A 230,686-nucleotide genomic window follows, 5' to 3' on the forward strand; every position below is an offset into this window, starting at 1 on the left:
ATTACAAGAAGATGTTTATAAAACACTTCGTGATTTTATGAAGAAATAATTGTCATTTCGAACAAAGCGAAAGAATCTCATCAAAAGATAACTACGTGATTAATTCGTAACGATAAAATAATTAAATACTAACAAACATTAGTTAATATAATGTCGAAAGTAGAATTAAAAATGCCTAAAATGGGCGAGAGTATAACAGAAGGAACCATTATTAATTGGTTAATTAATGAAGGCGATACTTTTGAAGAAGGTGATATTATTTTAGAAGTTGCTACAGATAAGGTGGATAATGAAGTGCCTGCAACTGCTAATGGAACATTAATAAAAACGATGTTTCAAGCTAAAGATGTAGTTGCAGTAGGAGAAGTAATAGCTATTTTAGAAGTTTCTGAAGAAGCATCTTCAAAAGAGGAGAAAGCTGTCATTCAGAATGATAGCAATGAATCTAATCCTCAGAAAAGAGAAGTGAAAAAAGCAAAACAGCCATCATTACCAAATTCAACATCATTTTCAGTAAACAATACAAATACGTTCTTTTCACCATTAATTATTTCGATAGCAAAAGAGCATCATATCAGTTATGAAGAGCTTGCTCGTATACCAGCAACAGGTAACGAAGGGCGTTTGCGTAAGAGTGATGTATTTCAATATATAGAAGACGGGCGACCATTTAAGTTCGCACAACCCATTGCACAACCAGATCCCACAGCATATCGTATTCCACAATTGGATTTAGATAAAGGCACCGGTAAAATTGTAGAGATGGATCGTATGCGTCAGATGATTGCAGATCGTATGGTGTATTCAAAGCACACATCACCTCATGTTACAGCCTATGTAGAAGCCGATTTAACTAATATGGTTAATTGGAGAAACGCGAATAAAACCCCGTTTCAAGAAAAGCATGGAGAAAAGCTAACATTTACACCTTTATTTGTTGAAGCAGTAGCAAAAGCGATAAAAGACTTTCCGAATATTAATGCATCAGTAGATGGTAGTAATATTATTATAAAAGAAGATATTAATATTGGTATGGCTGCAGCATTACCAAGCGGAAACTTAATCGTTCCTGTAGTAAAAAATGCAGACTCTAAAAACCTAAAACAATTAGCTTCAGATGTTAACTCACTGTCATCAAAAGCAAGAGATAATAAGCTTAGTGGCGATGATATTAAAGGAAGCACTTTTACAATTTCTAATGTTGGAACGTTTGGAAGTTTAATGGGAACACCTATTATTAATCAGCCAGAAGTTGCCATTTTGGCCTTAGGAATTATTAAAAAACGTGCAGAGGTTATTGAAAAACCTGAAGGTGATACTATAGAGATTCGTAGTATGATGTATTTATCCTTATCATTTGATCACCGTATTGTTGATGGCTACTTAGGAGGAAGTTTTTTAAGAAGAGTTGCTGATTATTTAGAGCAATTTGATGTAAATAGAAATTATTAAAACTCCTGCGAAGACAAGATCTGTAGAATGAGATTGCTACGTTTCTAGATAATTATCGAGATGTCTCGCAATGACAAACAAATTATATTATGAGTTACAATATCAACATAACAAAAATAGAAACTTCTAAAGTTTCAGAATTAGATTTTAATAATATCCCTTTAGGAAAAACATTTACAGATCATATGTTTATCTGTGATTATGAAGATGGACAATGGGTAAATCCTCGTGTGGAACCATTAGAATTGATTCCTACGCATCCTGCAGCAATGGCTTTACATTACGGACAAGCTATTTTTGAAGGAATGAAAGCTACAATAGATACTAATGGAGTTCCAATGTTATTTCGCCCAGAGAAAAATGCAACTCGATTAAATTTAAGTGCAGCTCGTATGGGAATGCCTGATTTTCCTGAAGATTTATTTGTAGAAGGTTTAAAACAATTAGTCGCAATAGAAAAAGATTGGATCCCTCCAGCTGAAGGGAGCGCCCTATATTTAAGACCGTTTATGTATGCAGACGAACCATTTATTGGGATGAGAGCAGCTACTCATTATAAATTTATCATTATAGCATCTCCATCAAATCCGTTGTATAGTAATCGGATTAAATTATACGCAGAAACTAAATATATTAGAGCTGCAGAAGGAGGAACAGGTGAAGCTAAAGCAGCAGGTAATTATGCTGCTGCGATCCGTCCAACAGAGCTAGCAAAAGCTAAAGGTTATGATCAAGTGTTATGGTTAGATGCACATAACTTTAATTATATCCAAGAAGTTGGTACCATGAATATTTTCTTCAAAATTAATGGAGAAATTGTTACACCAAATTTAGATGGATCTATTTTACATGGTATTACACGTTTAAGTGTGATTGAGTTATTGAGAAGTAAAGATTTTAAGGTAACCGAACGACCAATTACTATTGAAGAGATTATTGAAGCCTCTAATAATGGAACATTAGAAGAAGCATTTGGAGCAGGTACTGCTGTGGGTATAGCGATGATTCAAGAGATTGGATATAAAGATTCTGTTATTCATGTCTCAGATGAAAGCCCAACAGCTCAAATGGTATTAGATACATTAGATGGTGTGCGTTCAGGGAAACTAGAAGATACATTAAATTGGATGGTTAAAATTAATAGTTAGAGAATTATCACCGTAAATAAAAACCTCTAAAAGAAAAGTTTGTCATTCCGCACTAGATGTGGAATCTATATAAATTGGAAGTAAATTAATAAGGCCCCCGTCTTTTCGGGCATTAATATGAATAAAAGTATTTTAGAAAAAGGATTTTCAAATCTTTGTACAGCAAAGGCATTAACCGAATTGTATGAAGCAAATTTTAAACAAGTTTCAAAATATGTACATGCGACGTCTCGTGGTCACGAAGCCATTCAAACAGCTTTAGGGTTACAGCTATTACCACAAGATTATGCATTTCCGTACTATCGTGACGACGCAATGCTATTGGCTTTTGGTATGCAACCTTATGATTTAATGTTGCAATTATTAGCAAAAAAGGAAGATCCCTTTTCTGCTGGGCGTACTTATTATTCACATCCAAGTTTAAAAGATATTGATAAACCTAAAATACCACACCAATCTTCAGCAACAGGAATGCAAGCCATACCTGCAACTGGAGTTGCGATGGGAATGCAATATCTTGAACAACAAGATTTAAAAAATGTAATTCTTGATGAAAGTCAAGTGCTTAAAGAAAACCCAATTACAGTATGTAGTTTAGGTGATGCTTCAGTCACAGAAGGAGAAATAGCAGAAGCATTTCAAATGGCAGCATTAAAGCAAATGCCAATACTATATTTAGTACAAGATAATGGTTGGGATATCTCCGCAAACGCAGCAGAAACAAGAGCTCAAAATGCATATGAATACGCGCAAGGGTTTCATGGCTTAGAAGCTATTTCTATCGATGGCGCAAATTTCACAGAAAGTTATCAAGCGCTAGAAAAAGTAATAGCTACTATTCGTAAAGAACGCCGTCCGTTTTTAGTACACGCTAAAACACCATTATTAAATCACCATACATCAGGGGTACGTATGGAATGGTATCGTGATGATTTAGAAGAAGCTCGTTCTCGTGATCCATACCCAGTATTAAAACAACAATTATTAGATGCTGGTTTTACAAAACAAGAAGTTGAAACCATAGAAGCTTCTGCAAAAGCAAGAGTACAATCCGATTTTGAAAAAGCATTACAAGCAGAAGATCCAACACCAGAAGATTTATTTACTCATGATTTTGCTCCAACACCAATTACTGAAGAAGTAGGTGAGCGTTTCCCAAAACGTGATGAGAAAGTGGTGATGGTAGATTGTGCCTTATTCGCTGTAGAAGAGTTAATGAAGAAACATAAAGAATGTTTGCTATATGGGCAAGATGTAGGAGGACGTTTAGGGGGTGTATTTCGTGAAGCTGCTACTTTAGCACAAAAATTTGGAGACAACCGTGTGTTTAATACGCCAATTCAAGAAGCATTTATTGTAGGGTCTACAGTGGGGATGTCTGCAGTTGGATTAAAACCAATAGTTGAGGTTCAGTTTGCAGATTATATTTGGCCAGGATTGAATCAATTATTTACTGAGGTAAGTCGTAGTTGTTATTTAACAAATGGAAAATGGCCAGTGTCAATGATTCTTCGTGTGCCTATTGGAGCTTATGGTAGTGGTGGCCCATATCATTCATCATCTGTAGAAAGTGTGATTACTAATATTCGAGGAATTAAAATAGCATACCCAAGTAATGGTGCTGATTTAAAAGGTTTGATGAAAGCTGCATACTACGATCCAAACCCTGTAGTTATTCTGGAGCATAAAGGGTTGTATTGGTCTAAAGTTCCTGGTACTAAAGGTGCAACATCAATTGAGCCAGCTGAAGATTATATTTTACCATTTGGAAAGGCTAATGTACTACAGGAGATCTGGAAGCAAGAAGATAAAGAAACATTAACTATTGTAAGTTATGGTATGGGAGTACATTGGGCGATGAATGCAACTAAAGGTATGCGTGAACAAGTTGAGGTCATTGATTTAAGAACATTATATCCTTTAGATGAAGATTCAATAATGAAATCAGTTAAGAAAACAGGAAAATGTTTAGTGGTTACAGAAGAACCTACTAATAATAGTTTTGCAAGAGCTTTATCAGGTAGAATTCAAGAAGAATGTTTTAAATATCTAGATGCACCGGTAATGACTATTGGTAGTGAAAATATGCCAGCAATCCCTTTAAATTCTACATTAGAGCAGACGATGATTCCATCTACTGAAAAGGTAAGAGTTAAGATTGAAGAGTTACTGAATTATTAATAATTCGGAATGAATTATCACAATAATAGCATAGAGTTAAAGGAAAATGGATATTCTATTTTGAGTAATTTATATACTTCAGATGAAGTTGAACAGATTTTGACTTGTATAGAAAAGATTGAAATTGAAAATGACTCATCTACAAAAACAAAAGATTTATTTGCAATCCGTCAGCTTGTAAAAAATGTTCCTGAATTAGGCGACTTACTTTTCAATAAGAAGTTAATTCAATTAATGTCTGATCTGTATGATTCTCATTATTTTCTAACCAAGTCTATTTATTTTGATAAACCTAGCACTTCAAATTGGTTTGTTGGGTATCATCAAGATTTAAGTATTTCAGTTGATAAGAAACTTGAATTAGAAGGTTATCATAATTGGACTTTTAAGAAAGGTTTATATGGGGTTCAACCACCAATCCAAATTTTAGAGGATACAATTATTGTTAGAATTCATTTAGATGATACAAATGAAAATAATGGCGCTCTAAGAGTTATTCCTAAATCACATCTTAATGGAGCTATTCGTTCCAAATCTGAACATTGGAATTTAGAAAATGAAAAAATTTGCAAGGTAAAAAAAGGTGGTATTATGCTAATGAAACCATTAACTCTACACGCATCTAATAGAACGACTAATGGTAAGAAAAGAAGAGTAATTCATTTAGAATTTAATAAACACAATCTTGCACAACCATTAAATTGGTTAGAAAAGCGTGAAGTTAATATTGCTTGATACTGTTTTAATCGCTAATTAGAATCATCATTTTTTATCTATTGGTTTTTGTATATTTAAAACCGTATAACCAATTACCTGATGATAAAATTCTTTAGAAAAATTAGACAAAAACTACTCTCTGAAAATAAATTCAGTAAGTATCTGATTTATGCAATCGGAGAAATTGTTCTTGTAGTTATTGGAATTTTGATTGCACTACAGGTTAATAACTGGAATGAATCGAGGGTTCAAAGACAAAAAGAAATTGTCATTTTATCAGAGCTAAAAAAAGAATTAGAAGATGACCTTGAAACAGAATTTATTCCTGCGATTGATTATTTAAAAGAAACGAATCAAACAACACTTAAACTGTGGAGGTATTATAATGAATATCATAATAATAACAGCAAAATAATTCCAAAAGATTCACTTAGGTATTACCTTAGCTCGACCACAAGTAAATGGTATTTTGTTTTAAATTTAGGAGCCTACGAGAGTCTAAAGTCAAGTGGGATTGATATCATCTCAAATGATTCACTTCGTTCCAAAATATCTACAATGTATAGCACGCATTATCCTGAAAATGAGCCTAAATCAAACGTGGTTAATAATTACATCGACAAAGAGATTAAACCAATTTTGCTAGATAACTTTCCATTATCATCAACAAATGAACATAATTTTTTAACTAACAGTCCAAAGTTTATAAATAGAGTTGCTGGAGTCATTAACGTAAGAAGAACCCTAATAGAAACGTTAAATAGGATGAAGCCTGAAATCGAGATACTCATACAAGAAATAAGTAAAGAAATAGATAGAATTAAGGAATAAAGTTAAGTTTTAATAAATAACAAAAACCAATACACTATGCTTACCAAAAAGCGCTATTCAGTTAAAGATATTGTATTATGGTCACGCTGGGAGATATTCGTCTATCTTCTTTACGCTGCTATAATTACAGTACTTTACAAAATCATCGGATTTACATTTTTAAACGTACCATGGACACCAGTAGCTTTAATAGGTACTGCGGTAGCGTTTATGGTTGGGTTTCAAAATAACTCAGCTTACGGACGTATTTGGGAAGCACGTAAAATATGGGGTGCTATTGTAAATACATCGCGTACTTGGGGAATGAAAGTTCAGGCGATGGTAAGCAATGAATATGCAAACGAACCCATTTCTGAAGAAGAACTACAACAACATAAAAGGACATTAATTTATCGACATATTGCTTGGATGACTGCATTACGTTATGCGATGCGTCAGCGAAAATCATGGGAAGCTTTTGATGAATCCCAAACCAATAGAGAGTGGTCTAATATGATTCATATTCCAGAAAAAGTATCTACTTTAGAAGACAATCTTTTGATGTATTTATCCAGAGAAGAAGAAGATTATGTATTGAGTAAAGGGAACAAGCAAACAGCAGTATTATATTTACAATCTAAACATATTAAAGAATTAAAGGAGAAAGGTATTATTTGGGAGTTTTCTTTTTTAGAACTTCAAAATGTTTTAGAAGAATTATTTACGCATCAAGGCAAATCAGAACGTATTAAAAACTTTCCTTACCCAAGGCAATACGCGAGCTTAGCATATTATTTAACTCGAATTTTTGTAATTTTATTACCTTTTGGAATTATCCCTGAGTTTGCAGAAATAGGAGAATCTATGATGGATAATTTTTTCAAAATAGGAGGAAATTTTATTTGGTTGAGCATACCATTTTGTGCCATTGTATCGTGGGCATTCCATATTATGGAACGTATGGCAAGAGTGGGTGAAAATCCATTTGAGGGAACTGCTAATGATGTTCCTATTTCTACAATAGCTAGAGGTATTGAAATTGATTTACGACAAATGCTAGATGAAGATTTAGAAGATATCCCTGAGCAATTCCCTGAAGAAAAAAGCGTACAAATGTAAATAGACATGATTAGGATTGTTGTTTCATGATTACTTGAAGGTTAAAACTACCTTAACATTTATTTAGTAATCAAAGATTTCCATTATATTTATAAGCTTTAAAAAATTCACAATAAATGAAACAACTAACGATCAATTTTTGTGCTGTATTAATTTTGATTTTTACAGTATCAAGTTGCAAACAATCTCAAAAAAGTACTACTGAAGAAAAACCTAAAAATGAAGTACTCGTTATGGGTATGATTCATAGCGGTCACCTTACTGATAGTGTATATACTACTGCTTATGTAGAAAAATTAATTAGAGAAATAAAGCCAGATTATATTTTAACTGAAATTCCGCCAGATCGTTTTGAAGCAGCGATAGAAGGGTTTAAAAGAGATGATAGTATTTCTGAACCACGTGTGATGCGTTTTCCAGAATATACAGATGTTGTGTTTCCATTAACGAAAGAAATGGACTTTGAAATTATACCAACGGCAGGATGGACACGACCTATGGCTTTAGAGCGTCAACAAAAGTTAAGAGCTATTAGTCAAGATACATCTAGAGCAGCAGATTGGGCAGCATATAGAGAAGGAAATCGACTTTCAGATTCACTATATCGAGCGACAAGGAAAGTAAATGACCCTTATTTTATTCATACTGATGAATATGATAGGATTCAAGATATAGGATTACAACCTTATAATAAATTATTTAATGTAGAACTTGGTCTTGGTGGCTGGGAAAATATCAATATTGCACATTATTGGAATATTGAAAAAGCATTAGAAAAACATCGTTATGAGGGTAAACGTATATTAATTACTTATGGTGCTGGTCACAAAGGTTGGTTTTTAAGACAATTGCGTAAACGTGATGATATTAAACTACTAGATATGAAACCGTTTTTAGACGCTATCCAATAAATTTTTAATTCGAGAACGAAGTGTTTACACACGTTCTCAATTTTATAATTAACGTATAATTTAATTACTAAAATTTAAACGTGTGAAAGCAGCAGTTTTTGAAAAATTTCAAGGGCCTATAAGCATACAAAATGTAGAAGATCCATCACCGCACTTAGATGGTGTAGTGATAAAAGTAAGTGCAACTGGATTATGCCGTAGTGATTGGCATGGATGGATGGGTCATGATAGTGATATCGATTTACCTCATATACCTGGTCATGAATTGGCAGGTATAATTGAAGCCGTTGGTAAGAATGTGAGGAATTTTAAGATTGGAGATCGTGTTACAGTGCCTTTTGTTTGTGGATGTGGCACCTGTGGGCAATGTATTTCTGGAAATCATCAAGTTTGTGATACGCAATCGCAACCTGGATTTACACACTGGGGTTCTTTTGCAGAATATGTAGCGTTGGATTATGCAGATACCAATTTAGTGAAACTTCCAGAAGAAATCACGGATGTGACAGCTGCAACATTAGGCTGCCGTTTTATTACCTCGTATCGAGCTATTGTTGCACAAGGAAAAGTATCTGGAGGTCAATATGTGGCTATTCATGGTTGTGGAGGTGTAGGATTATCAGCCATTATGATTGCTAATGCCTTAGGAGCACAAGTGATTGCGATTGATATTAATAAAGAAACATTAGATTTTGCTAGATCATTAGGAGCAGTAGCGACAATAAATGCTTCTAATCACGTCAATGTAATAGAAGAAATTAAATCTTTAACCAATGGTGGAGCACATGTGTCTATGGATGCTTTAGGGAGTGCAGTTACATGCTTCAATTCGATTTCAGGTTTACGAAAACGAGGTAAACATATTCAAGTAGGTTTAATGACGGGTGATTACCAAGATGCAAAAGTACCAATGGCTAGAATATTAGCAGATGAGTTAGAAGTGATTGGAAGTCATGGAATGCAGGCATTTAAATATCCTGAAATGTTAGAAATGATTAAAAACGGAAAACTACATCCAGAAAAATTAATAGACCGTACAATTAGCCTTCAAGAATCAACCACCGAATTACCTAACATGAACACTTTTGAAAATAAAGGAGTATTGGTTATCGATTCATTTTAAATTTTAAATAAATGAAAAATAATATAATTGTCATTTTTATTCTATCATTATTAGTAAGCTGTAAAAGTGAGCAAAAGGAGATTTTCGATATGGTGCTTACAAATGGTAATGTAATTAATATCGAAACAGGAGTTATTGAACAACAAGATATATTTATAAATGATGGACGCATTGTAAATATTACTGCAATAGGTAAGAATATTAATTTTACTTCTGAAGTAACAGTTGATGCTTCAGATAAATATGTGCTTCCTGGTTTTTGGGATAATCATGTGCATTTTAGAGGAGGTGATACTTTGATTCAAGCTAATAAAGAGTTTTTAAAATTATTTATGATGAATGGTATTACTACTGTTCGTGATGCTGGAGGTGATATGACACCATCTGTTATTAAATGGAATTCTCAAATTGATAAAGGCGAACTAATGGGGCCTACTATTTTTACATCTGGACCTAAATTAGATGGTCCTAGTGCAACTTGGGCTGGATCATTAGTTGTTGAAAATGTAGAAGATATTTCTAAAGCGTTAGATTCTCTTCAAAAACTGAAAACCGATTTTGTTAAAATTTATGATAGTAGAATCTCTAGAGAAGCTTTTTTAGAAACTGTTTCTCAAGCTACAGAAAGAGGTTTAATTACTTCAGGACATATGCCATTTACAGTTGAATTAAAAGAAAATATAGAAGCAGGAATAGGTGCTATTGAACATTTATATTATGTATTGAAAGGATGTTCTTCTCAAGAAAAAGAAATTACACAAGCAATTATTAATCGCGAATATGGATTTTGGCAATCCATGGCAAAATTGATTGCTACTTATGATGAAACTATTGCACAAAGCACATTTCAAAACTTAAAGAATAACAATGTATATGTAGTGCCAACACTTCATATAGGGAATGTATTAAGTTATTTAGATGAAGATGATCATAGTAATGATGCTTACTTGAAAATTATGCATAAAGGCATTATAAAAACCTATCAAGGTCGTATTAATGGTGCTTTAAATGGATCTGAAAAAGCAAGGCAAGATCGAAAAGCTTTAAACACGTTTTTTAAAGAACTATCAAAATCATTAAATAATGCAGGAGTAAATTTATTAGCAGGATCAGATAGCGGAGCATTTAATTCATACACCTATCCAGGAATTTCATTACATAAAGAATTAGAAGCAATGGTAGCTTCAGGAATTTCTACATTAAATGCGTTACAAACGTCAGGATACAATGGTTCAAAATTCCTTAAAAAAGATAAAGATTATGGAGTAATAGCTGTTGGTAAAGTTGCTGATTTGATATTGCTAAATGCGAATCCATTAGAAGATATAAAACAAACTAGAAATATTTATAGAGTTATTAAAAATAATCAAGAGTACAATCCAAAAACTATAGCAGAAGAAATTAATTGCCCGGATTGTGTTTCTCAATAAAAATAAATTAGATCAAAATGAAAAAAATTATCATTATTGCCTGTGCCTTTATAGCATTTTCTTGTGCCAAGCCTCAAGAAAAAGTTAGCCCTTCAGCCATTTTAATTTCTAATGCTAATGTTATTGATGTTCGTACTGGTAACATTATAGAAAAACGTCAAATAGTTATAGATTCGGGGAAAATTCAACAAATATCTGAAACCGTTATAAATCCTGAAGGATATGGTACTACTATAGATGGGGCTGGAAAATTTTTAATGCCTGGACTTGCAGAAATGCATGCACATATTCCGCAACCTTCAACTAGAAACCCAGAGATTGTAGACGAAACACTATTCTTGTATTTATCTAACGGTATTACAACAATTAGGGGAATGTTAGGAGGTCCATCTCATTTAGAGTTAAGAGAAAAAGCTAAAAATAATGAGATTTTAAGTCCGAGAATTTACACATCTAGCCCATCTTTAAATGGTAATTCGATTAGAACAAAAGAAGAAGCTATACAAAAAGTAACTGCTTATAAAAATGCTGGATATGATTTTTTAAAAATGCACCCGGGAATTCAATTAGAAGTATTTGATGCAGCTATAAAAACAGCAAAAGAATTAGGATTGCCTTATGCAGGTCACGTTCCTGTAGATGTAGGCGTTCGTCACGCAATGGAGAGTGGGTATGCTTCTATTGATCATGTGGATGGTTTTCTAGAAGGTTTAGTACCACAATCTGCTAATGTAAACCCTAATGATAATGGGTTTTTTGGATATGGATTTACACCACTTGCAGATGTCTCTAATATTGATGAATTGGTTACTATGGCCAAAGAAAATAAAGTTTGGATTGTTTCAACACAGAGTTTATATGAGCGTTGGTTTGCTCCAGTAACTGGAGATGAGCTATTAAAAGATCCAGAGATGAAGTATATGGCAGCATCTACTTTAGCTAATTGGAAACGTAGAAAAGCAGAGTATACAGAAACAGATGATTTTAGTGTTTCCCAATGGGAAAAGTTTAATGAAATCAGAAGAGAACTAATGCGAAAACTACAAGCAGGAGGGCATGGTATGTTATTAGGTTCTGATGCCCCACAGTTGTTTAATGTACCAGGATTTTCAATTCATCACGAAATTGATGGAATGTTAAGAGCTGGATTAACACCTGCACAAATTATTGAATCAGGAACTATTAACCCTGCTATTTATTTTGGAGAAGAAAAAACCTTTGGAGAGGTAAAAGAAGGATTAGATGCAGATTTAATTTTGTTAAATGCAAATCCATTAGAAAATATGAAAGCATTAAAAGAAATATCAGGTGTGATGGTAAGAGGGAGATGGCTATCAAAAGATGAGATTGATGCAAAACTAGCAGAAATTGCTGAACGTAATATTAATAAATAATGATTAAACAGATGAAAATATTAATTACAAGTTTATTAGTCTTTTTTGTTTCAATTGTAAGCTCTCAAACGTTATTAAAACCTGATCGTGTATTTGATGGAACTGAAATGCATGACGATTGGGTTGTTTTAGTAGAAGGAAATTCAATTACACAAGTTGGGCCAGCATCTCAGATAAAAGCACCAAGAGGAACCAAAGAAATTCTTTTGAAAGGAAAAACGTTAATGCCAGGGCTTATTGAAGGCCACTCACATGTATTATTACACCCTTATAATGAAACGACTTGGAATGATCAAGTATTAAAAGAATCGCCTGTTGAACGTTCTATTAGAGGAGTCAATCATGTTAGAAATTCTTTGATGTCTGGCGTAACTACAATGAGAGACCTTGGAGCAGAAGGTGCTGGTTATAGCGATGTGTATATTAAAAAAACCATTAATGAAGGAATCATTATTGGACCACGATTATTAGTAGCTGGTCCAGCTGTGGTAGCAACTGGCGCTTATGGACCAAAAGGGTTTCATGATGGTGTTCATGTACCACTTGGCGCCGAAGAAGCTAGTGGTAATGATGTGATAAAAACTGTGCGGCGCCAATTAGGAAATGGAGCAGATTTTATAAAGATATATGCTGATTATAGATGGAAGCCAGGAGCACCATCACAACCTACATTTTCTTTAGAAGAAATAAAGCTTATGGTAGAAACTGCAGAAAGTGCGGGAAGTTATGCTGTAGCTCATGCCAGTACACCAGAAGGAATGCGTCGTGCTATTTTGGGGGGTGTAGAAACCATTGAACATGGAGATGGTGCAACTGCTGAGATTTTTAAATTAATGAAAGAGAATGGTGTTGGACTTTGTGCAACTCTTGCTGCTGGAGATGCTATTTTACAGTACAACGGATGGAATAAAGGAAGAGACCATGAACCAAATCGTATTAAGCAAAAAAAGAAATCCTTCAAGTTAGCTATGGAATCAGGTGTAGATATAGTTTTTGGAGGTGATGTTGGAGTATTTTCACATGGAGAGAATTATAGAGAATTAGAGTTAATGGTAGCATATGGAATGGAATCGATTAAAGCACTGCAATCGGCTACTTCTGTAAATGCGAGAATATTTCACTTAAATAATTTAGGGCAGCTTAAAAAAGGATTTTTAGCAGACATTATTGCTGTAGAAGGTAATCCAGTTAAAAATATTGAAGCAATGCGTAATGTTACGTTTGTAATGAAAGATGGAGAACTCTATAAGAATGAATAGATAATTTTATTATAATAGGTATTTTTATATTTTTATAAATGATGTAAAAATACCTTCTATTGGATCGCAAAAACACATTTTGGAATACTCCTATTTCTATTTTAGATACTAAAAAAGAAAAATGGAGTGTTATTTTATTTTTAAGTGTGTTTATTCCTTTATTTTTAATTGTTTTCCAACCTTTTGGGGTTAATAATTATGATCCAACTCACCGTATTAATCCTGATCTTTTAATTGGTGCTATAGGATTTGGTTTTGTTAATGGGTTTACGATCGGTATCTATGAATTTATTATTACTCCTTATTTATTTAAAAAGAAAACTGTAGCAGAACATTTTGTTAGATTATTCTTATTATTGATAATATTATCTTCAACGATTTATTTGTTTTACAATATTATTGGGAGCTTTCATGATTGGAAGTGGTCAAGTTATTTTGGATTTATTCGAGACATTTCATTGATGAGTATCATTCCAACAGGATTGATTATTCTATATGTAAATTATAAGAAAACTAAGAATGCTTATGAAATCCTTTTAGAGCAACCAAAGTTTAATGTGCGAGAAAAAACATTAATTAAACTAGAATCTGATAATGGTAAGGACTCTATTTCTATAGCTTTAAATGCATTACTTTATATTGAAGCTCAAGATAACTATGTTTCAGTGTATTATTTGATGAACAACCAGGTGAAAAAGCAATTACTACGTATTACCATGAAAGTATTAGAATCGAATTTAAAAGATATGGCAATTGTGAGATGTCATCGATCATATTTAGTTAACATAAATAAGATTACGAAAGCAAAAGGAGATGGGCATCAAATGAAATTATATGTAAGTAATATTGTAAATCCTATTCCTGTTTCACGTTCTTATATTTCGTCTTTAAAAGAAATTATGGCTACTTACCACAAATAATTAATTTTCGCCACAAGCTATGTAACAGCTACTACTTGAGCTTGTCATAATGATGTAATTTAATATTAATAAAAAACTTATTCATTATGAAAACACCAATCGCAGTACGCTCAAGAAACAATATATTTGGGATTTTATCCTTAATTATTGGATTTACATTTTTAACTACTTGGTTACCTTTACTACGAGCTTTATTTGATGGAGAATCTTATAGCTGGGGAATGGGTTATTTCGGACTTTCTTTTTCAGGAAAAGGCTTAACCTCAGATTATTTAATACTAATAGTTTTTTTAATTCTATATATAGCTTTGTTTGCTTCTTTTAATTGGATTAAAAACCGAGTTATATTTTATTTGTTATTGTTTTGGTGGTGGCTTCACAGTTTTGGAAATTTATTATATGATATTATTAAAAATGGAGATAGTATGTTTCACGGAGATACCTTAAATATTCATGTTTCAATATCTGCAATAGTAATACCATTATCTATAATTGCGTTAGGGCTAATTATTTTCATTATTAAAAAAGACAAGCAATTACAAGAAGTTCATATCGCTTGGAGTCGTTCAAATAATATTAAAGTTCTTATAATTTTAGGACCGTTAGTATTGCAAGGTGTATTTTTTGCTATTGGAGAACCACACGGAATTACAGATCAGATAGGTGTATTTATAGCAATAATACAATGTTTTGTAATTTGGTTGATATTTAAGCCTTCAAGAATTGAATAACTTTTTAGTAATACCTTTCCAGCGAAGTCTCCTTACAAATCGTCCTTGTTCTGGAGTAATTAAAAACTCAATATTTTTATTAATAGAAGCTTTTAAATAACCAAATATATAATCTTTAAAAAGTAAAAAACTCCTCTTTTTAAAAGCTAGTTTTAAAGCTGATAAAAAAGCTAATGGTAATCCAAAACGAAGCTTATAAAGAGCTTCACCTTGTAAATACTTGGCACCTCTAACATAACCTGAGCCGGTTGGTTTTAGGTGCTTTACTTTTAGAGTTTCATCTGTTTTAAGTTGCCAGCCGTAGTATTGTGCTAAAAGTTCATCTACAGTATCCCAACCCATAGATAATTTTAGTTTTCCAATTTCTAAAAAACATTCTTTTCGATAAGCTTTTAACGCACCTCTAATATGGTCTTTATTTGTTAGACCTTCAATCACCCAATCATTATTTTTCTCAATATAACAGAATCCTGCTGCCATTCCTAACTTATTGTCAGCTGTAAAATGAGAAGCTAGAGTTTCTAAATAATTATCAGGAAAAACCAAATCAGCATCAAATTTGCAAATAATATCATAATTATCATCTAAAATATCGTAACCTTTATAAAAAGCATTAATGATTTTTGCACCAGGAATATGTTGATCAGAAGAGTTTGAATTAATTAAAGTTATCCAATTGTAATCATTTGAGAGTTTTTCAACAATAATTTGAGTGTCATCTGTAGAGTTATCATTAACGACTACTACTTGTTTAGGAAGTAAAGTTTGTTTAGCTAAAGACTCTAAGGTAAGCTGTATAAAATCTTCTTCATTATGAGCGGGTATGACGATATAAATATCCATTTTTAAAGCCATTATTTAATTCGCTCTGCATAAACTATATAATATCGAGGTGTGAACCATCTTAAAATAGGGCGAATTCCAATTTTTTTAGTAGGATTAGTCCATTTTTTTCTATCGATAATTTTCCATCCAGATTTTTCTAATAACCAATCAAACTGCCAATCTTCAAATTCATGATAATGCCTATCCCACATATCCGTTTTACTTCTATACGCTGGAGAAAACCATAATTTAAGAGGGATACTAGCTACTAATTTATTGGCTTTTATAGATTTTAAAACTGTAAAAGGAGAAAGTAAATGCTCAAATATTTCAAATGCAGTAACTACATCTGCATCTGATTGTTCAATAATAGAAGTGTCAATATCCAAATCTTCACCTTTAGTGTTCTCAACTTCATAACCACGTTCTAACATTATTTCTGTAAATGGGTTATTTATCCCTAAATCTAAAATTTTAGAATTCTCAGAAATATGAGCTTTTAAAAATTGAAAAGTATATTTATATCTCTTATGAGGAAATTGATTCTCGTACACGAAAAATATTTTTTCGTTTCGCAATAGATGCGAAATCCAAATTATTAATATTTGTAAATTATGGCATTGATATGCATTCCTGCACCAACACTTGCAAATATAATAACATCTCCTTTGTTAAGGTTTTGATTTTCTATTTTATTATTTCTTATTAAATCAAATAGAGTAGGGACAGTGGCTACAGAACTATTGCCTAATTTGTGAATACTCATAGGCATTATTCCTTCTGGAGCATCAATTTTATATAACCTATAAAAACGTTTTATAATAGCTTCATCCATTTTTTCATTGGCTTGATGAATGAGTATTTTTTTAACGTCTTTAATATCCACATCACTTCTATCTAAACAATCTTTCATGGCTTGAGGTACATTGTTTAATGCAAATTCATAAATTTTTCGACCATGCATTTTTATGTAACGCGTATCTCGACATAAATCTTGATTGTTAGAGTTTCCAAAAAATAAATAATATGCTTCATCATAAGTAAATGAAGCGGACTCATGACATAATATTCCACCTTCTTCAAAAGTTTCTTCAATAACAGCAGCACCTGCACCATCAGAATAGATCATTGAGTCCCTGTCATGTTTATCAACAACTCTTGATAGTGTTTCCGAACCTACTACTAAACACTTCTTAGCGATTCCTGCTTTAATAAATGCTTGAGCTTGAATAACACCTTCTATCCAACCAGGGCAACCAAACAATATGTCGTAAGCCACACATTTTGGATTCTTAATTCTAAGACTATGTTTTACTCTTGATGCTAAACAAGGCAATATATCACTTTGAATAGTATCAGATTTTACATCACCAAAATTATGTGCTACAATAATATAATCTAGTTCTTCAGGATTTATTTTAGAATCAACAATAGCCTTTTCTGCTGCAAAAAAAGCTAAATCTGAAGAAGTTAAATGTGGCTTAGCATAACGTCTCTCAGCAATACCAGTAATGTCTTTAAATTTTTGAACAATAACATCATTAGTAGAGCCTATAGAAGACCCATCTGTATTTAAGAAGTTATGATGGCGAAAATCTTCATTTTTTTCGATTAAATCAGGAATGTAAGACCCTGTTCCAGTTATTCGAATAGACATAAATTTAGTTTTAGTTAGTTAATGCTAATCTATATAATATAACTGTAGTACTACTTTTTTTATTGAGTTAAATGATAATTTTTACGAATATGTTAAATATAAGGTGAGAATGTTATGAAATAAACATAAAAAAGCACTTGCTGTGAACAAATGCTTTTTTGTATTTACTTTTATATTAATTAAGATTTTAAACTTCCATAAAATCTTCTATAGGTGCACAAGTACAGATTAAATTTCTATCCCCATAGGCATCATCTACACGTCTTACACTTGGCCAGAATTTATTATCTTGTATGTAATCTAACGGAAAAGCAGCTGTTTCTCTAGAATATTCAAAAGGCCATTCGCTAGAAGTTACCATTGCCATTGTATGCGGTGCATTTTTAAGTACATTACTTGTATCTTCTTTAGAAACAGATTCAATTTCTTTTCTAATTGATATCATTGCATCACAAAAACGATCTAATTCGGCTTTGCCTTCACTTTCTGTAGGCTCTATCATAATTGTACCAGCTACAGGGAAAGATACAGTAGGTGCATGAAACCCGTAGTCCATTAAACGTTTTGCAATATCAGTTACTTCGATACCATTAGCTTTAAAAGGCCTACAATCTACAATCATTTCATGGGCAGCACGTCCTTTTTCACCAGAATAAAGTACTTCAAAATGACCAGATAAACGTTCTTTAATATAATTTGCATTTAAAATGGCAACTCTAGTAGATTCTGTTAATCCTTTAGCACCAAGCATACAGATATATCCATAAGATATTAAACATGCTAATGCAGAGCCATATGGTGCAGCCGAAATGGCTGAAATGGCCTGATCACCTCCTACATTAATTACAGGATTACCTGGTAAAAATGGTACAAGTTGTTCTGCTACACAAATAGGACCTACACCTGGCCCACCACCACCATGAGGTATAGCAAATGTTTTATGTAAGTTTAAATGGCAAACATCTGCTCCAATATTACCTGGGTTAGTTAATCCTACTTGGGCATTCATATTGGCGCCGTCCATATACACTTGCCCACCATTATCATGTATAATTTGTGTGATATCTTTAATAGCAGATTCAAACACACCATGAGTTGATGGGTATGTTACCATTAAGGCAGCCAAATTATCTTTATGTATAATAGCTTTTTCTCTAAGATCATCAACATCAATATTACCTTCATCTGTAGATTTTGTAACTACAACTTTCATTCCAGCCATAACCGCACTTGCAGGATTTGTACCGTGTGCAGATGATGGAATTAAACAGATATTACGATGTCCTTCATTACGAGATTCGTGATATGCTTTTATAACCATTAATCCAGCAAACTCACCTTGAGCTCCAGAGTTTGGTTGAAGCGAAGTATCTGCAAACCCAGTGATTTCAGTAAGTTGATCTGCTAATTTTTGCATTACAAACTGATAACCTTCAACTTGATTTAAAGGAGCAAAAGGATGTATATTACCCCAATTTGACCAACTTAAAGGCAACATTTCTGCTGCTGCATTTAGTTTCATAGTACAAGATCCTAAAGAAATCATAGAGTGATTTAAAGCAAGATCTTTTCGTTCTAAAGATTTAATATAACGCATTAAATCTGTTTCAGAATGATAGGTGTTAAAAACTTCATTTTCTAAAAATGAAGATGACCTTTTTACATTATTATTAATATTATCACTATCAATAATCTCTGAAATAGTTATTGCATTTTTTGAAATTGCTTCTGCAAAAATTGAATTGATAAGATTTATATCTTGAAGTGAAGTTGTTTCATTTATTGAAATAGAAACAGTCTCATCATCTGGATAGTAAAAATTAACTTCTTTAGTTTCTGCTATAGTTTTTACTTTTGAAGCATTTGTTTTAATTTGAATAGTATCAAAATAAGAATCATTAGATTGATATAAACCAAGTCGCTCTAAACTATCAACTAAAGTGGAAGTTGTATTGTGTACTTTATTAGCAATATAATTTAAACCTTTAGGGCCGTGATATACGGCATACATACCAGCCATCACAGCAAGTAGTACTTGAGCTGTACATATATTAGAAGTTGCTTTATCTCTTTTTATGTGTTGTTCACGCGTTTGTAACGCCATTCTTAAAGCCCTATCTCCATTTGTATCTTTGGTTACACCTATAATACGTCCAGGAATACTTCGTTTATAATCTTCTTTTGTAGCAAAATAAGCTGCATGTGGACCTCCATAGCCCATAGGGATACCAAAACGTTGTGTTGTTCCTACTACTACGTCTGCTCCAAATTTTCCAGGAGCTTCCAGTTTAACTAAACTTAAAATATCTGCAGCAACAGCTACTTTTATTTGCGCTTCTTTTGCTTTTAATATAAAACTAGAAATGTCATTAATTCGTCCTGATTTTCCAGGATATTGAAGTAGTGCGCCATAGAATTCTGTAGAGAAATCAAATGACTCAGCATTACCCAGAACCAATTCGATTCCTAAAGGAATAGCTCTGGTTTTAAGTAATGATAATGTTTGAGGTAAAACTTCATCAGAAACAAAGAATTTTATAACATTATCCTTTTTTTGTTGACGTTCTCTTACTGCAAATAGTAATGCCATTGCTTCAGCAGCAGCTGTACTCTCATCTAAAAGCGATGCGTTTGCTAATTCCATACCAGTAAGATCTGTGATCATTGTTTGGAAATTTAAAAGAGCTTCTAAACGACCTTGAGCAATCTCTGCCTGATAAGGTGTATATGCAGTATACCACCCTGGGTTTTCAAGAATGTTTCTTTGAATAACAGCTGGTAAATTTGAAGGATGATATCCTAATCCTATATAAGATTTAAAAACTTTATTTTTTGATGCTAAATGATGAATATGAGTTAAATACTCTTGCTCACTCATTGCAACATCTAAGCCTAAAGGATTAGAGAGTCTGATTTTATCAGGAATAGTTTGATTAATAAGTTCATCTAAAGTATCCACACCAATTGTTTTTAGCATGTCTTTATGATCCACTTCTCGAGGACCAATATGTCGTAGTGCAAAAGAATCTGTATTCATCCTTGTTTTTATTGTATTTTGATGAGCAAAATTACGTAAATATTAGCGTTTTTAATCTACCCATAATGAAAGTTTTTAACCAAACAAAAGGATTATTAACAGATTAACTATTTTTGTTATATGCAATTTTTAAAACGTGTATTCGAATTTTATATAAACAGTAGTATACATGTTGCTTTGGCTGTTTGTAGCTTGGTATGTGTCACAATATTTGAATTTGATTTAAAATTAAATTACAACCTACTTTTATTCGTGTTTTTTGCCACAATAACAGGATATAATTTTGTAAAATATTTTGGATTAGCAAAATTTCACCATCGGGAGCTTGCAAATTGGCTAAAACAAATTCAAATTTTCTCTCTCTTATGTTTTCTCTCTCTCTGCTATTTTTCTTTAAAATTAGAGTTTATAACATTAATTTATTTAGGCGGATTAGGAGTAATCACATTTTTGTACGCTATTCCTTTTTTGCCGAAATCTATTTTTTTAGATAATGGTAAAAACCTAAGAGCTATTAGTGGCCTTAAAATTTATGTGATTGCTTTGGTTTGGTCAGGAACAACAGTAATTATCCCTTTAGTTAATGAAAATTATATAATTAATACAGATGTGATATTAACTGCAATACAACGTTACATATATGTATTAGTAGTAATGCTTCCGTTTGAAATTAGAGATTTACAATTTGATAATTTAAAATTATCTACTATTCCTCAACGTATAGGAATAAAGCTTACCAAAATAATTGGAATAGTATTATTGCTATTATTTTATAGCATTGAAATTTTTAAAAATGAAATTGCTGAAAAACAATTATTACTACTTTTTATTATAGTAGTAATTGTTGCATTGTTTTTAATATTTAGTAAAATAAACCAAAAAAAATATTATAGTTCTTTTGGAGTAGAAAGTATACCTGTAATTTGGTTACTGATTTTGATTTTGCTTCGCTAATTCTTCTGCCAAACGTTCTTTTAGCCCTTTTTTACTTGAAGCAGGCATGGTCTCTACTTTAGGGTTTTTTGTAAGTTTTGTTAGGGCATTATTCTTTTTTGTATAAGCTCTACAAGCTTTACAGTGCAATAAATGTAAAGATAATATGATTTTTTCCCACAAACTAGCTTCTCGATATTGATTCTTATCACAGATGTGATTTGCGTTACTACACTCTAATCGTATTTTTTTACTCATTTTAAAACCAAATTTTTTCCATACAAGCAGCCATAGCTGTTCTTGCTCTGTGTATAATTACCCAAAGGTTAGACGCAGTAATATCTAAATCATTACAAATAGTTTCAGTATCATACCCATCAAGAGTTTTCATTTTAAATACTAAAGCTTGTTTTTCTGGAAGTTTACCTATACAGTTATGAATAGCTAAACCTAATTCTCTATTTTCAAGATTATCTTCTGCTGTTTTATCATAAGGATCAGCAACACGTTGCTCTAACCAATCTCCTTCGTTATCGGTATCTGCACTAAAATTAACTCTAACTTCAGCTTGACCTTTTTTAGAATTTATTTTTCGATAATGATCTATTATTTTTCGTTTTAAAATAGAAACTAACCAGGTACGCTCACTTGCTTCACCTTTAAAATTTTTCATAGATTTTAATCCAGCAAAAAAAGTCTCTTGCACTAAATCTTGAGCAGTATCAGAATCTTTTACTCTAGTAATTGTATAATTAAACAAATAATCAGAGTAAGAGTCTATCCACTTATTTGGATCAATGGTGTGTTTTGACATTATAGAATATTTCTAATGTAATGAGCAAAAATAATATAAAAACTCGAAATTTATGCTTTCTTAATGTTTTTAATACAGTATTAACTATAATCCATGATGAAGCTTAGCTTTTAAGATTGCTTTTAGTGCTATTTCTATATTAGAATATTCAAATTAAAGTTTTAAATAATCTAAAATCTTAAATATTCATGCTCTAATTATTCATTTTTAAACTCAAGAATTCCCTTTTGATATGATTTTTTTAGTAAAGACATAGTTAATATGTTGCTTTGTTCAGGAATTCATTCTGTAGGAAAGATTTCTATGAAAAAGAGAAGGGTTTGACTATAAAAGTTGAACCCTTTTTGATTATAATAACTTTCATAAAAGAGGTCGTATTTTAATTTATTTTAAATAATCTTCCATAAATATAGCAACGCCATCTTCTTTATTACTTAGTGTAGTTGCATTAGATACAGCAAGTACTTCTTCTTTAGCGTTTTCTACTGCAACTCCAAAACCAACAGATTCTAACATTTCAATATCATTATAATTATCCCCAAAAGCTAAAATGTGTTTTAAATCTAAATCATTGTATTTTGATTGTAGAAGAAATTCAATAGCAGTTTTTTTAGAAATATCTTTATGTGAAATTTCTAAATAAGTTGGTTTAGAACGATATCCTATTACCTCATTAGAGAAATGCTCTTTTAAAAAAATACTTAAACTGTCAATTTCTTTTTCATCACCCATACACATAATTTTATGTGAACCTTTGTTTTCTGTACCCCATTTTAATATGGTGTTCTCAATTGGGTTAACAGTAGGGGTTACCTTGGTGTTATTTTGTTCTCTTTTTGCCCAATAATCCATTTCTGGCACAAACCACTCGTCATTATGATATAAACTTGTGTGTATTTGAGTGCCTTTACAAAAATCTGTAATGCTTCTAGTTGTATTAATATTAATTTCTGTAGTATGCAGTACACTTCCGTTGTCTATTACTAGGCCACCGTTATAAGCAATCATTGGCAATTGAGTAATATCTAATTCTTGTTGTAAATGCAACATTGCTTTGGGCATTCGCGAAGAAATTAATATAAAGGGTGTTTTTGCATTATTTTTTATTGCAGTGATAGTTCTTTGAGATAGTTGACGATCTTTATTTAATAATGTTCCATCTATGTCCGAACAGATTAATTTTATATCCATAATTAATTTATCTTATTTAAGTAATCCAGCTCTTTTAAGCAAAGCTTCAGGTTTTGGTTCTTGACCTCTAAAACGTTTGTAAAGTGTCATAGGGTTTTCTGTGCCTCCTTTAGAAAGTATATTATCTTTAAATTTTGCAGCTATTGTTTTATTAAAAATACCTTCTGCTTTAAAATAATCAAAAGCATCAGCATCTAATACTTCTGCCCATTTATAACTATAGTATCCAGAAGAGTAACCTCCTTGAAAAATATGTGAAAAAGCAGTGCTCATACAATTCTCTTTAACATCAGGATATAGTGATGTATTTTTAAAAGCGTTTGTTTCGTAATCTTTTACATTAGTGATTTTTGATGGATCTTGACCATGCCAACTCATATCTAATAAACCAAAACTTATTTGACGTAGTGTTTGCATTCCTTCGTGAAATGATGCAGATTCTTTAATTTTAGTAATTAGATCCATTGGGATGACTTCTCCAGTTTCGTAATGTTTAGCAAATAAGGAAAGAGCTTCTTCCTCATAACACCAATTTTCGAACACCTGACTAGGGAGTTCAACAAAATCCCAATACACACTAGTGCCTGATAAACTAGGGTAGGTAGTGTTAGCGAGCATACCATGTAAAGCATGACCAAACTCATGAAAAAGAGTTGTAACTTCATTAAATGTTAATAAAGAAGGTTTACTTTTGGTAGGTTTTGTAAAATTACAAACGATAGAAATATGAGGTCTTTCATTAATATTATTTTTAATGTATTGCGATTTGAATGATGTCATCCAAGCTCCATTTCTTTTTCCTTCTCTTGGAAAAAAGTCTGCGTAAAATATAGAAACAAATTCTCCTTTTTCATCTCTAACTTCATAAGTTAATACATCTTCATGATATTTGTCTATAGTGTTTATAATGTTAAATTCTAAACCAAATAGTTTTTTAGCAACTAAAAATGCACCGTCAATAACATTTTCTAATTTAAAATACGGTTTTAATATTTCGTCATCAAGATTGAATAATTTTTGCTTCAACTTTTCAGAATAATAAGATGCATCCCATTTTTGAAGTTGATCTATATTATCTAAATCTTTAGCAAAACTTTCTAAATTTTTAAATTCACGTTCAGCGGCAGGTTTAGCTTTCTCAAGCAAATCATTTAAAAATCGATCTACTTTTTCTGGAGTTTCTGCCATTCGTTCTTCAAGAACAAAATGCGCATGGGTTTTGTAACCTAATAAATTGGCGCGTTGGTGACGAAGGTTCGCAATTTTTAAAACATTATTTTGATTGTCTAAATTATCATTCTTGAATCCTTTACTCCCAAATGCTAAAGATATTTTTTTTCGTAACTCTCGATTATCTGCATATGTTACAAATGGTATATAGCTAGGATAATCTAGAGTAAATAACCAACCCTTTTTGTTTTTTGATTCGGCTAATTGTTTAGCAGCTTCTTTTGCACCGTCTGGTAAACCTGAAAGATCTTTTTCGTTTGTAATGAGCATTTCAAACACATTAGTCTCTGTAAGTATATTTTCTCCAAACTTTAGCTTTAACTGGCTTAATTCTTTATCAATTTCGCGAAGTTTCAATTTGTTGTCTTCAGATAAATTAGCGCCATTACGCGAAAAACTTTTATAACGTTTTACTAGTAATGTGTGTTGCTCTGGAGTTAGATCTGAATTTTCTTTAGAATTATAAATTTCTTTTATACGTTTAAATAAGCTATCGTTTAAAGTAATGTCATTTCCAAATTCTGATAACAAAGGAGAAACTTCTTGAGCTATTTTTTGAATTTCATCATTAGTTTCGGCAGAGTTTAAATTAAAAAACACACTTGAAATGCGATCCAATTGTGCTCCAGAAAAATCTAAAGATTCAATAGTATTTTCAAATGTAGCAACTTCTGTATTTTGTATAATAGCATCAATTTCGACTTTAGCATTTTTAATAGCATCTTTAAAAGCAGGTAAAAAATCTGAAGTCTTAATTTTAGAAAAAGGAGCTGTATTATATGGCGTTGAAAAATATTGATTTAATATATTCATGAGTATTTGATATTTAGTACTTTAAAGAAATAGGCTAGTTCTTGTGCATTTTATTTAATTTAATTATTTTTGTGAAATAATTAACAGTTGTTGTTTGTAATGAAATAATAATTGGGCCGACTAATCGGCTTTAAGAGATCTCATAAACTCTTAAATAATTGATTAATAGCAGTAAAACCCTTAATTAAGAATTAAGGGTTTTATACTTTTATAACTTTATGTTTTTAGCACCTTCTATAACTTTTGCTTTTAAACTTTCTTTATAATCAATTACCTCATTGAGAATATTTTTATCTGAAGCCCCTATAATTTGTGCGGCTAATATTCCCGCATTTTTAGAACCATTTAAAGCTACAGTAGCTACAGGTACGCCTCCTGGCATTTGTAATATGGATAATACAGAATCCCAACCATCAATAGAATTACTAGATTTTACAGGTACACCAATAACAGGTAAAGGTGATAAAGATGCAATCATCCCAGGGAGATGTGCAGCACCACCAGCTCCTGCTATAATAACTTTTAAGCCTCTTTTATGAGCGTTAGTTCCATAATCAAATAATTTTTCGGGAGTTCGATGAGCAGATACAATATCAACTTCAATATCAATATCAAAACCTTTTAAAATATCTATAGCATCTTGCATAACAGGAAGATCACTAGTGCTTCCCATAATTATTCCTACTTTATTCATAAAATTCCAAATTTAAAATTTCAAAACCCAATATAATCATTTGGAGTCTGTACGTTTATTTTTGTTACGTATTGCTAATAACTTTAATCGTATTTTTTACATTTTCAGCAATTTTGCGTGCCTCATTTATATTTTCGTTTACTATAGTTACATGTCCCATTTTTCGGAATGGACGAGTTTGCTTTTTTCCATAAACATGAGGTGTTACACCATCCATATTCATAATTTGTTCAATGTTTTTATAATTAACGTCACCAGTATATCCTTCTGCACCAACTAGATTAACCATAATCCCAGCAATTTTATTCTCGGTTTTACCTAAAGGTAAGTTTAAAATTGCACGAATGTGTTGCTCAAACTGAGATGTATAACTACTTTCAATTGTGTGATGACCAGAATTATGAGGTCTTGGAGCAACTTCGTTTACAATAATGTCGTTATTTTGAGTTTGAAACATTTCAACAGCTAAAAGGCCAACATGATCAAATGATTTAGATACTTGTAAAGCTGTATTTCTAGCTTTTTTTGCAATAGCCTCATCAATTCTTGCAGGACAAATTACATATTCTACTTGATTAGCTTCCGGATGAAACTCCATTTCTACAACAGGATATGCTTTAACTTCTCCATTTACATTACGAGATACTATTACTGCGAGTTCATTTTTAAAAGGTATTAATTCTTCTGCAATACATTCAACATTTGGAAGTTCTTTTAAATCCGAATCAGATCTTACAATTTTTACCCCCATACCATCATAACCAAATTGTGCAGCTTTCCAAACAAAAGGAAAATCTAAACTTCCTCTTTGTATGGAAGTCATAATCTCTTCTGTGTAAGCAAAACGAGAAAAAGGAGCTGTTGGTATTTTGTGATCTACATAAAATAATTTCTGTTTAGCTTTATTTTGAATAGTGCGTAATGTCTTTGAAGATGGATGTACAGTAATACCTTCTTGTTCTAATTTTTCTAAAGCTTCTATATTAACATTCTCAATTTCAATAGTAAGTATGTTTACTTTCTTTCCAAAATTGTAAACAGTATCATAATCCATTAAATCACCTTGTGTAAATTCATTTGAAGCAATTTTACAAGGAGCTTCATTGCTAGGATCCAAAACGCAAGTATAAATATCAAGTTTTCGAGTTTCGTTAAGTAACATTTTCCCGAGTTGTCCACCACCGAGAATTCCTAATTTAAAATTGGAAGAGAAATATTTCATTTTTAAATTGCTATCATTTTACTGATTAAGATGCAAAAATACATTTAAAAATTAAATCAATTTCTAAAATCGTAAATCAAAAAATGGAAATCCCTCATCAATTGATTATCTTTGCACCTTTCTAAAAACTATTAAGTGATCAAGCTTCACGATACATATTTTAAACCTTTTATTTCTGCAAAAGAAATAGATACAGCAATCTCCAGATTAGCGACAGAAGTTGCTGAAGATTTAGGAGATACAATACCTGTTTTTGTTGGTATTTTAAATGGATCGTTTATGGTTGTTAGTGATTTCGTAAAGAAATACCCAAAACCTTGCGAAGTAACATTTATAAAACTAGCATCATACGAAGGTGTAAAATCCAGTGAAGATATTCAGCGTTTAATAGGTTTAACACAAGATTTAACTAATCGAACAGTAGTTATTTTAGAAGATGTTATTGATTCTGGAAATACATTACACGAGATACATCGTATCTTTAAAAATGAATCTGTAAAACAATTAAAAATTGCAACACTTTTTTATAAGCCAAATGCATATAAAAAAGATTTCAAAATACATTATATAGGTATTAAAATTCCAAATACATTTATAGTTGGTTATGGACTAGATTATAACGGGTTAGGGAGAGATTTACCAGAAGTTTATCAAATAAAGACAACACAGCATATGACAAATTTAGTTTTATTTGGACCTCCAGGTGCAGGTAAAGGTACGCAAGCCGAATTTTTAAAAGAAAAATACAATTTAATACATATTTCTACAGGAGATGTGTTTCGATATAATATAAAAAATGAAACTGCTTTAGGAACTCTTGCTAAATCTTATATGGATAAGGGTGATTTAGTTCCTGATGAGGTTACAATAAAAATGCTTAATGCTGAAGTAGATAAAAACACAGATGCTAACGGGTTTATTTTTGACGGATTTCCTCGTACAAGTGCTCAAGCTGAAGCTTTAGGGATTTTAATGGAATCAAAAGATTCTGGAATAAATGCTATGATTGCTTTAGAAGTTGATGATGAGGTATTAGTAGAACGTTTGTTAGAAAGAGGAAAAACAAGCGGACGATCTGATGATGCAGATGAATCTATTATTAGAAATAGAATTGCAGAATATTATTCTAAAACAGCAATATTAAAAGACTATTATTCTGAACAAGATAAATATTACGGTGTGGATGGTGTAGGTAGTATTGAAGATATTACGATACGATTGAGTAGTGTGATAGATAACTTGTAGTTTTTAGGTTTTAATATAATAAAATTCCCGAAGTTTCGGGAAATGAATATGACTGAAGGGAATTTTGTAGATTATGTAAAAGTGTATGTGTCTTCCGGAAAAGGAGGCAAAGGTTCAGTACATTTGCATCGCGAAAAATATATTACTAAAGGAGGACCTGATGGTGGTGATGGAGGTCGCGGAGGGCATATTATAATTAAAGGGAACCAGAATCATTGGACCTTATATCATCTTAAATTTAAAAAACATTTTAAAGCAGGTCATGGAGAGCACGGAAGTAAAAGCCGTAGTTCTGGAGCCGATGGAGAAGATGTATATATAGATGTTCCTTTAGGAACAGTTATAAGAGATACCGATACCAATGAAATTATACACGAGATTACTGAAGATGGTCAAGAATTTGTTGTTTGTAAAGGTGGAAAAGGTGGATTAGGGAATTGGCATTTTAAAAGTTCGACAAACCAAACACCTCGTTATGCACAACCTGGGCTTCCGTTAGAAGAACGTTATATTACTCTTGAACTTAAAATACTTGCTGATGTTGGATTGGTAGGATTTCCAAATGCAGGAAAATCTACCTTGTTATCTGTTATTACTTCAGCAAAACCAAAAATCGCAGATTATGAATTTACAACATTAAAACCTAACTTGGGTATTGTAGAGTATCGCGATTTTCAATCTTTTGTAATGGCAGACATTCCTGGAATTATTGAAGGAGCTGCCGAAGGAAAAGGGCTTGGACATTATTTTCTTCGTCATATTGAACGTAATTCAACATTACTGTTTATGATCCCTGCAGATGCAGATAATATTAAAAAGCAATATGATATATTATTGGATGAATTACGCCGTTACAATCCAGAATTATTAGATAAAGATAAGTGTATTGCGATAACAAAAAGCGATATGTTAGATGACGAGTTAAAATCGGAATTAAAGACAGAACTCGACAATGAATTAACTACAGAATATCTCTTCATTTCATCTGTAGCACAACAGGGTATTACAGAACTTAAAGACAAGCTTTGGAAAATGTTGAATGATTAACCAAAGTTTTTACATTAACACTTTATCTTAAATAAATTGTCTTTTTTTGATTAATTTTATAGAAAATCTACATCTATGAAACTGATTAAAATTATAATTCTCGTCTTACTTTTTACATCTTGTGCTCCCATATTAGTAAATTACGATTACGATAATAAAACAGATTTCACTTTATATAAAACATATAATTACTATTCAGATTTAAATACGGGTTTAAGCGAACTGGATGAAAATCGATTATTGGATGCTATAGATATTACAATGAAATTAAAAGGATTAGAATTATCGGATAATCCAGATTTTTTAATTGATATTAAAACTGGGGAGTTTCAAGGAAATTCACAAAGTACTGTAGGTGTTGGTTTAGGCGGCACAGGACGCAATGTTGGAGGAGGAATTTCTGTGGGTATCCCAATAGGGCAATCTTTAGTAAATCGTCAAATAATTATTGACTTTATAGATGATAATAAAAATGGATTATTTTGGCAAGTAGTTAGCGAAAGCAGTTATAATCCCAAAGCCAAACCCGAGCAAAGAGAATTGAAATTTAAGGCAATTATAGATAAAGCCTTATCCAAATATCCTCCTAAACAAGAATAAAATATAATAAAAAAAGAGGTCTAAAAACCTCTTTTTTTATTACTAATGACTTGATGCTTTTTTAATTTAAAAGATCTTTGTACTTATCTTTATAATTATAAATCATAGCTAAATTTAAAATTAATAGCCCTAAAGCTGGTCCAATATTAGCAGTATCTAAAGTTGCATGAAACAATACTGCATTTATAGATACACTCATTAATATAAGTGTCATTAAAGCAGCATATTTATTTAATAATAATGCCAACCCTGCTGCAATCTCTACAACAGCAACTAAAGTTAATGTTTTTGAAATTGTTAAAGCTCCAAAATAACTTCCAGCATCTTCGGATAAACCTTCAAATGGTGGTAAGAAGTTGAAAAATTTATTAGCACCAAATACTAAAACAAAAAGCCCAAGAATAATTCTTAAAGCCATGAAAATCTTTGAATTCATAATAAATATATTTATTAGTTAGATTTTAAAGATAAACAATAAAAATAAATACTCTTTTCTTCTCTAAAACATTTAATTAATCGAAAAATATAAATCGTTTAGCAAAATCATTTGGAAAGTTAGGAGTAAAATGTGAAAAATTGTTGAGTCTGAATACCAAAATGAAAATTGAGAGTGAAATCCTCAAAAAAGAATGAATATTTTTTAACTAGTTATAAATTAAATAAATAACTGTATTTGTGATTTCATGTTGCTGCCAAAATATTAAACGCTTATTATTATTATTATTATTATGTGTTTATGTTTTCCGTCTACCATAATCTAACAACCATTCATCATAATTATATTTTTAATCATATTTTCTGTAGTACTTTTAGATTATAAATCAAAAAACAACAGCATGATATATATTATAAAAAATCTTATAGGGTTGATAATTTGTATTTTAAGTTAAGAGTTATGAAAAAATACTACCGACAGTTGCAAGTATATTAATCGAATTTAATTTTTATTTATTATTTAAAAGAGAATTTTTATTTGTGATTCTGTATTGCTGAAATTTACCTTTATAAATTGTAAAGAGAAATACTGTAATATTTAAAATCAAAATACTTAACCGTTAAGTCAATTTATATGAATTAACTAGGTTTATAAAAAAAAATACTTCGAATTAAACAACTAAAACAGATATTAAAAAATGAAAAAACTAAATCTTTTATTATTTACTATTTTGATTAGTTTGTGTGTTAATGCACAAACTGTTACAGAGATTTCTAGAAGTTGGACTTCCTTTGTTCAATCTATAGATATTCAATCAGATACATTGAGAAAATTTAAAGTCATTGCATCTGTAAAGGTTGAAACGAGTGACGATAAGGCTAGAGCAGGAGTTTGGGCAAGAGTAGATAATAAACCAAATCAAGGTAGAGGTTTTTTTGATAATATGGGGAATAGACCTATAAGGACTAATAAATGGCAATCATATACAATTGAAGGAATTATAGATTCTAAATCAGAAAAAATTAATTTTGGAGGGATTCTCTATAATAATGGCAAATTCTTCTTTGATAAATTTGAAATTTATATTGAGAATGACAATGGGGAATATGAATTCGTAAATATAGATAATTCTAGTTTTGAAGATGTAGTAGTTGATAATACTATTCCTAAATGGGATGAAGGAGTTACTAAGGAGAGAATTGTTAAAGTAAAAGAGTTTAGTTTTATATCAAATAAGGATAGTGTTGATGGCAGTTATTCATTATTAATAGAAGGTAATGGTATTAAACCTACAAGTCAAGAAATAGGTGATGTTAGAGAAATATTCCCTTATTTAGGAATTATAATATCTTTATTGTTTATTTTAATATTTATAATTTCATCTATCACTAATATATTATCAACGGCAGACGCTACATGGTCTAAATTTAGACGTATTGGATTTAGGTTTTCATTCATTTATTTTTCATTTATTATCCTTTTTCAAAACAATGGAGCCTATCCATTTTTTGGGTTTATAATTCAAAAACCATCAGAATGGCTACAAAAATTTGGAATTTGGTTTGGAGACCATATTTTAAAAATACCATATATTATTAGTACTGGTCCTAATGGTAGTGGAGATACAACATATGATTATATAGTAGTATCGATAGGGTTTTTAGTAGCCGTTTTAGGTGCTATAATTTGGTCTGTTTTAGATAGGAAGCGAACACATTATACTAAAATGTATTATTGGTTAACTACAGGCATACGTTATTATGTAGGACTAATGTTAATTAGTTATGGAATGGTAAAAGTTATTCAACTGCAGTTCCCTTCACCAACATTTTATAGGTTGTTAGAACCTTATGGAGAATCTTCTCCTATGGGATTAGCTTGGACATTTTTAGGATTTTCAGAAGGCTATAATATGTTTATGGGTATTGCTGAGGTTTTAGCAGGATTGTTGTTATTTAGAAGAACTATGACTTTTGGAGCTGTGATCACTTTAATGACGACTATGAATGTTATGGCGGTAAATTACTTTTTTGATGTGCCTGTTAAAATATTATCTACACATCTAGTAATTATGACATTATTTTTATTGTCTAGAGATATTAAAAAAGTAATGCTGTTTCTAGTAACAGATAAGCCTGTTGAAAAGCTTACTCTCATAAAACGCCCTCAACTAAAAAAAGGAGTGAATATTGGATTGAATGTATTTAAAGGAGCAATATTAATCTATGCTTTAGGGTTTGGCTTTTTCGAGCAATTAGGAAATAAAAAAATTTATGGAACAGATGCCCCTAAACCAGAGTTGTATGGCGTATATGAAGTAACAAATTATGTTATTAATGGCGATACGATAGTAGATTATAAAGATAATCGACTATGGAAAAATATTGTATTTGAAAGAGTAGGTTCTGTGCAAATAAATAAAATGAATAAGCAAAGAAGTTTTTACAGAACCGAAATGGATTCTACGACTCAAAAAGTCAAATTTTTTGCATCTCGTAGAAATCCTGAAGATTATTTTGATTTTAATTATACAAAAACAGAGAATACTTTAAACTTTAATTATATCTATAAAAACGATACAATTTCTGGGCAAACCAAACGATTAGATAAAGATGACTTTTTATTAACTAACAGAGGGTTTAATTGGATAAGTGAAAGACCATTTAATCGTTAAAACTAAAAAAAAATATTTGTTCAAAATTATGATAATTAAATGAAGCTGTCTTTTAATAAATACTACATCATATTTGGACTTATAAGCTGGATATTGTTATTTGCCTTAACATTAGGTGGGCCAAAAATATATTTTAGAACGACCCCACTGGAGTTGAATCAAGAAATTTATTTTTGGGTAGAAAGTATTCTATGCGGCATCATAGCTTTTGTATGTAGCTATTCAGTGTCCTTATATATAGATTATAAAATTAATTTAAAAGTATCGGTAAAACCTTATATATGGAAAATTTTAATAGCGTTTGTGTTTTGTCAAGTTATTTATTCATTAGTAATTTGGCCAATTTTAGACCTTGCTGCATTAACAATAAGAGGTAATAATACTACTGTTTCATTTTCGGGAAAAATATACAATGTGTTTTATTTTACAACTTTATTTTTTATTTGGTTGTTTGTTTTTTTAACGATTAAAATTTATTATCAATTAAAAACAGTTCAATTAAGACAATTACAATTAGAAACAAATTTAAAAGAATTGCAACTTAACACATTAAAAGGGCAGTTAAATCCTCACTTTATGTTTAATAGCTTAAATAATATTCGTGGTTTAATGTTAGAAGATATTACTAAATCTCGAGATATGCTTACTCGCTTATCTGAAACCTTGCGATATTCCCTTACTAAAAATGATGTAGACTCTATAGCATTTGAAGATGAATTAGAAATGGTTGAGAATTATGTTGAGATTTCTAAAATACAACTGGAAGATCGCTTACGATTTAAAACACATATTGATGAAAATTCTTTGAATAAGCAAATACCTCCAATGATTGTACAGATGTTAGTTGAGAATGCTATTAAGCATGGTATAGCGACTCTTAAAGAAGGAGGGGAGGTTATTTTAACAGCATATATCGAAAATGAAAAGCTATTAATAAGCGTTACCAATTCGGGGAAGTTAAAACAAGCTAAAGATACTACACAATTAGGAGTAGAAAATATTAAACAACGATTAGAGTTGTTATATGGAGAAAATGCTACCTTTAATTTGTTTGAAAATAATAATCAAGTAGTAGCATCTATTAAAATACCATTAAGCTCATGACATTGAATGCAGTTATCGTAGAAGATTCTCGTTTAGCTCGTAATGAGTTGAAAGAATTAATAAAGAAATATAAAGAAATTTCTCTTTTAGGCGAAGCTGAAAATGTAGATAAAGGTTTTGAACTTATCAAAAAAATGAAGCCAGATTTACTTTTTTTAGATATTAATATGCCTGAAAAAGATGGTTTTGAATTACTAGAAATGTTAGATGAAGTGCCTACAGTAATTTTTACTACTGCTTTTGATGAATATGCTATAAAATCTTTTGAATACAATGCGTTTGATTATCTGCTAAAACCAATAAGTGAAAAACGATTTTCTGACTCTATGACTAAAATTTTAGAACGTTTTTCAGTTGAACCTAATAAAACTGTTAAGGAAAACACTATAAGTCTGGATAAACAAATTTTTATAAAAGAAGGAGAAAAATGCTGGTTGGTTAAAATTAAAGATATTTCACATTTCGAAATTGTTGGCAATTACACACGCGTTTTTTTTGAAGGTCATAAACCTCTTATTTATAAATCATTAGCGCAAATAGAAGATAAATTGCCAAATGATATATTTTTTAGAGCGAACAGACAACAGGTTATCAATATTAACCATGTGAATAAAGTGTTGTCATGGTTTAATGGAAAGCTTAAGGTAGAGATGAATACTGGAGAAGAAATTGAAATTTCTAGAAGACAATCTTATTTATTTAAAGAACAATTAAGTTTTTAAATCAGTTTATTAGAATCGTATGTATTTATTTCATTAATCATTGTTTTTCAAAATAATGAAGTTTATCCGTTTTTTAGAGTATAAGTACAAAAACCAAGAGAATTACTTCAGAAATTTGCACCTTGGTTTGAAAAAAACATTTTAAATATATCTTGCGAAATTGCTACAGAACCTAATGGCAGTGAGGTATGCTTATGACTATTTAGTAATATTGATGGCTTTTATGGTAGAAGTATTAGGAGCTTTAATTTGGCCTATCCTATTTATAGAAAAAGAACGCATTATACAAAAATATATCATTGACTTACTATAGGAATATATTATTATGTAAGTTTAAGGCTAACTAGTTACGGTATGGTTAAAGTGATTCAATATATCTGGTAGGATTAGGTAAAAAAGGATTTTTTGCTAACAAATCGGTGCTTTTATTGGATAAGTGAACGCCCATATAATCGTTAAATAATATAACTTAAAAGCACTAAACAATTTGTAAATTCGTTTTATTGAATAAAGTTAATCTTATTATAAAATAAATAAAAAACGATATCGAGAAAATATTTTGGCTTTATTTTTGGAACTCTAAAATTGATATGAAAAAGATACTACTTTTACTTCTTGTACTACCTGTTTTTAGTTTTGGTCAGTCAACATTATCTAATGTTGAAAAACTATTAGAACAAAAAGAATATGAAAAAGCCGAACATATAATGATAGATTATGTAAAAAATAATCCAAACGATATTAGAGGTATTGAATTGTTAGGCGATACATATGGTTATCAAAAAAAATGGAAAGCTTCTAGTACATATTTTAAAATGTTGATTGATAGAGATAATTCTAAGGCTAATTATCATTTTAAATATGGTGGCGCTTTAGGGATGCATGCTAGAGAAATTAGTAAATTTTCTGCTTTAGGTATTATTGGTGATGTAAAAGAAGCATTTTTAAAAGCTGCAGAGTTAGACCCTAAGCATATAGAAACTCGTTGGGCTTTAGTAGAATTGTATATGCAATTGCCAGGTATTATAGGAGGAAGCAAAAATAAAGCTCTTAAATATGCTAATCAAATAGAGAAACTGTCGAAAGTAGATGGATATTTAGCTAAAGGTTATATTTATGAAAATGATGATGAACCAAAATTAGCAGAAGAGCATTATAAGATGGCGATACGAATAGGAGGCTCTATTACCTGTTTTAATAAACTAACAGAGCTTTACGAAAAAACGAACGAACCTAATAAGGCTATTGCTAATATAGAAGAAGCTCAAAAACAAGAGAAGCTTAAGGCATACCGTAATACGCTACACTATCAAATAGGTAAAGTCGCAGCTCGATATAACCTTCAGCTTGACAAAGGTGAGACTTGTTTAAAAACATATATTGAAAATTATAGTGCTAAAGATGCTGCACCTATTGAGTGGGCATACTTACGATTAGCTCAAATATATAAGCTAAAAAAAAATAAACAAGAAGCCTTAAATTGGGCAGATAAAGCAATTTCCATTCGATCAGATTTTCAAGAAGCTAAAGAGTTTAAAGAAAGTATATAAGTTTTATGTACAACTCTTTGGTATAATTTATATAATAATTTTTTATTATAAATACGTCGTAACTATAGTTAAGTTATGTGATAATTATATGGAGTTAAAATTAGAATACATATTTTATAACTTCTCTTGTCAATTAATTTGGAATTTGATATTTGGAATTTGATATTTGTTTTTATGAATGTACATTTTATAGCTATAGGTGGAGCAGCAATGCATAATTTAGCATTAGCACTATATCAAAAAGGATATCAAATTACGGGTAGTGACGATACTATTTTTGAACCTTCAAAATCACGATTAGAAACCAAAGGACTATTGCCAGAAAACTTTGGATGGTTTCCAGAAAAAATAACAGATGATTTAGACGCTGTAGTTATAGGAATGCATGCTAAAGCAGATAATCCAGAATTGTTAAGAGCGCAAGAATTAAACTTAAAGATATATTCATATCCAGAGTTTTTATATGAGCAATCTAAATATAAAACTAGAGTTGTTATTGGTGGAAGTCATGGTAAGACTACTATAACTTCTATGATATTGCACGTAATGCATTATCATAATCGTGATGTTGATTATATGGTAGGCGCGCAGTTAGAAGGTTTTGATGTAATGGTAAAACTTACTAAAGAGAATGACTTTATAGTTTTAGAAGGAGATGAGTATTTAAGTTCGCCAATAGATAGGCGTCCAAAATTTCATTTATACAAACCTAATATTGCATTATTAAGTGGTATCGCTTGGGATCATATTAATGTATTTCCAACTTATGATAATTATTTAGAACAATTTAAAATCTTTGTTAATTCAATTATTAATGGCGGCAGTATTTCTTATAATGAAGAAGATATAAGTGTGAAAGAAATTGTTGAACAATCAGAAAATTCTATTCGTAAGTTTCCCTATCAAACACCTGATTATACTATAGAAAATGGAGAAACTTTATTAGAAACTCCAGAAGGGTCGATGCCAATAGAAATATTTGGAGCACATAATCTCAATAATTTATCAGGTGCTAAGTGGATTTGTCAACATATGGGAGTAGATGAAGATGACTTTTACGAAGCGATAGCCACGTTTAAGGGGGCTAGTAAACGCTTAGAAAAAATAGCAGAAAGTAAAACAAGTGTTGCATATAAAGATTTTGCACATTCACCAAGTAAAGTAGAAGCCACTACAAAAGCTGTAAAAGCGCAGTACAGAAATAAAACTTTAATTGCCTGTTTGGAGTTGCATACTTATAGTAGTCTTAACGCTGAGTTTTTAAAGGAATATAAAGGTGCATTAGATGCAGCAGATGAGGCAGTAGTATTTTACTCGCCACATGCAGTTGAAATTAAAAAATTAAATGTGGTAACTCATGAGCAAATTGCTAACGCTTTTGAACGTGATGATTTAATTATTTATACTAATCCAAGCGATTTTAAAAACTATTTATTCTCTCAAAATTTTGATAATAAAACCTTATTGCTAATGAGTTCTGGTAATTATGGTGGCTTGGATTTTGATGAAGTGAAACAATTGATTAAATAATTTCAATTTCTACCTCCCTTCAAAATCACTCAAAAGTCCATTGTGAATCCAATTTGCCAAAGCTTCTCTGTTTTGATAATTTAGAATGCGTTTTTGATCTTTTTTGTTTTTAATATTCCCCAATTCAATGTAAACCATAGCAGGTAAAGTGTTTTTAATTAGATATAAACCACTTCTTGAACTTACTGATCCTGAATATATGCGATTAGGTTGATGCTTAGCATATTTTTGTTTAAACGAATTATGGATATTATCAGCCAAACGTTTCCCATTTTTACTATTAATATGATGATAGAAAAAAACATCTATATTTTTTCCTTTACTTCGACTATCCACATGGGTTACAATAAGCCTTTGGTATGCTCCTCTATGCTTTACATATAAATTGTTTACTGCCTGTGTACGTTGCCTTAATCGTAATCTTTGATTTCTGGGTATTTTATTATTAGGATAACTAACTTCATCATAATCAACTTCTAAAATACGTTTATCTCTAATCCCATCATTAAGATCTTTTATAATAATATATACTTTAGCACCATTTGAAAGTAATTTTCTTGCCAAGCGTAAAGTTACATCGTAAGCATATTCATCTTCAGAAATAAGTTTGCCATTATAAGTTTCTATAGCACCTGGGTCTGGACCTCCATGTCCAGAAATTAAATAATAAATAGCACCTTCGAGTTTTTTGTCTTCAACTATAATGTCACTATAATGATTTCCAAAAAGAGTGTTCTTAATTTTTAATTTAGGTGAGGTATTCTCAATCTTTGGAGTAATGCTATCTATTACAGTAGTATCTTTTTCTGTTATTGGAAGAATATAGGTTTGACCTATAAATAAACCATTATTAGGCCGTAAGTTTTTTTGATTTAAAGCAATAAACTCTTTAATGTACTTTATATTGATATTATTTTTTTTGAATAAAGAATAAATCCCGTCACCACGTTTAGCAACAACAGTTTTTTGAGGAGTTTGTCCAACAACTAAAAAGAAGCTGAGAAATGAAAGAAATATGAGAAAATATTTAAACATACTAATTTCAAAGCTAGTAAAAATAGATGAGATAAATAAATGAAAACCTTGTAGTTAAGGTGCTATTATTTAAAAATTAACAGAAGTGTAGTTGTATGAGTTGCAATAAAGAAGAGTTATATTAAATAAAGATCTTTTGGTGTGCTAAATAGGTTGCTATATCTTTTAAAAAGTAACTATATTAAATACATTATCTAAAAAAGTTTTAACACTTTCTTGGTTAGTACGAATCAGCTCTTTTCTAGCATTTTCTTTATCACTTGGCTTTTTATCCTGAGAAAGTTTAAATTTTCCTTCCCAGTCAGTAATTGTAATTTCGAACATTTTAATATAATCAAGATTACGTTCCATTCTGGGATTGTCTGCTTCTAAAACATATTTATGATCTGGGGCTTCAAGGAACTCAGTCATTTTAATTAACGAATCTTTTAAAGCAACTTTGCTCTCAATAGCTGTTACTTTACCTTTTAAATGTACTTTAATATAATTCCATGTAGGTAATTGATTAGTATTATAAACACTAGGAGAAATATAACAATCGGGTCCAGAAAATAATATAGTTATATCATTATTGTTTTTAAGTAATCCAGCTTGAGGGTTAAAAATATCTATATGCCCAATAAGCTTATGTTCCTCTTCATATACTAATGGTAAATGTGTAATTAAAGGAGTATTATTATCAATCGAGATAATAGTTGCTAAAGGATAAGTTTTAATAACTTCAATCATATGATTGAGATCGTTATCTTGATGATGTTTAGGTGGGTAATTCATTAGACTCCAAATTGTTTTAAGTGGTGATCTAAATGCTTATATTGCATTTTGCCTCGCTGCTCAGTAGTGAAATCTCCAAAAATAGGATGGGTTGGCCAATTTGCACTATCTTTCTTATCAGCAAATTCATTTATCAGGTTTACTAAATTATCTTTCTCATTAGCAAAAACTTGAGGGTCTGTAACAATAAACTCTTTAGGGGTCTGTAAATTTTGTTTCCAAGGTTTATCATTATACATATGAGGCTTAACAATACTCTTAAATATTAATCGCTTTAAAAACCCAACCTTAGTTGTCATTTGTGTTTTACTTGTAGCGATTTCAAGTGGTAATTGGCAATGCTTAAGCATTTGACCTACATTCATTTTTCCCCAATTAGCTTGCGAGCTTTCATTTAAACTGTTTATTCTATTTAAAATTTCTTGATGTGTTTCAGCATTAAATAAAGATTCCATAAATATTGTTTTTTATTGCTTTCGAAATTTACAATAATTGTAATTTATATTACTCAAAAAAAGATAATAATGTATACTGAAAGTGGATGTTAAGTGGTATGAACTTTCTTTTTTGTAAGTAGAAACTTATATAAAATCTTTTTTATTTCGAAAATTTATTATATTTTCGACTAAGTGTTATAAAAAGCAGACAAAATACATAATTGACTGTGCCTCAAATAATTTAAACATGAAAGTTCAACAAATATCATTAACTGAAGATAATTGGAGTAATGAATTGACATCTATTAATATAGAAGCTAATTTATTCATACTATTTGTATCCCCAGATTTTAATTTAAAACAAGAGGTATTAACGACTCTTAATAAAAAATATACTCAAGCAATCATAGTTGGTTGCTCTACTGCAGGTGAAATATCAGATATTACAGTAAAAGACAAAACTATATCGTTAACAGCCATTCAATTAGAAAAGACAACTTTAAAAAAGGTTTCGTTTGAAATAAATGATAAAAATTGTAGCCAGGCTGCAGGTGAAGATATTGCTAGTCAATTGAGTAGTGAAAATTTAAAACATGTTATCGTTTTAAGTGATGGCTTAAACGTAAATGGAGCTGAATTAGTTTCAGGTTTAAAATCTGGACTACCTGATGTAAGTATCACGGGTGGATTAGCTGCAGATGGTTCTAACTTTAATAAAACTTTTATTATTAGTAATAATGAAATGGTTGATAAAACAATAGTTGGCCTTGGGTTTTATGGAGATAATTTAAAAGTAGGCTATAGCTCAAAAGGTGGATGGGATAGTTTTGGAATAGAACGTTTAGTTACAAAATCTGATAAAAATGTACTATATGAACTAGATGGCTTTCCTGCATTGGAGACCTATAAATCTTTTTTAGGAGATAAAGCTAATGATTTACCAAGTTCGGGATTGTTGTTTCCTTTAAGTATGAGAAATAGTGAAAACTCTACACCAGTAGTTAGGACGATTTTAGGAATAAATGAAGAAGAACAAAGTTTAACATTTGCAGGAAATATACCAGAAGGCTCTTATGTACGCTTGATGAAAGCAAATATAGATCGATTAATTAATGGAGCTGAAGATTCAGCAATATCTGCAAATAAAGATTTAAATGAAGCTTCAGAGCTAGCTATACTTATTAGTTGTGTTGGTAGACGATTAGTACTAAAGCAAATGGTTGAGGAAGAAGTAGAAGTCGTAAGAGAAGTAATAGGAAAAAAACCATGTATTACAGGATTTTATTCTTATGGAGAAATAGCACCATTTGGCGAATTTTCACCTTGCGAATTACACAATCAAACCATGACTATAACAACACTATCAGAATGTTAAGTAATGATGCCCATAGATTGTTGAAGCGTCAACTTAAAAAATCTAATTTAGATATTTTAGGAGATTCAAAGTATGCTGAATTTTTAAACATGATTAATGAAGCTTACAAAAGTTTTGATAACGATGTAACGCACATAGAACATATTCTTGAAGAAAGCTCAAGAGAATTATTTGTTGCAAATCAAAAATTAATAAAAGAAAGAGATAAAACAAGAACAAAACTTGAGAACCTTGTTGATAATATAGGAGGTGTTATTTTTGAAACAGATCTTGATGGAAATTTTACATTTTTAAATCCTGCGTGGGAGAAGTACTCAGGGTTTTCTGTTAAACAATCCTTAGGAAAAAGTTATAAAGACTTTTTAGGAGGAGAAAATATAGGAGGTAATAAGAGATTTAACGAATTATTTGCTAGACAAAAAACACATATTAAATTCATTTTTAAACATAAAAAAGATGACCATTTAATGTGGTTTGAAGTAAAATCTAAGCTTATTAAAGATATTAATGGTTTGCCTACTGGTTTTATTGGTACTATAACAGATATTACAAATTTAAAGGAAACAGAAATTGAGTTGCAAAAAGCTAGTAAATCTAAAGATGAATTTTTATCTACGATGTCTCATGAGATTAGAACACCGTTAAATGCAGTTACTGGGCTAACCAACATCTTGTTAATGGAAGATTATTTGCCTGAGCAAATGGAAAACCTTAAAGCATTAAAATATTCTGGAGAACATTTGTTAGGGCTAATAAATGATTTACTTGATTTTGATAAAATTAAATCAGGTAAAATAAAAATTAATGAAAAAGATTTTAGTTTAAACTATTTCTTAGAAAATATAAAATCTCATTTTTTATTAAGAGCAGAAAAAAAGGGAGTCGTTTTTAATGTTGTAAAAGAAAATGATTTACCAGATAATATTATAGGAGATAAACTAAAATTAACTCAAATAATAAAAAACCTGTTAAGTAACTCATTAAAATTTACCGAAAAAGGAAGTATTTTATTGATTATTAAGAATTTAGGAATAAATAAAAATAAAATCAATTTATTATTTAAAGTTATTGATACAGGTATAGGTATATCGAAAAGTAGGCAAGCCTCTATATTTGAAAGTTTTATGCAAGCCAATTCAGAAACATCAATTAAATATGGTGGTACTGGCCTTGGTTTGTCTATTAGTAAAAAACTATTAATGCTACAGGATAGTGATTTAAAAGTTAAAAGTAAATTGGGAGAAGGCGCAACTTTTTCTTTTAAAATAACATATAAGGTAAGTAACAGACTTGATCTTTATCAACCAGATATGATAAAACTACAGCCAAATTATAAACCATTGAATATTAATGTTCTAGTGGCTGAGGATAATAAAATGAATATACTTATTTTAAAAAGGTTTTTCTTGAAATGGAAAGTAAACTACCAAATCGCTCAAAATGGAAAAGAAGTATTACAATTTTTTGAAAATCCTGATTTTGATTTCAACCTTGTTTTAATGGATTTGCAAATGCCAATTTTAAATGGTTATGAAGCTACTAAAATGATAAGGAATCTTCCAGACCAATCCAAATCTAGCATTCCTATTATAGCATTAACGGCATTTGCGCAAACAGATATAAAAGAAAAAACAGAACGTTATAAAATGAATGGGTTTATGGGTAAGCCATTTAATCCGGAAAAACTATATGCTTTATTGAAAACATATAGTAAAGAATTAACTAATAAAAAGGCTATTTAAAGTTTTAAATGTCCATCAATATTGTTGTTTGATAAATGTGCAATAATTATATTTATCAAATGACAAAAAACTTACCTTCCTTTTCTATTAAAAATTGGTCTCAAGATGATCAACCACGAGAAAAACTACTTTATAAAGGAAAAACAGCATTAAGTGATGCAGAGCTAGTAGCAATTTTAATTAGCTCAGGAAATCGAAATGAAAGTGCGGTAGCTTTATGTAAACGCATTTTAGCTAGTGTTGACAATAATTTAAGTGAATTAGGAAAGCTATCTATAAAACAATTAATGGAATTTAAGGGCATTGGTGAAGCAAAAGCGATTGCAATTGCTGCGGCTATGGAATTGGGGAGAAGACGTAGAGGAGGTGAAGCTCTTAAGAAAAAGAAGATCGCTTCAAGTGCATCTGTTTTTGAATTAATGCAACCAATAATTGGAGAATTACCACATGAAGAATTTTGGATTATCTATTTAAACAATTCTAATAAAGTGATTCAGAAAAATCAATTAAGTAAAGGAGGAATAACAGGAACTTTGGTGGACGTGCGTTTGGCATTGAAGAATGCCTTAGAGTTAAATGCCACAGGAATTATTTTGATTCATAATCATCCTTCGGGAACACTAAAACCCAGTAAAGCCGATAAGCAATTAACTGTGAAAATGAGAACTGCCGCAGAAAGTTTAGATATAAAAATACTAGATCACATTATCATCACTGAAAAAGCGTATTTTAGTTTTGCAGATGAAAGGTTACTTTAAATATATATTTAACTAATGCTCTTAGTTTATACTCATAAAATTACCCCTAGATTAAAGTACATTTTTAAACAGATTTGCACTCGAATATTGAGTATTCCTGTGTCTTTTACTTCAACAGTTGAAGATTTTATAGCGCATAATAGTTTGAAAATGTCATATTCTACTCAAGCTTTAGGGAATGAATTTTTTATAAGAAGTAACCCCATTTTGTTTGAACAAGGTTTGTCAGATGTAACATTTAATGTACATCATTGGGAGGGTACAAAGTGTTTTTTTTATAATGGAGATAAGAGCATTATTCCTTTCGATATTTTTGCAGCTTCGTTTTACTTATTAAGTCGTTATGAAGAATATTTACCGCATGTAAAAGATGATTATGGGCGTTTTAGTGCTAAAGATAGCCTTGCTCACAAAAATGAATTTTTACACCAACCAGTAGTAGATATCTGGGCATATAAATTTCAATCTGCATTACAAGAACGATTTCCAGATTATAAATTCAAAAAACGAAATTACTCCATAGATCCAATTATAGATGTGCCTATGGCATATTATTTTAAACAAAAAGGAATAATGCGAACCTTAGGAGGGGTGCTAGGAGATATAGTAAGATTTAAACCTAAGCAATTATACTATCGTTTTTCAGTGTTGCTTAAATTTAAGAAAGATCCATACGATACATTTAAATGGCTTATTAATAAGCAAAAGCAAATAAAACGAAAGTTTTCTGTTTTCTTTTTAATAGGAGATTACTCAACTTATGACAAGAATATTAATATTAATAAGAAAGAATTTGTTTCACTTATAAAATCAATTAATGATTATTGTCGTGTAGGTTTAAAAGTGTCTTACTTTGGTTTGGAAGACGTTGAGGTACTTAAAAAAGAAAAGTATAATATGGAATCTATTATTAATACTTCTTTGGAAGTGTCAAGGCATTCATTTTCAAAATTAAATTTGCCTAATGCATATCGTAACCTTATTGATTTAGAGATAAAAGAAGATTATACAATGGGTTATGTTAATGAAATTGGTTTTAGAGCAGGAACCTGTACTCCTTTTTTGTTTTATGATATGGATTACGAAATTCAAACTCCTTTGCTAATAAATCCATATCATTTAATGGATTATAGTTTACTTAAAAACATCTCATTTTTAGATAAGAAAGAAACCCTTCAAAGAATAATGAATGAGGTTAAACGTGTAAATGGAACTTTTACACCAATATTTCATAATTATAGTTTAAATGATTATCAGCGTTGGGAAAGTTTTAAAGAGCTATTTACTTTTATTTTAGATTCAATAGATGAAAATTAAAAATATAGAACACATTTTTTTTGATTTAGATCATACGCTTTGGGATTTTGATAAAAACTCTGGACTTACTTTCGAAAAGATTTTTAAATTAAATGATTTGGATATTGATATAAAAGAATTTCTCAAAGTTTATGAGCCTATTAATTTTCAATATTGGAAATTATTCCGAGAAGATAAAATCGATAAAGTAAAACTTCGTTTCAATAGACTTTACGATACATTTAATCATTTAAATATTAACATTAAATCTAGTATGATTTATAAATTATCTAAAGATTATATAAGTCATCTAACTAGTTTTAATCATTTGTTTGATGGAGCGATTGATGTTTTAGAATATTTAAAGCCTAATTATAAGCTCCATATTATAACTAATGGGTTTAAAGAAGTACAACAATCAAAATTAAATAAATCTAATATTGATCATTATTTTGATGTTGTTATAAATTCTGAAATGGTAGGAGTGAAAAAACCAAATCCTAAGATTTTTAAGCATGCATTATTAATGACTAATGCAAGTTTAGATAATAGTATTATGATTGGAGATAATTATGAAGCAGATGTTTTGGGAGCTATAAATTTTGGAATGGATGCAATCTGTTATAATTATCATAATGAAAGTTTATCAAAAAATATTAAAGAGGTAAACCATTTAATAGAAATACGAAAGTATCTTTAAGTGTGTAATAAATGTTATAAATTACCGTTTTTGAATAACCCTAAAGTTTGAAATGAGAAAATCTATTTGTTATTATATAATAGTATTTATAACCTTTTGTATTTTTAATACATCTTGTATTGAGGATATTGATTTTGATCAAGTAGATGACTTATCTCTAACTCCAGTTTTAGTTTCGAGTTTAGCTTTTTTTGATACACCTGCAGATGTATTTATTTTAGATCCTGGACAATCTAATGTTACCAGAGATACACTAACAAATATTGGGATATTTAACGATCCTTTTGTTGTAGACGAATTAATACGAGCAGAGTTTTTGTTCGAAATTACAAATTCTATAAATAGAGAGTTTCAAACGCAAGTAGATTTTTTAAATGATGATTTAGAATTACAACATACATTTATAATAGACGTTGCAGCATCACCTAATAATGAAGAACTAATTACAGAACACATTGAAGTTTTTGAAAATGATACTTTAGATGCATTAAAAGCATCAACACAAGTATTTTTTACACTAACATTAATTCCTAATCCAAATTTGCCTGATGTTGATGAAAATACACTCGGAAGATTGAGATTGAGATCTATAGGAACTTTCTTTTTTAATATAGAAACATCTGAATGAGGAAATTAAGTTTGCTATTAATCTTTGTTTCTTGTTTTGCATTTTCACAGAATAAACAAGTATTATATGGTTTTTCAGAACTCCCTCAATCATTATTATTAAATCCAGGCGGGAAAATCAATTATAAATGGCATTTAGGAATTCCATTGTTATCACAAATTCATGTCAATGCAGGTTCCTCAGGATTAGCATTAAATGATGTTTTTGCAGATGATGGAAGAGATTTTAATCAGAAACTTCGTAATGCTGTATTTAATTTATCGAATAAAGATTTTTTTACTTTAAATCAACAATTAGAGATTTTTTCTGTTGGCTTTTCAGTTGGTAGAAATTATGATAAAAAGGGTTATTTGTCTTTTGGGTTATATCAAGAAACAGATATAATAGTTTATTTTCCAAGAGATTATGCGATTCTAGTTTTAGAAGGAAATCAAAATAATATTAATAGAGTTTTTGATTTAGGAGATTTAAGTTTGAGAGGAGAGCTTATTTCGGTATATCATGTTGGTTACAATAAAAAGGTAAGTAAAAAACTAACCTATGGAATAAGAGGTAAAATTTATTCGAGTTTAGCAACGGTTAGCTCTATTAATAATAGAGGATCTTTTGTTACTCGACCTGGAGAAAATAATTTTTTTGATCATATATTTAATTTAGATTTAGAATTGCAAACTTCTGGAATAGCTTCTTTATCTGAAGATGGTACTGAAGGTTTGGGGCAGAAACTTTTATTAGGAAACCTAGGTTTGGGGCTTGATGCTGGATTTACATATCAATTATCAGAACAATTAGCAGTTGATGCTAGTATACAAGATATAGGCTTTATAAGACATTCTAAAGATATAGAAAATTTTGAAGTAAAAGGAGACCTAGTTTTTGAAGGTATTAACCCTTTATTTCCAGGGGCAGAAGATAATGAATCTGTAGAAGATAATATTAGGCGTGTTTCTGAAGATTTTGATAATTTATTTGAAGTAGATACTACAACTACAAAATTTACAACAATAAGACCAATAAAATTTAATGCAGCTGTAAAATATGATTTTGGAGAAAAAATAGAAGAAGAGTGTAATTGTATGAAAAAAGATAAAACATATTTAAATGCTATTGGGTTACAGCTATATGGTATTAAAAGACCACAACAACCACAATTTGCATTAACTGCGTTTTATTATAGAAAACTTTTTAATACCTTGAACGCAAAAGTAACATATACAATTGATTCATTTTCATCACGTAATGTTGGTTTAGGGATTTCCACTCATTTAGGAAACTTTAATTTTTATGTAATTGCAGATAATTTATTAGAATATCAAAACTTGGCTAACGCACAAAATGTATCTTTGCAATTAGGGTTTAATTTAATATTTAATAAAAAATGAAAGCTAAATATATACTATTATTAATCGTTTTTTTTACGATTAGTAACTCATATTCGCAATCAAGTTTAAACGATTATAAATATGTGATCGTTCCACAAGGATATAGGTTTTTTAAAGAGAATAACAAATATCAATTAAATGATCTTACAAAATTTTTATTTAATAAATATAATTTCACATCATTTATTGAGAATGAGACTTTTCCTAAAGATTTAGCTTTAGACAGATGCTTAGCATTAAGAGCCGATGTTTTAAAAGAATCTAGTGTCTTAAAAACGAAGTTAAAAGTAGAGTTAAGAAACTGTAATGGAATAGTGGTATTTACTACAGAGATAGGTAAAACAGGTGAGAAAGATTTTAAAAAAGGCTATAACTTAGCATTAAGAGATGCTTTTAAATCTTTTGAGAATGTCAATTATAAATATGTTCCTAATAATGAACGTATAACAGATAAGTTTACGACTGTAAAAGCAAATGCAGAAGCAGAAGAAATAAAACGTTTAGAAGAAGAAGTGAAAGCTTTAAAAGAAGAGAAAAAACGTCAAGCCGTAACTTTTGAAAATCAAAAAGTAAAAGAATCTAAAGTATCCGAAGTAATTAAAAAAGAAGAATCAATACCTGCAGTTTCTTCAAAACCAGAAGAAGTGATTGATAATACAGTCCTGTACGCTCAAAAAATAACTAATGGGTTTCAACTTGTAGATAGTACACCTAAAGTGGTAATGATTTTATTAGAAACTCCTAGAAAAGATACATTTATAGTGAAAGATGTTAATGCAACAGTTTATAAAGAAGATGGATTTTGGTATATTTCCAAAAATGAAAACAATACAGTAACTACTAAAAAAATAAATATTAAGTTTTAATAGTTATATTTTTCTTTCCAACGTTGTTTTAAGAATTCACGAAGTCCATTTTCTCTAGGATTATTCCCAGGGTTATAAAAAGTAGTGTTTGAGATTTCATCTGGTAAGAATTCGTGCTCAGCAAAATTATTTTCATGATTGTGAGCATACTTATAATTATCGCCATAACCTAATTCTTTCATAAGCTTGGTTGGTGCGTTTCTAATAGATAAAGGCACACTCAGGTCGCCTGTATTTCTAACAGTTTGTTGAGCGTTTTTAATTGCTTCATAAGATGCATTACTTTTTGCAGAGCAAGCTAAATAAGTTGCACACTGACTCAAAATAATTCGGGATTCTGGATAGCCTATAGTTGATACTGCTTGAAATGTGCTATTTGCAATAACTAAAGCAGTGGGATTTGCATTACCTATATCTTCACTTGCTAAAATTAATAAGCGTCTAGCTATAAATTTTACATCCTCACCACCTTCGACCATTCTAGCTAACCAATACACAGCAGCATTTGGGTCGCTCCCTCTTATTGATTTTATAAATGCTGAAATAATATCGTAATGCTGTTCTCCAGTCTTGTCATACCTAACCGTGTTATTCTGTACTTTTTCTAAAACAGCACTATTGGTAACTTTTATATTATCAGTATCATAAGAGTTTACGATTAATTCAAAAATGTTGAGTAATTTACGAGCATCACCTCCAGAAAACCTAAGTAAAGCATCCGTTTCTTTAAGTATGATTTTCTTTTTGGAAAGTTTCTCATCGTTTTTGATAGCACGTTTTAAAAGCGCTTCTAAATCTGATTTATCAAAAGAGTTTAAAATATAAACTTGACATCTAGATAAAAGTGCTGGAATCACTTCAAAGCTTGGGTTTTCTGTAGTAGCCCCTATAAGTGTTACCCATCCTTTTTCTACTGCTTGTAATAATGAATCTTGTTGTGATTTACTAAACCGATGAATTTCATCAATAAATAAAATTGGGTTTTTAGTCGTGAATAGCCCTCCACTTTGTTTTGCTTTATCAATAACATCTCTCACATCTTTAACACCAGAACTGATCGCGCTTAATGTATAAAAAGGACGATTAGAAGTATTTGCAATAATATTTGCCAAAGTAGTTTTTCCAGTGCCAGGAGGCCCCCATAAAATCATAGACGGTATAAGACCTTGTTTAATGTGCTGGGTTAAAGTGCCTTTAGGGCCAACCAAATGTGATTGACTTATGTAATCCTCTAATATTTTTGGACGTAGGCGTTCTGCTAAGGGTTCGTTCATATTGTAAAATTAAATATTTATTTCTGTGCTCATGAAAATCCTTCAAAATAATTTAGCGCTGACAATTTATCATAAGATTTAAAAATGGTTAGCAAATTGCTATATTTATTGTAATGGAACAAGATGAATTTAAATATTATACGGGAATAATAGGATATCCAATACTGTTTATATTAATAATCTGGTTTGTCTTTTGGTTTGAAGTGAAATTTGGATATCGTTTTAATGAATTTGGAGTATACCCTAGAACATTAAAAGGATTGAGAGGAATTGTGTTTAGTCCATTTATTCACGGGGATATAAAACACTTATATCATAATACAATTCCTTTGTTTGTGCTTTCTATGGCATTATTTTATTTTTATAGAACAATCTCTTGGAAAGTTATTTTTTATGGAATCTTTTTGTCTGGCTTTCTAACTTGGATTATCGCTCGACCTGCAAACCATATAGGAGCAAGTGGATTAATTTATGTATTGATGAGTTTTATTTTGTTTAAAGGGATTTTTGCAAAGCACTTTAGATTAATAGCATTATCATTTTTAATTATTTTCCTTTATGGAAGTATGATTTGGTATGTGTTTCCAATAAAAGAAGAAATTTCTTGGGAAGGGCACTTATCTGGACTTATAGTTGGATTCTTGTTTGCCTTGATGTTTAAAAAATCAATTGTAAAACCAAAGCGATATGTTTGGGAAGAAGATGATTATAATGAAGATGAAGATCCTTTTTTAAAACACTTTGATGAAAATGGAAATTTTATAGAGCATATAGAAACCCCTGAAACAGAAGAACAACCAAAAGTTAATTATATTTATAAAGAAGGTGATAAAGACTAAACACTGATGATTAAAGCTTGCCAATGATTAGTGATGTCGTGATAGTAGTGTACTCTTATAAAATCTACATCCGCTGTCGTACAACTTCATATAAAAATGCACCACAAGCTACGGAAACATTTAGAGATCCAATTTCTCCATACATTGGTAGTTTTGCTTTGTCATCTACTAACTTTAAAACAGAGGGATTTATCCCTTTGCCTTCAGACCCCATAATAATAGCACAAGGTTCTTTAAAAGAAACATCATAAATTGTATTATTGGTTTTTTCAGTAGCAGCTATCACTTTTATGCCTGAAGCTTGTAAGTGAAACATTGCATCTTTAATATGGTCTACTTTACATATAGGAATTTTAAATACAGCACCTGCACTAGTTTTTATAGTATCTCCATTTACTGGTGCGCCTCCTTTTTTTTGTATAATTATGCCATTAACCCCGGTGCATTCTGCTGTTCGTATAATAGCTCCAAAATTACGAACATCACTCAGCTGATCTAAAAGTAAGAATAAAGGTGTTTTCCCAGATTCAATAATATTTAAAACCAAGTTTTCTAAATCATAAAATTCAATAGGAGAGATTTGAGCTACTGCACCTTGATGATTTTTATTTGTTAAACGATTCAATTTTTCAATAGGTACGTAAGATGAGTTTATTGAGTTTTTTCTTAATAATTGCTCTAATTCATTAAATAATTCTCCTCTTAATCCTTTTTGTAAAAAAACTTTATCTATAGTTTTATCAGAATTTATAGCTTCTATAATAGCTCTAATTCCAAATATTCTGGTCTCTTTTTCCATAAGAGGTCAAAGGTATGAAAATATGTAGTATTCTAGATTGATTAAAATCGTGCATTTAAACTTAATTGGATTTTAGAATCTGAGAGTTGAAACCTTTGATTTTCCGTTTTTCCATTAGCATAATTAAAACGAAGTAAGCCAGCTTTTGTAATTAAACCAAATCCAAAACCAAATCCGAATAATTTTTCTTTAACATTAGTTATATCATTTTCAAAATAAGCAAGATCAATAATTGAATGTACATATATGTTAGGGCTTAATTGATATCTATATTCCGAATTAATTATACCATATAATGAAGCAAGAATACTATTTTCTTCGAACCCACGAATAGAATTAATGCCACCAAAACGTAAAAGTTCATTAGTGAGATAATTATCAGAAATAATAGTAGAGCCATTAGCTCTTAAATAAAAACTATTTTTAGTATTGAGATTAAAGATTTTAAAACTGTTTAATCTGAATATACTTTGACTTTCCGAAGTATCTTCAAACTCACGGTTGCCAAAACCACCTTTAATGTCAAATAAAAAATTAATAGGAAAGAGCGTATTATTAAATTGTGGTTTTATGTACTCATATCTAATATTATAATTTACAGTATTAAAATCCTGTAAATTTTGATCAGTATTAATATCTAATAAGTTAGTGGAGTTTATAGCATCTATACCTGCGTATATTTTTTGATTTGGTGAAATTTGATAAAATATGTTTGCAGATTGGCTTGTTGTACTAAATATAGTATCTCTTTTAAAAATGTTTAAAGAAAGCTCTAAGCCTATTGGAGAATTAAATAAATAAGGAAGATTTGCTTTTGCCTCAAAAGTTACCTGATCATTTTCATCACTTTTATATTTTAAAGCAATAGATTCACCATAATTAAGATTGTTAGTGAGATTTAAATCTAAGTAACCATTAAATTTAATTCGATTGGTAGTTTCATCTGTTACAAAACCTAAAAAACCATCAAAGGTATTACTCTTGGCTTTTTCTAAATATAAATAAACAGAAGTGGAATCTTTAGTAAATAAAACTTCAGGTGATTTGGCTTGGCTCGAAAAACGTAGTGCATCCAAACTTTTAGATTTCTCTTTAATTTCATTTAAATTAAAAACAGAACCTTCTTTGATTTTAAGAAAATATTTAATAAAAGGTTTTGGAAATTTTTCATAACCTTTAATTACAATATTATTAATTGTTCTCTGTTGATTAGATGAAACATTTAAAGTAGCTTTAAGAGTATTCGTATCTTTAGTTTCTATATTACTTAAATAAAGAGTAGCAAACGGGAGCCCTTTTTCAGTAATCTTCGAACTTAAATAGCTTAGAATCTCTTCACTGTTTTTTATAGAAATTACAAAATAATCAGGGGTTACTTCTTCTGAAATAGAATTTAGAATAGTTTTAGAAAATAAATCACTATTATAATATATATATATAGTATTATATTTTTTGTTGAGATTTAATTTTGCTATAAAAGTAGAATCATCCTTTTTAGTAATGGAATTTAAATGTGCTGCGATATATCCATGTTTTTGAATTGAAGTAAGTAAGGTGTCAATTTCAATTTTTAGAGACTTATAATCGATAAATGTTTTTTTATAACCTAAAAAGTCTATAAACTTTGTTTCGGAGCTATCTTTTCCTTTAATTTTTAAATTTAAGTTTTGTGCATTTATTGTAGTAGAATGAAAAGTAACTACGATAATATAAACAATAAAGATTCTAATAACTCTCAACTCGGTTTATTTGCTTGTAAAACTAACAGAAAAAAGAAACATATAATACAGCTAGTAAATTAAATTTTTGATTATTAATAAAATAAATCTTCTTACGTTTGAATTTTTCAATTTAATTTCTACCTTTGCAGCCCTCTAAAAGAGGGTTTAATTAAATATATTATAAAAATAATATGCCTACAATTTCACAATTAGTACGAAAAGGAAGAGCCAAAATAACCAAGAAGAGTAAATCGGCTGCTTTAAATTCGTGTCCTCAAAGACGAGGAGTGTGTACACGTGTTTATACTACAACACCAAAAAAACCAAACTCAGCAATGCGTAAAGTTGCAAGGGTAAGGTTAACAAATGGTAATGAGGTAAATGCATACATTCCAGGAGAAGGACACAATTTACAAGAGCACTCGATAGTATTGGTTAGAGGTGGAAGGGTAAAAGATTTACCAGGAGTTAGATATCACATTGTTCGTGGCGCTTTAGACACCGCTGGTGTAGAAGGAAGAACACAACGTAGATCTAAGTATGGTGCAAAACGCCCAAAGAAGTAATTTAAAACTTTTAAAAAGAAGACATGAGAAAAAGAGCAGCCAAAAAAAGACCGCTTTTACCAGATCCAAGATTTAATGATCAATTAGTAACTCGTTTTGTTAATATGATGATGTGGGATGGTAAAAAGTCAATCGCTTTTAAAATTTTCTACGATGCAATTGATATCGTAGAAGAAAAGAAAACTGACGAAGAAAAAACCGCTTTAGAAATTTGGAAAGATGCATTATCTAATGTTATGCCTCACGTAGAAGTACGTAGTCGTAGAGTTGGAGGAGCAACATTTCAGATTCCTATGCAAATTCGTCCAGATCGTAAAATTTCAACTGCAATGAAATGGCTTATTAGCTTTTCACGTAAAAGAAATGAGAAATCTATGGCTCAAAAATTAGCCGCAGAAGTATTAGCTGCAGCTAAAGAAGAAGGAGCAGCCGTTAAGAAAAGAGTAGATACTCATAAAATGGCCGAAGCAAATAAAGCATTCTCTCACTTTAGATTTTAATACGAAATGGCAAGAGATTTAAAATTTACTAGAAATATAGGTATTGCTGCACATATTGATGCAGGAAAAACTACTACTACAGAACGTGTTCTTTATTATACAGGTGTATCTCATAAAATTGGAGAAGTACATGATGGTGCTGCTACAATGGACTGGATGGAGCAAGAGCAAGAAAGAGGTATTACCATTACTTCTGCGGCTACAACTTGTGAATGGAAGTTCCCAATTGAAAATGGAGAGCCTACACCAGAAACTAAAGGATATCATTTTAATATAATTGACACTCCTGGTCACGTGGATTTTACGGTTGAGGTAAACCGTTCGTTACGTGTGCTTGATGGTTTAGTATTCTTATTTAGTGCAGTTGATGGTGTTGAGCCACAATCTGAAACTAACTGGAGACTAGCAGATAACTATAAAGTGCCTAGAATTGGTTTCGTTAACAAAATGGACCGTCAAGGATCTAACTTTTTAGGTGTTTGTCAACAAGTAAAAGACATGTTAAAGTCTAATGCAGTACCAATTGTTTTAAACATTGGTGATGAGGCAGACTTTAAAGGAATTATCGATTTAGTGAAAAATCGTGCTATTGTATGGCATGATGAAACTCAAGGGGCAACTTTTGATGTGATCGATATTCCTGAAGATATGAAAGAAGAAGCTCGTAAATACCGTGCACTTTTAATTGAAGAAGTTGCTACATACGACGAGAATCTTTTAGAGAAATTTATGGAAGATGAAGATTCTATTACGGAAGAAGAAGTGCATGCTGCACTTAGAGCTGCTGTAATGGATATGGCTATCATTCCTATGATTTGTGGTTCTGCTTTTAAAAATAAAGGAGTTCAGTTTTTATTAGATGCTGTATGTCGCTATTTACCATCTCCTTTAGATAGAGATAATATTGTGGGTACAGATCCTAATACAGGAGAAGAAGCTGTTCGTAGACCTGATGCAAAAGATCCTTTCTCTGCATTAGCATTTAAAATTGCTACCGATCCTTTCGTAGGTCGTTTAGCTTTCTTTAGAGCATACTCAGGTCGTTTAGATGCAGGTTCTTATATCTTGAACAACCGTTCAGGTAAAAAAGAACGTATCTCTCGTATTTATCAAATGCACTCAAATAAGCAAAACGCTATCGATTATATCGAAGCAGGAGATATTGGGGCAGCAGTTGGATTTAAGGATATTAAGACTGGTGATACTATGTCTGATGAAAAGAATCCTATTGTTTTAGAATCTATGGACTTCCCAGATCCAGTAATTGGTATTGCGGTTGAACCTAAAACTAAAGCAGATGTTGATAAGTTAGGTATGTCTTTAGCGAAATTAGCTGAAGAAGATCCAACATTTACAGCAAGAACAGATGAAGCTTCAGGACAGACTATTATTTCTGGAATGGGTGAGCTTCACTTAGATATTATTGTTGACCGTCTTAAGCGCGAGTTTAAAGTTGAAGTAAATCAAGGTCAACCACAAGTTGAGTATAAAGAAGCAATTACACAACGTGCAGAACACAGAGAAGTTTATAAGAAACAATCTGGTGGACGTGGTAAATTCGCAGATATTGTATTTACACTTGAACCTGCTGAAGAAGGAAAAGTAGGATTAGAATTTATTTCTGAAATTAAAGGTGGTAATGTTCCTAAGGAATTTATCCCTTCAATTGAAAAAGGATTTAAAATGGCTATGCAGAATGGACCATTAGCTGGATATGAAGTTGATGCTATGAAAGTAACATTAACAGATGGATCTTACCACGATGTGGATTCGGATCAATTATCTTTCGAGTTGGCTGCAAAACTTGGATTTAAAAACTCTGCAAAAGCTGCAAAAGCAGTAATTATGGAGCCTATTATGAAACTTGAGGTAATTACTCCTGAAGAAAATATGGGTGATATTGTAGGAGATTTAAATAGAAGAAGAGGACAAGTAAGTGATATGGGAGATAGAGCTGGTGCAAAAACTGTAAAAGCTACTGTACCGCTTTCAGAAATGTTTGGATATGTTACTACATTAAGAACATTGTCATCAGGTCGTGCAACGTCAACAATGGAATTTTCACATTATGCTGAAACACCTTCAAATATATCTGAAGAAGTAATTAAGGCAGCTAAAGGTGTTGAAGCTTAAAATCTAAGAAAATGAGTCAAAAAATTAGAATAAAATTAAAATCTTACGATCATAACTTAGTAGATAAGTCTGCTGATAAGATTGTAAAAACAGTAAAAAGTACAGGAGCTGTTGTAACTGGACCAATTCCATTACCAACACATAAGAAAATTTTCACTGTTTTACGTTCACCACACGTAAATAAGAAGTCTAGAGAACAATTTCAATTAAGCTCTTATAAGAGATTATTAGATATTTACTCTTCATCTTCAAAAACGATAGATGCTTTAATGAAACTTGAATTACCAAGTGGTGTTGAAGTAGAAATTAAAGTGTAATTACACTTTAATTTAAGGTTTCTGCAAAAGTAAAAACCTTAAAAAAGTAAACATGTCTTTAACGAAGGTTAAAGAAAAACGGTAAAAATACAATTCAGAGCTGAAATGTATTTCGGCTCTGAATTTTTTAAATAAGTAAATAATAATAAATTAATAATTATGTCTGGGTTAATAGGAAAAAAAATCGGTATGACCAGCATCTTTGATGAGAACGGGAAAAATATTCCTTGCACAGTAATCGAAGCTGGACCATGTATCGTTACCCAAGTCAGAACTGAAGAAGTTGATGGTTACGAAGCTATTCAACTTGGTTTCGATGACGCGACAGAAAAAAGTGCTACTAAAGCTGATCTAGGTCATGCTAAAAAAGCAGGAACTTCTGTAAAACGCAAAATCGCCGAATTTCAAGGTTTTGATGAGGAGTACAAATTAGGTGATGCAATCACTGTAGAGCACTTTGTAGAAGGTGAATTTGTTGATGTTTCTGGAACATCAAAAGGTAAAGGATTCCAAGGAGTTGTAAAACGTCATGGTTTTGGTGGTGTAGGACAAGCTACTCACGGTCAACATAACCGTTTAAGAGCACCAGGATCTATTGGAGCTGCTTCTTACCCTGCAAGAGTTTTCAAAGGAATGAGAATGGCAGGACGTATGGGTGGAGAAACAATTAAAGTTCAAAATTTAAGAGTTTTAAAAGTAGTAGCAGATAAGAATCTACTTGTAGTGAAAGGATGTGTTCCAGGTCACAAAAACGCTTATGTAACAATTCAGAAGTAATGAAGGTAGCAGTTTTAGATATAAACGGAAAAGACACAGGTAGAAAGGCAGACCTTTCTAAAGATGTGTTTGCTATAGAGCCTAATAATCATGCAGTATACTTAGATGTAAAGCAATATCTTGCTAATCAACGTCAAGGAACGCATAAGGCTAAAGAAAGAGCTGAGATCTCTGGAAGTACACGTAAGATTAAAAAACAAAAAGGTACTGGTACTGCAAGAGCAGGGAGTATTAAGTCAGGTGTATTTAAAGGAGGTGGACGTATGTTTGGCCCTAGACCAAGAAATTATGGGTTCAAGCTTAATAAAAATGTAAAACGTTTAGCACGTAGATCTGCATTAACAATTAAAGCAAACGAAAAAGCAATTACTGTTTTAGAAGACTTTAATTTTGATGCACCAAAGACTAAAAATTTTACTGCAGTTTTAAAGGCATTAGACCTAGAAAACAAAAAAACTTTGTTTGTGTTGGGAGCTTCAAATAATAATGTATATTTGTCGTCACGCAATTTAAAAAGCTCTGAAGTGGTAACATCTTCAGAATTAAGCACTTATAAGGTTTTAAATGCAAATCAAATAGTGCTTTTAGAAAGCTCTTTAGAAGGAATTGAATCGAATTTAAGTAAATAGAAAACATGAGTATCTTAATTAAACCGATAATCACAGAAAAAGCAACTAATGCTAGCGAAGTAAATAATTGCTACAGCTTTCAAGTGAATACAAAGGCGAACAAGGTAGAAATCAAAAAAGCAGTTGAATCTGTTTATGGTGTTTCTGTTGAAAAAGTTCGTACTATAAATGTCCGTCCAGATAGAAGAACTCGTTTTACAAAAACGGGTGTTCAACATGGTAAAACAAATGCAATTAAAAAAGCAATTGTACAACTGGCGGAAGGTGAGACGATTGATTTATACGCTAATATGTAATTTAGACAAAAATGTCAGTAAGAAAGTTAAAACCGATCACACCAGGACAGCGATTTAGAGTAGTAAATGGATTTGACGCCATTACTACTGATAAGCCGGAGAAAAGTTTATTAGCTCCGAAAAAACGTTCAGGTGGTAGAAACAGTCAAGGTAAAATGACTATGCGCTACAAAGGTGGTGGTCATAAAAGAAGGTATCGTGTTATCGATTTCAAACGTAACAAAACAGGTATTCCTGCAGAAGTTGCTTCTATCGAATACGATCCAAACAGAACTGCGTTTATCGCATTATTAAACTACCAAGATGGCGAAAAAAGATACGTTATTGCTCAAAATGGTTTACAAGTTGGGCAAACTATAGTATCTGGTGAAAAAGTTGCTCCAGAAATTGGAAATGCAATGCCTTTGAGTCAAATTCCTTTAGGAACAATTATTTCTTGTATTGAATTACGTCCAGGTCAAGGAGCTGTTATGGCTCGTAGTGCTGGAGCTTTTGCTCAGTTAATGGCAAGAGATGGTAAATTCGCTACAGTAAAATTACCGTCAGGAGAAACGAGATTAATTCTTTCAGGTTGTTTAGCGACTATAGGAGTTGTGTCTAACTCAGATCATCAATTACTTGTATCTGGTAAAGCAGGTAGAAGCAGATGGTTAGGAAGACGTCCTAGAACAAGACCAGTAGTAATGAATCCAGTTGATCATCCAATGGGTGGTGGTGAAGGTAAATCTGCCGGAGGACACCCACGTTCTAGAAACGGTATTCCAGCTAAAGGATATAGAACCCGTTCTAAAACAAAAGCGAGTAATAAATATATTGTAGAACGTAGAAAGAAATAATAAATCATGGCAAGATCATTAAAAAAAGGACCATACGTTCATTATAAGCTTGAAAGAAAAGTAGCTGCGAATGTAGAAGCTAACAAAAAAACAGTAATTAAAACTTGGTCAAGAGCAAGTTTAATTACTCCAGATTTTGTTGGACAAACTATTGCAGTTCATAATGGCCGTCAATTTGTACCAGTTTATGTAACAGAAAATATGGTAGGTCATAAATTAGGAGAATTTTCACCAACAAGATCATTTAGAGGTCATGCAGGTGCTAAAAATAAAGGTAAAAAATAAGAGCTATGGGAAGTCGTAAAAAACAAATGGCAGAGGCTATTAAAGCAGAGAAAAAGCAAATCGCTTTTGCAAAGCTTAATAACTGTCCTACGTCACCAAGAAAAATGCGTTTAGTAGCCGATTTAGTAAGAGGCGAACAAGTAGAAAAAGCACTTAATATTTTAAGGTTCAGTCAAAAAGAGGCATCACGTCGTTTAGAAAAGTTATTGCTATCTGCAGTTGCAAACTGGCAAGCTAAAAACGAAGAAGCTAGTGTTGAAGATGCTGAATTATTTGTAAAAGAGATTAAAGTAGATAGCGGAACAATGCTAAAAAGATTACGTCCAGCACCGCAAGGTCGTGCGCACAGAATTAGAAAACGTTCTAATCACGTAACTTTAGTATTAGGAGCTAATAATAACACACAAAGCAATTAAATAAATGGGACAAAAGACAAATCCAATAGGAAATCGCCTTGGTATAATCAGAGGATGGGAATCTAACTGGTACGGAGGAAATGATTATGGAGATAAGCTTGCTGAAGATGATAAAATCAGAAAGTATATCCACGCTCGTTTATCTAAAGCTAGTGTATCGAGAGTAATCATCGAAAGAACTCTTAAACTTGTAACCGTTACTATCACTACTGCTAGACCTGGTATTATTATCGGTAAAGGCGGTCAAGAGGTAGACAAGTTAAAAGAAGAGCTTAAAAAGATTACAGGTAAAGAAGTTCAGTTAAACATCTTTGAAATTAAGAGACCTGAACTAGATGCGTATTTAGTAGGATCAAGCATTGCACGTCAAATAGAAAATCGTATTTCTTATAAACGAGCAATAAAAATGGCAATTGCTGCTGCTATGCGTATGAATGCTGAAGGAATTAAAATTCAGATTAGTGGTCGTTTAAATGGTGCAGAAATGGCACGTAGTGAGCACTATAAAGATGGACGTATTCCTTTATCTACATTTAGAGCCGATATTGATTATGCTTTAGTTGAATCTCATACTACTTATGGTAGATTGGGTGTAAAAGTATGGATCATGAAAGGTGAAGTATATGGTAAAAGAGAACTTTCTCCGCTTGTTGGATTATCTAAGAAGCAAGGAAAAGGTGGACGAGGAGGAAATAGTAATAACAAATCTCGTCGTAGAAAGTAATTTTTTAAATTAAAGAAAAATGTTACAACCAAAAAGAACAAAATTCCGTAAGCAACAAAAGGGGCGTATGAAAGGGAACTCTGGAAGAGGTCATTTACTTTCAAGCGGAATGTTTGGTATAAAATCTCTAGATTCTAAGTTTATCACGTCACGTCAAATTGAAGCTGCTCGTATTGCTGCTACACGTTACATGAAAAGAGAAGGGCAATTATGGATTAAAATATTTCCAGATAAGCCTATCACAAAAAAGCCTCTTGAAGTACGTATGGGTAAAGGTAAAGGTGCTGTTGAGTATTGGGCTGCTGTGGTTAAACCAGGTAGAGTATTATTTGAAGTAGGAGGAGTGCCATTAGACGTTGCTAAAGAAGCATTACGTCTTGCAGCACAAAAACTTCCAGTAAAAACTAAGTTTATAATAGCTAGAGATTTCGAAGCTTAATTTATTGATATTATGAAACAATCAGAAATTAAAGAATTATCTACAGCTGAGTTACAAGAAAAACTTGGTGAAACTAAAAAGAGTTATTCAGACCTGAAAATGGCACATGCAATATCTCCTTTAGAAAATCCAATTCAGTTAAGAGGTATCAGAAGAACCGTAGCTAGAATTGCAACAGAGTTAACCAAAAGAGAAGCACAACAATAATTGTATTCTGCTGAAAGATGGAAAAAAGAAACTTAAGAAAAGAACGTATAGGAGTTGTTACTAGTAATAAAATGCAGAAATCAATTGTGGTTGCTGAAGTTAAAAAAGTAAAACACCCTATGTATGGTAAGTTCGTGTTAAAAACAAAAAAATATGTTGCACACGACGAAACAAACGACTGTAACATTGGAGATACAGTAAAGATCATGGAAACAAGACCTTTAAGTAAATCTAAATGTTGGAGATTAGTAGAAATAATTGAAAGAGCTAAATAATTATGGTACAACAAGAATCAAGATTAAAAGTAGCTGATAACACAGGAGCAAAAGAGGTTTTAACTATTCGTGTTCTAGGTGGTACAAAAAGAAGATATGCTTCTGTAGGTGACAAAATAGTTGTTACCGTTAAAGATGCAACTCCTAATGGAAACATTAAAAAAGGAGCGGTATCTACAGCAGTAGTAGTTCGTACTGTAAAAGAAGTAAGACGTCCAGATGGATCATACATCAGATTTGATGATAATGCTTGTGTACTTTTAAATCCTACGGGAGAAATGAGAGGAACACGTGTATTTGGCCCTGTGGCAAGAGAACTTCGTGATAAACAATTTATGAAAATTGTATCATTAGCACCAGAAGTGCTTTAATACAAAATATTAAGATGGGAAAGCTTAAAATAAAATCAGGAGATACAGTAAAAGTAATAGCTGGAGACCATAGAGGTGCAGAAGGTAAAGTACTTAAAGTATTAACAGATAAGAATAAAGCGATAGTTGAAGGTGTAAATATGGTTAAAAAACATAATAAACCTGATGCTCAAAATCCTCAAGGAGGAATCGTAGAAAAAGAAGCATCTATTCAGATCTCTAACTTGTCATTATTAACTTCTAACGGAGAAGTGACTAGAGTTGGATATAGAGTAGAAGGCGACAAGAAAGTAAGATTTGCTAAAAAATCTAATGAAGTAATATAATAGTTATGACTTATATTCCAAGATTAAAACAAGAGTACAAGAACAAAGTAGTTTCTGCTCTTACAGAAGAGTTCGGATATAAAAATGTAATGCAAGTACCAAAACTTACTAAGATAGTTTTATCTAGAGGTGTTGGAGGAGCAGTTGCAGATAAAAAGTTAATCGACTATGCATTAGACGAAATGACAAAAATATCTGGACAAAAAGCAATAGCTACTATATCTAAAAAAGATGTCGCTTCATTTAAATTACGTAAAGGAATGCCAATAGGTGTAAAAGTTACGTTAAGAGGTGAGCAAATGTATGAGTTTTTAGACCGTTTAGTAACATCATCTTTACCACGTGTAAGAGATTTTAATGGTATTAAAGCTAATGGATTTGACGGTAGAGGAAATTATAATTTAGGAATTACAGAGCAAATTATATTTCCAGAAATTAATATCGATAAAGTAAATAAAATTGCTGGTATGGATATTACGTTTGTAACTACTGCAGATACAGATAAAGAAGCAAAATCATTATTAACAGAACTAGGATTACCTTTTAAAAAGAATTAAGACATGGCTAAAGAATCAATGAAAGCCCGTGAGGTAAAAAGAGCAAAAACAGTAGCAAAATATGCAGAAAAACGTAAAGCTTTAAAAGCAGCTGGCGATTATGATGCCTTACAAAAGCTACCTAAAAATGCATCGCCTATTCGTATGCACAATAGATGCAAATTAACAGGAAGACCTAAAGGTTACATGCGTAATTTTGGTATTTCTCGTGTAATGTTTCGTGAAATGGCTAACAAAGGGTTAATACCAGGAGTTAGAAAAGCGAGTTGGTAAAAATTATAAATTGGTTTCAGGTTTGATAATTTAAATGTCAAAAACCGATACCGCAAATTAATAACTATGTATACAGATCCAATAGCGGATTATTTAACAAGAATTAGAAATGCTGTGAGAGCTAACCACAGAGTGGTTGAAATTCCAGCTTCTAATCTTAAAAAAGAGATCACTAAAATATTATTCGATCAAGGATATATTTTAAGTTACAAATTCGATGACTCTTCAGTACAAGGAACAATTAAAATTGCTCTTAAATATACTAAAGAGACTAAAGAATCAGTAATCAAGAAGATTCAAAGAATCAGTAAACCAGGTTTACGTAAATACGCAAGTTCTAAAGAACTTCCGCGTATTCTTAATGGTCTTGGTATTGCCATTGTTTCAACTTCTCACGGAGTGATGACAGGTAAGCAAGCTCAAAGAGAAAATGTAGGTGGTGAAATTTTATGTTACGTTTACTAATCTAAAAGGGAGAAAGAGATGTCAAGAATAGGAAATAACCCAGTTGCAATTCCAGAAGGAGTTACAGTAGAAGTAAAAGATAACGTAATTACAGTAAAAGGAAAATTAGGAGAGTTATCTCAAAATTTTGATACTGTAGAAGTAAAGGTTGAAGAAGGTAATGTGTTAGTAACACGTGCTGAAGATACTAAAAACTACAAAGCTAAGCATGGTTTATACAGATCACTTATCAATAATATGATTGAAGGTGTATCTAAAGGATGGACTAAAGAATTAGAATTAGTAGGAGTAGGGTATAGAGCTAGTAATCAAGGTCAAAAATTGGATTTAGCTTTAGGATTTTCTCATAATATTGTTTTAAACGTAGCTCCAGAAGTTAAAGTTGAAACAATCTCAGAGAAAGGTAAAAACCCAATAGTAAAACTAACGTCTTTTGATAAACAATTAGTAGGTCAAGTAGCTGCTAAAATTCGTGGTTTCAGAAAACCTGAGCCATACAAAGGAAAAGGAGTTAAGTTTGTAGGAGAAGAGATAAGAAGAAAAGCAGGTAAATCAGCTTAATAATTAAGGTTATGGCGTTATCAAAGAACGATAGAAGACAAAGAATAAAAAACAGAATACGTAAAATCGTAGCTGGGACAGAGTCTCAACCAAGATTATCTGTTTTCAGAAGTAATAAAGAAATTTATGCTCAAATAGTTGATGATGTAACTGGTAAAACAATCAGTGCAGCATCTTCAAGAGATAAAGATATCAGTTCTACTAAAGGAACAAAATCTGAAGTAGCTGCATTAGTAGGAAAATCTGTTGCTGAAAAAGCTTTAAAAGCAGGTGTAGAAAAGATCGCTTTCGATAGAGGGGGGTATTTATATCACGGTAGAGTAAAATCATTAGCAGACGGAGCTAGAGAAGCAGGACTTAAATTCTAAAGAAATTATGTATCAAAAATACAAAAGCGCAGAGTTAGTAAAACCAAGTGGATTAGATCTTAAAGATCGTTTAGTTGGTGTACAAAGAGTTACAAAAGTAACAAAGGGTGGTAGAGCATTTGGTTTCTCGGCAATCGTAGTGGTTGGAGATGAAGCTGGTGTTGTAGGACACGGTTTAGGAAAATCTAAAGACGTTGCTAGTGCAATTGCAAAAGCTGTTGAAGATGCTAAGAAAAACTTGGTTCGTATTCCACTTATGAAAGGTACTTTACCTCACGAGCAAAAAGGAAAATACGGTGGAGCAAGAGTAAATATTATTCCAGCAGCACCTGGTACAGGAGTTATTGCAGGTGGTGCGGTAAGAACAGTACTTGAAGCAGTAGGTGTACATGATGTATTGTCTAAATCTCAAGGTTCATCTAACCCTCATAATGTAGTAAAAGCAACTTTTGATGCTTTATTACAATTAAGAGATGCAAGAACAATAGCTAAAAATAGAGGAATTTCTCTAGAAAAAGTTTTTAACGGATAATTAAGGATACGATGGCTAAGATAAAAGTAACAAAACAAAAAAGTGCGATCAATCGTACGCAAAGACAGAAAAGAACTTTAGAAGCTCTTGGTCTTAAAAAGATTGGTCAAACTGTAGAACATGATGCTACACCAAATATCCTTGGTATGGTTAATAAAGTAAAACATTTAGTTTCTGTAGAAGAAGCTTAAAAAAATACTGAAAAAATGGATTTAAGTAATTTAAAACCTGCAGAAGGTTCAGTTAATAATAATAGTAAAAGAGTAGGTAGAGGTCAAGGTTCTGGAAAAGGTGGTACTGCAACACGTGGTCACAAAGGAGCAAAATCTAGATCTGGATATTCAAGAAAAATAGGATTTGAAGGAGGACAAATGCCACTTCAAAGACGTGTACCTAAATTTGGTTTTACTAACATTAACCGTAAAGAATATCAAGGTGTTAATCTTGATACTTTACAACAAATGGTTGATGATAAAAAAATAAAAGATACGATAGATTTAGATACATTAATCGCATTCCGTTTAGCTGGTAAAAACGAACTAGTTAAAATTTTAGGAAGAGGAGAATTAAAATCTAAATTAAAAGTATCTGCTCATAAATTTACTGCTTCAGCAAAAGCTGCTATAGAAGCTGCAGGAGGAGAAGTAGTAACTTTATAAGACCCAATATTATACAATGAAATTAATAGAAACTTTAAAAAGTGTTTGGAGAATAACGGAGCTGAAAGACCGCATCATACTAACGATAGGTTTACTTTTAGTATTTCGTTTTGGAGCACAGGTTGTGCTTCCTGGGATTAATCCTGATCAATTAGGAGGTTTATCCGATATTGCTGGAGGCGGAGGTCTTTTAGGTATATTAGATGCATTTACAGGAGGAGCTTTTGCTAATGCCTCAGTTTTTGCATTAGGTATTATGCCTTATATATCTGCTTCAATTGTAGTACAGTTAATGGGAATTGCAATTCCTTATTTACAGAAATTACAAAAAGAAGGAGCCTCAGGACAAAAAAAGATTACTCAAATTACGCGTTGGTTAACCATAGGAATATGTTTAATTCAAGCTCCTGGTTACCTAATAAGCTTACCAGCTTTAACTGGTGCAGGTGGCCTTGGTAATCTTCTAGTACCAGGATTCTCTACAACAACATTTATGTTTTCTTCTGTAATTATACTTGTAACTGGTTGTGTTTTCGCAATGTGGTTAGGAGAAAAAATTACAGATAAAGGTATAGGTAATGGTATCTCATTGTTAATTATGGTAGGTATTATTGCTACATTACCGGTTTCATTCGCACAAGAATTTGATTCGGCTGTAACTCAATCTAATGGTGGATTAATTAAAATATTAATAGAGTTAGTAATTTGGTTAGTTATCATTTTAGCTTCAGTAATGTTAGTAATGGGAGTTCGTAAAATTGCAGTGCAGTATGCTAGACGTACAGCATCTGGGGGATACGAAAAAAATGTATTTGGATCAAGACAATACATTCCTCTTAAACTAAATGCTTCAGGAGTAATGCCAATTATCTTTGCTCAAGCAATTATGTTTGTGCCAGGTTTAATTGGAGGGTTAGATTTTATGAAAGATTCTGCCGTAGGTCAATGGTTAGTAACAAATTATGCTGGAAATAGTATTTTCGGATTGTGGTATAATATTACATTTGCATTATTAATTATAATATTTACATACTTCTATACTGCAATTACGGTACCAACTAATAAAATGGCAGACGATTTAAAACGTAGTGGTGGTTTTATCCCAGGTATTCGTCCAGGATCAGAAACATCAGAATATTTAGATAAAATAATGTCGCAAATAACATTGCCAGGCTCTATATTTTTAGCATTAATAGCTGTGTTCCCTGCTATTATTGTGAAAATAATGAATATACAAAGTGGATGGGCACTGTTTTTTGGAGGTACGTCATTATTAATTATGGTTGGAGTTGCAATCGATACTATGCAACAAGTAAATTCATATTTGTTGAATAAACACTATGATGGCTTGATGAAAACAGGTAAAAATAGAAAGCAATAAGCTTATATATAATACTATGGCAAAGCAAGCAGCAATAGAACAAGACGGAACAATAATAGAAGCATTATCTAATGCAATGTTTCGTGTTGAATTAGAAAACGGTCATATTGTGACTGCACATATCTCAGGTAAAATGCGTATGCATTATATTAAACTGTTACCAGGAGATAAAGTAAAATTAGAAATGAGTCCTTACGATTTATCTAAGGCTCGCATAACTTATAGATACTAATACAGATGAAAGTAAGAGCATCAGTTAAAAAAAGAAGCGCAGATTGTAAAATTGTGCGACGAAAAGGTAGACTTTACGTAATCAACAAAAAGAATCCTAGATTCAAACAAAGACAAGGTTAATTATGGCTAGAATAGCAGGTGTAGACATACCAAAACAAAAAAGAGGAGTAATCTCTTTAACGTATATCTTCGGAATAGGAAGAAGTAGAGCTCAAGAAATATTAGCAACAGCTAATGTAGACGAAAGTAAAAAAGTTCAAGATTGGACAGACGATGAGATTAGTGGAATTCGTGCCGCAGTTGGTACTTACACTATCGAAGGTGAGTTGCGTTCTGAAACTCAATTAAACATTAAACGTTTAATGGATATTGGGTGTTATAGAGGTATCCGCCACAGAGCTGGACTTCCTTTAAGAGGACAACGTACTAAAAACAATTCTAGAACTAGAAAAGGTAGAAGAAAAACAGTTGCTAATAAGAAAAAAGTAACTAAATAATAATTAGGAAAATGGCAAAGTCAAGTACTAAAAAACGTAAAGTTATTGTTGAATCTATAGGAGAAGCACATATTACAGCTTCTTTTAACAACATTATCGTATCTCTTACTAATAAAAAAGGCGATGTAATTTCATGGTCTTCTGCTGGTAAAATGGGATTTAGAGGATCTAAGAAAAACACACCTTATGCTGCTCAATTAGCTGCAGAAGATGCAGTAGAAGTTGCTAAGGAAGCTGGGTTGAAAAAAGTAAAAGTATACGTAAAAGGTCCAGGTAATGGTAGAGAATCTGCAATAAGATCAATCCATAATGGTGGTATAGAAGTTACAGAAATTATTGATGTAACTCCAATGCCTCATAACGGATGTAGACCTCCAAAACGTAGAAGGGTTTAATCTGAATTTATTTTTCAGAACCTTCATAAATAAAAAATAATTAAATAAGTATCACCGAGAGATTAACGATTATCGAAGGATAAGCTTAAGACCTTAATTCATAGTCGCTCTCATAATAAATTTTAAAATGGCAAGATATACTGGTCCTAAAACTAAAATCGCACGTAAGTTTGGTGAAGCTATTTTTGGAGAAGATAAATCTTTTGAAAAAAGAAATTATCCTCCAGGGCAACACGGAAATAATAGAAGACGTGGAAAAAAATCTGAATACGCAATTCAGTTACAAGAAAAGCAAAAAGCAAAATACACTTATGGTGTATTAGAGCGTCAATTCAGAAATATGTTTAAAAAAGCAACTGCTGCGCCTGGAATTACAGGTGAAGTGTTGTTACAATTATGTGAATCTAGATTAGATAATGTTGTTTACAGAATGGGAGTTTCTCGTTCTAGAAGAGGAGCAAGACAATTAGTATCTCACAGACATATTACCGTAAATGGTGAAATTGTAAATATCCCGTCTTACTCATTAAAAGCAGGAGATGTTGTTGCAGTTAGAGAAAAATCTAAATCATTAGATGCTATCGAAACTGCATTAGCAAGCTCTAGTAATGTTTACGAATGGATTACTTGGAATAATGATACTAAGCAAGGAACATTTGTTTCTGTTCCTGCAAGAGTTCAAATTCCAGAAAACATTAATGAGCAATTCATAGTCGAATTATATTCTAAATAATAAACTAATCATATTGATATTTAGCCAAAGGATTTATTTGCCTTCTTCAAGCTTATAAATCGCGCAACTAAATAACAATTAAAACGAAGAAAAATATGGCAATTTTAAATTTTCAGAAGCCCGATAAAGTAATCATGATCGATTCTACCGATTTTGAAGGTAAATTCGAATTTAGACCTTTAGAACCTGGTTATGGATTAACAGTGGGAAATGCTTTAAGAAGAGTCTTACTATCTTCTTTAGAAGGATTTGCGATTACATCGGTTAGAATTGAAGGTGTAGAGCATGAATTTTCTACGATTGCAGGTGTCGTTGAAGACGTTACAGAAATTATACTTAACTTAAAACAAGTACGTTTTAAGCGCCAAATAGATGAAATTGATAACGAATCTGTTTCAATTTCTATTTCTGGTCAGGATCAAATTACTGCTGGAGATTTTCAAAAATTTATTTCAGGATTCCAAGTACTAAATTCAGATTTAGTAATCTGTAACTTAGACCCTAAAGTAAATATTAATATGGAAATTACTATTGAAAAAGGAAGAGGTTATGTTCCTGCTGAAGAGAATAAAAAAGCAACAGCACCTATAGGAACAATCTTTACAGATTCAATTTATACACCTATTAAAAACGTTAAGTATAGTGTTGAGAATTATCGTGTAGAACAAAAAACGGATTACGAAAAATTAATTTTCGAAATCATTACAGATGGTTCTGTTAATCCTCAAGACGCATTAACTGAAGCTGCAAAAATATTAATTCACCACTTCATGTTATTCTCTGATGAGCGTATCACATTAGAAGCAGATGAAATTGCACAAACTGAAACTTATGATGAAGAATCACTTCATATGAGACAGTTATTAAAAACTAAGCTTATAGATATGGACCTTTCTGTACGTGCGCTTAATTGCTTAAAAGCTGCAGAAGTAGATACATTAGGAGACTTAGTATCATTTAATAAAAACGACTTAATGAAGTTCCGTAACTTCGGTAAAAAATCTTTAACAGAACTAGAAGAACTAGTAAATGTAAAAGGATTAAACTTCGGTATGGATTTAAGTAAATATAAACTAGATAAAGATTAATACATCATATTTTGCTCCTCAATAATGAGTTGTAGCAAGATGATGATTAAAACAAAATGTCATGAGACACGGAAAAAAAGTAAACCACTTAGGTAGAAAAACCGCTCACAGAAAAGCAATGTTAGCTAATATGGCTTGTTCTTTAATAGAACACAAGCGTATTAACACTACCGTTGCTAAAGCAAAAGCGTTAAAACAATTTGTAGAGCCTTTAGTAACAAAATCTAAAGAAGATACTACACATAACAGACGTATTGTATTTAGTCGTTTAAGACAAAAAGAAGCTGTAGCAGAATTGTTTAGAGATGTAGCTGCTAAAGTAGGTGATCGTCCAGGAGGTTATACAAGAATTATTAAACTTGGAAATCGTTTAGGAGATAATGCTGATATGGCAATGATAGAATTAGTTGATTATAACGAAATCTATAATGCAGGTCAGAAAAAGAAAGCAACTACTCGTAGAAGTAGAAGAGGTGGTAGTAAAGCCGCTGCTGCTCCAGTTGCAGAAACTAAAGCTTCAAACGAAGAAGAATAAATGTTAATAAGCATTCATAAAATACAAGGGTAAACTTTTTTAGTTTACCCTTTTTTTATAGATTTTTGCAAAACTTTAAAAATTTAATTGATGAAATATCAAACACGTAAAAAAGCAATTATCCTCTTAGCAGACGGGACTATTTTTTATGGAAAAGCTATTGGTAGAGAAGGAAGTGCTTTTGGAGAAGTATGTTTTAATACCGGAATGACAGGTTATCAAGAAATCTTTACAGATCCTTCTTATTTCGGACAATTAATGGTAACAACAAATGCACACATAGGAAATTATGGTGTTAATGATCAGGAAGTTGAATCAGATTCGATTAAGATTGCTGGGTTAATTTGTAAAAACTTTAGTTATAATTACTCTAGAGTTGATGCAAATGGATCATTAGAAGACTTTTTTGAAACGAATAATCTTTTCGGGATCTCTGATGTAGATACACGAGCGTTAGTAAGTTATATAAGAGATAATGGAGCAATGAATGCTGTTATTTCTACAGAGGTAGATAATATAGAGAACTTAAAAAAGCAATTAGCAGAAGTTCCTAATATGGATGGTTTGGAGTTAGCTTCAAAAGTATCTACAAAAGAACCTTATTATTTTGGAGATGAAAATGCGTCGCTAAAAATTGCAGCTTTAGATATTGGAATTAAAAAGAATATTCTTCGCAATCTCGCTAAGCGAGATGCTTATATAAAGGTATTCCCATATAATGCTACATTTGAGGAATTGAATGCATGGAATCCAGATGGATACTTTTTATCTAACGGACCTGGAGACCCAGAACCTTTGGTAGAAGCTCAAGCATTAGCAAAAGAAGTTATCAAAAGGAATTTACCATTATTTGGTATTTGTCTTGGCCATCAGGTTATAGCTTTAGCAAATGGTGTGTCTACATATAAAATGCACAATGGGCACAGAGGGATTAATCATCCAGTAAAAAACTTAATCACTGGTAAAGGAGAAATAACATCTCAAAACCACGGTTTTGCAGTAAATAGAGAAGAGGCAGAAAATCATTCAGATTTAGAAATTACGCACGTACATTTAAATGATCATACGGTTGCGGGGTTAGCAATGAAAAGTAAAAACTGCTTCTCAGTACAATACCATCCTGAAGCGAGCCCAGGACCACATGATTCATCATACTTATTTGATGAATTTATAAATAATATAAAAGCAAATTAATTACATTATGAGTATAATAATTAATGTTCACGCAAGACAAATTTTTGATTCTAGAGGAAACCCCACTGTAGAAGTTGATGTTGAAACTGAGAATGGAGTTTTAGGAAGAGCAGCAGTACCATCAGGAGCATCTACAGGTGAGCATGAAGCTGTAGAGCTTAGAGATGGAGGCGATGCTTATATGGGGAAAGGTGTACTTAAAGCTATTGAAAATGTAAACAGAATTATAGCTGAAGAATTGTTAGGAGTTTCTGTTTTTGAACAAAACTATATAGATCAACTCATGTGTGAAATAGATGGAACTCCAAACAAATCTAAGTTAGGAGCTAATGCTATTTTAGGGGTATCGTTAGCAGTTGCTAAAGCAGCCGCAAACGAGCTTGGTATGCCATTGTATCGATATATAGGAGGAGTAAGTGCGAACACACTTCCAGTACCTATGATGAATATTATAAACGGAGGTTCTCATAGTGATGCTCCGATTGCATTTCAAGAATTTATGGTAATGCCAGTAAAAGCAAATAATTTTACACATGCATTACAAGTAGGAAGTGAAATTTTTCACAACCTTAAAAAAGTATTACACGACAGAAATCTTAGTACAGCAGTAGGAGACGAAGGCGGTTTTGCACCTACTTTAAAAGGTACTGAAGATGCATTAGATACTATTGCAAAAGCAGTATCCAATGCTGGATATAAACTAGGAGATGATGTAATGATTGCTTTAGATTGTGCAGCAGCAGAGTTTTATGTAGATGGAAAATATGATTACACAAAATTTGAAGGTGATAAAGGCATTGTAAGAACAAGTAAAGAACAAGCAGATTATTTAGCAGAACTCACTTTAAAATATCCAATAATCTCTATTGAAGATGGTATGGATGAAAATGACTGGGAAGGATGGAAATATTTAACTGATAAAATTGGAGATAAAGTACAGCTAGTAGGAGACGATTTGTTTGTTACCAATGTAGAACGTTTATCTCGAGGTATTAACGAAGGCATTGCAAATTCTATCTTAATTAAAGTTAACCAAATAGGTACTTTATCTGAAACTATTGCGGCAGTAAATATGGCTCATAATGCTGGATTTACATCGGTAATGTCACATCGTTCGGGTGAGACAGAAGATAATACAATTGCCGATCTGGCAGTAGCATTAAATACAGGTCAGATTAAAACAGGATCTGCATCGCGTAGTGATCGTATGGCAAAGTATAATCAGCTGCTAAGAATAGAAGAAGAATTAGGTAATGTGGCTTACTACCCAAAAGAGAAAGCATTTAAAATTAATTAAATTTTAAACTAGCATTATATAAGCGCCAATTATTAATTTTTTAATAATTGGCGTTTTTTATTTAGAGGTTATTAAAATGTAAATAAACCAAATCCCTTGTGGAGTTGCTTTATAAATCATTAGATATTTCGTAATTTCGTAAAATCTCTTTCGACAAAGAATTCATACAAAAATACATTAAGATTATGTCAGATAAAGCTACGTTAGAAGTTAACGGTCAAAAATACGAGTTTCCATTATTTACAGGAACAGAAAATGAAGTTGCTATAGATGTAAAAACATTAAGAGGAGCAACCAATGGAGTTACAACCATTGATCCAGGTTATAAAAACACAGGATCTTGTTTAAGTGATATTACATTTCTAGATGGAGAGAAAGGAATCTTAAGATATAGAGGATATTCAATTGAAGAACTCGCAGAAAAAGCAAGTTTTTTAGAAGTAGTTTATTTATTAATATTCGGAGAGCTTCCAACTAAAGAGCAGTTAGATAAATTTCATTCAGATATTAAATCAAAATCTGTAGTAGATGACGATGTAAAGAAAATATTGGATGCATTTCCAAAGTCGGCACATCCAATGGGTGTATTGTCTTCATTAACAAGTGCTTTAACGGCATTTAATCCTACTTCAGTAAATGTTGATTCTGAAGAGGAAATGTACAATGCAATTATAAAAATACTAGGGAAATTCCCAGTATTGGTAGCTTGGACATTACGGAAAAAAGAAGGGTTACCACTAGATTATGGAGATAATAGCTTAGACTATGTAGAGAATGTTTTAAAAATGATGTTCTGCAAGCCAAACGAAAGTTATGTTCAAAATCAAATCGTGGTAGATGCATTAAATAAATTACTAATTCTTCATGCAGATCACGAACAAAACTGTTCTACATCTACTGTTAGAATTGTAGGCTCATCACATGCTGGATTGTTCGCATCGCTATCAGCAGGTATTTCAGCACTTTGGGGACCACTTCATGGTGGTGCTAATCAAGCAGTTTTAGAAATGCTGGAAGCTATAAAAGAAGATGGAGGAGATACTAAAAAGTATATGGGTAAAGCCAAAGATAAAGAAGATCCTTTTCGTTTAATGGGCTTTGGACATCGCGTATATAAAAACTTTGATCCACGTGCAAAAATCATAAAAGTAGCTGCAGACGAAGTATTAGAAGATTTAGGTGTAGAAGATCCAATTTTAGAGATTGCTAAAGGCTTAGAGCAAGAAGCACTTAGAGACCCGTATTTTGTAGATCGTAAACTATATCCTAATGTAGATTTTTATTCAGGTATTATTTACAGAGCGATGGGTATTCCTGTAGAAATGTTTACTGTAATGTTTGCTTTAGGGCGCTTACCAGGTTGGATTGCACAATGGAGAGAAATGCGTTTACGTAAAGAACCTATTGGTCGACCAAGACAAATATATACAGGAGAAAACTTAAGAACTTTTGTTCCTGTAGAGAAAAGATAATTTTTAAATTATATAAATTAATGCCATTTGGAAAATGCTTATTTTTAGCAAAATTCTAAATGGCTTTTTTGTTTTATAAGAAATGAAAGAAATAAAAATAATAAAAAACAGATCGGATATAGGGGCAGGAACCAGAGGATCAGATATGGGAATTGATGCTATCGAAATTGCTGCAATTAACATCAATAATAATTATTTTTCACGTTTTAATTTTGAAGATGTCGAAACCGAAAACGAATCTATTTATAATAAAGTAAACAACTCATTTGCAAAGCGAATTGAGCATGTGTTTAATCAATGTTTACGAGTATCTAATGTAGTAGAACGTAATTTAAACGAAGGTGTTTTTCCGTTAGTAATCTCAGGAGACCATTCTTCAGCGTTAGGCACTTTAAGTGGTATAAAAGCAGCAAATCCAGATAAGCGAATAGGAGCAGTTTGGATTGACGCACATGCAGATTTGCATTCACCTTATACATCTCCCTCAGGGAATATTCATGGTATGCCATTGGCAGCAGCACTTGGCGACGATAATCTGAGTTGTCAGATTAATGAAGTTACTGGTGATACTAATACCTATTGGGAAGCTATAAAAAATATTGGTATTGATGGCCCTAAAATACACTCAGACGATTTAGTGTTTTTTGGAGTACGTGATACAGAAGCACCGGAAGATAAGCAGATAGAGAAATTGAACATCAAAAATTATCGTGTTGACGAAGTTCGTTATAGAGGGTTAGAAGTAGCTGTAAATGAAGCGATAGATAAGCTGAAAGATTGCGATATGATTTATATATCTTTTGATGTAGATAGTATGGATTGTGATTTAATTTCTTACGGTACAGGAACACCGGTTGCTAAAGGCTTTGATCAATACGAGGCGATGCAGATTATCAATAAATTGATAGAAACCAAAAAAGTAACTTGTTTAGAGTTTGTGGAAGTCAATCCGTTATTAGATACTAAAGGCAATAAAATGGCAGAAACAGCTTTTGAAGTTTTGGATAATGTCACCAGTACGTTGCAAGAAACATTAAATTAATATAACTTCAATGATTAACTAAAACTAAAATATTTTAGCTGATTAATAAATAACACGTAACATCATCAAAGCAAAAAAGCAGTCTTAACAGGCTGCTTTTTGTTTTTTATGTAGTTGGAATGCTCTGTGAGCTTGGGATTAATTTGTTACTTTAGTGCACATACAAAAATATATAGTTACCAGTAAGGAACTATATAAATGCGTTAGCAAATATTAAAAATAAAATTAGTCAAGTAATAGTATTCTTGAAAATGAATAAACATCATATATACATAAAGCCAGAAATTTTAGCTTTAAAGTTAAAGACGATATTTGACCCCTACTTTGTAAGAGGTTTAGAGAATTGGAAAAAATTCGCAGCATTAGGTGACGTTGTTTATTACCCTAAAGGAACTATTCTTAAAAAACCATATCAAGTTGAAAAATACTATTCTATTATACTTGAAGGAAGTGGAAGTATTCAACTTTGGAATGAAAATAATTATAAATGCTTGGATTTAACATATGACCTTGAAAAATTTGGAGATTATACATCTTTTATCACTCGACAGTCTACTCCTCTAGAAACCATATTACTTGAAGATTCTAAATTATTTCAAATTCCATATTATAATTTTCAAAAAATGCTAAGTGAGTCACCTGTTGGAGAAAAAATAACGAGAATAATGACAGAAGTTTTTCTAATTGAAAAGCAACAACAGCAAATAAACCTACTCACTAAAACTGCATCTGAAAGATTTTTAGAATTAAAAGAACAAGTACCTAACTTATTAAACCGAACTCCAAAAAAAAGTATTGCTTCTTATTTAGGGATTACTCCACAAAGTTTGAGTAGAATTACTAAAACTTTGATTTGATTTATCATATGGTAAGTTGTATTATATTTATTTTTTCAACTTTTGCATAATAAATTACTTAATCTATTTATTATGCAAGAAAAATCTACACTTCAAAAATCTAAAGAATTTCTTATTATCATTGGGTTTCCAATATTATATATATTATTCTGTGCTTCTCCATTTGCTTTAAAACTTTTTGATTCACATCAATCTAATTATTATATTCCCGTATGGAGTATAATAATTGCTTTACATTGGATTTCTGTATACGCTGTATATGTTGTTTTAAAAGAACAAGGAAAAACCTTTAAGGACATAGGTTATAAATTATCAAAAAAAGGAACTATTATTTTCATCTCTTGCTTTATTCTAGTTTCTTTAATTGTTTTTGGGTTTACAGAATTCACATTGGATGGTGTAGTTATAAATGATTCTAAATTGAATAAATTACCTAGTTTAATACCTAAAACAACTATAGAAAGACTCTTTTTTATGTTACTAGTTTTTTCTACAGGTTTTTGTGAAGAAATAGTATATAGAGGTTTTGCTATTAATGTACTTCAAAAAGTTGGAATAAATAAATGGATTGCTTTAGTAATTGCCGCAGTTATTTTTGTTGGCATACACGGTTATCAAGGCTATTCAAACAGATTTATTTTTCTTGTTACTGGTGGAATTGTATTTGGTACTATCTTTATTGTTAGTAAGAGATTAATACCTTCTATTATTTTACATTTATTAATTAACTTAACCTCTATGATGGCTATCCTTCAATTAGTCAATTAGAAATCTAAGAAACAATCAAGCAGTCTTAATAGGCTGCTTTTTTGTTTAAATAATTGAATTAAACACTTTACTTATAAATTCATCGTATTCACTCAAAATAAATTTTAGCATAGATTTTGATAAATTACTTTAGTATCAAATAAACTAACATTAAACATTATGCTAAAAAGATTGATAATCCTAACTATTGTAACTTTTCAATTCAATTACATTTATTCTAATCAGATTGATAATTTAAATAATACAGAAGAAGTATTACAATTTGTAAAATCATTTAATAAAGATTTCATTAACGATAAGTATGCAGAATTTCAAATCAGATCTACAAAAGAAATTTCTAAAGATTTAAATTGTGGAGGATTATTCAACAAGTGGAGTATCAAAAATTGGGAAAAAATAGATCTAAATAATGATAATTTGACAGATTTAATTGTAATAGGTTATTTGTATGATTACTTTACAATTGCAATTATAGATAAAAATCAAGGAGACTATAAAATACATAGGATAAATAAGAACCCTTTTGAAAAGTGTGAGCTTGTAAAACCAATAAAAGTTGAAGGTGAAAACCAGTTAAAAATTTTCCATAAAAAATATACACAAACAGGACTCTTTGAATTCGATTCTAAAAATTTAATTGATACGTTAAGCTTTAAGTATGATGATATATTAGAATTAAATGATGTTTTAGAAAATTATAATATTAAATCTATACAGCTAAAAACCAGTTACTGTTTTGGTTCTTGCCCTGTATTTACATTAAAAATGTATAAAAATGGTAATGTAGAATATAAAGGAGAAGAGTATGTTGATTATAAAGGTGAGTACAAAACTAAATTTCCAATCAAAAGATTTAATACACTAGCTGCAATCTTAAATTACATAAGAGTCAAAGAACTAAAAGACACCTATGCTGTTACTTGGACTGATGATCAAACTGCTTTTTTGGAAATAGAATTTAAAAATGGAGAGGTCAAGAAAATAAAAGATTATGGTTTACAAGGAACTTATGGCTTAAGAACTATTTATAATAAGATGATTGAAATAGGAACTAAGACAAAATGGAAAAAATGACGATAAGAATATCTATTTTTGATGATTTTATATAAAAAGTTAAATGAAAGTATTAGACAGACATAATATTAATAAGCTAAGTAAAATCTTGTATAATAGTAATATCATGCTCTCTGGAGATAGTCAATCATTTATTAAAATCAGTGAAAAACTCATTCTCAATCTACAAAATGAATATGATAAAGATAAATTAAGAAGAGTTATAGAAAGCGATTTAACGTCAACATATGGATTAGAAATTGAAGAAGATAAAATTCGTGAAATAACTAAAAAAGTTTATTCATGGTATCATAATTAAACTCTAATCATATTAATATACCTCTGAAGAGCAGTCTAACAAGCTGCTTTTTTTGTATAAATATGTAAATGGAAATGCTCTGGCGAGCTTACTTTTCATTAAATAGTTGTTATGTATATCTTAAAAAAAATAATCACACCACGTTAATCAGTATATTTGATTATATATTAATTGGTTTTATAAATCATATAGCATTCAAAATGAGAACAATTTTCACCTTACTTATTCTCACAATACTATACTCGTGTATTAATTCCTCAAAAGCAGACCAAAGCCAGCAGTCTGCCAATAATTTTTCACAAAACATTCTTTCTGAGAAATTTAAAGGAATGAATTATACAGGACCTGGTAGAGGCCCTTTAGGAACAGAACCTTTTTCATCAATGAAAGAAGTAGGTACAAACATTGTCGCATTAGTCCCGGAAGCATCCCTTTTTCAAAATAACCTAAAAGTTGTTCATGATTTTGAAGGGCAGTGGTACGGAGAAACATCAACAGCTATACTAGAAGGGGTTAAGCAAGCGAAAGAAGTTGGATTAAAAATAATGTTAAAACCGCACTTAGAACCAGGAATAGATGTTTCGGATTGGGAACGTCCTGAAGTAGACTTTACGGATAGTCTGTCTATTGTAGAATATGGTAAAAGTGCTAAGGAATTCTTTAATAAGGTAGATATTAAAGTTCGTAAAAGAACGAATTGGCGAGGAGATTTAATGGCAAAAAATGATGATGACTGGTTACTCATAGCTAATGCTTATGAACAATATATTTTAAAGTACGCTGTTATGGCAGACTCAATAAATGCGGATGCGTTTTGCATCGGAACTGAATTAAAAGTAATGGCTTTAGAAAAGCCTGATTATTGGAGATCTTTAATTAAAAAAGTAAGAAAAATATATAAAGGCCCTATTACCTATGCAGCCAACTGGGATAGTTTTGATCAAATTACGTTTTGGGATGATCTGGATTTTATCGGTATTGATGCTTATTTCCCATTGAGTGACAATAAAACACCTCAGGTAGAAGAATTACTTATATCATGGCAACCTGTTAAGGATAGGATTGAGAAACTACAACGCAAAGTAGGGAAACCCATTGTTTTTACTGAATGGGGGTATGAGAGTGAAGATTATGCAGGGAAAACACCATGGGGATCTGAAGGTGAAGTAAATATTGAAACACAGGTTAACTTGTATGAAAGTACGTTTCAAAGCTTTTGGGACGAATCATGGTTTTTAGGTGTCTTTATATGGAGATGGTCTCCTCCAAATGAGTTAGGAAGCTCATACAATTTCACACCAAGAGGAAAGCAAACCGAAACCGTAATAAAAGAATGGTTCAATAAAGAATAAAAATTTAATACTGAATAATTTTTATAATTCTCTAGCACTTATAATTTTAAGTTTTCCTTCTGCTACTGCAGAACACGATGCTGCATCATTTGGCGCAGTACTACTAGCTCCAGTTGTAACATCTAATACGACTTCAAATTCCTGATTTGGCACAGCTGCAGCTCTAAAAGTATGACTTGATAATGTTAATCCAGTAGCAGGATTTTCGATCAAGCCAATGACATTTAAACTATCATCAGCAATACTATGAGATAAAGGCGCCATTACTGCATTAATATTTGCATAGGCAGATGCAGGGCCATCTGTTATTTCAACTTTAGTTCTATACTCATAAGTTAAAGTTACTTCAATTCGTCCAGCTTGGCTTCCTCCAAATGTAACCTTATGACCTATTGCCCCTTCTCCAGTTGCTTTACCTAGCCCGTCAACTGCAGACGATGCAATAAAACTTCCTGTTTGAGTGTCAAAACTAGAACCAGCAATAGCATCAGAAGTGGTTACATTACTATTGCTTTCAGATTTATTAAACGATGGAGGCGTGTAAGTTCTACTCCATTTAGTTCTACCTCTTCTACGAGCTAAAAAAAACACTCCAATTATCAATAAGACGAGTAATAAAAAAATAAGAATATATTGTAGCATAAAACTTCTTTTTAATTGATTATTCAACTAAAGAAGATCAAGTTAATTGCTTAAGAGTCAAGACAGTAATCAAATATACAAAATAATATTAAACTTTAGTTATAGCGAAAATTAAAAAATAGATGAGTGTTTTTTTATAACATTTAAATTAATTGATGGGTATTACAATCTCTAAGTTGTATGATTCAACATCATATACGTAGTGATACGTATTGTTTGATACTATATTTTGTTTTTAAATTTTGATTCCGTACTAAAAATTAATATTACTGAAGCCAAAATAATAAAAGAAGATATAATTAACGACCAATATTGTTTTGGTTCTGAAATATTAGAATAATCAACATTCAAGACACTTATAATACTTGAAATTATTATTAAAATTGATGCTAGGTTTCTTTTAATCATTTTTTATCTATTTGAGTGCTTTCCGCTAATGAATGCCAACGTGTTGTGTATGGTTTCGTTGTATTAGGACTAATTTAGTAAACAAAAACGAACCAGAGGAAATTCCTTAGGATTTTCCGAGTATACACAGAACTAACAATTTTAACCACTGATTTTACTTTAACTGAAAATGTATGTGGTCGTCATGCCTCACAGCTTGGCAACCATGAAATCTTACTTTCTCATTTCTTAAATTCAGTCGATTTTTTAAATGAGGTTCGATAAATAGTTTTTCAACCACATTTTGTTTAAGAATTAGATTTATTAATTCTAGAGTTCCTTTTTCTGAAAACTTTATGTCCTTATTAATTTTTCCAAAAGTTATGTATTTTGGAAAATCGTATTGCCAACTTCCTTTGTTTTTACAAATAGAAATTTGATCGTATTCTTTTTCAGTTGGACTTTCATAAGCTCCATAGCCACTTACTGAAAGTTTTTTGTTAGTGAGTTTTCCATTTTGATTTTCATAAATGAGAGAAACATCTATTTTTTTTCCGTCGTTATGACTCAAATGTGGTAGTAAAGGGAATTTGTCAATAAATGGAAAGTTTGCATCTAGGTAAATCATTTTAATCCCACTATTTCTTTTTTCAAATTCGTTGGCTATTCTACCAATTGCTTTGTTTAATTCAGGTTTAACATAATTTCTATTTGCTAGTTTATAAAAAAATGAATGAGCTTGTAAAAATTCCGTTTCTTTTATTTTTTCACGACCAAAAGTAGGAGCGAGGTTGGGTACAATCAAATATGTCGTAAATAAGTATAATGTTACGAAAATTCCGATTCGCTTTAATCTTCTCTTTTTAGTTTTCTTTTTGATTAGAAGCAAAGAAAACAGATAAATTATTCCACCAATTTGAGTAACAGCAGTTAAAAGGATTATAATTATTATGTGAAGTATGATTTTCAACAGTATGTTCAACTTGTGACTAACGGTTTTGTGTATGATTTCGTTGTGAATTAGGTAACTAATTTAGCAATTTTTTGTACATGTTGTTGCCAAGTAGTGCTTATGTTTTAGAAATCATTTTCCGTCTCGTAATACATTTTCCCGTTTAGTGGAATCATAGTACTTATTGTATAAGAATGAGAAAAAGAAATCTTTTGTAATTCATAAATCTTGTTTATTGTAACTCTGTCCCAATATTCCAATGGAATATTTTCTACAATTCCGAAAATCATTTTATCTCCACCTTGGCATCTTGTATCGACAGAATGTTCTTTAGGAACAAAATCAAGTGTAAAGTCCAATTCTCCATTTTCCTTAAAGTATTTCCATTTTCCAATTCGGTAATAATAGAACACTCGGCAAGCTCCAGCTGTACAGCAATCTATATAAGAACTTATTTTATAATTTCCTTCTGCTGATAAAATTCCATTTGAATTATATTCTTTCCATAAATCAAACTTTAAAAAACTAACATCATTATTTTCAACTGCCATTTTTCCAATTCCGATAACTGTTCCTTTTTTGTTTTTGAGCTCAATCAATGAATCTTTTTCAGGAATTCCATTTTCAAGTTCTCCATAAAGTTTGTCATCTTGAATAAAAACCCGATTCTGATGTAGGTTTTTAGTTCCACAACTAAAAATCAAAATAATTATTATGAGGCTTATCGTTTTGTTCATTCTCGCATTATTTACAACATGTTTGTGTATGGTTAGTTGTGTTAGTTAAGAACTAAGTTAGCAAACAAAAACGAACCAGAGGAAATTTCGAAAGAATTTTCCAAGCAGGCTAGAAGCAGGCAATTAGCTATACACGTTAGGTACTAAAGATAATAAAAGGGCAGAAACGGCTTTCGAAGTTTTAGAGGATGTTACAAAAACATTGATAGAGAATATTTAAATAATATATATAACAAACAACGGTGTAGTAGGAGGTTTCATTTTAATGCCAATCATACCCACAATATCTACATTGCTTAGCTGTTGGGGTTCTTGCTATTCCACCACAATTAGAACACGTATTCAACGCCAATTCATTGAAGTGTTCATTAAAAACCCTTGCTGCTGCATTCTTATGAAATTCTTGAATTCCATTTTTTAATAATTTTAAAACTTCCGGATCACTCGAATTATCCCTTTCATAGGCAATAGTCATTTTCTCAACTCGATCCTTGTATGGTAGAAATTTCACCTGAGCTACATGATGTCTCATGGCTTTTTTCTCTACTTCGTTGTAAAAAGCTGTGCAATAAATTGAAATGTATTCTATAATATCTTCTTTATTTTTCACTCTTATTGCTGGTAACGCCCTGCTAAATGTAGTTCAGTTTTTCAGAATGAAAAGATAATAAATTCTTGAACAATAATTAGAGGAGTTAACTTCGAAATAATCTCGAATTATTGGTTATCAGCTAGCTTCGCGAAACGAAGTGTTTTATTAGATTGAGAATTCAAGAAACAGAATCAAATTGCTTTTATATATTGTTTGGTTATAAAAAACTTCTTACATTTGAGATAGTCCTTTATGCGCTTCAGGACTAAAAATTAATTCCCCTTACATGATTAATTTGTTTGAATAAATAGTGTAGCATGGCTACCTATTTAAGGTATGCTATCATATGTATTTATAATAATTAAAAAGTGTTTATATAATAGATATATACGTAATACGTATATCCAATTGTTAACCACAAGCTGAAAAATGAGAACTACAGAGATTAGAAAAATAATTGCCAAATCAGAAAACGCCGAATGGTTTAATACTATTGAGATATCAATTGAATACCCGAAAATTAATTTTTCCAGACGTTTTAAAGGAGTAAGTTCTATACACAGATTCCTGACCGAACAAGTCAAAGGTTGGGAAAAATATGGTAATAGCATCCCGAACGAATTGTCCAATTCAAAAAGATACTTTATAAATCTAAAATCTCGAATAGAAAATTTTGTCGATTTAAGACAAAATGACCATCAAAGCAATTTAGTTAGTTATTGGAGAAATGAACAAACTCAATTACAAAGCTATAATCAAAATAGTCCATTTTTTACTTACGATTCGCCACAAACCGAATTCCTAATTGATGTTCATAATAAATTCCCTTCTTCTTTTCAAGGAGCTTATCTTTTTACCATTGGTCAACATAGAACAAACAATAGGGACGAGCTGATTGGAGCAATTCTCGCCTATGAATTTGAATTAAAAGACCATACAGAGATTACTCAAAGAAGGGATAAAGAAAAGGCATCAATCAGTAGGTTAAGAAATGATTTTCAAAAACAAATTGTCAAATCAGAAAATGAACTCATCGAGCATCTAACAAATGCCAACAAAGAATATGAAAATTATGCTGGTAAAATAGATGAACTTAAAACCAACAAAGAGACAGCATTTGACGAGTGGTATAGTAAAATTCAGAATAAATTTTCAACATTTGATTCTGATTCAAAAAAGAAAATTTTAAATTTAGAAAACACTTATACAGAGAAACTTAAGCTCGAAAAACCTGCTCGTTATTGGAGCAAAAAATCTTCTAAATATTATAAAGATGCTAAAACTTCAAGAACTATAATTCTGTGGTTAGTTAGTTTATCGGCAATCTTTTTATCAGTATTATTGTTTACATCACCAGATTGGATTTTTCAAAATGTATTTAATGGCAATACAACTGCGATTGTGAGATGGTCTTTAGTTTTCATCACATTAATTTCCTTATTGGCGTATGCAATAAGAGCATTGACCAAAGTTATGTTTAGTTCATTTCATTTGGCAAGAGACGCGGAAGAAAGACATACACTCACTTTCTTTTATTTAGCCTTATTGAACGACACAACTGTAAGTGATGATGATAGGAAATTAATATTACAATCTTTATTTAGCAGAGTTGATACCGGGCTTTTAAAAGAAGATTCAGGACCAACAATGCCGAATGACTTTTTAAGCAAAATAATCAATAAGTAGTCAAAAGTTGAGTTTAAAAGAAAAATCCGAAAAGCTTAAAGAATTGGTTTCCACTTATGATACCAAATGGTTTCTTGGTGATTTATCATTTGTAATTCATAGTGGTAGAGAAAGAGCTTTTGACCAATTAGGTCAACTTTCTTCACCAATGAGACAATTACATTATTTAGCTGGACTTAATGTTTCAACTAATAAAGAAAATGGTGTGGATTATGTTTATAACCAAGAAAAATGAAGAAAGATGAATTAAAGCTAATTGTAACTATTTCAATTGCATTAGCTACATTAATTGGAGTAGTATACATAGCTATACTAGATAAAAGATTTAATTTAACTGATGGATTAAAAGCTATTAGTTTTGGGATAACTATTACAACTTTATTTTGGGCATTTTACTTTTCATATGGATGGAAATGGTGGATGTTAAATAAAATATTTTATCGACCAAACCTAAGTGGTACATGGTCTGGCACATTAAAGTCAGATTGGGAAGATGAAAATGGAGAAAAAGTTGGAGACATAGAGTTTTATCTAGTTATAAGACAAAGCTTTTTAAGAATTCATTTTACAACTTTTACAAATTCGTTTATTGGTATTTCATACTCGGAAACCATGGCTCTTAAAAAAGAAACTGGCCTAAAAAATGTAGCGTACTTGTATCGTAAAGAAACAAGTCAAGATGACAATGAAATTCTTCAAGAGGGAGCTACTGAACTTAGACTAATTGATTCAAATCCTAAAGAATTGGTTGGGAGATATTGGAGCAACCAAAAGACCAATGGAAAGATTAATGTTTCCTTTGTTTCAAGCGAAATTGTAGATTCTTTTAATGATGCTAAATCTTTGAAAAATAATGGGTAACAATATATTTATTCGATTAGATGTAGACAATGCAGGCGACAGCATTGAATTAGCTTTGTTAGAATCTGACCCTAAGAAAGCTCAGCACGTGCATGATATGATTCAAGAAAACATCAACTTAATCGTAGATATGATTCAAGAAAAGCATACAAGAGTAGTACTTATGAAAGGGTCTGACGATATTTTATTCTCTGTTAATAAAAATGAATTCGATATAAATTTCTTAAAAAAAGTCAAATCGGAATTTAAATTGAGAACAGGCTTCTCTATTAGTATTGGAGTTGGGTCAACTATAACTCAATGCTTGTTGAACTTACGAATTGCAAAAGTATCAGGAAAAGATAAAATAGTAGAAAGTAAAAACAGATAACAATGTGTATTGTGCATAGCACCCTTTGGGATGCTACGACACCATACACGGAACGTTATCAGCAATTAAATTTTAAAATGATAGATTGGTTAAATAACAAATACGATATAGCTTTAGAAACAGATCAATTAAAAGAGATTCAAAATTTTACATTGCTCTGGAATATTTTTGAAAATTTAATATTTGAAACAAGATTCTCTGTTAATCAAATCGAAGATAAATTAGCAGATATTAATTTAGATCAAGAAATAATAAGTGAAACATTTGATTATTGTAAAAATCGATATATAAACAACAATGAAACAAACGAGAGATTTGAATATTTATATTTAAGAAATAATGATAATCCAGATTTAGTGAGAGAAACACTTATATCTGATAACCCTACAGACTTAAATAAAGTGAAAGTAGTTGTAACAATTGTATCTCGTTTTAGAAATAATCTTTTTCATGGTATTAAAGACTTCAAAAAACTTCATCTTCAAAAAGAAAACTTTGAAATGTCAAACAAATTACTTCAATCAATTCTAAATTCTAATAATTATACTTAATGCTCATAGTCAACAAAATACAATTCATTGAAGCTAATTTCGATTCTGAACAGGAATTAGAAGACGTAGTAATTGAAAACTACGAATTAATATTTGGGTCAAATTCAATTTTTCTTCCTAAAAAGAAAATAAAAACCTCAGATGGATCGGGAACAATTCCAGATGGCTTCGCAATTGATCTTGAATCAAGATCTTGGTATCTGATGGAAGCTGAACTTGCTAAACATAGTGTATGGTCTCATATAGCTCCTCAAGTCAGCAAGCAGGTAATAGCTGCAGCTCAACTTGAATCAAAACAACAAATAATAGAATTAGCGATAAAGCAATTCGAGACAGATGATAACACAAAAGAAAAATTTAGAGACTTAGAAATAAGAGATATCCATATTCGAAAAGAATTAGCAGAAATATTAGAACAAGAACCTATAATTGCAATACCTATAGACAGAATAACGGAAGATTTAAAACAATGGGCAGAAACTTTAAAATTCCAAGTAAAACTATGGTTAATCAATAAGTTCGTTGAATTCGGAAATGAAACAAATATTGGATATCAATTCCCAGATGAAAACAGACCAGATATTGATACCTCAACTAGTAGTTCAAATGGTAAAAAGAAAATAGCAACTTACAATGTTAAACTTTCAGATTTAATAGAAGAAGACATATTAAATGTTGGAGACGAATTAATAATGTCCTACAAAGCAAGAGATGGTAAAAGAAAAAAGTACACAGCTATAATTCTAGAAAATGGCTCACTAGAAGTATTGGGTAAAACCTTTACGTCGTTAAGCTACGCAGCAATGTGTGGTATTAAAGATGCAGGAAGCACAAGAAGAACAGTAAATGGATGGAGTTCATGGAAATTCAAAGGAAAAAAACTCAAACAAATTCGAAGAGAATATTTAGAAATGAAAAATAGTTAATAACATATGATTATGATGGCATACCCTTTGGTACGCCACATATCATAATCTCGTTATAAAACCTAATTTTTCTTTACCGCTGGTGTTGAATATGCAGGAGGTCTTACCTTAATTTCTCCTTGTAATTGCAATAATCGTAATGCCTCTTTTACAGCGCGTTCTAATTGAGGGTCTCTACCAGTGTTTAATGCTTTAGCATCTTGACGCACAGCAATATCTGGAGCTACACCTTCATTTTCTGCTACCCATTTGTTATTAATAGGATCAAACACCGCATTGTCTGGTGCGGTTAATGAGCCTCCATCTATTAAAGCATAATGTGTAGACGATTTTACCAAACCACCCCAGGTGGTTGCACCAATTAGTGGCCCTGCATTTTGTTGGCGAAATACCCAAGGAAAGAAATCTCCTCCAGAACCTGCAAGCTCATTAATTAATAACACTTTTGGTCCTAAAATACCAGCAGGCAAACGCATTGGTTTTGTTTGTCCGTTAGGAACTTCATTAGTTAATCCGGCTCTAAGACTTCTCGTCATTAAATCTACCATATAATCATCTAGTAAACCACCACCATTAAAACGCTCATCAATAACAGCACCTTGTTTATCTTGTTGTGCAAAGTAATAACGATTAAAAGAGACAAACCCTGGGCCTCCAGTATTTGGTACCCAGATATAGGCTAATTTTCCGTTAGAAAGCTTATCGACCAAACGTCTGTTATCTTCTACCCAGGCACGTTGACGCAATGCATTTTCACTACGAATAGGTTCTACGATCTCCTTCCAGGAATCTTTAAAATTGGCAACTTTATTAATGTGTAAAATCGTTTGCTGCCCTGCTGTACCATCTAAAAATTGATAAGGGTCGTCATTAGCAGTCAACTCTTTCCCATTAATACCAACAAGATAATAACCTTCTTCTATTTTTAACTCAGGACGATCTAAGGGGCTAGATAACCCAGGATTCCAACTTTCGGTTGTATAAATACGTGTTATTTTCCAACGGTTTTTATCAGCAACCAAATCGGCACCTAATAAACCAATCGTACTGCGATCTACTCTTGGGAAATCACCACCACGAACAAAACTATGTCCTACAGATAACTCACCATTCATTTGATCTAAAATGTAATTTAGGTCACTACGGTGTTTTACAAAAGGAATTAATGGAGCGTAACGCTTGTATACTTTATTCCAATCACGACCATGTAAATTAGGGTCGTAAAAATAATCACGCTCATAACGCCAGGCTTCTTCAAACATTTGAGACCACTCTTCGGCGCGATTCAATTTCATTTTTAAATCTACTTTTAATGTCTTTCCGCTCTTGGCATTGGCTCCAGAAGTTTTTATGACTTTCCAATTCGAGCCAATTCGAGCTAACATATGTTTTCCATCTGTAGATACCGAAATTTGTGAAGCTCCCTTGGTAAACTCTGCAGCTTTACCTTTTTCAATACTATATTTATGTAATGTTACTCCAGGCGAATTAGGAATACGTTCAGAAATAAATACGGTGCCTTTTGCACCTTTATATGTGGATCCATAATTACGAACCGGCATTGGTAATGCATCAGTACGGCGCTCTATACCTTCAAAATCTATAGTAACACCATTATCTTCTTTTTTAGAATCTTTTTCAGATTTTGCTTTATCACCACTCTTTTTATCTTCTTTTTTTACACTTTCTTCATCACTTTTAGGTTTAAAAGTAGAAGGGTCATCTTTTCTAAGATTCACCACATAAGCTGCATAATTTGGATTAGCTGTTATGGCGCTGGTATTTGCCCAACCAGAACCAAGTGCTAAATTGGTACTTGCTAAAAAATATAGGTGATGCCCATCTGTATCCCAAGATGGAGAAAACGAATCTGCAAAAGCATTTGTAATCGCTTTTACCGTATTATCTTTTAAAGACCAAACATGAACTTGTCTGAAGTTGTTAGATCCAGATTTAGCATAAGCTAACCATTGCGAATCTTTAGACCAAGTTAAGCCTAATCGTCCTCTTTCTAAATTATTCCCGCCAACATCAACTGTTTTTATGGATTTAACTTCAAGATCAACAATTCGTATTCGAACATCATCATCTACAAAAGCAATATATTTAGCATCAGGAGACCAGGTGGGCTCCCAACCTAATTTAGATTCGCCAATAGAAATACTTCTAGGTTTAGATAACCCATCTTGATTAGCAATCATTAAGGAGTAACCTTTACCTCCAGCATCCGAAAACCAAGCTACTTCATCACCTTTAGGCGACCATATTGGTGCACGATCTGCAGTATTAGAATTTTGGGTAATATTTCTCGCATTTCCATTTTCTACAGGGATCGTAAAAATTTCTCCACGGGCTTCTACAATAGCACGTTTAGCATTAGGCGATAAAGAAGCAGAGCGACTTCGCCTGCTTACATCTTCCCATTTTGTTTCAGCCCAAGGAAAGTCACCAGTAACATTAATTTGTAATTGTGTGGTGTTTCCTGTAGATGGATTTAAGGTATGTAAATAACCATCTCTTTCAAAAGCTATTAAATTTCCGTTTCCAGAAATGGCTTTAATATCAGAACCTTTATGTGTAGTAACTTGTGTTAAATCTTTTGTTTTTGGATTAAAAGACCAAAGGTTACTTGTAAAATCTCTATCGGATAAGAAATAAATTAGATCTCCCATCCATAGTGGGTGAACATCAGTCGTTTTTTCATTTGGTAATAAAACCTCTTCATTGGTTTTTAGATCTAATACAATCAGTGGTGTATTTTGCCCTCCGCGATATTCCTGCCATTCAGTATCCCATCTGCTTACTCTATCGATAGCTATTTGTTTTCCATTAGGAGAAAAAGAACCACGAGCTCCCCATTGTTGGTTTAACATTGTCGACGGACCACCATCTTTAGAAACTGTCCATAAACGATTAAAACCACTAGGAGCAGAGTTGCGAGATGTAGCATACAAAATATGTTTCCCGTCTGGTGTCCAACCACGAGCTAAAGCAGCACTAGGATGCCAAGTTAAACGTGTTACATCTCCACCATTTACAGAAACCGTATATACAGCATTACTACCAGAACGGTTAGAAGTAAAAGCGATGTGTTGCCCATCGGGTGAAAAATGTGGATCAGACTCTACTGCAGCTGTACTTGTTAACCTGATAGCATTAGTACTGTTTAATGGAGTCACCCATAGATCGCCACCATAAGTAAACGCAATATGTGTATTGCTTATAGTTGGTTGCCTTAATAATCGTGTACCTTGTGCTATCGATACTGTCGTGAAAAATGTGATGCTTATAGATATAAAAAATCTAAATGTAGCTATTGAAAAGAGTTTCATAAGGATTGATTTTAGTCTGAATTTGACGAATTTAAAGATTTTTGGTTACAATCTATGGTGCTTTAAGATTTTGTTGCGAGTTTTGGTTAACTTTAAAACTGTAAAAATGAAATAATAATGAAGTATTATTTAAGTGTATTGGTCTTAGCGCTTTTCTTTTCTTGTGATAAGAATAGAAAAATAGAATTTGTAGAATTTACAACAAGTTCTGATTCTACTATGTATTACTATAATTTAGGATGGAAACAGATTATGGATTATGGAGACTATTCTGAAGCAGAAGTGTCTTATAGAAAAGCGCTCTCTTTTGATAACAATTTTTTAGTAGGCCAGAGTATTTTAGCTCGAATAACTCCTGACTTAGATGAACGTTTAGCGATATATGATCGATTAGAAGAAGAAAAGCAAAAAATAGATGGGGATGAGCGTTTAATATTAGATGTATATATAGCTTTAACAAAATATACAAATATGAGAGACCAGAACTCTCCAGATACAAAAAATGCTTTAGAAGAAGCTTTTAAACTTGGAGAGGCAAACTTGCAGCAGATCGTACATAAATATCCTAGTGAAGTGTATTTAAAATCTGAATATATAGAAGTGTTACACGCTATATATGGAGCAGAACCAACGTTAGATTCTATCGCTAATTTAGCTACTGGAAATCATGCAAAAAATCCTTTTATCTTAGGTTATAAAGCAATTTTAATTGCTGAAACAGGAGCATATGATGAAGCTTTAATTTATGCTAAAGAATTAAGTGATATCCTTAAGGATAAACCTGTAGCAAAACCAGATGCAATTTTAGCAGATATTTACTTTAAAAAAGAAGATTATAAGACAGCAAAAATTCATGCAGATAAAGCAAATAGCATTGATCCTAGAAATTTAGATGCAAGCCGATTAAAAGCTAGAATAGATGCTGAGTTAGAGAATTGATGATTTTCTACTTTGCTTTTGTACATTCAATTTTCCAGGTAGGGAACACTATTTTTTCAGTTTTATCAACCCATTCCCCTACCCATTTATACCCTGTTTTAGAGATGTCATAAAACGTTAAACGATAATAACCCTCCATTCCGTTTGGCGCTTTTTGCTCTCGATATAACACAATATTTTTTTCGTCTTTTTTATTTCCCTCCCATACAGGTAAAACTGTAGTTGATCCAGCAGAAGAATAATAATGCACATACCAGCGACTACTGTCTGCTATAAACTGCCGTATGCTTCCAGAATGTCTGCCATCTATTTTTAATGTTTCGTCTTGTACAGCCATACCATTCATGATATATTTAAAACGCCAAGTCATATCTATTGGTTCTGACCAAGTCTGATCTGCATTTCTGTTAGTAGATTTACAATTACACAAGCCAATTAAGGGTTGAAAATCTTTTATTTGCTGAGGTGCTTTTGGGTTAGCTTTTCCAAAAGGAAATTCTTTAGAAGGTTCATAATTGTATTGTGCAAAGCTTATAAATGTAGAAAGCATTAAAAGATAACCGATTCGTTTTTTCATTGATTTTAATTTTTGTGTTTTTCAAATCAATAAAAAATAAAGATAGACAACTCAAATATTGCAGAGAACAGAACTTATTTTGCAGTAAATAGGTTTAGTATTAAGCTAAATGATTTTTTACGAGCTTTAAATTAGGTTTAGATACTGGTATTTTAGAATCATCGGTTAAGATAATATTAGGATTGCCAGATAAACTAATTTCTTTAATCATCAACATGTTAACGATAGCTTTTCGATGTACTCTTAAAAAATTACTTCCTAGCTTTTCGTTCAGTGCTTTTAATGAGCTTCGCATAGTATATGAAGCTTCATTTTGGGTGTGTACTCTAACACAATAATCATCGGCTTCAATCCATAAAATATCTTGAACAGGAATAATTTTGCGTTTATTTCCAATTTTAATATTTAAGATTGTAGCACTGTCATCAATTTTAGTACTTAATTTTTTATATGCTAAATTATGTGTGATTTTTAATTCTGAAAGCTCGTGAACCTGTATTTGTAATTGTTCGTTAGAGAAATATAAATAAGAAATTACAGCAATAGCAATATAACCTAGAGTGTAAACTGGAATTTTTTGAAAAGCATAAAAAGGAAGAAATTCCTTTACTAAAGAGGACATTGAAAAAGGACTTTCGCTAATTAATAGTTGACTAAAAGCATTTATTAAAATACTTAATAAAACTAAGCTTAAGATGACAACTCCGTATGTTATAAATATTTTAAATGTAAATTTTCTGGAAACTTGATTTTTAAAATATTGTATTAAAATAAGAGATAACACCATCCATATCGTCCAACTCAAAGCTTGAGGTTTTAAAATACTTAAAAAAGTTGCAGCATCATTAATGTTATATTTTTTTACATAATAAAGCTGTTGACATGTTTCGAATACAATAGCGATTATTAAAATCGAAATAACGATTAAAATACTCTTCTTTTTATTCGAGATATTGGCTGTAAATCGAAACATTTATATATTATTTCCTACCTGTATTTACTGATATGTGATTTTTAGTAGAATCACTAATTAAAACACTAAGCTCTTTAAATTCTTCTTTAGTTAATTCACGATATTCACCTAAAGGCATATCTAATTTTATGTTCATAATACGAATACGTTGCAGTGCTATAACTTCATAATTTAAGTATTCGCACATACGACGTATCTGTCGGTTTAACCCTTGCGTTAAAATGATTTTAAACTGATACGTACTTACTCGTTTTACTTTGCATTTTTTAGTTATGGTATCCAAAATTGGAATACCATTAGACATACGTTCTATAAACGTTTGAGAGATAGGTTTATCTACAGTAACCAGATATTCTTTTTCGTGATTATTGCTCGCACGCAATATTTTATTGACGATATCTCCATCGTCTGTTAGCAATATTAAACCTTCGCTAGGCTTATCTAACCTGCCTATAGGAAAAACACGTTTTGGGTAATTAATAAAATCGATAATATTATCTTTTTCTACACGAGTATCTGTGGTACAAACAATACCAACAGGTTTATTAAGTGCTAAATACACAAACTCTGTTTTAGAATTTGTGATTTGAGCTCCATCTACATGAACTATATCACTAGGTTTTACTTTAGTGCCCATTTCGGGAACTTTACCATTAATTGTAACACGACCTTCATCAATAAGTTTATCAGCTGCACGACGTGAGCAATATCCAACTTCACTTAAATATTTATTAAGGCGAGTGAGTTTTTCTTCCATAAAACAAAAATACAATAAACTTTAGCGATTTATAAACTCCATAACTGTATTAACTACATCTAAATGCTTTAAAGAATGCCCAAAACCTGTAGTAGAAACAAATTCAGAATCATCATAATTTTTGTGAATGCGTAGGGCATCAGAATATGGAATGATTTTATCTTGAGTATCATGAATTAAAAGCCCTTTTTGAGAAATATTTTTTACAAAATTTGCCACCGAAAAATAACTGGGATATTCTCCAAAGCGATTATAAATAATAGTATCTAATTGCTCTTCAATAGCTTTATTGTAACCCATCATAATGACATAGCGTTTAAACACATCTTTAAAATCTGAAGGAGAGCCTAAAAGCACAAGTTTTTCTACAGCATTAAATTGAAATTTATGCATAAAAAAAGTAGTTGCCATAGCACCAACTGAGTGTCCTATAATTATTTTTGGTTGGAATTTAGTAGCAACAACGTTAATGAATTCGGCATACAAAATAGCATTAAATGTTTGGCTTCCAGAATCTCCGTGAGCGGGTGCATCTAAAGCGATAACCCTATAGCCTTCTTTTAATAGTGCTTTAATTTTCTTTTTCCAACGCGCAGCATTGCTTTCCCAGCCGTGTACAAGTAAAACAGTGTCTTTATGACCTTCCCATTTATAGGTAGCTATTTTAAATTTCTCGTAGGATAAAGTTTTCCTTTCAGCAGTATTTAAAAAACCTAAATGCTTTTCGGTGAGCTTCCCTTTTCTTGGTGTTGCAAATAATTGTAATGCTTTTTCAGCAGCATTATTGATCGAAATGTAACTGTAAAAATTTAAACTAATTCCAATTACTTTTGGAATATATTTTTTCATTTTTCAGGCCATTGCATAAAAAATGCATTGATTTTTGCTTCACCAGGAACCTGTAAAACATCTATCTTAGAATTGGTGTTAAACCACATTTCTGAGGGTAACTCATCTTTAGAGATTATGAAAAAAGAATTGATTTCGTTAACAGAAACAATAAGGCTTCTAAATGTTTTTTCTATACTAGATACGTTGTAGTTATCATTAATATCTTTAAAAGTACTCATTGAGTTTATCCCTTTACTTGTTAAGTATCTGGAATCTAAAACTCGTATTTTTTTTATAGTAGCCGTAGAGTCTAACGCTTGAGTAGGTGTGAGTGTTAATAGATGATTACCACCTTTTTCGTAAACTTGAATGTCATTTATATTACCAGTAAATTCATCTCCACTTGTATATTTAACAATAGAATCATTGCTGAAAATAGTTTTTAAATCTTTTACTTGAGTAGAATCATTTAAAAGCCCAATATTTTGTTTTGAAATTGAAAACGGATTAATTTCTTTAGTGCAAGAAACCAATATAAAAAGGCAAAGTATTAAGGCTAAAAGTGTTTGTTTCATTTAAACGAATGTTATTTGTTGTTTTATTTAATTACTTTTTTAAGGATACCAAAAACTGCTCTTATAAAAGTTGCGCTTGTTAATACTTTAACAATCGGATTTTGTCTTTGGTAACCTCTATTAGAAGAGCGTCGTTTTGTTTTTGATTGACGTTCTTTCTCTTCTTCTCTTTGGAGGCGTTTATCTTCTTCTACCTTAAGCGCTTCAGCTTTTTTTATTTTTTCATTGAGCATTTCATAAGCACTTTCACGATCTATCTCCTCATTATATTTCATTACTAATTTAGAATCGTCGTATAGTGCATTCAATTCAGCTTGTGTTAATACATCCATTCTACTCATTGGAGCACGTAACATTGTGGCAGCAAGAGGGGTAGGTCTTCCTTTTTCATTTAAAGCAGAAACTAAAGCTTCTCCAATTCCTAAAGAAGTAAGTACATCTGCAGTATCATAATACTCTGTATCTGGATAGTTCTGAGCTGTTAATTTTATAGCTTTTCTATCTTTGGCAGTAAATGCACGAAGAGCGTGTTGTATTTTTAACCCTAACTGACTTAATACAGCTTCTGGAACATCAGTAGGATTTTGAGTAACAAAATATAATCCAATACCTTTACTGCGAATAAGTTTTACAATACTTTCAATCTGACTTAATAATGCTTTTGAAGCTTCATTAAAAATGAGATGAGCTTCGTCAATAAACATAATTAATCGCGGTGTATCACTATCACCTTGTTCAGGGAATGTTTCGTAAATTTCGGCCAGTAAGCTCAACATAAATGTCGAAAACAATTTAGGACGATCTTGTATATCTGTAAGTCTTATAATATTAATATAACCTCTACCATCTCTGGTTGTTCTTACTAAGTCTTCAACATCAAACGATTTTTCACCAAAAAATAGATCAGCTCCTTGTTGTTCAAGCTCTACTACTTTTCTTAAAATGGCACCAGTTGATGCTGTAGAAATACGACCATAGGCGTCTTCAAATTCTTGTTTACCTTCTTTAGTAGCATATTGTAATATTTTTTTAAAATCTTTTAAGTCTAAAAGAGGTAATTTATTATCGTCACAATATTTAAATATTACAGCTAAAACACCAGATTGAGCTTGAGATAGATCTAAAATACGAGATAACAATACAGGGCCAAATTCACTAACAGTTGCTCTTAAACGAACGCCATTTTGTTCTGATAAAGACATCACTTCAACAGGGAAATTTTTGGCTTCAAAAGGCAAACCAATTTTTTCGTGACGTTCGTCAATTTTTGGATGCCCGGGACTAGGTTGAGCAATACCACTTAAATCACCTTTTATATCCATAAGCAATACAGGAATACCTTTGTCGCTTAAATTTTCAGATAATACTTGTAATGTTTTGGTCTTACCAGTACCAGTTGCGCCAGCAATTAAACCATGACGATTCATTGTTTTTAAAGGGATCTTTACAAATGCATTTGTAACAGTTTCACCATCTAACATTGCAGAACCCAGAGTAATATAATCGCCTTTAAAAGTATAGCCTTTATTTAGGTCTTCTAAAAAAGTATCTTTAGTGGTCATACTGAAAGTTTTGATAAAAATAGTGTAATTTTGAACAACTTTAAAATCATAAGAGATGAAGAAAACAGAAATTTTATTAGCATTATTATTACTAGTATGTTTTGTATCATGTAAAGAAAGTGAATCTTCAAATAAATATTCTGAAAATGAAGAGAAATCACATTCAGAAATCACATTCCATAAATCACATGAACCCACTAGACAGAACACACCATTTAGTGATGCAGTAGAAACAGAAGATTTTTTATTTCTAGCTGGACAGATTGGTAGAGATCATTCTAAAGGTGTATTGGTTGAAGGAGGTGTAACAGCACAAACAAAACAAGTAATTGAAAATATAAAAGCTGTTTTAGAACATCACAATTTGTCTTTAGATAATGTGGTAAAATGTACAGTGATACTAGCAGATATTAATGATTTTTCTGCATTTAATGATGTTTATAAAACATACTTTACAAAACGGCCAGCTCGAACTACTTTTGCTGCTGCTGGTTTAGCAGCGAATGCTAAAATTGAAATTGAAGTAATTGCAGCAAAATAAGATATTTACCTTTAACTTTATAGTTATCTTTGCGCCCTTATGAAGAAAGAGATTCAAGAACGAGTTAATAGAGGGGAAATGCTGCCTTTAATGGAAGAGTTTTATACTATACAAGGTGAAGGCTTTCATAAAGGTACAGCTGCATATTTTGTTAGAATTGGTGGTTGTGATGTTGGTTGTCATTGGTGTGATGTTAAAGAAAGTTGGAATGCAGATTTGCATCCACCAACAGAAACTTCTAGTATTGTTGAAAATGCAGTAAAATATAGCGACACTATAGTTGTGACGGGAGGAGAACCTTTAACTTGGGATATGAATGTATTGACATCTCAATTAAAATCTGAAGGATTGCAAGTGCATATCGAAACTTCTGGAGCTTATAAATTAACAGGTACTTGGGATTGGATCTGCTTATCACCAAAAAAAATAAAACTACCTACTGCTGAAGTTTATAAAAAAGCTGATGAGTTAAAAGTGATTGTTTATAATAACGACGATTTTAAATTTGCAGAAGAACAAGCTGCTCAGGTAAATAAAGATTGTATTTTGTATTTGCAACCAGAATGGAGTAAGAGTGACAAGATGATTCCGTTAATTGTAGATTATGTAATGAAAAACCCTAAATGGAAAGTATCATTACAAACCCATAAATATTTAAATATACCATAAAAAAAAGCCTTGAAAAAATTCAAGGCTTTTTTTATTATATGAAGAAATATATTATTTAGTGAACGGAACTGCTACACGAACAGTACCCCATCCTAGATGCATATGTGCTCCGTTATCTACTGGCTGAAATGCAATTGAGAAGTTCTCTAAAGATTGATCACCTTTAGTTACGGGAACTGTAAGTCTTGCTACTTCGTTAGACTCTTTATAACCACTAGTTGCCCAATGATCTAAATCAGAACTTATAATAATGGTCCATTCTTTTTCACCAGGAATAGTAAATAAAGAATAAGCACCAGCTTTAATTGATTTTCCTCCAAATTTCACGTCTTGTAAAAACTGAATTTGCGTTGCGTCATTAGCACCAGTTCTCCATAATTTACCGTAAGGAGCTAGCTGTGTACCAATAGTTCTTCCTTTTAAATAAGGTCTGCTATAAAATACTTTAATTATTTTATTTGCTCCTCTGCTTGGAAAAGAAGCTAAGTCTAATGGACTTTTGTCTAAACCTGGAAACTGTTGAGCATTTACATTTGTAGATAATAACATTACAAATGCAAAAGCCATAATTGTAATTAGAGATGATTTTTTCATGATTATTGTTTTGAGTTTTTAATAACAAGTAAAATTAAATAATTATTCTTTTAAATTTTTGCTGGAAATCAGAAAGTCTTGTTAAACTTTAAGGTTTGTAGACTAAAATGCTACTAATAAAAAAAAGCCTTAGCAACTTTAGTTACTAAGGCTTTTTATTTTACTATCTAAATTAGATTTATTTAGTAAAAGGGACCGCTACACGAACAGTACCCCATCCCATATTAAGGTGTACACCGTTATCTGCCTCTGTAAATACCATTGCAAATTCTTCTAAAGAATCACTAGCTGCAGTTACAGGAACATTAAGTCTTGCAACGTCATTAGCTTCTTTATAAAAATAAGCACCCCATGCGTTTAATTCAGAGTTGATAATAATAGTCCATTCTTTTTCACCAGGAATAGTTGCAAAACTATAAGTTCCTGCTTTAATTGTTTTTCCTCCTAATTTCATATCTACATAAAATGTAATTTCAGCAGATTCGTTAGCACCAGTTCTCCAAACTTTACCATTTGGAGCAAGTTTTGCTATATCTCTACCTTTAAGCTGCGGACGACTGTAAGCTATTTTTACAAGTTTGTTAGCGACTCTGTAATCATTAGGAAAAGACGCTACATCCATAGGACTTGGGTCCATTTTTGGGAAATCTTGAGCATTTACATTACTAGATAATAGTATTGCGAATGCAAATGCGATAGTTGAAATGAATGATAATTTTTTCATGTTTAGTTTTTTTAAAATTGTTTTAACTTATGAGGTCGTAATTCTTACTTTAAGTTTACAAATAAAACGTTTTACTTATAAACAATACATATTTAATTACGTTTAATGCTTATTTTTTTATTTAAAGTTATAAAATGAAACTATTTATCAATTTTATGTTGATAAAATGAAACTTTAAATAGATGTTTGTGTTATAAAATATTAATACGATTGTTATGTGTGGAATAGTATGTGCATTTGATTTAAAACAAAAATCAGATAAATTAAGACCTCAGATATTGGAAATGTCTAAGCAAATTCGTCATCGTGGACCAGATTGGAGTGGTATTTATAGTACAGATAAAGCCATTTTAGCCCACGAGCGTTTAGCTATTGTAGATCCAACCTCAGGTAAACAACCTTTGTTTAGTGAAGATAAGAAAATAGTATTGGCTGCTAATGGAGAAATATATAACCATAGAGCGTTACGTAAACAATTTGAAGGCAAATATAACTTTAAAACAGAATCAGATTGTGAAGTGATTTTAGCACTATATCAAAAAAAAGGAAGTGCTTTTTTAGATGAAATGAATGGTATTTTTGGGTTTGCTATTTATGATGTAGAAAAAGATGAATATTTTATTGCTCGTGATCATATGGGAATTATTCCATTATATATTGGTTGGGATCAGCACGGTACATTTTATGTAGCTTCAGAATTAAAAGCTCTAGAAGGTGTTTGCTCTAAAATAGAATTGTTTCCACCTGGACATTATATGTCTAGTAAAGATGGAGAGTTTGTGAGATGGTATCAACGTGATTGGGAAAACTTTGACGATGTTAAAGATAATGAAACAAGTATAGAAGTATTAAAAGAAGCTTTAGAAGCTTCTGTACATCGACAATTAATGAGTGACGTACCATATGGAGTGTTATTATCAGGAGGATTAGATTCTTCAATAACATCTGCTATAGCTAAAAAATATTCGCAAAAGAGAATTGAATCAGATGATAAAACCGATGCATGGTGGCCACAATTACATTCATTTTCAGTAGGATTAGAAGGGTCTCCAGATTTAGAAGCAGCTCAAAAAGTTGCAGATCATATAGGTACAGTACATCACGAAATAAAATTTACGGTACAAGAAGGTCTAGATGCTGTAAAAGATGTAATTTATCAATTAGAAACTTATGATATTACGACTATAAGAGCTAGCACACCAATGTATTTAATGGCTAGAGTGATTAAATCGATGGGTATTAAAATGGTATTATCGGGCGAAGGTGCAGATGAATTATTTGGAGGGTATTTATATTTTCATAAGGCACCAAATGCCAAAGAGTTTCATGAAGAGACAGTTCGTAAATTAAGTAAACTGCACATGTATGATTGTTTGCGTGCTAATAAAAGCTTAGCAGCTTGGGGTATTGAAGGTCGTGTACCATTTTTAGACAAAGAATTTATGGATGTGGCAATGCGTATTAACCCTAAAGATAAGATGATAAATGGAGAGCGTATGGAGAAATGGGTGCTTCGTAAAGCGTTTGAAGATATGCTGCCAGAAAGTGTTGCTTGGAGACAAAAAGAACAATTTAGTGATGGTGTAGGGTATAGTTGGATAGATACACTTAAAGAAGTAGTTAGTGTTGAAATATCTGATGAACAAATGGATAATGCACATTTTAGGTTCCCATTACAAACACCGCAAAATAAAGAAGAATATTATTATCGTACTATTTTTGAGTCGCATTTTCCAAGTGATGCTGCGGCTTTAAGTGTTCCTCAAGAACCATCTGTGGCTTGCAGTACTAAAATAGCTTTAGAATGGGATGCGGCTTTTAAAAACATGAACGATCCAAGTGGTAGAGCTGTAGCAAAAGTGCATGAAGATGCATATTAAGGTTTTAGAAATACGTTACTTATTTTTTATAAAGTATCTTTAAACCTAATAAATAAGTATGTATTTAAGGTATGTTAAATAAAGTAGCAGTACAATGGATTGTTAAAGATGTAGTGAATTCAGTCGAATTTTATACTAGTAAATTAAGGTTTAAATTAGACTGGCTTGGAGAAGAACCATTTTTTGCTATTGTAAGCAGAGATAATTTTAGTGTTATGTTACGCCAATTAAAAAGAGAGAGCTTACCTAAACCCAATAGAATTCCTTTTATCAAATCCGGATGGCATTCAAATAAAGAAGAAGCATGGGATGTATATATTTGGGTAGATAATGCAGATGTTTTGTATACTGAATTTAAAGAGAAAAAAGTATCCGTTATAAAAGAAATTCAGGATACTGAATATAATAATCGTGATTTTGAAATTGAAGACTTAGATGGTTACATTTTATGCTTTGGACATCATTTATAAGGTTTTTTGTTATAAATAATGAATGTAAAATTCTCTTTTAGCAGGACGATTGTATTTTTTATAGATTTCAAGCCATTAAAAAAAGACTAAAATCCAATTTAAGCTATTTTTTAAGCTGTTTAAGGAACTTTTAAGTAATTAACAAATGTTGATAATTATCAAGTAAACTCCATAAAAAGCTATGAAAAAAACTTAGCAATTCGTATATTTGTTTGTATTCAAAAGGATGCTATCTAGCATCTTTTTTTATTTAAAAACCTAAATCAATTTAAGATAAAATATGAGCGAAGAAAATAAAAAACAATATTCGGCTGATAGTATTCAAGCTTTAGAAGGAATGGAGCATGTACGTATGCGCCCATCGATGTATATTGGAGATGTAGGGGTGCGTGGATTACATCATTTAGTTTATGAAGTTGTAGATAATTCTATTGATGAAGCCTTAGCTGGACATTGTAATAATATTACAGTTACAATTAATGAAGATAATTCTATTACCACTGAAGATGATGGTCGAGGTATTCCAGTTGATATCCATAAAAAAGAAGGTATTTCTGCTCTTGAAGTTGTAATGACTAAAATTGGTGCTGGAGGAAAATTCGATAAAGATTCTTATAAAGTATCAGGTGGATTACATGGTGTAGGAGTAAGTTGTGTTAATGCATTATCTGAACATCTTAAAGCAACTGTTTATAGAGATGGTAAAATTTGGGAGCAAGAATATGAAAGAGGAAAATCACAATATCCTGTAAAACAAGTTGGTAGTACTGATAAAAGAGGAACCACAGTAACCTTTAAGCCTGATTCTACAATTTTCACTCAAACTTTAGAATATAGTTATGATACGTTAGCGAGTCGTTTACGTGAATTAGCATATTTAAATAAAGGAATTACTGTTCATTTAGTAGATAGAAGAACAAAAAAAGAAGATGGAGAATATGAAGGGGAAACATTTCATTCTAAAGAAGGACTTAAAGAATTTATAAAATTTTTAGATGGTAATAGAGAGCCTTTAATGAGCGATGTTATTGCTTTTGAAGGAGAAAAGAATGGTGTCCCTGTTGAGGTAGCGATGATCTATAATACATCGTATGCCGAGAATTTACACTCGTACGTGAATAACATTAATACACACGAAGGAGGAACACATTTATCAGGATTTAGACGTGGGTTGACTCATACGCTTAAGAAGTTTGCAGATGGCTCAGGAATGCTAGATAAATTAAAATTTGATATTGCTGGAGATGATTTTCGTGAAGGATTAACAGCTATTATTTCTGTAAAAGTACAAGAGCCACAATTTGAGGGGCAAACAAAAACCAAATTAGGAAATCGTGAGGTTTCGGCATCTGTGAGTCAAGCTGTTTCAGAAATGTTAACAGATTATTTGGAAGAGCATCCAGATGATGCAAAAACGATAGTGCAAAAAGTAATATTGGCAGCACAAGCACGTCACGCGGCACAGAAGGCACGTGAAATGGTACAGCGTAAAACTGTAATGAGTATAGGTGGTTTACCTGGAAAATTATCGGACTGCTCTGAACAAGACCCTGCAAAATGCGAAGTGTTTTTGGTTGAGGGGGATTCGGCAGGAGGTACTGCAAAACAGGGACGAGACAGAATGTTTCAAGCAATTCTTCCATTAAGAGGTAAAATTCTTAATGTAGAGAAAGCAATGCAGCATAAAGTATTTGAAAACGAAGAAATTAAAAACATTTTTACAGCATTAGGTGTAACTATTGGTACTGAGGAAGACCCAAGAGCATTAAATCTTTCGAAATTAAGATATCATAAAGTTGTGATTATGTGTGATGCCGATATTGATGGAAGTCACATTGCTACACTTATCTTAACGTTCTTCTTCAGATATATGAAAGAATTAGTGGAGAATGGACATATTTATATTGCAACACCACCTTTATACCTGGTAAAAAAAGGTGCTAAAAAGCAATATGCTTGGTCTGATAAAGAACGTGATGAAATTGTTAATGGTTATGGAGATGGAGCAAAAATTCAACGTTACAAAGGTCTTGGTGAAATGAATGCAGAGCAACTTTGGGATACAACTATGAATCCAGAATTTAGAACGATGCGTTTGGTGCAAATAGATAACGGAGTAGAAGCAGATCGTATATTCTCAATGTTAATGGGAGATGAGGTGCCACCACGTCGAGAATTTATAGAAAAAAATGCGATCTATGCGAATATTGATGCGTAAGTAAAAGTGTTTTGCAATAAATAAAAAAAGAGATCACTTTAGTGATCTCTTTTTTTATTTAGAATATTATCATAAATTTTGAAAAGTCAAAAAAAAAGCTAAATTTGTTCGATTATTAACCATAAACCCCAAATCATAATGAAAAAACAATACACCTTAGTATTGCTATTATTGCTATTAGTTAGTACGATTTCTGCACAAGACAAACAGTGGGAAGTAGATCTTAAAGAAACTTTATATGAAGTAGGTTGGATTAAACAATCTAATAGTGGTGTTATCCTAGCTTCTGGAGCTAAAGGATTTTTAGCAATGGATAACAATACTGGAGAAACATTATGGCATAACAAAGAGTTAAAAGCCGTAGATAAAAATACATTTTTAAATATTGACGGATTGCCCTTGTTTTACGTGGAGTATGCTCCTGTAGTAGGGAAAACCAGAGGTATTATAGTGAACTCAAGTAATGGAGATATTTTATTTGATACAAAAGATGAAGGCTACAGAATTAAGAACTTCACAACCATACCGAGTCAAGATGTTATTTTATTCGAGTTATTAAAAAATAAAGAGCGCGTTTTAATGAGTTTTAGCCTTAAAACTTGGCAACAAGAATGGCTAACGAGCTTAGGAGAAGTTGGCGGATTATTAAAAAAGCTATTAAGTAAATCCTTTATAGATCAAGGCCCTTATTTTAATAAAGAAAATAATTTAATTATAATAGGTGTAGATGATCAAATTTATGCAATTAATACTACCAATGGTGAAATTTTATGGCAGCATGAAACTGATAAAGATATAAAAGCCTTAGTGTATTCTGAAAGTAATAATAGTTTATACGTAGGAGTTAAAAAATCTAAAAAACTATTGGTTTTAGACCCTAATAACGGCAATGATATTACGCCAGGAAAACTTAAACTTAGAGGTACTTTAATAGATATTAGACCAGACAATAATAACAATTTAGTATTAGTAGAAACAGAAGGGTTTAATATAATAGATCCAGCTACAAATGAATTTAAATGGAAGAAAAGTTTCAAAATTGAATATTTAGATGAAGTTATTCCTCATGAAAAAGGTTTTGTTGCTATAGGTAAAGATGAGAAAGACGGAACCATTTCTTTAGTTGATAGTAATGGAGATAAAGTATGGACTAGCAAAGTAAAAGGATATTCTTATTACACAGCAGTAATTCCTAAAGGAATACTATATATATCGACAGAACGTTCAAATATTTTAGATTTTGAAAAAGGAAAAGACGTTTGGGACAAGGATGTAAAATTTAGATCTATTCCTGCTGTTACTTTTGATGAACAAGAGGATAAAGTTATTTTATTTGAAAATAAGAAGGCGTATAAGTTTGATTTAAAAACAGGAGTAGTTGATCTATTTGCTGAAGATATACAGTTAGAAAATGTAAAAAGAAAAACACCATTAACTGCTGAATATGTAGAAGGAGCAGGGTATTTAATAAACACAGATCAACACATGTCTTTATTATCATCTTCAGGCGAAATAAAATATAGCAAATATTATGAGCCTGCATCAGATATAGGAGGACTTACAGGTTTAGCTCAATTAGGGTTAGATATTGCTGGAGTAGATTTAGACATCCAAGGATCTTTAGATAATATTAATATGTTGTCATCACTTTCAAATGGAGCTTTCAGAACTTCTAGAGATCAAAACGATGGTGCTATTGAGGAATCTGTTATAGCCGGAGCATATGTGGGAACTCAAGGTAATATGTCTACAGTTTTTGAAATTACTAAAAAGAGATATTTTAATTCTAAAACAGTTAAAAATCATCAATTTATAGTTACAAAAGTAAAAAGTGATACGGCGCCTACAATTCATCAAATATATATGGTGAATAAAAAAACAGGAGCTCCAGATGCACAAATAAAACTTTTAGATAAAACACCAAATTATTTAATTGACGAAATTGATAATGTTGTTTTTATAAATGAAAAAAATCATTTAATATCATCGTATAAATTTTAGAAGTACTTAAATATATAATTATAAAAAAAGGAAAAGCACGAGAATTAATCTCGTGCTTTTCCTTTTTAAGAACCAATAAATTATTTGTAATTTCGCACTTTCTTAATCGACCTAAAACGAAGTCAGATTATTCATAAAACAAAATAAAAATATAAATATGAAAGTAACAGTAGTAGGAGCAGGAGCAGTAGGTGCTAGTTGTGCAGAATATATTGCAATTAAAAACTTTGCTTCGGAAGTAGCTTTATTAGATATTAAAGAAGGTTTTGCAGAAGGAAAAGCAATGGATTTAATGCAAACCGCTTCTTTAAATGGTTTTGATACTAAAATTGTTGGAATAACAAATGATTATTCAAAAACAGCTAATAGTGATATTTGTGTGATAACTTCAGGGATTCCTCGTAAACCAGGAATGACTCGTGAAGAGTTAATTGGAATTAACGCAGGTATTGTAAAATCAGTATCTTCTAGTTTATTAGAACATTCTCCTAATACAATAATTATTGTTGTTAGTAATCCTATGGATACAATGACATACTTAGTACATAAAACTACTGGACTTCCAAAAAATAGAATTATAGGAATGGGTGGAGCACTAGATTCGGCTCGTTTTAAATACAGATTAGCAGAAGCCTTAGAAGCACCAATTAGTGATGTAGATGGAATGGTGATCGGAGGACATAGTGATAAAGGGATGGTTCCTTTAACAGCTCATGCTACTAGAAATAGTTTAAAAGTTTCAGAATTTTTATCTGAAGAACGTTTAAATCAAGTAAAAGAAGATACTAAAGTTGGAGGAGCAACACTTACCAAATTATTAGGAACTTCTGCTTGGTATGCACCTGGTGCAGCAGTAAGTGGATTGGTACAAGCAATAGCTTGCGACCAACAAAAAATGTTTCCTTGCTCAGCTTTATTAGAAGGAGAGTATGGGTTAAGTGATTTAGCAATTGGTGTTCCAGTAATTTTAGGGAAAAATGGAATCGAACGCATTGTTGAGATCGAATTAAGTGATGCTGAAAAAGCACACATGGCAGAGAGTGCTGAGGGAGTTAAGAAAACCAATGGATTGTTAGAATTTTAATATCCAATAGTTTAAAAATAGATATTTATATAAAGACTGTAGAAATACAGTCTTTATTTTTTTATATTTGGCGCATGAAAGCGAAATGGTATTTATATACTTTAATTGTTGTTCTTGTATTAGCAGGTTTTAATCAGCAACACATTTCTGAACCTAATCAAGAAATTGTGGTTCAATTTATTGGTGATGAAGTTACGTTTGATGAAACTCAGAGCGCAATAGCTACTGTAAAAATGCAATTACAGAGTATTGGAGTACATAATATACAAGTAGGAGAAGAAGAAGAAGGTAAATTAAAAATAACGTATTACAGTAATATTGATATTGCTGATATAAAACAAGTACTTTCCGGAGAAAATAACCTTGATTTAGGGTACACAGATTATAATCAAGATAAAAAAGGGGCTGAATTTCCTTTTAATAAAAATTCAAATAGTTACGATCTAGATGTTTATGAAATTCAAAACAGTAATGATCTAGAATCAGGTTTTGAAGGATATGTTTTAGAACAAAAAACAGAAAACGATCGATTTTCCAACCCAAATTTATATACATCTGTTAGAGAGGTTAATGTTGCAGAGAGAAATAAAATTGAAGAGATTGCATATGTCATATATAAAAATAGGGCAATTGCAATAGGTAATACTTTAGACAAGATTCCTGAAGTTAGAGCTGGACCAATCTCTATGGGAATTCTTAATACTACTTCCCAAAATATTTAAATGGCTTTTTTATTTAAAAAAGCAATAAGATTACACTTAATCATAACAAAAATAATTGTCAAATCATGAACGGAGTTGTATGTTTGCTCGTTTTTAAATTTGACTATAAAATAATAAAATAATGCAAAATAAAGGATTAGTAAAGCTATTTGCACTACTATTTGGATTAGTAAGTATTTACCAAATAGCATTTACATTTAAAGGGAATCAGATTGAAAAACAAGCAAAACAATTTGCAGTTTCTCAAGTTTCTGAAACCGAAGCTAAATACGATTCACTTCGTAGTGTAGAAGAATTAAAGTATTTAGATTCAATAAGTAAAATAGAAGTTTACAATATAGGTATTGCCAGTTACACTTATGATGAGGTAAAAGATAAAGCAATGAACCTTGGTTTAGACCTTAAAGGAGGGATAGATGTAACACTTCAAGTTTCTGTAAAAGATATCTTAAGAGGTCTAGCAAATAAAAGTGAAGACCCTATTTTTAATCAAGCGTTAACAGATGCAGATGAGCTTCAAAAAAATGCTCAAGAATCATATTTAGAATCTTTTTATAGAGCTTTTGATGCAATTAAAGGAGATACAAAATTAGCATCTCCAGATATTTTTGCAAACAGATCTTTAAGTGAGGAAGTTACGTTTGATATGTCTGATGATGCTGTAAAACGTATCATTTCAACTAAGGTTGATGAATCTATTGTTTCTGTTTTTGAAGTATTACGTAAACGTATCGATAAATTTGGAGTAACACAACCTAATATTCAACGTGTTGGAAATTCTGGACGAATTATAGTTGAATTACCGGGGGCAAGAGATAAAGAAAGAGCAAAAAGATTATTACAAAGAACAGCGCAATTAGAATTTTGGGATGTTTATAACCCAAATGTATTTTCTCCATTTATTGTTCAAGCAGATGCCAAACTTAAAGAGTTAATTACTCCTAAAACTGAAGATGCTGTTGAAGATGATACTAATACAGATGATGCAGATACGGCAAACCAAGATAGTAATGTAAATGACTTGTTAGGAGATACAACAGAAACAGAAGTTGCAGAGAGCGCAGCTATAGCAAATCCATTAATCGGATTAATTAAAATAGGAGGAGGACAAGGAAGTGCAAGTATTGGTCGTTTTGATCTTAAAGATACTACCGTGGTATCAGGTTATTTAAGAAAACCAGAAATAAGAGCATTATTAAGCCCGGCACAACGTGACGTTAAATTTTTATGGGGACTTCCAGAAATAGATCCTGCATTGATTGGATCTGATTTGGAAAATGTTGAACTAGTTGAGCTTTTTGCTATTAAAGGGAATAGAGAAAATGAACCAGAATTAAATGGAGCTGTAGTAGTAGATGCAGGGCAATCGTTTGACCTTAGAAATCAACCAGTAGTGACTATGCAAATGAACGCAAAAGGAGCTAAAGGTTGGGAGGAAATGACAGGGAGAGCTTTTAATCAAGGGACTAATATTGCTGTGGTTTTAGATGATGTTGTATACTCTGCACCAGGTGTAACTACAGGACCAATTTCTGGAGGGAATACTGAAATTTCAGGATCGTTTACTTTAAACGAAGCAGTAGATTTAGCAAATGTACTTAGAGCAGGTAAATTATCTGCTAGAGCAGATGTTATTAGAGCTTCTGAAGTTGGACCATCTCTTGGAGCTGAGGCTATTAGTACAGGAACAAAGTCATTTATCATAGCATTAGTATTAGTGCTTATCTGGATGATGTTCTATTATGGTAAAGCTGGTATCTTTTCAAATATCGCTTTATTATTAAATATCTTATTAGTTTTTGGAATCTTGTCTGGATTAGGAGCAGTGCTAACTCTGCCTGGTATTGCAGGTATCGTGTTAACTATAGGTATAGCAGTAGATGCAAATGTACTTATTTATGAGCGTGTTCGTGAAGAGCTTACTAAAGGAAAAGGGCAAAAAGAAGCTATTAAAGATGGATTTAGTAATGCATTGTCTTCTATTTTAGATGCGAATATTACTACTGGTCTAACCGCTTTAATTTTATTTGTATTTGGTACAGGACCAATTAAAGGGTTTGCAACAACATTATTAATAGGTATTATTACGTCATTGTTTACAGCAATATTTATTACACGTTTATTAATTGATTGGAATACAAATAGAAAAGGTAAATTAACGTTCTCTACGCCAATTACTAAAGGTTTATTTAGAAATATAAATATTGAGTTTTTAAAGCGTCGTAAAATAGCATACGTTGTTTCTGGTATAGTTATCGTAGCTGGTTTAGGATCATTATTTACTACAGGATTGGATCAGGGTATTGATTTTGTTGGGGGAAGAACATATCAAGTTCGTTTTGCTCAAGATACAGATATAGAGAATGTGAAAACAGCTGTAATTGCCGAATTAGGTAGTGCAGAAGTAAAAACAATTGGAGGCGCAAATCAATTTAAAATTTCTACTAAATATAAAGTGGATGAAAATACAGCTGAAGTTGATGAAGAAGTACAACGTAAATTGTATGAGTCTATAAAATCATTTTTACCAAATAACTTCAGTTATGAGAAATTTAATGAAGGGGAAAATAATTTAGGTAAAATGAGTTCTAGTAAAGTGAGTCCAACAATTGCAGATGATATTAAAAAATCTTCGATTTGGGCAATTTTAGGATCATTAATTGTAGTTTTCTTATATATATTATTGAGATTTAAAAAATGGCAATTCTCATTAGGAGCTGTTGCAGCGGTATTCCATGATGTATTAATTGTATTAGGTATTTTCTCAATTACCTGGAAGTTCATGCCATTTAGTATGGAAATAGATCAAGCGTTTATTGCAGCGATATTAACAGTAATTGGATACTCGCTTAATGATACGGTAGTTGTGTTTGATAGAATTAGAGAGTTCCTTAATGAACATACTTCTTGGGATTTTAGTAGAGTAGTAGATTCTGCATTAAGCAGTACATTAAGTAGAACATTAAATACATCGTTAACTACTTTAGTGGTGTTATTAGCAATGTTCATTTTTGGAGCAGATTCACTTAGAGGATTATTATTCGCTTTAATGGTAGGTGTTATTGTAGGAACATATTCATCAGTATTTATTGCAACACCAGTAATGAATGATACAATTAAAAGAATAGAGAAAAAGAAGAAATAAGAACAGAAATTATTTTATAATAAAAAACCCTTTCTATAATTAGAAAGGGTTTTTTATTATATAGTCAAAACTATATTGTTAAAGTATTTTAAAAGTAAAAACTTCTATTTTCAATCTTTTTTGAGGCTGTATTAATATTTAAGAAACTTGCTTAGGTTTATAAACAAACATAAAATATAAACCTAAGAGTATAAACGGAATACTTAATGCTTGACCAGTATTTAAACTAAAAATCCAATCTTCTCTACCATCTACTTGTTCAACTTTAAATTGTTCAACAAATAAGCGGACAGACCATAGCAAGACTAAAAACAATCCAAATAAAAACCCGGTTTGTTTACGCTTATTAGTTTTCCAATAGGTGAAAAAGATAATTAAGAACACAAAGATATATCCAAAGGCTTCATACAATTGACCAGGGTGTCTTGGAATAGTATCATGTTTTGCGAAAATAATAGCCCATGGTAAAGATGCTTCTGCTGGTTTTCCTATCATCTCAGAATTGAAAAAATTTCCAATCCTAACAAAAATAGCACCCAAAGCTACTGCTGGTACTACACGATCTAGAATCCAAAGGATAGATTTTTTTAATACTTTTTTATTATAGAGATACATTGAGATAATCATACCAATTGCTGCTCCATGACTTGCTAAACCTTGAAAACCTGTAAACTCAAAACCTCCTTTGAATTTAAAAGGAAGAAATATGCTGAAGAAATCTTCTCGAATTAGTTCTGGTTGATAAAAAAACACATGACCTAAACGAGCTCCAATCATTATTCCTAAAACAGCATAAATAAATAAAGAATCTAGTTTCTCATCTGGTTGTTCTTCTCTCCTGTAGATTTTTTTAGTAATAAACCAGCCTAAAATAAAAGCTACCATCCACATTAAACTGTAGTAATGGATTTTAAAATTTCCAATAATTTTTATCCCTTCTGAAGCAGGATCCCAAACAGTTTGTAAAGCAAGAAACATAAATTTTTATTTTTTATAATGTAAATATATAGAATTGAAACGGATTAATTAAAGCTAGAATTATTGAAGCTTTATTTTTTCGATTCTTTTTTTGGTACAGGGTCATAACCAGATTTACCCCACGGATGACAACTAAATATTCTTTTTATAGCTAATCGACCTCCATAAAATAGACCATGCCTTTTTAAAGCCTCAATAGTATAATGAGAACATGTTGGTTGAAACCTACATGTCGCAGGCGTTAAAGGAGAAATTAATGTCTGATATATTCTTACTAGAAAGATAAAAGGTGCTACTAGTAATTTTTTCATATTTTTTCTCTTCTAAGCAGAGTAGTTAATTTGTTGAAAAAGATGTACCATCTTTTCCGTCTTTTAATTGTATGCCTACAGCAAGAAGCTCATCTCTAATTTTATCTGATAATGCAAAATCTTTATTTGCCCTAGCTTCAGCACGAAGCTTTATAAGTACTTTAACTGTATCGGATAGCTTTTCAGAATTGTTATCCTCGTTAGTGGCATTTATCAAGCCTAAGATATCGAAAACAAATGCATTAAGCGTTTTTGTTAATAAATCTAAATCACTTTTAGTGATGTTAGCTTTTCCGTCTTTAACTTGGTTGATGAATTTTACAGCACTAAATAATTCGGCAATTAAAATAGGAGTATTAAAATCATCGTTCATTGCATTATAGCAATTGGTAATCCAGTCTTGTATATCAAAACTCGTGTTATCAGAAATTGATAGTTTATCTAAAAGATTAATAGCTTCCATAAGCTTGTTAAATCCTTTTTCTGACGCTTCTAAAGCATTACTACTAAAATCTAAAATACTTCTGTAATGTGCTTGCATCATAAAAAAACGAGCAACACTAGGCGAAAATGCTTTACTTAACTTATCGTTTTCTCCTGTGAAAATCTCGTTAGGTAAAATATTATTACCTGTAGATTTTGCCATTTTCTGACCATTAAGAGTTAACATGTTAGCATGCATCCAGAAATTCACAGGATTTTTACCATTACAAGCTTCGGCTTGAGCAATTTCGCATTCATGATGCGGAAATTTTAAATCCATTCCACCACCATGAATATCAAATTGTTCTCCAAGGTATTTTGTGCTCATTGCAGTACATTCGAGATGCCACCCTGGAAACCCATCACTCCATGGTGAAGGCCAACGCATAATATGCTGTGGTTCGGCTTTTTTCCAAAGCGCAAAATCTTGAGGGTTCTTTTTATCACTTTGCCCATCAAGGGCTCTTGTATTATGTATTAAATCTTCAACATTACGACCACTTAATTTACCGTAATTATTGGTTTCGTTAAATTTTAATACATCAAAATATACTGAACCATTAATTTCGTACGCTAAACCCTTATCTAAAATATCTTTAATGATTTCTATTTGCTCTATAATATGTCCAGTTGCAGTAGGCTCAATACTTGGAGGTAAAAAATTGAACTTATTTAAAGTATTATGAAAATCTACAGTATACATCTGTACAACTTCCATTGGTTCTATTTGTTCTAAACGTGCTTTTTTAGAAATTCTATCTTCACCTTCATCTGCATCATTCTCTAAATGTCCAGCATCAGTTATATTTCTTACATAACGTACTTTATATTCAAGATGCTTAAAATACCTAAAGATCATATCAAAAGACATAAATGTCCTTACATTCCCTAAGTGTACATTACTGTAAACCGTAGGTCCACAAACATACATTCCAATACTTCCTTCATTTATGGGGTTGAAAATTTCTTTTTTTCCAGATAGAGAATTATATATTTTTAGTTCTTGATCTTTATATATTGGCATTTTATTGTATTGGTTATGATTGATGAAATGAGGTGTTAAAATTTAGTTTCTAGTTTAATATAATCTAATAACTCTTTACGAACATTTGGATCTTTAAACTTACCTCCAAATTCACTAGTTACCGTACTGCTTTCTATATCTCTAATTCCTCGTGAATTGACACATAAATGTTTGGCATCTATAATACAAGCAACATCATCTGTATTTAAAACTTTTTGAAGCTCTTTTACTACCTGAATGGTTAAACGCTCTTGCACTTGTGGACGTTTGGCAAAATGATCTACAATACGATTCATTTTAGAAAGCCCTACTACTGTTCCGTTAGATATGTATGCAACGTGAGCTTTACCTACGATAGGTAATAGGTGATGTTCGCAAGTGGAATAAACGGTTATGTTTTTTTCTACAAGCATTTCACCATATTTATATTTATTATCAAAAGTAGATGCTTTAGGTTTTGTATCCGGATCTAAGCCACCAAATATTTCATTTACAAACATTTTTGCTACACGTTTAGGTGTGCCTTTTAAGCTGTCATCAGTTAAATCAAGACCTAAAGTTTCCAAAATATGTCTAACATCATCCTTTATAATATCTATTTTTTCCTCTTTAGATAATCTAAAAGCGTCTGCTCGCATAGGAGTATTTGATGAGGTACCAATATGATTATCTCCTATAGTATCAAAATTTTCAATGTTGTTTTCTATTTTCATTAGAGTTGCATGATTAATTTAAAATCAAACCAGCTACAAAGATAAGCATTTCAAATATTTTGAATATTTAATTAACGAAGTATTAATAGCTAGATTAGCAATCACTTTGTCTGAAAAACAAGTGAAATATTACAATATTTTATATATTTATAGGATTGTTAAAGAAAAGTGAAAAATGAAAAATATATTTATTATAGTATTACTACTAGCTTCATTGATTTTATCTGCGCAAGAGCCTAAAACAGATAAAGAAATTTATAAAGCGTATACCTCCGAATTAAATTTAGATACTAATCAATCTAAACAATTTATTAAGATTTTGAAGAAGTATAAAAATAAGCTTAGAAAAAACAATATAGATAATAATACTTTTAATAAGCAAAATAAACTTAGAGACCTAGAAGTTTATGAGATGCTTAACAATGAGCAATTTGAAATATATAAAAAAATGAAATTAAAGCTCGAACCTGCATATAAGTATCGATTTTAAAAACTCCTATCAAATCTATTCCATATGAAACTAAAATTATACTATTTTTTAGTACTAGTAACTTTTTTTATAACCAATATAAATGCTCAAAGTTCAACTTGTGCTACTATAGAACCGTTTTGTGCAGGAGATTCTACTTTAGTATTTCCTAATACTTCAAATGGTACAAGTGCAGAAGCAGGACCAAATTATGGATGCTTAGGAACTCAACCTAATCCAGCATGGTTTTTTCTTCAAATAGATCAAGCAGGGACTTTAAATTTTCAACTTGAACAAAATACAAATCAAGATTTTACAGGAGCAGGTTTAGATGTAGATTTTATCGCATATGGACCTTTTACAAATACTGATGTTTGTAATAATTTAACAGCAGCAAATACAGTCGCTTGTAGTTTTTCTGCAGCTGCAATTGAAAACTTCTCCATTAATAACGCTCAAGCTGGAGAAATATATATTGTTTTAATTACAAATTTTAATGGATCACCAGGATTTATAAGACTCGGTCAAACAAATGCAAATCAAGCTGATGCAGGTGCTACAGATTGCTCTATTTTAAATGATGTTAATGCTTGTGAAGGTGATATTATTTCACTTGATGCTACTACTAATAATGCCGTTAGATATGAGTGGACTAGAGATGGTGTTATAATTGCAGAAACTGGACCTATTTTAAATAATGTGACTGCTCCCAATGCATTATATGTATCAACTGCTTTTAATGCCATGGATGATATTATTTTAATGAATGAGTTTGATGTTATTTTTAGTGAAATCCCTATTGCAAATTCTGTAAATGATGTATTGGTTTGTGATGATAATAATGACGACTTTTCTTCTTTTGATTTAGAATCGTTTAATGCTCAAATATTAGGAACTCAAGATTCAACATTATTTACTATAACGTACCATGTTTCAGATATAGATGCAAATATGGGTGATAATCCTATTAATTCACCTTTTATAAATACTACGAATCCTCAAACTATTTATGTGAGAATTGAGAATAATGCAAATACAAACTGTTTTAGCATTACAAGTTTTGATATTATCATATTTGATTCTCCAACGGCTAATCAGCCAACACCTTTTGCATTATGTGATGATGATGACGATGGTGATGATACTAATGGAATAGGAGTAACTTTTGACTTAACTACAAAAACTAATGAGGTTTTAGGTGCTCAAGCTGCTATTGATTTTAATGTAACATATTATTTAACTCAAGCCGATGCGGATGCTGGGATTGTTGGAACAGAAATTACTACACCTGTAGTAAATAATGTAAATCCGCAAACAATATATGTTAGAATTGAAAATGTTTTAAATACAACTTGCTTTGAAACAACAACTTTTGATTTGGAAGTAAATCCTTTGCCAACAGTAGTTCCTATAGTGGATTTAAGGCAATGTGATGATGATACAGATGGTATTTCATTATTTAATTTAACTGAAGCAAATAGTTTGATTTCTACTAACGCAAATAATGAAAATTTTACTTACTATTTAACTCTGGCAGATGCAGAAGGAGGTTTGGCTGTAGATCAAATTAATAATTTTATAAATTACCCAAACCCAACTCCATTAAATAGCAGTGTATTTGTTAGAATTGAAACTTTAGAAGGTTGTTTTAGAACATCTCAAATTAATTTGATAGTAGGAGCTACTCAAATACCAACAGCTTTTAATTTAAATTTTGAAGAATGTGATAATGCATTAATAGATGGCGATAATACAAATGGAGTTGCCGCATTTGATTTTAGTAATGCAACAACTCAAATTTTAAATTTATTTCCAGTAGGTCAAAATTTAACAGTAACATATTATGAAAATCAAGCAGATGCTTTGGCTGAAATTAATGCTATTCCAGATATAAGTAATCATAGAAATGATGCATCTCCATTTATTCAAAATATTTATGTTAGAGTAGATAGTGATGATATCAACGCGTGTTTAGGTTTAGGGCAGCATATTACTTTAACGGTAAACCCATTACCATTGGCGAATCCTTTAACAGACTTTGTACTATGTAGTGATGATGGAATTAATGCTACTTTTGATTTAACTACTAAAGATATTGAAGTTATAGGGACACAAACAGAAGCGTTACTAATTTCATATCATACAAGTTTAGATGATGCTATAAATAATAATGCTCCAATAATAGGGCAGTATATAAATACCTCTAACCCGCAAACTATTTTTGTGAGATCTCAATTTGATAATAACGGAAATGGTATAAGTGATCCAGACGAATGCTTTAATACAGATATTAATTTTCAACTTATTGTTAACCAAAACCCAATACTCTTTGCACCAGACCCAATAGTCATCTGTAGCGATCAAACAGAAACAACTTATGATTTAACAATACGGGCAGATCAAATAATAGGAGGAGATACTTCTATTGGATTAGCTTATTTTGAATCACAACAAGATTTAGATAATAATAATTTTATAGCGACTCCTACAACATATTTAAATACAATGTTAACAAGAGATGTTTTAGTTTTGGCTACTGGAACTAATGGATGTTTTTCTACGACAACATTATCTTTAGAAACAATTTTATTTCCCGATTTAAATTTAACTCCAGATGTTATTGAAGAGTGTGAAGTAGATAATAATGGCTTTGATGAATTTGATATTACAAGAAGAGAAAACGAAATATTAAATGGATTAGATAGAACAGATTTTATAATTACTTATTATGAAAGTGAAGCAGATGCTATTGAAGGAAATTCAAATAATATTCAAAATATTACCAATTTCGAAAACACTCAAGCCGTAACACAAACGATTTATGTTAGAGTAATACCTGTAAACACGCCTTGTTTTAGGGTAATTCCATTAACATTAATTGTTAATCCAGTGCCGGAAATAGCTATAGAAGATGAGTATGTGTTATGCCTGTCTCCAAATAATACTTCAATACCACCAGTGCTTACTACATTTTTACCTAACCCTCCAATTGATACACAACTTAATAGTGCAGAATACACTTTTGAATGGTTTAGAGGTGCAGTCGCAGATCCGCTTAACATAATCACAGGGGAAATAGGGCCTACGTTTACTCCAGATGCTATAGGACAATATACAGTTGTTGCAACAGATATAGTTTCTGGATGTACCATACCTGCAACAACAAATGTTATAGGGTCATTTCCTCCAGAAAGTATTACTGCAGAAGTAATAACAGATGCGTTTTCAGATAATGATATTATAGAAGTAACAGTAATAGGTAATGGAGAGTATGAATTTAGCTTAGATGGAATTACATGGCAATCGTCTCCAAGATTTGAAAATTTAGAATTTGGAGAGTATATGGTTTTTGTTAGAGACCTTTTAAATTGTAATAGTTTAGTGTCTAATACAGTTATAATAGTTGATTTTCCTAGATTTTTCACACCAAATGGGGACGGGACTAATGATACTTGGAATATAAGAGGAATATCAGAAATACCTAATTCTGATATATTTATCTATGACAGATATGGTAAGCTCTTAAAGCAAATTAATCCAAATGGTCTTGGGTGGGATGGCACTTTTAATGGGGAAGAACTTCCTACAAATGATTACTGGTTTACTATAGATTTTAACGAACCATCAGATGGAGTTCGTAAACAATTTAAAGCACACTTTACATTAAAACGCTAATAATTATAAACTCATAGTTAATGTTAATGTAAGACTAGAATTGTCAGCGTCTATACGTGTAGTGTCTGTAAAACCATTAGCATCGTTATTATTAACACTGCCATTAAATAGACGACTATTTATTTCTCGATTTGAGTTCTGATATGCAAAATCTATTTTAGTACCTCCAAAATCATAGCCCAATCCTAGAGAGAAACCAGTTAAGTTTCCATAAAAATCAGTGTCTGAATACGGGCTTTCTTCAAAACGATATCCCCCTCTATAACTCCAATTATTAAAACGATATTCTCCTCCAATTCGATATGTAGACGCAGAAGTTAAATTTTGATTAATTAAATTATTTTGTATAGCTAAATTTGAATCTGAAGAAGGATTAAACCTAATGTTTCCAAAATCTTTTCTTGAATAATCAAAACTAATTAACCCACTCTTATTAATAACTAAAGCAGCACTAGCAGTTATTTTACCTGGCGTTCGCAATCTATAATCAGGGAAAACATTAATTATTTGAGGAGCAAAAATATCAGGACTTGCAAATCCATCACTTAGTACAGATAATGCTTGAGTACTTTCTTCATCTATAGTATACCATATAGGAGAATCATAGGTAAATCCTACACGTAAAAAATCATTTAATTTAGCAATTCCTCCTAACTGAAAAGAAAATCCTGCTCCAGTTGTAGATAAATTATTTTCGAAAGCAACCTCTCTAACTTGTGATCCTGGGTTATCATTTTCTTCAAAGAAAAAAGTTGTGCGATCAAAATTAATAAAATGGGAATTTAAATTTACACCTAAATAGATATTGTTTTTATGCTGTATAGCTGCATTAAAAGTTAGTTTGCCATTATTTCCTCTTGTAGCCGATGAGAATTCTTGACTAAACCTATTAATAGCATCTCCGTCATCAATATTAGAAGTATAGACTATGTTGTCATCTAGATCTTGTACAGGGTCAATAATAAAAGATTCGAATGCCAATAATGCTTGTTGATTCCTAAATCCAAAAATTGAACCAATCTCTCCATAAGCTTCATCAAAAGTTTCTCCATCTAAAACTGAAATTTCATCTAACCTTAATCCTTGAGCATTAGCTAAAAAATAACGATCTATTGAATTAGAATTAGTTCCGGAAGCAAAGAAAGAATTATCAAAATTTTGAGTTTGCTCATAAGTTAAACCAATGGTAACTTTTCTCCAAGGAGAATCTTCATCTCTGTTGTTAAAAATAAAAACGGCTCCAGCTTGATTTAAATCAAAAGAAGAATCTGTATTATTGGAATTTATTGTGCCCAAATATGTTGTTGTATTATCTATATCAAAATTTGAGATAGAAGCAGAAAAAATACTTTCATTAAATACTGCAGATCCAGCAGGATTCAAGCTTACTGCACTTAAATCACCTCCAAGAGCGCCAAAAGCACCACTTAAAGCTTTAAAACGAGCTGTCCCTTCAATATTGTCTGTAGAAAATCTTACTGCATCTGTAATGTCTTGCTGTCCATAAATATTAGACATAGATATGATGCTTATGAATAGTAATATTAACTTTTTCATATTAGAACTTTTTTGATTTAATCTAGATTAATTGTATTTAATTTATGAATATTAAAGACCTCGACCACCTCTGCCTCTTGAAGACGATCTGCTTCCACTAGATCTTCCGCTTGATGACCTGCTCGAAGAAGATCTAGACGGTGAAAAACTTCTACTTCTTGAAGAAGAAGATGATCTGCCAAATGAACTTCTATTTCTTGATGAAGATGATCTATTAAACGAACTCCTAGCTCTACTATTTGAATTAACTCTTGATCTAGTTGAAGATCTATTTGCTGAAGTTGTTGACCTCCTAGAGTTATTAATTACTCTAGATCTATTATTGTTTGATGCAGTAGTACTTCTTCTAGAAACAGAACTTCTTCTATTTCTATTACTAGTAATTCTAGAATCTCTATTTGCAATCGAACTACTTCTCCTAGAAATAGAAGATCTACGATTATCTAAACGAGATATTCTTGATGAATTTCTATTGCTAGCAAAAAATCTTGAATTATTGTTAAAGAATGAATTTCTATAACCATAAAATCCAGCATACCCATAATAAGGAAAGCCTCCGAATCCGAACCTATTAAACCCAAATCCGAACCTGTTAAATCCAAATCTTCCATAATAAGGAAAACCTCCGAATCCAAACCCGAACCTGTTAAATCCGAATCCAAATCCAAACCCTCCATAATAAGGAAAGCCTCCGAATCCGAATCCGAACCTATTAAATCCAAACCCTCCATAATAAGGAAAGCCTCCGAATCCAAATTCATTGAATCCGCCATAATAAGGAAAACCAGTATTTACAAAATTGACAACAATTTCTGAGCTATCTGTTCCCCAACCTGAATTACCTTCAGTATACTCAGTATTATCGTCAACTACTATTTCATCACTAAATTCACCTTCATAAGCATCTATATCTGTAAAAATATCATTAGCAGAATTTACATGACTTTCAAAGTAGTTTTTATAATACTCAGACGTTGGTGCTTGCTCAACTTCTTTTTCTTGTTCAACTTTTTTATTAGAACTTGCATAAATACCATCTTCATAACCATTTGCATATTGATATGAACCACAAGAAGCTAAAATTATACTTAGCACTAATGCACCCAAAAAATGCATTTTTGATTTAGAGTAATTTATATATTTCATATCTTATAATTTAATTGTTGAACAACACAAAAATAGTTAGTTTTGCTGAACTATTTTTTTATTTAACATAATCACAATATTTGTGCCAAAATCTTATATATGAGTAAAAACCTTACAGAAAGAAGTGAAGATTATTCGAAATGGTATAACGAACTTGTTGTAAAGGCTGATCTAGCTGAGAACTCAGCAGTTAGAGGGTGTATGGTAATAAAACCTTATGGTTATGCAATTTGGGAAAAAATGCAAGCAGAATTAGATAGAATGTTTAAAGAAACTGGACATCAAAACGCATATTTTCCACTTTTTGTGCCTAAAAGTTTGTTTGAAGCTGAAGAAAAAAATGCTGAAGGATTCGCTAAAGAGTGTGCTGTTGTTACACATTATAGGTTACAAAATGATCCAGATAATACTGGAAAACTACGCGTTGATCCAGAAGCAAAATTAGAAGAAGAGTTGGTAGTTAGACCTACAAGTGAGGCTATTATTTGGAATACTTATAAAGGTTGGATTCAATCGTATAGGGATTTGCCGTTACTAATAAATCAATGGGCTAATGTAGTACGTTGGGAGATGCGAACCAGGCTGTTTTTGCGTACGGCAGAATTTTTATGGCAAGAAGGACATACAGCTCACGAAACAAAAAAGGAAGCTTTAGCTGAAGCAGAACTTATGAATGATGTTTATGCAGAATTTGCAGAAAACTTTATGGCTATTCCTGTTATAAAGGGTTTAAAAACAGAGAGTGAGCGTTTTGCAGGTGCCGAAGAGACATTTTGTATAGAAGCTCTAATGCAAGATGGAAAGGCATTACAAGCTGGAACATCACATTTTTTAGGACAGAATTTTGCTAAAGCATTTGATGTTAAATTCACAAATAAAGAAGGTAAACAAGATTATGTTTGGGCAACTTCTTGGGGAGTATCTACGCGATTAATGGGGGCATTAATAATGACTCATAGTGACGATAAAGGCTTAGTATTGCCACCAAATTTAGCGCCAAATCAAGTGGTGATTGTACCTATATATAAAACAGAAGAACAATTTGAAGCGATTACAGAATTAGCAAATACGCTCATGAAAGATCTAAGAAGCAAAAATGTTTCTGTGAAGTTTGATAACCGAACAACATTTAGACCAGGAGCAAAATTTGCACAACATGAACTACAAGGTGTGCCACTACGTATCGCAATAGGCCCTAAAGACCTTGAAAATGGTACTGTTGAGTTGGCGAGAAGAGATACGCTAACTAAAGAAGTCGTTGAATTGAATAATCTGGTTGAAACAGTTTCTAATTTAATGAAAGAGATTCAAGATAGCTTATATAAAAAGGCATTAGATTATCGAGATTCTCATACTACAACAGTTGAATCGTTTGAAGAATTTAAAGATGTTTTAGAGAATAAAACAGGATTTGTCTCTGCACACTGGGATGGTACTCCAGAAACAGAAGATAAAATTAAAGAACTGACAAAAGCAACTATACGTTGCATTCCTTTAAATGCTGAGAAAGAGATAGGTAAATGTATTTTTACAGGTAATCCATCTAAACAAAGAGTGTTGTTTGCAAAGGCATATTAATTTTTTTTTCAAAAAAAGCATTTAGAAGTTGCAACATTTAAAAATAGTTGTATTTTTGCATCCGCAATGGAAACATTGTATGTTTTTTGAAATTTTGTGAGTTTAATATTTTGAATGTAAATTCGCAAACTTAAAATAAAAATGGCCCGTTCGTCTATCGGCTAGGACGCCAGGTTTTCATCCTGGTAAGAGGGGTTCGATTCCCCTACGGGCTACAACTATTTAATATTAAATTAAAAGAACAAATGGCAAATCATAAGTCATCATTAAAAAGAATTAGAAGTAACGAAGCTAAACGTTTAAGAAATAAGTATCAGCATAAAACTACACGTAATGCGATTAGAAAATTACGTGAGCTTACAGATAAGAAAGAAGCTGAAAAATTATTTCCTTCTGTAGCTTCAATGGTAGATAAATTAGCAAAGAAAAATATTATTCATGCTAATAAAGCTGCTAACTTAAAATCAGGATTAACAAAATTTGTTGCTTCTTTATAAGATTAACATTTTTTATTATATAAAATAGAAAGCTTCTCAATATTGAGAAGCTTTTTTTGTGACATCACTTTTTTTAAATTTCAATAAAATAAAAAAGCCTCTCTAAAATTTATCTAGAGAGGGCTTTATTGTTTGTTATAATTTAGCTATTCATAGAGATTAAAAACTCTTCATTGTTACGAGTTTGTTTAAAACGATCGTTAATGAACTCCATGGCTTCAACAGGATTCATATCTGCGAGATATTTACGCATTACCCACATGCGTTGTATTGTATTATCATCTAATAATAAATCATCTCTACGTGTACTTGAAGATGTGAGATCTATTGCAGGGAAAATTCTACGGTTAGATATTTTACGATCTAATTGTAACTCCATATTACCAGTTCCTTTAAATTCCTCAAAGATTACTTCGTCCATTTTAGAACCCGTTTCAGTTAATGCCGTAGCAATAATAGAAAGAGAGCCTCCATTTTCAATATTTCTAGCAGCTCCAAAAAAGCGCTTTGGTTTGTGTAAAGCATTAGCATCTACACCACCACTTAAAATTTTACCAGAAGCAGGCTGTACAGTATTATAAGCTCTTGCCAAACGTGTTATAGAATCTAATAAAATAACCACATCATGACCACACTCAACTAAGCGTTTTGCTTTTTCTAAAACAATATTAGCAATCTTAACATGTTCGTGAGCTTCTTTGTCAAATGTAGAAGCAATTACTTCTCCACGAACATTACGTTGCATATCTGTAACTTCTTCAGGACGTTCATCTATTAATAAGATCATTTGATATACTTCAGGGTGGTTTGCAGCAATTGCATTGGCAACATCCTTAAGTAACATGGTTTTTCCTGTTTTTGGCTGTGACACGATCATACCACGCTGCCCTTTTCCTATAGGGGAAAACAAATCCATTATTCTAGTAGAAATAGTACTTTGTTTTTCAGCAAGATTAAATTTTTCTTTAGGAAAGAGAGGTGTTAAATGTTCAAAAGAAACACGATCTCTAACTACTTTAGGATCTTGTCCATTAATTGAAACAACTTTAATTAATGGGAAGTATTTTTCACCTTCCTTAGGAGGCCTAACATGTCCTAGCACAGTATCTCCAGTTTTTAATCCAAATAATCTAATTTGAGATTGGGACACATAAATATCATCAGGAGATGACAAGTAGTTGTAATCTGAAGAGCGTAAGAAACCATAACCATCTTGCATAATATCTAAAACACCTTCACTTTCAATAATCGCATCAAACTCAAAATCTGGCTCACGATAACGATTTCTGCCATCTTTGTTACCATTGTTATTATGGTTGCCTTTGTTTTGATTCTTATTACTTTGAGGTTTAGAATCTTTTTGTTGCGAACGATTTTGATTTGACCTATTTTTTTGCTGAGCTTGCGACTCAACTTTAGTTTGTTGTGCCGTATTACTAGACTCAGGAGTTTGAGTTTTAACTTCAGCAACTTCTTTTTGAGTATTTACAACCTTAGAAGCGCTTTCTAACTTAGGAGTATTATTTTTATTAGGTTGTTGAGGTTTATTTTTAGGCTCAACAATTTTTTGAGGAGTACTATTATTCTGTTTAGGCTTTTGAATACGCTCTCTTTTAGGTTTTGGAGCAGGTTTTTCATCAGTTTTAACAGGAACAGGATTAGCTGCTTGATAATCTAAAATTTGATAGACTAAATCTAATTTTTTTAAAGAGCGATACTTTGAAATATTTAATTTTTTTGCGATTTCCTGTAATTCAGGAAGCTTCATTTCTTTTAATTGTGAAATTTCAAACATTATAGAGTTGAGTATTTTGTTTAATGTAAAACAACATTTATTTCGGCACTTCTTTTATTGTAAAAGTTACAGAAGATGTTTTTTGAATTTTGTTATATGAAGATTATCTAAAAAATAATAGCAATGATCTGCTATTGAATTATCTGGCTAATATATAACTTTATTTTTAAAAAATAATATATGTTTTAAAAAAGAAACTATTATTTTTGTGACTTTAAGATTAAAAAATGCTTCAAAGAATTCAAACCTTATACTTATTGGTCGTTGCGATTATTTCACTAGGATTAATATTTGTATTTTATTTATGGACACTTAATAAAATACCATTTTTTGCTAAAGATGATATATTATATTTAAGTTTGTTTATAGGTTCTGGAATTTTAGCATTTATTTCAATATTTATATTTAAAAATAGGAAGTTGCAATTTGTTTTGGGACGACTTAATATCATATTAAACTTTACTTTACTAGCATTGTTTGTATATCGATTACTAAACACACCTGGAGAAAATCAAATTTCTGAGAATGGTGTTGGGGTGCTTCTCCCTTTGTTTTCTATCGTATTTTTGGTTTTAGCTAATAAAGCCATTAAAAAAGATGAAGACCTTGTAAAATCTGTAGATCGATTGAGATAACGCTATCATAGTAATATTAGTGCGTTGAGCCCAAGGTGAAGATCTTGGGCTTTTTTATGGATTTTATGATTGACTTTTATATAAAGGTGTAATATTGAATGCTTTTTTCTGCTTTTCGCTTATTGTAGAATCATCAATGTTTCCTTTACTCTTTATGAGTTTATTTTTTAAGCCTCTGGAAGCAAAACCTTTTAAATTGTATATTTCATATATAATTAAACTGTTATTTTTTCCAGAAAATGAAGTCAGATCTTTTCTATTTTTCTTGATAGCATACTCTAAAGATTTTTTATTATGAATAAAATATGTAGATAATGAACTTCCTGAATGTTTATAAGTTTCTTTAATAACCCAATAGGCTTTAACTTTTTGCTCAATAACCTTATTTTTAGTAACAAGAGGTTTCATGTGCTCTTTATTAAGTAAATCTATACCTAATACTATAATCTCACCTAAATTAGTGTGAGTCATGATTGTATAATAAGATACATCTAACTCATTTAAAGCTATTCGTATCATATTTGTATCATTTTTAATTATAGATGTTCTTTTAGTAACTCTATTGTATAAGCTTACTTTAGTGATTTTGCTTTCAGCTTTTAAATGAAGTATATTATTTTCAATATTTTGTTCTAAATGATAACGAGGGTTAATATTAGGATATAAAACAAAATCTTGCCCACTAACTTTTAAGATAGAAATACAACATATAAAAAGATATAGTATATATGCTTTCACGTTTATAAATGAGATTTGGTTTAAGAGCTAAAATATTAAGAGGTAAAATTTTACGAAATTTTTTTAGTTCTTTGACTATTAAATTCGTTCATGTTAAAAATTTATTGGTATTTAGTGAAAAAAGACGTTTAACGGTATTTTTAATTAATGTCTTTTAAATTCAATAACTTCTAAATTTTCAATAGTACCATTATTGACTTCAAAGCGAAGCATTGTTCTTGCTTTATGAAAACCGTGCTTACCTACTGCACCAGGATTCATATGTAAGATATTTAATTTTTTATCCCGCATTACTTTTAAAATGTGAGAATGACCACATATAAAAATATCTGGAGGGTTCTTTATTATAGCATCCTTAACTCTAATATCGTATCGGTTAGGATATCCTCCAATGTGTGTAATCCATATATTCATACCCTCACAAATAAAACGATTATGCTCGGGAAATTCCATACGTACTTTCGCATCGTCAATATTACCATAAACAGCTCTTAGCGGTTTTAGAGATTTAATACTATCAGCGACTTTTAAATCTCCAATATCTCCAGCATGCCATACTTCATCTGCTTGTTTTACATATTTTAAAATATCGTCGTCAATATAACTGTGCGTATCAGAAAGTAAAAGAATTTTTGTCATATTAATTTTCTGTGTAAGCGGAAATCTATTTTTTATAAAATAAGATTCCTGCCTTCACAGGAATAAATTTATCTTTGTTTGCAATTAACAAAAGTATCAAAATACAGTGAGATATTTTATAGAACTTTCTTATAATGGAAAAGCTTATCACGGTTGGCAAAATCAACCTAATGCAATTACTGTACAAGAAATTTTAGAGAATGCATTGTCATTACTTTTTAAAGAAAAAATAGAGGTTATTGGAGCGGGTCGTACTGATGCTGGAGTTCATGCTTTGCAAATGTTCGCACATTTTGATACAGATAATAAGTTTGAAATCGAAACTTTAAAATTTAAGCTTAATTCATTTTTACCAAAAGATATAGCAATTCATGATATAACATTAGTGAAAACCGATGCACATACACGTTTTGATGCATTAAGTAGAGAATATATTTATAGAGTTTCTTTAAAAAAAGATGTGTTTGCTTATGAAGGGGCGTATTATTTAAAACATTTTTTGGATATCGAGAAAATGAATGCGGCTGCAAAACTATTATTTGAATACGAAGATTTTAAATGTTTCTCAAGAAGTAATACGGATGTGAAAACATATAATTGCACTATTATGAAAGCGTTATGGGAGAGGGTAGGTGATGAATTAGTTTTTACAATTAAAGCTAATCGTTTTTTAAGAAATATGGTAAGAGCAATTGTTGGAACAATGATAAATATTGGTACAGGAAAGATGGAAGTTGAAGAATTGCATACTGTTATTAAATCTAAAAATAGGTCCAAGGCAGGAGCTTCAGTTCCAGGCTATGCTTTATATTTGTCTAAGATTGAATATCCAAATAATTTAAGTGAAAACTAATAATGGCTAAAAAAGGAGAAGGTGTTTTTGATATAAGTCTTTTTAAACGATTATTTAAGTTTATTAAGCCTTATCAATTTGTGTTTTATGTTACATTTTTTGCTGTTATAGGATTATCAGTTTTTGGAGCAGCAAGACCATATGTATTACAACAAGCAATTGATAATAATATCGAGAAACAGCTTACAGAAGGATTTCTGTTATATATTGTTATAATACTTAGCTTGTTAGTGTTGGAAGTTGTTTGTAACCTCTTATTTATTTATTATGCAACTTGGCTAGGACAATCTGTAGTTAGAGATATAAGAGTAAAGTTATTTAAACACATCCTTGGTTTTAAAATGAAATATTACGATAATTCTTCAATAGGAGTTTTAATTACTAGAGCTGTGTCTGATATGGAGCGAATTGGAGATATTTTTAGTCAAGGACTTTTTATGATATTTAGTGATTTACTTAAAATGGCAGTAGTAGGTGTCGTTATGTTTTATATGAATTGGCGTTTGAGTATTATAGTATTTTGCACATTGCCTATTGTGATTATTGCTACCAAAATTTTTCAAAGATTTATGAAAAAAGCCTTTGAAGAAGTACGTACAGAAGTGTCTAATTTAAATTCGTTTGTGCAGGAGCGCGTTACAGGAATGAAAATTCTTCAATTATTTACAAGAGAAAGTATAGAATCTAAAAATTTTAAAGCCATTAATGAGCGTCACAAAAAAGGTTGGCTAAAAACAGTTTGGTATAATTCAATATTTTTCCCAATTGCAGAATTATTATCCTCAATTGCATTAGGGTTAGTAGTATGGTATGGGGGAGCAGATATTATTAAAGGAACATCCATAACTACATTAGGTAATCTTACTGCTTTTGTAATGTTTATACCAATGATTTTTAGACCACTGAATCAAATCGCGAATAAATTTAATACTTTAATAATGGGTATGGTAGCTGCTGATCGTGTTTTTAAAATTTTAGATACTTCGGCAAATATAGAAGATACAGGGAAAGCTACCGCAGGTCATTTTAAAGGAGATATTGTATTTAAAAATGTGAAGTTCTCGTATGTTGAAAATGAAGAGGTTTTAAAAGGAATTTCTTTTAATGTAAAAGCAGGATCTACAATTGCAATTGTAGGCTCTACAGGGGCGGGAAAATCTACAGTTATTAATTTATTAAATCGTTTTTATGATATTAATTCTGGCGATATTTTAATAGATAATACTAATATTAATACCGTTACATTAAGTTCGTTACGTCAACAAATAGCAGTTGTTTTACAAGATGTATTTTTATTTGCAGACACTATATTAAATAATATTACCCTTAATAATCCGGAGATTCATGAAAATCAGGTTATAGAAGCAGCCAAGCAGATAGGCATTCATGATTTTATTATGAGCTTGCCAAATGGGTATCATTATAACGTAAAAGAAAGAGGAGTAATGTTATCGTCAGGACAACGACAATTAATTTCTTTTTTAAGAGCATATGTTACCAATCCGAGCATATTAATTTTAGATGAAGCAACTTCTTCTGTCGATTCTTATTCAGAACAACTGATACAAGATGCAACAGATAAAATTACAGAAAATCGTACGTCTATTGTAATAGCACATCGTTTAGCTACGATTAAAAAAGCAGATAATATTATTGTTATGGATGCCGGTAAAATAGTAGAGCAAGGTACTCACGATGAGCTTTTAAATGTTGATAACGGTTATTATAAAAACTTATATGAAGTGCAATTTATGAAAGAAGAGGTGGCTTAATTAGTTTTTGGTGTTTGTGGTATTAGTGTATTGGAAGTATTAGATATCGTTTCAGCATTATTCATAACTTCTTGAATATATTCAGGCAATGGGCCTCCTAGTTGTATATAAATTCCTAAAATAATGCCTAATACAATACTTATAATTAAATATACTGCTGTTCCAATTATTATAAATAAAAACGTTTTCCAGATTAAAGTAATCCATTTTAAATCAAATAATTTTTTTAAAACGTAACTATTATATGATAACATTGTGGGAATAGTTAATAAACTAACCCAAATTAACGAGTTATCTATAATGTTTTTTAGTAAAAACAATGCTATGGTAACTAAAAACCCTAAAATAGTCGTAACAGAATACGTGTAGAGATAAATAACAGTATGCTCTACAAAATTGTATTTTCTATAATTTATAAACACAATATACGAGATTAATGCCATCACAGGAATTGTAATAAAAATGATTATTGATGAATAATCTCCAGCAAAAGACATTGAACTTCTTACCTGTTCAATTATTGAATTGGCATTTGTGTTTTGAGTAGACTGGATATTAGGATTATTAATAAAATCATTAAAAAAAGTATTTATAATAAAAAACTGTATTGCAGAAAAAGCAAGCGATATTGCGATAAAGCTTATAGGGTTTACATATTTTTTTCGAGTACCATTTATATAACCATCGATTACGGCTTTTGGCTTGGTAAAAAGATGAATAAAAGTCCTTAAGGGTTTATTTTCTATATTAAAAAACTCTTCTCCAGCCTGTTCTACTAAACCTTTAAATGTTAATCTATTTTTAATAACTCTAGCACCGCAATGGAGACAGTAATTCGTGGCGTAAATAGATAATGGAGTATTACAATTTTTACAATTCATTAAACTAAATTCTCATTTATTTGCGAAATTAATTCTTCTGTGTTTTTATACATTATAAATTCTCCATTTTTAATATAAGATAATTGGCCAGTTTCTTCAGAAACTACTAAGGCTAGAGCATCTGTTTTTTCAGTAATACCTATAGCTGCTCTATGACGTAACCCAAAACGCTCGGGAATATTTTTTTCATTATTTACAGGAAGTATTACTCGTGTAGCTTTTACAATATTGTTAGCAATAATTACTGCTCCGTCGTGTAAAGGGCTATTTTTAAAAAAAATACTTTCAAGTATGGGTTGTGTAACACTAATGTTCATTTGGTCACCTGTATTCACTAAGAAATCGAGATTGTTGTTGCGTTCTATAACAATTAAAGCTCCAGTTTTAGAACTCCCCATTTTTATGCAAGCAGAAATAACATCTTCAATATTGGTAGTATTATTAGTTTCAGTTTTTAGGAAATTAATCCGTTTTAAAAAATTACTTTTTTTGCCAAAATTGGTTGAACCTACCATTAATAAAAATTTCCGGATCTCTTGTTGAAATACAACAATTAAAGCGATAAGTCCGACACTCATAAAACCTCCTAAAATTTTACTGAGTAGCTTCATCTGTAGTGCTTCAGTAAGTAAAAATATAAGGTAAATAATAACAATGCCAATAAAAATATTGATAGCTACTGTGCCCTTAACAAGCTTGTATATATAATAAAGTAAAAACGCTACTAATATAACATCAATGATATCTATTAATGTAAACTTTAGTATTTCGTTTAAAAATTCTTTCAAGCTAAAGAAGGTTTTATAAATTTCAATAAATATAGCTAAATATAGATAAATTCATAATTAAGATATAAGTTAATGTAATTGACTGGTAAGAGCTATACATTCCATAGCTTCTTTTACATCATGAACTCTTAATATTGAAGCTCCTTTTAGTAAAGCAATAGTGTTTAAACTACTTGTGCCATTAAGTGCTTCTTGAGGAGAATTCTTTAATAATTTATAGATCATCGATTTTCTAGATATTCCAATTAATAAAGGTAAATCTATAAGTTTTAAAAGTTCTAACTGATTTAGTAGTTTATAATTTTGCTCTAAAGTTTTTGAAAACCCAAACCCAGGATCAATAATAATATCATTTACTTGATGTGATCGTGCTTCATTAATTTTTTTAGAAAAATAATAGATAATTTCTTTTATCATATCTTCATAATGTATGTTCTGTTCCATATTTTGGGGGGTCCCAATCATATGCATTACTATATAAGGCACGCTAAGTTTCCCTATAGTTGACATCATTTCATTATCTAATTGTCCAGCAGAAATATCATTAATTAATGCAGCTCCATGGGCTATACATTGTTTAGCAATACTGCTTCTAAAAGTATCTATAGATAATAAACTACTTGGAAAATGCTTTAATAAGAGGTCTATTATAGGTAATATGCGTTGTAGTTCTTCAGCTTCACTAATATGTGTTGCTCCTGGTCGAGAGCTGTATGCACCAACATCTATGAAAGTAGCACCTTCAGACAGCATTTTTTCTGTTTGTAACAAAATAGATTTCTCATCATTAAACTTATTTCCGTCATAAAAAGAATCTGGAGTTATATTTAGGATTCCCATTACTTTTGGTGATGATAAATCGATGAGTTGCCCTTTGCAATTTATAGTCATTTATAACACTTTAGAAGTCTATAATTTATAGTTTTAAAACTTTAAACCATAAACTTTGAACATTTAAAAATTTTAAGCGAAATTTACGCAAAATTCGATTTACTTTATGCAAAATACATCAAAACAATACGATGAAGTAATCTCTGTTTGTAGAGACTTGTTTAAGAACAAAATGCAGGATTATGGTAGTGCGTGGAGAATTCTTAGATTACCATCGTTAACAGATCAGATTTTTATTAAAGCACAACGTATTCGCAGTTTGCAGCAAAATGATGTGAGAAAAGTAGATGAAGGTGAAGTGAGTGAATTTATAGGTATTATTAATTACTGCATTATGGCATTAATACAAATAGATAAAGGGGTTGTAGAACAACCTGATTTATCTGTTACAGAAGCCACAAAATTATATGATGAAAAAATAACTATTACAAAGCAGTTAATGTTAGATAAAAATCACGATTATGGAGAAGCTTGGCGTGATATGCGAGTAAGCTCTTTAACAGATTTAATTTTACAAAAACTACTTCGTGTAAAACAAATTGAAGATAACTCTGGAAAAACTATTGTTAGCGAAGGGATTGATGCTAATTATCAAGATATGATTAACTATGCTGTGTTTTCCCTAATTCATTTAAAAGATAACTAAAATATATATGAAACTATTAGTTGCAATTTCAAGAATACTTGTCGGAGGTTTATTTATTTTTTCAGGATTAATAAAATTAAATGATCCAATTGGGTTTTCGTTTAAGCTAGAAGAATATTTTGGAGCTACCGTTTTTGACATTCCATTTCTTGTTCCTTATGTGCTTATCATAGCTATTTTTGTGGTTGTTTTTGAAGTGATCTTAGGTGTTTTTTTATTAATAGGATATAAACCTAAATTTACGGTTTGGAGTTTATTAGGGATGATTGTGTTTTTTACTTTTTTAACTTTTTATTCTGCATATTATAATAAAGTTACAGATTGTGGTTGTTTTGGTGATGCTATAAAATTAACTCCTTGGGAGTCCTTTACTAAAGATATTATCTTATTAGTATTTATAGTAGTTCTTTTTGTTGGAGTGAAGCATATTAAACCAATACTAGGTAAACTGGGGCTAACTATAGTATCGTTACTTAGTTTTATTTTTTGCTTTGGGATTGTATATCACGTCCTATTACATTTACCAATAAAAGATTTTAGACCTTATAAAATAGGAGCAAATATTTATGAAAATATGATTGTTCCTGACGATGCCCCAAAACCTATTTTTGAATATACTTGGGTGTTTAAAGTTAATGGAGAAGAACAGACCATAGTTAATAATGGAGCATACCCTAATATTGAAGGAGGAGAGTATGTTAGCTCTACTTCTAAAGAAATAGATCCAGGTTACGAACCGCCAATTCATGATTTCTCAATGGAACGTGACGGAGAAGATTTTACTTTAGAACTATTAAACGAAGAAAAGCTTATTGTTTTTATATCCTATAACCTTAATAAAGCTGAAAGCCCTGGATTGGCAGAATTGCAAAATGTTAAAAATGAAGCAATTAATAAAGGTTATAAGGTAATCGGTTTAACAGCTACTGGACCTGAAGAACAAGAAGCATTTTCTAAACGTAATGGTTTTGATTTTGACTTTTATTTTTGTGATGAAACTGCCTTAAAAACAATAGTACGTTCAAATCCAGCAGTATTAAAATTACATAAAGGGACAGTTATTCAAAAGTTACATTGGAATGATATTGAAGATTTAAAACTAGATTAATTTGTTTAATTATCTTCTAAATAAAATATTTTATGCCGCTCTTACTTTATTTGGAGTAGTAACCGTAATCTTCTTTTTATTTAATGTACTTCCTGGAGACCCTGCACAAATGATGTTAGGACAGAATGAAGATAGTCAACAACTAGAAATTGTCAAGCAAAAATATGGTTTTGATAAACCTATTGGTATACAATATGTTTATTATTTAAACGATTTATCTCCAATTTCATTTCATTCAAAACTAAAAACAAACTATACTTATTTAGATAAAAATAAATATACAGCTAGCAAGTTGTTTTCAATTGGAAATACTACTGTAGTTTTAAAATTTCCATACTTACGTGAATCATTTACTAAGCAAGGCAAAAAAGTCTCGCAAGTTTTAAAAGAAACACTTCCAAATACATTTGTATTAGCAGTGTCTGCCATTGTAATCGCAATGATATTAGGATTATTTTTAGGAGTGATCTCGGCACGATTTAAAGACACATGGATTGATAAAACAATTCAAATATTAAGTACGTTGGGTATGAGTGTACCTTCATTTTTTAGCGCCATTTTATTTGCTTGGCTTTTTGGATATGTACTACATAAGTATACCAATCTGGAAATGACGGGGAGTTTATACGAGCTTGATGATTTTGGAGAGAAAACTTATATTAAGTGGAAAAACTTAATTTTGCCAGCAATTGTTTTAGGGATTCGACCTTTAGCAGTAGTTATTCAGTTAATGAGAAATTCACTTTTAGAGGTTTTTAACCAAGATTATATTCGTACTGCAAGAGCTAAAGGACTGAGTGAATTTAAAGTGATACAAAAACACGCTATAAAAAATGCATTAAACCCTGTGGTAACAGCCATTTCTGGTTGGTTTGCTTCAATGCTAGCAGGAGCTGTATTCGTGGAGTATATTTTTGGATGGAACGGCTTAGGAAAAGAAATTGTAAATGCATTAAATACATTAGATCTCCCGGTAATTATGGGATCTGTATTAATAATTGCTCTATTATTTATAGTAATAAATATTTTTGTAGATATTATTTATGCGTGGTTAGACCCTAAAATAAAACTAAATTAAAAGATAAAATTAAAGGATAGAATGAGAACACAAATAGTAGCAGGGAACTGGAAAATGAATAATGATCTATCACAATCAGAATTGCTAATATCTGCTTTAAAGCAACAAATACAAACCTCAAATGCTGAGGTGATGATTGCTCCAACATTTACGAATTTATACAGTGCGTTTAAATCATTAAAAGCGAGTAATATAGAGGTTATTGCACAGAATATGCATTTTGCAGAACATGGCGCTTATACAGGTGAGATTAGCGCAAAAATGTTAAAGAGTGTAGGAGTAGAAGTTGTGATTTTAGGACATAGCGAACGTCGTGCTTATTTTAATGAAACAGATGAGGTGCTTTCAAAAAAAGTAAATGCAGCTTTAGAGCATGAATTAGAAATTATATTTTGTTTTGGAGAAGAATTAGAAGATCGTAAAACAGAAAATCATTTTCTAGTTGTTGAATGCCAAATAAAAAAAGCGTTGTTTCATTTGCCAGAGAGCGCTTGGAAGCATATAGTTTTGGCTTATGAGCCAGTTTGGGCGATTGGCACGGGAGAAACAGCATCTCCAGATCAAGCACAAGAAATGCACCAATTTATCCGTAAGACGGTTAAAGATCATTATAGCGAAAGCACTGCAGAGAATGTATCTATTCTTTATGGAGGTAGTGTAAAACCTAATAATGCCAAAGAAATTTTTTCTAAACCAGATGTAGATGGTGGTCTTATTGGGGGAGCAGCATTAAATGCAGAAGATTTTTTTGCTATTGTAAATGCATTTTAATTAATAAAGATGTCAAACACCATATATATAGGATATTATTTTAAAGTTAAACCTTTAGAAATAGGAGTAGAAATACTGATTGCAGAGTTGGGTTATGCAGGTTTTGAAAGTTTTGTAGAAACCACAGAAGGAGTTACAGCTTATATTCAAAAAAGAGAATGGAATGCCAACATATTAGACGAAGTACAAATATTAAACTCAGGAGAGTTTCAAATTACGTATACTTACGAAGAGATAGAGCAAACAAATTGGAATGAAGAATGGGAGAAAAATTTTAGCCCTATAATTGTAGATAATATTTGTGCAGTAAGAGCTCCATTTCACGAACCTTTTAATACAACTTATGATATTGTTATAGAACCCAAAATGAGTTTCGGAACCGGCCATCATGAAACTACGTATATGATGATTCAACACATTTTAAAAAATGATATGACAGATAAATCGGTGTTAGATATGGGGTGTGGTACAGGTGTTTTAGCTATTTTAACAGAAATGAAAGGCGCAAAACCTATTGATGCTATTGATATTGATAATTGGTGTTATTTAAATAGCTTAGAAAATGTAGAGCGTAATAATCGAGAACATATTTCTGTTTACGAAGGTGATGCAAGTTTGTTGGCAGAAAAATCTTATGATGTAATTATAGCTAATATTAATAGAAATATTTTATTACAAGACTTGAAAATTTATGCAAGTTGCTTAAATCCTAAGGGGGTGTTGTTTTTGAGTGGATTTTATACAACAGATGTTCCTGTCATAGAAAAAGAATGCCATGCACATATGTTAAAACTTGAAGAAAAATTAGAAAGAAATAATTGGGTATCGCTAAAATTTTTAAATTAGTACAAACTTTTGATTATGAGTACAAAGGAAAAATACCTTGAAGAAGTTTCGATACAAGAAGAAGTACAGAAAAATAATGAGATTGTACTTTATAACGATGATGTAAATACATTTGATCATGTTATAGATACACTTATGTATGCTTGTAACCATACTCCTGAGCAAGCAGAACAATGTTCTATTATTGTTCACCATAAAGGAAAATGCACCGTAAAAACTGGTGTTTATGATGAGTTAGAACCTCAATGTACAATGCTTTTAGATGCTGGACTTAGTGCAGAAATAGTTTAATTAATTTTTTAACGAAACAATACTTATACTTTTAAGAGCCTCTAAATATTCTATAACATATTCTAAAGGTATTGGCCCAAACTCCATAGATAATATATTTCTAATATCTTCTACACTATTTTTGTTATTTACAAGATTTAAAGTTTCATAAGCATATTCAGAACCAGAACCTTTTATTCCAGAATAATTATAAATTTTAGGTGTATTTTCATTGTTATAATGATCAGTAAAATAATCGTACCCAAATACAGACATAGGTCCTTTAATAGCTTTATTTCTTTTAAAAACTAATTTTGCTTTGGGGTGATTTGACTTTAGTTTTACACCTTTTCCAATAGTTGATTTTAAATTCTCTAAAAACTGAATGTAATCATTTTCAATAACACTATTTATTTTAGCATAAGGTTTTATAGATTCAAAAACACCTAGCTCATAGTTCCAGAAATAGAACTTTAAATTTTCCTGCTCTTCTGTAGATAATAGTTTGGAGTACTCTAACATTTTAGAAACCCTATTTAATGTTTTTTGTTTTAATGAGCTAATTAAAGAAGGCACATCATTTGTATCTAAATTTGCTATAAAATAAGCGCTACTTGCTCCAATAAAACCAGCACGTTTTAATTTAGTAGGGTCTATGTTGGCTGGAACGTCGTAATTAGTGTGAATATATCTATCTGGCCAATCATGAAGGTAAATTGAAGGAATTTTAAACGAGCCTTCAGTAAATACCTGAAAATCGCTACCCATGCTAAATTTACCTAAAACAGCTTGTAATGCTTCTTTGCCACCTTCTTTAGAAACTATAGGGTATTCAACAGTTTTTCCACTAGCATACTCATAAGAAGCAGTATTTACAAATGCCCCAAAAGTTTCTCCAATATCATCTATAAAATTAGGTAAGCTTTGTGGAGAACGAGACACATGAAATATAGATTTTGTATCTGGGTTACCACCAACCATATCCATATGGATATTAAATTTTGTTTTCTCAGCATACTCAGGTTTATAACTTAATAAACTTGTAGTACCTTCAATTTCGGGCGACCATAAAAAACGTATACTGCGCTTTGGACGTTCGATCTTACCATTCAGTATTAACTTATTTAAAGTTCTGGCAACTTCTAAAATTGCAACACAGCCACTAGCGTTATCGTTGGCTCCAGGACGAGGGTGATCTAGATGGCAAGTGAATAAGATCTCTTCATTTTTTAGTTGAGGATGACTACCTTTTATTACTGCAGTAAGTAGGTCATAACTCCCAGCATGCTGGCTGGCAATAACTTTAGCATCCAAAACAATTTTTTCGCCACGCTTTAAACGTTCTTGAAAACGCCGAGCTTGTTTTAACGATACCATAAAAGCAAACATATCTACATCAGAAAATGTTTCTAAGTGCCCCCAGCGAATTAAATTCTCGTTTTCTTTAAACCAAGCAGTTACTTGATTTTGAGCATAACTTACAATACCAATAGCGCCATATTTTTTAACTGCTAGGGGAACAATACTTCCGGGTTGCGACGCTGTTAATACAATTTTTCCTTTAATATTTTTATTAGCATAATCTGTATCAGAAGTACCAGTGCTAACATCAACTAATTCAGCGGTTACATCTGCACTTTTGCTATCTTGTGCAAGAACAAGCGGGATAGATTCCCAATCGGCAATTTTATTTTTTTGTATCCAAGTGTTATTTTTATTTTCTACCTCCCATAATTCTGCAAACTCAACATTCCAAGCTGGTCGTGATTTTTGAGTGCCGTACATTGCTTTTCCATCTGCAGGAATTTTAATTAATTCTGACTCTAAACCATAAGATTTTAATTGTTCAGAAATAAAAGAAATAGCTTTGTTGTAATCTTCTGATCCTCTCATACGATGTAATCGAGAAATAAACTCTAAGTTACGTTTAGCATTTTCTCCAGATAACTCCTGATCAAGGTGTTTTATTAATTTATCTTGCTCAAATGGAATATTTTGAGCATTAATACTAAAAGAGTTAAAGATGAATAGAAATAAGAAAGAAACAATAAATTTCATATTAGATGATTATATTAATGAAGTGTTTAAGGTAGCTTGCCAAAAATACTTTAAAGTATAGAAACTCCTTTAATTTTATGATTTGTAGATATATTACTTTTTACGATACTCTTTGTTAAGTAAATTTAATATTTCTGTATTTTCCTTATGGATCAAATCTAGTTTGTTGTTTAAAGCATTATACTCTTCGCTGAAAAAGGTTTTTAGTATTTTAAACTTATCTTTTTCGATTTCGTAAATTGCTTTTTCTTCATTTACAATAGATTTTTGATCTGCATTAACGTATTTGCTTCCTTCTCCAGTTAAAATCCAATGCGCACTATATTTTGGATATTTTAAAATTATTGTAGCAACAACTTCTGCACTAGGAATACTATTTCTTTTTTGAAGAACATTTAAGTATCCGCTTGTCTTTCCTATGCTTAATTCAAATGCCCTTTGGCTTCTAGGAAAAAGTTCTTGTTGCATTTCTACAATCCTTTTGATAATTGTATTCATAAAATATATTGTAAATGACAGATAATTCTCAAAATAGTTGTGAATATATTTTGATTTATAAAATATTGTATGTAATATTACATACACATACTAAGCAATAAATATAACACAAATACGTCACAAACTAAATGATATTTATGTATGATTACCCCATTAGAAAAGAAAAAATTAAAAAATTTCCTTAAAAGCAATTATGCACAGGATGTTTTAAAAGTGCTTAAAAAAAGAAATGTCACGAATAGGAAAGGAAATCCTTACAGCGAATCTATGATAAGAAATGTGCTTTCAGGTCAAGAAAATCAAGACATTGAAGATGCTATTTTTGAAGTTTATTCTAATAGAAAAGAGCAATATCAAAAAAAACAAGAAGAGAAAAAAAGAACATTATATCAATGAGAATTATACGAAATTTAAATATGCACCTTCATAAGATTGGTAAGCGTTTTCATAAACTTTTATTAATCACTTTAATCATTTTTACTGTATTTGTTTTGACTTTAAGTATCATATACATACATAACAAAGCATAAAAAATAAGTTTTCATTAATGAAATTTGACAGTATTACAAGTTATAAGTGTGTTAAACCAGAAGCTTTTTCGAAATTAGTTACGATTAAAAAAGTATTGCATAGTTATGATATAAAGCTAATAATTTGTAAATCTTCAAGAACAATAATTTGGTCACAAAATGATCAAATAAATACATTTAATAACCTGCCTGGTATTTTTTATAATTTATTAAAAGAAGTTCTGGAAAATGACGAACAAGCACAAGTAGCATTTAAAGTTTTTTTTCCTGATATATCAGAAGAGCGCAGAAAAGTTGAGTTTTATGTTTGTCATATGTGGAGTAAGGATAGTCTCTTAAACTATTAACTGAAAAATGTTACTTAATTACATCCTGTAAGATTGCACTTTTTATTTATTAGCCTAAAAGAATTATACTACGAATTTTCTTTTGACTCATTTTCTTTTGTTAAATTAGTTCCAAACCAAAGTAGTAAATCATACACTAACACATTAGTGATTATAAAAACACTTATAATAAAATATATAGAATAAACTAATTCTCTTTAAAATAAGAAGTATTTAAAATAAATAATGACAGGGACATCATTAATAATTAACATCTTAATCGCCTACGGAGCTTGTCAAGCATTTTTTATAGCTTTTATTTTATTAAAATCAGAAAGCACATTATTTAAAAAACTATTTGCCTCCTTGTTAATCATTGAAGGAATAACACTTTTTGAAAGGCTTTTGGTCGAAACAGAATTAATATCCACTATTCCACATATATTGGGAGTGAGTCACCCCATTAGTTTTTTAAAACCACCATTAATGCTATTCATGGCATTAGCAATAACAATTAAATCTTTTAAATTATCTAAAAAATACTATTGGCATTTTACCGTTTTTGGAATCATGTTGTTTTTGAATTTTCCTTTTTATTTTTTGAGTGGGAATGAAAAATTAGAAACAATAAAGGTTTTTATGGAAGAGATTCCCTCTTATAAAAGTTTTGAGTTTTATTTTACTTTGAGTTTTTTCGTTTATATAGGTATTTATATTTTTTTAAGTATCAAGAAATTAAAACAATTCAAGAATCAAATTACCAATAATGCTTTGGTGAATTGGTACTACACAGTGTTAATTAGTTATGTAGTGTTTTTAGTATTACACCTTATCTATTTTGCTATTCAACCTTTAGGAGAATATAGTTTTGCCTTGATCAATCAAATTAGTATGCTGGCAATGACTTTTATTGTTCAATCTATAGCTTATAAAATTATTGATAAATCAACTATTTTTAGCAGTAAACCACCTAAGATGATCGATTTACAGGAAAGAGAAAATGCTGAAAATATAATTATAAACAAGTTAGAGATAGATAAAATTTACTTGAACAACGATTTAAGTCTCGCCATATTTTCTGAATCAATTTCATATCCTTCAGCTTATGTTTCAGAAATTATAAATCAGAAGTTTAATTGTTCTTTTAAAAAACTGATCAATTTATATAGATTAAAAGAAGCTAAAAATAACATTCAAAAAAATAAGAGTAGTAAAATAAAATTAATTGATATTGCTTTTGAATCGGGTTTTAATAACAAGGTTTCCTTTTATAGAGCATTTAAGGATTTTGAAGGAATTTCACCATCTGCATATCTAGAAAAGATAAAAAAAGAACAAAAATTAAAAAAATAAGGTTACAAAACAGATATGTAACCAAAACTAAAAATAATTTATTTAATTATGTGTCAAGAACAAAAAACGAATAAATTATGAAATACAAGGGTTCGGTAATTATCCATAAACCAAGAGAGGTTGTTACAACTTTATTTATTGATCCTAATAACAACAAAGAATACCAAGATGGTTTTGTGAAAAAAGAATTGATAAGTGGTAACTTAGGGCATAATGGAGCAAAATCAAAAATGTACTATTCAGACGGTAAACGAGATATGGTATTAACTGAAACCATTATTAAAAATGATTTGCCCGGCTCTTTTGAAGCTTTTTACCACCATAAACATATGGATAATACAATGAAGTGTACTTTTATTGAAATTAACTCACAAAAAACTGAATATAAATACGAATACGAGTACACTAGAATTAATTGGTTTCTACCTAAATTATTAGCTATTTTATTTCCAAGTATTTATAGGAAACAAGGTGATAAATGGATGCAACAGTTTAAAGAATTTGTCGAAAAACAATAAATTATGTGGGCAGAAAAATTAAAAATATATGATCAGCTTATTGCTAAATGTAATCGATTTGAAAGAAAAGGAAAAACAATGCCTTATACTTCTGCAAATGGGCATATGTTTTCACTTTTTAATAAAGCTGGAGAAATAGGAATTCGATTTTCTAAAGAAGTACAGAAAAAATATATTGAAGAGTTTGAAACTACTATATACAAATCTTATAACTCTACTATGCATGGTTATGTGTTAATACCGGAAAGTATGTGGGATGATTTAGATAAATTGTCGGAATATTTGAATGAGAGTTATGATTATGTAATGAGCTTACCTTCAAAATAAATTGTTCACAACGAAATCATAGCAAATTAGCGTTGAATTATAGCTATTGTTGTGTACTGTTTTTTATTCATTCCATTATCCTTTTCCAATAAATTTAGTTTGTAAATAAAACTCTCCGATTATCCAAATCCCGATAAAAATCAAGGTAATCAATAGCGTTTTATTCAGTCGATTCATATTTTTTTCAATCAGATATTTTGATTGGAATAATATTAGTCCGATTAGAGTCAGAGAAATGAAAAGTCGGATTGAGCTAAATTGCTCTTTAGTCAAATCGTAATAACTATGCATGTTTCCCCAAACTCCGTTTCGGTCAAATATTGTTGAATAATAAATCCACCCATAAAATCCAGCAAAAAGTCCGAATGAAGGAATGATCAGAATTGATGCAATCCAATGATAAGGTTTCAGTTTGCTGTTTTCTTCGATTTTCATTTAGTTTCGAGATTTTTTCAAATGCTACACAACGTGGGAATATATATATCTAAATATATAATAATTCTTACAAACTAAGAAGGTTTTAATAAGATCAAAACTACCTTAAATTAAGAAAAAAAGTTATAACGATATAATATTACTAAATATTATAAATAAAAAAATCCGCAACAACTTAAATTTAGTAGTTATGCGGATTTTATTTGTGACCTCGGCAGGATTCAAACCTGCAACCTCTTGAGCCGTAATCAAGTGCACTATTCAGTTATGCTACGAGGCCAATTTTGTGGGTGCAAATATATTTTATTTTAGCGCAATGACAAAATAAACCCATAAAATTAATTAATTTTCGAGAATGAAATAAATTATGATAATTGTTAACGACAATTAAAATAGACTTTGTCTAAAAATACCTAACCAATAAAAACAAATAAATGCAAGAGTTAGAACAATATATAAGGGATATACAAGATTTTCCCAAACAAGGAATACTATTTAAAGATATAACCCCTTTATTACAGAATCAAGAAGGGATGAATCTATATTTAGAAACGCTATACAACTTAATAAAGGATGAAAAAATTGATAAAGTTATAGGAATTGAATCTAGAGGATTCTTTTTCGGAACATTATTGGCGCAAAAAATAAATGCAGGCTTTATTCCTGTTCGTAAACCTGGAAAATTACCATATAAAACACTTTCTCAAACGTATAGTTTAGAGTATGGGGAAGATGCTTTAGAGATACATATGGATGCTATACAAAAAGGAGAACGTATTTTAATTCATGATGATGTGTTGGCTACTGGTGGTACAGCAGAAGCTGTTTGTAAATTAGTAGAGAGGTTAGGGGGTAAGATAGTGCAATGTAACTTTATAATGGAACTTGGTTTTTTAAATGGAAAAGATAAATTAAAAAACTATAAAATTACTTCAGCCTTAAGCTATTAATCTAAAGCACGTTTGGTAACGTATAATCTCCAACCAAAAATGGCGAGTTGTAATCTTGTAGCTTTACTTAAATCCAGATTTTGTTTGGTATAACTTGGTAAAACTATTTTATTAATCTTAGCTAAAGTTTTAAAAAAGATACGGTGCATATACAAAAATAGTAAAACTTAATTTGGAATTCGGTTTTACTATTTTTGAGCGTAAGGTTTTATAATGTAGAGAAAATAATGTCTATTAAAAATTTTATAAGTGTAATCATAATGGTTTTATTTTAGTGATTGATTTAAACTAATTTTTTAATTATGGCGGCAATATATGTTGCTGTAAAGTATACTGCCAAACACTTTTTAATAAAATAATAAATTTGAATTTATTTTTATAAGTAAAATAATGGATTTCGTTTTATAAACAAATATGTTGTCTGCAAAAAAGTTTTAATTTGTTACTATTAATGTGATTTATGGTTTTAAACTGCAACATTTATAGAGGGTTTTTTATAACTTTTTTTAAACTCTAGGGGTGTTTTGTTGTTTTTTAAGCCTTATTTTGGGATTCCGTTATTTTGATATTATTTAAAGATTGATTTATAATATAAAAAACCTGCTTTTAAAGCAGGTTCTTCTTTACTATTTTTAAGGGTTAATATTATTAATTTTTGGTTTTTGCAAAAACAGAACCTCCTTTTTTACCAAATAAAATTGTTGGTATAGTATTATTGTTTTTCCAGGTCGAACTTGCTTTAGAACCTTTATTATCGTCTATAGCAATTTTTATGCTAGTTAATTCTCCTTGGTTATTGCGTTTCATTTTTGAGAATTTAACATCTATATTTTGTTCTTTTAATTGTAAACGATAGGTATTTAAGGTTTCATTTGTGGTATTTTCATTAATGCTATATACTGTTTTACCTGTATCATCATTATTAAAAGTAACCGTGTCAGACTTTAATATGTACTTGTTGTTTCCTTTGTCTTTAGATTTAATAACTACAACTCCATTTTCCCCTTTACTTCCGTATGCTTCTGTAGCTGCAACCCCTTTTAATACGTTAAGAGATTTAATATTATTAGTGTTTATGGAGTCGAAAGAAACTTTTTTTCCATCTAAAATAATTAAAGGATCTTTAAAACCATTGCTACTACTGGTTACATGAATAGTTTTAACTTTTTTGTTATTACCATTTTCATTAACGAAATGATTATCTTTTTGTGTTGTAATTACAACAACTCCATCCTTAGCTTCCTTACCATATGTTTTTATAGCGGTATCTTCTTTTATAACACTAACAGATTTAATATGATTTGAATTTAAACTTTTAACTTCATTTTCAGATTTTACTTCCCCATCAATAACAAACAATGGTGTTTTTCCATTATTTAATTGTAAATTATTTACACTACCTCTGACTACGATTTTGTGATTTTTTTTATCACCATCTTCTATTATGTGTAGAGTGTCAACATGGATTTTATGTTTAGCCTGTTTCTTAACATTAGTGTTATAAGTGAATTTGTTTACATGAGATTGAATTGTACCAACTCCAAAACCACCATCATCTTTTAACTTAAAATAAAAAGATTTAATAGGTTCGCTCCCATTAATGTTGTAGTTTGCTGAACCATCCTTGGCTTTAAAATCAACATTAATAGCTGTTATCTCGTTTTTGTTATTGCGTTCTAGCTGAGAAATATTAAATGTAATACCTTCTTTTAAAAGCTTATCTTTTATATTGTCTAACTCTTTGTCAGTAGTATTTTTTGTGAAAATAATCTCAATAGCTTCTTTTTTAAATGTATTTAACTCCTTTTGGTTTTGAGAAGCGACATCTATTTTATTAACAGTTTTAGGAGTAGTTTCAACTAAAACTTCTTTAGTATTTACACTCATTAAAAATGCTGTTAATAAAGGAAGTATAAATAAATACTTCCATTGTTTAATAGTTTTTGATCTTGATTTGTGTAACATAACAATTCGTTTTTTAATTAATGAATTATAAAAATTATTAGCTAGTGTAAGATTTTGATTGGCAATGCTGGTTTTTAGTAATAATCTTTGGTAATCTTTTTCACTATTTGATGTATTCTGAGCTTTATAATCTGCGATATATTCTAAATTCTGTTGTAGATCTTTTTTGTAAAACCAAGCAAAAGGGTTAAACCAAAATATAACACTAATAAATTGTGTAAATAAAATATCTATAGAATGAAATTCTCTTGCATGCACTTTTTCATGACTAATAATTAAATTTAATTCCTTACTATTAAATTGTTCAGGGTTGTATACAATCCATTTAAAGAAAGAAAACGGAGCTATATCATTTTTTATAATGATATAGGTATAAAACCCTTCTGTATTCTTTTGGTTTTTTAATAATAATACTATTAAAGATCCAAACTGGAGTATAAAGCGAATTAAAAAAAATGAAAACCCAATTATATATATAATAGGTATGAGGTTTTGCCATTCAAACTGTTTTACAGTTGAAGAATTAGGAATAAGACTTTCGGTTACAAAGTTTGCACTCTCTTGTATGCTTATAGGCTCATAATTAATATAAATAGGAATTACTATAAATGGAAATACTAGTGCGGTTATTAATCCAGCTAGTAAAAACCAACGATTGTATTCAAAAAAGGTTTCTTTTTTTAAAAACAATATATAACACAGATAAAATAGAGCTAAAACAGCACTAGCTTTAAATAAATATTCCATATTATTTCTTTTTTTCAATTAAATCTATAATCTCTTTCAACTCATCTATGCTAATTTTTTCTTCTTTAGCAAAAAATGAAACTACATTTTTGTATGAACTATTAAAATAATTATCAATAGCGTTATTAAAAAAACGTTTACGGTATGCTTCTTTTGTTACAATAGGAAAATATTGATGTGTTTTTCCATAAGCAGTATAACCTACATAACCTTTTTCTTCCAAATTTCTAACAATGGTAGATAAAGTATTGTAATGTGGCTTGTCACCTTTAATATCTGCAAGAACTTCTTTTACGAAAGCTTTTTCTAACTTCCATAATATGTGCATGATCTCTTCTTCTTTATTTGTTAATTTTTGCATTATATATAAGTTTTTTTATTAGAACGTATTTCTTTATTTATGGGAATTGCTGATGTTGAATCAAATGTATAACTATTTTTATAGTTATACAACTGTTTGGGTAGTTATTTTGGAAATATTTAACTATTTAAGAAGATTTTATAAATATAAACTTGAGATAACTAATACTATCGTATAAGATGTAAATTTCAAATCTTATAGTATCTTCGCAAAAAAAATTGATGAGCGTACTTTGGCTAATTTTAGGGTTTATAGCACTGGTGATAGGAGGCGAGTTTTTGGTGAGGTCCTCAGTGGCATTGTCCTTTAAATTAAATATCTCTAAACTAGTAATAGGGATGACAGTAGTGTCGTTTGCAACTTCAGTTCCAGAATTATTAGTAAGCTTAAGAGCTGCTTTAGAGGGTTCTCCAGCAATAGCAATTACAAATGTTGTAGGCTCTAATATCGCAAACATTGGTTTGGTATTGGGGATTACTGCTGTGGTTGGTGCTATAGGTGTTCAAAAATCCTTTTTTAAATTTGATTGGCCAGTTCTTGCGTTATTTTCATTAGCAACGTATTATTTTTTGTCAAACGATAATCAACTTACAGCAATTGAAGGCCTACTTTTGTTTGTTGCATTAATAGTATTTTTAATATTCTTGATAAGGAGATCTAAAAAAGATGCTAAAGTAGAAGCTGTAGATGATGGTTTAGCTGTGGTGTCTTATTTTAAAATAATTATTTGGCTTGCAATAGGAGCAGCAGCTTTGTATTATGGTTCTGGTTGGTTAGTAGATGGAGCTGTAGATCTAGCTGAGCAATTAGGAGTTAGTAAAGCTGTTATTGGAGCAACTGTAATTGCAATAGGTACAAGTGTACCAGAATTAGCAGCCTCTATAATTGCAGCGGCAAAACAAGAAAAAGCTATTTCTCTTGGGAATTTAATAGGATCTAATATATTTAATATGGGGTCAGTATTAGGTCTTACATCTATAATTAAAACTATCCCGGTTACAGATACATCAATTTTAACGCAAGATATTTTTTGGATGCTCGCTTTTACATTCATTGTGTTACCTCTTATATTACTTCCAAAGCGATTTCAAATTAGCCGTGTAAAAGGGTTTTTATTAGTTTTTGCATATGGCGTATTTGTATTTTTAAAATTCACCTAGTGTAATATAGGGTATTTTATGTATTTTTATTAATTATTTGTAATTTACCCCTAAAAAAATAGGGGTCATAATGTTTTATTGTTATTTTTGCAGCTTTAATCTATAAAAACTTATAAAAATGTCTGCATTAAGATTTCATGCTCTTAAAGAAACTTTTAATCGTAAGCCTGTTGTAGTAGAGGAAAACGAACGTCGTTCAGCAATTTTTGGCTCTAATGTGTTTAACGAAGCAACAATGCGTCAGTCGTTAACTAAAGATGCTTACAAAAGCGTAATGGATGCCATTGAAAATGGATCTAAAATTGATAGAGGAATTGCAGATCAGATTGCTGCAGCAATGAAAGATTGGGCACTTACTAAAGGTGTTACACATTATACGCACTGGTTTCAGCCATTAACAGGAGCAACTGCTGAGAAACATGATGCTTTTTTTGAAACTATAGGTAATGGACTAGCAGTAGAGAAATTTGGTGGCGGACAATTAGTGCAGCAAGAACCAGATGCATCTTCTTTTCCTAATGGAGGAATCAGAAATACATTTGAAGCTCGTGGTTATACAGCTTGGGATCCAACATCTCCAGCATTTATTTATGGTACAACTTTGTGTATTCCAACAGTTTTTGTTTCTTATACAGGAGAAGCATTAGATTATAAAACACCATTGCTAAGAGCGTTACAAGCAGTAGATCATGCTGCAGTGGCGGTTGCAAAATACTTTGATAAAAATATTAAAAAAGTGAATGCATCTTTGGGATGGGAACAAGAATATTTTTTGGTAGATAGTGCTTTGGCAACATCTAGACCAGATATAACACTTACAGGACGTACGCTACTAGGGCATGCGCCAGCAAAAGGTCAACAATTAGACGATCATTATTTTGGAACAATTCCTAATCGTGCTATGGCTTATATGCGTGATTTAGAGACCGAATGTATGTTGTTGGGTATTCCTGTAAAAACAAGACACAATGAAGTAGCACCAAATCAATTTGAATTAGCTCCTATATATGATGAAGCTAATTTAGCAGTAGATCATAACTCCTTATTAATGGATGTCATGGAGAAAATTGCAGCACGTCATAATTTTAAAGTATTATTTCACGAAAAACCATTTGCTGGAATTAATGGTTCTGGAAAGCATAATAATTGGAGCTTAGGGACAGATACAGGAGTAAACTTATTAGGGCCTGGTAAAACACCTATGAGTAATCTTCAGTTTTTGACTTTCTTTATTAATACAATTAAAGCGGTGCATGATAACGAGGAACTGCTAAGAGCTGCAATAGCTACAGCGAGTAATGATCATCGTTTAGGAGCTAATGAGGCGCCGCCAGCAATTATTTCAGTTTTTATTGGTGAACAACTAACAAGAGTGCTTCAAGATTTAGAAAGTGTAACTAAAGGGAAATTATCTCCTGAAGAAAAAACAGACCTTAAATTAAATGTAGTTGGTAAGATACCAGAAATTTTATTGGATAATACAGATCGAAATCGTACATCGCCTTTTGCATTTACAGGGAATAAATTTGAATTTAGAGCAGTAGGGTCTACAGCTAACTGTGCTAACCCAATGACAGTATTAAATTCTATTATGGCAAAGCAGTTAATAGATTTTAAAACAGAAGTAGATGCACTTATAGATAAAAAGGATATGAAAAAAGATGATGCGATCTTTAATGTCTTAAGAGAATATATTAAAAAATCTAAAAGTATTTTATTTGAAGGTAATGGATATGGAGATGAATGGGAAGCAGAAGCTAAAAAGCGTGGTTTAAGTAATAATAGAACAACACCAGAAGCTTTAAAAGCAAGAGTGTCTAAAAAAACGATCGATTTATTTGAAAGTTTAGGGGTAATGAATAAAGTAGAGATTGAGGCACGTTATGAAATTCAAGTAGAAGAATATGCAATGCATATACAAATAGAAGGACGTGTGTTGGGAGATATTGCAAGAAATCATGTGGTACCTACTGCGGTAAAATATCAGAATATATTAATAGAGAATGTAAAAGGTCTTAAAGATATTTATGGTGATAGCTTTAAAAAATACGCAAAAGAGCAACTGGAGTTAATTGAAGACATTTCAAACAGGATCGAAGCAATAAATTCTGGTGTAACTAAAATGACTAATGAACGTAAGAAAGCAAATAAGGTTCATGATTCTGTAAAAAGAGCAGAGCTATATTGCAATAATGTGAAGCCATTTTTCGAAGATATTAGATACCATTGTGATAAATTAGAATTACTAATAGATGATGAGCTTTGGCCTTTAACAAAATATAGAGAGTTACTGTTTACCAGATAATTACATTTTTCAGTTTGTAGATAAAAAAATACGCTTCATCGATAGGCGTATTTTTTTTTCGATAAAATGCAATAAAAAACTGCAAACGTATGCTTGTTTTTTTGTTACTAATGTTAAAACAGGCTAAGTTTGTAATATGCTTTTTAGAGTTTAAAATCTAATTATGAGACTCTTGGAAGAAATTGAATACATTAATTGAGAAATATTAACAAATTCAGATTCATACAAGAGATTTAGTTTTTAAATCAAAATATATTGTAATAAGCTATTAATCAATTAATTAAATATGACATTTGTTTTTTAATTCTATAAAAAACAAATTATATTCTGAGGATGCGCATTCAAAGAATATTTAAGTAGTAAAAAAGTACATTACTACTATTAAATGTGTTGTGAAGACATATTTATCTATCCAAAGTCAATATTCTATTAATTGTAATTTATTGTAAATCAGAGTTCTTGCTATTTAATTAAATAGCTTTAGAAATTGAATAAAAATTTAAAGGAGCTTTTTTGTAAAATACTCCTTTTAAAGAGTTTAAAATGGAGTGCTGTAAACTATTAAAATTAGAGGTTAACAGTATGATGTTTTAAAGATTGCTAAAAACAAATATTAATTATTAATCAATTAAACTTTAAATTATGAAAAAATTATTATTAAGTGCATCAGCATTAATGCTATGCGTGTCGATGTCTTTTGGACAAGAGCACAAAATTGGAGATGCGCCAGAAAAGCCAGAAAAGCCAGAAATCCCTAGAACTCCTAGAGTTCCTAACAAAAGTAGTTTATCTCAAATTACTAATATTAGTAGTGTGTGGCAAATTGGTTATGGTAACAAAGCTAATGTAGATCAATTAGGAGCTAACAAATCTTTAATTGAGCAATACAAAGTAGGTAACAGAGCTACTGTAGATCAAGAAGGAGAAGGTAACGTATCTATGCAAAAGCAAGTAGGGTTCTATAATAGAGCTAGCGCTACTCAATCAGGAAGTGGAGAAAATCACTCTTCTAGACAATGGCAATATGGATACCGTAACTCTGCAACTGTAGTTCAATCTGGAACTGGTAATGATAACAATGACGGTAATGAAGCTACACAAGTTCAAAAAGGAGCTTATAACGATGCTTATATTAACCAAGATGGAGATGATCACGATGCTACTCAATACCAATGGGGAGATAATAACAATGCATCTGCTTTTCAAAGAGGTAATAATCAAGATGCTACTCAAACTCAAGTTGGAGAAGATAACAGTGCTAGTGTAGTACAAAATAATGGTGATTCTACTGGTGGTAATGATGCTACTCAATTCCAATGGGGTGAGGACAATACGGCTAAAGCGTATCAAGCTGGGAAAAAGAATGAAGTGATTCAAATTCAAGAAGGAGAAGATCATTTTGCTAAGTCGTATCAATCTGGATGGGATAATGATGCTTATCAATTACAAATGGATTGGGGTAATACTGCTGGAGTTCTTCAAGTTGGTGGAGGAAACGATTCTTACCAATTACAAGATAATAATGATCAGATCGCTGGTGTAGCTCAATTTGGAGATGGCAATTTAGCTGTACAAAACCAAAGAGATCGTGCTGGAGATGGATTCCGTAGTGAATATAATGTAGCTGGTGCTCTTCAAGTAGGAGAGGATAATCGTTCTTTCCAAAGACAAAGAGGAGATGGTAGTGCTGCTAGCCGTAATATCTCTTTAACAGCTCAATTTGGTAATGACAACTTAGCTATTTCAGAGCAAGCAGGAGGAAGAGGAAACTTTAACCTTACTGTTCAAACTGGTCAGTATAACTACAGTAACATTTTCCAATGGGGTGCATTTAATGCTGCTGTTGTTAACCAAAATAGTGGAGGATCTAACTAAGCCTTAAATGTTATTTAAATATAACATATCTTAAATTTAAGAAGAAGGAAGTTGCAATATACTTTCTTCTTCTTATATTTATAAAAAAATGACAACTAATTATTAAACCCATTTAAAAATGAAAATCAAATATAAATTTGTTTTAGTATTTATTATGGTAACTGCTTTTGCTTTTTCTCAAGAGAAAAAAGAAGTTGATAATACGAATACGAATAGGGTTTCCGAAATTTTTAGTTATAACAATCAGATTTCAAACTTTTTATTATTGCAACAACAGCAATCTAATAGTATGAATGCTTCAATGGCTGCATTTAGAGGGAATTCAGCAAATGTAAATGCAACTAATGCAACCATAATTCAACAAACAGGTGTTGGTAATGTAATACAAAGTAATGCAACATCTTCTAATACTACGTTTCAATATTTACAAAACGGTAATGATAATTTTATTAATAGTATTAATTCTATTGATAATGTAAATGAAGCAGTAATTCAAAATGGTAATAATAATAGATTAGTAAACTTCTCATTTGGAAATATAAATGAAGCTAATTTAAATATTATTCAAAATGGTAATAATTTAACATTTGAAAAGTTTGGAACTAATTCTATAACTAATAACTTGCAATTTACACAACAAGGTGCTAACAAAACTATTACTGTTCTAAGTTTTAATAATTAAATTAATGTCTCTTAAAAAACATATCATATTAGTTGTTGGTTTATTATTTTCACTGTCGTTTTATGCTCAGCAAATAACAAACCAAGAAGTAATTGCTAAAATTGAAACAGAGAGTATTGATGATATTATTAATATTAAAGGAATTGCAATTAGTAATACTGAAGTATTTAAAAGCTTACGTTATGTAATGTATGTTATTAAAACGAACCCTGTTAATTCTAATACCTCACGAGGAGAACATCAAGGACGTTTTACTTTATTACCTAATGAAGCTAAACAATTAGGTTTTACAGGAATAAATAAAAATACAGATGATAAAGTAACCGTTATTTTATTAATTTATGATGATAACGATAAACTTATAGGAAAAGATCGCCGAGTAGCTTTAAATGATGATGAAGCTGAAAAAAAAACCATACAATTGGTTGATGAAAAAAAAGAAAATGATGGTGTGAAAATTATTGCAATCGTAACCGAAAGTACTAAAACTAAACCAGGACGTGATTTTTATAATTACTTTTCTTCATCATACAGATTAAGTCAGATTAGCGGAAAAGGATCTATACACATATTAGAGAAGTTAAGTTTAGGAAGAAATACAACTATAGATGTACTAGTAGATAACAAAGTTGTTAATAGCTTTTTCGTCCGACCTAATCAAGAATATTTAGAACAAATGACTACTATAACAATACAAAATATTAGACGTCATTTTCAAAATCTTGAAAAACAGAAAAATTATATTACACAATACTAATTAATACCCAAGTAAAATGAAAAAGATAGTACTACTTATTATATTCGGATTTGCAATGTCGCAAGCATTTAGTCAAAAATTAGTTTATCGAGCGGTAAACCCTAATTTTGGAGGAGATACATTTAACTTTCAATTTTTACTACAATCTGCCCAAGCTCAAAATTCGTTTACAGACCCAAATCAAGTAGATCCACTAAATCAACAACAATCTGAATTAGATCAGTTTACTCAAAATTTGAATAATCAATTATTAAATCAAATTTCTAGATCATTATTGGTTAATCAATTTGGGGCAAATGGTGAGTTGCAAGTAGGTACGTTTTCTTTTGGGTCATTGGTAGTTGAGGTTTTTCCTTCTGATCAAGGCTTGGTTATAGATATCTTAGATACCCTCACAGGAGATCAAACACAAATTACGGTCCCTAATTAATAATAATTGAGGAATTCCTCAAATTATTTTATTTGCCTTATGAAAAAAAACAAGTTTATAATATTGCTGTGCTTATCGGCAATGTGTTTTAGTTGTGGTACATATTTTAATCAACCTTTAGATATACAAGAAGCTAGATTAGGAGAAGACACAAAGATAAGTAAATCATTAAATAATCTTCCTTTACCTAACGAACCTGTAGTAGTTGGAGTATATAATTTTAGAGATCAAACAGGGCAATTTGTACCTACCGAAACAGGAAGTACATTTAGTACAGCTGTAACCCAAGGAACCACAGCAATTTTATTAAAAGCGTTAGAAGATTCTAAATGGTTTGTTCCTATCGAGCGTGAAAATTTAAATAACCTATTAAATGAGCGAAATATTATTCGTTCAACAAGACAAGAGTATTCAGCAGCTAATGGTACACAACCAGAGCGGTTAGCTCCTTTATTATTTGCAGGAATACTTTTAGAAGGAGGAATTATTTCTTATGATTCCAATATTGTTACAGGAGGATTAGGAGCGCGTTACTTTGGCGTTGGAGGTTCTACACAATATAGACAAGATCGTGTTACGGTATATTTAAGAGCGGTATCTACATCTACTGGAGAAATATTAAAAACAGTTTATGTTTCAAAAACAATTTTATCACAAGCTTTAGATGCTAGCTTTTTCAGATTTGTCAATTTTCAAAGATTATTAGAAGTCGAAACAGGGTTTACTCGTAATGAACCTGTACAATTAGCAGTAACTGAAGCGATAGAGAAATCTGTACGTTCTTTAATTATAGAAGGTATTAAAGATGGTATATGGACAAATAGAAAAGAAGATCAGGTTGAAGTTAATCGATTAATAACAGATTACAATTTAGAAACTGTTGATGCTGCTGACACAAAACTTTACGATAGATTATATAAAGAAAGAAGAGGTGAAACAGCTATTAATGTTGCCTTAGGAGCGAGTTTGATAGATGGTGATTTAGGAAGCCCTAGACCAGAAATTTTTGGAAGAATTGGATACAAAAAATTTGTAAACCCATTTATTAATATTAATGGATCATTAAACCAATTTAATTTAGAAAATGAAGGTACGTTTAAACAGGATTTTACATCTGTGGATTTTAATGCTGAATATACAGTATTACCTTTTGATCAATTAACACCATTTATATATGCAGGTTTTGGAGCTAATTTTGCTAACTCGTTTTCTAAAATAGACCCTAAAATTCAATATGGATTAGGGTTAGAGTATCTAATTACTGAAGGATTAGGTATTAATCTTTTTGCAGAACAAAATATTGTATTTAGTGATGAGCTAGATAATGTAATTAGTGGTAAAAGAGATGATTATTATTATAGATTTGGTTTAGGCCTTAACATTTATTTAAACCCACCAAAAACTAGTCGAAAAACAGAAAGCTTAAGAGCTAAAAAAGAGAGAAGAGAGCGAAGATTACTCAGAGATGAAAATATAAAAAACTCCAGAGAGAAGCGAAAAATTTTAAAATCGAATTTAACGGAATCTGATAAAACACAATCAGAAGAAGGAGTGGAAAAGAAAAATAATAATAAATAAACGCATAAGTATGTCTAAATATTTAAAATATATATTCTTAGCTACAATTATAATTACATTTAATAATTGTAGTGAAGATCCAATTGAAAATATTGCAACGGGAACACTCACAGGTATAGTCGTTATGAATGGTTCTAATGAACCAATAGAAAATGTTAGAATTTCTACTAACCCGAGTACAAGTACGGTATTTACTGATGAAAATGGAGAATTTACTATAGAAGATGTCCCTGTGGATCAATATGCAGTACAAGCAGAATTAGAAGGGTTTTTAACTAGTTTTGAAGGTGCAACAATTACTGGAGGAACATCTACTAATGTAGTTTTTGATTTAAGAACTGATGATTCAAATAATAGACCACCTACAACACCAATATTAATAACTCCTGCCGATAATGCTGTTGATGTTCCATTAGAAACACAATTTAATTGGAGTGCTAGTGACCCTGATGATGATGATATTACTTTTAATATAGAAATAAGAAATGATATAGACGAGGAGATATTAGCATTTAGCACAGTTAACGACACATTTGTAGATGTTACAGGACTTAGATTTGGAGTAAAATATTTTTGGCAAGTAGAAGCTTCTGATGATGTAAATGATGATGAGATACAGAGTGAGATAAGTGCTTTTGAAACCATTGCAGCACCACAAAACAGGTTTTTATTTGTGAGAAATATAAATGGTAATAATGTTATTTTTTCGGCTGACGATGCTGGGAATGAATTGCAATTAACAGCTTCAACTACCAATAGTTTTAGACCTAGGCGAAACAATGCAGCAAATAGAGTTGCGTTTTTATCAAATAGTGGCGCTCAGACACATATCTTCACAATGGACCTTAATGGAGAGAATATACAACAAGTTACGTCTGCAGTTCAGGTAAATGGATTTAATTTGGATGAAGTTGATTTTGTATGGACAGAAAATGGAGGAAGATTATTATATTCTAATTTTGATCGTTTATATTCTATAAATGCAGATGGAACAAATTTGCAACAAATATATCAAACTACAGATGGAAGTTTTATTTCGGAAGTAGCTATAAGTGCAGATGAAAGTATTATTGTTTTAAAAACAAATGATGTTGATGGGTATAACGTTTCTATATTTACAATAAATAATTCAGGAACTATATTAGATACTGTTTTATCAGGAGTTTTAGGAGCAGCCGGTGGGTTAGATATTTCTTTTGATAATCAAAGTATATTATACTGGAGAGACATGTCTGGTAACGAAAACCCTAGTTTTAGACAGTTAGATTCAAGAGTGTTTATTTATGATGTAGCTACTGGAACGCCTACTGACTTATCTGCTCAAAAAACAGCTGGAACAAATGATTTTGATTGTCGTTTTGCACCTAATGAAGCTAGTGTAATTTTAACAAATACCTCTAATGATGGTATATCTCAAAAAGATGTTATTACTATTGAGATTGCTAATTTAGGAACCAGACCAGTATTATTTATGGATGCAGAGATGCCAGATTTTGAATAAATAATAATAACTTATTATAAAAAAGCGCACAATTAATATGATGCGCTTTTTTTATACCATCAATTTAGAAATAAGTATTTATTAAAGTACTTTTGCAAAATAGTATTTATAAAACAAGTTCTATGAGTCAAGAAGTGAGTAAACGATATGCACAACGCGGAGTATCTGCATCAAAAGAAGATGTGCATAATGCGATTAAAAATATAGATAAAGGGCTTTTTCCTAAAGCTTTTTGCAAGATTGTACCAGATTACCTTACTCATAGTGATGATCATTGTTTAATAATGCATGCCGATGGAGCTGGTACAAAAAGTGCTTTAGCATATATGTATTGGAAAGAAACAGGAGATGTGTCAGTATGGAAAGGGATTGCTCAGGATGCTTTAATAATGAATATTGATGACCTTTTGTGTGTTGGAGCTACAGACGATATAATGTTGTCATCAACCATAGGGAGGAATAAAAACTTAATTACTGGAGACGTACTTTCTGCTATTATAAATGGTACTGAAGAATTAATTGAAGAATTAAAAAACTTTGGAGTGACTATACATTCTACAGGAGGTGAAACAGCAGATGTTGGTGATTTGGTACGTACGATTATTGTAGATTCTACGGTTACGGCACGTATGAAGCGTACTGATGTTATTGACAACTCTAATATTAAATCAGGAGATGTCATTGTAGGTTTAGCTTCTTTTGGACAAGCAACCTATGAGAAGTCTTATAACGGAGGTATGGGTAGTAATGGTTTAACTTCTGCTAGACACGATGTATTTCACAACTATTTAGCGACTAAGTATCCCGAAAGTTTTGATGCAGCTGTACCAGAAGATTTAGTGTACTCTGGAAATACAAAACTTACTGATGAAGTTGCAAATTCACCAATAGATGCTGGGCAGTTAGTGTTATCGCCAACACGTACTTATGCGCCTATTATAAAAGCAATTCTTTCAAAATACAAAAGTAATACTGTACATGGTATGATCCATTGTAGTGGAGGAGCTCAAACTAAAATCCTTCATTTTGTAGACAAGCTTCATATTATAAAAAATAATATGTTTGATATACCTCCATTATTTAAATTAATACAAGAACAATCTAAAACAGATTGGAAAGAAATGTACCAAGTTTTTAATTGCGGACATCGTATGGAATTATATGTGTCACCTGAAATTGCTGAAGACATTATAAATATTTCAAAATCTTTTAATGTAGATGCTCAAATTATAGGGCGTGTTGAAGCTAGTGATTCAAAAAAACTAACGATAACAAGTGAATTTGGCACTTTTGAATATTAAAATTACTTTCCCTTAAAGGCGTCAGGAAATCCATAAATATTAAAATCCCATAGCAGAGGTAATAAAAAATATGCTGCTAAAGTGAGTATTATAATAGAAATAATATTCATCCAAATACCAGTGCGTATCATATCAGGAATTTTTAAGTATCCCGAACCAAAAACAACAGCATTAGGTGGTGTTGCTACAGGTAACATAAAAGCGCAAGATGCAGCAATGGTAATACCAACCATTAAAGTATATGGGTGAAGATCTAACACAAAAGCAATAGGAGCGATAACAGGAAGTAACATTGCTGTAGTTGCAAGGTTAGATGTGATCTCTGTTAAAAAATTAACTGCAAAAATGAGTAGCAGTAATAATGCGAATAGAGGTAGCGCTTCTGCTAAAGAAATTTGAGATCCTATCCATAAAGCAAGCCCGCTAGATTTAAATCCTTCTGCTAGTGCTAAACCACCTCCAAATAGTAAAAGAATTCCCCAAGGTAATTTTACAGCACTTTCCCAATCTATAATACGTTTCTCTTTTTGAGATTTGGCTGGCAACAAAAATAAAGCGGTGGCGCTTATTAAAGCAATTATAGTATCATCAATGGCAGGGATTAAAGGTTTTAATAAAAACGAACGAGTAATCCACAAAAATGCAGTAATTATAAACACAATAAGCACTGTTTTTTCTTCGTAACTAATATGCCCTAATTGATTAATTTGTTTTTTGATCTCTGCCTTTCCTCCAGGGAATTCTTTTTGTTTAAATGTAAAAGCAACTTTAGTTAAATAATTCCAACAAATAATTAATAAGAAAACAGAAATAGGTAGCCCAAAAATTATCCATTTTGAAAACGTGAGTTCAATATCATAAAGATCATTTAAAATACCTGCTAAAATAAGATTAGGAGGTGTGCCAATTAAAGTTGCAATGCCACCAATAGAAGCACTATATGCTATCCCTAGCATTAAGGCTTTTCCAAAAATATTGTTTTCATTTTCAATAGTATCTGGATTGTCTTTTAATTGTGAAATAATAGCCATACCAATGGGTAACATCATTACAGAAGTGGCTGTGTTGGAAATCCACATTGATAAAAATGCAGTGGCTACCATAAATCCAAGAATAATGCGACTAACACTGGTTCCGATAATACTAATTATATTTAAGGCGATGCGCTTATGTAAGTTCCATTTTTCAATGGCAATGGCTAAAATAAATCCACCTACATATAAAAACACATATTTGTGCCCAAAGGAAGCAGTAGTTTGTGAAAGTTCCAAAGCACCTGTAAGTGGAAATAAAATAATAGGGAGCATTGCTGTAACAGCTATAGGAATAACTTCTAAAATCCACCAAGCTGCTACCCAAAGTGTAGTTGCTAAAACAGCATTAGCTTCTTTAGATAATCCTTCAGGATGTATATATAATAATGTAAGTGTAAAGAAAATAGGGCCTAAAAGAAATCCTATTTTTTTTATAATTGATTGCGGCATTGATAAAAATTAACAAATGCAAAATACAATAAAAAAGGATTAGTCTTTAATTAAAAATTGAAGCTTTTCTTTAGAGGCGTATTTTGAAAACTTATGAAGAATTAATTTTAGCTTTGGATTTATAAATTGCTCACAAAAGGGTTTATAAGGATTATTGTAATAATAATTTGTAATTGCTTCCCGTGATGGTTTAAAAGCTTTAAAAGGTAAAATTTGAGTTATTATAGAAGTGTTAAAATCAGATTGAAGTTGAGTGATAATATTTTTTAAATCTACTTTTTGAGGTTCTTTAAAGTAATAAACAGCAGATCGATACTTACTTCTCATCGAGTGATTTGAAGTTGATTTATGCGTATGTAAATGAATATTTGTTAGTGTTTCTAGAGGAATAATTTCTGAATTAAATGTTACAATAACAGCTTCAGAAAAAGTATCATTAAGATCTTCAGAAGCAATCCATCCTTGCTCTACATTTTCAACCCCAATTAAAGATTGAAATACGGCTTCTGTACACCAATGACATCCACCTCCAAACCCTATTTTAGATAACATATTCATTATAGTAAAGTTGTCGCAAAAATTAAGATAAACTTCCCATGTTTAAATAATTGTAATCTTCAAGCTCATGGAGATTACTAATTAGTTTTGTAGAACCATTTTTTATTAAATATATAGAATTAGAAATATCAATAATATCTCTGTACATGTGATCTGTTACTATAATAGCTTTATTTTTTTTTTCTTCACTTATTAGCGTCTTTACAATTTCAATATATAAAGGTGATAAATGAGAAAATGGTTCGTCAAGTATTACAATTTTACTAGGACTTTTTAAAGTGAGATATATTTCTATAATTCGTTGCTCTCCACCAGAAAGATTATAAATAAAACGTTTCTCATATTTTGAAAATGATTCAAATTTAGTTTTAAAAACCTCCCAATCAACGTTATAAAGTTTAAAAGCTTTATTTAGTTTTATGCGATTAGGAATTAACTGATGTTGAGGTAAATATTTAACTAAATGTGTCCTGTATAAGGACTTTAAAATAGGTTTTTTATCAATACGAATCAATTTATATTTGGGTTTTCTATTTCCAAAAATGATTTCTAATAAAGAAGTTTTTCCAGAACCATTATTACCTAATATTCCAGTTACTTTACCAGTTTCCGCTTTTAAATAAATACCGTTTAAAATACACTTACTAGAAAAATTAAGTTCTACGTTATCGATTTCTAAAATCATATAAACTCTTTAATAACTATTAAGAAGGTAATAGTTATAAAGATATCAACTAAAAATAGAATAGAAAAAAGTTTAAAGGTAGAAATGCCTAAATTTTTATAAAACACGAGTTTTCGTCTAGCACTGGTTTCATTAAACATGTACCATAAAAAAACAACTAAAAACAATTTTGTAATAATAGCTGGCGCAATAAATGGCATAAATATTACGATAGCAATATTCACGAGAAATGACCCAAGCACAAAAGGCCTGTAAAATGCAAGAATAGTTAGTAGCTGTTGCATATTTACACTAATAACGAAAGATAAACAGAAATATTTTTTACATTAAAATTGAGTGTAAATTAGGGGCGCCAAAAATTCATAAATTATTGTACTTTTGTTTGATAATTTTAAGATTGCAGATGTTAGAAAAGATACAAATAGTAAAACAACGTTTTGACGAGGTAAGTGATTTAATTATCCAGCCAGACATTATTATGGATCAAAAACGTTATGTACAACTAAATAAAGAATATAAAGATTTAAAGAAGGTTGTTGATAAAGGAGAAATTTATAAACGCCTTAAAGATAATATAGCTGAAGCTGAAGAAATTATTGCAGATGGTTCTGATGCAGAAATGGTAGAAATGGCAAAGATGGAGATAGATGAAGCCAAAGAACAACTACCAACTTTAGAAGGAGAAATTAAATTTTTATTAATTCCTAAAGATCCTGATGATGCTAAAAATGTTGTAGTAGAAGTGCGTGCTGGAACTGGAGGAGATGAGGCTAGTATTTTTGCTGGAGACTTATATCGCATGTATTCAAAATATTGTAGTGATAAAGGATGGCGTGTTGATGTTGTGAGTATGAATGAAGGAACTTCTGGAGGTTTTAAAGAAGTGATTTTTGAGGTGTCTGGCGAAGATGTTTATGGGACAATGAAGTTTGAAGCTGGAGTACATCGTGTACAACGGGTACCACAAACAGAAACACAAGGGAGAGTACATACTAGTGCTGCAACTGTAGTGGTTATGCCAGAAGCTGAAGAATTTGATTATGAATTAGATATGACAGAAGTTCGTATTGAACGTACGACATCTACAGGTCCAGGAGGGCAATCTGTAAATACAACCTATTCAGCAATAAAATTACATCACGAACCCACTGGAATGATCGTGAGCTGTCAAGATCAAAAATCATCTCATAAAAACTTAGAAAAAGCATTAAAAGTTTTAAGATCACGTTTATATGAAGAAGAATTAAGAAAACGCCAAGCTGCCGATTCTGAAAAACGTAAAAGCATGGTGTCTTCTGGAGATCGTAGTGCAAAAATCAGAACTTATAATTACCCGCAAGGGCGTGTTACTGATCATAGAATAGGATTAACACTTTATGATCTGTCAAATATTATTAATGGAGATATTCAAAAAATTATTGATGAATTAATGTTAGCAGAAAATACAGAGATGTTAAAAGCTAATGATGATGTAATTTAAATGATGTACCTCTTTTTGTTGAGGCTTTTTCCTTTGTTATTATCACATTTGATGTGGAAACTGAAAAATAAAATATATCCTGAATCAAGTTCAGGATGACAAAAAAATACTATTGACAACAAAAGAACTCTTAGTACAAATCCACAAAAAAAAATCCTTTTTATGTATAGGATTAGATGTTGATTTAAATAAAATTCCTTCACATCTTTTACAAGAAGAAGATCCAATATTTGCATTCAACAAAGCGATCATAGATGCCACACATCGATTGTGTGTAGCTTACAAACCAAACACAGCATTTTATGAAGCCTATGGATTAAAAGGATGGAAAGCACTTGAGAAGACAATTAATTACCTTAATGAGAATTATCCTGAAATCTACACTATAGCAGATGCTAAACGTGGTGATATTGGAAATACAAGTACAATGTATGCCAAAGCGTTTTTAGAAGATTTAGGTTTTGATAGCGTTACTGTTGCGCCTTATATGGGAAAAGATTCTGTAGAACCTTTTCTAGCATTTAAAGATAAACATACTATTTTATTGGCGTTAACCTCTAATCAAGGCGCGTTTGATTTTCAAACTAAAACTATTGATAATAAAGAAATGTACAAACAGGTTTTAGAAACCTCTAAAACCTGGGAAAATTCTGAGAACTTAATGTATGTAGTAGGAGCAACTAAGGCTGAGTATTTTGCAGATATTCGAAATATAATTCCAAATAGTTTTTTATTAGTACCAGGTGTTGGAGCTCAAGGAGGTAATTTGCAAGATGTTTGTAAATATGGAATGAATGCTTCTGTTGGGTTATTGATAAACTCTTCTCGTGGAATTATTTATGCTTCTAATGATGAAAATTTTGCACAAGCTTCTGCTCTAAAAGCACAAGAACTACAAAAACAAATGGAAGTTGAATTACAACGCCACTACGAGGAGGAATGACGAAGTAGTCTCATAAAATAATGAGATTGCCACAGAAATAAATTTTCTCAGCAATGACAATTTTAATCAAAGATCAGCTTCAACGAACACTGTATTTAAAAGATACTCCCCAACGAATCATTTCGTTAGTACCATCACAAACAGAATTACTTTGCGATTTAGGGTTAGAAGAAAGCATAATTGGTGTGACTAAATTTTGTGTTCATCCAAGACATTTAAAAAAAGCAAAAACTATTGTAGGTGGTACTAAACAAGTTAAAACAGCTGTTGTCAGGTCTCTAAATCCAGATATTATTTTATGTAATAAAGAAGAGAATTCACTTGAAATTCTTCAACAAATGGAGCAAATTGCTCTTGTACATATGAGTGATATTTTTACTTTAGATGATAGTTTCGATTTGATAAAAACTTATGGAAAAATATTTAATTGTGAAATTAATGCTTCAAAAATTGTAAATAAAATTCAATTTAATTTAAAAGAATTTCAAGAGTTTATATCAAGCAAACCCGAGTTACGTGTTGCATATTTTATTTGGAGAGAACCTTGGATGGTAGCAGCTCAAAAAACATTTATTCATCATTTATTGGAAATTAATAAATTTAAAAATGTATATTCTGATTTAGAACGTTATCCAGAGGTAGATATTAAAGAAATGTGTTTTAAAAAACAGCCAGAACTAATTTTGTTATCAAGCGAGCCGTTTCCATTTAAAGAAAAACATATTAAAGAATTTGATCCTTTTATAAAAGATTCTAAAGTAATTTTAGTTGATGGCGAATATTTTTCTTGGTACGGATCAAGACTTATAAAAGCCTTTCAATATTTTAAAAACTTGAGAATAAACTTAACTTAATTTAAAGACTGGAGTTCGTTTAATTTGTCAAGAATTTTAAATGCTTTGTACTCTGAAATTTCACTTATAGAAGAATCTAACTGACTGTAATTATAAGCCTCTTCAATAAGTTCACGATAACGTTGTTGTAATAAACTTTGTTTTTCTTGTGTGCTTGATGGATTGCCCATTTGATCTAAAATTAGTTGGTTCTTAATTTTTAGTTAAAAATATCTATATAAAATACTAATAACAAGTTGTTTATGAATAGTTTAACAAAGAAAGTCTGTTTAAAACTTTTAAACAGACCTCTTGACTAACTAACTTTTACTAACCTAAATTTATAGGCCTTATTGTATTTGAAGAGTAACAAATATGATCTATTTTTTTAGTTTGCATGTTATATTAATATTAGCATTATATTAATTCATTCCTTATCTTTAAAACAATATCAATCAAATAAAAATAGATATGAGGTATTTAATAATAACTTTTGTTTTTATGCTAAGTTTTTCTTCTATAAAAGCTCAGAACACCACTACATGTAATTGCTGTTCAGAAACTCATGCTGAATTTGATTTTTGGATCGGCAAATGGAATGTTACAAACCCTAATGGTTCTCCAGCAGGAGAAAATAAAATTGAAAAGATCCAAAGTAATTGTGTACTACGTGAAAATTGGAAGAGTGCTACTGTAGGTTATACAGGAACAAGTTATAATTTTTACAATGCTCAAAAAAAGCAATGGGAGCAAATTTGGATAGATAATCAAGGAGGTAACCTACACTTAAAAGGATATAAAAAGGGAAATCAAATGATTTTACAAACTGATGAAGCTAAAAATGATAAAGGGGAATCATTTATACATAGAGTTACTTGGACAGAAAATGATGATGGATCTGTTCGTCAGTTATGGGAAACAATTACTAATGGCAAAAAAATAACTGTAGCTTTTGATGGCTTATATAAAAAAGCAAAATAAGTTTATTATAATTTTTTGTCTTGCAATGCGAAAACACGCCTTAATAAATCTGTTCCTCTAGAAGATAATTTTGTTCTAATTTCTTTTTCTTCAACAGCAATCATAGTATATACCCCTTTTAAGGCTTCGTTGGTCACGTAATTAGTTAAATTTGGATTTACATCATTTGTAAAAGGAATTGTATTGTATTTAGTAATTAAATTTTCCCAGATTTGATCTGCTCCAACTTTAGCAAAAGAGCTTTTAATTATTGGTTCGAATTTGCTATATAAAGCTGTTTGGGTTTTACTTGTTAAGTATTGCGTTGCAGCGTCTTGATTTCCTAATAATATATTCTTGGCGTCAGCAAAAGTAATCTCTTTAACAGCATTAACAAAGATAGGAGTAGCTTCTTTAACAGCATCTTCGGCAGCACTATTTAATAACTTTAAACCTTGATCGGCAAGACTACTCAATCCAATTTTTCGTAATGCTGTGTCTACTTTTTGAAGCTCTTCTGGTAATAAAATTTTAACTAGTTCATTATTAAAAAAACCGCCTTCCGATGTTAGCTTGCTAACTTGTTTGTCGATGCCTTGATCTAAAGCTTGTCGTAAACCAGATCCAATATCAAAATTACTAAGAGGTCCTTGTTGTGGAAGTTGACTAACAACTTGTTGTAATTCGTCACAAGCAGTAAGATTAAAAAATAAAATAAGTAGTATGAGTTTTCGTAACATAACTTGATGATTTAGTATCTTTAACAAAGATAACTTTTACAAATGAAAATAATTCAAATTCCATTTCTATTATCAATTATCATACTACTTTCTTTTAGCTGTGAAGAAAATAAAATAGCTTATCCAGAACAATATATAACCATTTTAGGAGAAGCACAAGATGCTGGATTTCCACATATTAATAACCCAAAAGAATGGAATGATGTGCGAAATGGAATTAAAAAAAGAAAGCTAGCAACAAGCATAGGGCTTATAGATCAAAGCACAAAGCAAAAATGGTTGTTTGAAGCTACACCAGATATGCCTCAGCAATTACATATTTTGGAAAACGATCACTTAAAAACTGATAAAATAATAGATGGCATTTTTTTAACACATGCACATATTGGTCATTACACAGGGATAATGCATTTTGGTAGAGAAGCTATGGGTAGTAAAAATATTCCAGTATATGCAATGCCAAAAATGAAACAATTTTTAGAAAATAATGGACCATGGGATCAATTAGTATCACTAGAAAATATAAAATTGAAAAAGCTAAAAAATGACTCACTGATAACTTTAAACAATATATTAAAAGTGACTCCTTTTTTAGTACCCCATCGCGATGAATATTCAGAAACAGTAGGTTATAAAATTGAAGGAAAAAATAAAACAGCGTTATTTATTCCAGATATTAATAAATGGCATTTTTGGAATAAAAACATTATTGAAGAAGTCAAAAATGTAGATTATGCTTTTATTGATGCTACTTTTTTTAAAGAAGGAGAAGTGCCAAGACCAATGAGTGAAATTCCACATCCTTTTATTGAAGAAACAGTTAAACTTTTTGAAAATGAATCAGTAACCACAAAATCAAAAATTCATTTTATTCATTTAAATCATAGTAACCCTGCATTAAACGAAGCGCATTTTTTGAAAGATAGTATTCAAGCCTTAGGTTATCATTTTGCAAGTCAAAACGAAATATTTGGATTATAAGAATCCTTATATATTTCTTAAAAAACAATTAGATTTTTTGATTATTCCGTAAATTGCGGCACTTTAAAACAGATAATATTGTCAATGGAACAAGTAGCACCATATAAACCAAAATATAAAGTACGAATAGTAACTGCAGCCTCACTTTTTGATGGTCATGATGCAGCCATAAATATTATGCGTCGTATTATACAATCCACAGGAGTAGAAGTGATTCATTTAGGTCATGATAGAAGTGTAGAAGAAGTAGTAAATACAGCGATTCAAGAAGATGCAAATGCAATAGCTATGACTTCTTATCAAGGTGGTCATAATGAGTATTTTAAGTATATGTATGATTTGTTGAAAGAAAAAGGTGCAGAACATATTAAGATCTTTGGCGGAGGAGGAGGTGTAATTCTCCCTGAAGAAATACAAGAATTAATGGATTATGGAATTACTAGAATCTATTCTCCTGATGATGGTCGTGAATTAGGGCTTCAAGGAATGATCAATGACCTTGTGCAACAGTCTGATTTTGCTATCGGAAATTCTTTAAATGGAGAAGCTAAAATTTTAGCTAGCAAAAACCCAAAAGCCATTGCTCGTGTCATTTCTTCTGCCGAAAATTTCCCAGAAGTTGCGAAGGAAACATTAGATACAATACATCAAAAAAATAAAAATTCTAAAACACCTGTATTAGGGATTACCGGAACTGGTGGAGCAGGTAAATCATCTTTAGTTGATGAGTTAGTACGTCGTTTTTTAATTGATTTTCCAGAAAAAACCATAGGAATTGTATCTGTAGATCCATCTAAACGCAAAACAGGAGGAGCACTTTTAGGAGACCGTATTCGTATGAATGCGATTAACTCTCCAAGAGTATATATGCGTAGTTTAGCAACCCGTCAATCTAATTTAGCTTTATCTAAATATGTAAATGAGGCAGTTGAGGTGCTAAAAGCTGCCGAATACGATCTAATTATTTTAGAAACATCTGGTATTGGACAATCTGATACCGAAATTATAGAGCATAGCGATGTATCATTGTATGTAATGACTCCAGAATTTGGAGCAGCTACACAGCTGGAAAAAATTGATATGCTAGATTTTGCTGATTTAGTAGCAATTAATAAATTCGATAAAAGAGGTGCTTTAGATGCATTACGTGATGTGAAAAAGCAGTATATGCGAAATAATAACCTATGGCATGTACATCAAGATGATATGCCAGTTTTTGGCACGATTGCGTCACAGTTTAACGATCCTGGAATGAATACGCTTTATAAAGCGATAATGGACAAGATTGTTGAAAAAACAGAAATGGATGAATTAAAATCTACTTTTGAAATCTCGAAAGAGATGAGTGAGAAGATTTTTGTGATTCCACCATCAAGAACTCGTTATTTATCTGAAATATCAGAAAACAATCGCGCATATGACAAAACTGGAAATGCGCAAGTAGAAGTTGCTCAAAAACTTTATGGAATTTATAAAACATTAGAATCTGTTGTAGAAGTTACGCCAGAACTAGACAAAGCTGGAATCGCTTCAGAATCCATTCAATCTAATTCAGAAAATGAAGATTTTGTAAAGCTTTTGATTGCAGAATTTGACCGAGTTAAATTAAATCTTGATCCATATAATTGGGAAGTAATTACAGGTTGGAATGAAAAGGTAAATAAATACAAGAATCCTATTTATTCATTTAAAGTAAGAGACAAAGAGATTAAAATTGAAACGCATACAGAGTCACTTTCGCATACGCAAATTCCTAAAGTAGCTCTGCCTAAATATCAAGCTTGGGGAGACATTTTAAGATGGTGTTTGCAAGAAAATGTACCTGGGGAATTTCCGTATACCTCAGGCTTATATCCATTTAAGCGTACAGGAGAAGATCCAACACGTATGTTTGCAGGAGAAGGTGGACCAGAACGTACTAATCGCCGTTTTCATTATGTGAGTATGGGGTTACCAGCAAAACGATTATCAACAGCTTTTGATAGTGTAACGTTATATGGGAATGACCCAGATTATCGACCAGACATTTATGGAAAAATAGGTAATGCAGGAGTATCTATTTGCTGTTTAGATGATGCTAAAAAATTGTATTCTGGATTTAATTTAGCTCATGCAATGACATCGGTAAGTATGACCATTAATGGTCCTGCACCAATGTTATTAGGTTTCTTTATGAATGCAGCTATAGATCAGCAATGTGAAATATATATTAAAGAGCAAGGCCTTGAAAAAGAAACTGAAACCAAAATTGTAGAAATATACAAAAATAAGGGTGTAGAACGCCCAAGATATAATGGTGATTTGCCTGAAGGTAATGATGGTTTAGGATTAATGTTATTAGGAGTTACAGGTGATCAGGTATTACCTGCTGATGTATATCAAGATATTAAAGTAAAAACTATTGCACAAGTAAGAGGTACAGTGCAAGCTGATATTTTAAAAGAAGATCAAGCGCAAAATACATGTATATTTTCAACTGAGTTTGCATTGCGATTAATGGGAGATGTACAAGAGTATTTTATTGAAAATAATGTACGTAATTTCTATTCGGTATCTATTTCTGGATACCACATTGCTGAAGCAGGAGCAAATCCAATTACACAACTAGCATTAACATTAGCTAATGGATTTACTTATGTAGAATATTATTTATCTAGAGGAATGGATATTAATAAGTTTGGACCAAACTTATCATTTTTCTTTTCTAATGGTATTGATCCTGAATATGCTGTAATTGGGCGTGTAGCACGTAAAATTTGGGCAAAAGCGCTTAAACATAAATATAATGCTAATGCTAGAGCACAGATGTTAAAATATCATATTCAAACTTCTGGTCGTAGTTTACACGCTCAAGAGATTGATTTTAATGATATTCGGACAACGCTTCAGGCTTTATATGCAATTTACGATAACTGTAACTCATTGCACACTAATGCTTATGACGAGGCGATTACAACACCTACAGAAGAATCTGTACGTAGAGCAATGGCTATTCAATTAATTATAAACAAAGAATTAGGATTAGCAAAAAATGAAAACCCTATACAAGGATCATTTATTATTGAAGAGTTGACTGATTTAGTTGAAGAAGCAGTATTAACAGAATTTGATCGAATTACAGAACGTGGTGGTGTGCTTGGTGCTATGGAAACGATGTACCAACGTAGTAAAATACAAGAAGAGAGTTTGTATTATGAAACATTAAAGCATAATGGTGACTTCCCAATAATTGGAGTAAATACTTTTTTAAGTTCTAAAGGATCACCAACGGTTGTGCCTAAAGAAGTAATTCGTGCTACTGAAGAGGAGAAGCAATTCCAGATAGATACATTGGCAGATCTTCATAAAGGGAATGATACAATTACATTATTAAAGGATTTACAACATAAAGCTATACATAATGAAAATATATTTGAAGCTCTGATGGAAGTATGTAAAGTATGCTCGTTAGGACAGATCACTTCAGCATTATTTGAAGTAGGAGGGCAGTACCGTAGGAATATGTAATAAATTTAGAGTCGAATAGTCCATAGTACGACAACAATATATAGCCATAAAGTTGTGAAAAATATATGGATTATTGTCTCAAATTTTTTTCCTTTCCACAATTTTGGTGAGTAAACAAACAATTGCATAAATAAACGGATTGACCAAAAACAGGCTAATCCTAATATTATTCTTTTACCTATATTCTTTTCAATCAAGTCGTTAGTTGAGGTTACAAACAATAAACCCATTAATAATACAGATAAAGCAATAAAAAAAGTATGTATTTGCATCATTTGCCTGTTAATTAAGCTCAATGTTCTTAATTCTTTTTGCCAATTAAAATATTTTGGAAAGGCTATATGGATTAATGCTAATAGCATTAGCGTTATACCTATTATGTGTAAATGAATAGTCATTATTTATTATAATTAAAAATTGACATAAATGGAGTGAACTTTGCTTCATTATCTAATTTAAAACCTGCATTTTTAAATACTCTTTTCCATATTTTTTTTGAGAAGAAATGAGTAAATCCTACCGAGAAAGCTAAGAAGTTAGGGCAATCTCGTAAATGCTCTACCATGATTACTTTTCCTGAAAATTTTAAAACCCTATTACATTCTTTTAAGAAGATTGTTTTCTCATTATTAGAGCGTATTTCATGAATCGCTGATAATAAGAAAATAAAATCAACAGATTGATCTTCAAGAGGAATTCTATTAGTACTAATAGTTTCTGTATTTGGATAGGTAATACTTACTTTTCTTGCTCTTTTTATAGCAGGTTCTGTGTGCTTAATTTTATCATAAAAATCAAATACTTTTAAATCTGATTTTGGAAATTTATCTTTTATGATGAAGCTTGTTTCATCAAAACCAGCATTAATATTAACAATCTTAATATTTGCTGCATCTTTTAGATGTAATTTATTTAACCATTCAAATTTATAATACTTTGAAAAATCATATACATAGGCTGAAACTATTAAAGGCGCTAAAAAGCCATAAATAAAAATTGCTATTAAAAACCATTTAATACTATTGTCCCATATAAATTGAGTTGTAATAATTATAGCTAAAACAATTATCCCAATAATGTAGAAATGCCTGTTGAAGCTTAATATATTTAATACTCCTTGAAACTTTTTTCGTGTTATTTCCATGTATCTATTTTTCCTTTTTTCCATTGATATGGTATATTCTCTATAATGAATGCATTTGCTAGTTTTAAATTATTCAATTTAAAATCCCTCATAAAATCGAAACTATATTGGATAATATTAATAGGTTTTGGATTCCAGTTTTTTCTTACTCCTTCAATAATTAAAACTTCTTTTTTCTGTTCTTGAGAGGCAAAAGTAAATGGTAATGGACCTGCAAATCTCCTCGCTTGTTTCCAATCAGAAAAAGGAGAACCTATAGGAAGATTTATATTACTTCTGTTTTTATCAATTACTATTTTAAAATTTGATTTATTAGATTTTATAGTTTGATTTTTTTCATTATTTATTTGTTTAATATCTGTAGTTGAATAATTATAATGAGTAAACGTGTTGCCCATTAATTCCATTAATTTGCTATCTGTTTGAGATTTTAATATATATAATCCTCTTAGTCTTTTCCCTGAACTAGTTTTGTACCTTACGAAAACACGATAGCCTATTAAGAAAAAATCACTACCAATAAATTTAGGAAATCCTTTTGGTCGAAGGTGTTTCGTTTGTACCATGGCTACAGCTAAAAATGCCCATTTATCATTTAATGTATCTAACTCTAAGCACTCGGGAATTTTATGTATTAATTTTTCTTTAGGTAAAGCAAACGTCAATACTGTTGAACTCTTAAAAAATGCTTCTACTGGAAATGGATGATTTTTAAGCGACATAATTAGTTTTTCATTTTATTAAGTTTGAATTCATTTAAATAAACTATTAAAATGAACATTAGTGCAAACATTACGTTAAACCTGCCCCAAAGCAATAATTCAGGCACATATATTAATTCAATTATATTCATTGATAGTATTAGTATTATTTGCATGATGGTATTTATTTTCGATTTATATTTTGACAAAATCCATAAGGACATTAAAATTTCTAGTATACCGATAATGAATGTAAATTCTTTTGAATATTCACTTTCTAAAATTTTACTTACAATTTCTTGATGCCTTGGAACTAAGTTTAAAACTTTACAAAAAAGACCATTGATTAGCCACACTGATGAAATTAATATGTTTAATGTTTTATTCATTTGTTTTTTATTTTTAAACTTTCAGTAATTTTTGAAAGTTAAAATTCAAATTTTTTTACTTTTTAATTAGTTTTGTAAAATTAGACAATAACCAATGTTCGTCTGCTTTTATAGCTTTATCCAAAATATTGTCTACAGTTGTGGTAACTGATGATAAATCATTCATTACTTTTTTAAAAACCTTAGCATCATTTGAATCGTCATTAACTCCTTCTTGTAATTCGTTTAAAATTTTTATAACAGGCTCTATTTCACGTTTTTTTCGCTCTTTTGTAATCTGTTTAAATAACTCCCAGATATCTTTATCTGCAACAAAAAACTCTTTACGTTCTCCTACTACAAATTCTTTATTTACTATTCCCCAGTCAATTAATGCACGAACATTCATGTTTACATTACCACGAGAAATTTTTAAAGTTTCCATAATATCTTCAGCAGATAAAGGTTGAGTAGACACTAATAATAATGCGTGGACTTGGGCCATAGTTTTATTAATACCCCAATTAGTAGCTAAACTCCCCCAAGTTTGTATATACTTTATTTTTGCGTTTTCCAATTTCATGTGACAAATATATAAATATTTTTTAAACTTTCAGAAATTATTGAAAATTAAATAAAAATCATAATATGAATTACATTAACAATTCTAGCTTTTATGGTTTTTTTAACTGTTAAAATTTTATCATTTATCATTCTGTCTTGCATATTAATTCTAATTTCATCAATGACCAACTAATACTATTATGAAGATTAAAGTCACACTATTTTTTACCATAATCCCCTTAATCATACTTTCTCAAGAAATTTCTGGTAAAATCTACGATGATAAAGCTGTTGTTTCTGGAGTTAAAATCACCAATATCACTCAAAATAAGATAACTTATACAGATGAAAACGGTGATTTTAAAATAGTAGGAGCGCTTAATGATTCTATCCACTTTTATTCTTTATTTCACAAAGAACAAATTATAAAAATTACAAAAGGACATTTAAAAGAAGTGTTTGTAGTTGAGTTAAAAAAAATAACAAATAATTTAGATGAAGTTCTTTTAAACAAAGTTTTAGAGAAAGAATTTAATCAAGAGAATCATTCAACTAATTTTGATGGACAAATACAAGAAGATATAAAACAACGACCTTATTTATACCAACCTCCCCCAAGTGGTAATGCAGACATTCTTGCAATAGTTGGTTTAGTAGCAAAGCTTTTTAAAAGTAAAAAACCAAAAAAAGAACCTTTGATACCTATAGGCTATGAAGCCTTTAAAACATTGTTTGCTACAAGTGATTTTTTTACTGAGAGTTTGTTAAAACACCAATTGCACATCTCAGATGAAAATAAATACTCATTTTTTGGTTATTGCTCTGAACGAGGTATAGATTCAAAACTATTATCTAAAAATAAAAGAATACTCTTATTGGAAGAACTAGTAAAATCAAGTAATGAATTCTTAATAGTAATGGAAAAAAATAAAAAAAGAGAATAGTTTTGTTGTATAACTATTCTCTTTACTATTTCTTTATTCAATACTAAATTTGATGCCTATAGTAGATTGAATTTTAATTTTTTGAAACTCTATATCTATTGGCTGATTAATGCTACCGTTAACTACGAATTCATTTAATTCATAACCTTTGTTTCTTGCTAAATATTGGTTATTATTATAGTTACTTAAATCAGAAATATGAATAGCTCTGCCTAGTTTTTGATTTAGAGGTTTAAGCAACATTTCTGCTTGTGTTTTTGCTTTAATAATAGCTTTTTGTTTAAGCTCTAGTTTTAATTCTTCAATTTTTGAAAATTCAGTTTTAATTAAATTTATATTTGAAATTTCGATAGATTCCAAACCAACTATTACTTTTCCAGCAGTTAGTGCATCATATACAATTAGAGTATATGCTTTGTTTTTTAAAACGTCTTTCTTTTTCAGGAAGTAACGCTTAAAATTACTAGCTGCATCAGAAAGGAATAATTGCTCTTTTGTGTCAATTCCTAATGATTTTAATTTAATGTTCATTTTTTGTTCTAACTCTTCTACAGCTATTTTTCCTTTTGTGTCTTTTTCTGTAATGAGGATAGATAAATAGATTTTATCAGGGACAACCAAAGTGTCAACTGAAGCGTTAGTCTCTAAATAAGGTTGGTCAATAAAATTTTTTGTTTGCGAATACCCTGAAATTGTTATTAATAACAGAAATATAATAAGTGTTACTTTTTTCATTTGAATATAATTTTTTGTTTTATGTCTTTTATAGATTACAAAAATAAAGCCATTTTAATGTTCACGACTTTAGTAACTAGTAAAGTACAGTTTTGAATGAGTGAAAATACTCTTTCAGTTAGGATTCTATGTTTTATAAAAGTATTTGTAGTTAGAAAATTATTGAAAAATAAGATTGAATACTCCGTTTATCTAATAATTGCGATTAAACTAAAAATGTATATTTTAATGATTTAATAGACTAATACAATCGTTATTTTCGTTATCTTTATATGAGTGTTTAATCATAAAAAGATACAATTATGAAAACTATGAGATGTACTTGCGATTGTGTAAATTGTATAAATGAAGATTGTAAAAACTGTATTTGTGAACAATGTAGTTGTTCGGGGTGTAGGGTGTAATTATTTAATATTTAAAATTGATGATAAATATAAAAAGCTGAAAAGAGAAATCTTTTCAGCTTTTTATGATATTAGAAAGTTATTATATTATAATTGAGTTAAAGAATTTATATAATTACAATGTATTGCTTGAAGCTTTTTCAATTCTTTTTTAAGTATGCCAATAAATTCTTTTCCATGAATTTTTGCTTGTTCTAGATCTTTGCAATCTTGCTGTAATTTGTCTATAGAATAGCGAATAGATTTTGCGAATTTTAATTTTAAACTCGCATTTTTTTCGTTTTCTGTTTCTACGATCTTTGGAACTAAACTTAATGAATTCATTACTAGGCGATCTGCATAAATATCAACATCTTTATTTGACTTGTGTAAAGATAATACATCTTTATCATCAGTAATATAATCTACAATACGTCGAGACAAATGAAATACCTCCATCGATTTTCGATAAATACCTAACTGATTTAAATGTAATTTCTGTTGTTCTTGCATTTCTGTTATGTAGATATACAAAATTAAGAGCTAAACAATTTTATTATATTTAATATTTAAAGTTTTTTAATATATTTGATTTAATAATTAATGTATTTGTGTGAAAAATGTTAAATAATGAAAATAGATATTGTTAATTGGAAAATACTAGAATCTCTACAACAAAACTCAAGATTATCTAATACAGAAATTGCACGTAAAGTAGGGATTAGTTCACCAGCTGTTGCAGAACGTATTCGTAAATTAGAAGATGCCGAAATTATTGAAGGCTATTATACACGAGTTTCTTATTTTGAAACAGGTAAACAACTGAAAGCTATAATTAGTGTACGTGCTTTTATGGGGAGGTTAAAACCTTTTTTAGAAAAAGTTGTTACTTTTCAAGAAGTTGTGAATTGTTATCGTATTACTGGTAATGAAAACATTGTAATGGAAGTTGTTTTGAAAAATCAAAAACATCTCGAACAATTTATTGATGAATTAATTACTTATGGAGAAACTAAAACACAAATAGTATTATCCGAAGTGGTAAAAAACAACCCAATAAGACCTAATTAATTTTTAATTCTCAATTGCCTTTACGTTTTAATTCCATAAATCGGAGATAGACTATACTAAAAAGTAATATCAAGGTTACTAAAGCAAACCCTGGACTTCCTATTCCTGTTGTTAGATGTGTAAAGATGGCACCAGTCATTATGCAAATTAATAGTAAAGCTGCGTATAATGACGCTTTAGGAATAAGTAATAATATACCGCCAATGAGCTCTAAAATTCCGATACAATAAACAAACCATTCAGAGAAACCCCAAGCTGCAAAACGTTTAATCATTGAAGCGCTTGCTATAATTTTTGGGTACCCAGAAGTTATAAATAAAATCGAAATCACAACAATTAATATCCATTTAAGGATTAACAATAATTTATTCATAAACATTTATATTTTGAAGTATCATCAAATGTATTGAATAAGATTTTTTAATATTATTTGTTAAATGTTTTAGGGAGAAATAACACTTATTAGGGATAAATAGAACTACTTAAGTGTCATACAAGAAAATTCTTTATAATATTTTCGGGATACGGGAATTTCTCGATTAGCAGTTTCTATTAAAATGCTCATTTTTTTTGAATTCCCCTTAACCTTTGTAATGTATTTCTTGTTTACAATAAAAGATTGATGGCATTGTAGAATATTATGATTTGCTAATTGATGAGCCAATTTACCCATTGTAGTACGAATAAGCTTTTTCTTTAAAACTAAATGATCGTAAGAATAATAAAGTGCTGCATAATTATCTTCACATTCTATATAATAAATATATGAAGAATGCATGGTCAAAACTTCTTTGCCTTTATTTGTGGTTTTTAAAAATATTTGGTGTGGATCTTTTGCTGGGTATAATTGTTTTACTGTATATGAAATTAATGCAATTAACGGTAACACTATAAGTAATGCTAACTGAATATTTAAATAAAAAATCCTCCAATTAAAACCAATAATGTTATAATATCCAGATAAGACAAAAATAGATAAACAAACAAAACTGATAGATGTAATATGAAATATTAACCAACCAATAACAGGTTTTGTGTTGGAGAAGTTAATTTTTAAAATTTTAACGAACATATTTTTGACAAACGTTTCGTTAAAAAGTAAAATTGTAAAAATACCTAATGAATAGATAAACATTAATAGTAAAAAAGAAGTATCATGAAGAGCAAACCTAATTCCAAAAGGTTTTATTAATACTATAATTAAAAACACACCAATACTTATTCCTAAACTAAAAATAGATTTTTGATGAAAAGTTTCTAATTGTAGATTATTTAAATGAATTTTTTTTATATCAAGACTCCTAAGCATTTTTTTGTAAAAAAAAATCTATATAGCCTTAAAGGTAGTAATTTTAATCTTTAACTCCGGGTTGTTTTAATTTCCAATTAGTTTTTGCTTTCTCTACATCAACCATTGCTTTTACATCTGCTAAAAGGCGTTTTGCATCATAAACAACACCATCTTTAATAGTGTACTTTACACCACCAACACGAACAACTTCATTATCCTCAGTTAGCTTAATGGCTCCTGTACCATATAATACTTTTAAGTTAACCAGAGGATTTTCTTCTACAATTACAAAATCGGCTAATTTTCCTATTTGTATAGATCCTATTTTATCATCCATTCCTAAAGCTTCAGCGCCATTAAATGTTGCAGCTTTAATAACTTCTAATGGATGAAAACCAGCTTCACGTAATAATTCTAATTCTCTAATATATGCAAAGCCATATAATTGATAAATAAACCCAGAATCTGACCCCGTTGTTACTCGACCGCCTCTGTTTTTATATTCGTTAATAAAAGTCATCCATAATTGAAAATTTTGTTTCCACTGTACTTCCTGTTCGGTTCCCCAATAATGCCAATACGATCCATGTGATATTTTACTAGGTTCATAAAATTTCCAAAGAGAAGGTAAAGTGTAATCTTCATGCCATTCTGCACGACGAGCACGTTGTAAATCACGACTGGCTTCATAAATGTTAAAAGTAGGGTCAAGAGTAAAATCTAATTCCAATAATTCATTCATTACATTATTCCAATGCTTAGAATACGGTTTTGCAGCTTGATTCCATAATTTACCTGCTTCTTCAAAACGATGTTGTTCATTTTGATAATTATAATCTAACGGATAATGTTGGATTGTTTTATCTTCAAATAAAGCTTCTGGTAAACCATACCAATGTTCCATAGAAGTTAATCCAGCTCTGGCTGAATGTAATACATTCCACCTTGCTACACTTAATTGAGCGTGATGACTAGCCGATTTTAAGCCTAATTTATTATTCTCATCTAAAGCAGCTTCCATAATGTCAGGTTCAGCTCCAAAAAACTTAATGCCATCAGCTCCTTGTTTTGCATTAGCACGTACCCACTCTCTTGCCATTTCAGGAGTGGTAATTGGTGCATCATTAAGTGGATTAAAATTTGGGCTGGATTGTCCAAATCTTGTAAAGGTAACAATACGAGGAGCTACAATTTTATGCGAATCACTTTTCTTCTTCATATCTACAGACCAGTTTAAACCACGACCACCAACTTCCCTAATTGTAGTTACTCCATGTGCCATCCATAATTTAAATACATATTCCCAATCAGCACCTTGACCTGTACCACCTATGTGAGCGTGCATATCGATAAATCCTGGAAGTACATACATGCCTGAAGCATCTAATTCTTTGCCTCCTTTTTTTAATTTTGGCCGCTCAGATTCATTAATTTTTACGCCTGGATATCCCACAACTTGTATATTTACAATTTTATTGTTTTCTACAACAATATCAACAGGGCCGCGAGGAGGTGCTCCATCTCCATTTATAAGAGTTACGCCTCTAATAATGAGTTGTGAATATGGCCCTTCTCCTAGATAATTATCTTGAGCTAAACCTTGTAAACTAAAAATAATGCTGAAAAGTAAAATAATATGTTTCATTGTGACAGATTTAATTACTAGGAATATTAATATTACTGCCTAAAAATAAAGCATTTAAAAACAGACGATTTGTACCATACCATGACCCTCTAAAATTTGGATTATCTGCAAACATCACTGCTCGTCCGCGACCTATAGGGCTTACAATTAACGACGCTGATGGTTTTAGAAGATTTTCTAAATTATTAGTAGAGATATAACCATCTATATGTGGGTCTTTGGTATATTTTGCAACTGTGGAATATTTGTTTTTACTTGGTGCTAAGAACACCAAATTATTTTTATAAACTGGGAGATTAGATGATCGATATCCAAATGCGAGAGGATGTGTTACATCTAAATCGACGTTAAATATAGCTCCACCTAAACGTTCTCGTCCAATATTTTCTGATGCGTCTACATAAGGTTTTCTTGTTACTGTTTTAGTTGAATCTTTTGCTTTTTTAGTTAAAGTTTCGTTTACTAATTTTTGGTTAATTAGCCAACTAGAAGCATTAGCTATAGTAATTAGTGTATTGCCTTTAGTAACCCAATTTTTTAATCGTTCTAACTGAGTCTTATTTAAGTTATATCTTCCAGATACCATAACTAAAGAATTATAGTTATCTAAATCTGCAAACCTAAAATTTTGCATTCTAATTTTAGTAATTGGCATATGTAAGCGTGTATCTAGTAAATGCCATACTTCTCCGGCTTCATAAGAGTTTACACCTTCACCAATTAAAAGAGCTGCTTTAGGTTGTTCTAAAGTGACAAAGTTTCGACTACCTAAATCAATTCCCTTTACACTTAAACCTGAATCTACTCCATAAACAGGAATATTAAATTTTTCTTGAGCTTCTTTTACAATTGTATAAACTTCATCAATAGATTTTGACTGTCTACTCACAGGAATCAACAAGCTTCCATAGTTTAAACTTTTGATACCATTTTTAGATTTAATTGAAAATGGTTTAAAGGCAGATGAAACAATAAGCCCTTCAGATTGCATATAATATAAAGCTCCTGATGTGTTATAATCATCCCAATCGGCTACATAGGCATACTCTGATTTTTGAACTCTAGAGACTCTAAATAAGTTATCTGTAGATGTGATTTCTTCTTCTAGATTAGAAGATTTAGTTAAACCTTTATATTTTATATTATAAAAGTTTGCAACGCTCCAAGCTGATGCATCATAAAACACACTATCTCTATATTTACTGTACGTTTCAAACATAGTTTGAACCATACGTTGTTGTGGTTGTTTTAATGGTACTACGTATTTTTCACCTTTCTTATATACTTTTATTCTGTGTATTAAAAGCTTATCAATAAAAGCTTTTGTTCTGTTTTTATCAAATTCATCACTAAACTCATATGCAGAAATCCCGCTTTTAGGATTTTGTTTTATAGCAGATTTAAAGAAGTTTTGTTGGTACTGTCTTAACCTTGCTTTGTTTTCAACGGCGGCTTTAACAGTTGTAACACTTGATGTATATTGATTTCTGATAGTAAACGGAAAAGAAATGGTTCCAAAATCTGTGTCTTGAAGATGCCCTCTGGAACTCGCTTGCTCAAATAATAAAGCTAAAGCTCCTTGTAAATCTGGATAAGATGACCCGTACCCTGGATATGTACCATCGTAAGCCTCTTTTGTAAAATAGAATGAACCAATATTATCTAAAGCATCAGAATAATAGCCAGCAAACAAATTGTTTAAATCTTCATAATTCTCTTTTGGCATTATAGGATCTTGAGAACCAATAGGCTTCATAGGTTCAAAAAAGTAAGTACTATTAGTACCCATTTCATGAAAATCTGTCACTACATTAGGATACCAATCATGATACCAATTTAATTTCCCTCTACTTTCAGGATTAATAGCTAATAACCAATCACGATTTAAATCAAACCAAAAATGATTTGTTCTACCACGAGGCCAAGCTTCATTATGTTCAGCATCAACATTATCTGAGACTAAAGGATTAGACTTATACTGATTTGCCCATTGTGTATGACGATCTCTACCATCGGGATTAATCGTGGGATCTATAAATACAATTGAGTTTTCGATATAGCTTTTTATTTCTGGATTATCTGATGCCACTAAAGTATAAGCCATTAGTAAAGAAGCTTCTGTACTTGAAGGTTCGTTACCATGTACGTTATATCCTAATTGAATAAAGATAGGGACGTCGTTGTAATTTGTAGGAGATGCATTTGTATTTGTAAATGCTAAATGTTGCGCTTTTAAAGTTTCTAAATTATTAATATTCTCAGGAGTAGAAACAGTTAACATTACTAATCTACGGTGCTCGTGAGTTTTTCCATAATCTGCTATAGTTGCTCGATCTGATAATTCGGCGAGCTTTGTTAAATATGCAACAACTTGATCGTACCTTGTATGCTGTTCACCTATACCATAACCTAAAAAGGCTTCAGGAGATGGAATATTAGGGTTAAAAGGCCCTTTGTTTTTTAAAAAGTACTCTTGTGCAGATGCCGATATTACCATAATTACAGAAGTAATTACAGCGATAAATAACTGTTTCGTTAGTGTCATAGAATTGATTTTGATATGATCTCAGAAAAATTAAGGTCGATAAAAATAGTGATTTATGAGGTTACTTTATAATAAGATGCGGTACATTTTCTAGATTCCAATCAATAACTAATCCGCCAGCTAAACTTTGTGCGATATCTTTTCCGTATAGATGTTCGGCTAAATATAAGGCGGCTTCAAAACTCTTAGCGCCTCCTGCTGAAGTAATATATTTTCCATCGTGAACAAATAATACATCTTTTCTGATATCGAGTTCTGGAAACATGTCACGCATTTTGTCTATATCGCTAGGGAAAGTTGTTGAAACGGAATTATTTAATAAGCCAGCTTTAGCAAGTACAAAAGCGCCATCACAATGAGAGGTCATAAATTTTGCTGTTTTATCAACCTCTTTTACAAAATTAATCATTGCTTCATCTTCCAAGTCAGTATCTAAATGGTGTTCTGCACTGGGAATAACAAGAATGTCAATTTTTGGTAATTCGTCTTTTAAATAATTAAAATCGGGTAGAAGACGCATCCCTTCAAAAGTCGTTATTGGATGATTAGTATTAGCAACCGTAAATACATTCATTGCTTTAATATTATCTCTAAAAATAGTATGCTGAAAGATATCGTATGGTGCTGTGAGTTCTGTATTATATACACCCTCCATTATTAAAAATGCAACATTATAACGGTTAGGTTCTAATTTAGGAAAGACTTTATTCTCTTCTATTAATTTGTCATTCTGAACTTGATTCAGAACCTCAGTTTCTTTTTTTTTAGAAGAATTACAACTAAAAAGAAATGAGATGGAGATAAGATAAATTAGATTTTTCATTTGTTGAAATTAATTGATTCGCCAAGGTGGATTTTTTCGATACTTCCCAGCTTTATATAAAATAATTTTATTTCTATCTAAATCATAAAAATGTGCTTCTCTCTACAACCATGATTTGTCTTCTGGAAGTTGTGTAAATATAATTCCTTTTTCCTGAAGTGTTCTAACTATGTCACCTAGATTATCATCTTCAAAATAAATAGTAATGTCATCTCTACATTCATTTTTTAGTTATTATATAACGTTTTAATATAAATAGTAAAAACGCAGAAAGCATAGCTAATACAGTTATGATATACCATGTATTATCAAAACCAAATTTATTGGTCATTTGCATACCTGCATTATGTCCAAAAATATGACCTACAGAAAATGCCATAGAATATAAGGCCATATATTCACCTTGGTTTCCTTTTTTTGCACGCTCTACAGCAAACGCATTCGAAAAAGGTAATGCAATCATTTCTCCTATGGTCATTAAAAACATTCCAATAATTAATATTCCAGACCAAGATGTAAAGTTTAATACAATTAAACTAGCTCCTGTCAATATCGCTCCAAACACCATTAAACTTAGTTTAGTATAACGCGTATTTTCTAGCCATTTTATAAGTGGCATTTCAAATATGAAAATAAACAATCCATTTGCACCTAAAAGCAGCCCTATTTCAAATTCACTTAGAGTATGTGCTTCTCTATAATATATTGGAACTGTCGAAAAGTATTGTAAAAACACAATTCCAAAAAGAATCATTGCACTTAAGAATATTAAAAATACACGATCAGCATAGGCTGATTTTGGGTTTTTAGTTTTTACTTCATCTACAACTCTTGCTTTTTTAGGATTCAATACATTTATTAATAAAAAACAAGCAGCTATGCATGTAATACCATCTACCCAGAAAAGCCCACCATAGCTTATAGCAGTAATTATTAATCCACCTAAGGCTGGCCCAGCAGAAAATCCTAAATTTATAGCTAAACGAATTAAAGTAACTGAACGTGTTTTGTTTTTAGGCTTGCTGTATGCGCTTAATGCTACAAACATTGCTGGTCTAAACATATCTGCGATTAACATCGTAATAAAAACACCAGCACAAAGCGATAAAAAAGTATTTAAATATTGTAGACCAATAAATAAAAACCCAGTAGTAAATAAACTGTAAATCATTACTTTATAATAACCAATTTTATCAGTTAATTTTCCGCCTAACCAAGAACCTCCAACAGATCCAACTCCAAAAGCAGTCATGATCCAACCAATATTTGGTAAAGAAAACTGTAAATCTTCTTTAAGATAGAGAGATAAAAAAGGAATGACCATTGTACCTGCTCTGTTAATGAGTGTAATAAGTGCTAGCCACCAAACTTCTCTGGAGAGGCCTTTAAAAGTGTTAATGTAATTGTTAAATAAAGTTTTCATTTTTTGTTGGTTATGGTATAAAGTAAAAAAGTCCAGCTATTTAGCTGGACTTTTTATATTGTAATATCTTATAGTTATATCACCTAAATATATAAGTTATCCAGCTCCTAATTAAAGAAGACCAAGGTTGCTTATAAATAGTGACAAAATTCATTTTAGATTATTTTAATGCATCAAAGCTATGGAAAAAAATCTTATGTTGTATTTTTGAAAATGAAAAAATGAGAATGAAACAAATAATTTATCTTTTTTTAATACTCTTTATTTCTGGTTGTGGACCGGAAAAACGCCCCATTCAGGGAGAAACGGAATACCAACGTAAAGTAAATGCCGATTTTAAAGATGCTTCTAAATCGCCTTTAAAAAAGAAAGATAGGGAGAATTTTACAGGATTAGATTTTTTTAAGTTTGATGAATCTTATATAATTTCGGCTCAATTAGAACGAACTCCTAATACTGAGTTTTTTGAAATGCCAACAACCACAGGCGAAATATCTCGAGAACGTGTTTATGGAATTTTAAAGTTTGAATTAAAAGGAAAAGTATACCAACTTGAAGTTTATCAAGGTGAAGAATTAATGGCTACTGAAGGGTTTGAAGATTATTTATTTTTACCATTTATAGACGATACTAATGGAGAAACTACATATGGAGGTGGCCGTTATATTGAATTGAGGGTTCCAGATGGTGATATTATAGAAATTGATTTTAATAAGGCTTATAACCCTTATTGTGCTTATAACGAAAAGTTTTCTTGCCCTATTGTACCAAGAGTTAATTATTTGCCTCTAAAGATTGAAGCAGGGATAAAAGCTTTTAAGAAGAGTTAAATGCTTTTTGCTAAAAATAATCCTAAGAATACTGCTAAAAAAGCAACGACAAAACTACCAATAGTATAGAAAGCAAAATTGGTAAAATCTCCATTTTTTAAAAATACATGATTTTCATATGCAAAAGTAGAAAACGTAGTGAAACCACCACAGAAACCAGTTGCTAGAAGTAAGGTTTGATTTTGTGATAAAGTTTCGTTTTTTGCTGCAAAACCTAAGATAATTCCAATAATAAGGCTTCCTAAAATATTTGCAGTAAACGTACCCCAGGGAATTCCTGTTTCTGTACTATTTAAATATTTTCCAATAATATAACGTAGTGTACTGCCAAAACCACCACCTATAAAAACAAGTAAAAGTTGTTTCATCTGTTTAAATAATATTGTTTTTATCTATCAGATGTAATTCGTTATTAAACATCTCGAATGATGAAAACTTAATCATTATGACTCATTTCATAAAAGCCTATTCTTTGATTGGTATATAAATTTCGGTCAACCAATCTGCTGGATTTGGATATTGCCCTGGGTCATTAGCATATACTTCAAAAGGCTTTATAGCATCATTTATAACTAAATTATTTCTCTCTATATATGTATATACTTCTTGCCAAGCTATACCTAAGTTATTGTAATTTCCTTTAAAAGTAGCCTTCAAAGCTTTTGTTTTTGGAATATAACCACATAGTATTTGGTTATCTCCTTCAATAGTGATTTTTTCTTTTACAGGAATGGCATTACTCATAATAACATTACCATTTTCTAAATCATTCTCTAAATAAATAGTAAATGGACCTCCACTAGGTAATATTTGCTTATCAGTCATGTAGCTTACTAAATGTCCATATTGTTCACCCATAAGTTCACTTATGTTTGCAGCAGAGGCAGATGTGGTTTTATATAAATGAAACCCGCCACCATATTCTGTTGTTCCATTAATTTCAACACTATATTTTTTTGTGCTTTCAACAACAATACTATCCAGCTTTTCGAGGCCTCGTTCAAAATTTGGCCCAATCATTTTGTCAAAACCACCAGAAAAAGCAGCAAAAGCTTTAAGTATAAATGGAACTTTATCTGATGTCATTTTCCAAATCACTTTAGTACTATTGTTATCAGAAGGTTCAAAAAACCAATTCACTTTTGAAGGTTCAAAATCGTCAAACTGCATTTCTTGTTCTATAGATACATTAGGGGTTGTCGATAAAATTTTCATTTTGCCAGTTCCATCTTTATCCATCCAAGAAAAAGAACCTCCTATTCCTGCTGTTTGATCAGAATAACTAAATGTAGTTGTTGGATCTTTCTCTTTCCAAGAAGACCAATCCTCCCAATTTTTAAAATCAATAACATTACTGTATACAACTGCAGGAGCAACATTTATAGTACGTGAACGTGTAACCTCGTAACTATTAGGTTGTACTGAAATATAAATTGCAGTACCAATAATTAGAATTAAAAGAAAGAAAAATATGTATTTTAAAGACTTCATAATTGATAGGGAATTATATCAAATATAATCAATTTATGATTTACGTCTTATTCCAATACAATAATTTAAGATAGAGCGAATGAAAAAACTTTTTAAATAGTATGTTTATTAAACACGCCTCTTTTTGTTAACACTTAGTATTAGCAAAATGAAATTTAGTATTATAAGTGCAGATATGATAATTAGTAATGTCATTTTATAGCTATTTAATATATAACAGTTAAGTATGCAATTTTCCTACCCAGCAGTTATTTTTAAATGAAAATCTTACCCAATAAAAAACCCTCATTAATTAATGAGGGCTTTAAAATAGCTGGATTTTTAATTAACTCTCATAATTGATTAATAGCGTTTTGCCAGTTATTTGTTTGTTGGCTCATTTTGCTTAGTTTCTGAAATAGAGAAACCAATATTTATACCTACTCCTAACCAAGGTTTTCGATCAAATATCCAATTTACTTCTCTATCACTATTACCTAGATGATCCCAACCGTACTGTAAACCTAAATTAACACTTTTAGTAAAATGAATAACAAGTCCTCCCGAAATACTAAATGCACTAGCTGTTCGATTATCTTCTCCAATTAAATCACTATTTTCAGGATTTAAACTTACTGTAGCCAAGCCTATACCTAAAGTTGGTTCAATTAACCATTTATCATCAAGTTTTCTACTTATTCTAATTTGCCCTCCAATATTCATTCCTAAGTTTACATTTTGTTCAAAATCAAATTCATCTCCAAATCTTAATTTAAAGGGAACTGTAAAAAAACCTGCTCTAACACCTTTAAAACGTTTATAATAATCATATCGAGTTGTGTAGTTATTAAAATCTTCAATAGATAACTCATGAGTTTTTATATCTGTTGTATCAATATCAATATTGAATATTTCTTGTAATTCTTTGTTAAAATTATTCAAGTTTGATTTAAAAGAACTTTCCTCTACTATATTTATGTTTTTAGAAAATAAATTATTAATACTATCTGTCATTAATTTTATTGAATTCTGACTTGAGGAAAGTATTGAATCTAACTTATCTTTTTTAGTTACATAATAATATCTATTATTCAAAGGCTTAGTATTTGAATCTGTACCAACAAACTTGTAATAAATAAATTTTACAATACTATCATCAACTTTAATAACTTTTATTTTATGACCAGGTTTAAATTGGATAGATTTCTTACTATTATAAACTGGTCCAGCAAACTTATAGTTTGTACCAACTTCTTGAGAATAGCTTAATAAGCATTTAAATATAAAAAAAATTAAAAGTAGCTTTTTCATAATTACTGGTTTTAGTTATTCAAACCTAGTAATTATGAAAAAGTGAAGGAATACCTAATTCAAGGTATATTTAAAATTGGTATTTTTTTTCTAAAGCATAACGCATTAATTCACCTTTGCCTTGAAGCCCTAGAATACGGATCATATTTTTACGGTGTGTATCTACCGTATAAACACCTATAAACAATTCGTCAGCAATTTCACGAGACGTTTTGCCTTGAGCGATGAGGTTTAGAATTTCTATTTGACGTTTAGTCAACACCCCTTTTTTCTTTATGTTACCATTAGATTTAGTATCTACATTAATATTAGAGTCAAAATAAGTATCGCCTTTATATACAGATCTAACAGCGTTTAATACTTCACTTAATGGGGAATTTTTAAGGATATACCCGTTAGCTCCTGCACCCAACATTTGTTGTATGGCATCTTCTTGATCAAACATGGTAAAGGCTAATACTTTAATTTCAGGATGTTCTTTTTTAATGATTTTTGTAGCAGCAATACCATCTAGTTTTGGCATACGGATATCTGTAATGACCACACTTACATGTTTCTTTTTAATAATATCTAGTAAACCCTCACCATTATTAGCTGTACCTACAATACTAATATCCTCTTCGTATTCTAGTAAGAGTTTGATACCATCTATAAGTGATTGATGGTCTTCGGCGATGGCTAGTCGTATCATACAGGTAAATCTATAATTATAGTTGTTCCTTTATTAGGTTCAGACTCTATGGTTAATGTACCTTCCAAATGTTCAACGCGTTTGTCAATACTACTAATACCCATACCTTTTTTAGATTTTGTAATTTGAGAGGGATTGAACCCTTTACCATTATCTTCGACCATAATATTTAAAGTGCTATTATGATTAGTCAAGTGTATAGTAGTTTCAGTAGCTTCAGCATGTTTAATAACATTAGTAATTAACTCTTGTATAATTCTAAAAATAGTGAGCTCTAAGCTGTTTTCTAAACGATGTTCTAAGCTATGATCTACGACATCGATCTGTATTTTATTAGATGCAGAAACTTTTTTAGCCATTTGTTGTACGGCTTTTAATAAGCCTTGTTTCGCAATAACGCCTGAGTTTTTAGCATGTGCCACAGTTCGTACTTTTTGATACGCTTCTTCTATAAGTGTATTGGTTTTATCAAATAAATCTGGTGACTCGTTATCTTGTAAAGCATTAAAATGGAGTTTTACATTGGCCATTAAGCCACCTAAATCATCATGCAAATCATTAGCAATACGCTGTCGTTCTTTTTCCTGACCTTCTATCATGGCATCAATGGCCGTGAGTTCTTGTTCTTTTAAAACGCTTGCTAATTTTTGAGATTCTAAAACTTTTTCTTGCTCAGCAAGTTTTTGTTTGCGTTTTGTGTTTTTTTGGATTAAAAAGGCTATTATAGAAATAAATATAATTATTAATGTAGAACCAATCCACAGATTTTTATTTCTACGCTCTGTCTTTTCAATATTATTTTCTAATTGAATATTTTCTTTTTCTTTTTCACTTACCTCATATTTAGTTTGTAATTCTGCTATATTTTTACTTTCATTAATTTTGCTAATGCTATCACTATAAGTTTTATGAAGTTCTAAATAATGCAATGTAGAATCAATTTCTCCCTCTTCTTTATATATATAATACAAATCTTTATATAAATTATTTGTGATATGTAATTTTCTTGAAGGTAAATCCTTTTTTAGGCTATCTAATTTATATAACCATTCTTTCGTCTTCTTTAAATTATTTTCGTATAAATATGTTCTTGAAATATTGTAAATATTTGTGGCTTGCAATAATATATTATTTGGGCAAGCACATATTTTAATCGCTTTTGTGTAATAATATCTAGCTGAATCTTGTATTCTATTATATTCGGCATAAATTAACCCTTTGTGTAAAAGAGCATTAATTAACATGACTTTATTATTAGTTTTATTAGAAAGACGGATGTTTTGCTCAAACTCTTTTAAAGCTTTTTCACCATTTCCATTATAGTGATAATGTTTTCCCAGTGTATTATGGTAACTATTGGAGAAATAATCATTCTTTAATGAATCTTTGATTTTTGTATAAACCTCAATCCAATCTTCAATTTTTTCTTTATATTTATTTTCGCTATATATTAGTAGCACTCTTTGGTAGAGTAGATTAATATAATAAGGATCTATTTTAATTCTAGATATATTTTTTGCATCAAAGTAATTTTCTAATGCTTTACCATAATCTTTATTCACTTCATGTAAATACCCTTTCCATAAATAATATTGGAATAATTGATTTTTAGGAGTTTTATTATTAAATAATTTTTGAGCTTTGTTTAGCCAAAATAAAGCAGAATCTTTTTCAAAGTTAATTGCGTAAGTTTTTCCAATAAAAATTGAATAATGAATCTTTGAGCTATCTTTTTTATATTGTTTTAATATAATCTGCTTTGCAGGTTTATATTTCATATTCAAAAACTTGCTTTCGGCTAAATCATATATGGAATCATTTTTTTGTAACGCGTAGTTATTAAATGTAAGGAGTAATGAAATAAATAAAATAATAAATCTCAACTAATGGGTTATTTAAATGATTAGTGTTAAAGATATGAAAGTATTTTTAACACTAATCATATAATTAATTGCCTCCTCCTGGTGGAATTGTACAACTGTCACCAGATTCAACAGTTTGTTCTTGTTTTTGCTTTTCCAATACTTCTTTTCCTCTACAGGGGATAGATCGCAGTTTACCGTCAGAATTATATTTGAACCTAGGGGTTTTATCATCAAAAAGAGGGTAATTTTCCAATTCACAATTACCTTCACTATTAGGTTCTCCAACGTTTTTAACTTTAACTTGGATTAATTCTAGATTTTCAATAGGAATATCTTTCATAATAAAGTTAAAAAATTTAAACATATCTTTTTCAGAACCTTCTTTGTATTCTAATTCAAATGTGATTATCGTAATTCTATTATTCAAATTTTTATGCATTTTAACGCTTGCCTTATAAGGATCTTCTTTTGATTTAACAGGAATGGTAATTCTTAAATCGAAAAATTTTCTAGGATCTTCATGAGGCATTGTATAAGCCGTCTCATGTTGTGGTTGAAGATAAAATGGTCCATCATTCATAATTAAAGGATTTTATAGTTATTTATTAGTATTTAATTTATGTTTATAAATATGTTTGGTGTATTTGTTTAATCCTTTTTATATTAAAGGATTAAACAAATACACCAAAACAAAAACTGCGATGGCTCCAGAAGTGCTAATAGTTGGTTCTTTTTCTAAAAGAGACATATTATTAGATTCTTCATTACCATTTGCATTAGTACGCATCAGTTGATCACCATTAGGCTTATGGTTTAAAGAAATCATACCAGGAATTGAGATGCTTATCGAAGCAGCAGCAAGTGCTGTAAGTACACGATAAAACCAAAAGTGTGGATCATTTTCAAAATTAAGATCCATTTTTCGAGTAATAATCATAATTACTGCAAAAGCAATAATGCCAAATAAAAACATAGTGACAGGTGAGATTAATTTTTTCATTATAATGATGGTTAAAGATTAATTAACAATGCAAATATGTTATAATGCACTACTTGAAAACATACCCATTACTAGGTAAATTCATGCCTTTAAGATAAGAAAAAGATTAATATATCAGAAAATTCGGATAAATGAAGAATTATCCAAGTACAAATTTAATCGCCACAATCATCCCTAAGAAAGCGATAAAAGCCAATAAAACCCATAAACTTCCTTTGTAATAACGGCGATGTAATTTTAGATCTTTTCGATACACAAAAATCATTAAAATTATAAATACGATAGCAAAAATTATCCCGAATATTATTTGTCCTTTACTAAACATATTTATGTATTTTTAAACTCGATTTTTAGCAATCCAAAAATAACAATAATATGTAGTATTGGATTTATAAATAATAAATAAATATAAATGAAAAACAAAATAGAAGCAGTAAAAGCATTTCATACTGCATTTAAAATAGGACATAGAGAAACTCCAAAAGCAGATTTAGGCATTGATAAAAACACATTGCGTTTTAACTTAATGAAAGAAGAAAATGAAGAATATTTTGAAGCCGCGAATGCTAATGATTTGGTTGAAGTGGCAGATGCACTAGGAGATATGTTATACATATTATGTGGTACAATTATAGAACATGGAATGCAACACAAAATAGAAGAAGTGTTTAATGAGATCCAACGTAGTAATATGAGCAAATTAGGAGCTGATGGGCAACCTATTTATCGCGAAGATGGTAAAGTACTTAAAGGACCAGATTACTTTAAGCCAAATATTAAAACCATATTAGAGTCATAAAAAAAGAGAAGCATTTGCTTCTCTTTTTTTGTTAAATTTTATATCTCCAATTATGAGAATCGACATCAATATTGTATTGAATGTTTAAAAGTTTTTCTTTAAGCATATCTGCATAAGAATGTTCTTGTTTTGGTAATTCAAAAATTTCTTTACCGTGTTTGAAAGCAGAAATTGGACTGATTACTGCAGCAGTACCAGCACCAAACATTTCTTTTAATTCTCCATTTCTGGCAGCTTCTTTAATTTCGTTAACGCTTACACGTCTTACTTCAACTTTTATGTTATTGTCTTTAGCAATTTGTATCACACTTTTACGAGTAACACCATCTAAAATACGATCATTATTAGGTGCCGTTAATAGAGTATTTCCAACTCTAAAAAATACGTTCATTGTACCTGCTTCTTCTAAATATTCGTGAGTACTAGCATCTGTCCAAACTACTTGTTGATATCCTTCTTTATTTGCCAATGCAGTTGGATAAAATTGCGAAGCATAATTACCAGCTGCTTTTGCGAAACCAACACCACCATCGGCAGAGCGACTGTATTTTTGTGCGAATAAAACTCTAACATCTCCTTTATAATAGGAGCTTGCAGGAGAACAAATAATCATAAATTTATATACTTGAGCTGGAGCTGCAGATAAAGCAGGTTCTGTCGCAATAACAAACGGACGTAAATAAAGTGAATTTCCAATCCCTTTTTTAATCCAATCACGCTCTAAGTCTATAAGTTTGTTTAAACCTTCAAAAAAGATACCTTCAGGTAATTCAGGCATTGCTAAACGAACAGCAGACTTATTTAATCTTTTAAAATTCTCGTCAGGACGAAATAACCAAATACCATCATTATCATCTCTATAAGCTTTCATTCCTTCAAAAATTGCTTGACCATAATGAAATACACGAGCAGCAGGACTTAAAGTTAAAGGGTGATATGGTGATATTTTAAGATTTTTCCATTCTCCATCAACATAATCACATTCAAACATATGATCTGTAAAAAGTTCTCCAAACCCTAAATTATTGAAATCAATAGTATCGATTTTTGAAGATGAAACCTCTTGAATGTCTGTGATATGCCTAGAATTATTGCTCATTGCTGTATTTTAATTTTTTGCAAAGCTAAGAAATTAAACCCTTTCAAAAATCCAATGTTTTCTTAAAAAAGAATATCTTTATGACTCATAATTTTAATATAATTAATATGACACGAGCTATATTTTTAATGCTAACAGTCTGCCTGTTAGTTTCATGTAATAAAAAAGTTAATGAAAGCACAGATTCTAAATATTTAGCTTTTGGAAATAAAATAAATTTAGAATCTGCGATCTCTATAAATGAAATGAAACAAAAATATTCTGAACTTCAATTAGGAGATACTATATATACTAAAACCACTGGAGTTATTAAAGATGTATGTTCTGCTAAAGGATGTTGGATGACCATAGATATTGGTAATGATGAAGAGATTATGGTAAAGTTTAAAGACTATGGTTTTTTTATGCCTTTAGATGCAAAAGGCGAAGTCACTATTAATGGTAAAGCTTTTGTAAATGAAGTCTCTATTGATGAATTACAGCATTATGCTAAAGATTCAGGTAAAAGTGAAGAGGAGATTCAAACGATTTCTAAATCAAAAAAAGTATTTTCATTTGAAGCAGATGGAGTATTGTTAAAACAATAGTTTGAAACGAAATATAATAACAACATCAGATGGATCTAAAACCATTCAGATAGAAGAATGGGATGAGCAATATCATTCTAAACATGGTGCGATACAAGAAGCAAATCATGTGTTTATAAAACACGGACTATCGTATTACTCTGAAAATATTTTAGAATTAAATAAGGATATTTCAATTTTAGAAATTGGATTTGGCACTGGTCTTAATGCGTTTATAACTTTATTAAAAAGTGAGAATTTAAATGTAAATTATGTAGGAGTAGAAGCCTACCCTATATCTAAAGAAGAAACTAAAGCACTTAATTATGCAGAATTAATTTCTTTTGAAAATTTAGAAATATTTAAAAAACTTCATGATTCAAGTTGGGAAGTACAAAATAACATCACTTCAAATTTTAAATTAACCAAACGGAAACAATTTTTTTCTGATATTAAGGATAAAGATAAGTTTAATATCATTTATTTTGATGCTTTTGGGGCCAGAGTACAGCCAGAACTCTGGACTGAAGAAATTTTTAAGATAATGTATGAAGCACTCAAGTTGAAAGGAGTTTTAGTGACATATTCAGCAAAAGGAAGTGTAAGACGTGCTATGCAAAGCGTGGGGTTTACAGTCGAGAAATTAGAAGGCCCTCCTGGAAAAAGAGAAATGTTACGCGCTCAAAAAGAAGCGTAACATTAGAGTTTTCTTAAATACTTGGAGTTACTAAAATATGAAAATACTTATAACAGGAGCAACAGGCTTAATAGGGTCAGAAATTATACAGCAATGTCATAAAACTAATATTGGTGTACATTATTTAACGACGCGTAAACAAAAACTTCAATCAGAAGTAAATTCCAAAGGGTTTTACTGGAATCCAAAAAATAAAGAAATCGATATAACTTGTTTTGAGGGAGTTGATGTAATTATAAACTTAGCAGGCTCTACAATTGCTAAACGTTGGACCAAAACTTATAAAAAAGAAATCCTTGACAGTAGGGTTAATGGACTTGAGTTATTAAAGCACACCATTCAACAAAATAGAATTAAAATAAAACAACTTATTTCTGCAAGTGCAATAGGTATTTACCCAGATTCGTTAACTAATATTTATACCGAAGACTATCCAGAGTGCTCTAAAAGCTTTTTAGGACAAGTTGTTGAGCAATGGGAACGTGCAGCAGATACTTTTTCAGAATTAGATATTGTCGTTTCTAAGATTAGAATAGGCTTGGTGTTAGCTTCGAACAAAGGAGCATTGCCTAAAATTGTACTACCTATAAAAATTGGACTAGGATCAGCTTTTGGAAATGGAAAGCAATGGCAATCATGGATTCATGTATCCGATTTAGCAAACTTGTTTTTACATGTTTTACACTATGAATTGGAAGGAGTTTATAATGGAGTTGCTCCAGAAGCAATAACTAACTCTGAAATGACAAAAACCATCGCCAAAACCTTAAAAAAGCCATTGTTACTACCTAATACCCCTAAAGTTATAATGAAATTAATATTAGGAGAAATGCACATTTTGTTGTTTGAAAGTCAAAAAATTAACTCTAATAAAATTGAGGGAAAAGGTTTTGTTTTTGAATATAAAACTTTAGAAAATGCTTTAGAAAATTTACTTTAAATATACATTAGTTATTAGTTGTGATACTGTAGGGTGATCATTTCCACCTGCAGGTTCAATAGTGATATTTAAAGATTCTGCATTTTCAATATAAGTCATGGCTAGCATTTTATTCTCTTTATTTATAATTCCCATATCAATCATTTCGCCATCAACATCTGCCCACATTTGATAATCCTTAGAGTTATCTAATTTTGGTAATCTTTCAGTGTTAATAATCACAGATTTATTTTTATGATTTACATAACTTATCACAGTAGTTTTAGGTGATTTTTCGTTTCCTTTAAGTATATATTTCTCTGAGTCTGGGCTATTAATTATGTAATACCATTTGTTAACTTCTGCTAGGTTGTTATTGGTGTTTTCAATATTATCGTTTAGCTTTAAATTATCTTCTTGTACTATTTTTAATTCATTTTTTAATTCGCTCAATTGAGACGCTAACCAAATAGAACCTAATAACAAAAATGCAGCGATACTGGCAGCAATTTTAAAATATAACTGAAAACCATTTGATTTTTTATTAGAAACTGTTTTAGAATTTGTATTTGAAGTAATGGAAGTTAATAATTTCTCTTTTATTAAAGAAGGAGGTGTAATAGTGTTTTCAAAAGCTAAGGTTTCAAAATCGGATTCAAGTTTTTCAAAATATGTTTTTAATTCAGTATCAGAATTTAAAACCTGATCAACCTGTAATTGTTCTGATGCGCTTAGCTCTCCTAACAAATACTGCTCTAGTATTGCGTTTTCTAATATCGTTTTCTTATCCATCATCTTACAACTTCTATTAAAGCTAATAAAAAAGCTAATGTTTTTGAATATAAGCTTTGCAATTTTTTTAAAGCTTGTTTTATATATGATTTAAAAGTACCTAAAGGTACTTCCATTTCTATATGTGCTTCTCGATGTGTCAATCCATTAAAATATACTAATTCAAGTGCTCTTTGATGATGCTTTTCCAGAAGTTTTATGGAACCGTTAAGCTTTAAATATTCTGAATCTATATTAATTTCATTTTCTTTATTAGTATATACACTTAAATCCTCATTTTGGATGAGTTCTTGAGGCTTTCTTAAAAAATTTAATGTTTTGTTTTTAGCAATACGATATGCCCAAGTATAAAAACGTCCTTTATCTGGATTATATTGATAAGATTTATCCCAGATTGTCATAAATGTTTCTTGTAATAAATCTTGAGCCTGAGCTTCATCTTTACACATTCTTAAAATAACACCATATATAGCACCAGAATATTTATCGTATAACTGAGATAAAGCTAACTCTTTCTTTGCTTGTAATTGTATTATAAGTGCCTTATCGCTATTCATTAAAATGTTAAAAGTTTCTCAAATTTATAAAAAAAACAAACACTGCTCATCCAAAAGATAAAAACCTGTGTAGATAATATTGAAAGCGCTAAACAAATTAGTTGCTGTGTAAAAAATTAAACAAACAAATCATGAAAAAAGTATTATTTATTTTAACAACAGTAGTAATGTTAATATTTAGTCAGAGAACATCTGCTCAAAAGACAATTGTAGATATAGCGGTAGGGAATGAAAATTTCTCAACCTTAGTTACTGCTCTAAAAGCAGCAGATTTAGTAAGTGCTTTACAAAGTGACGGGCCATTTACAGTGTTTGCTCCTGTAAATAGTGCATTTGCAAAAATAGATTCTAATACTCTAGAATCATTATTAAAGACAGAAAACAAAAAGATATTGTCAAATGTTTTAACGTATCATGTAATATCCGGACAATTAAAAGCAAAAGATGTTATTACTGCTCTAAAAAAAGGAAAAGGAAAAGTAGAAGTCAAGATGTTAAATGGTCAAGAATTAACTGTAGTACAGAAGAATGGGAAAATATTGCTAAAAGACCAAAATGGAAATTATAGTGAAATTATTAAAACTGATATAGCTGGCTCTAATGGAGTGATACATATTATTGATACTGTAGTTATGCCTAAATAAATTTATGGATTGACTAATAGTTGGTTAGTAGCAAAATTGCTATGAAAAAAGCCTCACTAATTTAATTAGTGAGGTTTTACTTTTTTTATTAAATAATAAAATTATGCTTTTTTAGCAACAACATTAATTTTTAATTCTACTTCGTCGCTAATAAACTTATCTCCTAAATTATCGAAGAAAGATTTAGACCCATATCTTACATTCCACTTAGAGCGATCAATAATAAAAGTTTCACTAGTAATAATAACAGTGTCTTCATTACTTTTTACTGTAATAGGAAAACTAATAGCGTTTGTTTTATCTTTTATTGTAAGATTACCAATTAACATTGTTTTACCTGTTCTGTTATTGATTCCAGTAACTACAAATTTAGCATTAGGAAATTTTTCAATATCAAAAAAATCATCACTTTTTAAATGCCCTTCTAAACGAGTGTTACCATCAGCATCTTTAAGAGATGACATGTCCATAGTAAAAGTTCCAGACGATATTGCATTACCTTCTGCCTTAAATGTACCATTAGATAATTTAATAGTTCCGTTATGAGTACCAGTAGGTTTAGATCCTTTCCATTCAATAGAAGAAGCTGTAATATCTACAATGTATTCTGATGCAAATTCATTTTCTACTAAAGCTTTAGCTTCTGTAGAGTTGTTTTCAATTTTGGTATCGCTGTTTTTAAAACTAACAATAGCAATAACTACTGTTGCAAACGCGAAAATATTTAAAACTTTCTTTTTCATTTTATGTGTTCTTTAGTGTTAGAACAAAAGTAAAGATTTGTGAAATCGAGAATGTTAAAAAATAAATAAATTATTTAATGACATTTTGACATTTTAATAATAATGGCAGTACTTTTGCCAACTTTAATTTAAGAATAAATTACATAGAAATAGCAATGAGCAAAAAAGCTAAAAAAGAAGATATAATTGAAGAGCAAATTGAAGTTCAACAGGAAGAAATACAACAAGAGGTTGAAGAGTTATCTGTAGAAGAACAACTTCAAGGAGAGTTACAACAAGAAAAAGATAAGTTTTTACGTCTATTTGCAGAATTCGAAAACTATAAAAAACGTACAACAAAAGAACGTATAGAGTTATTTAAAACTGCAAGTCAGGATGTAATGATATCTTTATTGCCAATTTTGGATGATTTTGAACGTGCTTTAAATCATATAGAAGACGATAAAGAAGCTGAAGATTTACGAAAAGGAGTGATGCTAATCTATCAGAAATTTTTATCTACTTTAAAAGCAAAGGGATTAGAAGTTGTAGAGGTGAAGTCAGGTGACGCATTTAATGCAGATAATCATGAAGCAGTTACTCAGATTCCAGCACCTAATGATGACATGAAAGGAAAGGTTATAGATGTTATTGAAAAAGGATATACTTTAGGTGAAAAAGTAATTCGCTTTCCAAAAGTGGTAATTGGTCAATAAATATAGAAGAATTTTAATTAGTAATTTATTTTATAAATAATTACAAAATAATATACCTGTGAAGGAAGATTTTTACGAAGTACTAGGAATAAATAAAGGAGCTACTCCTGCAGAAATAAAGAAAGCTTATCGAAAAATGGCTTTAAAGTATCATCCAGATAAAAATCCAGATGATAAAGCAGCAGAAGAGAAATTTAAAAAAGCAGCAGAAGCATATGAAGTTCTTAGTGATGAAAATAAAAAAGCACGCTACGACCAGTTTGGTCACCAAGCCTTTGAAGGCGGTGGTGGCTTTGGTGGTGGCGGTATGAATATGGATGACATATTTAGCCAATTTGGTGATATCTTTGGTGGTGGTTTTGGCGGTGGATTTAGTGGTTTTGGTGGCGGCGGCTCCAGACAGCGTATGGTAAAAGGTAGTAACTTACGTATTAGAGTAACACTTACGTTGGAAGAAATTGCTAATGGTGTTGAGAAAAAAATAAAAGTAAAACGAAAAAAACAAGCTGCAGATACTACTTATAAAACATGCTCAACTTGTAATGGTAGCGGTCAGGTTACAAGAATAACAAATACTATTTTAGGAAGAATGCAGACAGCTTCACCTTGTAATACTTGTGGTGGTGCTGGACAAATGATAGATAAAAAACCAGCAAATGCTGATGCGCATGGATTGATTCAGGCTGAAGAAACAGTATCTATAAAAATCCCTGCAGGCGTTGTTGATGGGATGCAACTTAAAGTTTCCGGTAAAGGAAATGAAGCTCCGGGTAATGGAATTTCTGGAGATTTACTAGTAGCTATTCAGGAAGAAGACCATCCAACATTACAGCGTGAAGGTGATAATTTACATTACGATTTGTACATAAGTGTTCCTGATGCTATTTTGGGAGCTTCAAAAGAAATAGATGCAGTAACTGGCAAAGTTCGTATTAAAGTTGAAGCAGGTGTGCAATCAGGAAAAATTTTACGTTTACGAGGAAAAGGAATCCCAAGTGTTAATGGATATGGTCGTGGTGATTTGTTGGTGCATATTAACGTTTGGACACCAAAAACACTTAATAAAGAACAAAAACAATTCTTTGAGAAAATGCAAAATGAAGAGCATTTTAATCCAAAACCTGAAAGTAGCGATAAATCGTTTTTTGAGAAGGTTAAAGATATGTTTTCTTAAAGAAAGACTAAATTCATCGGTTTTATTTCCTTAAAAGCTTAATGATATGTTATATTATTAGATATCTCTAATAAATTTTAATTATAGTATCATAAAAAATAGTATCTTTGAAGACGTTGCTAGCTTTGTTAGCAACAATTTTTCTTTTTCATAGCAATTTTTCCCATCCTTAAATTTTAAGGGTGGGTTTTGTTTTTATAGCAATTACCAATAAAAGACTTTTTATTGCTGTAACATTTAATATCTTTACCACACTTATACAAAAAACTATTAAATGAACAACTTATTGGTTGCTGAAGCAGTCTCTAAAAATTTTGGAAATTTTAGAGCGCTGAATGACGTTTCAATTACAGTTCCTGAAGGAAGTATATTTGGACTCTTAGGCCCTAATGGAGCTGGAAAAACAACACTTATTAGAATTATTAATCAAATTACAATGCCAGATACAGGCAAAGTATTTTTAGATAATTCACCATTACAAGCACATCATATTAAAGATATTGGATACCTACCTGAAGAACGTGGACTTTATAAGTCTATGAAAGTAGGGGAGCAAGCACTGTATTTAGCACAATTAAAAGGTTTGTCTAAAGCTGAAGCTAAAAAGCGTCTTAAATATTGGTTCGAAAAATTTGAAATTGAAGATTGGTGGGGGAAAAAGATTCAAGAACTATCAAAAGGGATGGCTCAAAAAATACAATTTATTGTAACAGTACTCCATCAACCTAAATTATTAATCTTTGATGAACCTTTTTCTGGTTTCGATCCAATAAATGCTAATTTGATTAAAGATGAGATATTGCAATTGAGAGATGAAGGTGCTACGGTCATTTTTTCTACACATCGTATGGAATCTGTTGAAGAGTTATGTGATCATATTGCACTTATACATCAATCTAATAAAGTGTTAGATGGTAAATTGGTAGATATTAAAAGAGAATATAAAACTAATGCGTTCGAAGTTGGATTAGTTACGGAGAATGAGAATAAATTAAGAGAAGTTATAGAAGGGAAATTTGAAGTATCTCCAGCAGATTTCAAATCATTAAATAATGATTTAAAATTAAACATAAAACTTAAAACTGGTGAAACTTCTAATGATTTACTGTCATTTTTAACTCAAAAGGCGGAAGTAAATCATTTTAATGAATTAATACCTACTGTAAACGACATCTTTATTCAAACCGTTAAAAACAACTAATGATGAATCATTTAAAACTAATCATAAAGCGAGAGTATTTAACGAAAGTAAAAAATAAGTCATTCATTATTATGACGTTTTTAAGCCCTATAATAATGATAGTTTTGCTATCTGTTGTGGGCTATTTATCGCAACTAAATAATAATAAAGAACGTACAATTTCTATTTTAGATGAATCGGGTTTAGTTAGTACAATCTTTAAAGATACAGAGAACATTACATATAATGTTTTATCTAATGAGAGTTTAGATGAAGCTAAAAAAATGGTTCAAGAAAAAGAAGAATATGGGTTGTTACATATATCGCCTACAACTGATGCTGATAAAGTAGCAGAAAAGATTAAATTTTACTCTAAAGATACACCTTCACTCTCTTTGATTTCTAATTTAGAAAATAAATTAGAAAAGAGATTAACCGACTTAAAGTTAGAGCAAGGTGGTGTAGATGTGAGCATGATCGAAGCTTCCAAAACATCGGTTAATATTGCTCAAGAAAGTTATGAGGGACAAAAAACTTCTAAAGTAGATAATATTGTAAAACTTGCATTTGGAGGTATTGCAGGATATTTATTATTTATGTTCATCATCATATATGGTAATATGATTATGCGAAGTGTAATTGAAGAAAAAACAAGTAGAATTATTGAAGTGATTATTTCTTCTGTTAAACCTATTCAATTAATGATGGGAAAGATTATAGGAACATCTTTAGCTGGAATTACACAATTTGTAATATGGGTAGTTTTAGGGGGCATACTATTGGCTGTTGTTTCTGCAGTTTTTGGAATAAATTTAGCAGAAGTTCAGACACCACAGCAAGAATTAGTTAATCAAGCAGTTAATTCATCAGAAATGCAGCTTATAGCTCAAAATATGATAACATCTATATCTAATCTTCCGCTGTTAAATTTAATTATAGCGTTTTTGTTTTTCTTTATCGGAGGTTACTTATTGTATAGTTCACTTTATGCAGCTATTGGAGCCGCGGTAGATAACGAAACAGATTCACAGCAATTTATGATGCCAATATTGATACCATTAATTTTAGGAGTATATGTTGGTATATTTACAGTTATTGAAGATCCTCATGGAACAGTATCAACAATATTCTCGTTTATACCTTTTACCTCACCTGTGGTAATGTTAATGCGTATACCGTTTGGAGTTCCAATATGGCAACAATTAGTTTCGTTTGCATTACTTGTAGGAACATTTATGTTTACTGTTTGGTTTGCAGCAAAAATTTATCGTGTAGGGATATTAATGTATGGTAAAAAAGTAAGCTATAAAGAATTGTTTAAATGGTTGAAATATTAATATGACTCAAGGTTTAGATAAAATAAGTGATACAATAACAGAAAGCTCAGCTTGGATGAAATTTGTTGACTTTTTGAATACGCCTTTATATAAAGGCGATAACATTGAAATAAAAATAAAGACTGTAATCTTACTTACAATAACTTTATTAGTCACACATATTGTATTACGCTCTATCAGAATCTTAGCTACTAAAAAGCTTCAGGAAAATGACAAAAACCGTTTTAAAACTGTATTTACATTTTTAAAATATATTATTTTTTCTGTAGTAATTATTTCAACTTTAGATAGTTCAGGAGTAAAAATTACGGCACTCTTAGCTGCATCTACAGCATTATTTGTTGGTATTGGTTTGGGAATGCAAAAGTTATTTCAGGATATTATTTCTGGAGTGTTTATTTTGTTGGATAAAACAGTTACAGTTAACGATATTATTGAAATAGATAAAAAAGTAGGTAAAGTAACCGAAGTTAATTTAAGAACTACCAAAGCAATTACTAATGATGATAAAATTTTAGTAATACCCAATCATAAATTTTTAAATGAAACCCTATATAATTGGACTCAGAATAATGTTACAACAAGAGAGTTTGTAAGTGTGGGAGTTGCTTATGGCACAGATGTTGATTTCGTGAAAGCGTTATTATTAGGTATTGCAGTACAAGAAAAAGCTATATTAAATGAACCAGAGCCAAATGTGTTTTTTGAAGATTTTGGAGAAAGTTCGTTAAATTTTAGATTGTATTTTTATATTTCTGATAGCTTTAACGTTCCGTTAATTAAAAGTGATTTACGTTATAAAATATATAATACTTTTAAAGAAAATAATATTGAAATTCCATTTCCACAGAGAGATGTACATTTATATAATAAATAAATTAGAAGATAGAGGATGTCAAAAATATTAGTGATAGAAGATGAATCGGCAATTAGAAGAGTATTAGTTAAAATACTTTCTGAAGAAAATGATACTTATGAATTAGATGAAGCTGAAGATGGTTTAGTTGGTATTGATAAGATTAAAAAAGACGATTTCGATTTAGTGCTTTGTGATATAAAAATGCCTAAAATGGATGGTGTAGAAGTTCTAGAAGCTGTAAAAAAAATAAAACCAGAAATACCTATGATAATGATATCTGGGCATGGTGATTTAGATACAGCTGTAAACACAATGCGTTTAGGAGCATTTGATTATATATCGAAACCACCAGATTTAAATAGGTTATTAAATACTGTAAGAAATGCGTTAGACAGAAAAGAACTTGTTGTAGAAAATAAACTTTTAAAGAAAAGAGTTAGTAAAAACTATGAAATGATTGGAGATAGTAAATCTATTTCCCAGATAAAAGAAATTATAGATAAAGTAGCTCCTACAGATGCAAGAGTGTTAATTACAGGACCTAATGGAACAGGTAAAGAATTAGTAGCACATTGGTTACATCAAAAAAGTGAACGCTCTAAAGGAGCAATGATAGAGGTAAATTGTGCTGCTATACCAAGTGAGTTAATTGAAAGTGAATTATTTGGCCATGTAAAAGGAGCTTTTACTTCGGCAAATAAAGATAGAGCAGGGAAATTTGAAGCAGCAAATGGAGGGACTATTTTTCTTGATGAAATAGGAGATATGAGTCTTTCTGCTCAGGCAAAAGTATTACGGGCATTACAAGAAAGTCGTATACAGCGTGTTGGTAGTGATAAAGATATTAAAGTGAATGTTAGAGTTGTAGCCGCAACAAATAAAAATTTACAAAAAGAAATTAAAGAAGGAAGATTTAGAGAAGATTTATATCATAGGCTTGCAGTAATTTTAATTAAGGTACCAGCATTAAATGATAGACGTGAAGATATTCCTTTATTAATTAATTATTTTGCTTCTAAAATTGCTAATGAACAAGGAACCATCCAAAAAACATTTTCTACAAAAGCTACTAAATTACTTCAAGAATATGATTGGACAGGTAATATTAGAGAGTTACGTAATGTTGTAGAACGATTAATTATTTTAGGAGAAAAAGAAGTTAGTGAAACAGACGTAAAATTGTTTGCTTCTAAATAAATTATTTAATCTATTATGAGAGAAGTTGATATTGACCAATTTAAAGTAACTAATCCAATTGTTTTAGAAAGAGAATCAACAGTTTTTGATTTAAAAGTTGAAGAAGAGATTGTTGAAAAAGAACTTAAAAAAGTTAGAAAAAAACTCGGAAAATTACAAGATACACTTTATGCTCATGGTAAATATGCAGTTTTAATTTGTATACAAGGGATGGATACTGCTGGAAAAGATAGTATGATTCGAGAAGTGTTTAAAGATTTTAATACAAGGGGAATTATAGTACATAGTTTTAAAGTTCCAACAGAATTAGAACTTAAACACGATTTTATTTGGCGTCACTATATTGCACTTCCATCACGTGGGAAATTTGGAGTGTTTAATAGAACACATTATGAAAATGTTTTAGTAACAAGAGTACATCCAGAATATATTTTGAGTGAGAATTTGCCAAATGTTAACTCTACAAAAGATATAAATGATGTATTTTGGAATAGGCGTTTTGATCAAATAAATAATTTCGAAAAACACATTGCAGAGAATGGGACAATCATTTTTAAATTCTTTTTAAACCTATCTAAAGAAGAACAAAAAAATCGTTTACTACGTCGTTTAGAAAAACAAGAAAAGAATTGGAAATTCTCACCTGGAGATTTAAAAGAACGAAAATTATGGGATGAGTATCAATTTTGTTATGAAGATGCTATAAATAGAACATCAAAAGCACATGCACCTTGGTTTGCAATTCCTGCAGATAATAAACCTACAGCAAGATATATTGTTGCTAGAATTATATATGATACTTTAAAAAAGTATACAGATATAAAAGAGCCAGAATTAGACGATGAAATTAAAAATAACATTGAATTGTATAGACAACAACTCAATAATGAGTAATCCTGAAATCCAGTTTTAAACTGGATTTTTTTATAATTAATTATTAGATTATAAACGCTAAGAAGTAGTATATTTAGCCTTTTAAAATTACTATAATGAAATATTTTATTTTTCTACTAGCACTATCTTTAACAGTGCCAACATTTTCACAAACTGATGCCGAAAATATTAAAAAGATTTATGATAACTCTCTTAGCAATGGAAAAAGCTACGAATGGTTAGATTATTTATCTAATGGTATTGGAGGGCGATTGTCAGGGTCTGAAAATGCAGAAAGAGCAGTACAATGGACCAAAGCTGAAATGGATAAACTAGGTTTTGATAAAGTATGGTTGCAACCTGTAATGGTTCCAAAATGGGTAAGAGGAAATCCTGAAGAAGCACATATAGAAACTATTGATGGTAAAGCTATAAAAGTAAATATTTGCGCTCTTGGAGGCTCTGTGTCTACACCTGTTTCTGGCTTAAAAGCAGAAGTGATTGAAGTGCAAGGTCTAGAAGAATTAGAAACTCTAGGTAGAGAAAATTTAGAAGGTAAAATTGTGTTTTTTAACCGTCCATTAGACCCAACATTAATTAATACATTTAGTGCTTATGGAGGTGCAGTAGACCAACGTGGAAATGGAGCAAGAGAAGCTAGTAAATATGGAGCAGTTGGTGCAATTGTGCGCTCTATGAATTTGCGTTTGGACGATTTTCCTCATACAGGCGGTATCCGTTACGGAGACCAACCATTAAATGAGCGTATTCCTTCAGCAGCAATAAGTACAAATGATGCAGAGTTGCTAAGTGAGATGTTAAAAGAAGATAAGAAAATAAAATTCTATTTTAAACAAAATTGTGAACAGTTAGAAGATGTATTATCTCATAATGTGATTGGAGAAATTACAGGAAGCGAATTTCCAGATGAATATATTGTAGTAGGAGGACACTTGGATTCTTGGGATTTGGGAGATGGATCTCATGACGATGGTGCAGGGTGTATGCAGTCTATGGATGTGATAAGATTACTAACAGCATCTGGGATAAAACCAAAACGTAGTATTAGAGTAGTGCTATTTATGAATGAGGAAAATGGACTTCGTGGAGGAACAGAATATGCTAGAGTAGCTAAAGAAAAAGGAGAGAATCATATTTTTGCTTTAGAGAGTGACTCAGGAGGATTTACACCTAGAGGATTTATATTTGACTCTAACGATACAAGTTTTAATAAAGTGCTAAGTTGGAAGTCATTATTTAGACCTTATTTAATTCATTTTTTTGAACAGGGAGGGAGTGGTGCTGATATTGGACCTCTTAAATCTAATACAACAGTTTTAGCTGGATTGAGACCAGATTCACAACGTTATTTTGATTACCACCATACTTCTATCGATAAATTTGATGCAATTAATAAGCGTGAGTTAGAACTAGGAGCTGCAACAATGGCATCATTAATTTATTTGGTAGACAAATATGGGTTTTAGTCATTTTTAATAAAGTACAGTTTTAGTAATAATGATTTCTACACAAGAAAATAATAGATTGCCTTATTATGAAATTCCTGAATATTCAGAAGTTTATAATGCTGGCACAGTAGCTGCAAGAATGATTGATGGCTTAGGATTTCGTTATTATTGGGCAACAGAAGGGCTAGTTGAAAAGGATTTGAAATTTAAAATTAGTATTGATGCTCGTTCTGCAGATGAAACATTGGATCATATATTAAATTTATCCAGATACACTTTAAATGCTGCATTAAAACAAACCAATGAAGGTGGAACTTATCTGAAAATGTCATTTTTAGAAACGCGAAAGAAAACTTTAGAAAATTTAAAAACGGCTGCAGATATTTTAAGAAAAAACTCAGATCTTTCCGAAAATGAATTGGAATTTAATGAACAATCTAAATATCCATTTTGGAATGTAATTAATGGACCTATTGCAGACGCCATTTGGCATTGCGGACAAATAGTAGCTTCAAGACGTGCTTCAGGAAATCCTATAAATTCGAAGGTAAGCGTGTTATCAGGTAAAATTGTAATTTAATCTATTGTATTTACTTTAAAACTAACTATGGGGTAGGATTTATAGAATAAAGTGAGATTAGAGTTTTCCTTTTTAGGGGATTTAATTTTTGCCCTGTAGGTGCTATCATATTGTTCTATAATTTCAAGTTTACTTGCATGCTTATCACCTGTATATGTATAAGAATATTCTTTGTCTTTATTGTTAATTTTATCAAAGTTAATTATCACATGTTTGGTTTTTTTTGAAACTTTTAATACTCCTTTCATGTCAGTTAATTTAAAATTAGAAACAAAATAATTAGGATGCAGAAAAGGTTTTGAAAAGAACTGTTTTTTAGATATATAATTAGATGTTAATTGCCACTTAGAGTTTGCAGGAAAGTGGCTAGTGATTAACTCATCTGGATCAGTAAAAAAATAATAATTATAAAAATCTTTTAAGAATTTTTTGTTTTTGAGGCTTAAATATGTGTTTGCCCAAGTTGCATCTATAAACTTCCATTTATTATTAATTTTAACAGCATTCCAAGCATGATTTTTAAATGATTTTTTTGCACCTATGTCATTAATATCTGCTTTTGCATAACCAATAATTACTTCAGATTCAATATTTAATAAATCGCATAGTTTTTGAAACGTAAGAGAGAAACCATAACAATTTGCTCGTTTTTTTGAAATAGTTTCTTCAATTTGTTTTGCCTCTTTATTTTTTTGTTTACGTTCCCTATCATATTCAGAAAAATACATTTCAATACTGGAGTTTACTATAGTGCTTTTATCAGTATAATAATTAATATTATATGCAAGCCAACTGTAAATAGCTCTAACTTTTTCCTCATCAGAATCAAAATCATTGCTTATTCTTTGACTTAAAATATTTAAATTTATATAGCTTGGATATTCTCTGACTTTAGAATCAATTTTTTGATATTCCTGAGAAAATACCAGGAATGGCAATAGCATTAATATTAAAATTGTTGTTTTTCTCATTGTAGATAAAGCTATCAAAAATTATTCCATTAAATTATTGATTTTTGAGCATATTTTTAGAAAATAGATTTATTATTTTTTCCTTAACTTTATATTCAAACCAACTAAAAGCACAAAAAATGATCGATTTAATTTTTACTATTGCGAACCTATCGGGCGGAATTTTATTAGGATTAGCTACTTTAGATAAATGGGATGGGGAAAAAGATTTTTTTAATAAAATTGCAGGTGTATTAGCACCTTTTCAAACTATAATAGGAGGAGCACTAGTTATTGCGGGATTTTTAAATATATTTAGAGGAGGAAGTATTAATTTGTTAATGAATATTTTAAGCTTACTTGGTGGGTTTTTATTATTAACTCATGTTTTAGGAAAAGCTCCTGCTTTTAAAGAAGCATTACAAAAACTATCAACTAAATTAATGCCTTTTAAAGCGATTATAGGTATTGCATTACTGGTTATAGGTGTATTGCGTATTTTTTAATACATGTGAATCCTGCCGAAAATTATATACTCAATCAGCCAGAGCCATATTGCACTATCATAATGCAATTGCAAATTATTATAGAGAGAACGTTACCTGAAGCTGAGCTATTGTTCAAATGGAAAGTACCTTTTTATTATATAGATAAAAGACCTTTATGCTATCTTAATCATACAAAAGATTATGTTGATTTAGGATTTTGGAATTCATCACACTTAACTACTCATCTTGAATACTTAATAAGTGCAGATCGAAAAAAAATAAAATCGTTACGATACAAATCTGTTCGAGACATTAATAATAACGTTTTAACAGAAATTTTACAAAATGCGTATTTAGTAAGAAATAAAAAATTCTGGTAAATGATTAATTATGAGATCCATCGCAATATGGTGGGTTTTTAGTTTGCTTACAAGTACATAAATAAGCTTCTGTAGTTTCTATAGCGTCAAATGTCATGGGTGGAGTAGCATTTTTAGCTCTATGTTCTCCATTGCAAAACGGTTGATTTTCGCTATGCCCACATGTACACCAAGAATATTTTTTTCCAGCTTCTAATTCACATTTAATAGGAGAATCTCCTCCTCTTACATTATTATTCATATTTAATTTACTTAAATGATTTTAAGTAAAATTATGATTTTTAAAATAAGCTAATTATAATTAATATGTTAAACTTTTAAAATTTAATTTAGATTAGTAATTGTTTTTCTAATACGAACTAAATTGTTGAGTAAACCTTCGAGGTATTGTAGATCTAGCATATTTGCACCATCACTTTTTGCATTTGCAGGATCAAAATGTGTTTCAATAAATAAACCATCTACATAATTTACTACACCAGCTCTAGCTATAGTTTCAATCATATCTGGTCGGCCTCCAGTAACGCCACTGGTTTGATTTGGTTGTTGTAAAGAATGTGTGACATCTAAAATAGTTGGAGCATATTGTCGCATAGTAGGAATACCTCTAAAATCAACAATCATATCTTGATAACCAAACATAGTGCCTCTATCTGTAATCCATGCTTTTTCGTTTCCAGCATCTTTTACTTTCTGTACAGCATGTTTCATGGCTTCAGGGCTCATAAATTGCCCTTTTTTTAAATTTACTACTTTACCTGTTTTTGCAGCAGCAACTACAAGATCAGTTTGACGTACTAAAAATGCTGGAATTTGTAAAACATCAACATACTCAGCAGCTTTTTTAGCATCAGAAACTTCATGAATATCGGTCACTGTTGGAACGTTAAACGTTTCTGAAACTTTTTTGAGTATTTTTAAAGCTTTTTCATCTCCAATACCCGTAAAGCTATCAATTCTACTACGATTAGCTTTTTTAAAGCTTCCTTTAAAAATATATGGAATTTTAAGATCATTTGTAATGGCTATAACTTTTTCAGCAATACGTAATGCCATATCTTCATTTTCGATAGCACAAGGCCCAGCTAGTAAGAAGAAATTATTAGAATCTATATGTTTTAATTTGGGTACTAAATTAAGTTGCATTTGTTCTGTATTTATAGCGCAAAGTTACATAAAATATATGCGTTTAAATTTAAATTATTATTGAGGTCAATAAAGAAATACTTTAAAAAAGCATTTAAATTAATGTCAAGTCATTTTACAAAATGTAATCTTGTTTAGAGTTTAATTTCAGTTTCAAAAAAATACAATACTAAACAATAAATAACATGACTTAAATAGCTGACAACCATTATGTTTTAAAGAAGCTTAAAAGAATGATTAAAAATCTAATCTTAATAAAATAAGACGTACCTTTGCACGCTTAAAATAAAAGTGTCACTATGACTAATATTAAAAATATTGCAATCATTGCTCACGTCGATCATGGTAAAACAACTTTGGTAGATAAAATTATGTATCACTGTCAGTTATTTCGTGAAAACGAAAATACAGGAGATTTAATTTTAGATAATAACGATTTAGAGCGAGAACGTGGAATTACAATTACATCTAAGAATGTATCTGTAATATATAAAGACACAAAAATTAATATTATTGATACTCCTGGTCACGCCGATTTTGGTGGAGAAGTTGAGCGAGTACTTAATATGGCAGATGGTGTTTTATTATTAGTAGACGCTTTTGAAGGCCCAATGCCACAAACACGTTTTGTATTACAAAAAGCTATAGATCTTGGTTTAAAACCTTGTGTGGTAGTTAATAAAGTAGATAAAGAAAATTGTACCCCAGAAGAAGTACATGAAAAAGTTTTTGATTTAATGTTTGAGCTTGGTGCTGAAGAGTGGCAGTTAGATTTTCCAACAGTTTATGGTTCTGCAAAGAATAATTGGATGAGTGAAGATTGGAAAAACCAAACTGAAAATATAGAGCCGTTATTAGATATGGTAATAGAGCATATTCCTGCTCCTACAATACCAGAAGGAAATACACAAATGTTAATCACATCATTAGATTTCTCTTCATTTACTGGACGTATTGCAATTGGACGTTTAACTCGTGGCGAACTTAAAGTTGGACAAAACATCACTTTAGTAAAAAGAGATGGGAGTATTGTAAAAAATAAAATTAAAGAACTTCATATTTTTGAAGGGTTAGGACGTAAGAAAGTTGAAGAAGTACAAACAGGAGATATTTGTGCAATTGTTGGTTTAGAAGGATTTGAAATTGGAGATACAGTTGCAGATTTTGAAGCCCCACAAGGTTTAAAAACAATTGCTATTGATGAACCAACAATGAGTATGTTATTTACGATAAACGATTCCCCTTTCTTTGGTAAAGATGGAAAATTTGTAACATCTCGCCATATAAAAGATCGTTTGACCAAAGAGCTTGAAAAGAATTTAGCATTAAGAGTTGAAGAAACTAATAGTGCTGATAAATTTATGGTTTTTGGTCGTGGAGTATTGCATTTATCTGTTTTAATAGAAACAATGCGTCGTGAAGGGTATGAATTACAGATTGGCCAACCTCAAGTAATTATAAAAGAAATTGATGGGGTTAAGTGTGAACCTGTAGAAGAAATGACTATAGATTTACCAGAGCATGTATCTGGTAAAGCGATAGAAATGGTAACGCTTCGTAAAGGAGAAATGCTAAGTATGGAAGCTAAAGGTGAGCGTATGGTATGTGAGTTTATAGTACCTTCTCGTGGTATTATAGGCTTACGTAATCAATTACTAACAGCAACAGCTGGAGAAGCAATAATGGCACATCGATTTAAAGAATATCAACCTCTAAAAGGAGGTATTCCTGAACGTCAAAACGGTAGTTTAGTTTCTATGGAAAAAGGAACAGCAATTCCCTATTCTATAGATAAATTACAAGATAGAGGTAAGTTTTTTGTAGATCCAGGTGAAGATATTTACGAAGGTCAAGTTATTGGAGAAAACTCTCGTGGAGATGACATGACGGTAAACATTACTAAAACTAAAAAATTAAGTAATGTACGTTCTTCTGGGGCTGACGATAAAGCGAAGATTGTCCCTGCAATTAAATTTTCGTTAGAAGAAGCTTTAGAATACATTCAAAAAGATGAATATGTAGAAGTTACACCTAACCATTTACGTTTACGTAAAATTTATCTAACAGAAGTAGAACGTAAACGCAATAAGATTATTTAATACTACTAATTAAATATCAATATATTTAAAAGAGGGATTCTGTATAGAATTCCTCTTTTCTTTTGAATAAAAAGTATTATTTTCACAAGGTTAACCACAATATCTTTAGATATTTTTTTAATAGAAAAATATAGTACTCGCCGACCACTCTTATTAGTTGTTATATTAATTTTATTCTACCAACTACTTATATCTTTTCAAGGGTTTGATGTCTGTGACGAAGGGTTTTCTCTTACATTTTATCAGCAATTTTTTAATGCTCCAGAAACTGTTGAATACAATTTTGTTTATTGGTTATCGGGATTAATTGGAGGCTTATGGTACAAGTTGTTTGAAGGAGGAGTGCTATGGTTTAGAGTTTTAGCAGCCATAATTAATACAATTACATTTATAATTTCTTATAAAATACTTTCTAGATATATTAATAAATATTATGTGTTAATCGCATTACTAATGGTATTAATCGTTAATGATTTTGGGTACTTAGTTTTTTATCATAATCATCTAACAGGGCTTTTAGTTGTTACTTCTATATGGTTTTTAATTAAAGGTTTAACAGAAAATAAGATGTTGTTTTTAGGCATTTCAGGTTTTGTTTGTGCTGTTAATGTTTTTTCTAGATTACCAAACCTTTCTCTTTTTATATTAATAGTATGTATTCCGTTTTATTATTATTTAAAAAAAGAGCCTGTAGTAAAAAGTATTAAATTAATGCTGTATTATGCTTTAGGCATTGTATTAGGATTACTATTTATGATTCTTTTATTATTAAGCTTAGGGCATCTTGATATTATGAAGCAAGCAATTTTAGGTATTGCAGATAGTGCTAAAACAATTAGTAGTAATCATAATTTTTTAAGTGTAATTACTGAATATATTTTGAGCTATAAACTAGCTGTAAAGTCAATAATTAAATTATTATTATTAAGTGCTCTAATATTTTATATCACAAACAAATTAAAAGCGAATAAAATTTTTATTAACCTTTTTATTATCGTTTCGATAATAATGTTCTCTTTTCTATTAAAATTTAATAATGTATTTATATTATATGGACTTCTTTTAATTGGTACTATTGGTTCATTATTATCAAACTATTATAGTACAGAGGTTAAACTTATTTCATTATGTGCTTTAATAATAGCTGTTTTTTTACCATTGGGAAGTGATAGAGGTATTGCAAATGGTGGTTATATGAGTATTTGGCTGTCTGTTCCTATATTTTTTCATTTTATATCTCAACAAAAAGAAAGAATCATAACATTCAAAATATTTGATCAAAGACAATTATTATCAATTAACAGAAAATTTATAAAATTATGGAGTGTGATTTTTATCACATCTTATTTTATAGTTAAATTAAGTCATATTTCTCAAGAAGCTTATTTTGATAAAGGAAATCGTTTTAAAAAAACGAGCATAGTTAATAATGATTTAACAAAAGGTGTTTATACAACTGCTCATCGCGCAAAAATTATCAATAGCCTTTTACCTAATATTGATAAATATGTAAAACAAGGTGATTATTTATTGGCTTATGATAATATACCTATGATTCATTTTCTAACAAAAACGAAACCCTATATGTATAACCCTTGGGTTTGGGTATATGATGGTTACTCATTTGAAAAAAATATGAAAAGAGCAGAAGCTGAAATACCTGCTTTACCAATAATTCTTCAGCAAAAATTTGAAACTATAGTAGAGTTTTCTCTTCCTGATGTAAATTATATGAGTGAATTAAAAGAAAACAGTTATAGATATAATAAGCAAAGGATGAAAGCTATGAATGATTTTATTAAAAGGAATGAATATAAAATCGTCTGGAGTAATGAATATTTTAATATTTATAAAACAAATAAAGGAAGTTAATTATCAAAAAAACAAACTCTACCTTTAGTGGAAAATGATAATGACCTTAATGAATACTCTAATTTATGGAAAAAGAAAAAGATATTTCAGTTATTATTCCAATTTATAATGAGCAAAATAATATTTTGGAAATTTATAAAAGATTAATTGCTACAATCAATAATTTCACTGATAGCTATGAATTAATTTTTATAAATGACGGTAGTACAGATAATTCGTTTAATGAATTAATTAAACTATCAGAGATTGATGAAAAAGTGTTCTATATTAATTTTAGCAGAAACTTTGGACATCAGATAGCAATATCTGCTGGGTTAGAATTTTGTATTGGTAATGCAGTTATTATTATTGATGGTGATTTGCAAGATCCACCAGAATTAATTTCGGAATTGTATGAAGAATATAAAGAAGGATTTGATGTTGTATATGCTAAGAGAGAAACTAGAAAAGGAGAAACTTTCTTGAAAAAAATAAGTTCGAAATTATTTTATAGAGTTTTAGAGAAAATTACTTCATTTAAAATTCCATTAGATACTGGGGACTTTAGACTTTTAGATAAGAAAGTAGTTAGGGCGTTAAACAAAATGCCCGAACAAAATAAGTTTTTAAGAGCACAAGTTGCTTGGTTAGGATTTAAACAATCACAAGTGTTATTTAAACGTGAGAGTCGTAACTCAGGTAAATCTGGATATTCATATAATCAAATGTTTAAATTGGCCTTAGATGCAATAACAGGGTTTTCAAATAAACCTCTTTTGCTAGTGAGCAAATTAGGGTTCATTATCTCATTTTTTTCGTTTTTAGTTATTATATATGCGATTTTTTCGCATTTTATATTAAAAGAAACTATAACAGGGTGGACGTCCCTAATTATTAGCTCGATGTTTATTGGAGGAATTCAGTTATTATCAATAGGGATCATAGGAGAATATATAAGTAGAATAAATACAAATGTAAAAGACAGACCTCTTTATATTATTGATAAAACAAATATTAAATTAGACAGTTAGAATACATTAAATAATTTGTATTTTACAACTATAAAATCACAATTCTCTGATCTTATTTTTACAATAAAAGCATACACAGAAAATTATAAAGAAATCTGGAATGAATTCGTAGCTATTTCTAAAAATGCTACATTTTTGTTTTATAGAGATTTTATGGAATACCATCAAGATAAGTTTGAAGATGCTTCAATGTTGATATTTAAAAATGAAAAACTTATAGCATTGTTTCCAGCTCATAAAATTAATGACAAATTATATTCACATCAAGGATTAACTTATGGTGGACTTCTTCTAACGAACGAAATAAAACTTAAAAATGTTTTAGAGGGGTTTAAATCTCTTTTAGAGAGTTTAAATTCTCAAGGCATAGATATTATAGAGTTAAAACAAATCCCAACTATTTATTATAAAAATCCTAGTGATGAATTACAATATCTAATGTTTTTATTAAATGCCAAGTTAATTAGAAGAGATACTCTTTCTGTAGTTAGTTTAAAGAATAATAAAAAGTTTTCTAAAGATAGAATCCAAGGAATTAAACGCGCTCAAAACTATAATTTAGAAATAAAAGAAGTGCAAACATTTGATGATTTCTGGAATAAGATTCTTATTCCTAATTTAAAACAGAAACATGCGATAACTCCTGTGCACAGTTTGGAAGAAATAACATTACTAAAAGAACAATTTCCTAATAATATAAGACAGTTTAACGTCTATAACAACGATAAAATTGTTGCTGGAACAACTATATTTGAAACTGATACTGTAGCGCATTCACAATATATATCTGCCAATAACGAAAAAAACATTTTAGGAAGTTTGGATACTTTACACTCTTATTTAATAAAGGAAGTTTTTGTGCATAAATTGTATTTTGATTTTGGTGTTTCTAATGAAAATAAAGGGAGAAATATTAATGAAGGTCTTCAATATTGGAAAGAAGGATTTAATGCTCAAACTATAACTCAAGACTTTTATGAAATAGAAACTAAAAATAGTATACACCTAAATTCTGTGATGCTATGATAAAATTTCTTGACTTAAAACAAGTAAATGCTCGTTTTCAAACTCAATTTGAAGAAGAGTATCTAACATTTTTAAATTCAGGTAATTATATTTTAGGAGAAAATGTATCTGCTTTTGAGATAAATTTTGCATCATTTTGTGATACAAAATATTGTATAGGCGTAGGTAATGGCTTGGATGCACTTACGCTTATTTTTAGAGGATATATTGAATTAGGTAGAATGAAGGTAGGAGATGAAGTTATTATACCGGCAAACACCTACATAGCTTCTATTCTAGCAGTTATTAATTCAGGATTAACACCAGTTTTTGTTGAGCCTAGCATAGAAACATTTAATATTTCTATAGAAAATATAGAAGAGAGAATAACATCTAAAACAAAAGCTATATTGATGGTACATTTATATGGGCAATTAGCCGATATGTTACCTGTTGTGACAATAGCTAAGACTCATAATATAATTGTAATAGAAGATGCTGCACAAGCACATGGGGCCAAAACAACTGAAGGAATCAGATCAGGGAGCTTAGGAGATGCTGCAGGCTTTAGTTTTTACCCTACCAAAAACTTAGGAGCGCTAGGAGATGCTGGAGCTATTACTACAAACAATGACGATTTAGCCTCTGTAATATATAAATTACGAAATTATGGTTCGGTGATTAAAAATAATAATGATCTTATTGGATATAACTCTAGGTTAGATGAGATACAAGCTTTGTTTTTAAATATTAAATTAAAGTTTTTAGAATCAGATAATTTAGAAAGAATCGCTATTGCAAAACAATATATTGCCAGGATTAAGTCAAGTAAAATTAAATTGCCATTCTTTTCGAATGAGCAAGATCATGTTTTTCATCAATTTGTGATTAGAGTAGATGGTAATCGAAAGCATTTTATGGAGTATTTAGATTCTAAAACCATAGAAACGTCAGTACATTATCCTATACCACCACATCAGCAAAATGCATTGATAGCATATAAAAATTTAAACCTCCCCATAACAGAGAAAATTCATCAAACTGTTGTAAGTTTACCAATTTACCCTACAATGGATCTTGAACAAGTAAATGAAGTTATTGATCAAATAAATGCGTATTAATTGAAAAAGATAATAAAGTATATAAACGATAATGTTTTAATAAAAGTTGCTTCGTTAAATTCAGCTTCAGTAGTAACTAAAATCATCACAGGTTTCTTAACATCTAAAGCCATTGCTGTTTTTATAGGAGCAGAAGGTCTAGCACTTATAGGTAATTTACGTAATTTTTTAAGTTCCATACAATCGGTTGCTATACTTGGATTTTATAATGGAGCTGTAAAATACATTGCCGAATTTAAAAATGATGTAGTTGAACTGAGTAAAACCATTTCAACTATTTTTTATTTAGGACTTGTTTCTACAGTGCTAATTTCATTATTATGTTATTTCAATGCAACTTCTATTAATGATATTGTTTTTTCTAGTGAAAACAACTACACATATGTTATAAAAATAATGGCAATAGCACTGCCATTATATTCAGTAAATATGTTTGTGTTTTCTATATTAAATGGATTTTCTAAATATAAAAATTTAATTATTATAAATATAATTGGTCAAGTACTTGGCCTTTGTATTACGTTACTTTTAATCTATCAACAGAAATTAGATGGCGCTTTAATATCAGTAGTAATAGCAGAATCCATTATCTTTTTAATTACACTAGTTAGTATATTAAATAGGCGTAGCCTAGTACCATTGTTAAAGCTAAAACATATTAATTTTAATATGATTAAAAAAATGAGTTCATATTCTATTATGGCTTTGTTCTCAGCTATAGTTCTACCTCTTGTGATTTTAGCGATACGCTCGTATATTATTGATACTATAGGAATTAAAGAAGCAGGGTTTTGGGAAGCAATGACCAGAATTTCTAAGTATTATTTATTGTTTATCAGCTCTTTAATGACTTTGTATATACTACCTCGTTTTTCGGAAATTGATAGTAAAAAAGAATTTAGAAAAGAAGTATTTAATTTTTATAAAACAATAGTTCCTGTTTTCGGACTCGCATTAATAGTAATTTACCTGTTAAGATCATTTATAATTCCTGCTGTATTTTCGAGTGAATTTAAACCTGTTGAAGATTTGTTTTTATGGCAGCTTTTAGGTGATTTTATTAAAGTGCTATCTATTGTAATTGCTTATCAATTCCTAGCAAAAAAAATGTTTTGGCATTATATAATCACAGAAGCTTTTTCTGTAATTATACTTTACTTAACAAGCATATACTTTATAGATCTATATGGAGTTAAAGGCGCAACAATAGCGCATTGTGTAACTTATATTTTGTATTATATTGTTATTCTGTTAATATTTAGTAGTTCTCTTTTTGGAGTAATTTCTGAAGAGCCAAACGAACTTCTTGAGGATGAATAATTTTATTTGAAAATAATTTTTGATTTTATTTTTAGTAATAAATATAAAAATTGAAAAAGAGCTATTGCATTTTTGTTCTTTATTGCAAGACGTAATTCGTAACCTATTCTATTAATAAGGGCCTTATATTCTTCACTATTTTTATTAAGTTTAAAAGCTTTCTGACAAGAAATATAAGTTGATTTTTCTAAGCTAACCCCACTTTTTTTGTAAAAATTGGAGCTTAAAGAGTTTTTCAAAATTCTTTTTTTTACTAGTACTTTATCTGTATAGTCATAATTAAATAATCTAGATGATCTAAACCAAAAATCAAGATCTTCGTAAAGTAAATTTTCATCATAACCTTCTAATTTATTAAAGACATCTTTTTTGATCAACATTGAAGGAGCGCTTATAAAATAACCATAAAGTAAATGTTTATATACATTACCTGTATAAGGTTTTTTTTTAGCATGGCCTGTTTTAGTAATAGGATACATATATTTTATATGACCCCCTTGATCGTTAATAAATTCAAGATTAGAAAAAACTACTCCTAAATTTTTATGGGATGAAGATGCAAACGTTTCTACCCCTGATTTTATAAAATCAGGAAGAAGTATATCGTCAGCAGCAAAATCAACAATAAAATTACCTTTTGCTAATTTTAAAGCATTGTTAAAAGATTTGGTGTTTCCTAAATTGTTTTTGTTTTGGATGAATATTGCTGAATTGTTTATAGTCCATTTTTTTATTAATGATGCAGTATTATCTGTGCTTGCATCATCAACAATTATAATTTCGATAGCATCATAATTTTGTTTTGAGATAGAATTTAATGCTTCAATTACATATTTCTCATGATTATAACTTAAACATATTACTGTTACTAAAGGAGATTCAGACATTAACTTTTATGTTTACCTTTACAACAAATGTAAAGAATGAGAAAGTATTTTACAGTATCAAAAACGAATTGATTATGAAATTGAGTTTTGAGATTTTACTCTCTACAATGTTTAAAACAGATTTGTCATTTTTGAAAAAGGTTTTTGTTCATGAGCATTTTTCGAATTTTAATATTTTAATAATAAATCAAACAGATGAAGAAAAAATATTGATATCTGATTATGAAAATGTTAGAGTTATAAATTCTTTAGAAAGAGGCTCGCCAGCGAGTAGGAATTTAGCAATAAAAAATGCAACTGGAGATATTTGCCTTATGGCTGATGACGATATTGTTTATCAACCAAATTTAAAAGAAACAATTCTTGAAGCTTATAATCAAAATAGTGATATGGATATGATCTCTTTTGAAGCTATTGATGAAAATGGAAAGTTATATGCAAATTACTATCCTGAAGGTAATCACGATAAAATATCTCTAAAAGAAATTTATACTTGGGTGATTACATTTAGAAGAGAAGTTTTTAATCATTATCATATATATTTTAATCATTTTTTTGGGGTAGGATCTGTATTTAAAGGAGAAACAGAGTATGTTTTTTTGCGTAATGCTTTTGATAAAAATTTAAAAATGTATCACATATCTAAAATAATAGTAATGCATCCCTATGAAAGCTCAGGGAGAAAAATGGGAGGAGATGAAGCAATTTATGCTAGGTCAGCATTAACACAGCGTTTTCACGGTAATTTAAGCTATTTTTGGTTGATAAAATATTTGTTTTTCGTCTGGAGAAATAATTATATTAACCTCAAACAAATACCATTAAAGTTTAAAATAGGCCTTAAAGGGATTTCAAAATATAAAGAATTGAAAAAAACAGGAGAAATAGATAAAATATATGTTAATTAAACTAATAGATATTCCACAGGTTCATGAAGAAAGAGGGATGTTATCGGTAATAGATAAAACAATTATTTCTTTTGATATTAAACGAATCTATTATCTCTATGATATTCCAAGTAATGCATATAGAGGTGGCCATGCTCATAAAGTGCAAGAATCCTTACTTGTTGCTTTAAGTGGTAGTTTTGAAGTTATTTTGGATGATGGAATTTCTAAAGAACGGATCATGCTAAATAAACCCAATAAGGGATTATTTATTCCTACTGGAGTTTGGAGAGAAATCGATAATTTTTCTTCTGGAGCAGTATGCTTAGTATTAGCTTCAAATGAGTTTGATGAAAATGAATATATAAGAGATTATGACGAATTTATAGCTTTAAAAAGAGGATAAGTAAATGTTGTTTTTTAATAAAATAAACTGCATTTTTTTTAAAGCATTAAGAAATAATTTCGGAGTGCTTAATAATACCTGTTGTTTTATATTGAGATTTGAGTAATCAATATGTTTAATAACGTTTTTAAAATGCTCATAGTTACCAGTCATTTTTAAATTTATAGCTAGAGAAGATCTATTTAAATCAAGATACTTCTTCAAACTTTTATTTTCTTCTTCCTCTATTTTAAATTGATTTAGAGCTTTTAAAAACTCTATGTTTTTATCTTTAAACGAAAGATGATTTGACGTATTATCTATTACTTTTATAGCAGTAATTTTTGATGAAAAAACTACTTTTTCTTTTAATGAAATTTTAATCCAAAGCTCTGTATCCTCGCCAGATTCAAGCGAGGTATTAAAACCATTATATAATTTTAATATCTTTTTAGGAATAGCTATTGCTGAGGTCCAAACTACCCCATCTATGATACTACTATTAAAATAATCTTTTACAACCCCAAAATGATTGTCATTTAGATTGTTGAATTTAGCTTTTACAATTTTTTTGCTGAAAAATGATTTTTCATATGCTGTTGCGTATAAACCACAATGAGGATAGTTATCAATTAAAGATTTTAGATTTATAAGATGATCAGGATACCATAAATCATCAGCATCTAAAAATACAATATAATTAGCTTTAGCATTACTTATGCCAAGGTTTCTGGCACTAGATACTCCTTTGTTTTTTGTGTGTATTATATTTAACCTATTGTCTTTAAAACTTGTTACTATTTTAATACTATTGTCTGTAGAGCCGTCATTAATTATAATAACCTCGAAATCAATAAAAGTTTGATTAAAAACACTTTTTAAAGTATTTTTAATATGATTGCCCTTATTATATAAAGGAATTATTATTGAGAAAAAAGGAATCATTTCTTATTCATTAATAAACAAAAATACCCTAATCTATAAAAATCATATAGTAGGATTGAGGGATACGATGAGTTAAAATTTATTTTTAATATAGATTTACTTAAAACAAAACAATAAGCTATAAACCTATCTGTTTTTATTTTTTTTAATGAGTAAAAAGTTTTAGAAATTCTAGATTTGTCTTTATCTAATTTATTTGTTTTAATTAATTCAATTAAATTCTCTATTGCATTTTCTGTTTTTTTTAAAAATGTATTAGTATTATCGTCTGCATTATGAATCACAGGATTATTAATATATGTTATATCGATTCCTTGTTTCGTTAATGCGTCGAAAAATAAAACATCTTCATAACCATATTTTTTTATAGATTCATCAAATAAATTATTCATAAAAAAATCTTTTTGAATTAAAAAATTTGAAGAACAAATAGAAGGTGCTTTTTTATGGTTTTTATATAAATTGCTTTCTCTTAGTTTAGTATACAACCATCTAAGCCTATAATGTTTTTTTGGTTTCTTTTTAAGACAAGTCATTCCTCCAATAACAACACTTTTATTAAATAGTTTGGAGTATTTTAAAATAAAATTTTCACTTTCAGGAAATGTTCCTGAATCTATAAATAGTAAAAGATCATATTGAGCATTTATGGCCAATAAATTTCTTATAGCACTCCTGCCTATATTAGTATTAAATGCTTTAAAAGTACAATTTGAGATATTGTTTATAGCTTCATTTTTTTTATTTAAATGAGATAAAGAGCCATCATCATATACAATAATTTCAAAAGATAGTTTGTTATTTAATAATTGCTTATAAATTTCATTTACTAGATTAGTTGCATTAAAATTATAAGTAGGAATTAAAACTGAAACCATAAACTAAATAATAATTATAAAATTAATATACAGATAATTAATTTTATGAGAAGCTTTTTTTTAGTTCTTTCTCTGAACAACTTCATAAACTTTATTATCATCACATTTTAAAGTTTTACTGGGATATTTTAAAAGTAATGCATAGTCATGAGTAGCCATTAAAATAGTATTTCCTTTTTTATTAAGATCTTGTAATACTTCCATAACCTCAATACTTGTTTGTGGATCAAGGTTTCCGGTAGGCTCATCAGCAAGAATTAATTCAGGATTGTTTAAAAGAGCTCTGGCAATGGCAATACGTTGCTGTTCTCCTCCAGACAATTCATAAGGGAATTTAAACCCTTTAGATTTCATTGCAACCTTATTAAGTACTTCTTCAATCCTGTTTGAGATTTCCTCTTTAAGTTTCCATCCTGTTGCTTTTAAAACAAACTCTAAATTATCGTTTACAGTTCTGTCGTTTAAAAGTTTAAAATCTTGAAATACTACTCCAAGTTTACGTCTTAAAAAAGGAATATCGTTTTCTTTCAATCCATTCAAGTTAAAATTTACAATAGAACCTTCTCCTTTAGTAAGCGATAAATCACCATAAAGTGTTTTCATAAAACTACTTTTTCCAGTACCCGTTTTTCCAATAAGATATACGAAATCTCCTTTTTCCATCTCGAGGTTTACATCAGAGAGTACTAAACTATCTCCTTGAAAAATAGAAACATCTTTTAATTGTAAAACAGTTTCAGACATAATTATTATAGTAGTTATCGTTTGTGTAAATGTATCATTTTAGCTTAACTTTTAAAAATTGATTTTAGTGTATTTCTGTAGTATTATAAATCAATAATTTATACGGTTTTAAACATTTAATAACTCGGTTTATAATTATAACAAAAAACCAACGTTATAAAATTGATATTAAATTATCTTTGATTCACATTAAAAAACGATAGTAATGATTAAAAAAATAGTATTCGTTTTTGCATTTATAATAGGATGCAATCTCAATATTTTAGCACAACAATCAGCAACTTATACCAGTGAATGGGTAGATTACCAAAAAGCATTATCGCTATATAATAGTAAGCAATATTTAGCAGCTCAATCTTTATTTTATAAAATAGGGAGTACGGCAAAAGACGAAGTCGTAAAATCAGATTGTGCTTATTATGTTGCCAATTCTGCTGTGAGATTAAATCAACAGAACGCAGATGACCTTGTTTTAAATTTTGTTGAAGAATATCCTACGAGTACAAAACGAAATACAGCGTTTGTAGATGTTGGAGATTATTATTTTGAAAATTCTAGTTATTCTAGAGCTAGAAAATGGTATGATAAAGTAGAAGAAGAATCTTTGCCCAGAAAAGAACGTGAAAAATTTGACTTTAATTATGGATATAGTTTTTATGCTACAAAAAATAACAGGAGTGCCAAAAAATATTTATCTCGAGTAGAAAACTCGCAAAAATATGGTTCACAAGCAAAGTACTATATTGGTTTTATGGCATATGAAGGAGATGATTATGAGAAAGCTTCAGAGTACTTTGATCAAGTAAGTGATAATGAAAAATACAAAGAGGATTTATCATACTACCAAGCCGATCTAAATTTTAAATTAGGAAATTTCGAAAAAGCTATAGATCTGGCCAAAGCACAGTTAGAAACAAGTGATGAAAATGAAGTTTCAGAATTATCAAAAATTATAGGAGAAAGTTATTTTAACTTAAAGCAATATGCTGAAGCTATTCCATTTTTAACAGAATATAAAGGGCGTAGAGGAAGATGGAGTAATACAGATTTTTATCAATTAGGATATGCTTATTATAAACAAAATGATTTTGAAAATGCAATTTCAGAATTTAATAAAATTATAGATGGTAATAACTCTGTTGCACAAAATGCATACTACCATTTAGGAGAAAGTTATATTAATTTAGAAAAGAAACAAGAAGCATTAAACGCATTTCGTAATGCATCTCAAATGGACTTTGATTTAAAAATTCAAGAAGATGCTTGGTTAAATTACGCAAAAATTAGCTACGAAATAGGGAATCCATATCAATCTGTCCCACAAGTGTTAGCAGGATATTTAGATAAATACCCAAAGACTAGTTATAAAGAAGAGATTGAAACTTTACTAATTGACTCTTATATTACTTCAAAAAACTATAAAGAAGCCTTAGTACTATTAGAAGGTAGAAATAGTTTTGAGAATAAAGTAGCATATCAAAAAGTAGCATTTTATCGTGGTATAGAACTGTATAATGAAAATCAATATTTAGAAGCAGAATCTTTTTTTGATAAATCATTAAAAGAACCGAGAGATGAAAAATATACTGCAAGAGCAACTTTTTGGAAAGCAGAAACAGATTATAATCTTACCGATTATGAAGATGCTTTAGTTGGATTTAAACAATTTCAAGGAAGTAGTAAAGCAGCTGTAACCAAAGAAATAGAAAATATTGATTATAACTTAGGTTATACTTATTTTAAGCAGAAAAACTATCCTAAAGCTACAGAGTATTTTAATAAATTTATTAAAAAAAATACTGGCGATAGAGTAAGGTTAAATGATGCTTATTTAAGATTAGGAGATGGTGAATTTGTATCTAGTAATTATAATCAAGCGATTAAAGCTTATGAAAGAGCAATTAGACTAAATGAAATAGAGCCAGATTATGCGTTCTTTCAAAAAGCATTAAGCTATGGATATTTAGGGAATGGAGGTAAAAAAATTAAGGAGCTAAATGATTTTATTCAGAAGTATACAAAATCAAAATTAAGAGATGATGCGTTATACGAGCTAGGTAACTCATATGTTAAGGATAACGAGATTGACAAAGCAATGCGAATGTATGATCAATTAAACTCAGAATATAGAGGAAGTTCATTCATATCAAAATCACTTTTGCGACAAGGCTTAGTGCATTATAATTCAGGAAATAATGATTTAGCTTTAAATAAATTTAAAAATGTAGCTAACAAATATCCGGGTTCTCCAGAAGCCATTCAAGCTGTATCTACATCTCGATTAATTTACATCGATTTAGGCCGTGTAAATGAATATGCTTCTTGGGTAAAAACTTTAGATTATGTAGACGTTAGTGATGCAGAACTAGATAATTCAGCTTATGAAGCAGCCGAGAGGCAATATTTAGCAGGTAATACAAATAAATCGATTAAACTGTTTAATGGTTACTTAAACGAATTTTCAAACGGATTACATGCTTTAAATTCCCATTTCTATTTAGCTCAATTATATTTCAAAGAAGATTTGCAAGAAAACGCTATGCCTCATTATAGTTATGTTGTAAATCAACCAAATGGAGAGTTTACAGAAACAGCTTTAACACGTTTGGGAGAAATTCATTTAAATACAAAAGACTGGTTAACAGCCATTCCTATTTTAGAACGTTTAGAAATAGAAGCAGACTTACCACAAAGTGTAGTATTCGCACAATCTAATTTAATGAATGCACATTACCAATTAAATGCTTATGATTTAGCGGTTGATTATGCCGAGAAAGTACTTTCGAATTCTAGAATAGATAATAATGTAAAAAGTGATGCACAGATTATTATTGCACGTTCTGCAATTAAAACAAATGATGAAGATCGTGCTAAAATAGCCTATGCTCAAGTAGAGAAAATAGCATCAGGAGAATTAGCTGCAGAAGCGTTATACTTTAATGCTTATTTTAAAAATAAAGAGAATAACTATGCAGCTTCAAATACAGTAGTTCAAAAACTAGCGAAAAATTATTCGGGATATAAATATTATGGTGCAAAAGGCTTGATACTTATGGCTAAGAATTTTTACGAGTTAGAAGACGCTTATCAAGCAACCTATATCCTAGAAAGTGTTACTGAAAACTTTAAAGAGTTTAGTGATGTAGTAATAGAAGCTAAAGAAGAATTAAATCGAATCAAAACAGAAGAAGCCAAAACAAATTCATCAGTTGAAACAGACGATGGTAATTAATCATCTTTCCAGAAATCAAATCAAAAACAAACAAAAAACGAATATGTATAAATACATAAAACGACTATCAATTTTAGTTATCGTATTGAATATAGTAACAACTTCTTTCTCTCAAGCTAAAAGACAAACTAAAGACACTATAAATACAGAAACTGTAAATGTTGTAAAACCTTATACCCCTAAAATTTCTGATGCCTTTAAAGTAAAAGAAATTCCGTCATTAGATGATGATGTAACCGCTAGTAAAAAAGCAATTAAGTATAATATATTTTCTATCCCAGTTGCTTCAATATTTACTCCAGCTAAAGCAAAAGCAGCACAAGTAGATAAAGCGAAAAAGGAAAAATTATTTGATAATTATGCTTCTTTTGGTGTGGGCACATTTACCAGTGTATTAGGAGAAGTATACTTAAATAAGGAAATAAATAGAAATGAAAGTGTAGGAGGATATGTTAATCACCATTCTTCTCAAGGAGGTGTAGAAGATGTATTTTTAGATAATGATTTTTCTGACACAAAATTGAATATTAATTATGCTAGAAAATCTAGAGATTTTGCTTGGAATATAGATGCAGGAGCTAGACATCAATCTTATAATTGGTATGGATTACCAGAAAACGTGTTTAATGAAACAGAGATAGCATCTATCGATCCACAACATACTTTTTTTACTTTTGATTTTGGAGGAGAGTTGCAATTTGAAGATAAACTTATAAACTCTGGAAGTATTAGATTTAGACGCTTTGCAGATAATTCAGATTCCGGAGAAAATCGTTTTGTAATGAAAACGAATATTGATATTCCTATTAATAGAGATGAGAGTTTAAACACTAATTTTAAAATTGATTATATCGATGGTACTTTCGATAGAAGCTTTTTAGCATTGCAAGAAGTTAATTATGGTAATTTTACAGCAAATGTTAATTCTAGCTATCAAATTATACAAGACGACTTAACGGTTAATTTAGGAGCTTCAATTTCATACTTAAACGATAGTGAATCTGGAGATAATGATTTCTTTATTTATCCAAAAATAACAGCATCCTATAGATTAGTTGATGAGATTTTAATTGCTTACGGAGGAGTAGAAGGAGAGTTAATTCAAAATTCATACTACGATTTTGCAAACGAGAATTTATTTGTGTCTCCAACACTATTTATAAGGCCTACAGATCAGCAATATAATGGATATATTGGGTTAAAAGGAAAACTATCTAATACAACAAGTTATAACGTTAGAGGAAATTATTACTCTGAAAATAATAAGGCTCTGTTTTTAGCAAATCCAGCATTGATTGGAGCAGTCGAAGATTTCCAATTTGGAAACTCTTTTGGTGTTGTATATGATGATATTACAACATTTAGTGTGTTTGGTGAAATTAATGTTGATGTAAATAGAAATTTTAGTTTAGGAATTAAAGCAGAATATTTTACCTACAATACAGATGATCAGGAAGAAGCTTGGAATTTACCAGATTTTAAAGCGTCATTGTTTTTAGATTATCAAATTGATGAACATTGGTTTGCAGGAGCTAATCTATTTTATACTGGAGAACGTTTTGATCAAAGTTTTGTTACAGGACCATTAATTAATAGTGTACCAGTAACAACTGTATTAGAAAGCTTTTTTGATGCTAATGCACATTTAGGATATCGCATTAATAGTCAATGGTCTGTTTATGCTAAAGCAAATAATCTTGCAAACCAAGAGTATGATCGTTGGTTAAATTTTCCAGTACAAGGCATTCAGTTTTTAGCAGGAACCACATATAAATTTGATTTTTGATAGTTAGTAAGCTTGTAATTTTATTTTTTATTTCTCGACTTAGTAAACTCAAAATGAATACTAACAAGAAATAAATAAGAAATGAAAAAATCAATATTAATAATAGCATTACTAATAAGTTTTGTGTCTATAGCACAGCAAAAAGATTATTATTTAGACAAAGGATTTATAGCAGAAGGTTATGATGTAACAGAATATTTTAATAATAAAACTGTAGAAGGAAAAAAGAACTTTGTAACAAGTTATGATGGTGCTAAATATAAATTTTCATCTCAAGCTAATTTAGATAAATTTAAAGCAAATCCTAATAAGTATGTTCCTCAATATGGCGGATATTGCGCTTATGCGTTAGCAACTAATGGTAAAAAAGTAGATGCAGATCCAGAAACTTTTGAAATAAGAAATGGTAAACTATATATGTTCTA

Annotated in this window: 241 protein-coding genes and 2 tRNA genes (2 of these 243 cut by a window edge); 154 read left to right on the forward strand and 89 right to left on the reverse strand. The window is 30.5% G+C overall.

Going from position 1 to position 230,686, the window contains the following annotated elements:
• The 14 genes from D1817_04535 to D1817_04600 form a co-directional block, all read left to right on the forward strand.
• A protein-coding gene (locus D1817_04535; protein AXT19159.1) for a transferase hexapeptide repeat family protein crosses the window boundary here: on the forward strand, positions 1-49 show its final stretch. It extends 548 nt beyond the left edge of the window; 49 of the gene's 597 nt are visible here — the last part of the coding sequence; the start codon falls outside the window, past its left edge; its stop codon occupies positions 47-49.
• 101 nt (positions 50-150) lie between these two features.
• Positions 151-1,452, forward strand: a complete 1,302-nt coding sequence (locus D1817_04540; protein AXT19160.1) for a 2-oxo acid dehydrogenase subunit E2 — start codon at positions 151-153, stop codon at positions 1,450-1,452.
• An 89-nt stretch (positions 1,453-1,541) separates the two neighbouring features.
• On the forward strand, positions 1,542-2,600 hold the full coding sequence (locus D1817_04545) for a branched-chain amino acid aminotransferase (GenBank protein AXT19161.1): 1,059 nt from the start codon (positions 1,542-1,544) through the stop codon (positions 2,598-2,600).
• A 111-nt stretch (positions 2,601-2,711) separates the two neighbouring features.
• Positions 2,712-4,781: a tungsten formylmethanofuran dehydrogenase gene (locus D1817_04550; protein AXT19162.1), complete on the forward strand. Its 2,070-nt coding sequence runs from the start codon at positions 2,712-2,714 to the stop codon at positions 4,779-4,781.
• A 9-nt stretch (positions 4,782-4,790) separates the two neighbouring features.
• Positions 4,791-5,516 carry a phytanoyl-CoA dioxygenase gene (locus tag D1817_04555; GenBank protein ID AXT19163.1) on the forward strand — a complete coding sequence of 242 codons (726 nt, stop codon included), beginning with the start codon at positions 4,791-4,793 and terminating at the stop codon, positions 5,514-5,516.
• 81 nt (positions 5,517-5,597) lie between these two features.
• On the forward strand, positions 5,598-6,329 hold the full coding sequence (locus D1817_04560; protein AXT19164.1) for a hypothetical protein: 732 nt from the start codon (positions 5,598-5,600) through the stop codon (positions 6,327-6,329).
• A gap of 36 nt (positions 6,330-6,365) precedes the next feature.
• Positions 6,366-7,427 carry a hypothetical protein gene (locus tag D1817_04565; protein AXT19165.1) on the forward strand — a complete coding sequence of 354 codons (1,062 nt, stop codon included), beginning with the start codon at positions 6,366-6,368 and terminating at the stop codon, positions 7,425-7,427.
• A 116-nt stretch (positions 7,428-7,543) separates the two neighbouring features.
• The gene (locus tag D1817_04570; GenBank protein ID AXT19166.1) at positions 7,544-8,338 is read left to right on the forward strand and encodes a hypothetical protein; all 795 of its coding nucleotides are present in this window, start codon (positions 7,544-7,546) and stop codon (positions 8,336-8,338) included.
• Positions 8,339-8,420: 82 nt separating this feature from the next.
• Positions 8,421-9,461, forward strand: a complete 1,041-nt coding sequence (locus tag D1817_04575; GenBank protein AXT19167.1) for an alcohol dehydrogenase — start codon at positions 8,421-8,423, stop codon at positions 9,459-9,461.
• 11 nt (positions 9,462-9,472) lie between these two features.
• Positions 9,473-10,891 (forward strand): amidohydrolase, encoded by a 1,419-nt coding sequence (locus D1817_04580; protein AXT19168.1) that lies wholly within the window; start codon positions 9,473-9,475, stop codon positions 10,889-10,891.
• 17 nt (positions 10,892-10,908) lie between these two features.
• Complete coding sequence (locus D1817_04585) at positions 10,909-12,285, forward strand: amidohydrolase (protein ID AXT19169.1); 1,377 nt, start codon at positions 10,909-10,911, stop codon at positions 12,283-12,285.
• Entirely contained in the window at positions 12,285-13,544 is a 1,260-nt protein-coding gene (locus tag D1817_04590) for an amidohydrolase family protein (GenBank protein AXT19170.1), read from the forward strand. Before D1817_04585 ends, D1817_04590 begins: the two co-directional genes overlap by 1 nt.
• 59 nt (positions 13,545-13,603) lie before the next feature.
• On the forward strand, positions 13,604-14,464 hold the full coding sequence (locus tag D1817_04595) for a DNA-binding response regulator (GenBank protein AXT19171.1): 861 nt from the start codon (positions 13,604-13,606) through the stop codon (positions 14,462-14,464).
• A gap of 86 nt (positions 14,465-14,550) precedes the next feature.
• Positions 14,551-15,195, forward strand: a complete 645-nt coding sequence (locus D1817_04600) for a ubiquinol cytochrome C oxidoreductase (protein ID AXT19172.1) — start codon at positions 14,551-14,553, stop codon at positions 15,193-15,195.
• On the opposite strand, the gene D1817_04605 is transcribed toward D1817_04600, so the two are convergent.
• The 4 genes from D1817_04605 to gcvP all read right to left on the reverse strand — a co-directional run bounded on the left by D1817_04605 (position 15,181) and on the right by gcvP (position 20,714).
• Positions 15,181-16,038 carry a glycosyltransferase family 2 protein gene (locus D1817_04605; GenBank protein ID AXT21228.1) on the reverse strand — a complete coding sequence of 286 codons (858 nt, stop codon included), beginning with the start codon at positions 16,036-16,038 and terminating at the stop codon, positions 15,181-15,183. The two genes, D1817_04600 and D1817_04605, sit on opposite strands and share 15 nt — an antisense overlap.
• An 11-nt stretch (positions 16,039-16,049) precedes the next feature.
• Entirely contained in the window at positions 16,050-16,574 is a 525-nt protein-coding gene (locus D1817_04610) for a methyltransferase (GenBank protein AXT19173.1), read from the reverse strand.
• A gap of 44 nt (positions 16,575-16,618) precedes the next feature.
• On the reverse strand, positions 16,619-17,677 hold the full coding sequence (locus tag D1817_04615) for a ketoacyl-ACP synthase III (GenBank protein AXT19174.1): 1,059 nt from the start codon (positions 17,675-17,677) through the stop codon (positions 16,619-16,621).
• 187 nt (positions 17,678-17,864) lie between these two features.
• A complete protein-coding gene (gene gcvP, locus D1817_04620) occupies positions 17,865-20,714 on the reverse strand; it encodes a glycine dehydrogenase (aminomethyl-transferring) (GenBank protein ID AXT19175.1) in 2,850 nt (949 codons plus the stop codon).
• Between the two features lie 120 nt (positions 20,715-20,834).
• Between gcvP and D1817_04625 the strand changes: the two genes are divergently transcribed.
• Positions 20,835-21,668 (forward strand): hypothetical protein, encoded by an 834-nt coding sequence (locus tag D1817_04625; protein AXT19176.1) that lies wholly within the window; start codon positions 20,835-20,837, stop codon positions 21,666-21,668.
• Here D1817_04625 and D1817_04630 read toward each other — a convergent pair.
• The 6 genes from D1817_04630 to D1817_04655 form a co-directional block, all read right to left on the reverse strand.
• On the reverse strand, positions 21,642-21,905 hold the full coding sequence (locus D1817_04630; protein ID AXT19177.1) for a hypothetical protein: 264 nt from the start codon (positions 21,903-21,905) through the stop codon (positions 21,642-21,644). The genes D1817_04625 and D1817_04630 overlap by 27 nt on opposite strands.
• Position 21,906: 1 nt before the next feature.
• Positions 21,907-22,461, reverse strand: coding sequence for a sigma-70 family RNA polymerase sigma factor (locus D1817_04635; GenBank protein AXT19178.1), 555 nt, complete (start codon positions 22,459-22,461; stop codon positions 21,907-21,909).
• 384 nt (positions 22,462-22,845) lie between these two features.
• On the reverse strand, positions 22,846-23,652 hold the full coding sequence (locus D1817_04640) for an HAD family phosphatase (GenBank protein AXT19179.1): 807 nt from the start codon (positions 23,650-23,652) through the stop codon (positions 22,846-22,848).
• A gap of 12 nt (positions 23,653-23,664) precedes the next feature.
• Positions 23,665-25,695: a M3 family peptidase gene (locus D1817_04645; protein ID AXT19180.1), complete on the reverse strand. Its 2,031-nt coding sequence runs from the start codon at positions 25,693-25,695 to the stop codon at positions 23,665-23,667.
• A gap of 208 nt (positions 25,696-25,903) precedes the next feature.
• The gene (purE, locus tag D1817_04650; protein ID AXT19181.1) at positions 25,904-26,389 is read right to left on the reverse strand and encodes a 5-(carboxyamino)imidazole ribonucleotide mutase; all 486 of its coding nucleotides are present in this window, start codon (positions 26,387-26,389) and stop codon (positions 25,904-25,906) included.
• Between the two features lie 64 nt (positions 26,390-26,453).
• Positions 26,454-27,611: a 5-(carboxyamino)imidazole ribonucleotide synthase gene (locus D1817_04655; GenBank protein ID AXT19182.1), complete on the reverse strand. Its 1,158-nt coding sequence runs from the start codon at positions 27,609-27,611 to the stop codon at positions 26,454-26,456.
• A 135-nt stretch (positions 27,612-27,746) separates the two neighbouring features.
• Between D1817_04655 and D1817_04660 the strand changes: the two genes are divergently transcribed.
• The 3 genes from D1817_04660 (at position 27,747) to D1817_04670 (ending at position 30,503) form a co-directional block, all read left to right on the forward strand.
• The gene (locus D1817_04660; GenBank protein ID AXT19183.1) at positions 27,747-28,856 is read left to right on the forward strand and encodes an adenylate kinase; all 1,110 of its coding nucleotides are present in this window, start codon (positions 27,747-27,749) and stop codon (positions 28,854-28,856) included.
• 48 nt (positions 28,857-28,904) lie between these two features.
• On the forward strand, positions 28,905-29,903 hold the full coding sequence (obgE, locus tag D1817_04665; protein AXT19184.1) for a GTPase ObgE: 999 nt from the start codon (positions 28,905-28,907) through the stop codon (positions 29,901-29,903).
• 75 nt (positions 29,904-29,978) lie between these two features.
• Positions 29,979-30,503, forward strand: coding sequence for a DUF4136 domain-containing protein (locus D1817_04670; protein AXT19185.1), 525 nt, complete (start codon positions 29,979-29,981; stop codon positions 30,501-30,503).
• Between the two features lie 61 nt (positions 30,504-30,564).
• Here the strand turns inward: D1817_04670 and D1817_04675 are convergent, their stop codons facing one another.
• A complete protein-coding gene (locus D1817_04675; protein AXT19186.1) occupies positions 30,565-30,939 on the reverse strand; it encodes a DoxX family membrane protein in 375 nt (124 codons plus the stop codon).
• Positions 30,940-31,636: 697 nt separating this feature from the next.
• On the opposite strand from D1817_04675, the gene D1817_04680 reads away from it, so the two are divergent.
• The 5 genes from D1817_04680 to D1817_04700 all read left to right on the forward strand — a co-directional run bounded on the left by D1817_04680 (position 31,637) and on the right by D1817_04700 (position 38,519).
• On the forward strand, positions 31,637-33,613 hold the full coding sequence (locus tag D1817_04680; GenBank protein ID AXT19187.1) for a hypothetical protein: 1,977 nt from the start codon (positions 31,637-31,639) through the stop codon (positions 33,611-33,613).
• A 39-nt stretch (positions 33,614-33,652) separates the two neighbouring features.
• Positions 33,653-34,717: a histidine kinase gene (locus tag D1817_04685; protein ID AXT19188.1), complete on the forward strand. Its 1,065-nt coding sequence runs from the start codon at positions 33,653-33,655 to the stop codon at positions 34,715-34,717.
• Positions 34,714-35,439, forward strand: coding sequence for a DNA-binding response regulator (locus D1817_04690; protein AXT19189.1), 726 nt, complete (start codon positions 34,714-34,716; stop codon positions 35,437-35,439). Before D1817_04685 ends, D1817_04690 begins: the two co-directional genes overlap by 4 nt.
• Positions 35,440-36,029: 590 nt before the next feature.
• Entirely contained in the window at positions 36,030-36,989 is a 960-nt protein-coding gene (locus D1817_04695; GenBank protein ID AXT19190.1) for a hypothetical protein, read from the forward strand.
• A 174-nt stretch (positions 36,990-37,163) separates the two neighbouring features.
• Entirely contained in the window at positions 37,164-38,519 is a 1,356-nt protein-coding gene (locus tag D1817_04700; GenBank protein ID AXT19191.1) for a peptidoglycan synthetase, read from the forward strand.
• Between the two features lie 9 nt (positions 38,520-38,528).
• Here D1817_04700 and D1817_04705 read toward each other — a convergent pair whose 3' ends face one another.
• The 3 genes from D1817_04705 to D1817_04715 form a co-directional block, all read right to left on the reverse strand.
• Complete coding sequence (locus tag D1817_04705; GenBank protein ID AXT19192.1) at positions 38,529-39,554, reverse strand: N-acetylmuramoyl-L-alanine amidase; 1,026 nt, start codon at positions 39,552-39,554, stop codon at positions 38,529-38,531.
• Between the two features lie 165 nt (positions 39,555-39,719).
• Complete coding sequence (locus D1817_04710) at positions 39,720-40,328, reverse strand: FMN-binding negative transcriptional regulator (GenBank protein AXT19193.1); 609 nt, start codon at positions 40,326-40,328, stop codon at positions 39,720-39,722.
• Positions 40,328-40,783, reverse strand: coding sequence for a DUF1569 domain-containing protein (locus tag D1817_04715; GenBank protein AXT19194.1), 456 nt, complete (start codon positions 40,781-40,783; stop codon positions 40,328-40,330). The genes D1817_04710 and D1817_04715 overlap by 1 nt, the downstream gene beginning before the upstream one ends.
• A 229-nt stretch (positions 40,784-41,012) precedes the next feature.
• Between D1817_04715 and D1817_04720 the strand changes: the two genes are divergently transcribed.
• The 8 genes from D1817_04720 to D1817_04755 are packed head-to-tail and all read left to right on the forward strand — an operon-like array spanning position 41,013 to position 49,512.
• Complete coding sequence (locus tag D1817_04720; GenBank protein AXT19195.1) at positions 41,013-42,140, forward strand: hypothetical protein; 1,128 nt, start codon at positions 41,013-41,015, stop codon at positions 42,138-42,140.
• On the forward strand, positions 42,032-43,882 hold the full coding sequence (locus tag D1817_04725) for a response regulator (protein AXT19196.1): 1,851 nt from the start codon (positions 42,032-42,034) through the stop codon (positions 43,880-43,882). Before D1817_04720 ends, D1817_04725 begins: the two co-directional genes overlap by 109 nt.
• A gap of 59 nt (positions 43,883-43,941) precedes the next feature.
• A complete protein-coding gene (gene radC, locus D1817_04730; protein ID AXT19197.1) occupies positions 43,942-44,640 on the forward strand; it encodes a DNA repair protein RadC in 699 nt (232 codons plus the stop codon).
• A gap of 15 nt (positions 44,641-44,655) precedes the next feature.
• Positions 44,656-45,957 (forward strand): hypothetical protein, encoded by a 1,302-nt coding sequence (locus D1817_04735; GenBank protein ID AXT19198.1) that lies wholly within the window; start codon positions 44,656-44,658, stop codon positions 45,955-45,957.
• Complete coding sequence (locus D1817_04740; protein ID AXT19199.1) at positions 45,947-46,636, forward strand: noncanonical pyrimidine nucleotidase, YjjG family; 690 nt, start codon at positions 45,947-45,949, stop codon at positions 46,634-46,636. Before D1817_04735 ends, D1817_04740 begins: the two co-directional genes overlap by 11 nt.
• Positions 46,637-46,688: 52 nt before the next feature.
• The gene (locus tag D1817_04745) at positions 46,689-47,264 is read left to right on the forward strand and encodes a hypothetical protein (GenBank protein AXT19200.1); all 576 of its coding nucleotides are present in this window, start codon (positions 46,689-46,691) and stop codon (positions 47,262-47,264) included.
• On the forward strand, positions 47,261-48,646 hold the full coding sequence (locus D1817_04750) for a hypothetical protein (protein ID AXT19201.1): 1,386 nt from the start codon (positions 47,261-47,263) through the stop codon (positions 48,644-48,646). Before D1817_04745 ends, D1817_04750 begins: the two co-directional genes overlap by 4 nt.
• Positions 48,643-49,512 carry a hypothetical protein gene (locus tag D1817_04755; GenBank protein AXT19202.1) on the forward strand — a complete coding sequence of 290 codons (870 nt, stop codon included), beginning with the start codon at positions 48,643-48,645 and terminating at the stop codon, positions 49,510-49,512. Before D1817_04750 ends, D1817_04755 begins: the two co-directional genes overlap by 4 nt.
• On the opposite strand, the gene D1817_04760 is transcribed toward D1817_04755, so the two are convergent.
• Positions 49,509-50,786, reverse strand: coding sequence for a replication-associated recombination protein A (locus D1817_04760; protein ID AXT19203.1), 1,278 nt, complete (start codon positions 50,784-50,786; stop codon positions 49,509-49,511). The two genes, D1817_04755 and D1817_04760, sit on opposite strands and share 4 nt — an antisense overlap.
• Before the next feature lie 113 nt (positions 50,787-50,899).
• Between D1817_04760 and D1817_04765 the strand changes: the two genes are divergently transcribed.
• Positions 50,900-51,625, forward strand: a complete 726-nt coding sequence (locus tag D1817_04765) for a rhomboid family intramembrane serine protease (GenBank protein AXT19204.1) — start codon at positions 50,900-50,902, stop codon at positions 51,623-51,625.
• Positions 51,626-51,689: 64 nt separating this feature from the next.
• Here the strand turns inward: D1817_04765 and rlmB are convergent, their stop codons facing one another.
• Both rlmB and D1817_04775 read right to left on the reverse strand, forming a co-directional pair.
• On the reverse strand, positions 51,690-52,424 hold the full coding sequence (gene rlmB, locus D1817_04770) for a 23S rRNA (guanosine(2251)-2'-O)-methyltransferase RlmB (protein AXT19205.1): 735 nt from the start codon (positions 52,422-52,424) through the stop codon (positions 51,690-51,692).
• Between the two features lie 41 nt (positions 52,425-52,465).
• Complete coding sequence (locus D1817_04775; protein AXT21229.1) at positions 52,466-54,103, reverse strand: hypothetical protein; 1,638 nt, start codon at positions 54,101-54,103, stop codon at positions 52,466-52,468.
• Between the two features lie 233 nt (positions 54,104-54,336).
• Here D1817_04775 and D1817_04780 point away from each other — a divergent pair, with 233 nt between their 5' ends.
• From D1817_04780 to D1817_04980, 41 genes are all read left to right on the forward strand, one after another.
• Positions 54,337-54,711, forward strand: coding sequence for a 30S ribosomal protein S12 (locus D1817_04780; protein ID AXT19206.1), 375 nt, complete (start codon positions 54,337-54,339; stop codon positions 54,709-54,711).
• A 23-nt stretch (positions 54,712-54,734) separates the two neighbouring features.
• Positions 54,735-55,211, forward strand: coding sequence for a 30S ribosomal protein S7 (locus D1817_04785; GenBank protein ID AXT19207.1), 477 nt, complete (start codon positions 54,735-54,737; stop codon positions 55,209-55,211).
• Positions 55,212-55,217: 6 nt separating this feature from the next.
• Positions 55,218-57,344 (forward strand): elongation factor G, encoded by a 2,127-nt coding sequence (fusA, locus tag D1817_04790; protein AXT19208.1) that lies wholly within the window; start codon positions 55,218-55,220, stop codon positions 57,342-57,344.
• A gap of 11 nt (positions 57,345-57,355) precedes the next feature.
• Complete coding sequence (locus D1817_04795; GenBank protein AXT19209.1) at positions 57,356-57,661, forward strand: 30S ribosomal protein S10; 306 nt, start codon at positions 57,356-57,358, stop codon at positions 57,659-57,661.
• 159 nt (positions 57,662-57,820) lie between these two features.
• Positions 57,821-58,438, forward strand: a complete 618-nt coding sequence (locus D1817_04800; protein ID AXT19210.1) for a 50S ribosomal protein L3 — start codon at positions 57,821-57,823, stop codon at positions 58,436-58,438.
• On the forward strand, positions 58,438-59,067 hold the full coding sequence (locus D1817_04805) for a 50S ribosomal protein L4 (GenBank protein ID AXT19211.1): 630 nt from the start codon (positions 58,438-58,440) through the stop codon (positions 59,065-59,067). The genes D1817_04800 and D1817_04805 overlap by 1 nt, the downstream gene beginning before the upstream one ends.
• A gap of 5 nt (positions 59,068-59,072) precedes the next feature.
• Positions 59,073-59,363 carry a 50S ribosomal protein L23 gene (locus D1817_04810; GenBank protein AXT19212.1) on the forward strand — a complete coding sequence of 97 codons (291 nt, stop codon included), beginning with the start codon at positions 59,073-59,075 and terminating at the stop codon, positions 59,361-59,363.
• Positions 59,364-59,374: 11 nt separating this feature from the next.
• Positions 59,375-60,199: a 50S ribosomal protein L2 gene (locus tag D1817_04815; GenBank protein AXT19213.1), complete on the forward strand. Its 825-nt coding sequence runs from the start codon at positions 59,375-59,377 to the stop codon at positions 60,197-60,199.
• A gap of 6 nt (positions 60,200-60,205) precedes the next feature.
• The gene (locus tag D1817_04820; protein ID AXT19214.1) at positions 60,206-60,484 is read left to right on the forward strand and encodes a 30S ribosomal protein S19; all 279 of its coding nucleotides are present in this window, start codon (positions 60,206-60,208) and stop codon (positions 60,482-60,484) included.
• 5 nt (positions 60,485-60,489) lie between these two features.
• Positions 60,490-60,900 (forward strand): 50S ribosomal protein L22, encoded by a 411-nt coding sequence (locus tag D1817_04825; protein ID AXT19215.1) that lies wholly within the window; start codon positions 60,490-60,492, stop codon positions 60,898-60,900.
• 4 nt (positions 60,901-60,904) lie between these two features.
• Positions 60,905-61,624, forward strand: coding sequence for a 30S ribosomal protein S3 (locus tag D1817_04830; protein ID AXT19216.1), 720 nt, complete (start codon positions 60,905-60,907; stop codon positions 61,622-61,624).
• Between the two features lie 19 nt (positions 61,625-61,643).
• Complete coding sequence (locus D1817_04835; GenBank protein AXT19217.1) at positions 61,644-62,063, forward strand: 50S ribosomal protein L16; 420 nt, start codon at positions 61,644-61,646, stop codon at positions 62,061-62,063.
• Between the two features lie 12 nt (positions 62,064-62,075).
• A complete protein-coding gene (locus tag D1817_04840; GenBank protein ID AXT19218.1) occupies positions 62,076-62,270 on the forward strand; it encodes a 50S ribosomal protein L29 in 195 nt (64 codons plus the stop codon).
• A gap of 17 nt (positions 62,271-62,287) precedes the next feature.
• On the forward strand, positions 62,288-62,545 hold the full coding sequence (locus tag D1817_04845; GenBank protein AXT19219.1) for a 30S ribosomal protein S17: 258 nt from the start codon (positions 62,288-62,290) through the stop codon (positions 62,543-62,545).
• A gap of 2 nt (positions 62,546-62,547) precedes the next feature.
• The gene (locus D1817_04850; protein AXT19220.1) at positions 62,548-62,916 is read left to right on the forward strand and encodes a 50S ribosomal protein L14; all 369 of its coding nucleotides are present in this window, start codon (positions 62,548-62,550) and stop codon (positions 62,914-62,916) included.
• A 14-nt stretch (positions 62,917-62,930) separates the two neighbouring features.
• Positions 62,931-63,242: a 50S ribosomal protein L24 gene (locus D1817_04855; GenBank protein AXT19221.1), complete on the forward strand. Its 312-nt coding sequence runs from the start codon at positions 62,931-62,933 to the stop codon at positions 63,240-63,242.
• Positions 63,243-63,247: 5 nt separating this feature from the next.
• Positions 63,248-63,799 (forward strand): 50S ribosomal protein L5, encoded by a 552-nt coding sequence (locus D1817_04860; GenBank protein AXT19222.1) that lies wholly within the window; start codon positions 63,248-63,250, stop codon positions 63,797-63,799.
• Between the two features lie 3 nt (positions 63,800-63,802).
• Entirely contained in the window at positions 63,803-64,072 is a 270-nt protein-coding gene (locus D1817_04865) for a 30S ribosomal protein S14 (protein AXT19223.1), read from the forward strand.
• Between the two features lie 66 nt (positions 64,073-64,138).
• Positions 64,139-64,537 carry a 30S ribosomal protein S8 gene (locus tag D1817_04870; protein ID AXT19224.1) on the forward strand — a complete coding sequence of 133 codons (399 nt, stop codon included), beginning with the start codon at positions 64,139-64,141 and terminating at the stop codon, positions 64,535-64,537.
• A gap of 18 nt (positions 64,538-64,555) precedes the next feature.
• Positions 64,556-65,098 carry a 50S ribosomal protein L6 gene (locus D1817_04875; protein AXT19225.1) on the forward strand — a complete coding sequence of 181 codons (543 nt, stop codon included), beginning with the start codon at positions 64,556-64,558 and terminating at the stop codon, positions 65,096-65,098.
• A gap of 11 nt (positions 65,099-65,109) precedes the next feature.
• Positions 65,110-65,466: a 50S ribosomal protein L18 gene (locus tag D1817_04880; GenBank protein AXT19226.1), complete on the forward strand. Its 357-nt coding sequence runs from the start codon at positions 65,110-65,112 to the stop codon at positions 65,464-65,466.
• A gap of 7 nt (positions 65,467-65,473) precedes the next feature.
• Complete coding sequence (locus tag D1817_04885; GenBank protein ID AXT19227.1) at positions 65,474-65,998, forward strand: 30S ribosomal protein S5; 525 nt, start codon at positions 65,474-65,476, stop codon at positions 65,996-65,998.
• Positions 65,999-66,009: 11 nt separating this feature from the next.
• On the forward strand, positions 66,010-66,189 hold the full coding sequence (locus D1817_04890; GenBank protein ID AXT19228.1) for a 50S ribosomal protein L30: 180 nt from the start codon (positions 66,010-66,012) through the stop codon (positions 66,187-66,189).
• Positions 66,190-66,204: 15 nt separating this feature from the next.
• A complete protein-coding gene (locus tag D1817_04895; GenBank protein AXT19229.1) occupies positions 66,205-66,657 on the forward strand; it encodes a 50S ribosomal protein L15 in 453 nt (150 codons plus the stop codon).
• A 16-nt stretch (positions 66,658-66,673) separates the two neighbouring features.
• On the forward strand, positions 66,674-68,038 hold the full coding sequence (gene secY / locus D1817_04900; GenBank protein AXT19230.1) for a preprotein translocase subunit SecY: 1,365 nt from the start codon (positions 66,674-66,676) through the stop codon (positions 68,036-68,038).
• Between the two features lie 16 nt (positions 68,039-68,054).
• Positions 68,055-68,270, forward strand: coding sequence for a translation initiation factor IF-1 (locus D1817_04905; GenBank protein AXT19231.1), 216 nt, complete (start codon positions 68,055-68,057; stop codon positions 68,268-68,270).
• 5 nt (positions 68,271-68,275) lie between these two features.
• Positions 68,276-68,392, forward strand: coding sequence for a 50S ribosomal protein L36 (locus D1817_04910; GenBank protein AXT19232.1), 117 nt, complete (start codon positions 68,276-68,278; stop codon positions 68,390-68,392).
• Positions 68,393-68,394: 2 nt separating this feature from the next.
• Entirely contained in the window at positions 68,395-68,769 is a 375-nt protein-coding gene (locus tag D1817_04915) for a 30S ribosomal protein S13 (GenBank protein ID AXT19233.1), read from the forward strand.
• An 11-nt stretch (positions 68,770-68,780) separates the two neighbouring features.
• Complete coding sequence (locus D1817_04920) at positions 68,781-69,164, forward strand: 30S ribosomal protein S11 (GenBank protein AXT19234.1); 384 nt, start codon at positions 68,781-68,783, stop codon at positions 69,162-69,164.
• Positions 69,165-69,291: 127 nt separating this feature from the next.
• The gene (locus D1817_04925; GenBank protein AXT19235.1) at positions 69,292-69,897 is read left to right on the forward strand and encodes a 30S ribosomal protein S4; all 606 of its coding nucleotides are present in this window, start codon (positions 69,292-69,294) and stop codon (positions 69,895-69,897) included.
• 95 nt (positions 69,898-69,992) lie between these two features.
• Positions 69,993-70,985 carry a DNA-directed RNA polymerase subunit alpha gene (locus D1817_04930; GenBank protein ID AXT19236.1) on the forward strand — a complete coding sequence of 331 codons (993 nt, stop codon included), beginning with the start codon at positions 69,993-69,995 and terminating at the stop codon, positions 70,983-70,985.
• A gap of 61 nt (positions 70,986-71,046) precedes the next feature.
• Positions 71,047-71,520, forward strand: a complete 474-nt coding sequence (locus D1817_04935; protein AXT19237.1) for a 50S ribosomal protein L17 — start codon at positions 71,047-71,049, stop codon at positions 71,518-71,520.
• Positions 71,521-71,610: 90 nt separating this feature from the next.
• Positions 71,611-72,714: a carbamoyl-phosphate synthase small subunit gene (locus D1817_04940; GenBank protein AXT19238.1), complete on the forward strand. Its 1,104-nt coding sequence runs from the start codon at positions 71,611-71,613 to the stop codon at positions 72,712-72,714.
• 7 nt (positions 72,715-72,721) lie between these two features.
• A complete protein-coding gene (locus D1817_04945) occupies positions 72,722-74,011 on the forward strand; it encodes a phosphopyruvate hydratase (protein ID AXT19239.1) in 1,290 nt (429 codons plus the stop codon).
• A gap of 185 nt (positions 74,012-74,196) precedes the next feature.
• Entirely contained in the window at positions 74,197-75,483 is a 1,287-nt protein-coding gene (locus D1817_04950; GenBank protein AXT19240.1) for a citrate synthase, read from the forward strand.
• 82 nt (positions 75,484-75,565) lie between these two features.
• Positions 75,566-76,525, forward strand: coding sequence for an arginase (locus D1817_04955; protein ID AXT19241.1), 960 nt, complete (start codon positions 75,566-75,568; stop codon positions 76,523-76,525).
• A 251-nt stretch (positions 76,526-76,776) separates the two neighbouring features.
• Positions 76,777-77,382 carry a Crp/Fnr family transcriptional regulator gene (locus D1817_04960; GenBank protein ID AXT19242.1) on the forward strand — a complete coding sequence of 202 codons (606 nt, stop codon included), beginning with the start codon at positions 76,777-76,779 and terminating at the stop codon, positions 77,380-77,382.
• Between the two features lie 72 nt (positions 77,383-77,454).
• Positions 77,455-78,150 (forward strand): CPBP family intramembrane metalloprotease, encoded by a 696-nt coding sequence (locus D1817_04965; protein ID AXT19243.1) that lies wholly within the window; start codon positions 77,455-77,457, stop codon positions 78,148-78,150.
• Between the two features lie 159 nt (positions 78,151-78,309).
• Positions 78,310-79,224: a hypothetical protein gene (locus D1817_04970; GenBank protein AXT19244.1), complete on the forward strand. Its 915-nt coding sequence runs from the start codon at positions 78,310-78,312 to the stop codon at positions 79,222-79,224.
• A 43-nt stretch (positions 79,225-79,267) separates the two neighbouring features.
• A complete protein-coding gene (locus tag D1817_04975) occupies positions 79,268-79,522 on the forward strand; it encodes a hypothetical protein (protein AXT19245.1) in 255 nt (84 codons plus the stop codon).
• Positions 79,523-79,590: 68 nt separating this feature from the next.
• Positions 79,591-80,874, forward strand: coding sequence for a hypothetical protein (locus D1817_04980; protein AXT19246.1), 1,284 nt, complete (start codon positions 79,591-79,593; stop codon positions 80,872-80,874).
• 21 nt (positions 80,875-80,895) lie between these two features.
• Here the strand turns inward: D1817_04980 and D1817_04985 are convergent, their stop codons facing one another.
• The 5 genes from D1817_04985 to D1817_05005 form a co-directional block, all read right to left on the reverse strand.
• Positions 80,896-81,477, reverse strand: a complete 582-nt coding sequence (locus D1817_04985; GenBank protein ID AXT19247.1) for a hypothetical protein — start codon at positions 81,475-81,477, stop codon at positions 80,896-80,898.
• A gap of 261 nt (positions 81,478-81,738) precedes the next feature.
• Positions 81,739-81,924, reverse strand: coding sequence for a hypothetical protein (locus tag D1817_04990; GenBank protein ID AXT19248.1), 186 nt, complete (start codon positions 81,922-81,924; stop codon positions 81,739-81,741).
• 154 nt (positions 81,925-82,078) lie between these two features.
• A complete protein-coding gene (locus D1817_04995) occupies positions 82,079-82,873 on the reverse strand; it encodes a hypothetical protein (GenBank protein ID AXT19249.1) in 795 nt (264 codons plus the stop codon).
• 107 nt (positions 82,874-82,980) lie between these two features.
• On the reverse strand, positions 82,981-83,592 hold the full coding sequence (locus D1817_05000) for a hypothetical protein (GenBank protein ID AXT19250.1): 612 nt from the start codon (positions 83,590-83,592) through the stop codon (positions 82,981-82,983).
• Positions 83,593-83,854: 262 nt separating this feature from the next.
• Positions 83,855-84,202: a hypothetical protein gene (locus D1817_05005; protein ID AXT19251.1), complete on the reverse strand. Its 348-nt coding sequence runs from the start codon at positions 84,200-84,202 to the stop codon at positions 83,855-83,857.
• 411 nt (positions 84,203-84,613) lie between these two features.
• On the opposite strand from D1817_05005, the gene D1817_05010 reads away from it, so the two are divergent.
• The 6 genes from D1817_05010 to D1817_05035 are packed head-to-tail and all read left to right on the forward strand — an operon-like array spanning position 84,614 to position 88,578.
• Positions 84,614-85,870, forward strand: coding sequence for a hypothetical protein (locus tag D1817_05010; GenBank protein AXT19252.1), 1,257 nt, complete (start codon positions 84,614-84,616; stop codon positions 85,868-85,870).
• A 7-nt stretch (positions 85,871-85,877) separates the two neighbouring features.
• On the forward strand, positions 85,878-86,105 hold the full coding sequence (locus D1817_05015) for a hypothetical protein (GenBank protein ID AXT19253.1): 228 nt from the start codon (positions 85,878-85,880) through the stop codon (positions 86,103-86,105).
• On the forward strand, positions 86,102-86,731 hold the full coding sequence (locus D1817_05020) for a hypothetical protein (GenBank protein AXT19254.1): 630 nt from the start codon (positions 86,102-86,104) through the stop codon (positions 86,729-86,731). The genes D1817_05015 and D1817_05020 overlap by 4 nt, the downstream gene beginning before the upstream one ends.
• Positions 86,724-87,101, forward strand: a complete 378-nt coding sequence (locus tag D1817_05025; protein ID AXT19255.1) for a mCpol domain-containing protein — start codon at positions 86,724-86,726, stop codon at positions 87,099-87,101. The genes D1817_05020 and D1817_05025 overlap by 8 nt, the downstream gene beginning before the upstream one ends.
• Positions 87,102-87,103: 2 nt before the next feature.
• Positions 87,104-87,652 carry a hypothetical protein gene (locus D1817_05030; protein ID AXT19256.1) on the forward strand — a complete coding sequence of 183 codons (549 nt, stop codon included), beginning with the start codon at positions 87,104-87,106 and terminating at the stop codon, positions 87,650-87,652.
• Positions 87,652-88,578 carry a hypothetical protein gene (locus tag D1817_05035; GenBank protein ID AXT19257.1) on the forward strand — a complete coding sequence of 309 codons (927 nt, stop codon included), beginning with the start codon at positions 87,652-87,654 and terminating at the stop codon, positions 88,576-88,578. The genes D1817_05030 and D1817_05035 overlap by 1 nt, the downstream gene beginning before the upstream one ends.
• A gap of 62 nt (positions 88,579-88,640) precedes the next feature.
• Here D1817_05035 and D1817_05040 read toward each other — a convergent pair whose 3' ends face one another.
• Positions 88,641-91,910: a protease gene (locus tag D1817_05040; protein ID AXT19258.1), complete on the reverse strand. Its 3,270-nt coding sequence runs from the start codon at positions 91,908-91,910 to the stop codon at positions 88,641-88,643.
• A 117-nt stretch (positions 91,911-92,027) separates the two neighbouring features.
• On the opposite strand from D1817_05040, the gene D1817_05045 reads away from it, so the two are divergent.
• The gene (locus D1817_05045; protein AXT19259.1) at positions 92,028-92,849 is read left to right on the forward strand and encodes a hypothetical protein; all 822 of its coding nucleotides are present in this window, start codon (positions 92,028-92,030) and stop codon (positions 92,847-92,849) included.
• Positions 92,850-92,856: 7 nt separating this feature from the next.
• Here the strand turns inward: D1817_05045 and D1817_05050 are convergent, their stop codons facing one another.
• The 6 genes from D1817_05050 to D1817_05075 form a co-directional block, all read right to left on the reverse strand.
• Entirely contained in the window at positions 92,857-93,426 is a 570-nt protein-coding gene (locus D1817_05050; GenBank protein ID AXT19260.1) for a hypothetical protein, read from the reverse strand.
• Positions 93,427-93,526: 100 nt separating this feature from the next.
• A complete protein-coding gene (locus tag D1817_05055) occupies positions 93,527-94,399 on the reverse strand; it encodes a LytTR family transcriptional regulator (protein AXT19261.1) in 873 nt (290 codons plus the stop codon).
• Positions 94,400-94,406: 7 nt separating this feature from the next.
• A complete protein-coding gene (rluF, locus tag D1817_05060) occupies positions 94,407-95,156 on the reverse strand; it encodes a 23S rRNA pseudouridine(2604) synthase RluF (GenBank protein ID AXT19262.1) in 750 nt (249 codons plus the stop codon).
• Between the two features lie 21 nt (positions 95,157-95,177).
• Positions 95,178-96,005 (reverse strand): alpha/beta hydrolase, encoded by an 828-nt coding sequence (locus tag D1817_05065; protein ID AXT19263.1) that lies wholly within the window; start codon positions 96,003-96,005, stop codon positions 95,178-95,180.
• Positions 96,002-96,562, reverse strand: coding sequence for a hypothetical protein (locus tag D1817_05070; GenBank protein AXT19264.1), 561 nt, complete (start codon positions 96,560-96,562; stop codon positions 96,002-96,004). The genes D1817_05065 and D1817_05070 overlap by 4 nt, the downstream gene beginning before the upstream one ends.
• A gap of 23 nt (positions 96,563-96,585) precedes the next feature.
• The gene (locus tag D1817_05075) at positions 96,586-98,124 is read right to left on the reverse strand and encodes a DUF853 family protein (GenBank protein AXT19265.1); all 1,539 of its coding nucleotides are present in this window, start codon (positions 98,122-98,124) and stop codon (positions 96,586-96,588) included.
• Positions 98,125-98,179: 55 nt separating this feature from the next.
• Between D1817_05075 and D1817_05080 the strand changes: the two genes are divergently transcribed.
• Positions 98,180-98,665, forward strand: coding sequence for a RidA family protein (locus D1817_05080; protein ID AXT19266.1), 486 nt, complete (start codon positions 98,180-98,182; stop codon positions 98,663-98,665).
• Between the two features lie 39 nt (positions 98,666-98,704).
• Positions 98,705-99,334, forward strand: a complete 630-nt coding sequence (locus D1817_05085) for a 7-carboxy-7-deazaguanine synthase QueE (protein ID AXT19267.1) — start codon at positions 98,705-98,707, stop codon at positions 99,332-99,334.
• Between the two features lie 51 nt (positions 99,335-99,385).
• Here the strand turns inward: D1817_05085 and D1817_05090 are convergent, their stop codons facing one another.
• Both D1817_05090 and D1817_05095 read right to left on the reverse strand, forming a co-directional pair.
• Positions 99,386-99,928: a DUF2911 domain-containing protein gene (locus D1817_05090; protein AXT19268.1), complete on the reverse strand. Its 543-nt coding sequence runs from the start codon at positions 99,926-99,928 to the stop codon at positions 99,386-99,388.
• 178 nt (positions 99,929-100,106) lie between these two features.
• The gene (locus tag D1817_05095; protein AXT19269.1) at positions 100,107-100,652 is read right to left on the reverse strand and encodes a DUF2911 domain-containing protein; all 546 of its coding nucleotides are present in this window, start codon (positions 100,650-100,652) and stop codon (positions 100,107-100,109) included.
• A 215-nt stretch (positions 100,653-100,867) separates the two neighbouring features.
• On the opposite strand from D1817_05095, the gene D1817_05100 reads away from it, so the two are divergent.
• The 7 genes from D1817_05100 (at position 100,868) to D1817_05130 (ending at position 112,172) form a co-directional block, all read left to right on the forward strand.
• The gene (locus D1817_05100) at positions 100,868-102,532 is read left to right on the forward strand and encodes an asparagine synthase B (protein AXT19270.1); all 1,665 of its coding nucleotides are present in this window, start codon (positions 100,868-100,870) and stop codon (positions 102,530-102,532) included.
• A 71-nt stretch (positions 102,533-102,603) separates the two neighbouring features.
• Positions 102,604-103,002: a hypothetical protein gene (locus D1817_05105; GenBank protein ID AXT19271.1), complete on the forward strand. Its 399-nt coding sequence runs from the start codon at positions 102,604-102,606 to the stop codon at positions 103,000-103,002.
• 280 nt (positions 103,003-103,282) lie between these two features.
• The gene (gene gyrB, locus D1817_05110) at positions 103,283-105,220 is read left to right on the forward strand and encodes a DNA topoisomerase (ATP-hydrolyzing) subunit B (GenBank protein AXT19272.1); all 1,938 of its coding nucleotides are present in this window, start codon (positions 103,283-103,285) and stop codon (positions 105,218-105,220) included.
• A 138-nt stretch (positions 105,221-105,358) separates the two neighbouring features.
• On the forward strand, positions 105,359-107,221 hold the full coding sequence (locus D1817_05115) for a hypothetical protein (protein AXT19273.1): 1,863 nt from the start codon (positions 105,359-105,361) through the stop codon (positions 107,219-107,221).
• 157 nt (positions 107,222-107,378) lie between these two features.
• The gene (gene mdh, locus D1817_05120) at positions 107,379-108,305 is read left to right on the forward strand and encodes a malate dehydrogenase (GenBank protein AXT19274.1); all 927 of its coding nucleotides are present in this window, start codon (positions 107,379-107,381) and stop codon (positions 108,303-108,305) included.
• A 74-nt stretch (positions 108,306-108,379) separates the two neighbouring features.
• Positions 108,380-109,027 carry a hypothetical protein gene (locus D1817_05125; protein AXT19275.1) on the forward strand — a complete coding sequence of 216 codons (648 nt, stop codon included), beginning with the start codon at positions 108,380-108,382 and terminating at the stop codon, positions 109,025-109,027.
• Positions 109,028-109,148: 121 nt separating this feature from the next.
• Positions 109,149-112,172, forward strand: a complete 3,024-nt coding sequence (locus D1817_05130) for a protein translocase subunit SecDF (protein ID AXT19276.1) — start codon at positions 109,149-109,151, stop codon at positions 112,170-112,172.
• Positions 112,173-112,310: 138 nt separating this feature from the next.
• Here D1817_05130 and lgt read toward each other — a convergent pair whose 3' ends face one another.
• The 4 genes from lgt to folE form a co-directional block, all read right to left on the reverse strand.
• Positions 112,311-113,150: a prolipoprotein diacylglyceryl transferase gene (gene lgt, locus D1817_05135; protein AXT19277.1), complete on the reverse strand. Its 840-nt coding sequence runs from the start codon at positions 113,148-113,150 to the stop codon at positions 112,311-112,313.
• Positions 113,151-113,221: 71 nt separating this feature from the next.
• Entirely contained in the window at positions 113,222-113,461 is a 240-nt protein-coding gene (yidD, locus tag D1817_05140; protein AXT19278.1) for a membrane protein insertion efficiency factor YidD, read from the reverse strand.
• A gap of 25 nt (positions 113,462-113,486) precedes the next feature.
• Positions 113,487-114,968: a cysteine--tRNA ligase gene (locus tag D1817_05145; GenBank protein ID AXT19279.1), complete on the reverse strand. Its 1,482-nt coding sequence runs from the start codon at positions 114,966-114,968 to the stop codon at positions 113,487-113,489.
• 35 nt (positions 114,969-115,003) lie between these two features.
• Entirely contained in the window at positions 115,004-115,681 is a 678-nt protein-coding gene (gene folE / locus D1817_05150) for a GTP cyclohydrolase I FolE (GenBank protein AXT19280.1), read from the reverse strand.
• Between the two features lie 175 nt (positions 115,682-115,856).
• Here folE and D1817_05155 point away from each other — a divergent pair, with 175 nt between their 5' ends.
• Together D1817_05155 and D1817_05160 are read left to right on the forward strand one after the other, a co-directional pair.
• Positions 115,857-116,171: a hypothetical protein gene (locus tag D1817_05155; protein ID AXT19281.1), complete on the forward strand. Its 315-nt coding sequence runs from the start codon at positions 115,857-115,859 to the stop codon at positions 116,169-116,171.
• A gap of 24 nt (positions 116,172-116,195) precedes the next feature.
• On the forward strand, positions 116,196-119,825 hold the full coding sequence (locus D1817_05160) for a gliding motility-associated C-terminal domain-containing protein (GenBank protein ID AXT19282.1): 3,630 nt from the start codon (positions 116,196-116,198) through the stop codon (positions 119,823-119,825).
• Between the two features lie 3 nt (positions 119,826-119,828).
• Here the strand turns inward: D1817_05160 and D1817_05165 are convergent, their stop codons facing one another.
• Together D1817_05165 and D1817_05170 are read right to left on the reverse strand one after the other, a co-directional pair.
• Entirely contained in the window at positions 119,829-121,343 is a 1,515-nt protein-coding gene (locus tag D1817_05165; protein AXT19283.1) for a transporter, read from the reverse strand.
• 90 nt (positions 121,344-121,433) lie between these two features.
• Complete coding sequence (locus D1817_05170) at positions 121,434-122,303, reverse strand: hypothetical protein (protein AXT21230.1); 870 nt, start codon at positions 122,301-122,303, stop codon at positions 121,434-121,436.
• Between the two features lie 324 nt (positions 122,304-122,627).
• On the opposite strand from D1817_05170, the gene D1817_05175 reads away from it, so the two are divergent.
• The 3 genes from D1817_05175 to D1817_05185 all read left to right on the forward strand — a co-directional run bounded on the left by D1817_05175 (position 122,628) and on the right by D1817_05185 (position 124,603).
• The gene (locus D1817_05175) at positions 122,628-124,106 is read left to right on the forward strand and encodes a proline--tRNA ligase (GenBank protein ID AXT19284.1); all 1,479 of its coding nucleotides are present in this window, start codon (positions 122,628-122,630) and stop codon (positions 124,104-124,106) included.
• Positions 124,107-124,249: 143 nt separating this feature from the next.
• Positions 124,250-124,324: transfer RNA gene (locus D1817_05180), tRNA-Glu, on the forward strand.
• 27 nt (positions 124,325-124,351) lie between these two features.
• Positions 124,352-124,603, forward strand: coding sequence for a 30S ribosomal protein S20 (locus D1817_05185; protein ID AXT19285.1), 252 nt, complete (start codon positions 124,352-124,354; stop codon positions 124,601-124,603).
• A 142-nt stretch (positions 124,604-124,745) separates the two neighbouring features.
• On the opposite strand, the gene D1817_05190 is transcribed toward D1817_05185, so the two are convergent.
• The gene (locus D1817_05190; protein ID AXT19286.1) at positions 124,746-126,398 is read right to left on the reverse strand and encodes a transcription termination factor Rho; all 1,653 of its coding nucleotides are present in this window, start codon (positions 126,396-126,398) and stop codon (positions 124,746-124,748) included.
• A gap of 227 nt (positions 126,399-126,625) precedes the next feature.
• Here D1817_05190 and D1817_05195 point away from each other — a divergent pair, with 227 nt between their 5' ends.
• The gene (locus D1817_05195; protein ID AXT19287.1) at positions 126,626-127,033 is read left to right on the forward strand and encodes a DUF4293 family protein; all 408 of its coding nucleotides are present in this window, start codon (positions 126,626-126,628) and stop codon (positions 127,031-127,033) included.
• Between the two features lie 63 nt (positions 127,034-127,096).
• Here D1817_05195 and D1817_05200 read toward each other — a convergent pair whose 3' ends face one another.
• Both D1817_05200 and D1817_05205 read right to left on the reverse strand, forming a co-directional pair.
• Positions 127,097-127,771, reverse strand: a complete 675-nt coding sequence (locus D1817_05200) for a hypothetical protein (GenBank protein ID AXT19288.1) — start codon at positions 127,769-127,771, stop codon at positions 127,097-127,099.
• 144 nt (positions 127,772-127,915) lie between these two features.
• Entirely contained in the window at positions 127,916-128,410 is a 495-nt protein-coding gene (locus tag D1817_05205) for a metallophosphoesterase (protein AXT19289.1), read from the reverse strand.
• Between the two features lie 106 nt (positions 128,411-128,516).
• On the opposite strand from D1817_05205, the gene truA reads away from it, so the two are divergent.
• The gene (gene truA, locus D1817_05210; protein AXT19290.1) at positions 128,517-129,263 is read left to right on the forward strand and encodes a tRNA pseudouridine(38-40) synthase TruA; all 747 of its coding nucleotides are present in this window, start codon (positions 128,517-128,519) and stop codon (positions 129,261-129,263) included.
• Positions 129,264-129,265: 2 nt separating this feature from the next.
• Complete coding sequence (locus D1817_05215) at positions 129,266-131,035, forward strand: ABC transporter ATP-binding protein (GenBank protein AXT19291.1); 1,770 nt, start codon at positions 129,266-129,268, stop codon at positions 131,033-131,035.
• Here the strand turns inward: D1817_05215 and D1817_05220 are convergent.
• The 3 genes from D1817_05220 to folP form a co-directional block, all read right to left on the reverse strand.
• Positions 131,032-131,916: a DUF3667 domain-containing protein gene (locus tag D1817_05220; protein ID AXT19292.1), complete on the reverse strand. Its 885-nt coding sequence runs from the start codon at positions 131,914-131,916 to the stop codon at positions 131,032-131,034. The genes D1817_05215 and D1817_05220 overlap by 4 nt on opposite strands.
• Entirely contained in the window at positions 131,916-132,704 is a 789-nt protein-coding gene (locus D1817_05225; GenBank protein ID AXT19293.1) for a TIGR00159 family protein, read from the reverse strand. Before D1817_05225 ends, D1817_05220 begins: the two co-directional genes overlap by 1 nt.
• A gap of 69 nt (positions 132,705-132,773) precedes the next feature.
• Complete coding sequence (gene folP, locus D1817_05230) at positions 132,774-133,595, reverse strand: dihydropteroate synthase (protein ID AXT19294.1); 822 nt, start codon at positions 133,593-133,595, stop codon at positions 132,774-132,776.
• 106 nt (positions 133,596-133,701) lie between these two features.
• Between folP and D1817_05235 the strand changes: the two genes are divergently transcribed.
• The 6 genes from D1817_05235 to D1817_05260 are packed head-to-tail and all read left to right on the forward strand — an operon-like array spanning position 133,702 to position 138,335.
• Positions 133,702-134,241, forward strand: coding sequence for a DUF1599 domain-containing protein (locus D1817_05235; GenBank protein AXT19295.1), 540 nt, complete (start codon positions 133,702-133,704; stop codon positions 134,239-134,241).
• A gap of 7 nt (positions 134,242-134,248) precedes the next feature.
• Positions 134,249-135,349, forward strand: a complete 1,101-nt coding sequence (locus D1817_05240) for a DoxX family protein (GenBank protein AXT19296.1) — start codon at positions 134,249-134,251, stop codon at positions 135,347-135,349.
• Position 135,350: 1 nt separating this feature from the next.
• Positions 135,351-136,427, forward strand: a complete 1,077-nt coding sequence (locus D1817_05245; protein ID AXT19297.1) for an ABC transporter permease — start codon at positions 135,351-135,353, stop codon at positions 136,425-136,427.
• Positions 136,428-136,448: 21 nt separating this feature from the next.
• A complete protein-coding gene (locus D1817_05250; protein AXT19298.1) occupies positions 136,449-137,198 on the forward strand; it encodes a triose-phosphate isomerase in 750 nt (249 codons plus the stop codon).
• 9 nt (positions 137,199-137,207) lie between these two features.
• Positions 137,208-138,044 carry a 50S ribosomal protein L11 methyltransferase gene (locus D1817_05255; GenBank protein ID AXT19299.1) on the forward strand — a complete coding sequence of 279 codons (837 nt, stop codon included), beginning with the start codon at positions 137,208-137,210 and terminating at the stop codon, positions 138,042-138,044.
• A gap of 15 nt (positions 138,045-138,059) precedes the next feature.
• Positions 138,060-138,335, forward strand: coding sequence for an ATP-dependent Clp protease adaptor ClpS (locus D1817_05260; GenBank protein AXT19300.1), 276 nt, complete (start codon positions 138,060-138,062; stop codon positions 138,333-138,335).
• On the opposite strand, the gene D1817_05265 is transcribed toward D1817_05260, so the two are convergent.
• Both D1817_05265 and D1817_05270 read right to left on the reverse strand, forming a co-directional pair.
• The gene (locus D1817_05265) at positions 138,336-140,372 is read right to left on the reverse strand and encodes a DUF4910 domain-containing protein (protein AXT19301.1); all 2,037 of its coding nucleotides are present in this window, start codon (positions 140,370-140,372) and stop codon (positions 138,336-138,338) included.
• A 93-nt stretch (positions 140,373-140,465) separates the two neighbouring features.
• Positions 140,466-140,870, reverse strand: coding sequence for a hypothetical protein (locus tag D1817_05270; protein ID AXT19302.1), 405 nt, complete (start codon positions 140,868-140,870; stop codon positions 140,466-140,468).
• A gap of 141 nt (positions 140,871-141,011) precedes the next feature.
• On the opposite strand from D1817_05270, the gene D1817_05275 reads away from it, so the two are divergent.
• The 5 genes from D1817_05275 (at position 141,012) to D1817_05295 (ending at position 143,924) form a co-directional block, all read left to right on the forward strand.
• The gene (locus D1817_05275) at positions 141,012-141,266 is read left to right on the forward strand and encodes a hypothetical protein (protein AXT19303.1); all 255 of its coding nucleotides are present in this window, start codon (positions 141,012-141,014) and stop codon (positions 141,264-141,266) included.
• A gap of 151 nt (positions 141,267-141,417) precedes the next feature.
• Entirely contained in the window at positions 141,418-141,747 is a 330-nt protein-coding gene (locus D1817_05280) for a hypothetical protein (GenBank protein AXT19304.1), read from the forward strand.
• Between the two features lie 225 nt (positions 141,748-141,972).
• Positions 141,973-143,079 (forward strand): AraC family transcriptional regulator, encoded by a 1,107-nt coding sequence (locus tag D1817_05285; GenBank protein ID AXT19305.1) that lies wholly within the window; start codon positions 141,973-141,975, stop codon positions 143,077-143,079.
• 77 nt (positions 143,080-143,156) lie between these two features.
• The gene (locus D1817_05290; protein ID AXT19306.1) at positions 143,157-143,597 is read left to right on the forward strand and encodes an SRPBCC family protein; all 441 of its coding nucleotides are present in this window, start codon (positions 143,157-143,159) and stop codon (positions 143,595-143,597) included.
• A gap of 3 nt (positions 143,598-143,600) precedes the next feature.
• The gene (locus tag D1817_05295) at positions 143,601-143,924 is read left to right on the forward strand and encodes a hypothetical protein (GenBank protein ID AXT19307.1); all 324 of its coding nucleotides are present in this window, start codon (positions 143,601-143,603) and stop codon (positions 143,922-143,924) included.
• Positions 143,925-143,999: 75 nt separating this feature from the next.
• Here the strand turns inward: D1817_05295 and D1817_05300 are convergent, their stop codons facing one another.
• A complete protein-coding gene (locus D1817_05300; GenBank protein AXT19308.1) occupies positions 144,000-144,359 on the reverse strand; it encodes a hypothetical protein in 360 nt (119 codons plus the stop codon).
• A gap of 203 nt (positions 144,360-144,562) precedes the next feature.
• Positions 144,563-144,639 (reverse strand) — tRNA-Arg (locus tag D1817_05305).
• Between the two features lie 154 nt (positions 144,640-144,793).
• Between D1817_05305 and D1817_05310 the strand changes: the two genes are divergently transcribed.
• Positions 144,794-145,309, forward strand: coding sequence for an adenine phosphoribosyltransferase (locus D1817_05310; GenBank protein AXT19309.1), 516 nt, complete (start codon positions 144,794-144,796; stop codon positions 145,307-145,309).
• Here the strand turns inward: D1817_05310 and D1817_05315 are convergent.
• The 4 genes from D1817_05315 to D1817_05330 form a co-directional block, all read right to left on the reverse strand.
• The gene (locus D1817_05315; GenBank protein ID AXT19310.1) at positions 145,306-145,458 is read right to left on the reverse strand and encodes an SsrA-binding protein; all 153 of its coding nucleotides are present in this window, start codon (positions 145,456-145,458) and stop codon (positions 145,306-145,308) included. The two genes, D1817_05310 and D1817_05315, sit on opposite strands and share 4 nt — an antisense overlap.
• A 499-nt stretch (positions 145,459-145,957) precedes the next feature.
• On the reverse strand, positions 145,958-148,039 hold the full coding sequence (locus D1817_05320; GenBank protein AXT19311.1) for a M56 family peptidase: 2,082 nt from the start codon (positions 148,037-148,039) through the stop codon (positions 145,958-145,960).
• Entirely contained in the window at positions 148,023-148,382 is a 360-nt protein-coding gene (locus D1817_05325; GenBank protein ID AXT19312.1) for a BlaI/MecI/CopY family transcriptional regulator, read from the reverse strand. Before D1817_05325 ends, D1817_05320 begins: the two co-directional genes overlap by 17 nt.
• Before the next feature lie 37 nt (positions 148,383-148,419).
• Entirely contained in the window at positions 148,420-148,509 is a 90-nt protein-coding gene (locus D1817_05330) for a CCR4-associated factor 4 (protein ID AXT21231.1), read from the reverse strand.
• A gap of 94 nt (positions 148,510-148,603) precedes the next feature.
• Here D1817_05330 and D1817_05335 point away from each other — a divergent pair, with 94 nt between their 5' ends.
• The 9 genes from D1817_05335 (at position 148,604) to D1817_05375 (ending at position 159,971) form a co-directional block, all read left to right on the forward strand.
• A complete protein-coding gene (locus D1817_05335) occupies positions 148,604-149,542 on the forward strand; it encodes a sodium:calcium antiporter (GenBank protein ID AXT19313.1) in 939 nt (312 codons plus the stop codon).
• 118 nt (positions 149,543-149,660) lie between these two features.
• The gene (locus D1817_05340) at positions 149,661-151,847 is read left to right on the forward strand and encodes a glutamine synthetase type III (protein AXT19314.1); all 2,187 of its coding nucleotides are present in this window, start codon (positions 149,661-149,663) and stop codon (positions 151,845-151,847) included.
• Between the two features lie 642 nt (positions 151,848-152,489).
• Positions 152,490-153,722 (forward strand): hypothetical protein, encoded by a 1,233-nt coding sequence (locus D1817_05345; GenBank protein AXT19315.1) that lies wholly within the window; start codon positions 152,490-152,492, stop codon positions 153,720-153,722.
• Positions 153,723-153,876: 154 nt separating this feature from the next.
• Positions 153,877-154,404 carry a hypothetical protein gene (locus D1817_05350; GenBank protein AXT19316.1) on the forward strand — a complete coding sequence of 176 codons (528 nt, stop codon included), beginning with the start codon at positions 153,877-153,879 and terminating at the stop codon, positions 154,402-154,404.
• Positions 154,405-154,408: 4 nt separating this feature from the next.
• Positions 154,409-155,161, forward strand: a complete 753-nt coding sequence (locus D1817_05355) for a hypothetical protein (protein ID AXT19317.1) — start codon at positions 154,409-154,411, stop codon at positions 155,159-155,161.
• Between the two features lie 16 nt (positions 155,162-155,177).
• Positions 155,178-155,591 carry a curli assembly protein CsgF gene (locus D1817_05360; protein ID AXT19318.1) on the forward strand — a complete coding sequence of 138 codons (414 nt, stop codon included), beginning with the start codon at positions 155,178-155,180 and terminating at the stop codon, positions 155,589-155,591.
• 39 nt (positions 155,592-155,630) lie between these two features.
• Positions 155,631-157,169 (forward strand): hypothetical protein, encoded by a 1,539-nt coding sequence (locus tag D1817_05365; GenBank protein ID AXT19319.1) that lies wholly within the window; start codon positions 155,631-155,633, stop codon positions 157,167-157,169.
• Between the two features lie 10 nt (positions 157,170-157,179).
• Entirely contained in the window at positions 157,180-158,670 is a 1,491-nt protein-coding gene (locus D1817_05370) for a hypothetical protein (protein ID AXT19320.1), read from the forward strand.
• A 122-nt stretch (positions 158,671-158,792) separates the two neighbouring features.
• Positions 158,793-159,971, forward strand: coding sequence for a phosphoribosylformylglycinamidine cyclo-ligase (locus tag D1817_05375; protein AXT19321.1), 1,179 nt, complete (start codon positions 158,793-158,795; stop codon positions 159,969-159,971).
• A 2-nt stretch (positions 159,972-159,973) separates the two neighbouring features.
• Here D1817_05375 and D1817_05380 read toward each other — a convergent pair whose 3' ends face one another.
• From D1817_05380 to D1817_05395, 4 genes are read right to left on the reverse strand one after another with little or no spacing between them, the layout of a single operon-like run.
• Complete coding sequence (locus D1817_05380; protein ID AXT19322.1) at positions 159,974-161,455, reverse strand: DASS family sodium-coupled anion symporter; 1,482 nt, start codon at positions 161,453-161,455, stop codon at positions 159,974-159,976.
• Positions 161,456-161,494: 39 nt separating this feature from the next.
• Entirely contained in the window at positions 161,495-162,007 is a 513-nt protein-coding gene (locus D1817_05385; GenBank protein ID AXT21232.1) for a peptide methionine sulfoxide reductase, read from the reverse strand.
• Between the two features lie 28 nt (positions 162,008-162,035).
• Entirely contained in the window at positions 162,036-162,698 is a 663-nt protein-coding gene (locus D1817_05390) for an ABC transporter ATP-binding protein (protein ID AXT19323.1), read from the reverse strand.
• Complete coding sequence (locus D1817_05395; GenBank protein AXT19324.1) at positions 162,695-162,982, reverse strand: hypothetical protein; 288 nt, start codon at positions 162,980-162,982, stop codon at positions 162,695-162,697. The genes D1817_05390 and D1817_05395 overlap by 4 nt, the downstream gene beginning before the upstream one ends.
• 119 nt (positions 162,983-163,101) lie before the next feature.
• On the opposite strand from D1817_05395, the gene prfA reads away from it, so the two are divergent.
• From prfA to D1817_05410, 3 genes are all read left to right on the forward strand, one after another.
• A complete protein-coding gene (gene prfA, locus D1817_05400) occupies positions 163,102-164,178 on the forward strand; it encodes a peptide chain release factor 1 (GenBank protein AXT19325.1) in 1,077 nt (358 codons plus the stop codon).
• A gap of 112 nt (positions 164,179-164,290) precedes the next feature.
• Positions 164,291-165,121 (forward strand): orotidine-5'-phosphate decarboxylase, encoded by an 831-nt coding sequence (gene pyrF / locus D1817_05405; GenBank protein ID AXT19326.1) that lies wholly within the window; start codon positions 164,291-164,293, stop codon positions 165,119-165,121.
• A gap of 53 nt (positions 165,122-165,174) precedes the next feature.
• Positions 165,175-165,975 (forward strand): cobalamin-binding protein, encoded by an 801-nt coding sequence (locus D1817_05410; GenBank protein ID AXT19327.1) that lies wholly within the window; start codon positions 165,175-165,177, stop codon positions 165,973-165,975.
• On the opposite strand, the gene D1817_05415 is transcribed toward D1817_05410, so the two are convergent.
• On the reverse strand, positions 165,972-166,145 hold the full coding sequence (locus D1817_05415) for a Lacal_2735 family protein (GenBank protein ID AXT19328.1): 174 nt from the start codon (positions 166,143-166,145) through the stop codon (positions 165,972-165,974). The two genes, D1817_05410 and D1817_05415, sit on opposite strands and share 4 nt — an antisense overlap.
• Before the next feature lie 280 nt (positions 166,146-166,425).
• On the opposite strand from D1817_05415, the gene D1817_05420 reads away from it, so the two are divergent.
• On the forward strand, positions 166,426-166,935 hold the full coding sequence (locus D1817_05420) for a hypothetical protein (protein AXT19329.1): 510 nt from the start codon (positions 166,426-166,428) through the stop codon (positions 166,933-166,935).
• A 5-nt stretch (positions 166,936-166,940) separates the two neighbouring features.
• Here the strand turns inward: D1817_05420 and D1817_05425 are convergent, their stop codons facing one another.
• Entirely contained in the window at positions 166,941-167,654 is a 714-nt protein-coding gene (locus D1817_05425; GenBank protein ID AXT19330.1) for a DUF4197 domain-containing protein, read from the reverse strand.
• A 42-nt stretch (positions 167,655-167,696) separates the two neighbouring features.
• Between D1817_05425 and D1817_05430 the strand changes: the two genes are divergently transcribed.
• Entirely contained in the window at positions 167,697-168,635 is a 939-nt protein-coding gene (locus D1817_05430; GenBank protein AXT19331.1) for an MBL fold metallo-hydrolase, read from the forward strand.
• An 84-nt stretch (positions 168,636-168,719) separates the two neighbouring features.
• Entirely contained in the window at positions 168,720-172,142 is a 3,423-nt protein-coding gene (locus tag D1817_05435) for a methylmalonyl-CoA mutase (GenBank protein AXT19332.1), read from the forward strand.
• Between the two features lie 5 nt (positions 172,143-172,147).
• On the opposite strand, the gene D1817_05440 is transcribed toward D1817_05435, so the two are convergent.
• The 5 genes from D1817_05440 to D1817_05460 are packed head-to-tail and all read right to left on the reverse strand — an operon-like array spanning position 172,148 to position 174,938.
• Complete coding sequence (locus tag D1817_05440; protein AXT19333.1) at positions 172,148-172,540, reverse strand: hypothetical protein; 393 nt, start codon at positions 172,538-172,540, stop codon at positions 172,148-172,150.
• Positions 172,540-173,286 carry a methyltransferase domain-containing protein gene (locus D1817_05445; protein ID AXT21233.1) on the reverse strand — a complete coding sequence of 249 codons (747 nt, stop codon included), beginning with the start codon at positions 173,284-173,286 and terminating at the stop codon, positions 172,540-172,542. Before D1817_05445 ends, D1817_05440 begins: the two co-directional genes overlap by 1 nt.
• On the reverse strand, positions 173,277-174,011 hold the full coding sequence (locus tag D1817_05450) for a hypothetical protein (protein AXT19334.1): 735 nt from the start codon (positions 174,009-174,011) through the stop codon (positions 173,277-173,279). The genes D1817_05445 and D1817_05450 overlap by 10 nt, the downstream gene beginning before the upstream one ends.
• Positions 174,011-174,376: a hypothetical protein gene (locus D1817_05455; protein AXT19335.1), complete on the reverse strand. Its 366-nt coding sequence runs from the start codon at positions 174,374-174,376 to the stop codon at positions 174,011-174,013. Before D1817_05455 ends, D1817_05450 begins: the two co-directional genes overlap by 1 nt.
• A 55-nt stretch (positions 174,377-174,431) precedes the next feature.
• A complete protein-coding gene (locus tag D1817_05460; protein AXT19336.1) occupies positions 174,432-174,938 on the reverse strand; it encodes an ArsR family transcriptional regulator in 507 nt (168 codons plus the stop codon).
• A 181-nt stretch (positions 174,939-175,119) separates the two neighbouring features.
• Here D1817_05460 and D1817_05465 point away from each other — a divergent pair, with 181 nt between their 5' ends.
• Positions 175,120-175,863, forward strand: coding sequence for a hypothetical protein (locus D1817_05465; protein ID AXT19337.1), 744 nt, complete (start codon positions 175,120-175,122; stop codon positions 175,861-175,863).
• Between the two features lie 33 nt (positions 175,864-175,896).
• Here the strand turns inward: D1817_05465 and D1817_05470 are convergent, their stop codons facing one another.
• Both D1817_05470 and D1817_05475 read right to left on the reverse strand, forming a co-directional pair.
• Complete coding sequence (locus D1817_05470; protein ID AXT19338.1) at positions 175,897-176,598, reverse strand: SIMPL domain-containing protein; 702 nt, start codon at positions 176,596-176,598, stop codon at positions 175,897-175,899.
• 491 nt (positions 176,599-177,089) lie between these two features.
• Positions 177,090-177,494: a hypothetical protein gene (locus tag D1817_05475; GenBank protein AXT19339.1), complete on the reverse strand. Its 405-nt coding sequence runs from the start codon at positions 177,492-177,494 to the stop codon at positions 177,090-177,092.
• Between the two features lie 117 nt (positions 177,495-177,611).
• Here D1817_05475 and D1817_05480 point away from each other — a divergent pair, with 117 nt between their 5' ends.
• Positions 177,612-178,052 carry an Lrp/AsnC family transcriptional regulator gene (locus D1817_05480; GenBank protein ID AXT19340.1) on the forward strand — a complete coding sequence of 147 codons (441 nt, stop codon included), beginning with the start codon at positions 177,612-177,614 and terminating at the stop codon, positions 178,050-178,052.
• A 10-nt stretch (positions 178,053-178,062) separates the two neighbouring features.
• On the opposite strand, the gene D1817_05485 is transcribed toward D1817_05480, so the two are convergent.
• The 6 genes from D1817_05485 to D1817_05510 form a co-directional block, all read right to left on the reverse strand.
• Positions 178,063-178,431: a DoxX family membrane protein gene (locus D1817_05485; protein AXT19341.1), complete on the reverse strand. Its 369-nt coding sequence runs from the start codon at positions 178,429-178,431 to the stop codon at positions 178,063-178,065.
• Positions 178,432-178,530: 99 nt separating this feature from the next.
• On the reverse strand, positions 178,531-179,361 hold the full coding sequence (locus tag D1817_05490) for a LytTR family transcriptional regulator (protein ID AXT19342.1): 831 nt from the start codon (positions 179,359-179,361) through the stop codon (positions 178,531-178,533).
• A gap of 43 nt (positions 179,362-179,404) precedes the next feature.
• The gene (locus tag D1817_05495) at positions 179,405-180,988 is read right to left on the reverse strand and encodes an amidohydrolase (GenBank protein AXT19343.1); all 1,584 of its coding nucleotides are present in this window, start codon (positions 180,986-180,988) and stop codon (positions 179,405-179,407) included.
• Between the two features lie 10 nt (positions 180,989-180,998).
• Complete coding sequence (locus tag D1817_05500; GenBank protein ID AXT19344.1) at positions 180,999-183,533, reverse strand: zinc carboxypeptidase; 2,535 nt, start codon at positions 183,531-183,533, stop codon at positions 180,999-181,001.
• A gap of 61 nt (positions 183,534-183,594) precedes the next feature.
• A complete protein-coding gene (locus D1817_05505; GenBank protein ID AXT19345.1) occupies positions 183,595-184,356 on the reverse strand; it encodes a glutamine amidotransferase in 762 nt (253 codons plus the stop codon).
• A gap of 220 nt (positions 184,357-184,576) precedes the next feature.
• The gene (locus D1817_05510) at positions 184,577-185,779 is read right to left on the reverse strand and encodes an MFS transporter (protein ID AXT19346.1); all 1,203 of its coding nucleotides are present in this window, start codon (positions 185,777-185,779) and stop codon (positions 184,577-184,579) included.
• A gap of 227 nt (positions 185,780-186,006) precedes the next feature.
• Between D1817_05510 and D1817_05515 the strand changes: the two genes are divergently transcribed.
• On the forward strand, positions 186,007-186,609 hold the full coding sequence (locus tag D1817_05515; GenBank protein ID AXT19347.1) for a DUF1684 domain-containing protein: 603 nt from the start codon (positions 186,007-186,009) through the stop codon (positions 186,607-186,609).
• On the opposite strand, the gene crcB is transcribed toward D1817_05515, so the two are convergent.
• From crcB to D1817_05555, 8 genes are all read right to left on the reverse strand, one after another.
• Positions 186,606-186,977, reverse strand: a complete 372-nt coding sequence (crcB, locus tag D1817_05520) for a fluoride efflux transporter CrcB (GenBank protein ID AXT19348.1) — start codon at positions 186,975-186,977, stop codon at positions 186,606-186,608. The two genes, D1817_05515 and crcB, sit on opposite strands and share 4 nt — an antisense overlap.
• A 97-nt stretch (positions 186,978-187,074) precedes the next feature.
• Positions 187,075-188,100 carry a transcription activator effector-binding protein gene (locus D1817_05525; protein AXT19349.1) on the reverse strand — a complete coding sequence of 342 codons (1,026 nt, stop codon included), beginning with the start codon at positions 188,098-188,100 and terminating at the stop codon, positions 187,075-187,077.
• A gap of 360 nt (positions 188,101-188,460) precedes the next feature.
• Positions 188,461-189,390: a hypothetical protein gene (locus D1817_05530; GenBank protein ID AXT19350.1), complete on the reverse strand. Its 930-nt coding sequence runs from the start codon at positions 189,388-189,390 to the stop codon at positions 188,461-188,463.
• Positions 189,391-189,460: 70 nt separating this feature from the next.
• Entirely contained in the window at positions 189,461-190,081 is a 621-nt protein-coding gene (locus tag D1817_05535) for a DNA-binding response regulator (GenBank protein ID AXT19351.1), read from the reverse strand.
• Positions 190,078-191,859, reverse strand: a complete 1,782-nt coding sequence (locus tag D1817_05540; protein AXT19352.1) for a hypothetical protein — start codon at positions 191,857-191,859, stop codon at positions 190,078-190,080. The genes D1817_05535 and D1817_05540 overlap by 4 nt, the downstream gene beginning before the upstream one ends.
• Positions 191,860-192,028: 169 nt before the next feature.
• Positions 192,029-192,526: a hypothetical protein gene (locus D1817_05545; protein AXT19353.1), complete on the reverse strand. Its 498-nt coding sequence runs from the start codon at positions 192,524-192,526 to the stop codon at positions 192,029-192,031.
• 78 nt (positions 192,527-192,604) lie between these two features.
• On the reverse strand, positions 192,605-192,946 hold the full coding sequence (locus D1817_05550) for a hypothetical protein (protein AXT19354.1): 342 nt from the start codon (positions 192,944-192,946) through the stop codon (positions 192,605-192,607).
• Between the two features lie 139 nt (positions 192,947-193,085).
• On the reverse strand, positions 193,086-193,271 hold the full coding sequence (locus D1817_05555; GenBank protein AXT19355.1) for a hypothetical protein: 186 nt from the start codon (positions 193,269-193,271) through the stop codon (positions 193,086-193,088).
• Positions 193,272-193,358: 87 nt separating this feature from the next.
• On the opposite strand from D1817_05555, the gene D1817_05560 reads away from it, so the two are divergent.
• On the forward strand, positions 193,359-193,745 hold the full coding sequence (locus D1817_05560; GenBank protein AXT19356.1) for a hypothetical protein: 387 nt from the start codon (positions 193,359-193,361) through the stop codon (positions 193,743-193,745).
• A gap of 31 nt (positions 193,746-193,776) precedes the next feature.
• Here the strand turns inward: D1817_05560 and D1817_05565 are convergent, their stop codons facing one another.
• On the reverse strand, positions 193,777-194,844 hold the full coding sequence (locus D1817_05565) for a branched-chain amino acid aminotransferase (GenBank protein ID AXT19357.1): 1,068 nt from the start codon (positions 194,842-194,844) through the stop codon (positions 193,777-193,779).
• 107 nt (positions 194,845-194,951) lie between these two features.
• Here D1817_05565 and D1817_05570 point away from each other — a divergent pair, with 107 nt between their 5' ends.
• From D1817_05570 to D1817_05580, 3 genes are read left to right on the forward strand one after another with little or no spacing between them, the layout of a single operon-like run.
• The gene (locus tag D1817_05570; GenBank protein ID AXT21234.1) at positions 194,952-195,431 is read left to right on the forward strand and encodes a DUF4920 domain-containing protein; all 480 of its coding nucleotides are present in this window, start codon (positions 194,952-194,954) and stop codon (positions 195,429-195,431) included.
• Position 195,432: 1 nt separating this feature from the next.
• Positions 195,433-196,107 carry an SAM-dependent methyltransferase gene (locus D1817_05575; GenBank protein AXT19358.1) on the forward strand — a complete coding sequence of 225 codons (675 nt, stop codon included), beginning with the start codon at positions 195,433-195,435 and terminating at the stop codon, positions 196,105-196,107.
• 37 nt (positions 196,108-196,144) lie between these two features.
• Positions 196,145-197,047 carry a TIGR01777 family protein gene (locus D1817_05580; protein ID AXT19359.1) on the forward strand — a complete coding sequence of 301 codons (903 nt, stop codon included), beginning with the start codon at positions 196,145-196,147 and terminating at the stop codon, positions 197,045-197,047.
• On the opposite strand, the gene D1817_05585 is transcribed toward D1817_05580, so the two are convergent.
• On the reverse strand, positions 197,039-197,821 hold the full coding sequence (locus D1817_05585; protein ID AXT19360.1) for a hypothetical protein: 783 nt from the start codon (positions 197,819-197,821) through the stop codon (positions 197,039-197,041). The two genes, D1817_05580 and D1817_05585, sit on opposite strands and share 9 nt — an antisense overlap.
• The gene (locus tag D1817_05590; protein AXT19361.1) at positions 197,818-198,375 is read right to left on the reverse strand and encodes an RNA polymerase sigma factor; all 558 of its coding nucleotides are present in this window, start codon (positions 198,373-198,375) and stop codon (positions 197,818-197,820) included. Before D1817_05590 ends, D1817_05585 begins: the two co-directional genes overlap by 4 nt.
• Positions 198,376-198,506: 131 nt before the next feature.
• Between D1817_05590 and D1817_05595 the strand changes: the two genes are divergently transcribed.
• Positions 198,507-199,019: a fasciclin domain-containing protein gene (locus D1817_05595; GenBank protein ID AXT19362.1), complete on the forward strand. Its 513-nt coding sequence runs from the start codon at positions 198,507-198,509 to the stop codon at positions 199,017-199,019.
• Between the two features lie 101 nt (positions 199,020-199,120).
• On the opposite strand, the gene D1817_05600 is transcribed toward D1817_05595, so the two are convergent.
• On the reverse strand, positions 199,121-199,762 hold the full coding sequence (locus D1817_05600) for a YceI family protein (GenBank protein ID AXT19363.1): 642 nt from the start codon (positions 199,760-199,762) through the stop codon (positions 199,121-199,123).
• A gap of 155 nt (positions 199,763-199,917) precedes the next feature.
• Between D1817_05600 and D1817_05605 the strand changes: the two genes are divergently transcribed.
• The 9 genes from D1817_05605 to D1817_05645 all read left to right on the forward strand — a co-directional run bounded on the left by D1817_05605 (position 199,918) and on the right by D1817_05645 (position 209,126).
• Positions 199,918-200,457: a nucleotide exchange factor GrpE gene (locus tag D1817_05605; protein ID AXT19364.1), complete on the forward strand. Its 540-nt coding sequence runs from the start codon at positions 199,918-199,920 to the stop codon at positions 200,455-200,457.
• 58 nt (positions 200,458-200,515) lie between these two features.
• On the forward strand, positions 200,516-201,631 hold the full coding sequence (gene dnaJ / locus D1817_05610) for a molecular chaperone DnaJ (protein AXT19365.1): 1,116 nt from the start codon (positions 200,516-200,518) through the stop codon (positions 201,629-201,631).
• A 274-nt stretch (positions 201,632-201,905) separates the two neighbouring features.
• Positions 201,906-202,832, forward strand: a complete 927-nt coding sequence (locus tag D1817_05615) for an ATP-binding cassette domain-containing protein (GenBank protein AXT19366.1) — start codon at positions 201,906-201,908, stop codon at positions 202,830-202,832.
• A 2-nt stretch (positions 202,833-202,834) separates the two neighbouring features.
• Entirely contained in the window at positions 202,835-204,148 is a 1,314-nt protein-coding gene (locus tag D1817_05620) for an ABC transporter permease (protein ID AXT19367.1), read from the forward strand.
• Between the two features lies 1 nt (position 204,149).
• Complete coding sequence (locus tag D1817_05625; protein ID AXT19368.1) at positions 204,150-205,025, forward strand: mechanosensitive ion channel protein MscS; 876 nt, start codon at positions 204,150-204,152, stop codon at positions 205,023-205,025.
• A 15-nt stretch (positions 205,026-205,040) separates the two neighbouring features.
• Entirely contained in the window at positions 205,041-206,204 is a 1,164-nt protein-coding gene (locus D1817_05630; protein AXT19369.1) for a sigma-54-dependent Fis family transcriptional regulator, read from the forward strand.
• 15 nt (positions 206,205-206,219) lie between these two features.
• Positions 206,220-207,098 carry a polyphosphate kinase 2 family protein gene (locus D1817_05635; protein ID AXT19370.1) on the forward strand — a complete coding sequence of 293 codons (879 nt, stop codon included), beginning with the start codon at positions 206,220-206,222 and terminating at the stop codon, positions 207,096-207,098.
• 95 nt (positions 207,099-207,193) lie between these two features.
• Positions 207,194-208,564, forward strand: coding sequence for a peptidase M28 family protein (locus tag D1817_05640; protein AXT19371.1), 1,371 nt, complete (start codon positions 207,194-207,196; stop codon positions 208,562-208,564).
• Positions 208,565-208,595: 31 nt separating this feature from the next.
• Positions 208,596-209,126: a hypothetical protein gene (locus D1817_05645; protein ID AXT19372.1), complete on the forward strand. Its 531-nt coding sequence runs from the start codon at positions 208,596-208,598 to the stop codon at positions 209,124-209,126.
• On the opposite strand, the gene D1817_05650 is transcribed toward D1817_05645, so the two are convergent.
• A complete protein-coding gene (locus D1817_05650; protein ID AXT19373.1) occupies positions 209,123-210,097 on the reverse strand; it encodes a hypothetical protein in 975 nt (324 codons plus the stop codon). The genes D1817_05645 and D1817_05650 overlap by 4 nt on opposite strands.
• 119 nt (positions 210,098-210,216) lie before the next feature.
• Between D1817_05650 and D1817_05655 the strand changes: the two genes are divergently transcribed.
• Positions 210,217-210,582 carry a hypothetical protein gene (locus tag D1817_05655; GenBank protein AXT19374.1) on the forward strand — a complete coding sequence of 122 codons (366 nt, stop codon included), beginning with the start codon at positions 210,217-210,219 and terminating at the stop codon, positions 210,580-210,582.
• Between the two features lie 5 nt (positions 210,583-210,587).
• Entirely contained in the window at positions 210,588-210,944 is a 357-nt protein-coding gene (locus D1817_05660; protein AXT19375.1) for a DUF1801 domain-containing protein, read from the forward strand.
• Positions 210,945-210,948: 4 nt separating this feature from the next.
• Here D1817_05660 and D1817_05665 read toward each other — a convergent pair whose 3' ends face one another.
• Together D1817_05665 and D1817_05670 are read right to left on the reverse strand one after the other, a co-directional pair.
• The gene (locus D1817_05665) at positions 210,949-211,185 is read right to left on the reverse strand and encodes a CDGSH iron-sulfur domain-containing protein (protein AXT19376.1); all 237 of its coding nucleotides are present in this window, start codon (positions 211,183-211,185) and stop codon (positions 210,949-210,951) included.
• 83 nt (positions 211,186-211,268) lie between these two features.
• The gene (locus D1817_05670) at positions 211,269-212,090 is read right to left on the reverse strand and encodes a 3-deoxy-8-phosphooctulonate synthase (protein AXT19377.1); all 822 of its coding nucleotides are present in this window, start codon (positions 212,088-212,090) and stop codon (positions 211,269-211,271) included.
• 299 nt (positions 212,091-212,389) lie between these two features.
• On the opposite strand from D1817_05670, the gene typA reads away from it, so the two are divergent.
• The 6 genes from typA to D1817_05700 all read left to right on the forward strand — a co-directional run bounded on the left by typA (position 212,390) and on the right by D1817_05700 (position 220,517).
• Positions 212,390-214,189, forward strand: coding sequence for a translational GTPase TypA (typA, locus tag D1817_05675; protein ID AXT19378.1), 1,800 nt, complete (start codon positions 212,390-212,392; stop codon positions 214,187-214,189).
• A 327-nt stretch (positions 214,190-214,516) separates the two neighbouring features.
• On the forward strand, positions 214,517-216,061 hold the full coding sequence (locus D1817_05680) for a hypothetical protein (protein ID AXT19379.1): 1,545 nt from the start codon (positions 214,517-214,519) through the stop codon (positions 216,059-216,061).
• A 65-nt stretch (positions 216,062-216,126) separates the two neighbouring features.
• Entirely contained in the window at positions 216,127-217,071 is a 945-nt protein-coding gene (locus tag D1817_05685) for a glycosyltransferase (GenBank protein AXT19380.1), read from the forward strand.
• A 54-nt stretch (positions 217,072-217,125) separates the two neighbouring features.
• Positions 217,126-218,097, forward strand: coding sequence for a GNAT family N-acetyltransferase (locus D1817_05690; protein ID AXT21235.1), 972 nt, complete (start codon positions 217,126-217,128; stop codon positions 218,095-218,097).
• Positions 218,094-219,197 (forward strand): DegT/DnrJ/EryC1/StrS family aminotransferase, encoded by a 1,104-nt coding sequence (locus tag D1817_05695; GenBank protein AXT19381.1) that lies wholly within the window; start codon positions 218,094-218,096, stop codon positions 219,195-219,197. Before D1817_05690 ends, D1817_05695 begins: the two co-directional genes overlap by 4 nt.
• Positions 219,198-220,517, forward strand: coding sequence for an O-antigen translocase (locus D1817_05700; protein ID AXT19382.1), 1,320 nt, complete (start codon positions 219,198-219,200; stop codon positions 220,515-220,517).
• A gap of 2 nt (positions 220,518-220,519) precedes the next feature.
• On the opposite strand, the gene D1817_05705 is transcribed toward D1817_05700, so the two are convergent.
• Positions 220,520-221,404: a glycosyltransferase gene (locus D1817_05705; GenBank protein AXT19383.1), complete on the reverse strand. Its 885-nt coding sequence runs from the start codon at positions 221,402-221,404 to the stop codon at positions 220,520-220,522.
• Here D1817_05705 and D1817_05710 point away from each other — a divergent pair.
• A complete protein-coding gene (locus tag D1817_05710; GenBank protein AXT19384.1) occupies positions 221,335-222,312 on the forward strand; it encodes a glycosyltransferase family 2 protein in 978 nt (325 codons plus the stop codon). The two genes, D1817_05705 and D1817_05710, sit on opposite strands and share 70 nt — an antisense overlap.
• Entirely contained in the window at positions 222,302-222,697 is a 396-nt protein-coding gene (locus tag D1817_05715; protein AXT19385.1) for a WxcM-like domain-containing protein, read from the forward strand. Before D1817_05710 ends, D1817_05715 begins: the two co-directional genes overlap by 11 nt.
• On the opposite strand, the gene D1817_05720 is transcribed toward D1817_05715, so the two are convergent.
• From D1817_05720 to D1817_05730, 3 genes are read right to left on the reverse strand one after another with little or no spacing between them, the layout of a single operon-like run.
• Positions 222,683-223,621, reverse strand: coding sequence for a glycosyltransferase family 2 protein (locus tag D1817_05720; GenBank protein ID AXT19386.1), 939 nt, complete (start codon positions 223,619-223,621; stop codon positions 222,683-222,685). The genes D1817_05715 and D1817_05720 overlap by 15 nt on opposite strands.
• On the reverse strand, positions 223,618-224,499 hold the full coding sequence (locus D1817_05725; protein AXT19387.1) for a glycosyltransferase family 2 protein: 882 nt from the start codon (positions 224,497-224,499) through the stop codon (positions 223,618-223,620). Before D1817_05725 ends, D1817_05720 begins: the two co-directional genes overlap by 4 nt.
• 60 nt (positions 224,500-224,559) lie before the next feature.
• On the reverse strand, positions 224,560-225,243 hold the full coding sequence (locus D1817_05730) for an ATP-binding cassette domain-containing protein (protein ID AXT19388.1): 684 nt from the start codon (positions 225,241-225,243) through the stop codon (positions 224,560-224,562).
• A 205-nt stretch (positions 225,244-225,448) separates the two neighbouring features.
• Between D1817_05730 and D1817_05735 the strand changes: the two genes are divergently transcribed.
• The 3 genes from D1817_05735 to D1817_05745 form a co-directional block, all read left to right on the forward strand.
• The gene (locus tag D1817_05735) at positions 225,449-228,475 is read left to right on the forward strand and encodes a hypothetical protein (GenBank protein AXT19389.1); all 3,027 of its coding nucleotides are present in this window, start codon (positions 225,449-225,451) and stop codon (positions 228,473-228,475) included.
• Positions 228,476-228,518: 43 nt separating this feature from the next.
• A complete protein-coding gene (locus D1817_05740; protein ID AXT21236.1) occupies positions 228,519-230,261 on the forward strand; it encodes a TonB-dependent receptor in 1,743 nt (580 codons plus the stop codon).
• An 81-nt stretch (positions 230,262-230,342) separates the two neighbouring features.
• Positions 230,343-230,686 carry the 5' portion of a YHS domain-containing protein gene (locus tag D1817_05745; protein ID AXT19390.1) on the forward strand. Its footprint extends 106 nt past the window's final position, so 344 of the gene's 450 nt are visible here — the first part of the coding sequence; it begins with the start codon at positions 230,343-230,345; its stop codon lies off the right edge, out of view.

The sequence above is a fragment of the Flavobacteriaceae bacterium genome, from assembly GCA_003443635.1.
Lineage (GTDB): Bacteria > Bacteroidota > Bacteroidia > Flavobacteriales > Flavobacteriaceae > AU392.

Excerpts from the sequence above, each read along its gene's own strand:
- D1817_04540 (AXT19160.1), top strand. The coding sequence starts at position 151 with ATGTCGAAAGTAGAATTAAAAATGCCTAAAATGGGCGAGAGTATAACA.
- D1817_04545 (AXT19161.1), top strand. The coding sequence starts at position 1,542 with ATGAGTTACAATATCAACATAACAAAAATAGAAACTTCTAAAGTTTCA.
- D1817_04555 (AXT19163.1), top strand. The coding sequence starts at position 4,791 with ATGAATTATCACAATAATAGCATAGAGTTAAAGGAAAATGGATATTCT.
- D1817_04560 (AXT19164.1), top strand. The coding sequence starts at position 5,598 with ATGATAAAATTCTTTAGAAAAATTAGACAAAAACTACTCTCTGAAAAT.
- D1817_04565 (AXT19165.1), top strand. The coding sequence starts at position 6,366 with ATGCTTACCAAAAAGCGCTATTCAGTTAAAGATATTGTATTATGGTCA.
- D1817_04570 (AXT19166.1), top strand. The coding sequence starts at position 7,544 with ATGAAACAACTAACGATCAATTTTTGTGCTGTATTAATTTTGATTTTT.
- D1817_04580 (AXT19168.1), top strand. The coding sequence starts at position 9,473 with ATGAAAAATAATATAATTGTCATTTTTATTCTATCATTATTAGTAAGC.
- D1817_04585 (AXT19169.1), top strand. The coding sequence starts at position 10,909 with ATGAAAAAAATTATCATTATTGCCTGTGCCTTTATAGCATTTTCTTGT.
- D1817_04590 (AXT19170.1), top strand. The coding sequence starts at position 12,285 with ATGATTAAACAGATGAAAATATTAATTACAAGTTTATTAGTCTTTTTT.
- D1817_04600 (AXT19172.1), top strand. The coding sequence starts at position 14,551 with ATGAAAACACCAATCGCAGTACGCTCAAGAAACAATATATTTGGGATT.
- D1817_04605 (AXT21228.1), bottom strand. The coding sequence starts at position 16,038 with ATGGATATTTATATCGTCATACCCGCTCATAATGAAGAAGATTTTATA.
- D1817_04615 (AXT19174.1), bottom strand. The coding sequence starts at position 17,677 with ATGTCTATTCGAATAACTGGAACAGGGTCTTACATTCCTGATTTAATC.
- gcvP (AXT19175.1), bottom strand. The coding sequence starts at position 20,714 with ATGAATACAGATTCTTTTGCACTACGACATATTGGTCCTCGAGAAGTG.
- D1817_04625 (AXT19176.1), top strand. The coding sequence starts at position 20,835 with ATGCAATTTTTAAAACGTGTATTCGAATTTTATATAAACAGTAGTATA.
- D1817_04630 (AXT19177.1), bottom strand. The coding sequence starts at position 21,905 with ATGAGTAAAAAAATACGATTAGAGTGTAGTAACGCAAATCACATCTGT.
- D1817_04635 (AXT19178.1), bottom strand. The coding sequence starts at position 22,461 with ATGTCAAAACACACCATTGATCCAAATAAGTGGATAGACTCTTACTCT.
- D1817_04640 (AXT19179.1), bottom strand. The coding sequence starts at position 23,652 with ATGGATATAAAATTAATCTGTTCGGACATAGATGGAACATTATTAAAT.
- D1817_04645 (AXT19180.1), bottom strand. The coding sequence starts at position 25,695 with ATGAATATATTAAATCAATATTTTTCAACGCCATATAATACAGCTCCT.
- purE (AXT19181.1), bottom strand. The coding sequence starts at position 26,389 with ATGAATAAAGTAGGAATAATTATGGGAAGCACTAGTGATCTTCCTGTT.
- D1817_04655 (AXT19182.1), bottom strand. The coding sequence starts at position 27,611 with ATGAAATATTTCTCTTCCAATTTTAAATTAGGAATTCTCGGTGGTGGA.
- obgE (AXT19184.1), top strand. The coding sequence starts at position 28,905 with ATGACTGAAGGGAATTTTGTAGATTATGTAAAAGTGTATGTGTCTTCC.
- D1817_04670 (AXT19185.1), top strand. The coding sequence starts at position 29,979 with ATGAAACTGATTAAAATTATAATTCTCGTCTTACTTTTTACATCTTGT.
- D1817_04675 (AXT19186.1), bottom strand. The coding sequence starts at position 30,939 with ATGAATTCAAAGATTTTCATGGCTTTAAGAATTATTCTTGGGCTTTTT.
- D1817_04680 (AXT19187.1), top strand. The coding sequence starts at position 31,637 with ATGAAAAAACTAAATCTTTTATTATTTACTATTTTGATTAGTTTGTGT.
- D1817_04685 (AXT19188.1), top strand. The coding sequence starts at position 33,653 with ATGAAGCTGTCTTTTAATAAATACTACATCATATTTGGACTTATAAGC.
- D1817_04690 (AXT19189.1), top strand. The coding sequence starts at position 34,714 with ATGACATTGAATGCAGTTATCGTAGAAGATTCTCGTTTAGCTCGTAAT.
- D1817_04695 (AXT19190.1), top strand. The coding sequence starts at position 36,030 with ATGAAAAAGATACTACTTTTACTTCTTGTACTACCTGTTTTTAGTTTT.
- D1817_04700 (AXT19191.1), top strand. The coding sequence starts at position 37,164 with ATGAATGTACATTTTATAGCTATAGGTGGAGCAGCAATGCATAATTTA.
- D1817_04705 (AXT19192.1), bottom strand. The coding sequence starts at position 39,554 with ATGTTTAAATATTTTCTCATATTTCTTTCATTTCTCAGCTTCTTTTTA.
- D1817_04710 (AXT19193.1), bottom strand. The coding sequence starts at position 40,328 with ATGAATTACCCACCTAAACATCATCAAGATAACGATCTCAATCATATG.
- D1817_04715 (AXT19194.1), bottom strand. The coding sequence starts at position 40,783 with ATGGAATCTTTATTTAATGCTGAAACACATCAAGAAATTTTAAATAGA.
- D1817_04720 (AXT19195.1), top strand. The coding sequence starts at position 41,013 with ATGAAAGTTCAACAAATATCATTAACTGAAGATAATTGGAGTAATGAA.
- D1817_04725 (AXT19196.1), top strand. The coding sequence starts at position 42,032 with ATGTATTACAGGATTTTATTCTTATGGAGAAATAGCACCATTTGGCGA.
- radC (AXT19197.1), top strand. The coding sequence starts at position 43,942 with ATGACAAAAAACTTACCTTCCTTTTCTATTAAAAATTGGTCTCAAGAT.
- D1817_04735 (AXT19198.1), top strand. The coding sequence starts at position 44,656 with ATGCTCTTAGTTTATACTCATAAAATTACCCCTAGATTAAAGTACATT.
- D1817_04740 (AXT19199.1), top strand. The coding sequence starts at position 45,947 with ATGAAAATTAAAAATATAGAACACATTTTTTTTGATTTAGATCATACG.
- D1817_04745 (AXT19200.1), top strand. The coding sequence starts at position 46,689 with ATGAGAAAATCTATTTGTTATTATATAATAGTATTTATAACCTTTTGT.
- D1817_04750 (AXT19201.1), top strand. The coding sequence starts at position 47,261 with ATGAGGAAATTAAGTTTGCTATTAATCTTTGTTTCTTGTTTTGCATTT.
- D1817_04755 (AXT19202.1), top strand. The coding sequence starts at position 48,643 with ATGAAAGCTAAATATATACTATTATTAATCGTTTTTTTTACGATTAGT.
- D1817_04760 (AXT19203.1), bottom strand. The coding sequence starts at position 50,786 with ATGAACGAACCCTTAGCAGAACGCCTACGTCCAAAAATATTAGAGGAT.
- D1817_04765 (AXT19204.1), top strand. The coding sequence starts at position 50,900 with ATGGAACAAGATGAATTTAAATATTATACGGGAATAATAGGATATCCA.
- rlmB (AXT19205.1), bottom strand. The coding sequence starts at position 52,424 with ATGGAAAAAGAGACCAGAATATTTGGAATTAGAGCTATTATAGAAGCT.
- D1817_04780 (AXT19206.1), top strand. The coding sequence starts at position 54,337 with ATGCCTACAATTTCACAATTAGTACGAAAAGGAAGAGCCAAAATAACC.
- D1817_04785 (AXT19207.1), top strand. The coding sequence starts at position 54,735 with ATGAGAAAAAGAGCAGCCAAAAAAAGACCGCTTTTACCAGATCCAAGA.
- fusA (AXT19208.1), top strand. The coding sequence starts at position 55,218 with ATGGCAAGAGATTTAAAATTTACTAGAAATATAGGTATTGCTGCACAT.
- D1817_04795 (AXT19209.1), top strand. The coding sequence starts at position 57,356 with ATGAGTCAAAAAATTAGAATAAAATTAAAATCTTACGATCATAACTTA.
- D1817_04800 (AXT19210.1), top strand. The coding sequence starts at position 57,821 with ATGTCTGGGTTAATAGGAAAAAAAATCGGTATGACCAGCATCTTTGAT.
- D1817_04805 (AXT19211.1), top strand. The coding sequence starts at position 58,438 with ATGAAGGTAGCAGTTTTAGATATAAACGGAAAAGACACAGGTAGAAAG.
- D1817_04810 (AXT19212.1), top strand. The coding sequence starts at position 59,073 with ATGAGTATCTTAATTAAACCGATAATCACAGAAAAAGCAACTAATGCT.
- D1817_04815 (AXT19213.1), top strand. The coding sequence starts at position 59,375 with ATGTCAGTAAGAAAGTTAAAACCGATCACACCAGGACAGCGATTTAGA.
- D1817_04820 (AXT19214.1), top strand. The coding sequence starts at position 60,206 with ATGGCAAGATCATTAAAAAAAGGACCATACGTTCATTATAAGCTTGAA.
- D1817_04825 (AXT19215.1), top strand. The coding sequence starts at position 60,490 with ATGGGAAGTCGTAAAAAACAAATGGCAGAGGCTATTAAAGCAGAGAAA.
- D1817_04830 (AXT19216.1), top strand. The coding sequence starts at position 60,905 with ATGGGACAAAAGACAAATCCAATAGGAAATCGCCTTGGTATAATCAGA.
- D1817_04835 (AXT19217.1), top strand. The coding sequence starts at position 61,644 with ATGTTACAACCAAAAAGAACAAAATTCCGTAAGCAACAAAAGGGGCGT.
- D1817_04840 (AXT19218.1), top strand. The coding sequence starts at position 62,076 with ATGAAACAATCAGAAATTAAAGAATTATCTACAGCTGAGTTACAAGAA.
- D1817_04845 (AXT19219.1), top strand. The coding sequence starts at position 62,288 with ATGGAAAAAAGAAACTTAAGAAAAGAACGTATAGGAGTTGTTACTAGT.
- D1817_04850 (AXT19220.1), top strand. The coding sequence starts at position 62,548 with ATGGTACAACAAGAATCAAGATTAAAAGTAGCTGATAACACAGGAGCA.
- D1817_04855 (AXT19221.1), top strand. The coding sequence starts at position 62,931 with ATGGGAAAGCTTAAAATAAAATCAGGAGATACAGTAAAAGTAATAGCT.
- D1817_04860 (AXT19222.1), top strand. The coding sequence starts at position 63,248 with ATGACTTATATTCCAAGATTAAAACAAGAGTACAAGAACAAAGTAGTT.
- D1817_04865 (AXT19223.1), top strand. The coding sequence starts at position 63,803 with ATGGCTAAAGAATCAATGAAAGCCCGTGAGGTAAAAAGAGCAAAAACA.
- D1817_04870 (AXT19224.1), top strand. The coding sequence starts at position 64,139 with ATGTATACAGATCCAATAGCGGATTATTTAACAAGAATTAGAAATGCT.
- D1817_04875 (AXT19225.1), top strand. The coding sequence starts at position 64,556 with ATGTCAAGAATAGGAAATAACCCAGTTGCAATTCCAGAAGGAGTTACA.
- D1817_04880 (AXT19226.1), top strand. The coding sequence starts at position 65,110 with ATGGCGTTATCAAAGAACGATAGAAGACAAAGAATAAAAAACAGAATA.
- D1817_04885 (AXT19227.1), top strand. The coding sequence starts at position 65,474 with ATGTATCAAAAATACAAAAGCGCAGAGTTAGTAAAACCAAGTGGATTA.
- D1817_04890 (AXT19228.1), top strand. The coding sequence starts at position 66,010 with ATGGCTAAGATAAAAGTAACAAAACAAAAAAGTGCGATCAATCGTACG.
- D1817_04895 (AXT19229.1), top strand. The coding sequence starts at position 66,205 with ATGGATTTAAGTAATTTAAAACCTGCAGAAGGTTCAGTTAATAATAAT.
- secY (AXT19230.1), top strand. The coding sequence starts at position 66,674 with ATGAAATTAATAGAAACTTTAAAAAGTGTTTGGAGAATAACGGAGCTG.
- D1817_04905 (AXT19231.1), top strand. The coding sequence starts at position 68,055 with ATGGCAAAGCAAGCAGCAATAGAACAAGACGGAACAATAATAGAAGCA.
- D1817_04910 (AXT19232.1), top strand. The coding sequence starts at position 68,276 with ATGAAAGTAAGAGCATCAGTTAAAAAAAGAAGCGCAGATTGTAAAATT.
- D1817_04915 (AXT19233.1), top strand. The coding sequence starts at position 68,395 with ATGGCTAGAATAGCAGGTGTAGACATACCAAAACAAAAAAGAGGAGTA.
- D1817_04920 (AXT19234.1), top strand. The coding sequence starts at position 68,781 with ATGGCAAAGTCAAGTACTAAAAAACGTAAAGTTATTGTTGAATCTATA.
- D1817_04925 (AXT19235.1), top strand. The coding sequence starts at position 69,292 with ATGGCAAGATATACTGGTCCTAAAACTAAAATCGCACGTAAGTTTGGT.
- D1817_04930 (AXT19236.1), top strand. The coding sequence starts at position 69,993 with ATGGCAATTTTAAATTTTCAGAAGCCCGATAAAGTAATCATGATCGAT.
- D1817_04935 (AXT19237.1), top strand. The coding sequence starts at position 71,047 with ATGAGACACGGAAAAAAAGTAAACCACTTAGGTAGAAAAACCGCTCAC.
- D1817_04940 (AXT19238.1), top strand. The coding sequence starts at position 71,611 with ATGAAATATCAAACACGTAAAAAAGCAATTATCCTCTTAGCAGACGGG.
- D1817_04945 (AXT19239.1), top strand. The coding sequence starts at position 72,722 with ATGAGTATAATAATTAATGTTCACGCAAGACAAATTTTTGATTCTAGA.
- D1817_04950 (AXT19240.1), top strand. The coding sequence starts at position 74,197 with ATGTCAGATAAAGCTACGTTAGAAGTTAACGGTCAAAAATACGAGTTT.
- D1817_04955 (AXT19241.1), top strand. The coding sequence starts at position 75,566 with ATGAAAGAAATAAAAATAATAAAAAACAGATCGGATATAGGGGCAGGA.
- D1817_04960 (AXT19242.1), top strand. The coding sequence starts at position 76,777 with ATGAATAAACATCATATATACATAAAGCCAGAAATTTTAGCTTTAAAG.
- D1817_04965 (AXT19243.1), top strand. The coding sequence starts at position 77,455 with ATGCAAGAAAAATCTACACTTCAAAAATCTAAAGAATTTCTTATTATC.
- D1817_04970 (AXT19244.1), top strand. The coding sequence starts at position 78,310 with ATGCTAAAAAGATTGATAATCCTAACTATTGTAACTTTTCAATTCAAT.
- D1817_04975 (AXT19245.1), top strand. The coding sequence starts at position 79,268 with ATGAAAGTATTAGACAGACATAATATTAATAAGCTAAGTAAAATCTTG.
- D1817_04980 (AXT19246.1), top strand. The coding sequence starts at position 79,591 with ATGGAAATGCTCTGGCGAGCTTACTTTTCATTAAATAGTTGTTATGTA.
- D1817_04990 (AXT19248.1), bottom strand. The coding sequence starts at position 81,924 with ATGATTAAAAGAAACCTAGCATCAATTTTAATAATAATTTCAAGTATT.
- D1817_05000 (AXT19250.1), bottom strand. The coding sequence starts at position 83,592 with ATGAACAAAACGATAAGCCTCATAATAATTATTTTGATTTTTAGTTGT.
- D1817_05010 (AXT19252.1), top strand. The coding sequence starts at position 84,614 with ATGAGAACTACAGAGATTAGAAAAATAATTGCCAAATCAGAAAACGCC.
- D1817_05020 (AXT19254.1), top strand. The coding sequence starts at position 86,102 with ATGAAGAAAGATGAATTAAAGCTAATTGTAACTATTTCAATTGCATTA.
- D1817_05025 (AXT19255.1), top strand. The coding sequence starts at position 86,724 with ATGGGTAACAATATATTTATTCGATTAGATGTAGACAATGCAGGCGAC.
- D1817_05030 (AXT19256.1), top strand. The coding sequence starts at position 87,104 with ATGTGTATTGTGCATAGCACCCTTTGGGATGCTACGACACCATACACG.
- D1817_05035 (AXT19257.1), top strand. The coding sequence starts at position 87,652 with ATGCTCATAGTCAACAAAATACAATTCATTGAAGCTAATTTCGATTCT.
- D1817_05040 (AXT19258.1), bottom strand. The coding sequence starts at position 91,910 with ATGAAACTCTTTTCAATAGCTACATTTAGATTTTTTATATCTATAAGC.
- D1817_05045 (AXT19259.1), top strand. The coding sequence starts at position 92,028 with ATGAAGTATTATTTAAGTGTATTGGTCTTAGCGCTTTTCTTTTCTTGT.
- D1817_05050 (AXT19260.1), bottom strand. The coding sequence starts at position 93,426 with ATGAAAAAACGAATCGGTTATCTTTTAATGCTTTCTACATTTATAAGC.
- D1817_05055 (AXT19261.1), bottom strand. The coding sequence starts at position 94,399 with ATGTTTCGATTTACAGCCAATATCTCGAATAAAAAGAAGAGTATTTTA.
- rluF (AXT19262.1), bottom strand. The coding sequence starts at position 95,156 with ATGGAAGAAAAACTCACTCGCCTTAATAAATATTTAAGTGAAGTTGGA.
- D1817_05065 (AXT19263.1), bottom strand. The coding sequence starts at position 96,005 with ATGAAAAAATATATTCCAAAAGTAATTGGAATTAGTTTAAATTTTTAC.
- D1817_05070 (AXT19264.1), bottom strand. The coding sequence starts at position 96,562 with ATGAAACAAACACTTTTAGCCTTAATACTTTGCCTTTTTATATTGGTT.
- D1817_05075 (AXT19265.1), bottom strand. The coding sequence starts at position 98,124 with ATGACCACTAAAGATACTTTTTTAGAAGACCTAAATAAAGGCTATACT.
- D1817_05080 (AXT19266.1), top strand. The coding sequence starts at position 98,180 with ATGAAGAAAACAGAAATTTTATTAGCATTATTATTACTAGTATGTTTT.
- D1817_05085 (AXT19267.1), top strand. The coding sequence starts at position 98,705 with ATGAAGAAAGAGATTCAAGAACGAGTTAATAGAGGGGAAATGCTGCCT.
- D1817_05090 (AXT19268.1), bottom strand. The coding sequence starts at position 99,928 with ATGAAAAAATCATCTCTAATTACAATTATGGCTTTTGCATTTGTAATG.
- D1817_05095 (AXT19269.1), bottom strand. The coding sequence starts at position 100,652 with ATGAAAAAATTATCATTCATTTCAACTATCGCATTTGCATTCGCAATA.
- D1817_05100 (AXT19270.1), top strand. The coding sequence starts at position 100,868 with ATGTGTGGAATAGTATGTGCATTTGATTTAAAACAAAAATCAGATAAA.
- D1817_05105 (AXT19271.1), top strand. The coding sequence starts at position 102,604 with ATGTTAAATAAAGTAGCAGTACAATGGATTGTTAAAGATGTAGTGAAT.
- gyrB (AXT19272.1), top strand. The coding sequence starts at position 103,283 with ATGAGCGAAGAAAATAAAAAACAATATTCGGCTGATAGTATTCAAGCT.
- D1817_05115 (AXT19273.1), top strand. The coding sequence starts at position 105,359 with ATGAAAAAACAATACACCTTAGTATTGCTATTATTGCTATTAGTTAGT.
- mdh (AXT19274.1), top strand. The coding sequence starts at position 107,379 with ATGAAAGTAACAGTAGTAGGAGCAGGAGCAGTAGGTGCTAGTTGTGCA.
- D1817_05125 (AXT19275.1), top strand. The coding sequence starts at position 108,380 with ATGAAAGCGAAATGGTATTTATATACTTTAATTGTTGTTCTTGTATTA.
- D1817_05130 (AXT19276.1), top strand. The coding sequence starts at position 109,149 with ATGCAAAATAAAGGATTAGTAAAGCTATTTGCACTACTATTTGGATTA.
- lgt (AXT19277.1), bottom strand. The coding sequence starts at position 113,150 with ATGTTTCTTGCTTTACAAACTGTTTGGGATCCTGCTTCAGAAGGGATA.
- yidD (AXT19278.1), bottom strand. The coding sequence starts at position 113,461 with ATGAAAAAATTACTAGTAGCACCTTTTATCTTTCTAGTAAGAATATAT.
- D1817_05145 (AXT19279.1), bottom strand. The coding sequence starts at position 114,968 with ATGCCAATATATAAAGATCAAGAACTAAAAATATATAATTCTCTATCT.
- folE (AXT19280.1), bottom strand. The coding sequence starts at position 115,681 with ATGAAAATAGAAAACAACATTGAAAATTTTGATACTATAGGAGATAAT.
- D1817_05155 (AXT19281.1), top strand. The coding sequence starts at position 115,857 with ATGAAAAATATATTTATTATAGTATTACTACTAGCTTCATTGATTTTA.
- D1817_05160 (AXT19282.1), top strand. The coding sequence starts at position 116,196 with ATGAAACTAAAATTATACTATTTTTTAGTACTAGTAACTTTTTTTATA.
- D1817_05165 (AXT19283.1), bottom strand. The coding sequence starts at position 121,343 with ATGTCTAATATTTATGGACAGCAAGACATTACAGATGCAGTAAGATTT.
- D1817_05175 (AXT19284.1), top strand. The coding sequence starts at position 122,628 with ATGAGTAAAAACCTTACAGAAAGAAGTGAAGATTATTCGAAATGGTAT.
- D1817_05185 (AXT19285.1), top strand. The coding sequence starts at position 124,352 with ATGGCAAATCATAAGTCATCATTAAAAAGAATTAGAAGTAACGAAGCT.
- D1817_05190 (AXT19286.1), bottom strand. The coding sequence starts at position 126,398 with ATGTTTGAAATTTCACAATTAAAAGAAATGAAGCTTCCTGAATTACAG.
- D1817_05195 (AXT19287.1), top strand. The coding sequence starts at position 126,626 with ATGCTTCAAAGAATTCAAACCTTATACTTATTGGTCGTTGCGATTATT.
- D1817_05205 (AXT19289.1), bottom strand. The coding sequence starts at position 128,410 with ATGACAAAAATTCTTTTACTTTCTGATACGCACAGTTATATTGACGAC.
- D1817_05215 (AXT19291.1), top strand. The coding sequence starts at position 129,266 with ATGGCTAAAAAAGGAGAAGGTGTTTTTGATATAAGTCTTTTTAAACGA.
- D1817_05220 (AXT19292.1), bottom strand. The coding sequence starts at position 131,916 with ATGAATTGTAAAAATTGTAATACTCCATTATCTATTTACGCCACGAAT.
- folP (AXT19294.1), bottom strand. The coding sequence starts at position 133,595 with ATGACTATAAATTGCAAAGGGCAACTCATCGATTTATCATCACCAAAA.
- D1817_05235 (AXT19295.1), top strand. The coding sequence starts at position 133,702 with ATGCAAAATACATCAAAACAATACGATGAAGTAATCTCTGTTTGTAGA.
- D1817_05240 (AXT19296.1), top strand. The coding sequence starts at position 134,249 with ATGAAACTATTAGTTGCAATTTCAAGAATACTTGTCGGAGGTTTATTT.
- D1817_05250 (AXT19298.1), top strand. The coding sequence starts at position 136,449 with ATGAGAACACAAATAGTAGCAGGGAACTGGAAAATGAATAATGATCTA.
- D1817_05255 (AXT19299.1), top strand. The coding sequence starts at position 137,208 with ATGTCAAACACCATATATATAGGATATTATTTTAAAGTTAAACCTTTA.
- D1817_05260 (AXT19300.1), top strand. The coding sequence starts at position 138,060 with ATGAGTACAAAGGAAAAATACCTTGAAGAAGTTTCGATACAAGAAGAA.
- D1817_05265 (AXT19301.1), bottom strand. The coding sequence starts at position 140,372 with ATGAAATTTATTGTTTCTTTCTTATTTCTATTCATCTTTAACTCTTTT.
- D1817_05270 (AXT19302.1), bottom strand. The coding sequence starts at position 140,870 with ATGAATACAATTATCAAAAGGATTGTAGAAATGCAACAAGAACTTTTT.
- D1817_05275 (AXT19303.1), top strand. The coding sequence starts at position 141,012 with ATGATTACCCCATTAGAAAAGAAAAAATTAAAAAATTTCCTTAAAAGC.
- D1817_05280 (AXT19304.1), top strand. The coding sequence starts at position 141,418 with ATGAAATTTGACAGTATTACAAGTTATAAGTGTGTTAAACCAGAAGCT.
- D1817_05285 (AXT19305.1), top strand. The coding sequence starts at position 141,973 with ATGACAGGGACATCATTAATAATTAACATCTTAATCGCCTACGGAGCT.
- D1817_05290 (AXT19306.1), top strand. The coding sequence starts at position 143,157 with ATGAAATACAAGGGTTCGGTAATTATCCATAAACCAAGAGAGGTTGTT.
- D1817_05295 (AXT19307.1), top strand. The coding sequence starts at position 143,601 with ATGTGGGCAGAAAAATTAAAAATATATGATCAGCTTATTGCTAAATGT.
- D1817_05300 (AXT19308.1), bottom strand. The coding sequence starts at position 144,359 with ATGAAAATCGAAGAAAACAGCAAACTGAAACCTTATCATTGGATTGCA.
- D1817_05310 (AXT19309.1), top strand. The coding sequence starts at position 144,794 with ATGCAAGAGTTAGAACAATATATAAGGGATATACAAGATTTTCCCAAA.
- D1817_05315 (AXT19310.1), bottom strand. The coding sequence starts at position 145,458 with ATGCACCGTATCTTTTTTAAAACTTTAGCTAAGATTAATAAAATAGTT.
- D1817_05325 (AXT19312.1), bottom strand. The coding sequence starts at position 148,382 with ATGCAAAAATTAACAAATAAAGAAGAAGAGATCATGCACATATTATGG.
- D1817_05335 (AXT19313.1), top strand. The coding sequence starts at position 148,604 with ATGAGCGTACTTTGGCTAATTTTAGGGTTTATAGCACTGGTGATAGGA.
- D1817_05340 (AXT19314.1), top strand. The coding sequence starts at position 149,661 with ATGTCTGCATTAAGATTTCATGCTCTTAAAGAAACTTTTAATCGTAAG.
- D1817_05345 (AXT19315.1), top strand. The coding sequence starts at position 152,490 with ATGAAAAAATTATTATTAAGTGCATCAGCATTAATGCTATGCGTGTCG.
- D1817_05350 (AXT19316.1), top strand. The coding sequence starts at position 153,877 with ATGGTAACTGCTTTTGCTTTTTCTCAAGAGAAAAAAGAAGTTGATAAT.
- D1817_05355 (AXT19317.1), top strand. The coding sequence starts at position 154,409 with ATGTCTCTTAAAAAACATATCATATTAGTTGTTGGTTTATTATTTTCA.
- D1817_05360 (AXT19318.1), top strand. The coding sequence starts at position 155,178 with ATGAAAAAGATAGTACTACTTATTATATTCGGATTTGCAATGTCGCAA.
- D1817_05365 (AXT19319.1), top strand. The coding sequence starts at position 155,631 with ATGAAAAAAAACAAGTTTATAATATTGCTGTGCTTATCGGCAATGTGT.
- D1817_05370 (AXT19320.1), top strand. The coding sequence starts at position 157,180 with ATGTCTAAATATTTAAAATATATATTCTTAGCTACAATTATAATTACA.
- D1817_05375 (AXT19321.1), top strand. The coding sequence starts at position 158,793 with ATGAGTCAAGAAGTGAGTAAACGATATGCACAACGCGGAGTATCTGCA.
- D1817_05380 (AXT19322.1), bottom strand. The coding sequence starts at position 161,455 with ATGCCGCAATCAATTATAAAAAAAATAGGATTTCTTTTAGGCCCTATT.
- D1817_05385 (AXT21232.1), bottom strand. The coding sequence starts at position 162,007 with ATGTTATCTAAAATAGGGTTTGGAGGTGGATGTCATTGGTGTACAGAA.
- D1817_05390 (AXT19323.1), bottom strand. The coding sequence starts at position 162,698 with ATGATTTTAGAAATCGATAACGTAGAACTTAATTTTTCTAGTAAGTGT.
- D1817_05395 (AXT19324.1), bottom strand. The coding sequence starts at position 162,982 with ATGCAACAGCTACTAACTATTCTTGCATTTTACAGGCCTTTTGTGCTT.
- prfA (AXT19325.1), top strand. The coding sequence starts at position 163,102 with ATGTTAGAAAAGATACAAATAGTAAAACAACGTTTTGACGAGGTAAGT.
- D1817_05410 (AXT19327.1), top strand. The coding sequence starts at position 165,175 with ATGACAATTTTAATCAAAGATCAGCTTCAACGAACACTGTATTTAAAA.
- D1817_05415 (AXT19328.1), bottom strand. The coding sequence starts at position 166,145 with ATGGGCAATCCATCAAGCACACAAGAAAAACAAAGTTTATTACAACAA.
- D1817_05420 (AXT19329.1), top strand. The coding sequence starts at position 166,426 with ATGAGGTATTTAATAATAACTTTTGTTTTTATGCTAAGTTTTTCTTCT.
- D1817_05425 (AXT19330.1), bottom strand. The coding sequence starts at position 167,654 with ATGTTACGAAAACTCATACTACTTATTTTATTTTTTAATCTTACTGCT.
- D1817_05430 (AXT19331.1), top strand. The coding sequence starts at position 167,697 with ATGAAAATAATTCAAATTCCATTTCTATTATCAATTATCATACTACTT.
- D1817_05435 (AXT19332.1), top strand. The coding sequence starts at position 168,720 with ATGGAACAAGTAGCACCATATAAACCAAAATATAAAGTACGAATAGTA.
- D1817_05440 (AXT19333.1), bottom strand. The coding sequence starts at position 172,540 with ATGACTATTCATTTACACATAATAGGTATAACGCTAATGCTATTAGCA.
- D1817_05445 (AXT21233.1), bottom strand. The coding sequence starts at position 173,286 with ATGGAAATAACACGAAAAAAGTTTCAAGGAGTATTAAATATATTAAGC.
- D1817_05455 (AXT19335.1), bottom strand. The coding sequence starts at position 174,376 with ATGAATAAAACATTAAACATATTAATTTCATCAGTGTGGCTAATCAAT.
- D1817_05460 (AXT19336.1), bottom strand. The coding sequence starts at position 174,938 with ATGAAATTGGAAAACGCAAAAATAAAGTATATACAAACTTGGGGGAGT.
- D1817_05465 (AXT19337.1), top strand. The coding sequence starts at position 175,120 with ATGAAGATTAAAGTCACACTATTTTTTACCATAATCCCCTTAATCATA.
- D1817_05470 (AXT19338.1), bottom strand. The coding sequence starts at position 176,598 with ATGAAAAAAGTAACACTTATTATATTTCTGTTATTAATAACAATTTCA.
- D1817_05475 (AXT19339.1), bottom strand. The coding sequence starts at position 177,494 with ATGCAAGAACAACAGAAATTACATTTAAATCAGTTAGGTATTTATCGA.
- D1817_05480 (AXT19340.1), top strand. The coding sequence starts at position 177,612 with ATGAAAATAGATATTGTTAATTGGAAAATACTAGAATCTCTACAACAA.
- D1817_05485 (AXT19341.1), bottom strand. The coding sequence starts at position 178,431 with ATGTTTATGAATAAATTATTGTTAATCCTTAAATGGATATTAATTGTT.
- D1817_05490 (AXT19342.1), bottom strand. The coding sequence starts at position 179,361 with ATGCTTAGGAGTCTTGATATAAAAAAAATTCATTTAAATAATCTACAA.
- D1817_05495 (AXT19343.1), bottom strand. The coding sequence starts at position 180,988 with ATGAAACATATTATTTTACTTTTCAGCATTATTTTTAGTTTACAAGGT.
- D1817_05500 (AXT19344.1), bottom strand. The coding sequence starts at position 183,533 with ATGACACTAACGAAACAGTTATTTATCGCTGTAATTACTTCTGTAATT.
- D1817_05505 (AXT19345.1), bottom strand. The coding sequence starts at position 184,356 with ATGAAAAATCTAATTTATCTTATCTCCATCTCATTTCTTTTTAGTTGT.
- D1817_05510 (AXT19346.1), bottom strand. The coding sequence starts at position 185,779 with ATGAAAACTTTATTTAACAATTACATTAACACTTTTAAAGGCCTCTCC.
- D1817_05515 (AXT19347.1), top strand. The coding sequence starts at position 186,007 with ATGAAACAAATAATTTATCTTTTTTTAATACTCTTTATTTCTGGTTGT.
- crcB (AXT19348.1), bottom strand. The coding sequence starts at position 186,977 with ATGAAACAACTTTTACTTGTTTTTATAGGTGGTGGTTTTGGCAGTACA.
- D1817_05525 (AXT19349.1), bottom strand. The coding sequence starts at position 188,100 with ATGAAGTCTTTAAAATACATATTTTTCTTTCTTTTAATTCTAATTATT.
- D1817_05530 (AXT19350.1), bottom strand. The coding sequence starts at position 189,390 with ATGAAAAAGCTACTTTTAATTTTTTTTATATTTAAATGCTTATTAAGC.
- D1817_05535 (AXT19351.1), bottom strand. The coding sequence starts at position 190,081 with ATGATACGACTAGCCATCGCCGAAGACCATCAATCACTTATAGATGGT.
- D1817_05540 (AXT19352.1), bottom strand. The coding sequence starts at position 191,859 with ATGAAATATAAACCTGCAAAGCAGATTATATTAAAACAATATAAAAAA.
- D1817_05545 (AXT19353.1), bottom strand. The coding sequence starts at position 192,526 with ATGAATGATGGACCATTTTATCTTCAACCACAACATGAGACGGCTTAT.
- D1817_05550 (AXT19354.1), bottom strand. The coding sequence starts at position 192,946 with ATGAAAAAATTAATCTCACCTGTCACTATGTTTTTATTTGGCATTATT.
- D1817_05555 (AXT19355.1), bottom strand. The coding sequence starts at position 193,271 with ATGTTTAGTAAAGGACAAATAATATTCGGGATAATTTTTGCTATCGTA.
- D1817_05560 (AXT19356.1), top strand. The coding sequence starts at position 193,359 with ATGAAAAACAAAATAGAAGCAGTAAAAGCATTTCATACTGCATTTAAA.
- D1817_05565 (AXT19357.1), bottom strand. The coding sequence starts at position 194,844 with ATGAGCAATAATTCTAGGCATATCACAGACATTCAAGAGGTTTCATCT.
- D1817_05570 (AXT21234.1), top strand. The coding sequence starts at position 194,952 with ATGACACGAGCTATATTTTTAATGCTAACAGTCTGCCTGTTAGTTTCA.
- D1817_05580 (AXT19359.1), top strand. The coding sequence starts at position 196,145 with ATGAAAATACTTATAACAGGAGCAACAGGCTTAATAGGGTCAGAAATT.
- D1817_05585 (AXT19360.1), bottom strand. The coding sequence starts at position 197,821 with ATGATGGATAAGAAAACGATATTAGAAAACGCAATACTAGAGCAGTAT.
- D1817_05590 (AXT19361.1), bottom strand. The coding sequence starts at position 198,375 with ATGAATAGCGATAAGGCACTTATAATACAATTACAAGCAAAGAAAGAG.
- D1817_05595 (AXT19362.1), top strand. The coding sequence starts at position 198,507 with ATGAAAAAAGTATTATTTATTTTAACAACAGTAGTAATGTTAATATTT.
- D1817_05600 (AXT19363.1), bottom strand. The coding sequence starts at position 199,762 with ATGAAAAAGAAAGTTTTAAATATTTTCGCGTTTGCAACAGTAGTTATT.
- D1817_05605 (AXT19364.1), top strand. The coding sequence starts at position 199,918 with ATGAGCAAAAAAGCTAAAAAAGAAGATATAATTGAAGAGCAAATTGAA.
- D1817_05615 (AXT19366.1), top strand. The coding sequence starts at position 201,906 with ATGAACAACTTATTGGTTGCTGAAGCAGTCTCTAAAAATTTTGGAAAT.
- D1817_05620 (AXT19367.1), top strand. The coding sequence starts at position 202,835 with ATGAATCATTTAAAACTAATCATAAAGCGAGAGTATTTAACGAAAGTA.
- D1817_05625 (AXT19368.1), top strand. The coding sequence starts at position 204,150 with ATGACTCAAGGTTTAGATAAAATAAGTGATACAATAACAGAAAGCTCA.
- D1817_05630 (AXT19369.1), top strand. The coding sequence starts at position 205,041 with ATGTCAAAAATATTAGTGATAGAAGATGAATCGGCAATTAGAAGAGTA.
- D1817_05635 (AXT19370.1), top strand. The coding sequence starts at position 206,220 with ATGAGAGAAGTTGATATTGACCAATTTAAAGTAACTAATCCAATTGTT.
- D1817_05640 (AXT19371.1), top strand. The coding sequence starts at position 207,194 with ATGAAATATTTTATTTTTCTACTAGCACTATCTTTAACAGTGCCAACA.
- D1817_05645 (AXT19372.1), top strand. The coding sequence starts at position 208,596 with ATGATTTCTACACAAGAAAATAATAGATTGCCTTATTATGAAATTCCT.
- D1817_05650 (AXT19373.1), bottom strand. The coding sequence starts at position 210,097 with ATGAGAAAAACAACAATTTTAATATTAATGCTATTGCCATTCCTGGTA.
- D1817_05655 (AXT19374.1), top strand. The coding sequence starts at position 210,217 with ATGATCGATTTAATTTTTACTATTGCGAACCTATCGGGCGGAATTTTA.
- D1817_05665 (AXT19376.1), bottom strand. The coding sequence starts at position 211,185 with ATGAATAATAATGTAAGAGGAGGAGATTCTCCTATTAAATGTGAATTA.
- D1817_05670 (AXT19377.1), bottom strand. The coding sequence starts at position 212,090 with ATGCAACTTAATTTAGTACCCAAATTAAAACATATAGATTCTAATAAT.
- typA (AXT19378.1), top strand. The coding sequence starts at position 212,390 with ATGACTAATATTAAAAATATTGCAATCATTGCTCACGTCGATCATGGT.
- D1817_05685 (AXT19380.1), top strand. The coding sequence starts at position 216,127 with ATGGAAAAAGAAAAAGATATTTCAGTTATTATTCCAATTTATAATGAG.
- D1817_05695 (AXT19381.1), top strand. The coding sequence starts at position 218,094 with ATGATAAAATTTCTTGACTTAAAACAAGTAAATGCTCGTTTTCAAACT.
- D1817_05710 (AXT19384.1), top strand. The coding sequence starts at position 221,335 with ATGCTTCAATTACATATTTCTCATGATTATAACTTAAACATATTACTG.
- D1817_05705 (AXT19383.1), bottom strand. The coding sequence starts at position 221,404 with ATGTCTGAATCTCCTTTAGTAACAGTAATATGTTTAAGTTATAATCAT.
- D1817_05715 (AXT19385.1), top strand. The coding sequence starts at position 222,302 with ATGTTAATTAAACTAATAGATATTCCACAGGTTCATGAAGAAAGAGGG.
- D1817_05720 (AXT19386.1), bottom strand. The coding sequence starts at position 223,621 with ATGATTCCTTTTTTCTCAATAATAATTCCTTTATATAATAAGGGCAAT.
- D1817_05725 (AXT19387.1), bottom strand. The coding sequence starts at position 224,499 with ATGGTTTCAGTTTTAATTCCTACTTATAATTTTAATGCAACTAATCTA.
- D1817_05730 (AXT19388.1), bottom strand. The coding sequence starts at position 225,243 with ATGTCTGAAACTGTTTTACAATTAAAAGATGTTTCTATTTTTCAAGGA.
- D1817_05735 (AXT19389.1), top strand. The coding sequence starts at position 225,449 with ATGATTAAAAAAATAGTATTCGTTTTTGCATTTATAATAGGATGCAAT.
- D1817_05740 (AXT21236.1), top strand. The coding sequence starts at position 228,519 with ATGTATAAATACATAAAACGACTATCAATTTTAGTTATCGTATTGAAT.